Below are 229,016 nucleotides of genomic sequence, written 5' to 3' on the forward strand. Positions count from 1 at the left end.
TCGCGGCTTGTTTCAGGTGCTCTGTGGCTTGGGTCGACAGAGTGAAACAGGGAAGCCGGTGAGTGAGTCCTTCTGTTGGTCGAAGGCCCGCAATTCCGGCGCTGCCCCCGCAACGGTAAATGAGTGAAAACTGTGTGTGATGCCACTGTGTCGATTTGATGCGGGAAGGCGCACGGTCCGGCCCCGCGCCACTCATGAGCCCGGAGACCGGCCTGATTCATCCAGCGGCATCACGGTGGGCGATGCCAGGCTTTTTGCCTTCTATTCTTGTGCCTGCCCGCCGTTATTCCTGCCTCAACGGAGAGCTCCCCCATGACTGATACCCCCGATCGTGACGAACGCCACCTGGCGCGCATGCAGCGCAAAAAAGCCGTGATCGACGAGCGCATCGCCAATTCCCCGAACGAGTGTGGCCTGCTGCTGGTGCTGACCGGCAACGGTAAGGGCAAGAGCAGTTCGGCCTTCGGTATGCTCGCCCGCGCCATGGGGCACGGCATGCAGTGCGGCGTAGTGCAGTTCATCAAGGGCCGCAACAGCACGGGCGAAGAGTTGTTCTTCCGGCGCTTTCCCGAGCAGGTGCGTTTTCATGTGATGGGTGAAGGTTTTACCTGGGAAACCCAGGACCGCCAGCGCGACATCGCCGCCGCCGAAGCCGCCTGGGCGGTGTCCCGGGAACTGCTGCGCGATCCATCCATCGGTCTGGTGGTGCTGGATGAACTGAACATCGCCCTCAAGCACGGCTACCTCGATCTCGATCAGGTGCTCAGCGACTTGCAGGCCCGGCCACCGATGCAACACGTGGTGGTCACCGGTCGTGCCGCCAAGCCGGAAATGATCGAGATGGCCGACACCGTCACCGAAATGGGTGTGATCAAACACGCCTTTCAAGCCGGGATCAAAGCGCAGAAAGGCGTCGAATTGTGAGTCAGCCTCGGCACTGTCCGGCGGTACTGATTGCCGCGCCGGCTTCCGGCCAGGGCAAGACCACCGTCACCGCAGCGCTGGCCCGATTGCATCGCAATCAGGGGCGCAAGGTCCGTGTGTTCAAGTGCGGCCCCGACTTTCTCGATCCGATGATTCTCGAACGCGCCAGTGGTGCGCCGGTGTATCAACTGGACATGTGGATGGTCGGCGAGCAGGAGAGTCGCCGGTTGCTGTGGGAAGCCGCTGCTGAAGCGGATCTGATCCTGATCGAAGGCGTCATGGGGCTGTTCGACGGTACGCCGTCGAGCGCCGATCTGGCGCGGCATTTCGGTGTGCCGGTGCTGGGGGTGATCGATGGCACCGCCATGGCCCAGACCTTCGGCGCATTGGCTCTGGGGCTGGCGCGTTATCAGCCGGACTTGCCATTCGCCGGCGTGCTGGCCAATCGTGTCGGCACGCTGCGCCACGCGCAACTGCTCGAAGGTAGCCTGACTGAAGGTTTGCGCTGGTACGGCGCGCTGTCCCGGGAAACCGGGATCGAATTGCCGAGCCGGCACCTGGGGCTGGTGCAGGCCAGTGAGTTGAACGATCTCGACCTGCGCCTCGATGCGGCAGCCGATGCCCTGGCCAGCAGTTGCGAGGTCGCGCTGCCGCCGGCGGTCGAGTTCGCCGCCCCTGATGTCATCGCGGTCGAGCCGCTGCTGGCTGGTGTGCGCATTGCCGTCGCCCGTGATGAAGCCTTTGCGTTCACCTACGGCGCGAGCCTGGATCTGCTGCGGGCGATGGGTGCCGAGTTGTCGTTCTTCTCGCCGATCCGCGACCGAGCGTTGCCGGAGGCGGACAGCCTGTATCTGCCGGGCGGTTACCCGGAGCTGCACCATCTCGCGCTGGCGCAAAACACCGCGATGCTCGACGCGATCCGCGCCCACCACCGGGCAGGCAAACCCTTGCTCGCCGAGTGTGGCGGCATGCTGTATCTGCTCGATTCCCTGACTGATGTCGAGGGCGCTCGCGCCGAACTGGTTGGCTTGCTGGCCGGTGATGCGGTCATGCAAAAGCGTCTGGCAGCGCTGGCGTTGCAAGCGGTGGAATTGCCGGAAGGTTTGCTGCGCGGGCACACCTATCACCATTCGTTGACCACCACTGAACTGGCGCCGATTGCCCGTGGCTTGAGCCCTAACGGCGGGCGCGGAGCGGAGGCGGTCTACCGTGATGGGCGGATGACTGCCTCCTATGTGCACTTTTATTTTCCGTCGAACCCTTCGGCGATTGCCGCGTTGTTTGCGCCGGACCTTGAAGCCGCCTTCGCGAGCAAGTCGAATCGTCGCACCGCCGCTCCCACAGGGGATTGCGTTTCTTCAGGCTGCTCACCTTCAAATGTGGGAGCGGGCTTGCTCGCGAAAAGGCCATGAGCGACAACGCATTCTCTGAAGCCGAACGCGCAGCGGTCTATCGCGCCATCGCCGAGCGCCGCGACATGCGCCACTTCAGCGGCGGCACCGTCGAGCCCGAATTGCTGCGGCGCCTGCTCGAAGCCGCACACCAGGCTCCCAGTGTCGGCCTGATGCAGCCTTGGCGCTTCATCCGCATCAGCGATCGCGCCTTGCGCGGGCAAATCCAGGCCCTGGTGGAAGAAGAGCGCATCCGCACCGCCGAAGCCCTCGGCGAGCGCAGCGATGAGTTCATGAAGCTCAAGGTCGAAGGCATCAACGATTGCGCCGAGGTTCTGGTCGCGGCACTGATGGACGACCGCGAGCAGCATATCTTCGGTCGCCGCACCTTACCGGAAATGGACATGGCTTCTTTGTCCTGTGCGATCCAGAACCTGTGGCTGGCGTCCCGCGCCGAAGGTCTGGGCATGGGCTGGGTGTCGCTGTTCGAACCACAGGCACTGGCGGACCTGTTGAGGCTGCCACCGGGAGCCAAGCCACTGGCGGTGCTGTGCCTGGGACCGGTGAGGGAGTTCTACCCGGCGCCGATGCTGGTGCTCGAAGGCTGGGCACAGGCGCGTCCGCTGCATGAATTGCTGTATGAAAACTATTGGGGAGTGAGTCAATGAGTGTGGCGTTGTTGAGTGTCGCCGCGGTTGCGCTGGATGCGCTGCTGGGTGAACCCAAACGCTGGCATCCGCTGGTGGCGTTCGGCCGTTTTGCCGAGCGCATCGAGCAACGTTTCAACGGCGGCGGTCGCGGCTGGCGCAGTCATGGCGTCACCGCGTGGGTGATCGCCGTGTTGCCGCTGACGCTGTTGGCCACGGCATTTTCCTGGGCGCCCTATGTCGGCTGGATCGTCGAGATCCTCGCGCTCTATTGCGCCCTCGGCATGCGCAGCCTCGGTGAGCATGTCACGCCTGTGGCCAAGGCCCTGCGCGGCGGTGATCTTGATGAAGCACGCAAACGCGTGAGTTATCTGGTCAGCCGTAAAACCAGTGATCTGGATGAGACCGAAGTCGCCCGGGCCGCTACCGAGTCGGTACTGGAGAACGGTAGCGATGCAGTATTTGCGGCGTTGTTCTGGTTTGCCGTGGCCGGCGCGCCGGGCGTGGTGCTCTACCGCCTGAGCAATACGCTGGATGCGATGTGGGGTTATCGCAATGAACGCTTCGAACGGTTCGGCTGGGCGGCGGCGAAGGTCGACGACGTGCTCAATTACATTCCTGCGCGCCTGGTGGCACTGACTTACGCGTTGCTGGGCAAAACCCGGTTGGCGTTGAAATGCTGGCGCACCCAGGGTCCGACCTGGGACAGCCCGAACGCCGGTCCGGTGATGGCGGCAGGGGCGGGTGCCCTTGGCGTCGAATTGGGCGGGGCGGCGATTTATCACGGCGAACTGCATCAGCGTCCACAGTTGGGCGAAGGCGTGCCGGCGGATGCCGACTCCATTGACCGGGGCTGGCAATTGGTCCAGCGCGGGGTATGGTTATGGCTGCTGATTCTTTGCCTGGGGGCCGAATTTTATGCTTGAGCACGGTGGGCGATTGCGCAAGGCGGCGCTCGAATACGGCATAGATGAAGCCGACTGGCTGGACCTGTCCACGGGCCTTGCGCCCTGGCCGTTCCCGGTGCCGGATATTCCGCTGCGGGCCTGGGCCCGTTTGCCGGAGACGGACGACGGTCTGGAGCAGGCCGCCTGCGATTACTACGGCACCTTGCAGGTATTGCCGGTGGCCGGCTCGCAAATGGCGATTCAACTGCTGCCGCGATTGCGTCGGGCGGGCAAGGTCGGCGTGCTGTCACCCTGTTATGCCGAGCACGCCGAGGCGTGGCGTCGCAACGGCTACATCGTGCGTGAAGTGCTGGAGCAGGAAGTCGACTTCTTTATCGACAGTTTCGATGTGCTGGTGGTGGTCAATCCGAATAACCCCACAGGCCTGAGCCTCACCCCCAGTCGCCTGCTCGACTGGCACGCGCGGCTGGCCCAGCGCGGTGGCTGGCTGGTGGTAGACGAAGCGTTCATGGATAACACGCCGCAACTGAGCCTGGCGCCGTTTGCCCATCAAGTCGGGCTGATCGTCTTGCGCTCCTTTGGCAAGTTTTTCGGCCTGGCCGGTGTGCGCCTGGGGTTTGTACTGGCCGAGCGCAAGTTACTCAAGTTGCTGGCTGAACAAGTGGGGCCCTGGGCCGTGAGCGGGGCAACCCGGGTAGTGGGCCAGGCCTGCCTGCGCGATACCGAGGGGCATACGCGGCAACGGGTGCGCACCGAAGAGGCCAGTGAGCGCCTTGCGTCGTTGCTGGAGCAGTACGGCTTCGAGCCCCAGGGCGGCTGTGCGCTGTTCCAGTGGTTGATCACCGAGCGCGCCGAAGCACTGCATGAGTTCATGGCCCGGCGCGGCATTCTCCTGCGGTTGTTCACGCACAACAGCAGCCTGCGATTCGGCTTGCCCGGTGACGAAATCGCCTGGGTACGACTGGCACAGGCGTTCGACGATTTCGCCAAGGAAAACCAATGACCACGCTGATGGTGCAGGGCACCACATCGGATGCCGGTAAAAGCACGCTGGTCACCGCGCTGTGCCGTTGGGCCACCCGCCAAGGCGTCAGGGTGGTGCCGTTCAAGCCGCAGAACATGGCCCTCAACAGTGCGGTGACCGCCGACGGTGGCGAGATCGGCCGCGCCCAGGCGGTACAGGCCCAGGCCGCGAACCTTGAGCCGCACACCGACATGAACCCGGTGTTGCTCAAGCCCAACAGTGACACCGGTGCCCAGGTGATCATCCATGGCCGCGCCGTCACGACCATGAATGCCGTCGCCTATCACGACTACAAATCCATCGCCATGCAAGCGGTGCTGGTCTCCCACGAGCGCTTGAGCGCGGCGTATCCGCTGGTGATGGTCGAGGGCGCGGGCTCGCCGGCGGAAATCAATCTGCGCGCCGGCGACATTGCCAACATGGGCTTTGCCGAAGCGGTGGATTGCCCGGTGCTGCTGATCGCCGATATCAATCGCGGCGGGGTTTTCGCCCATCTGGTGGGCACCCTCGAACTGCTGTCGCCGAGCGAACAGGCGCGGGTCAAAGGCTTCGTCATCAATCGTTTTCGTGGCGACATCGCGTTGCTGCAACCCGGTCTCGACTGGCTCGAAGAGCGCACCGGCAAACCGGTGATCGGCGTGCTGCCGTACGTAATGGACCTGCACCTGGAGGCCGAGGACGGCATCGATCAACGCCAGGCCGATAAAGCCGAACAGGTGCTGAAGGTGGTGGTGCCGGTGCTGCCGCGCATCAGCAATCACACCGATTTCGATCCGCTGCGCCTGCACCCGCAAGTGGACCTGCAATTCATCGGCCCCGGCCAGGCGATTCCGTCCGCCGACCTGATCATCCTTCCCGGCTCGAAAAGTGTGCGCAGCGACCTCGCGTACCTGCGGGCCAACGGCTGGGACACCGCCATTGCCCGGCATCTGCGTTACGGCGGGAAACTGCTGGGGATCTGTGGCGGCCTGCAGATGCTTGGTGAACAGGTACATGACCCGCTGGGCCTCGAAGGTGCGCCGGGTTCCAGTGCCGGTTTGGGGCTGCTGGCGTTCCAGACCGAGCTCGAACAAGAGAAGCAGTTGCGCAATGTGCGTGGTCGCCTGGCGCTGGAAGACGCGCCGGTGGCGGGTTATGAAATTCATGCCGGAGTAACCACCGGACCCGCTCTGGAAAACGCCGCCGTGCAACTGGATGACGGCCGCTGTGATGGTGCGCAAAGTGCTGACGGGCAGATTTTCGGCACTTACCTGCACGGGCTGTTCGAATCGCCGGCGGCGTGCAGTGCGCTGCTGCGCTGGGCGGGTTTGCAGGAGGTGCAGGACGTGGATTATCACGGCTTGCGCGAGCGTGATATCGAGCGGTTGGCGGATCTGGTGGAGAAGCATCTGGATACCGGGTTGTTGCGGCAGCTCTGTGGGATATAAGGCGCCTGCCATGGCCTCATCGCGGGCAAGCCCGCTCCCACAGAGATTTGGGTTGATCAGGAAATTTGAGTAAACCTCGTAACCCTGTGGGAGCGGGCTTGCCCGCGAAGGGGCCAGTCGCCTCACCGAAGATTTCAAGGAAACAACCATGCTCCAACTGATCCTCGGCGGCGCCCGCTCCGGCAAGAGTCGCCTGGCTGAAAAGCTCGCCATCGACAGCGCCCTGGCCGTCACCTACATCGCCACCAGCCAGCCACTGGATGGCGAAATGAGCGAGCGGGTGGCCCATCACCGCGCCCGTCGTCCTGCCGAATGGGCATTGATCGAAGAACCGGTGGAGCTGGCCCGGGTGCTGCGTGAAACCGCCCGTGCCGAGCGCTGCCTGCTGGTGGATTGCCTGACCCTGTGGCTGACCAATCTGCTGATGCTTGACGATGCCGAGCGCTTGCACGCCGAGCGTGATGCTCTGCTCGAATGCCTGGCGTCGCTGCCGGGTGAAATCATTTTTGTCAGCAACGAGACCGGAATGGGTGTCGTGCCGCTGGGCGAATTGACTCGCCGCTATGTCGATGAAGCCGGTTGGCTGCATCAAGCTCTGGCTGAGCGTTGTCAGCGTGTCGTCCTGACCGTCGCCGGCCTGCCCCTGACTCTGAAAGGAACTGCGTTATGACTCAATCCTGGTGGCTGAACCCGTGCAAGCCGGTCGATACCCAAGTGGTCGAACAGGCCCAGGCGCGGCAACAGCAACTGACCAAGCCGGCCGGCTCCCTCGGGCAGCTGGAAGCGCTGGCGGTGCAGCTGGCGGGTTTGCAGGGGCGGGTCAAGCCGAGTCTGGAGCAGGTGTGGATCGCGATTTTTGCCGGTGACCACGGCGTCGTCGCCGAGGGCGTGTCGGCGTTTCCCCAGGAAGTGACCGGGCAGATGCTGCTCAACTTCGTCAGCGGTGGTGCGGCGATCAGCGTATTGGCGCGGCAACTGGGCGCTTCCCTAGAAGTGGTTGACCTTGGCACGGTAACGCCGTCGCTGAGCCTGCCGGGTGTACGCCACCTGAACGTCGGCCCGGGCACGGCAAATTTTGTACAGGGACCGGCCATGACCCAGGCCCAGGGGCAACTCGCCTTGCAGGCCGGCCGTGACAGCGTGCTGCGGGCAATCGCCAGCGGTGCACAGTTGTTTATCGGTGGCGAAATGGGCATCGGTAACACCACCGCCGCCAGCGCCCTGGCGTGCGCGCTGCTCGATTGCCCGGTGGTGCATTTGACCGGGCCTGGCACCGGGCTCAATGCCGAAGGTGTCAGCCACAAGGCCCAGGTGATCGAGCGCGCCCTGGCATTGCATGGCGCGCAGCGTGGCGATGCCTTGCAGACCCTGTTCAACCTCGGCGGTTTTGAAATCGCCGCGCTGGTCGGTGCGTATCTCGCCTGTGCCCAGGAAGGTGTTGCGGTGCTGGTGGATGGCTTCATTTGCAGTGTCGCGGCGCTGGTTGCGGTGCGCTTGAATCCAGAGTGTCGTCAGTGGCTGCTGTTCGGTCATCGCGGCGCCGAGCCAGGGCATCGTCATGTGCTGGAAACCCTGGACGCGCAACCCTTGCTCGATCTCGGCCTGCGGCTTGGCGAAGGCAGTGGCGCGGCGTTGGCTGTGCCGCTGTTGCGCCTGGCTTGCGACCTGCACGGGCAGATGGCGACCTTCGCCGAAGCCGCCGTGGCAGATCGCCCGGCATGACCTTGCGCGTGGATCTGTTGCGTCACGGTGAAACCGAACTCGGCGGCGGCTTGCGCGGCAGTATCGATGACGCGTTGACCGACACGGGCTGGGCGCAGATGCGCGCCGCGGTGGTCGGGCAGGGGCCATGGGATCGGCTGGTCAGTTCACCCTTGCAGCGTTGTGCGCTGTTTGCCGAGGAACTCGGTGCGCAACTGGGTGTGCCGGTGCAACTGGATAAAGACCTGCAAGAGTTGCATTTCGGCGCCTGGGAAGGGCAGAGCGCGGCGGCGTTGATGGAAACCGACGCGCAGGCCCTGGGCTTGTTCTGGGCCGATCCTTATTCCTTCACGCCGCCTCAGGGGGAGCCGGTTGCAGACTTTTCGGCACGGGTGCTGGCCGCGCTGGAGCGTTTGCATGCGACCTGTGCCGGCGAGCGCATTCTGCTGATCAGCCACGGCGGTGTGATGCGCCTATTGCTGGCGCGAGCTCGCGGGCTGCCGCGAGAGCAACTGCTCAACGTTGAAGTCGGGCATGGCGCACTGTTTTCGCTGACGGTGGAGCCTGCGGGCGTGTTGAAGGAAGTGCTCTGATCATGCTGCCATTCTGGGTCGCCCTGCAATTTCTCAGCAGCCTGCCGATTCGCCTGCCCGGTATGCCTGAGCCCCGGGAACTGGGGCGGTCGCTGCTGTTTTATCCGCTGGTGGGATTACTCTTTGGCGTGATTCTGTGGGCAGTCAACTGGCTGTTGCTCGGCACGCCGACGTTGTTGCACACGGCGCTGTTGCTTAGCCTTTGGGTGCTGCTCAGCGGCGGGTTGCATCTCGATGGCCTGGCGGACAGCGCCGATGCCTGGCTCGGTGGTTTTGGTGACCGCGAGCGTACGCTGACCATCATGAAAGACCCGCGCAGCGGGCCGATCGCCGTGGTGACGCTGGTGCTGGTGTTGTTGCTCAAGTTCACCGCCCTGCTGGCGCTGATCGAACAGCCGCACTCGCTGGCATTGATCATCGTGCCGTTGATCGGTCGCAGCGCGTTGCTTGGCTTGTTCCTGACCACGCCGTACGTGCGTGCTGGTGGCCTGGGCCAGGCATTGGCCGATCATCTTCCGCGTTCGGCGGGCAAGCAGGTGTTGGCGGTCAGCGCACTGGCTTGTGTGTTGATCGCAGGCATCAGCGGTGCGCTGGCGGTGGTGTTGGCGGCGCTGGGGTTTGTCTGGTTGCGACAGGTGATGCTGCGGCGCCTGGGTGGTACGACGGGTGACACGGCGGGTGCGATGCTGGAGTTGCTGGAAGTTGCAGTGCTGGTAGGCTTGGCGCTGGCTTGATCGGGTTGTGTTGAATGTTCCGGCCTCATCGCGAGCAGGCTCCCACACAGTTGATCGCATTCCAATGTGGGAGCGGCGGTGCGGCGATCCGACTTGCTCGCGAAGGCGATCTTCAGAACACTGCTAACCCTCATGTAACTTGATTTAACCGACTCGCGGGTATATACACGCACCATGCTCGATTCCCAATGTTTATGCATCAACCTGCGTCGCGCCGCCCGTGGCGTCAGCAGGCATTACGACGGCGCTCTCGATGGCTTCGGGATCAACGTTGCGCAGTATTCTTTGCTGTGCAACCTGCAGCGTCTGGATCAGCCGAGCATCTCGACCCTGGCCGAGGCCATGGGCCTGGATCGCAGCACCCTGGGGCGCAATTTGCGGGTGCTGGAGGGTGATGGCCTGGTGACGCTGGTCGAGGGCGAGGACATGCGCAACCGCATCGTCCTGTTGACCGATGCCGGGGCAGAGCGCCTCAAGGCTGCCTTGCCGGCCTGGGAAGCCGCGCAGCAGCGCTTGATCGATCGCCTGGGTGCCGAGAAGCGCGAAACCTTATTGAAGCTGCTGGATGAACTGGCATGATGCCGGTTTTTTCGATCATAAGCGGGTATATACCCGCTACCGGAGAACAACAATGACATCGATGTGGCGTACATGCGGCTGGGTTCTGTTGGGGAGTGCGCTGATCCTTGCGTTGTCGCTGGGCGTTCGCCATGGCTTCGGGCTGTTTCTGGCGCCGATGAGCGCCGAGTTCGGCTGGGGCCGTGAAGTCTTTGCCTTCGCCATAGCCCTGCAGAACCTGATCTGGGGCCTCGCACAGCCGTTCACCGGCGCCCTGGCTGACCGCTTCGGCGCGGCGAAAGTGGTGCTGGTCGGTGGCGTCCTGTACGCGGCCGGGCTTATCTGTATGGGGCTCTCCGACTCGGCGATGACCCTGTCCCTGAGCGCCGGCCTGCTGATCGGCATCGGACTGTCCGGTACGTCGTTCTCGGTGATCCTGGGGGTGGTCGGGCGCGCGGTGCCGCCGGAAAAGCGCAGCATGGGCATGGGGATCGCCAGTGCGGCCGGTTCGTTCGGTCAGTTCGCGATGTTGCCCGGCACACTCGGTTTGATTGGCTGGCTTGGCTGGTCCGCGGCGTTGCTGGCGCTGGGCTTGCTGGTGGCGTTGATCGTGCCGCTGGTGAGTATGCTCAAGGACAAGCCGCTGCCCGTCCTGGGCCACGAACAAACCCTTGGCGAAGCGCTGCGCGAAGCCTGCTCCCATTCCGGATTCTGGCTGTTGGCGTTCGGCTTTTTCGTGTGCGGATTCCAGGTGGTGTTCATCGGCGTGCACTTGCCGGCCTATCTGGTGGATCAACACCTTCCGGCGACGGTCGGCACCACGGTGCTGGCACTGATCGGCCTGTTCAACATCTTCGGCACCTATACCGCTGGATGGCTCGGCGGGCGCATGTCCAAGCCTCGTTTGCTCACCGGTCTGTACTTGCTGCGGGCGGTGGTCATTGCGTTGTTCCTGTGGGCGCCGGTGACGACCACCACGGCCTACCTGTTCGGCATGGCCATGGGTTTCCTGTGGTTGTCGACGGTGCCGTTGACCAACGGCACGGTGGCGACCTTGTTTGGTGTGCGAAACCTGTCCATGCTCGGCGGGATTGTTTTCCTGTTTCACCAGCTCGGTTCGTTCCTGGGCGGCTGGTTGGGCGGGGTGGTGTATGACCGAACCGGGAGTTATGACTTGATCTGGCAAGTGGCAATTCTCTTGAGCCTGTTGGCCGCTGCCCTCAACTGGCCGGTGCGTGAGCGGCCGGTGGCGCGCCTGCAAACACAAATGAGTGCGACATGAACAGTCTCTGGCCTCGTATCACGTTTTTCGCTGTCTGCGCCTTGCTGCTTACCCTGGCGTGGTGGGGCTGGCATCAGGGCGGTCTGGCGCTGATGCAGTTGGGCATGGGTACTTGCTAGCGAGCGGCGAGGGCGAGTAACGTCGCTTTTGACGAATTATCAAGGATGCACCGACATGTTGAAGCGCTGGATTGCAGTCCCCGCGTTGCTGCTGACGTTTACCGGGCTGGCCTACGCGGCCGAGTGCCCGGAGCTGTTGCAAGGATCACTGCAAAAGCTGCGCGCCAAGGAATCCATCGACCTCTGTCAACGGTATGAAGGTAAGCCGCTGGTGGTGGTCAATACTGCGAGCTTCTGCGGTTTCGCCCCGCAGTTCAAAAGCCTTGAGGCGCTGAATCAGCGTTACAAAGGGCTGGGGCTGGAAGTGCTGGGTGTTCCGTCCAATGACTTCAAGCAGGAGTCCAGGGACGGTGCCGAAACCGCCAAGGTTTGTTACGTCAACTATGGCGTGACTTTCACCATGACCGAGCCGCAGTCGGTACGTGGCGCCGACGCAACCCATCTGTTCAAAGTGCTGGCCGAACAGAGCAGTGCGCCAAAATGGAATTTCTACAAATACGTGGTCGATCGCAAGGGTAAGGTGATCGCCAGCTTTTCCAGCCTGACCAAGCCCGATGATCCCGAGTTCATTGCAGCGGTGGAGCAAGCCCTGGCTTCACAACCTTGATCTGCACCCACTAAAAAGCCCCGCCTCTGTACAAGAGAGCGGGGCTTTTTTTGATTCAGCGGGCGAGCGGTTCAGGCTCGCCGTAAATCATCAGAAGCGGTAGGTCGCGCCGAGACCGAAACCGTTCGCGTAGTTTTCATACTTGGCGTTGTAGGTCTGGCCACGGTCGTTGCTGTTGTTGACCTTGACCGACTCTTCGCGCAGGTACGAATACGCCAGGTCGATGGTCAGGTCGTCGGTCGGGCTCCAGCCGGCGCCTACGCTGAAAATCTTGCGATCGCCAGTCGGGATGCGTGGGGAGCGGTCGACGTTGTTGGTCGGTGCCTGGTCTACGGACAGACCGGTACGCAGTACCCATTGCTTGTTCAACTGGTAGGACGCGCCGATGGCGTGAGCCCAGGTGTCGTGCCAGTTCTGTTCTTCAGTGATGGTGCCGAACTGGCCGTTCAGAACGGCCGGAACGCCTTTGTTTTCAACGGTGATTTCTTTCAGGCGGCTCCAGCGGGTCCAGGTGCTGCCTGCGTAAAGAGTCCACTTGTCGTCGAGCTGGTGAGTGACCGAGAAGTCCACCGATTCAGGTGTGGTCAGGTCCAGCGAAGCGTCGTATTTCTGGCTTGGGTTCTGGCCGATCAGGCCCAGCACGTTGTAGTTGACCTTGGTGTTGCCGTCGAGCGTGTACTTCACTTTCGAGTGGTAGGTCAGGCCGACGCGAGTGCTGTCGGTGGCTTGAACCAGCACGCCGATGTTGTAGCCCAGCGCGGTGTCGTCACCCTTGATCTTGACCTCGCCGTCCGGCGCGGCCTGGGTGATCGACAGGTTCGATTCCAGGGTGCCGTCGATGCGGTTGATGGTCGGACCGAAGCCAATCGATACCTTGTCGTTGAAGGCATAGCTGACGGTTGGCTGCAGGGTCACGATTCTGACTTCGCTCTTGCTGCCGAAGTAACGGCCGGCGAAGCCGTTCTCGTAATCGGTCACCAGACCGAACGGCGCGTAGACGCCGAAACCGACCGCCCACTGGTCATCGATTGGCTTGACGTAATAGCCCATCGGCACGCCCATGAAGGGGACCATGTCACCCTTGTTGGTGCCGCCGTTCGGACGGGAGCTGGCATCACTTATGTCGGTGTGCGCGTCGATAAATGCAACACCGCCGGTCACTTGTTCGCGTTTGAGGCGAGACATGCCGGCAGGGTTGCCAAAAATGGTGGATGCGTCGTCGGCAGAGGAAGATCGCCCGGCAAAACCTGACCCCATCCCGCTGATGCTTTGTTCGTTGAGGGCAAAGCCACTTGCAAAGATCTGGGTGGATGCCATGGCAACGGCGAGACTAATGGTGGTTTTGAGCATTACTTTTTTCATTATTAGAACTCCTGGTGATCACCGGGGCGAAAATTACCAACATTTTCGTCCCGACGCCATAGGCTGTATGCCTTGATTTAGAGCGGTTTTGTAGGACAATCCGACCAGAATCGCGGCGTGTTGCGCGATCTTTGGATCCAGAGGAGTCAGCAGGCTACCTGGTTCAGCGGTGAAACACAGGTTTGCCAGGCGCTGGTGAAATCACGCAGACGTCCCTGGGGTTGAAATGTCTGGCGCCAGATTCTGGCCATACCCAACAAATCATCCGGGGCGGGGAGGGGGGTGTTCTGTTCTTCCACCAGCAGCCAGGCGATGGCTGTGGCGTAACGCAGGTTGACGGTCAATTCGAGGTGCGGGCCACTGAGAAACGCATGCTGGCTGGCCAGGCCGCGGACCAGGCTTGCACGCTCCGGATCAAGGGCCAGGTAATGGTCCCAAAGGGCCTGGTGACGGGGCTCGGCGATGCGGTACAGGCCGTGCCCACGGCGGTCATGCAGGGCGGAACCAAGGGCGGACTGGCTGGCGGCAATGCCCAGCAGCAGGGATTCGGCAGTAGCGCTATGACGTCCGAGGTAGATCAAGGTCGGACGAATCACATAACGGCACAGTTCGCTGGCAGCGATACCCATAAAACCCTCGAAACCTGAGTTGGACGGCGACACCTGAAGGGGGGCTTGGCAGCAGTGAATCGACTCAGGCTCGCCGCAAGCGGGTCAAGCCGCTTGAGTTGAAGTGTAGTGTCATATTCGCGCTGTAAAGGCCTGTTTTTAAAATATTTCCAGCGACCAGTTATAACCGTTATATCGGATCGTGCTTAGTCGTGATTCGAGGAAAGGGAAATATCAGGCAATAAAAAGCCCCGCTTTTCGGGCAGGGCTTTTGGGTTTTTCAGCCTTTCTGGCGTTTCAGGCAACCAGTGCCTGACGGGTACGCTCGATCACGGCCTGCAGCGGCTCGGCGCTGGAGTATTGATCGGGGTACAGGCGTTCGCTGTGACGAGCGATACCGTGTTCGTTGACCAGGGTGAAGCTGAAGCAGCCTTTGCGAGCGGCCATGATCAGGCAGTTCATTGGTGCAAAAGCGTTGGTTAGGGTGCGAATGGCATCCTGAGTGTGGATTTGAGTAGACATTATTGGGTGTTCCTACAAATGACACGGATAAGAACCGTGCAACGTTAAAACGTTCCAGTAACGTCGATCACCATTGATCGAACGAAGAACCCGACTGGAACAAAGCAGCCAGTTTGAAGCGCTAATAAGTTGGCGCGCTTGGGCTGGCAGGTAGGTACTTAGGAGGGCAGGCAACACATCGAGGGCAAAGGTTCTGGGCCCAGGGTGAAGATCCTGATCAATTTGCAGGTTGGTTCGAGCAGAGTAGGCAGGCGGAGCAACACCCTTTGCTTTCGATTCAAAGGTTGTGTTGGCGCAAGATTTACCTGGAAACCATCGAGGTGGTCGATCCCGCTTGTTCGGTGGAGGCTTCCGTCGGGAAGGCTGACCGGGGGGATTTGTTCGACCAGAATTGACTTTCAGCTTGGTACTAACGCCGCGGATACTAACGGATTGAACTGGCCAAGGGAAGTGTGTTAGCGAAAAGAATTTCCCGGCAGGTGCCTGATCGGGCTGTTTTACCATGTAGAGATGCGCATAAAGCTGCGCGGCCTGCGATTGACACGCCCTGTATTCGAACAGAATCCGACTACCGGTCATCGAAGTTTGTAGCAACGCAGCCGCCTGAACAGTGGGTTTGCCAGGGCTTATCCCCAGGCACGACAAAAAAATGCGCCGAAAAAGTGCGTTGATATAACCGTCGCAAAGGCACTTGTGCACATTAGTTGCGCGGTCTGTCACCCCGCTGTCATCTCATGTTCAAGCGTAATGGCTGCCTGTAACCAAAATTTAAGTCAATGAAAAACATCGCTTTTTTTTACTGGTGAAAAAATCGTCAGTTTGACTGCGAGCCCCATTCCACAGGGCTTTGAGCGGGTTGGAGAGCGGTTGTCCACTGAGTTATCCACAGCTTCTGTGGATTGTCCCGAGCGCTTGCTCTAGGACGGGCGTCCCGGGATATTTTCAGCTTTACCTGTAAGAAAAAGAGAGTAAAGTTGCGCGCCTTCTGATCTGCCCCACAGTGCTTTATGAAGTTTCGCTCAGCCTCCGTTTCCTCTTCCTCCACACCACCCTCTGTTGCCCCTACCAAGCGCTTTTCCATGCGCGTGGCGGAGTGGCTGTTGGACAGTCCGCATCTGGGCGAAAACCGTAACGTCAAACACATCGCCGGACGTCTGCTCAAGCAACCGGCCCGTGAAGGCGTGGTGGCTGCGCAAAGTCGCCTTGGCCAGTTGATGTGCCGCGAATGCGGGAATGCCCGGGACCGCCGGATCGGTCAGGACCTGTTGCGTCAGGCCGCTCGGGCAGGCGATCACCGTGCTCAACAGGAACTGGGGCTGATCGAAGACTGAGCTGTCCAAGACCGGACGCCTTGGTTAACCTTCAGGCTTTATCCGAATGGCAGGAGTGGCTATGGCAATGGACTTGACCAGCGTATTGCTGGGGCTGGCAGGGGCAGCGTTGCCGTTGCTGGTATTGGCCTGGCAACTTCAGCGTCGGACCAGCGCCACGCAAGCCGATGTCGCGCTGCTGCAAGAACGCCTGGCCATGGCGCAACTGGCGCAGGACGGATTGAATGCTCAGCTGGAATCCAGCCGCGATGAAACGGCTGACCTGACCCATGCCAACGCCGCCAAACAGGCTGATCTGGCTGCGCTGCGTCGTGAAGTCGAGCTGCTGCAGATCGAGCGTGACGACGCCCGGGACGCCGCCCATGCGTGGAATATCGAACGCGCCGGCAAAGAAGCCGAATTGCGCCGTCTGGATGCCCAGGCCGCGTCGCTCAACGCCGAATTGCGCGAGCAACAGGACAGTCATCAACAACGCCTCAACGACCTGCAAGGTTCGCGGGACGAGTTGCGCGCGCAATTTGCCGAGCTGGCGGGGAAAATTTTCGATGAGCGCGAGCAGCGTTTTGCCGAAACCAGCCAGCAGCGCCTGGGGCAGTTGCTCGATCCACTGAAGGAACGCATCCAGTCCTTCGAAAAGCGTGTCGAGGAAAGCTATCAGAACGAGGCCCGTGAGCGTTTCTCCCTGGCCAAGGAGTTGGAGCGTCTGCAACAGCTGAATTTGCGCTTGAGCGATGAAGCCACCAACCTGACCCGCGCCTTGAAAGGGCAGAAGACCCAGGGCAACTGGGGCGAGCTGATTCTCGAGCGTGTGCTTGAGCATGCGGGGCTGGAGAAGGGCCGTGAGTACCAGACGCAGGTCAATCTCAAGGGACCGGACGGCGAGCGCTTCCAGCCGGACGTGATCATTTATCTGCCAGGCGACAAGCAGGTGGTGGTCGACTCCAAGGTCAGCCTGACGGCCTATCAGCAGTATGTGGCGGCTGAGGACGAGGCCATCGGCCAGATCGCCATCAAGCAGCACGTGCTGTCGTTGCGTAATCACGTCAAAGGCTTGGCCGGCAAGGATTACAAGCGCCTCGATGGCCTGCACAGCCTGGATTTCGTGTTGCTCTTCGTGCCGATCGAGGCGGCGTTTTCTGCTGCGTTGCAGGCTGAGCCGACGCTGTTTCAGGAAGCGTTCGACCGCAACATCGTAATCGTCAGCCCGACCACGTTGCTGGCGACCCTGCGCGTCATCGACAGTCTGTGGAAGCAGGAGCGCCAGAGCCAGAATGCCCGGGAAATCGCCGAGCGGGCCGGGTGGCTGTACGACAAGTTCGTGCTGTTCATCCAGGATCTGGACGAAGTCGGCAATCGCCTGCAGCAACTGGACAAGGCCTACAGTTCGGCACGCAACAAGCTGACAGAGGGGCGTGGCAACCTGGTCAGTCGCAGTGAACAGCTCAAGCTGCTGGGCGCGCGGGCGAGCAAGAGCCTGCCGGCGGATTTGTTGGAGCGGGCGATGACCGATGTGGACGGGTTGGTCGAGTTGCCGGAGTAGCCCCGGGCGAACGTAGACCCTGTGTTGAACCTCGTTACAACGGCAAATACCGGCTCAACAACGCCCGCAACGCCGCCGGTTTCACCGGTTTGGCCAGGTAATCCAGCCCCGCGGCGTGCACCAGGTCGACCGTCTCCGGCCGGCCATCGGCGCTGATCACCACCCCGGGAACCGGCTCGCCCATCTGCGTGCGCAACCAGGCCATCAAATCGGTGCCGGTCTCGCCATGATCGAGGTGGTAATCCACCAGCGCCAATTGCGGGCGCATGCCTTCGTCAAGCAACGCGGCGCATTCCTCGCGATTGCGCGCGGTCCAGACCTGGCAACCCCAGCGGCTGAGCAGGCTGTTCATACCGATCAGGATGCTGTCCTCGTTGTCGATACACAGCACCTGCGCGCCATTGAGCAATTTGCCATTGAGTTCGGCGACTTTGACCGGCGCTGCGGTTTGCGCCCGGGCCAGCGGCACGCTGACGCTGAACACGCTACCGCGTCCCGGCCAAGAGCGTACGCGCAAGGTATGACCGAGCACGCGACATAGCCCGTCAGCAATCGCCAGCCCCAGGCCGAGGCCTTTTTCGGCCCGTGTCTGGTGGCTGTCGAGGCGCTTGAACTCTTCGAAAATCACTTGTCGTTTATCTTCCGGAATACCCGGCCCACGGTCCCAGACTTCCAGGCTCAATGCTTCCTTGTGCCGGCGAACCCCCAGTAGCACCGGCCCTTTGCCATAGCGGAAAGCGTTGGTCAGGAAGTTCTGCAAAATCCGCCGCAGCAATTTGATGTCGCTGTCGACACGCAACGCGCTGCCGCGAACGCGGAACTCCAGTTTTTGTTCTCGCGCCAGCACCTTGAACTCGGTACCGAGGGTGTCGAACAGTTCGTTGATCGCAAATGGCTGGCGATTCGGGTTGATCTTGCCGTTCTCCAGACGGGAAATGTCCAGCAGGTCGCTGATCAAGTCCTCGGCCGAGCGCAGCGAGCTGTCCAGGTGCCCGACCAGTTTCTGCGCTTCGCCGGACAACCCATCGTCCTGGTGGGAGAGGGCGGCGGAGAACAGCCGCGCCGCATTCAACGGTTGCATCAAGTCATGGCTGACGGCCGCGAGGAAACGGGTCTTGGACTGGTTGGCCGCTTCGGCGGTGCCCTTGGCTTCGGTCAGGGCAACGTTGAGCTGCGACAATTCGTGGGTCCGTTCGGTAACTCGTTGCTCCAGGCCTTCGTTGGCTTCGGTCAGCGCCTGCTCGGCTTCGCGGAACGCGGTGATGTCGGTGAAACTCATGACGAAGCCACCGCCCGGCATCGGGTTGCCAATCAGCTCGATCACCCGGCCATTGGGGAACAGTCGTTCGGAAGTGTGCGCGCGGCCCTGGCGCATCCAGTGCAGGCGACGCGCGACGTGAACTTCGGCTTCGCCGGGGCCGCACAGGCCGCGCTCGGCATTATGGCGAATGATATCGGCGATGGGCCGGCCGACTCTGATCAGGCCATCCGGGTAGTTGAACAAATCCAGATAGCGACGGTTCCAGGCCACCAGCTTCAGTGACTGGTCGACCACGCTGATGCCCTGGGTGATGTTCTCGATGGCGCCTTGCAACAATGCACGGTTGAATTGCAGTACCTCCGAGGCTTCATCGGCGATGCGCACGACGTCTTCCAGTTGCATCTCCCGGCCTTCAATGGCGGCTTTTACCACCGCGCGGGTCGAAGAGGCACCGAGCACACCGGCCAGCAAGCGTTCGGTATGGGCGATCCATTCACTGTCGGCGTTCTGGTTCGGATTGAAGCCTTTGCCCTGGCGATAGGCAAAGCGGATGAAGCTTTGACGGGCGCGTTCTTCGCCGACGAAGCGCGCCGCCAGTTGCAGCAGGTCGTCGATCTGCACTGAAAGCATCGAGCGTGCGCTGGGGCGGGCACTGATTTCCTGGCCGATGAAGCGGCCCGCCTGCCAGTGCTCGGAAACCCGGGTGCGCGACAGCACCGAGACCCAGGCGAACAGCGTGAAGTTGCCTGCCAGCGACAGCACCACGCCCTGGGTCAGCGGGGTGATCGGCAGGTTCAGTGGATTGCTGTGCAGCCAGGCCAGCCCCGGGAAGGTGCTCAAGGACAGGCCGAGGCTGAGGGCGGCAATCGGCAGGATCAAGGTGTAGAACCACAGGAAGGTGCCTGCGGCGAGGCCAGCGAAAACACCGCGGCGGTTGGCCTGTTTCCAGTACAGCGCACCGAGCATGGCGGGGGCCAGCTGGGTCACGGCGGCGAAGGCGATCTGGCCAATGGTCGCCAGGCTGGCGGTCGAGCCCAGCAGGCGATAACTGACGTAGGCCAGCAGCAGAATGACCACGATGCTGACGCGGCGCACCGACAGCATCCACTGGCGGAACACTTCGAACGGGCGCTCGGCGTTGTTGCGACGCAGCAGCCACGGCAGCAGCATGTCGTTGGAAACCATGGTCGACAGCGCCACGCTGGCCACGATCACCATGCCGGTGGCCGCCGATGCGCCACCGATAAACGCCAACAGGGCCAACGCCGGATGCGACTGGGCCAGGGGCAGGCTGATGACGAACGAGTCCGGCAACACCGAACTGGGCAGCATCATCTGGCCGGCCAGGGCGATCGGTACGACAAACAATGCGGCGAGGGCGAGGTAGGCCGGGAATACCCACTTGGCCAGGCGCAGATCCTGAGGGTCGATGTTCTCGACAACGGTCACGTGGAACTGCCGCGGCAAGCAAATGATCGCCATCATCGCCACACCAGTCTGCACCACCATCGACGGCCAGTTGATGGTTTCCTTCCAGTACTGTTCGAGTCGCGGCGCCAACATGGCCTGGTCGAACAGGTCGTCGAAACCGTCGTACAGGCCGTAGGTCACGAAGGCGCCGACGGCGAGAAACGCGAACAGTTTGACCAGCGATTCGAAGGCGATGGCCAGCACCATGCCGCGGTGGTGCTCCGTGGCGTCGAGGTTGCGGGTACCGAAGACAATGGTGAACAGCGCCAATACCAGCGACACAATCAGCGCGGTGTCCTGGGCACGGGTGCCCATGGCATCGGCACCGGCGCCGATCAGCAGGTTCACGCCGAGCACAATGCCTTTGAGTTGCAGCGCGATGTAGGGCAATACGCCGACCAGGCAAATCAGCGCCACCACCACCGCCAGCGACTGGGATTTGCCATAGCGTGCGGCGATGAAGTCGGCGATCGAGGTGATGTTTTCCTGTTTGCTGATCATCACCATTTTTTGCAGGACCCACGGAGCGCCGACCAGCAACAGGATCGGCCCGAGGTAGATCGGCAGGAACGACCAGAGCTGTTCGGCGGCCTGGCCCACGGCACCGAAGAACGTCCAGCTGGTGCAATAGACTGCCAGCGACAGGCTGTACACCCAGGCGCGCACACGCGGCGGCAAGGGCGCGCTGCGACGGTCGCCATAGAAGGCGATGGCGAACAGGATGGCCATATAGGCCAGGGCTACGACGGCAATCAGCCCGGTGGACAGCGACATGGGGACTCCAGACAAAAGATATCCGGGCCTCCCGCCCGGACTGACAGTCTCGCACGACCGTCAGCGTTAGTCAGTGTCGACCAAGGTCGTGGCGTGGTGGGGTGTCGCAGGGGAATTTGCAGTGTCTGGATTGGCCCCATCGCGAGCAGGCTCGCTCCCACAGGGATTGTGGGTGGCAGGCAAATTTTGGGAGCGAGCTTGCTCGCGATGGGGGCTTCACTGATTCAATGCAACCTCATGGCGCAGCTCTGATTGTGCTGGCTCTTAGCGCAATGGTGAGTCTATTGCGATCACGTTCGGCCAGGGGCTGCGAGGCCAACCGGTAAAATTGAGTTAGCCTTGGCCCCTCTCAGCTCACTCGAAGGATCGGACCATGAAGATCATCCGCAGCAAATCGTTCACTGGCGAGCGTGCCTGGGCCGCGCTGGACATCGCCAGCATGAACGGCATCACCACGCGGCTGCACTGGACCGATCAGCCCTACAAGTGGCACGTCAACGATGGCGAGGAAGTGTTCGTGGTGCTCGATGGCCAGGTGCAGATGCGTTATCGCGAAGAGGGGGTGGAGCGGGAAGCCTTGCTGGAGGTCGGTGACATTTTTCATGCCTCGGTTGGCACTGAGCATGTGGCGCATCCGCTAGGACCGGCTCGGATACTGGTGATCGAGTCGGAAGGGAGTGTCTGACACTATATAAGTGATATAGATAAGATATAGAGATATTACCCGTTATATAGATATTCGATTCGGATCTAACATGGGCTCTACCTCACGAGAGGACAGGAGTTCGCCATGACATGCGCCAATAGCATCAAGCCCGGAATCAAACCTTTCAGCCACTTGCAGCATCCCCGCGAGGTGATCCGCCAGTTCACCCCCAACTGGTTCGCGGCCACCATGGGCACCGGCGTGCTGGCGTTGGCACTGGCGCAATTGCCGGTTGCCATGCCTGCCTTGCACGCCTTTGCCGAAGCCCTCTGGCTGTTCAATATCGCTCTGTTCCTGCTGTTTACCGCGTTATACACGGCGCGTTGGGTGCTGTTTTTCGACGAGGCGCGGCGAATTTTCGGCCACTCCACGGTTTCGATGTTTTTCGGCACCATCCCGATGGGCCTGGCGACCATCATCAATGGCTTCCTGGTATTCGGCCTGCCGCGCTGGGGCGAAGGGGTGATTCACGTCGCCGAAGTGCTGTGGTGGCTGGATGTGGCCATGTCGCTGGCCTGTGGCGTGCTGATTCCCTACATGATGTTCACCCGTCAGGAGCACAGCATCGACCAGATGACAGCGGTCTGGCTGTTGCCGGTGGTCGCGGCAGAAGTGGCGGCCGCCAGCGGTGGCCTGTTGGCGCCGCATTTGGCCGACGCTCATTCGCAACTGGTGGTGCTGGTGACCAGCTACGTGCTCTGGGCCTTTTCCCTGCCGGTGGCCTTCAGCATCCTGACCATTCTGCTGCTGCGCATGGCCCTGCATAAACTGCCCCACGAAAACATGGCCGCCTCGAGCTGGCTGGCCCTTGGCCCGATCGGCACCGGTGCGCTGGGCATGCTGGTACTGGGCGGTGATGCACCGCTGATTTTCGCGGCCAACGGTATGCCGGGAGTCGGTGAGATTGCCGCTGGATTGGGTCTGGTGGCCGGCATCACCCTGTGGGGGTTCGGCCTGTGGTGGATGCTGATGGCGTTGTTGATCACTGTGCGCTACCTGCGTGCCGGCATTCCTTTCAATCTCGGCTGGTGGGGCTTCACTTTCCCGTTGGGCGTCTATTCTCTGGCAACGTTGAAGCTGGCCAGTACCTTGAACCTGACGTTCTTCAGTGTGTTTGGCTGCGTGCTGGTGGCATTGCTGGCGGTGATGTGGCTGATCGTCGGCAAGCGCACGGTGCTGGGCGCCTGGCGTGGCGAGCTGTTTGTCTCGCCGTGCATTGCCGGATTGAAGAAATAACCGTCAAAGATTAGGTAAGGTGTGGCCTGGATCGACTTTTGATAATCCAATAAGAATCCAGGCCACTCGTTACCTATCATCAGGGACACATGGAAGATGAGTCACCCCTCACAGTTCACCTTGCTGCGCACCCGGCGCTTCCTGCCGTTCTTCATCACCCAGTCCCTCGGGGCGTTCAACGACAACGTGTTCAAGCAGTCGTTGATCCTGGCCATTTTGTACAAGCTGACCATCGAGGGTGACCGCTCGATCTGGGTCAACCTGTGTGCGCTGTTGTTTATCCTGCCGTTTTTCCTGTTCTCGGCCCTGGCCGGGCAATTCGGGGAAAAGTTCGCCAAGGACGCATTGATCCGCCTGATCAAGCTTGGGGAAATCGCCATCATGGCGGTCGGCGCCGTCGGCTTCATGTTCGATCACCTGTCGTTGATGCTGGTGGCGCTGTTCGCCATGGGCACCCACTCGGCGCTGTTCGGGCCGGTGAAATACTCGATCCTGCCGCAAGCCCTGCATGAAGAAGAACTGGTAGGCGGTAACGGCCTGGTGGAAATGGGCACCTTCCTGGCGATCCTTGCCGGCACCATTGGCGCCGGGGTCATGATGTCTTCGGCGCATTACGCGCCGGTGGTGTCCATGGCGATAATCGGCACTGCCGTGCTCGGTTACCTGGCCAGTCGCAGTATTCCCCGGGCAGCGGCCGCCACGCCGCAAATGCGCCTGAACTGGAACATTTTCAGCCAGTCCTGGGCCACGTTGAAACTGGGCCTGGGGCAAACGCCGGCGGTGTCACGCTCGATTGTCGGCAACTCATGGTTCTGGTTTGTCGGGGCGATTTACCTGACGCAGATCCCGGCCTATGCCAAGGAGTGGATGCACGGCGACGAAACCGTGGTGACGCTGATTCTGACGGTGTTCTCGGTCGGTATCGCATTGGGTTCGATGCTGTGCGAGAAACTCTCGGGGCGCAAAGTCGAGATTGGTCTGGTGCCGTTCGGATCGTTCGGCCTGACCGTTTTCGGTCTGCTGCTGTGGTGGCATTCCGGCTCAATACCGGACAGCACCGCCGGCCATGGCTGGATCGAGATCCTCGGTTTTGGTCACGCCTGGCTGGTATTGCTCGACATCCTCGGCCTGGGCGTCTTCGGCGGTTTCTACATCGTGCCGCTGTACGCGCTGATCCAGTCACGTACCGTGGAGAACGAACGGGCGCGGGTGATTGCCGCCAACAACATCCTCAATGCGTTGTTCATGGTGGTGTCAGCGATTGTCTCAATCGTCTTGCTGAGTGTGGCCGAGCTGTCGATCCCGCAGCTGTTCCTGGTGGTGTCGTTGCTGAATATCGGCGTCAACGCGTACATCTTCAGGATCGTCCCCGAGTTCACCATGCGTTTCATGATCTGGCTGCTCAGCCATTCCATGTACCGCGTCGAGCATCGCAATCTGGATCTGATCCCCGATGAAGGCGCGGCGTTGCTGGTGTGCAACCACGTGTCGTTCGTCGACGCCTTGCTGATTGGCGGTGCGGTGCGTCGGCCGATTCGTTTTGTCATGTACTACAAGATCTACAACCTGCCGGTGCTGAACTTCATCTTTCGTACCGCGGGGACGATTCCGATTGCGGGGCGTCAGGAAGACATCCAGATCTACGAAAAGGCCTTCACGCGCATTGCCCGGTATCTGAAGGACGGTGAGCTGGTGTGCATCTTCCCCGAAGGTAAATTGACCGCCGATGGCGAGATCAATGAGTTCAAGGGCGGGTTGACGCGGATTCTCGAAGAGACGCCGGTGCCGGTGATTCCGCTGGCCTTGCAGGGGTTGTGGGGGAGTTTCTTCAGCCGCGATCCGGGCAAGGGACTGTTCCATCGCCTGTGGTCGCGGGTGACGTTGGTGGCGGGGCCGGCGGTGGCGGTTGAAGTGGCGGAGCCGGCGAAGTTGCAGGCGATGGTGGGGGAGTTGCGCGGGGCTGTCAGATAGCGATTGTTTGTGCGGGCCTCTTCGCGAGCAGGCTCGCTCCTACAGGTTTTGTGTTGTGCCACACACAGTAGGCACGCCTTCAATCTCTGTGGGAGCGAGCCTGCTCGCGATGGCGGTCTGAAAGTTAAGCGCTGACCTTCAGGCCAACCAACCCGGAAATGATCAACGCCACACTCGCCAAGCGCACCAGCGCCATGGATTCGCCAAACAGAATGATCCCGGCGATCACCGTGCCCACGGCGCCGACACCGGTCCAGATCGCATAGGCCGTACCCAGCGGCAATTCCTTCATTGCAAGGCCGAGCAAGCCAAGGCTGATAGCCATGGCCGCAACGGTCAACACAGTGGGGAGCGGGCGGGTGAAACCGTCGGTGTACTTGAGGCCGACGGCCCAGCCGACTTCGAACAGGCCGGCGAAAAACAGAATGATCCAGGACATGAAGACCTCCATCGTCTGACGGGGTCGTCCCCTGATTAATGACTCGATCGAGCCGCGAGGTCGTCCTCGCGATGCGCAATATAGTGCCCAGCATTAACCCGGGGATCAAGTTTTCGAGTCAGTCACTGACCTGTTGCGCCGCCATTTCCCGATCCTGCTTCTCGCTCATGCGGCGGAAATACGTGGAGAGCAATGCCCCGGAAATGTTGTGCCAGACACTGAACAATGCACTGGGCACCGCCGCCAGCGGCGAGAAGTGTGCGCTCGCCAACGCGGCGCCCAACCCGGAGTTCTGCATGCCGACTTCCAGGGCCAGGGACTTGCGCTGGGCCAGAGGCAGCTTGAACAGGCGCCCGGTGAAGTAACCCAGCAGGTAGCCAAAGCTGTTGTGCAGCATGACCACGGCCATGATCAACAGGCCGGACTCGGCAATCTTCGCCTGGCTGGCGGCCACCACGGCCGTGACGATGATCACGATGCTGACCACCGACACCAGCGGCAACACGTCCACGGCGTGGCGAACCTTGTCGCCGAGCACCCGTTGGGCAACCACGCCCAGCACGATCGGCAACAGCACCACTTGCAGGATCGACCAGAACAACTCCATGAACGACACCGGCAACCAGGCCGAGGCCAGCAGCCAGATCAGCGCCGGCGTCAGCAGCGGGGCGAGGAGGGTGGTGACGGCGGCGATGGCCACCGACAGCGCCAGGTCGCCACGGGCCAGCCAGGTCATCACGTTCGACGACGTGCCGCTCGGGCAGCAGCCAACCAGAATTACGCCGACGGCGATTTCCGGCGGCAAGTGGAACACTTGGCAGAGCAACCACGCCACGCCCGGCATGATCACGAAATGTGCAACCACGCCCAGGGCCACGCGCCATGGATGGCGAGCGACTTCGGCGAAGTCTTCGAGTTTGAGGGTCAGGCCCATGCCGAACATCACCAGCCCCAGCAAGGGCACGATGGCGCCTTTGAGACCGAGGAACCACGCCGGTTGCAGGAATGCCACAACGGCGAAAATCAGTACCCAGAAAGCGAAGGTGTTGCCGACAAAACGACTCAATGCAGCCAGTGCACGCATGGCCTGATCCTTTTTCATTAAGTAGCACCACAAAACCAAATGTGGGAGCGGGCTTGCTCGCGAAAGCGGAGTACCAGTCAGTACCTATGTCGACTGACACTCTGCTTTCGCGAGCAAGCCCGCTCCCACAATTTGAGATCACAAGCTTTTAGATCCCCTGCGGGGTCTCTTCGCCACCCAACGCTTCAACCAGTGCCGGCAGGAAGTCGCCGAAGGTCAGCATCATCAGGGTGAAGCTGGCGTCCAGTTGGCCCAGGGCTTCGTCGCCGCCGTCCTGTTCCGCCTGGTCTTGCAGCAGGTCTTCGAACTTCAGGCGCTTGACCACCATTTTGTCGTCGAGGACGAACGACAGTTTATCCTGCCAGGCCAGGGACAGCTGAGTGACCACTTTGCCGGTGCTCAGGTGCAACTGGATTTCTTCGCTGGTCAGGTCCTGGCGCTTGCAACGCACGATGCCGCCGTCTTCGTGGGTGTCGCGCAGTTCGCACTCGTCCAGCACAAAGAAGTCGTCCGCGGCTTTCTGGGTGGTGACCCACTCGGTCATGGTCGCGGTCGGGGACATCTTCACGGTCAGTGGGCGCACCGGCAGGGTGCCGATCACTTCGCGCAGGGTGGACAGCAAGTCTTCGGCGCGTTTCGGGCTGGCCGAGTTGACCAGGATCAGGCCCTGTTTCGGCGCAATGGCGGCGAAGGTCGACGAGCGACGGATAAAGGCGCGAGGCAGGAAGGCCTGGATGATTTCATCCTTGATCTGATCGCGTTCCTTCTTATAGACCTTGCGCATTTGCTCGGCTTCGATCTCTTCGACCTTTTCCTTGACCGCGTCACGCACGACGCTGCCCGGCAAAATACGTTCTTCCTTGCGCGCGGACACCAGCAGGAAGTCACCGCTGACGTGTACCAGTGGCGCATCTTCGCCTTTGCCGAACGGCGCGACGAAACCGTAGGTGGTCAACTCCTGGCTTGCACATGGGCGCGCCAGTTTGGTGGCCAGTGCAGTTTCCAACGCCTCGGCATCAACAGGCAGATCTTGGGTCAGGCGATAGATAAGCAGGTTTTTGAACCACATGGGGTGAGTCTCTCCTTTATACAAAGGGGGGCATTATTGTCTTCGCCGTGCCATAGGCCAACCTTTCTCTAAGCCTTTGGAAGGGCTGAGAAAATTATTTTAAAAAGTGCTTGCCAGAGGTTGGGTCGCTCCGTAGAATGCGCGCCACACCGAAGCGAAGGGTGATTAGCTCAGCTGGGAGAGCGTCTGCCTTACAAGCAGAATGTCGGCGGTTCGATCCCGTCATCACCCACCATTCGTTTCAAGTGTTACGCGCAGCGGTAGTTCAGTCGGTTAGAATACCGGCCTGTCACGCCGGGGGTCGCGGGTTCGAGTCCCGTCCGCTGCGCCATATTCGGTAACCTGGAACACTGAACGCCAGGTCACCACGGAAAAGCCCGCTTAGGCGGGCTTTTTTCTGCCTCAAGTTTCACTGTTGTTCCTGTGGGTTGCATCGTTTCACCGGTTTTTAGATTTTTTGAAAAAAACTTCAAATAAATCAACACTTTATAAAAACCTGTGGCATAATGTGCCCCGCAACGAAGGTAAAGGGTGATTAGCTCAGCTGGGAGAGCGTCTGCCTTACAAGCAGAATGTCGGCGGTTCGATCCCGTCATCACCCACCACTTACTTTCAACGCTACGCGCAGCGGTAGTTCAGTCGGTTAGAATACCGGCCTGTCACGCCGGGGGTCGCGGGTTCGAGTCCCGTCCGCTGCGCCATATTCGGTAACCTGGAACACTGAACGCCAGGTCACCACAGAAAGCCCGCCTTGTGCGGGCTTTTTGCTGTCCGGGATTTGGCTTTCCTCGCTCTCTGCAGGAGCGAGCCAGCTCGCGAAGGTCGTGAACGATAACGCGTAAATTCAGATACCCAGCGGCGCCCATGGCTTCTTCGCGAGCTAGCTCGCTCCTACAGTCCGGCATTGCGCCTGTGTCGGTAGTCGCTGACGGCTTCATACACGGCTTTGCGCAGGCGATTGATCCCGCCAATCGGACGGTGCGCCTCGACGCCGAACCAGGGATTGAACGACTGGTTGTCGCATTGCAGATTCAGCGCCGGTGTATCGAAGTCCTGCGCCGGCACCTTGATCCGCGCCACCGTCTCGAATGGCGCATCGCCCTCGCTCCACTCAATACTGGTGTCTTCAATCGGCATGTACTTGTTGGCGTCCTGTCGCTGGATCTGCAAGGCGAAGCACGCAGGCACCCGGTCGGTCGACAGCTGTTGGTTCAGCGCATTGCGCAGGAAGTTCGGCAACTTGCGATTCTGTTCCGGCAGGTTGTAGGCCGGGCAGTTGTCCGGATCGGGCATGACCCGGAACTTCGCATTGGCTTCACCGAACTTGTAGGGCGAAACCGAAAAATACGTGGTCTGGGTCGGGCTCGACGGGGCAGGGGCCAGTGTCGCCAGGGCAATGAACAGGTGGCGAACCTGCCAGGTCCGTGGATCCCGGCCGGGGAAGAAGGCCATCATCTTTTTACCGTCGGCCTGGGCGGCGACGTTCTGACGGTATTCGGCGACATTACTGACAAAGAAGTTCGGGTGGCTGAACATCACAAAGTCCTGTTCACCTCGCCCCTGCTGATCGCTCAACAGTTGCTTGCCCGGCACATCGAACAGTTTGATCGCCATGCCCCGTGCGTCGCGGATGCTGTCGAACTGCGGGTAGGCATTGCCGTTGGACAGGCGCATCGTCGCTTGCCAGATTTTCCCCGGCTCGCTGAACACGCCCTGGCGCAGCTCGCCTGGCAGTTCCGGCAGCACCTGAACCTCGGCCTTCACACAGCCGTGGGCCTTGGCATGGGCGTCGCGCAGGTAGCGGGTGCTTTCACGGTGCTGATCGACGATGCGCACGGCGGTCTGGATGATGTCCCGGGTCATCGCGGCTTCGTTGTCCGCAACCAACTCCTGCGCCGAGACCGGCCCGCGATGCTGCCAGGCAAACCAGGCGCTGGCCAGGGCCCAACCCAGCACGCCGAGACCCAGCAACCACAGCAACAGCCTGGCGAGGAAGGCGCCCAGGCGCAGCCAGAGAGTTATCAGCATGGGAACGTCCTTTTAACTGCGGCTGTGGTCATGGCAATTGCGCTTCCAGCGGGCCGCCCAGCACCTTCAGATATTCCAGCAGTGCCCAGCGTTCTTGCGGCTGCAACCCGCGGCCGATCACGCCATTGCCGAGTTTGCCGGCACGGAATTCATGGCCGCTGTTGTGGTTGCCGGTGATTCGCGTGTCGAACAGGAAACCGTTGGTAAAGGCTTCGGTGCGGTAACCCAGGTGTCCCGGGTCGTACTCGAACGTGCCTTTATAGAAGGTGGTCGCACGCTCATCTTGAGGCGACAGCAATTGATAAAGGCTCGGTACCGAGCCGTTGTGCAGGAACGGCGCTGTCGCCCATACACCCGCCAATGGCCTGGCCTTGTACGAACGCAATTCGCGCACGCCGATCGGCAGGCCGAAACCGTCCATTGCAGGACGCTCGGCAGGGGTGACATTGGCGTCTTGATACGCGCGGTCCCGGACAAATGCCGTGACATAGGCCAGCCCCTTGGCCACAGACATCTTGCTCAGGTCCAGCGGTTCGTCGGGTTTTGGCTCGACATCGAGTTTTTCCAGTTCCGCCTGCTTCCATTGCAGCGCGGTCAGGTCGAAGCGGTGGTCGGCGATGTTGTTGGCCGCGCCGGGGTCGGTGCCGATGTAATCCACCGGGAGCATCTTCAGGTGCTGGACGTATCGTCCCTCGCCCTGGCTGGTGCGCGGTACATGACAACCTGCGCAGTTTTCGGCGAACAGGGCGCGGCCCTTGGCTGCCAGGGGTTTGTCGACCGCGCCCAACAGATCTTCCGGCCAGGTCGGAGGCGCGAGTCGTTGCAGGGTTTCTTCGATCAGGTGCAGGTCGCGCACGCGGACACTGGAGGGATAGCGGGCGTCGTCCATCAGCGGCTGGCCGTTCTTGTCGAAGAAGTTCAGCGTGGCGCCGACGCCCAGCGCTTCGCCGATGTTGCGGGCCATCGGTTGTTTCGCCGAGCCGTTCCACTGCACCCATTCGAACGTCCACATGTCCCACAACTGCGGATAATCGACCGGGGCATTGGCCACACGGTAGTTGTCGGGGGAAATCGCATCACCGAAGCTGGCGTTGGCGATGCGCCCGAAGGCGTCTGTTCGCCCCGGGCCTTCTTCGGTCGGATAGAGCCCGCGATGGGTGTCGTTCCAGGCCACCTTGAGGAACGTATCCATTGAAGATTTGAATTCTTTGCGCAACTGTTGGTGGCGCATCTCGTAGTCCTGGCCGAGCACGTTGCGTGCGAAGCGCTCGAATTTCCACGGGTTGTAGTAAGTGGAGGCGAGGCTGGCCACCAGAGCCTGTCCGAAACTGCCCCCTTTGAGCGTAGGAACACTGGACGGCAGGACATGCTGCGCCGAGCCGCCGTCGATACGCACGGCCTGACCCTTGAAACGCAGTTCACCGGTGTGGCAAGCCGCGCAGGTGATATCCAGAAACACATCCGGGCTCCCCGTATTCTGGTGCCGGGTAAAGCCTGCCGGGAGGTTGCCGGGGTTGTTCGGTGTCGGTTTCTGGCCAGGGTCCACCAGGAAACCGAAGCGGGCGAGGTATTCGGGGGCGGCGAAACGTTGCTGCGAGAAGGGCAGTTCGAGGGCGGTGAACCAGTCGTAGCGCAAGCCTTTGACCTGAGTGCCCTGGGGTGTGAAGTAATAGGTCTCGCGATCGGCGGCGCTCCATTGCTCCAGGTAATGCACCTGTTGTGCAGGCGACCAGGCCGGCAATTTCGGGTTGGCGACGTAGTAAAGAACCACGGCCATGACCAGCCCGAGCAGTACTGCGATGAGAACCAGCAAGCGAAAGAAGAGGCGCAAGATAAACATCCTTGTCGAATTTTCATGCCGTTATGCCCTAGTCCCCAGGGTGCGGCAAGAGGCCATTACACCAGATATTGTAGGTTCAGGAATGAGCCTGCGTCGGAACAAGATGAAAGAAGCTTCATCAGCCGAATTGTGAAATGCGTTTAAACACCTGAACTTATCAATTGTTTCCGGCTCTCATGCCGGTAGCCATTGGTCGTGGCGGCCTGATAAGCTCGCGGCTTTACTCGATTGCCCTTTAGGCGCATGAACAAGGAAATAGCATGAAACAGCATCGGTTGGCGGCGGCGGTAGCCCTGGTTGGCCTGGTACTCGCGGGTTGTGATTCGCAGACCAGCGTAGAGCTGAAAACTCCGGCGCAAAAAGCTTCCTACGGCATTGGCCTGAACATGGGCAAGAGCCTGGCTCAGGAAGGCATGGATGACCTGGACTCCAAAGCTGTAGCCCAGGGCATCGAAGACGCCGTCGGCAAGAAAGAGCAGAAGCTCAAAGACGAAGAATTGGTCGAGGCGTTCGCCGCACTGCAAAAGCGTGCCGAAGAGCGCATGGCCAAGATGAGCGAAGAGTCGGCCGCTGCCGGCAAGAAATTCCTCGAAGATAACGCCAAGAAAGCCGGCGTGACCACCACCGCTTCGGGCTTGCAGTACGAAGTCGTGCAGAAAGCCGATGGCCCTCAGCCAAAGGCGACTGATGTAGTGACCGTTCACTACACCGGCAAGCTGACCAACGGCACCGTATTCGACAGTTCCGTCGAGCGCGGCAGCCCGATCGATCTGCCGGTCAGCGGTGTGATCCCGGGTTGGGTCGAAGGCCTGCAACTGATGCACGTTGGCGAGAAGTACAAACTGTACATCCCTGCTGACCTGGCTTACGGCGCTCAAAGCCCAAGCCCGGCGATTCCGGCCAACTCGGTGCTGGTATTCGACCTGGAACTGCTGGCCATCAAGGATCCGGCAAAAGAAGACGCCGCTGCCCAGTAACCAGCGTCTGCTTCGATAACAACGCCTCGCTTATGCGGGGCGTTGTTGCATCTGGCGTTCGGCACGAGTAAACAAAACGAACAGACGCTCTAGGCCGGAGTCTTAGGCATAGTAGTGTCGGCGGTAGACGTACAAGACCGCCAAGTCAATGAAATTATAGGTTTTTTTTGATGAGTAAAAAATGCCCGATCTGAACGCAGGCCTTGTAAAACGGGCCTTACAGCGGTGAAAAGCAGCTCTGTTCACAAGGTTATCCACAATTTGTGTGGATAACATTTCAATGGGAGGAATGATGAAAATACCCTGGAATTTCGCTCGTTTCCTGCCACTGGCCGGACGCCTGCTGGCACGTGGCCGATTGCCGACGCTGTTGTTCGCGGTTGCCAGCAAAGGCGCGAGCCAGGGCTATCGACTGGGCAAGCTCAAGGACGACTTGAAGCTGTTGCAGGCACTCTGCCTGGCCTACTGGCGTGGTGAGTATCGAGCCATCAGCCCCAAGGCGCTGGTTTCGGTTGTCGCGGGCCTGATGTATTTCCTCAGTCCGTTGGATGCGATCCCGGATTTCATTCCAGTGTTCGGCATGTTCGATGACATCGCGGTACTGGCATGGCTGATGAAAGTGCTCGATGACGAGCTCAATGCCTTCCGCGCCTGGCGCAAACGGCAGGTGCCGGAGAAGCTCGCGGTGGTCGAGCGTCTGCCTGATACCCCCGAGCAACTGCAACTTCAAGGCCCGAAAAAACACTGAGTCGATTTCGACCTGTTCACAGATTGATGCCCCCCGCGACCTTGGCCGCTGTTAGGATTACACTTCTAGGGAAAAGTGCCGACTCGCTAAGTGTTGTTGTCCTACGGGGTAGTCATGGATATTCAGATAATTACACGCGAAGGCGAACCCGAATATGCGGTTCTGCCATGGGCTCAGTATCAGGCGTTACTGAAAGCAGCGGGGGTCAAGGAGCAAGCGTCACCTCAAGCCACGAAGCTTCAGGCGGCAACACCAGACGCGATTCTTCCGGGTCTGGATCAACTACGCAGTTTGCGCGAAGGGAAGGGCATCGCCATCGAGGCGCTGGCCCGCACGGTAGGCATCAGCCCGTCTTACCTGGCCATGATCGAAAGTGGCGAGCGTCTGCCCGACGCCGCGATTCGTCGCAGCCTGGCCTGGGAATTGACGGTGCCGGGGTGGAGGGATGAATCGTGAGCGTACGCATCAGTCGTCAACATTGGGACGGATTGCTAGGCGAACTGGATCAGGCGCGTCGCCAGCGCCATCTGTTGACGTATCGGGCATTACTGGAACGTTTGCAGTTGCCGACTCCGGCCATGCAAACCCTGACGGCGGCCCTTGAGCATCTGGCGGCCCTGGACGCCAGGGCGGAGCAACCATTGCGCAGTTCACTGGTGATCAGTCAGGGCGCCAGCCGCTTGCCGCGCACCGGATTCTTTGAATGTGTCGAGCGTCTCGGGCGTTTTTCCGGGCCGTCGGACGGCGTTGCCGCCGCGTCCTGGCATGCTTCGGAAGTGGTGCGGGTGTTCGAGTACGAATACCCGGAATCGGCCGAGGCCTGAGTGTTTTTACAACTCAAGGCGCGGGCCGGTTACTGGCTCGCGCGCCGATTGTTTCACTGGCCATGGTTTGTCCGTCAGCCACGCGGCTGGCACTGGCTCGAAGGCCAGTTCGCACGCATGGCCAACCTGGGCGATGTCGGCGCCCAGAGCTTCTATGGGCACATCCTGACGTTTCGCGGCGTCGGCCTCGGTGCTCGTGAGGAGGGCGTGCGTTTGTTGCGCCTGGCGGCCTTGGCGGGCGATGGCAAGGCGGCGTATCAAGTGGGCGTGATCAGTCTGGCCGGGACGGCGGGCAAGGCACCGGACCCGGTCGAAGCGGTGCGATTCTGGGAGCTCGCGGCGAAGGCCGGGCATCCGTTGGCGGCGATCAAGCTCGAAGAGCTGAAGTCTTCCTCTGCGCCTCGTTGATTGCAGTGATGCCGAACAGCACCCTTATCGATGCCCGGAAACGAGCACCTCATCTTCAGTCGAAACCACCAGGCTATCAATCACATACACGCTATAGCCCTGCACATTCTTCGCATGGTGCTTGGCCTGCGATGCCATCTCGGCTAACTGGCTCGCATCGAGTTGTTCACAGGCCTGTGGATGCAAATGCACCACGCCGATCGACAGCGACAACAACGCAAACTCCTGGCGCTGACCCTGGCGATTGGGTGCGATGAAGCAGCCGGCTTCCAGGTGTTCGCTGCGGTAGAAGCGTCGGCACTGGCTCTGGAAGTCGTCGAGCAACTGGTTCAAGCGTTTGCGCCAGTCTTCCGGGCTGAGTACCAGCAGGAAATCATCACCGCCAATATGGCCGACGAAGTCGCGGGACGGGTCGACGCGGTCGTTCAGGCATTGCGCCAGGCACAGCAGGACTTCGTCGCCGCGACCATAGCCGTAGATGTCGTTGAAGGGTTTGAAGCTATCAATGTCCACGTAGCAGATCACCGATTCCCGTCGCTGTTGCAGAAGCCGCGTCAGGCATTGCTGGATCGGCACGTTGCCCGGAAGCAAGGTCAGCGGGTTGGCATAGCGGGCCTGCTGGATCTTCAGTTCCGTGATCAGCTTGAGCACGTCAATCACCCGGCCCAACCCCAGATAACCGCCGTTGAGGGTGATGATGAAATCTTCTTCGATGCGCTGGCGGGCACGGCTGGTGATCAGGCGGCTGACCTGTTGCAGGGACTGGCTCAGTTCGACGGCGAGGAAGTCATCGTTCATCAGGCGGCTGATGGGCTTGCGGGCGAACAGGTCGGTGGCAAAGGGCTTGAGCAGGGCGTCGGAGAGCGAATGACGATGGACAATGCCGCAGGGCTGACCCTGTTCATCCAGGACTGCCAGCGAGTTCAGGTTGGCCTGGCGGCGAAAGGCTTCGAGCACCGTGGCGGTCGGGGTGTCCCGGTTCACCGCGGGGAGCTCGTTGAGCAGGGCGCTGAGGTCGCTGCCGTCTTCGCTCAGGACAACGGCGATGCTGTCCTGTCGGGGCATCAATGCCCGGGCCTCCCGTGGCGGGTGTTCCTGGGGGCGGCAGAGCAGATAGCCCTGCACCAGGTCCACGCCCATTTCGGTCAGCACCGTGAGTTCTTCCTGGAGCTCGATACCTTCGGCGATGACTTGCGCCCGCGAGGCCTTGGCGATTTGCAGGATCGAGCCGACGAACTCGCGCTTGAGCGCGTCCTGATGAATGCCATCAATGAAATGCCGGTCGATTTTCACGTAATCGGGCCGCAGTTCGGACCACAAGCGCAAACTCGAATAGCCCGCCCCCAGATCATCCAGTGCAATCGAAAACCCCATCGCCCGATAGTGATGCAGGGCGGTTTGCAACAGCTGGAAATCATCCGTCGGCGTCTGTTCCGTGAGCTCGATGACCACCTGGCTCGGCGCAATGCCGAAATCCTGCAGCAATTGCAGGGTGCGCCCCGGTTGATGGGCCGCTTCGAGCAGGGACTCCGGGGACACGTTAAGGAACAACATGCCAGGCAGTTGTTGCTCATTGAAGCGTCGGCAAGCGCTTTCGCGGCAGGCAATTTCCAGCTCGCTCAGGCGTCCGGCCTGGCGGGCGACGGCGAACAGGGCGACAGGGGAGTGCAGCGGGCTGTTGGAGGGGCCGCGACTGAGGGCTTCGTAGCCGAGAATGCGCCGTTCAGAGAGGCTGATGATCGGTTGGAACAGGCTGTGCAAACCGCTTTGACTCAGGATCGAGCTCAAGGCACTCAGCTGTTCGGTTGTGGTCATGGCGATCTCTGGCGATAAAAAAAGGACCGAGCGTGCCCTTGGTAAAAAGAGCACGCCCGGTCCTTTATTTCACGACAGAGTGATGACTGTTTGATGACGCTCCGGGGAGCGTCAACATTAAATTGCCATCAGTTGCTTGTGAAAACTCAGTGCTTGGCCACTGCCGTGTTGAGTTTCAGGTAGTCCAGCAGAATCCGCCCGGTTTCGCTGAGGTAGGCGTCGTCTTCCGGTTTGGTCTTGTCATCCTCGGCCGCAATGGCGTCCTCGTCTTCTTTCTTCAGCTCTTTGAGCGGTTCTTCGCCCTTGGCCTTGCGACGGATGTTTTCCATGGTCAGCTGTTTGGCTTCGATGTCGGCGTGCTGGGCACGACGCTCGACTTCATTGAGGCTGACGGTTTTCTCGGTCATCAGCTTCTGCGCCAGGGCCAGCTTGTCGCGGATGAACACGAACTCCGCATCCTTGGCTGTACGCACGTCATGCTCGGACTGGAGCTGCGAAATGTACGGCTTGAATGGGTCGAGCGCAGGCTTGATCGCCGCCTTGATGGTGTCCCACGGCATGGCTTCCGGCAGGGCGCTTTCACCGATTTCCTTGGTGTCGATGAGCGACGGGTAATCGATGTCCGGCAAGACGCCCTGATGCTGGGTGCTCTGCCCGGAAACCCGGTAGAACTTGGCCAGGGTCAGTTTCAGCTCGCCATGGTTGAGCGGCTGAATGGTCTGCACGGTGCCTTTGCCAAATGTCTGACCGCCGATGATCAGCGCGCGGTGGTAGTCCTGCATGGCGCCGGCAAAAATCTCCGAAGCCGAGGCGGACAGGCGGTTGACCAGCAACGCCATCGGGCCTTTGTAGAACGCGCCCGGGTTTTCATCTTCCAGGACATCGACGCGGCCATCGGCGTTACGCACGAGCACGGTCGGGCCTTTGTCGATGAACAGGCTGGTCAGCTCGGTGGCCTCTTGCAGGGAACCGCCGCCGTTGTTGCGCAGGTCGATGACCACGCCGTCGACTTTCTCTTTCTGCAACTCGGTCAGCAGTTTCTTGACGTCGCGGGTGGTGCTCTTGTAATCCGGGTCGCCGGCACGGAAGGCCTTGAAGTCCAGATAGAACGCCGGGATTTCGATAATGCCGAGCTTGTAGTCCTTGCCGTCCTGCTTCAGGTTCAAGACCGATTTTTTCACGGCCTGATCTTCAAGCTTCACCGCTTCACGGGTGATCGGCACGATCTTGGTGGTCTGGTCGTTCGGTGCATTGCTGGCCGGGATGACTTCCAGGCGCACCACGGTGCCCTTCGGACCACGGATCAGCTTGACCACTTCGTCCAGGCGCCAGCCCACGACGTCGACCATTTCCTTGTTGCCCTGGGCAACGCCGATGATCTTGTCGGCCGGTGCAACCTGCTTGGTCTTGTCCGCCGGACCTGCCGGCACCAGGCGCACGACTTTCACCTGGTCGTTATCGCTCTGCAACACGGCGCCGATGCCCTCGAGGGACAGGCTCATGTTGATGTCGAAGTTCTCCGCGTTATCCGGCGACAGATAGTTGGTGTGCGGGTCGTAGGACATGGCGAAGGTGTTGATGTACGCCTGGAAGATGTCTTCCGCGCGGGTCTGGTCCAGGCGCGCCAACTGGTTCTTGTAGCGCTTGGTCAGGGTTTCCTGGATCTGCTTGGAATCCTTGCCGGCGATCTTCTGACGCAGGACTTCGTCCTTGACGCGTTTGCGCCACAGGTCGTCGAGCTCTGCGGTGGATTTGAGCCAAGGGGCGTCCTTGCGGTCGATCAGCAAGGTTTCCTTGGTGGTGAAGTCGATCTTGTCGACGCCCTTGTTCAGCTCGGCAAGGGCGAAGTCCAGACGCGCCTTTACACGGTCCAGGTAGCGCTTGTAGATGGTGAACCCGGCGTTCAGGTCGCCGCTCTTGAGGAAATCGTCGAACTGCGTCTTCCACTTGTCGAATTCGGCAATGTCGCTGGCCATGAAGTAGCTGCGCGACGGATCCAGCAGCTTGAGGTAGCTGTCGTAGATGATCACCGAGCGTGCGTCATCGAGTGGCGGCTTGCTGTAGTGGTGGCGCTTGAGCAACTCCACGACGTTCAGGCTGGCGATCACTTCGTCACGATCGGGTTGAAGCTTGTCCCAGCTATTGGCTGCGAAAGTATTGCTCGACATCGGCAGCAAGCCGATACCGATGAATAAGGCGAGGGCAGTGCTGGGGAACAGATGCTTCATGCTGATTCGACGCGGGGACAATTGATAACGCATATTAGGCCGTCTTTGAAGTCGCCGGTTCTTTGGGAGCCGGTCGCATAATGCAAAAAGCCCGGCGCTACAGCTTCGGGCTCAGTCCAGACTCACTATGGAGGCACTGTGAAAGCATTGCAAGGCGTTGACGGTCGAGTGGTGTGGGTTGATGAGCCGAGTCCTACATGCGATGTAGGGCAAGTTCGTATCCGAGTGTCGGCAGCGGGTCTCAATCGCGCCGATTTATTGCAGAAGGCAGGCCTTTATCCGCCGCCGCCGGGGGCTAGCCAAGTGCTTGGTCTAGAGTGCTCGGGCGTGATCAGCGAGGTTGGCGCCGGGTCCTCCTGGCAGATTGGCGATCGGGTTTGCGCCTTGCTGGCCGGGGGCGGGATGGCCGAAGAGGTGGTAGTCGACGGGCGGCACGTGCTGCCGGTTCCCGACGGAATGTCACTGGTTGAAGCGGCAGCATTGCCCGAGGTTTATGCAACTGTCTGGCTGAATCTGTTTCAACTGGCTGCGCTCAAACCGGGTCAGAAAGTTCTTCTGCATGCCGGGGCAAGTGGAATTGGTTCAGCGGCCATTCAGCTGTGCAAGGCCTTCGGCAACCCGTGTTGGGTCAGTGTTGGCTCCGCCGAGCGACTGGCGTACTGCGAAGCGCTGGGGGCCCAGGGCGGCGTGGTGCGTAATGACGATCTGGAGAGCCTGCGGGATCTGGGGCCGTTCGACGTGATTCTCGACCCGGTGGGCGGCAATTACGCGGCTTTGAACCTCAAGCTGCTGGCCCAGGATGGCCGTTGGGTGTTGATCGGTCTGATGGGCGGCCGCGAGGCCAAGCTGGATCTGGCCCAGGTGCTGGCCAAGCGTGTGCAGTTGCTGGGTTCGACCCTGCGCAGCCGTGACGATCAATTCAAGGCGGATCTGTTCAGTGATCTGAGCCAGCACGTGTGGCCGCTGTTTGCCGAGGGACGCTTGAGCCCGCAACTGGCCAGGACATTCCCGATCAAGGATGCCGAGACGGCGTTTGCCGAGCTGGCGAGCAACAATGTGGCGGGGAAAGTTGTATTGGTGATTGACGAGAGCCTGAGCTGACCACACAAAAAACTGTGGGAGCGAGCTTGCTCGCGATGGCGTCGAGTCAGTCAAAACATTATTGAATGACACACCGCTATCGCGAGCAAGCTCGCTCCCACAGGGGATTTGGGTTACTTCCAGAGGTGGATCGGCCAGCCAGCCTTTTCAGCCTGCTCGCGCAACACCGGATCCGGGTTGACCACGTGGGGGTAATCCACCTTCAGCAATAGCGGCAGGTCATTGCGTGAGTCGGAATAGAAACTCGCGCCTTCAAGGTTTTCCTCTTCTGCATCCAGCCACTCCAGCAAGCGAGTGATCTTGCCTTCGCGGTAGGTCAGGGTGCCGACGGTATGGCCGCTGTAAACGCCATGAGTCACTTCCAGTTCGATACCGAGAATCTCGTCGATGCCAAGGCGCTCAGCGATGGGGCCGACCAGATGCGTGCCCGAGGCCGAGATCACCAGGATCCGGTCGCCGGCCTTGCGATGCGCGGCGATGGCTTTGGTGGCGTCACTGAAAATGATCGGCTCGATGTAGTCCTCCACCCACGGACCAACCAGGTGCGCGACTTCTTCAGGCGTACGACCAATCAACGGTTCCAGGCTGAAGGCCATGTAGTCCTCCATGGCCAGATGGCCCCGGCCGTAGGCATCCATCAATTCCTTGTCGCGACGCAGGAACGATTCGCCATCGACCCAGCCGAGGCGGACCATTTGCTCGCTCCACAGTGAGGCGCAGTCGCCGTGGATCAGGGTTTCGTCCAGATCAAAAATTGCCAGGGCCATCAGTGCAGTTCTCTCTTGAGCATAAGCAAAGGCATCAGGCTACCTCACACAGGGCCGTCGGATCGATGGAAAGCGCCAGCCGCTGACCATCGGGATGCAGGTCGGCCGCCGAGCGGTTCAGCACATCCACCACCAATTCCACGCCCCGGGCTTCGACCCGGTAGCGAATCACGTTGCCCAGCAGGCTGTGGCTGCGTATCTGTGCGTCCAGTTCGCCGTTAAGGCTCAGTTCGATGGCTTCCGGGCGAATGGCGATGCGCTTGCTGATCGGTCGCTGCAACAGCTTCGAAGCGCTGTCGGCATCCAGCAGGTTGTAGTTGCCGATGAAACCAGCGGCGAACACGTCCACCGGCGCGGTATAGAGGGTTTCGGCGTCGCCGCTTTGTACGATTTTTCCCTGATTCATCAGGAAAATCCGGTCGGACATGGTCAGGGCTTCTTCCTGATCGTGTGTGACGAAAATCGTGGTCAGGCCGAGTTCGCGCTGGATCTGACGAATCTGTTCGCGCAGGTGCTTGCGAATCCGTGCGTCCAGGGCTGACAACGGTTCGTCGAGCAGCAACAAGCGCGGGCGGGTCACCAGGGAGCGGGCGAGGGCGACGCGTTGGCACTGGCCCCCCGAGAGCTGATGCGGGTAACGCGCGGCAAAGTCATTGAGCTCCACCAGTTTGAGCACTTCGGCGACGCGTTTGCGGCTGTCATCGGCATTGACCTTTTGCATGCGCAGGCCGAAGGCGACGTTCTGTTCCACGGTCATATTGGGGAACAGTGCATAGCTCTGGAACACCATGCCGATCCCGCGTTTCTGCGGGCTCACCGGCACGATATCAGCGCCATCGAGCAGGATCTTGCCGCCATCCACCGAAGTCAGGCCGGCGATGCAGCGCAGCAGGGTGGATTTGCCGCAACCGGACGGGCCGAGCAGGGTGACGAACTCACCTTTCTGGATTTCGCAATTGATATCGCTGAACACCGTGGTGCCGGCGAAGCTTTTCTGAAGATGTTGGACGCTGACATAGCTCATTCGCTTTTGTCCCTGTTCAAGATATTGGCAATCCAGGTCAGAACCAGCACAAAGAAGAAGTAGGAAATCACCAGCGCACTGGTGAAATGACCGCTGCTGTTGCGCATGTTGTTGAGGTAGACCTGCAGGGTTTCGTAACGGGTGCCGACGAGGATGTTGGCGAACACGAACTCACCGAACAGGAACGAGAACGACAGCAGCAGTGCCACCATCAAGCCCTTGCGCAGGTTCGGCAGCACCACCAGGAAGGCGGCTTGCCAGGTGCTGGCGCCGAGCAACTGGGCGGCGTCCATCAGGTCGCGCAGGTTGATCGCCTGCAGGTTGTTGGTGATCGCCCGGTACATGAACGGCAGCGCCACGGTGAAGTAGCAACCGATCAGGATCCACGGCGTCCCGACCATGGCGAACGGTCCGGAACCATAGAGCTGCAACAGCCCCACCGACGACACCACCGGCGGCACGGCGAAGGGCAGCAGGATCAGGATGTTCATCAGCGCGTCGAGTTTCGGGAAGTGGTAATGCACCACGAACAGCAGCGGTAGAATCAATACCACCGCCAGAACAAGGGCGCCGACGCAGACCAGCAGCGACTGGCCGAAAGCGCTCAGAAAACGCGGATCGCTCCACAGCTGCGCATACCATTTGATACTGAAGCCGCTGGGCAGAATGGTGGCCGACCAACTGCTGGAAATCGAATAGATAAAGGTGCCGACCAGCGGCAGCAACATAATGGCAAACAGCAGGTAAACCACCACGCGATGGTAGATGCCGACAGGCCCCAATTCAACGCGAGACATGGTAGCTCCTCTTCAACAGCAGTTGATGGACGATGGTCACCAGGGTCATCAACGCTACCAGCACCACGGCCAGGGCACTGGCCAGGTTCGGGTCGAGGGAGATGTCACCCGAGACCATCGCTGCAATACGGATCGGCAAAACGTTGAAGTTGCCGGTGGTCAGTGCGTACACCGTGGCATAGGCGCCGAGGGCGTTGGCCAGCAGGATCACGAACGTGCCGAGCAGCGCTGGGGTCAGCACCGGTAGACCGATGTGGCGCCAGAACTGCCAGCCATTGGCGCCGAGCAGCGCGGCGGACTCGCGCCAGTCTTCGCGCAGGGCGTCGAAGGCTGGGTAGAGCAGCAGCACACCGAGGGGAATCTGGAAGTAGGTGTAGAGAATGATCAACCCGGTTTTCGAGTACAGATTGAAGTCTTCAATGATCCCGGCCTGCTTGAGCATGATGGTGAAGCTGCCGTTGAAGCCGAGCAGAATGATGAACGCGAAGGCCAGGGGCACACCGGAGAAGTTGCTGGTCATGTTGGCGAAGGCGTTGACGAAGTTGCGCAGTTTCGAATCGACCCGGCGCAGGGAATAGGCGCCCAGAATCGCGATGACGATCCCCAGCACGCTGGACCAGAAGCTGATCTCAAGGCTGTACTGGATGGCCTGCAGGTAAAACTTCGAGCTGAAGATCTTGCTGAAGTTGGCCAGGCCCCAGCCGAATTCTTCCGATTGCAGGCTGTTGATCATCACCCAGGTCAGCGGTGCGATTTCGAACACGATGAAGAACAGCGCGAACGGGACCAGGCATAAGGCTGCCAGCCATTTACTGCGGGTCATGGCATTCACTTCAACAGCTCCCGGCAGACCGGTTTGTCGTGGGGCACGCCGAGCAACTGGCAGACGGTGCCGCAGATCTCGGTCTGTTTCGGCGCGGCACCGGCGTCGAAGCTGAACGCGTCACCGAGAACGAACAGCGGCACCTCACGTTCTTCCGGCAGCAGGCCGTTGTGGGAGCGGTCGTTGTTCATGCCGTGGTCGGCGGTGACCAGCACCTGATAGCCGGCATCGAGCCAGCCTTGCAGGTAGTCGGCCAGGATGATGTCGGCCGAGCGAGCACTGTTGCGGTACTGCGGGGTGTCGAGGCCGTGCTTGTGCCCGGCGTCGTCGATGTTCATCGGGTGGATCAACAGGAAGTTCGGCGTGTGGCGCAGGCGCAGGTTTTCAGCGTCGGCGAACAGGTGAGAATCCGGGTAGTGATCGTTCCAGTAGAAATGCCCGTGCTGGATCGGCAGTTGCGGGTCATCGGTGTGACGATCCCGGGCCGCGACGAAGGGCGAACGGTTGTACAGCTCACTGACCCAGTGATAGGCCGCCGCCGCGGTGACAAGACCTGCGTCGGTGGCGTAGTGATAGATGCTGCGCTGATTGGACAGGCGCGAGACGTTGTTGTGGACGATACCGCTGTCGATAGGCGCGACGCCGGTCAGGATGCATTCGTACAGCGGGCGGGACAGGGCTGGCAACTCGCACTCCAGTTTGTAGAGTGCGGCGCGTCCGGTGCCGACGTAAGCCTGCAGGTGCCCCATGGCGTGGCGGGCGACCTCGTAGTTGAGGCCGTCGAGCACGACAAGGATGACGTTGTGCTTCATAGGGGCAAAACTCCGTGAAACAGATATTCGGAACTCACTCGATCCACTGTGGGAGCGAGCTTGCTCGCGATGAGGGACTAGTAGTCAACATCTATGTTGAATGCCAGTTCGCTATCGCGAGCAAGCTCGCTCCCACAGGGATTCTCATTGGCCCATCAAAAAATGGTGGGCCACAGGGTTACTGCATATTGATAATGACTTCTTCCTGCCACTTCTGAGGAAGGGCCTTGGAGGTCTTTTCCCAGGCGTCCGCGTCCTTGATCGGCGTGACCTTCTTGTACTGCTCGTTAGGCAGCAGCTTGGCCTTCACGTCTTCCGGCAGTGTGATGTGTTCGGCACGGATCGGACGGGCGTTGCCCTTGGCCAGGTTGATCTGGCCGGCGTCGCTGAAGATGTATTCGCGGGTCAGCTTGGCGGCGTTCGGGTTTTTCGCGTACTTGTTGATGATGGTGGTGTAGCCGGAAATCACCGAGCCGTCGGACGGGATCAGCACCACGTAATCATCCGGATTGGCCATCTTGGCCTTGTAGCTCAGGCCGTTGAAGTCCCAGACCACGCCGACTTCGATTTCGCCTTTTTCCATGGCACCAATGACCGGGTTGGACATCGACAGGCGACCCTGCTTGGCGATGTCGGCGAACAGATCCAGGGCAGGCTTGAGGTTTTTCTCGTCGCCACCATTGGCCAGCGCCGCGGCCAGTACGCCGTTCGCAGCCTGGGCAGCAGTGCTCACGTCACCGATGGAAACCTTGTACTTGCCGGTCTTGAGGTCAGCCCACTTGGTCGGCACTTCGGAACCGTGCAGCAACTTCTTGTTGACGACGAAAGCGATGGTGCCGGTGTAAGCCAGTGCCCAGTTGCCGTCCTTGTCCTTGGCCCAGGCTGGAATCTGATCCCAGGTCGAAGGCTTGTAAGGCTGGACCACGCCTTGCTTGACTGCGATCGGGCCGAACGCTGCACCGACGTCGCCGATGTCGGCGCTGGCGTTGTCTTTTTCCGCGGCGAACTTGGCGATTTCCTGGGCCGAACTCATGTCGGTATCGATGTGCTTGAGGCCGTACTTGTCGCTCAGGTCTTTCCAGGTGCCGGCCCAGTTGGCCCAGTCATTGGGCATGCCGACGCTGTTGACGGCGCCTTCCGCTTTTGCAGCGGCTTCCAGGGTTTTCAGATCATCGGCCGCCATGGCGGCGGTGCACATTGCGATGGTCGAGCCTAACAGTGATGCCAGGAAAAACTTTTTCATTCCGAAGCTCCTTGGGTCGTGTTCAACGCTGCGATTGCGGTTTGTGTTGGTCTAGGTCAGCAATACCTGAGCCAATTTAAGGGGGCTGGATGACACTTTGATGTCGTTCGTCGCCCGGAATGACTTTTTGTTCAGCGGTATCGCGACTGGCCTGCTAAGCGTAGACCATGGTCAAGGCCCCGGAAGGCAAGGGACTTGGCCGATGAATTGCAGGTTGTTGAGGCCAGAGAATGGCGACCGTTGGGCAGCTTTGTCACATCTCGGTCATCTGCACTGCCTACGCTTGCAGACTATTGAATGAGCCGGTTTACGCTGTGGTTCTGCCCTGAAATGGTGCTGGTCTAGTCCAGAAAGGAAACGTTGATGCGTGAAGAGGCAACAAAAGCGGTAACAGCCATCGGCCAAGTGCTTCAGGAGCAGATCGACCACGGACTGTTGACCCCCGGCAGCAAATTGCCGGCCGAGCGCAAGCTCAGTGAATTGTTCGGCACCACGCGGATCACTTTGCGTGAAGCGTTGTTGCAGTTGGAGTCACAGGGGCAGATTTATCGCGAGGAGCGTCGCGGCTGGTTCGTCTCGCCCCCACGCCTGGCCTACAACCTCATGCAGCGCAGCCACTTTCACGCGATGGTCAGCGCCCAGGGGCGGGTGCCGTCCACCGAAGTGATTTCGGCGCGATTGCAACCGGCATCGGCGGCGGTGTGTGCCTGGCTGCAATTGCCAGCGCTGTCGAGCGTGATTCAGATCTGCCGTTCACGGCGGATCGATGGGCGACTGGTGTTGTATGTGGAGCACTATCTGAACCCGCAGTACTTTCCAGGGATCCTCGATTTCGATTTGAATCAGTCGATCACCGAGTTGTACGCGCGGCATTACGACTTGCACTACGGGCGGGTGCGCTTCGAGATTGTGCCCACGGCGTTGTCGGTGGATGCGGCGGCGGCGTTGAAGGTGTCGGTGGGCAGCCCGGGCTTGCGGATTGCCCGGGTCAACTATGACCAGCATGAACGCCTGATCGACTGCGACCTGGAGTTCTGGCGGCATGATGCGATTCATGTCGGGGTGGATGTGGTCTGACGCTGCTTTTGTAGGAGCTGCCGCAGGCTGCGATCCTTTAAAGGCCAAAATCACAAGATCGCAGCCTGCGGCAGCTCCTACTCCTGCTGGCCGCCACCTGCAGTGATCACCTGAATACTCATCCGCGGTGTCGCCAGATCCAGTCCGGCTTCATCCATGTGTCGCTTGAGCGACAGGTTGAACGCTCGCGATACTTCCCACTGCTTGATTGGCGCGGTCTTGAAGCGGGCGCGAAGGATCGCGTTGCCCGACTCGAAACTTTCCACCCCCTGAAACTCCAGCGGCGACCAGATATTGCGTCGCTGCAACGGATCGGTGCGCATTTTCTGGGCGACTTCGCGCATCAGTTTGATTGCGTTGTCGATGTCCATGCTGGCGGGCACTGCTACCCGGAAGATCGCGTAGCCGAATTCCCGGGAGTAGTTCTTGATGCTTTTGATTTCACTGAACGGAATGGTGTGGACGATGCCATCGATGTCCCGCAGGCGCACGGTGCGGATGGTCAGGCCTTCGACCGTGCCGAGGTGGCCGCCGACATCCACGTAGTCGTCGATGGCCAGGGAGTCTTCGATGATGATGAACAACCCGGTAATCAGGTCGGCTACCAGCGATTGCGCGCCAAAACCGATGGCCAGGCCGATCACACCGGCACCGGCCAGCAGTGGCGTGACGTTCATGCCCATGTTCGCCAGGGCGACAATCATCGCGACGATAAAAATGGCCACGAACAGCACGTTGCGGATCAGCGGCATCATCGTCTGCGCGCGGGCGTTGGCCAGGCCTTTGCGCGAGCGGGTCAAAGCGTGATGCACGGCGGTATCGCTGAGAATCCAGATCAACCAGGCGAACAGCAGCGTGCCGGCGAGGCTGAACAGTTTGACACTGACTTCGTGGCCATCGCCTTCGGTAAAGCGGATCAACGACATGCCCCAGACCCGCAGGCCGAGTTCGATGAAGGCCAGCCACACCAACAGGTGGACGATGGTGTAGAAGAAGTTTTTCAGCCGTTCCGAATACACGGCGTAACGTCGTATGCCTCGCTGGGGTTTGAGGGCGTGGCGGCGTACCAGGCCGTTGATGACCATGCACAGCACCAGCAAGACGGTACAGATCAGCGACTGGCGCAGGGCGGTGCTGGTGTCGCCGGCGGAAATGAACGTCGCGAACAGGGAAACGGCCACCAGCACCAGCGCCGGTACGTACCAGAAGGTGCCGAGAATCGACAGGGTGTCGTTAAGGGCGCGGCGGGTCAGGCGTCGGGACAGCGGCTGATTGCGGATCAGGTGGGCGATCGGCCGGCGGAAGCGCAGGATGAAGCGCCCCGTGGAGAGCGCTGCCAGGACATTGGCGACAGTCGCGGCGGTGTGGGCCAGATGGCTGCCGAGGCTGTTGACCAATTGCGGATCGCTCAGCGCTTCGCCAAACGCGGCGAAGCTGCCGATCAGCCACAGCGGCCGAAACGCCTGGTGCCGCAGGATGTACAGGGCGCGGTGGCGGTGTGGGCCGTCGAGCAGGGAAAAGGCAATCACGCAGATGGCCGAGAAGCAGGTGCCGACCACCAGTGCATAGGCCAGCACCATCGCCAGGCTCTTGCCCAGGGACGAGGGCAGGGCGTAGCTCATGTAGACCGTGATCACCAGGGCGATCAGCCACGGCCCGAGTTTGCGCAGCGCAAAACGCAACATGTCCAGGGCCCGGGGGTGCTGCGGCAGTTCTTCGGTCAGGCCGAAACGCATCCGCACTCGGTGGCTGATCCAGATCAGGGCGGCGGCCAGCAGGCTCCAGATCATCAGGATCATGGCAAAGGCGAACAGCATGGGCAGCCATTCATTGGCCGGCAGCGCCAGCGCCACCAGTTCTTCCCTGGCCTGATCGAACTCACTGGACCAGCGCGTGAGCGGGCTGTCGTCGCCGGTAAACTTCTTCTCGATAGTGGTCAGGGTTCCGCCAATCAGGCCCAGCACGCCTTCTTCGGTCATCGGCTGGGCTTGTTTGGTGGTGTCGCGGAGCTTTTTCAGGTCGGCCAGCAGCTTGCTGCGTTGCTGGTCGTTTTCCAGTGACTTGATCACTTCGTCCAGGGATTGTCCCAGCGGTTCCTGTGCTTCGGGCTGCGCCTTGGCTTGGCTGTTGAGCAGGCCTGGCAGGCCGGCCGCCTGGGCAGGCGTCACTGACAGCAGCGTCATCAGGCAGACAAGGACAATACACGGGAGGGCAAAAAGACGAGCGAACACTAGGCGGTCAACCTCGCAGGGAGCGGATCGACCGAGTGTACGAGCCCGTCAAAATCAATGCGAGCCAAGGGCGATGAATTATTCGTTGAGTTTGGCGAGGATCTTGATCACCACGGTGGCGAGAATGGTCAGCATGCCGATCCACATGGCAAACACACCGGCATTTTTATCGCGAAAGTTGAAACCGACGGCCAGCAGGAGCATCCCGGCAAGAATCGGAATCAGCATGGCGTGGAAGGAAGACATCGAAATCATGGAGACAGCCTTGTCGAAGGGATACTTGAAGTCTAGGCCGCTTTTGATGCGGCCGGTGTGATGTGTATCAGAGGTGAGTCGATTTGATCATGGTGTTGGGGTTTCTGTGCTGCCGTCATCGCGAGCAAGTCGGATCGCCGCACCGTCGCTCCCACATTTGAAATGCAATCCAATGTGGGAGCGAGCCTGCTCGCGATGCTTTTTAAGGTTTACGGCAATTCGCGGCAGGCGTAGAACGCGCTCAGTACCTTGACCAGATGCGCCAAGTCATGGCTGCCGCACAGTTCGCGGATCGAGTGCATGGCGAACGTCGGCAAACCGATGTCCACGGTGCGCACGCCAAGGTGGCTGGCGGTGATCGGGCCGATGGTCGAACCACAGCCCATGTCGCTGCGCACCACGAAGCTTTGCACCGGCACTTCTTCAGCCATGCACAGGTGTCGGAAGAACCCGGCGGTTTCGCTGTTGGTGGCGTAGCGCTGGTTGCTGTTGACCTTGATCACCGGGCCGGCGTTGAGTTTCGGGCCGTGGTTGGCGTCGTGTTTGTCGGCGTAGTTCGGGTGCACGCCGTGGGCGTTGTCAGCCGAAACCAGCAGGGATTTCTGAATGGTGCGTACGAATTCATCACCTTCAGGCATCAAGCGACGCAAGGTTTGCTCAAGCATCGGGCCGTCGGCACCGCAGGCCGAGCAGGAACCGACTTCTTCGTGGTCGTTGCAGACCAGCACGCAGGTTTCGCCGGTGTCGGCCGTCAGCAGCGCTTGCAGGCCGGCATAGCACGACAGCAGGTTGTCCAGGCGCGCGCCGGCGATGAAGTCGCCGTGCAGGCCAATGACCGCAGCGCTTTGGGTGTCGTAGAAACTCAGCTCGTAATCGAGCACCACGTCGGCATTCAGGCCGTGTTCGCGGGCGAGCTGGTCGGTGAGCACTGCGCGGAAGTCCACGCGCTCGTCACCGGCAAATTGCGCGAGGATCGGCGGCAGTTCGGTCTGGGCGTTGATGGCCCAGCCCATGTTGGCTTCACGATTGAGGTGGATCGCCAGGTTCGGAATGATCGCGACCGGTGCCTTGAAGTCGATCAACTGGCTCTCGACCTTGCCATCACGCCGGAAGGTTACGCGGCCCGCCAGGGACAGGTCACGGTCGAACCATGGCGCCAGCAGCGCGCCGCCATAGACTTCGACGCCCAGTTGCCAGAAGCCCTGGCGTTGCAGCTCCGGTTGCGGCTTGACGCGCAGGCACGGGCTGTCGGTGTGGGCGCCGACCAGGCGAATGCCGCCGTGCAACGGTGAATGGCGGCCCATCTTGATCGCGACAATCGAAGAGTCGTTGCGGGTGACGTAGTAGCGACCGTTGGCTTCGGTATTCCACGGCTCGCGCTCGTCGAGGCGTTGATAGCCCGCCGCTTCCAGACGCTGAACAAGGCTGGCGGTGGCATGGAACGGGGTAGGGGAGGCCTTGAGGAAATCGATCAGGCCTTGGTTCAACTCTTCGCGCATAAAGTAGCTCCAGACAGCAGTGGCGCCAGTTTAACGTATTGGCTTGGTAAATGGCGTCGCACTGAATGTGGGGCTGGTCATCGAAATTGAATCTGGAGGAGATCCCTGTGGGAGCGAGCTTGCTCGCGATGGCGGAGTGTCAGCCAGCATCAATGTTGGATGTGCCTGCCTCATCGCGAGCAAGCTCGCTCCCACAGGGTTTTGTGTACTTGCGCCTAAAACGGTGCCGGGCACTCGAAGCGCAGGCGCTCACCGGTCTGCGGATGGGTGAAGCTGAGCATGCTGGCGTGCAGGCACAGGCGTGGCCAGGCCGCCAAAGCCTGTTCATGGGCATAGAGCCCGTCACCCAGCAGTGGATGACCAATCGAGAGCATGTGCACACGCAACTGGTGAGAGCGGCCGGTGATCGGTGTCAGCTCAACGCGGCACCAGTCGCCACAACGTTCGAGCACGCGCCAGAAGGTCAGCGCATGTTTGCCGAATTCATGATCGACCACATGCCGTGGCTTGGTCGGCGGGTCGTAGCGCAACGGCAGGTCGATGCTGCCGCTGTCCAGTTCCGGCTGACCCCAGCACAGGGCGGTGTAGGCCTTTTCGGTTTCGCGGTCGTGAAATTGCCGGGACAGCTCGCGATGGGTATCCGGATCGCGGGCCAGCAGGATGATGCCGGAAGTCTCCCAGTCCAGCCGGTGGACGATTCGCGCTTCCGGGTAGCCGTTTTCCTGCAGGCGGGTAATCAGGCAGTCCTTGTTGTCATCGGCCCGGCCAGGGACAGAGAGCAACAGGGTCGGTTTGTTCACCACCAGTACGGCGGCATCCTGATGGATGATGTGGATGTTGGACAACGGCATTAAAACAGCCTCGTAACAAACGCCAACGGCGGCTCAGGTCCCTTCCGGTTGCAGAAGGGACCTGAGCCGCCGTGGCTCCAGCCGGACCGACTCAGCGATCTGGCAGGGTGATATTGAGTTCCAGAATCGAGCAGCTGCCCTGGCTTTCCAGTGCGACATGCACGTCATCGGACCCGATATTGACGTACTTGCGGATCACCTCGACCAGTTCCTTTTGCAAGGCCGGCAGGTAGTCCGGGGTACTGCGTTGGCCGCGTTCGTGCGCCACGATGATCTGTAGACGCTCTTTCGCTACCGACGCGGTGCTTTGCTTTTTGTTGGCACGAAAGAAGTCAAAAAGGTTCATTGCTTAGTTGCCTCCAAACAGGCGCTCGAAGAATCCCTTCTTCTGTACATCAAGGAATCGATGATCCACGGTCTTGCCCAGCAGGCGGTCAACGGTATCGCTGTAGGCCTGGCCGGCATCGCTCTGGTCGTCGAGAATCACCGGAACACCCTGGTTGGATGCCTTGAGCACCGCCTGGGATTCAGGGATCACGCCGAGCAGGGTCACCGAAAGGATTTCCTTGACGTCTTCTACGCCGAGCATTTCGCCTTTGCTCACACGTTCCGGGTGATAGCGGGTAATCAGCAGGTGTTCCTTGATCGGGTCTTCGCCGCGTTCGGCGCGACGGGACTTGCTGGCCAGCAGGCCGAGCATGCGATCGGAGTCGCGTACCGAGGAGACTTCCGGGTTGGTCACGACGATCGCTTCATCGGCGAAGTACATGGCCAGGTGGGCGCCTTTCTCGATGCCTGCCGGGGAGTCGCAGACCACGAACTCAAAGTCTTCCTTGAGTTGCATCAGGACTTTTTCCACGCCTTCGACGGTCAGCGCGTCTTTGTCGCGGGTCTGGCTGGCGGCCAGCACGTAGAGGTTTTCCAGGCGCTTGTCTTTGATCAGGGCCTGTTGCAGGTTGGCTTCGCCGTTGACCACGTTGACGAAGTCATACACCACGCGGCGCTCGCAACCCATGATCAGGTCGAGGTTACGCAAGCCCACGTCGAAGTCGACGATCACTGTTTTGTGGCCGCGCAGAGCGAGGCCGGTACCGATAGCGGCGCTGGTGGTGGTCTTACCCACACCACCCTTGCCGGATGTAACCACGAGAATCTTGGCCAAGGTGTTTCACCCCTAAGGAAGAAGGACTTTTCAGTCCCTGAAAAACATCTCCTGAAAAACTACTGCAGTCGGACAGCCTTGGCTGGAATCCGGTTTGAGCGGCGTTTACCCCCGGTAAACACTGCTTTCGGCCTTTTTCCTACTTCGTTTGAGCCGTTTTCGCTACGTTTTAGAGATGCTTGGAAAATGCGGCAGTATCCGTTAAAGCCGAATGATGTTCAACACGTCGCCGGACAGGCTGACCTGCACACCCGAACCCCATAGAGGGTCGCGGCGCAGATCTTCGGAAACCTTGTAATGCCCGGCGATGGAAATCAGTTCAGCACTCATTTGCTGACAGAAAATCCGCGCCTTGGTGTCGCCCTTGACGCCGGCCAACACGCGACCACGCATCGGGCCGTATACATGGATGTTGCCATCGGCGAGAAGTTCCGCCCCCGGGCTGACCGAGGAGATCACCACCAGATCGCTGCCCTGGGCATAAATCTGCTGGCCACCGCGTACTGGCGAGGTGATGATTTTCGTCGGCTTGATGGTCGGTTCAGGCTGTTTTTCCGGTTTTTTCTTCGGTTCGCCTTCGGTCAGGTCCAGTGGACGCTCCCGGGCGCCGGACGGTGGCAGTACTGGCAAATCCACCGCAATGGCGGCGGCAATGTCTTCGATGCGGCTGGCGCGGATCGCCAGGGTACGCAGGCCATGCTGGCGGCAAACGCGCATCAGCCCTGGCAGATCGACCGCGCCTTCGTTGGCCGGGAGTTTGTCCAGGGCCAGTACCAGCGGCGCGTTGCTGAAGAAGTTGGGCGCCAGGGCGACCTTGGCGGCCAGTTGCCGATCGAGGCTTTCGAGGTCGTTACGGGCCAGTTCCAGCACCGTAATGGCCAGCATGCTGCCCTTCAACTGGAACACGGGATCTTGGTCTAGCGGTTCGGTTTGGCTCATGGTCGGCATACAACGACTTGTCACTAAAAGTGCCGAGACTTATAACGAGAACGCCCGCGGGCCGCAAGCCGGGTCGAACGATGTAGAATGCGCGGCCATTGTCATTCCGGAAGCATTAATGGATCGCCCGCGTTTTCGAAAAGCATTTCTATCTCCACGTTTCTGGCCGCTGTGGTGTGGCCTGGGGCTGTTGTGGCTGATCGTCCAGTTGCCGTACCCGGCACTGCTGTGGATCGGTCGTGTACTGGGCGCTTTGATGTATCGAGTGGCCGGCGACAGACGGCGCATTGCCAAGCGCAATCTGGAGCTGTGTTTTCCTGAAAAAACCACCGCCGAACGCAAACACCTGCTCAAGGAAAACTTCGCCTCCACCGGTATCGCTTTCTTTGAGATGGCGATGAGCTGGTGGTGGTCGCGCAAGCGCCTGGCCAATCTCGCTCATATCGAAGGGCTGGAGCATTTGCAGCAGGCCCAGCGCGAAGGCAAGGGCGTGATCCTGATGGCCCTGCACTTCACGACGCTGGAAATCGGCGCGGCGTTGCTCGGTCAGCAGCACACCATCGACGGCATGTACCGCGAGCACAAGAATCCGCTGTTCGACTACATCCAGCGCCAGGGCCGCGAGCGGCACAACCTCGACTCGCTGGCGATAGAACGCGAAGACGTGCGCGGCATGCTCAAATTGCTGCGCTCGGGGCGGGCGATCTGGTACGCACCGGATCAGGACTACGGCGCCAAGCAAAGCATTTTCGTGCCGCTGTTCGGCATTCAGGCCGCGACCGTTACCGCCACGAGCAAGTTTGCGCGGCTGGGCAAGGCGCTGGTGGTGCCGTTCACCCAGGAGCGTCTGGCGGACGGCAGCGGTTATCGCCTGGTGATCCATGCGCCGCTCGAAGGCTTCCCCGGCGAAACCGAAGAAGAGGACTGCCTGCGCATCAACCAATGGATCGAAAGCGTTCTGCGCGAGCATCCCGAGCAATACCTGTGGGCCCACCGCCGCTTCAAGAGTCGTCCACCGGGCGAGCCCAAGCTGTACGCCAAGCGCGGTTGAATCCCGATCCCCTGTAGGAGCGAGCTTGCTCCGGGCGGCGTTCCGACGATGGTCGTGAAAACGCCGCGGGGTGTCAGCCGCCCAGCGTTATCTTGGCTACCATCGTCGGAACGCCGCCCGGAGCAAGCTCGCTCCTACAAGGGAATAGGTCGAAACAACGAAATCCCATCAAGCACCATGGAGAGTTGTGCATGAGTCCAGTTGAACCGGTAACAGGGTTGATTCTTTCCGGTGGCGGGGCTCGGGCGGCCTATCAGGTCGGGGTGCTGGCGGCGATTGCCGAATTGCTGCCGCCGGGGGCACGCAATCCGTTTCCGGTGATCGTCGGCACCTCGGCGGGCGCGATCAACGCCGTCAGCCTCGCCAGCGGTGCAATGGACTTTCGTAACGCCATCGAACGCCTGACGGCCTTCTGGCAGGGCTTTCGCAGTCATCTGGTGTTGCGTAGCGACTGGCCCGGGGTGATTCGCCAGGCCAGCCGCTTTGTCAGCCACAGTTTGCTCGGCATCGGTGCCCAGGTGCCGGTGGCGCTGCTCAACAGTTCTCCGCTGCGGGATTTGCTCAACGACAAACTGCATATGGGCGGCATCGCCGAAGCGATCGCACAGAAGCAATTGCATGCGGTGGCGGTCACCGCGTTCGGCTATGAGTCCGGCCAGGCAGTCACCTTCTATGAGGGCGGCGGCAAGATCGATGCCTGGTTGCGCCATCGACGCATCGGCGTTCCCACCCGCTTGTCCGTTGAACACCTGCTCGCCAGTTCGGCCATTCCGCTGCTGTTCGCTCCGGTGAAAATCGACGAAGAGTATTTCGGTGATGGCGCGGTGCGTCAGTCGGCGCCGATCAGTCCGGCGCTGCATCTGGGCGCCAGTCGGGTGCTGGTGGTGGGCGTCAGCGGCAACCCCCGCGGGGTCGACCCGCAACAACCCTTGCTGCGCAGCTACACCGGTCAGCAGCCGACCCTGGCGCAGATCGGCGGGCACATGCTCAACAGTACGTTCATTGACAGCCTGGAAAGCGACATCGAGCTGTTGCAGCGCCTGAACCAGTTCAGTCACCTGATGCCCGACGGTACACCCACCCGCGCTTTGGGAGTGGCGCCGGTGGACGTATTGGTTATTTCGCCGAGCCAGCCGATCGATGAGATTGCTGCGCGCCATCGTCAGGAATTGCCGGCGGCACTGCGCCTGTTTCTGCGCGGGCCGGGTGCGACCAAGACCAGCGGGGCGGGGGTTTTGAGTTACCTGCTGTTCGAGGCGGGGTATTGCAGCGAGTTGATCGAGCTGGGGCGGCGTGATGCGTTGGCCAAGCGCGGCGAGTTGTGCCGGTTTCTGGGGTTGGCAGAGCCTGTCGTCCCCGTTTGAGATTTGTGGTGCAGCCAATCGCGGGCAAGCCCGCTCCCACAGGTAGCTTCGTCGTAAGTAAAATTTGAATTCGACGACAGTCACTGTGGGAGCGGGCTTGCCCGCGAAGGCGTCTTTACAGACGTCGCCGGATCAGAAGTGAACCTTAACCAGGAAACTGGTCACACTCTGATCAGTCTTGAAGCCCTGGCTGTCTTCAATCCCGTACTTGTTTTTCCAGTAGTCATACTCGACACCGACGTACAGCTGCTTGGCACCCAGATTCAACGCCTTGCCCAGGTCATATTTGACCTGCGGATTGAAGTGCAGGTTGGCGTGGTATTCGCCTTTGCTGTTGACATCGTTGTCGACCACCCAGTCCATGAAGCCGTCGATCAGCACGTCCGAGCCACCCACCGGAATGGTGTAGGACCAGACCGGCGAGACCTGCCAGATGTCGTCGCCCGGGCGGTCGCCTTCGGTGTGACGGTTGTAGAAGTTCAACTGGAAGTAATCGAAGCCCGGGATGGCCAGGTCGAAACCAGGACCGATCAGGTACGACTCGGTATCGTCTTCACCAAACTCGTAGGTCATGGCCAGCAGCACGTCCTTGATCGGGCCGAACTCGAACTTCTGGTCGAAGATCTTGTTGAACGACAGGCGCGGACTGAGCTCGCCGTAATGGCTGTTCTCGCCCGCGAAATGGTCTTCCTTGCCGTTGTAGAAGATCTTGTCGATGAAGAAGAAGTTGTCGCCGTATTTCCAACCGTCGGCGTGTTCAAAGGTCACCGTCTGCTGGATGCGCGGGTTGACCTGGAAGTCCTTGCCGTAAAGGTAGGACAGGCTGTTGTTTTGCCATTGCAGCAAGTCGCCGGCCATGGCCTGACCCCCCGCCAGCAATGATCCCGCCAGCATCAGGCTAGTGCACGTACGTTTCATTCGGTTGCTCCCAAAAAGTAGGTGGTTCCACGTTATTTTTTTAAGGTCGGCGCTCTGGTGTGGCGCCTGTTTCTGTAGCGGTAAAAAATCATCCATTCGGTCAGCTTTAGTGCTGTTAGCAAGAGCTGGGCCAAGGCTTTCAAAAAGCAAAAAAACTCCCGTTCGGCGGCTCAAGAGCGGTCGATTGAGAGGGGTTTTGGAGTGCCTTGGTGCCTGCCAGTGCCGGGATAAGTTGGCTTTCTGGTCAGGTTTTACATCCGGGCTTTTTTTTAAACCGGATTTGGGCGGCCGCGGAGAATACTGACTCCTCGGCCAGGTCTCAAGTGCTCCGCAACGGCGCACCGACGACAGGTGTGGGGCACGGTTGCAGAGCAGCATCAGAAGTGCACCTTTACCAGCAGGCTGGCGGTGTTTTCATTGGTGTTGAAACGGGAGCTGTCCTGGACGCCGTATTTGTCTTTCCAGTAGCTGTATTCGGTGCCGACATACACCTGTTTCTCGCGCCAACCCAGGGCTTTGCCCAGGTCGTATTTGATCTGTGGGTTGAAGTGCAGGTTGGCGTGATAGGTGCCGCGGGCGTTCTGGTCGTTATCCACCACCCAGTCGATGTAGCCGTCGATCAACAGGTTTGAGTTGCCCAGTGGCAGGGTGTAGGACCAGGCCGGGCTGATTTGCCAGACATCATCGCCAGGGCGCGAGCCTTCGGTCTGGCGGTAATAGAAGTTCAGGGTGAAAAAGTTGAAGCCCGGTACCGCGAGATCGAAACCGGGACCGATCAGGTAGGCCTCGGTGTCGTCTTCGCCGTTCTCGTAGGTCATGGCCAGCAGCACGTCCTTGATCGGGCCGAATTCGAAACGGCGGTCGAGGATCTTGCCGAAGGAGAGGCGCGGACTGAACTCGCCGTAATAGGCGTGAACGCCTTTGTTTCGGTCTTGCTCGCCGTTGTAGTAGGTGCTGTCGATGAACATGAAGTTGTCGCCGTACTTCCAGCGGTCAGCGTGTTCGAAGGTGATCGTCTGCTGGATCGCCGGGTTGATCGCGAAGTTCTTGCCATACAGGTAGCTCAGGCTGTTGGTCTGCCACAGCAGTAGATCGCCGGCCATGGCCTGACTCGCGGCCAGCAGGCCAGCACCCAACAGCAGGTTGGTTTGTGTCCGAATCATCTGTTGCTCCCTCTTGTTTTTATTTTTGAGGCGCAGGTTGTGGCCAGGGGGCTGGCCACAGGCAGGCCCCCTTGGTTATCCGTCAGATCAATGGGTGTGAGCCTGGCAGTCGTTGATGGCCGCGCGTTCGGCGCCACCAAGGATGTTGAACAGCAGGTTCAGCGTCAGCGCGCTGAGGGTGGCCATGGCGATGCCGCTGTGGGTGATCGGGCTCATCCACACGGGCAGGTGGGCGAAAAACTCCGGGCGTACAACCGGGATCAGGCCCATGCCGATGCTCACCGCCACCAGCAACTGGTTGCGACGGTCACCGATGTCGGCTTCCTGGAGGATTTTGATCCCGGTGGCGGCGACCATGCCGAACATCGCAATCGCTGCGCCGCCCAGTACTGCCGGAGGAATCGACGCCACCAAAAACGCGGCTTTGGGCAGCAGGCTCAGGACGATCAGCAACCCGCCGGCAACGATGGTCACCGAGCGGCAACGCACGCCGGTCATCTGTACCAGGCCGATGTTCTGGGCGAAGGAGGAGTGGGTGAAGGTGTTGAAGAAACCGGCGAAAAACGAGGCGCCGGCATCGCACAGCAAGCCGCGACGCAGCATCCGTGGGCAGACTTCCTGGCCGGTGATCTTGCCCAGCGCAAGAAACATCCCGGTGGACTCAACGAAAATGATCACCACCACCAGGCACATGGACAGGATCGGTGCCAGCTCGAATTTCGGCATGCCGAAATGCAGCGGGGTGACGAATTGCAGCCATGGCGCTTGACTCATGCCGCTCAGGTCAACCATGCCGATCAGGCCGCAGAGCACGTAGCCCAGGCACATGCCGATCAGGACAGAGATGTTGACCCAGAAACCCCGCATGAAGCGATGCACCAACAGAATGGTGCCCAGCACCAGTGCGGCGATGGCCAGATAAATGGGGGATCCGAACTCAGCGGCGCTGGCACCGCCGCCGGCCCAGTTCACGGCCACGGGGAACAGCGACAAACCGATCGAGGTGATGACCGTACCGGTCACCAGCGGCGGGAAGAAGCGCACGACCTTGGACATGAACGGGGCGATGAGCATGCCGAAGAACCCGGCGGTGATGGTCGCGCCGAAGATCCCCTGCAGGCCGATACCGGGCATGCCGGCCATGGCGACCATGCTGCCGACGGCGGCGAAACTGGCGCCCATCATCACCGGCATGCGAATACCCATGGGGCCGATGCCGAGGGACTGGACGATGGTGGCAATACCCGCCACCAGCAGGTCGGCGTTGATCAGGAAGGCGATTTCTTCACGACTCAGGCCAGCGGCCTGTCCGATGATCAGCGGTACCGCGATGGCACCACCGTACATCAGCAGAACATGTTGCAAACCGACCAGGATCAGTTGCAAGAGGGGCAAACGCTGAATGGCGGGTGCGTCGGGGATGCGCGCTTCGGATAGCTCGGACATGCAACACCTCGGATCTTTTTATTCTTGTGATTTACAGCTGCAGTGCTGCCGGCAGCTGTATTCGAATCAGGTGGGCCGCTTTGCGGCCATTCGCAGGCAAGCCAGCTCCCGCACAGGTCATGCAACACCTGTGGGAGCGAGCCTGCTCGCGAAGCTTTTAACGATTAATTGGTCTGGGCTCCCTGCACAATCCAGGCACCGATCAGGTCACGTTCCTGCTGGGTCATCTGGGTGATGTTGCCCAGTGGCATGATCTGGCTGGCGACGGCTTGCGCCTGAATCCGCGGTGCGTTCTGGCGGATTTGCTCGGGAGTGTCCAGCATCACACCGGCCGGGGCCGCGCTGAACAACGGGCTGGTTGGCTTGGCCGAGTGGCAGACCGTGCAACGTTCCTGAATCACGCTGTGCACCTTGTCGAAACCCGGGCCGGCATTGGATGCCTGAGCCGGAGCGGCAGCAGGTGCTTCTGCAGGTTTGGCTTCAACGGGTTTCAATCCACCGCCCACTGCGGTTTCCGGCAGCGGCTGGTATTGGATTTTCGCTGGAGCGTTGGCCACTTCAGGGGCGCTGGACATCGGCTTCGGACCGGACACGTAGGCCAGGCAGATCATGCCCACCGCTGCCACCGGCAGGGTCCAGGCAAACTTGTGGCTGTCGTGACGGGTGTTGAAGTAGTGACGTACCAACACCGCCAGTACCGCGATCCCGGCCAGGATCAACCAGTTGTACTGGCTACCGTAGGTGCTCGGGAAGTGGTTGCTGATCATGATGAACAGCACCGGCAAGGTGAAGTAGTTGTTGTGACGTGAACGCAACAGGCCTTTGGCCGGCAGCGCCGGATCGGGCGTGCGGTTCTCGGCGATAGCCGCTACCAGTGCGCGTTGCGCCGGCATGATGATGCGGAACACGTTGCCGACCATGATGGTGCCGATGATCGCGCCGACGTGCAGGTACGCACCCCGACCGCTGAACACTTTGCTGAAGCCGTAGGCCGCGGCGATGATCAGGACGAACAGGATTGCGCCAAGCAGGGCAGGGCGTTTGCCGAGGGCCGAGTCGCACAGGAAGGAGTAGATGAACCAACCGACGAACAGCGAGCCGAGGCCCAGCAATACGCCTTCGGGACCGCTCAGGCTGCTGCCAGGGGCCAACAGGTAAAGGGTCGGGTTGGAGTAGAACACCACGCACAGCAGTGCGACCCCCGATAACCAGGTGAAGTAGGCTTCCCATTTGAACCAGTGCAGGTTGTCCGGCATGGTCGGTGGAGCCAGCTTGTATTTTTCCAGGTGGTAGATCCCGCCACCGTGAATCGCCCATAGATCGCCGGCCAGGCCGCTCTTCGGGTTGACCCGGTTGAGGTTGTTTTCCAGCCATACGAAATAGAACGACGCACCGATCCAGGCCACGCCAGTAATCATGTGAACCCAGCGCACGCTCAGGTTCAGCCATTCCAACAGATGTGCTTCCACAGTCTTTACCTCTCGCCTGTCACTCTGTTGTCGAGTGATCAGACCTTCTCTTATTGGTGGGGGGCGAGGATCAAACGCTCATCCTCTTTGAAAAAATGCTCATCGCAGTTATTGCCTGTGCCACTGCGATCAACCACCAGGAAGTCATCCCGCTTTTCGATCGTCAGCACCGGGTGGTGCCAGACGCCGCGATGGTAATTAATGCCCTGCCTGCCGTTGGTGACGAAGGCGCGGACCAAGCCTGATACAGGTTCATCGCCAAGTGGCGCGACCACGATCAGAAAAGGGTTGCCGAGCAGCGGAATGAAAGCCTGGCTGCCCAGCGGGTGGCGTTCCAGCATGCAAACGGTCAGCGGCATGTCCTGCGCGTCGGCGCGGAAGATGCTGATGATCGCGTTGTCCTCTGGCTTTGCGGTTTCGACCACAGCCAGTTTATGGAAGCGCATGGTCGAACCGTTGTTGATCATGAAGTGATCGCTGCCGTCGGTTTCGATCACGTCACCGAAAGGGGCGAAGGCTTCTTTGGTCAGCGGTTCAATCGTCAGTGTGCGCATGCTGTTCTTCTTTGTTTAGTGTTTGTGGTTCTTTGTAGGAGCGAGCCTGCTCGCGAAAAACGTCAAGACACCGCATTCATTCAGGTTGAGCGCGTTTTCGTTAACGACCATCGCGAGCAGGCTCGCTCCTACAGGCTCAGCATTACTTCGCTACTTTGCCCAATACACGCAGGCGGCTCACACCACCATCCGGGAACACGTTCAGGCGGATGTGGGTGATCGGGCCCAGTGCCTTGATCTGCTCGGCGAAGGTGTGCTCGGCGTGCATTTCCAGCTTCTGGCTTGGCAGCAGTTCGCGCCAGAACAACGACTGGGTTTCGATCTGGCTGTCGGTACCGCCCTTCACGAAGGCGCCCTGGATCGAGCAGCTGTCCGGGTAGTTGCCCTTGAAGTGCAGGGTGTCGACGATGACTTTCTCGACTTCGCCGGCATGGCCCAGCGCGACGATGACCCAGTCATTGCCCGGGGTACGACGACGCGCGGTTTCCCAGCCGTCGCCCATGTTGATGCCACGGCCCGGGTTGAGGATGTTGCTCATGCGACCGAAGTGTTCATCGGAGCAGGCGAGGGCGCGGCCACCGTTGAGGGCTGCGGCCAGGTCGACTTGCTCGTTGTCGCCGGTAGCCGACCAGTCACGGAATGGCACACCGTACACGCGCAAACGGGCCACGCCACCATCCGGGTAGATGTTGAAGCGCAGGTGGCTGAAGGCCTGGTCGTTGTTGATTTCGTGGTAGTGGTGGCTGTTGCCTTGCAGCTCGACGGCGGACAGCACTTCAACCCACTGGGTGTTTTCGTTCGGCTCGCCTTCGGCCAGGAAGCAGGCTTCCAGGGACGCCGACGGCGGGAAGTTGCCGGTGAAGAATGAAGTGTCGATGTCGACGCCCTTGATCGAACCCGGTACGCCCAGGCGGATCACTGCGCTGTCGAAGCCTTCGAAGCGCTTGCGGCGCGACTCCCAGCCGTCCATCCACTTGCCGTTATCATCGAACACGCCCTCCTTCCATACGGCCGGGGTCGGTTGGAACAGACGGTTGGCGTCTGCGAACCAGTCATCGGTGACCGAGATGATTTTGGTGCCCAGGCGGGCATCGGCCAGGTTGACGAACTTCTCGAAAGGTACGGCGTAAGCTTTCATTCTTCTTGTCTGCCTTTAAATAAGTGGCTTGGGATGCTTGCAAGGCCCGGAGTGAATTCGGCGTTCATGAATTCACATGGGCCAGGCTTGCTATAGGGTCAGTAATCGGAACAGGGCGATCTTGTTGATCTCCGCCAGCGCGCATTTGAACTCGGTGTCGACCGGGTTGTGGATGCGCGTTTCGAACGCTGCGAGGATCTGATGCCGGTTGCTGCCTTTTACCGCCATGATGAAGGGAAACTTGAACTTGGCCTTGTAGGCGTCGTTCAGCTCGGTGAAGCGCTGGAACTCTTCGGCCGTGCATTGGTGAATACCGGCGCCAGCCTGTTCATGGGTGCTGGCTTCGGTTAGTTGGCCCTGGACGGCCGCACGGCCTGCCAGGTCCGGGTGAGCGTTGATCAGGGCCAGTTGGCTTGCGTGATCGGCGCTCAACAGGATGTCGCTCATGCGCTGGTGCAGGGTTTCGATCTGGTCGATCGAGGCATCCTGGCCCAGGTCGTAGGCCTTCTCGGCCACCCATGGCGAATGTTCGTAGATGTCGGCGAAAGCGGCGACGAAGGCGTCGCGGCTCAGGCTCGAAGGTTTGACGGTTTGAAAGGTGCTCATTTGCCAGCCCCTGTGTACGGGTGGGTTTCTTGCCAGTGACGCGCGATGTCGACGCGACGGCTGAACCACACCTGTTCATGACTTTTAGCGTATTCGATAAAGCGCTTGAGCGAAGCCAGACGCGCCGGACGGCCGATCAGGCGGCAGTGCAGGCCGATCGACAGCATTTTCGGTGCCTCGGCGCCTTCGGCGTAGAGCACATCGAACGCGTCTTTCAGGTATTCGAAGAAGTCGTCGCCCTTGTTGAAGCCCTGGACCTGGGTGAAGCGCATGTCGTTGGTGTCCAGGGTGTACGGGATCACCAGGTGCGGCTTGCCGGTCGGGTTGTTCGGTTCCCAGTAGGGCAGGTCGTCGTCATAGGTGTCGCAGTCGTAGAGGAAACCACCTTCTTCCATCACCAGGCGACGGGTGTTCGGGCCGGTGCGGCCGGTGTACCAGCCCAGCGGGCGCTCGCCGGTGATTTCGGTAAGGATGCGGATCGCTTCGAGCATGTGCTCGCGTTCCTGGGCTTCGTCCATGTATTGGTAGTCGATCCAGCGATAGCCATGGCTGCAGATCTCGTGGCCGGCATCGACCATGGCGCGGATCACGTCCGGGTGACGCTGGGCGGCCATGGCCACGGCGAAGATGGTCAGCGGAATGTCGAATTCCTTGAACAGCTTCAGGATCCGCCACACGCCGGCACGGCTGCCATACTCGTAGAGGGATTCCATGCTCATGTTGCGCGCGCCTTGCAGCGGCTGGGCAGAAACCATTTCCGAGAGGAACGCTTCGGACTCTTTGTCGCCGTGCAGGATGTTGCGCTCGCCGCCTTCTTCGTAATTGAGTACGAACGACAGGGCGATTCGGGCATTGCCCGGCCAGTGTGGGTGCGGAGGGTTACTGCCGTAACCGACCAGGTCGCGTGGGTAGTCAGCGCTCACTGCAGGCTTCCTTCTTATTCGATGATGACGGTTGGTGTGACGCAGCTGAAAACTGGATGGCAGGCTGGCGTCACAGCGATGGGCTGATTGTATACAACTTTATATTCACTTTGTAAGCCTGAATTTTCGCATTTTTCACCGACTGTCATCTTTTACTGCTATTGGCGTGAGCCTGCAAGAAATCTGCCTGACTGGTCAATTATTGATTGAGAGGTTCATAGGCTGTGCGGTTTGGCGGGAAATCGACGGTAAATCTGCGGGTGGCGGGGGTAATACGAAAAATGTCGTTTTTATTGTGTACAATTTTTTTGAAAAGTGTCTTAATCAGTCGCTCGCCGCAGCTTTTCGTGCTCCGAATCGGTGCGGTCTCCTTTTCAACTGACTTCGGGAGGCGCGAAGTCTGACTGCTCCACGCAGGCAGGCGCGCAGAATCAATGGGACGTTTGACTACACACGTTTTGGACGCAGCACACGGTTGCCCGGGCAGCTCGATCAAGGTCGAGTTGTACCGCGTTGAAGGTTCGCACCTGGAATTGGTCGCCAGCGCGATAACCAACAGCGATGGCCGTGTCGATGCACCGCTGCTGCAAGGCGATGACTACCGCACCGGGGTCTATCAGGTTCAGTTTCATGCCGGCGATTACTACCGCGCCCGTGGCGTCAAGCTGCCGGAGCCTGCCTTCCTGGATGTGGTGGTGCTGCGTTTCGGCATCTCCGCCGAGCAGGATCACTACCACGTGCCGTTGCTGATTTCGCCTTACAGCTACTCCACCTACCGCGGCAGCTGATCCCCCAGGCAGCAGCTGCACCCTGGAAGCGACTGCGCATATAGCTTCTTTGGTCTTTCGCCCGCTCACACTGCGGGCTTTTTTTCGTCTGGAGAAATGTGGTGCTTGTGTGGCCGCTTTCGCGAGCAGGCTCGCTCCCACATGGGGGTGGGAGCGCCGCAAATCCAATGTGGGAGCGAGCCTGCTCGCGAAGCTTTTGCTGTTAGCGGCTCAGCAGGGACGCTGCACCCGCCCCACTGAACAACCCCGCACTCACCCGGTTGAACCAGCTCTGCCCCTTGCCGCTGCGCAGATACCGCGCGGCACCATGGGCGCCGAGGCCATAAGCCAACTTGCAGGCCAGATCCAGCAGTGTCCAAGTGACAATCATCACCAGCAACTGCGGCAGGAACGGCTGCTCGGCACTCAAGAACTGAGGCAGGAAAGCGGCGAAGAACAGGATGTCCTTCGGGTTGCTCGCGCCCAGCATGAACGCACGCCCGAACAGTGCACGAAAGCGTGGCACCGGCGCGGCTTGTGGCACTTCAGCGCCATGGGAAGGCAGGCGCGATTGCTGCCAGCTCTGCCAGGCGAGGTAGAACAGGTAAAGGGCGCCAAGAATCTTCAGGGCGCTGAACAGCTGTTCCGATGCCAGCAACAACGCACCCAGGCCCAGCGCCGATGCGCTCAGCAGGCAGATCGATGCCGATACGCCGCCAAGAAAGGCCGGACAGGAGCGGCGCAGGCCGTAATTCAGACTGTTGCTGATCATCAGCAACGACAGCGGCCCCGGGATCAGGATCACTATCAGCGCAGCGCCGCTGAACAGCAGCCAGGTTTCCAGACTCATCACTTTCCTCCATTTGCACAAAAGCCCCACCCGACGGGGTGAGGCTGTTTTCAAGCGGGTCCCGCGTAAGGTTTACAGGAAGATGAACTTGGCGATGAAGATCGCGCAGAGCACCCACAGACTTACGGAAATTTCCTTGTACTTGCCAGTGCCTGCCTTCATCGCCACGTAGGTGATGAAGCCCAGCGCGATGCCGTCGGCGACCGAGAAGGTCAACGGCATCATGATTGCGGTAACGATCGCCGGAATGCTGTCGGTGGCTTCGTCCCATTCGATGTGGGCCATGCCGCCCATCATCAGCATCGCTACATAAATCAGTGCACCCGCGGTTGCATAGGCAGGAATCATCCCGGCCAGCGGTGCGAAGAACATGGCTGCAATAAATAGCACACCTACGGTCACTGCGGTAAGACCAGTCCGACCACCCGCTGCAACACCGGCAGCACTTTCCACGTAGCTGGTGACCGGCGGAACACCGACCACCGCACCAAACACACTGGAAGCACTGTCGGCTTTCATGGCGCGGGAAAGGTTTTCGATCTTGCCGTCAGCCCCCACCAGGTTGGCACGCTGGGCAACGCCCATCAGGGTGCCTGCGGTGTCGAACATGTGCACGAAAAGGAATGCCAGCACCACGCTGACCATGCTGATGTTGAATACACCCACAACGTTCATGGCCATCCAGGTCGGAGCCAGGCTCGGCGGGGCGGACATGATGCCCTCGTAGTGCACCAGCCCAAGGCCCCAACCGGCGAGGGTCACGGTGATGATGCTGATGAGGATCGCGCCGAACACTTTGTGATAGCTGAGGATGGCGATCATCAGGAAGCACACGGCGGCGAGCAGCGGGCCGGGTTCGCGCAGGGAGCCGAGCTTGATCAGCGTGGCCGGGCTATCGACGACGATGCCCGCGGTTTTCAGGCCGATCAGCCCCAGGAACAGACCCACGCCGGCGCCCATGGCGAAGCGCAGGCTGACCGGAATGCTGTTGAGCAGCCATTCGCGGATCCGCGAGAAGGTCAGGATCATGAACAACACACCGGACACAAACACCGCGCCGAGGGCGGTTTCCCAGTTGTAGCCCATGGTGCCGACCACGGTGTAGGTGAAGAAGGCGTTCAGCCCCATGCCCGGTGCCAGGCCGACCGGCCAGTTGGCGTACAGGCCCATCAAAAGGCAACCGAGTGCTGCGGCGATGCAGGTGGCGACGAACGCCGCACCGTGATCGATCCCGGCGTCGGCCATGATGTTGGGGTTGACGAAAATGATGTAAGCCATGGTGATGAAGGTTGTCAGACCGGCAATCAGCTCGGTCTTCACCGTGGTGCCGTGCAAGCTGAGTTTGAACAGACGTTCCAGCAAGCCATTGCGTAATGGCGGCGAGATTTCCAGCGTCGGTGCTTCGGATTTGCGGCTTTCCACAGCGAATACTCCTCAAGAGTTTTATTGTTATTTCCAGGGACGGACCCATGAGGGTGGCAGCGGCCCTTTGAGGTACTTGCGAATTTGTTGACCGCTTGGTCAGGAACTCGCACGAAGTGGATTATGCTTTTGTATACAAAGAATGCAAATAATGTTTTTGGTTTTGTTGACGATTTTTTTGGCGATAGGAATATATCGCCAGTTCAGACGCCTTCGCGAGCAAGCCCGCTCCCACAGGAAAACCGGTCAGTCACAAGATTTGTGGGCACCATCAATCACTGTGGGGGCGGGCTTGCTCCGGGCGGCGTTCCGACGAAGGGGGCTGATCAGCCAATGCACATTCATCAGGCAAACTCTCATTCGGCCTGCGAATGACTTTTCCCTAACGCCAGATTCACCGCCAGCCACCCATTCACCGCCGTCTCCCCGGCTTCGGCAAACACCCGCTCCAGCAATTTCACCTGCTCGCGACGCAATGCTTGCTCAAAGCGAACGCCTTCGGCGGTCAACTCCAGCAGGCGCTTACGCTTGTCGGTTTCGGACGCAACGCTGTCGACCAGATGCATCTCCAACAGCTGCCGCAACGGCATGTTCAACGCCTGCTTGCTCACGCCGAGCAACGCCAACAATTCCTTCACGCTCAGGTTCGGATAACGGGCGATGAAAAACACGATGCGCTGATGCACCCGACTCAGGCCGCGACGTTCGAGCATTTCATCGGCCTTGGAGGTGAAGGCCTGGTAGCCGAAGAAAAACGCTTCCATGGCCTGCTGCTGGGAAAGCGGGTTTTTAAGGTCAAGCATGTTGACGTATCCGTTCGGGGAGGCGTAATTTCGGTCAATAAGTTTGACTCATTTTTCACATGCCTCGCTACCGGTGATCCCCATGGCTTTTTCCGAACGTGTCTCACGCCTTAAAAGTTCTTTGATCCGTGAAATCCTCGCCGCGGCCCAGCGTCCGCAGATGATGTCGTTTGCCGGTGGTCTGCCGGCCGAAGCCATGTTGCCGAAGGTCGATTGGGCCAAGATGCCGGTTTCCATGGGCCAATACGGCATGAGCGAAGGCGAGCCGGCGCTGCGTGAAGCGCTGGCCGCCGAGGCGCGAGCGTTGGGAGTGGCATGCGAGGCAAGCCAGGTGCTGGTGGTCAGCGGCTCACAGCAGACCCTCGACCTTGCGGCCAAGCTGTACATCGACAAGGGCACCGAAATCCTGCTCGAAGCGCCGACTTATCTGGCGGCATTGCAGATTTTCCAACTGTTCGGCGCCGATTGCCTGACCGTGCCGCTGGAGGCTGACGGGCCGAATTTGACTGAGCTACGCACTCGCCTGGAACACCACCACCCGGCCTTCATCTACCTGATCCCGACCTTCCAGAACCCATCGGCGGTGCGTTACAGCGAAGCCAAACGCGACGCGGTGGCGGCGTTGCTCGATGAATTCGGCGTGACGCTGATTGAAGACGAGCCTTATCGCGAACTGACCTTCGACGGTGGCAGCGCCACGCCGATTGTCAGCCGCTTGAAGACGGCCAGCTGGATCTATACCGGGACCGTGTCGAAAACCCTGCTGCCGGGTTTGCGTATCGGCTACCTGATCGCCAGCCCGGACCTGTTTCCCCATCTGTTGAAACTCAAGCAGTCGGCGGATCTGCACACCAACCGGGTCGGCCAATGGCAGGCACTGCAATGGATCGGCAGCGAGAAATATCAGCAACACCGTAGTGAGTTGCGCGACTTTTATCGGGGGCGTCGGGATGCGTTTCAGGCTGCGCTGGAAACTCACTTCTCGGATCTGGCGGACTGGAACGTGCCGCAGGGCGGGCTGTTTTTCTGGTTGAAACTCAAGCAGCCGCAAGATACCCGCAGTTTGCTCAACGCTGCGCTGGCCAACGACGTGGCGTTCATGCCGGGGGAACCGTTCTTCCCTGAGCCGGATAATCATCCGGGGTATCTGCGGTTGAACTTCAGCCACATTGATCCGGCGCGGCTGGATGAGGGGCTCAAGCGGTTGGCGGCGGTGGTGCGACAGGCGCAGACAGCGCAAGCAGCCTGAAAACAAATAAACCGGCGCAAGGGCCGGTTTACTTTTGTCTGAAATTTTGCGGTGCCGGTGCAGGCCTCTTCGCGAGCAGGCTCGCTCCCACATTGGATCTGTTTTGAACACAAATCCTGTTCACAACAAAGTTCTACTGTGGGAGCGAGCCTGCTCGCGATGGCGTCAGTCAAAACACCACAGACAAATCAGGCCGCCGCGAAACGCTTATCCAGATAATCAATGATCACCTTGGACTCATACATCCAGGTGGTCTGGCCATTTTCTTCGATACGCAGGCACGGCACCTTGATCTTACCGCCTTGCTCCAGCAGGGTCTGGCGATCCTGTTCGTTGTTTTTCGCATCACGCAATGCCACCGGCACATTCAGGCGGCGCAGGGTGCGGCGGGTCTTCACGCAGAACGGACAGGCGTGGAATTGATACAGGGTCAGACCCTTGGCGGCGGATTCGACCTGAGCCTGAGCAGCGGCGGGGCGCTTCTTCTTGCTTGGGCGAGTAATGAAGTCGATGAAGATGATCAGTTGGCCAAGGCCGACACGAAGCGCTTTTACGAACACGTTGAAAGCCTCACGGTGCGAATGAAGAAGGGCGCGCAGCTTACCTGATTTTTTGCAGGCGAAAAAAAACCGGCGATGAATGCCGGTTTTCTTCGTGCCGCGAATTACTTGATGAGGCTGAGGAATTCGCTGCGGGTGGCAGCGTTTTCGCGGAACTCTCCGAGCATCACCGAGGTGATCATCGTCGAATTCTGCTTTTCCACGCCGCGCATCATCATGCACATGTGCTTGGCCTCGATCACCACCGCAACGCCCAGGGCGCCGGTGACCTGCTGGACCGCATCGGCGATCTGGCGGCTGAGGTTTTCCTGGATCTGCAGGCGGCGGGCGTACATGTCGACGATGCGCGCGACCTTCGACAGGCCCAGGACCTTGCCGCTCGGGATGTAGGCGACGTGAGCCTTGCCGATGAACGGCAACAGGTGGTGTTCGCACAACGAGTACAACTCGATGTCCTTGACCAGCACCATTTCGCTGTTGTCGGAGCTGAACAGGGCACCGTTGGTGACCTCTTCCAGTGTCTGTTCATAGCCGCGGCAGAGGTACTGCATGGCTTTGGCGGCACGTTTTGGCGTGTCGAGCAGGCCTTCGCGGGAAACGTCCTCGCCGAGCTGGCCGAGGATCGCCGTGTAATTCTGTTCCAGGGACATGAAACTACCTGTGGGATTTTACGCAAAGGGCAAGGGTACGGTGACGGACACGACGCTGCAAGCGCGGCGCGTCAGCTTTACTCGTCGCGACCTTCCATCATGGTGCGTTTGAGCATCACATAAACGGCGCCGGCACCACCATGTTTCGCCTGGCACGAGGTGAAGCCGAGCACCTGTGGATGCTGGCGCAGCCAGGTGTTGACGTGGCTTTTGATCATCGGCCGCTTGCCGTCCAGGCGAACAGCCTTGCCATGGGTGACGCGCACGCAACGGATTTCGAATTTGGTGGCTTCGGCCAGGAACGCCCAGAGGGTTTCCCGGGCCTTTTCCACGCTCATGCCGTGCAGGTCGAGGCTGCCTTCGAACGGAATCTGTCCGATCTTGAGCTTGCGCATCTGGTTTTCCTGCACGCCGTCACGCGCCCACATCAACTCGTCTTCAGGGCCGACGTCGATGACGAACTGATCGGACAGCCCGTCGACGGTGGTGGATTCGGTGCGTACGGTCGCCGCTTGACGCAGCTTGGCAATCTGCGCGCGGTCAGCCTTGGGTTTGCCGGTTTCGGCGCGATCGTGCTTGATCGGTTTGACGCCTTGGATCGCGCTTTTGAACAGGGAAAAATCGTCGTCTTGCATGTCAGCCTCCGCGAAGGGCGGCCAGTTTACCCAACTCGAAGCGAATCGGGCGCGACAAAAACGCGCGCGGCGCTTGGCTCAGTCGTGTTTTTTCATCAGGTGCGGGGACATGGCCAGTTCCCGCGACTGCCGCGAGCGACGACGGCAACGGCGCCATAGCCAGACACCGAGGTACAGCACGAACAGGCCGATGGCCAGGATCACGGCAGCACCGGTGCGGCTGGTGTTCAATTCACCGAGGGCGGGTGCGTGGCCGAGCAGGCTGGCGATACCGGCCATGGCGAGCAACACGCCGCACATCGCCAGCAATGCCGCGAACGTCGCGCCGATTCGAAAACGCCAGTTGCTTTGGCCTTTGGGCCGCAAGCGGCGAGCGTCAAAACCATCGGATAACTTCATTCCGACCTTCCTCAATGGGTATCGGCCCTTCGACCGGGAGTTGACCGGGATGTTCCTGAGGCTAAGACAATTATGGCAAATGGGAGGTTTTTACGGATGAGCGGCGTTCCAGGCCGCTCATTGAGCGTCGATCAGATCAGTTCACGGGTCAGCGCGAGGGTGGCGAAGTTGTCGCCCATGATCGCCATTTCCGTCTGATGAACGTGTGCGGCACTGAGCACGCCACCCTTGTAAGGCAGGTCGCGGGTGGCGCAGGCGTCTTCCACCAGGGTGCAGCGGAAGCCCAGGTTCTTGGCGGCGCGCACCGTGGTGCTGACGCTGGAGTGGCTCATGAAGCCGCAGACGATCAGGTCAAGGGCGCCGAGGTCTTCCAGGCGTTTTGCCAGTTCGGTGCCGTGAAAGGCGCTTGGCAACAATTTGCCGATGACGGTTTCATCGCTCTGTGGCTCCAGGCCCGGAATGAACTCACCACCTACGCCCTGGGGGTTGAACAAGCCGCCGAGCGTACCGAGGTGGCGGACATGCACGATCGGCCGGCCGGAGGCGCGGGCAGCGGCGAGCAATTGCTTGATGTTCGCGACAGCTTCTTCCATGCCGCTCAGGGCCAGGGGACCGCTGAGGTATTCTTTCTGGGCATCGATGATGACCAGCGTGGCATGGCTCAGATTGGCCGCTGCATAACCGCGGCCGCTGAGTTGAAACATCGTTTTTGGAACAGACATTCTGGGGCTCCTTGGAGTGGGGCTTTTGCGCCATTGTCCTCTGGCTGAGCGGTTCTGTGAATCGCTACGATCGTAGGTGCCGTCGTTGCTGGCCTGTAGCCTTGTCAATAGTCACGTTTTGTTCAATAGCCTGACGAAAAAATGGATAACTCCTACATTTGAATCGGTAGTTTCCCGCGTCGTCGTGACGTCGTTTGACTGGTAGAATCGCCCGTCGATTTTTCTGGAGTTTGCCGTCGTGATCACTTCCCGCCTTCGCACCCTGCGTGACCATATCCGTTGGGCTGTCAGCCGCTTCCATGGGGAGGATCTGTTTTTCGGCCATGGCACTGACAACGCCTGGGACGAAGCCCGGCAATTGGTGTTGGGCGCACTGCACCTGCCGTGGGAAATCGCCGACAGCTACCTCGACTGCAATCTGGAAGAGGACGAAGTGGTTCACCTGCAGCTTTTGCTCAAGCGCCGCATCGAAGATCGGGTGCCTACCGCGTATCTGCTGGGCGAGGCCTGGTTCTGTGGCATGTCGTTCATCGTCGATGAGCGCGTTCTGATCCCGCGCTCACCGATAGGCGAGTTGATCGAAAACCGCTTTACCCCGTGGCTGGCTACCGAGCCTGCGCGGATTCTCGACCTGTGCACCGGTTCCGGTTGCATCGGCATCGCCTGCGCCTACGAGTTCCAGCATGCCGAGGTGGTGTTGGCGGACCTGTCGTTCGAAGCACTGGAAGTGGCCAATCAGAACATCGAGCGCCATGGTGTCGATGAGCGTGTGTACACGGTGCAGGGCGACGGTTTCGAGGGCTTGCCGGGTCAGCGTTTCGACCTGATCGTGTCGAACCCGCCCTACGTCGATGCGGAAGATTTCGCTGACATGCCGGACGAATACCAGCACGAACCGGAACTGGGCCTGGCCTGCGGTGATGACGGTTTGAACCTGGTGCGGCGCATGCTCGCCGAGGCGGCGGATCATCTGACCGAGAAGGGCTTGCTGATTGTCGAAGTGGGCAACAGCCAGGTGCACGTCGAGGCGTTGTACCCGGAAGTCGACTTCGCCTGGCTGGAGTTCGAGCGTGGCGGCCATGGTGTGTTCATGTTGAGCGCGCAGCAGTGCCGTGAGCATCAGGCGTTGTTTGCTTCTCGCGTCTGACCTTTGTAGGAGCGAGCTTGCTCGCGATGGACCTGAGGGCGATGTGTTTATCCAGAAAGCACGCGTTATCGTTAACGTCCATCGCGAGCAAGCTCGCTCCTACAAGAAATGACCGCACCGCCGATCAACGGTGCGTGGCAATCCAGATCAATAACCCCGCCTGAAACACCGCGAATGCCACCAGGCAGGTGATGGTGAATCGCAGCCCGGCGTCTTCGCGTTTGTATTTGCTGACTTTCTCTTCGTGTTTCTTGAGTTTGACTTCCTGCTCGGCGAGGTTCTGTTCGGCTTGCTGGAGCATCTGCGCCGCCTCGAGAATTTCCACGACCTGCAGTTTTTCGCTGTTCCAGTCGCCAGAGAGGTCGCCGACCTTGACGGCCTTGACGCTGCCTTTCAAATGCTGGGCATCGGCATACACCACGTCGAAACCGTGCACGCGCAAAAAGTGATCGCGGCGCAGGCGGGTGTCTTCGTTCAGTGCATCCTTGTTGTTCAGGTCAAAGCCGTCGACGGTGTAGGTCGGCCAGCGCTTCTTCGCCCAGTTGATGCCCTGGGCCGCCATGTAGCGGCCAATGCCACGGTTCAGCGGTTCAATCTGCAGTCCGCTTTGCGGTCCGAAATGCACGCGTTTTTCGGCGTGATCGACCCACACGTCCAGATGATTCTGTTCCTTGCGTACGCGTTGGCCGGGCAGGGTGATGCTCATGCGCATCAGGCTGCGTTCCTTGTCGTTGCGTTCGGCATAGCCTGATTCGACAAAGCGCAACGGGCGCCCGCCGGTGTTGCGGTCAGTCTGCAACGGCGCCAGACGGAGCATCTTGTGGTGCTCGACGTGGACGTCCGCCCAGGGCAGCTCGACCGCTGGCGGTGCGTCTTTTTCAGCGCTGGTGTCGGGTGAAGTCTGGGTGTCAGTCATAACGGCGAGATCCTGTCCAAGCTCAGCTTGTCGCCAGCCAATGTGCTGGCGACAAAGGCTTATCGGCCGTTTTTCCCAGGACTGGAGGGGTTAACTGGTGCGAAGTCCGTCAATAAACCCGAGGATTCGCGTGCCCAGTTCCGCCGCCAGGGGCAACTGCGGGTCTTTATAGGAGGCCAGTTGGCGTTTGACGTCGTTGGGCACGATGCGCATGACGTGGTTCATGCCCTCGATCAAGGCCAGTTCGGCGTCCGGTTTGGCCGCCTTGAGCAGTCTTGCGTCATTGACGCCGACCTGGATGTCGTTGCTGCCCTGGATGATCAGCGCCGGCATTTTCAGCTTCGCAAATGCCGCGGCCGGGTCCTGGCGGAACAGGGAAATCAGGTAAGGCTGCACGCTCGGGCGGAAAATCACCTGTAAGGGGGGCGGCACATTGTCGTCGGGTTTCCCGGCCTTGAGGCTGTCGAGCAGTTCATTGCTGCGCAGCATCAGCGGTGGCGGCAGGCGATTGCCCAGTTGCTCGCGAATGACCTGATCCACCGGTCTTGCGCTGCCGGAGACAGAAATCACCGCGTCGGCATCGATGTCCGGCGCAGCGAGGCTGGCGATCAAGGCGCCTTCGCTGTGCCCCAGCACGATCAGTTGGCCGAAACGCGGATCGGTCTTGAGCTTTCGGCCCCAGGCTTGGGCGTCGGCCACGTAGGCTTCCACCGTCAGGTTGCGTTCATCCGGGGTCGCCGCCAGGCTCGCGGCCACGCCGCGCTTGTCGTAACGCACGCTGGCGATGTTGTGTTTGGCCAGCACCCAGGCCAGGCGCTTGAGGCTGTCATTGCGCCCGCCATCGGTGTTGTTTCCGTCACGATCCGTAGGACCGGAGCCGGAAATGATCAGGACAACCGGCACCGGATTGTCGGATTTTGGCAGCAACAGCGAGCCGAAAAGCTCGCCGGTGCCGGTATCCAATGTGATCGGTCGTTGCAGGACAGTCGCCTGGGCGAAGCCGGAAATCAGGGTAAGGCTCAAGGCTAGAACTCGCAGCATCATCGCGCCATCATCAAGAAGATGCCGGTTGGACTCACGGGCACCCATAAGGTTCGAGGATGAACTACTTGGGTAGCCTGCGTATACTGGCGCGCATTACGTATTCAGGTTCATTTCACGGAGCGTCCTGCATGTCCGGCAATACCTACGGCAAGCTGTTCACTGTCACCACCGCGGGCGAAAGCCATGGCCCGGCGTTGGTCGCCATTGTCGATGGCTGCCCGCCGGGGCTGGAGATATCCCTGGAGGATCTGCAGCGTGACCTGGACCGCCGCAAGCCTGGCACCAGCCGCCACACCACCCAGCGCCAGGAAGCCGACGAAGTCGAAATCCTCTCCGGCGTGTTCGAAGGTCGCACCACCGGTTGCGCCATCGGCCTGTTGATCCGCAACACCGACCAGAAGTCCAAGGACTACTCGGCGATCAAGGACCTGTTCCGCCCGGCCCACGCCGACTACACCTACCACCACAAGTACGGCGAGCGCGACTACCGCGGCGGCGGTCGCAGCTCGGCCCGTGAAACCGCGATGCGCGTCGCGGCCGGTGCGATTGCGAAAAAATACCTGGCCAGCCAGGGCATCGTCATTCGCGGCTACATGAGCCAGCTCGGGCCGATTGAAATCCCGTTCAAGACCTGGGATTCGGTCGAGCAGAACGCCTTCTTCAGCCCGGACCCGGACAAGGTGCCGGAACTGGAAGCCTACATGGACCAGTTGCGTCGCGACCAGGATTCGGTCGGCGCGAAAATCACCGTGGTCGCCGAAGGTGTGATGCCGGGCCTGGGTGAGCCGATCTTCGACCGCCTCGACGCCGAACTGGCCCATGCGCTGATGAGCATCAACGCGGTCAAGGGGGTGGAAATCGGTGCCGGTTTCGCCAGCGTCGCCCAGCGTGGCACCGAGCATCGCGATGAAATGACTCCGGAAGGATTCCTCAGCAATAACGCAGGCGGCATTCTCGGCGGCATTTCCTCCGGTCAGCCCATTGTTGCGCACCTGGCGCTGAAGCCGACGTCGAGCATCACCACGCCGGGGCGTTCCATCGACATCCATGGCAACCCGGTGGAAGTGATCACCAAGGGCCGTCACGATCCGTGCGTGGGCATCCGCGCCACGCCGATTGCCGAGGCGATGATGGCCATCGTGCTGATGGATCACCTGCTGCGTCACCGCGGGCAGAACGCCGATGTGCGTGTGAGCACGCCGGTGCTGGGTCAGCTGTAAATGGCTGACTTCATGGTCGCAGCCGTCTGATGGCGACTGCGGCGCTCCCGTACTGGCGGCTCTCCAGTTTCTATCTGTTCTATTTCGCCTTGCTCGGTTCGACAGCGCCGTTTCTGGCGCTGTACTTCGATCACCTGGGGTTCAGCGCCGCGCGCATCGGCGAGCTGGTGGCGATCCCGATGCTGATGCGCTGCGTGGCGCCGAACATCTGGGGCTGGCTGGGCGACTACACCGGTCGGCGACTGGCCATCGTGCGCTTTGGTGCGGTATGCGCACTGCTGACCTTTTCGCTGATTTTCGTCAGCAAGACCTACGCCTGGCTGGCGATGGTCATGGCCTTGCATGCGTTCTTCTGGCACGCGGTGTTGCCGCAGTTCGAAGTCATCACCCTGGCGCATTTGCAGGGCCAGACCTCGCGCTACAGCCAGATTCGCCTGTGGGGCTCGATCGGTTTCATCATCACCGTGGTCGCGCTGGGCCGTTTGTTCGAATGGCTGAGCCTGGACATCTACCCGGCGGCGCTGGTGCTGATCCTGGCCGGCATCGTGGTCAGCAGTTTGTGGGTGCCTAACGCGCAACCGATTCAGGGTGAACGGTTGACCGGGGAGGGATTTCTCCAGCAACTGCGCAACCCCGGTGTGTTGGCGTTTTACGGCTGCGTGGCGCTGATGCAGATGAGCCACGGGCCGTATTACACGTTCCTGACCTTGCACCTTGAGCACCTGGGATACAGCCGGGGCGTGATCGGCATGCTTTGGGCGGTCGGCGTGGTCGCTGAAGTTTTGATGTTCTTGGCCATGAGCAAGATCCTCGCGCGGTTTTCCCTGCGCCGGGTACTGATGGCGAGTTTTCTGCTGGCTGCGCTGCGCTGGTTACTGCTCGGATCGTTGGCCGAATTTTTGTGGGTGCTGTTGTTCGCCCAGGTGTTGCACGCGGCGACGTTCGGCAGCTTTCACGCCGCTGCCATTTCATTCGTGCAACGTAGCTTCGGTGCGCGCCAGCAAGGCCAGGGCCAGGCGCTGTATGCCGCGTTGGCCGGCACCGGCGGTGCGTTGGGCGCGTTGTATTCAGGCTACAGCTGGAATGCCCTAGGCGCGGCATGGACATTTAGTATTGCCAGTCTCGCAGCCGTCGCGGCTGCCGTTATCATTGCCACACGTATGCAAGAGGACAGGCCATGAGCCTTACCCGTGAACAACTCGCCCAGGAAATCATCGACGCCGGGCGTTTTCTGTATGGCCGCGGCTGGTCGCCGGCCACCAGCAGCAATTACTCGACCCGCCTGTCGCCGACCGAAGCCTTGCTGACTGTCTCCGGCAAGCACAAGGGGCAACTGGGCATGGACGACGTGTTGGCCACTGACCTGTCGGGCAACAGCCTGGAACCGGGCAAGAAACCGTCCGCCGAAACCCTGCTGCACACCCAGCTCTACAGCTGGCGCCCGGAGATCGGTGCGGTGCTGCACACCCACTCGGTGAACGCCACCGTGCTGTCGCGCCTGACGCCGCAAGACTTCATCGAGTTCGAAGACTACGAACTGCAAAAGGCCTTCAGCGGTGTGACGACCCACGAATCCCGGGTGCGCGTGCCGATTTTCGACAACGACCAGGACATTGCGCGCCTGGCCGCCAAGGTGCAGCCTTGGCTGGACGCCCATCCCGATTGCGTCGGCTACCTGATCCGTGGCCATGGCCTGTACACCTGGGGCGCGCGCATGAGCGATGCCCTGCGGCAGATCGAGGCCTTTGAATTTTTGTTCGAGTGCGAGTTGAAGATGCGCTCGCTCTTTAAAGCATGAACCGTTAAGGAGTTGCCCAGATGAGCAGCCTGTCCGTCTATCACGTCTCCAGCCCTGAAATCCCCAACAAGGTGCTGACCCATTTCGAAGACATCGCCTCGACCCTGGCCGAGCAGGGCGTGCGTTTCGACCGCTGGCAAGCGGCGGCGAAGATCCAGCCGGGCGCCACTCAGGAAGAAGTGATCGCCGCCTACAAGGAGCAAATCGACCAGCTGATGACCGAGCGCGGTTACGTCACTGTCGACGTGATCAGCCTCAACAGCGATCACCCGCAAAAAGCCGAACTGCGTGCCAAGTTCCTCGACGAACATCGCCACGGCGAAGATGAAGTACGATTTTTCGTCGCCGGCCGTGGCCTGTTTACCCTGCACATCGACGATTACGTCTACGCGGTCCTGTGCGAGAAGAACGACCTGATCTCGGTGCCGGCCGGCACCAAGCACTGGTTCGACATGGGCGAACATCCGCATTTCGTCGCGATCCGTCTGTTCAACAACCCGGAAGGCTGGGTCGCCAACTTCACCGGCGAAGACATCGCCAACCAATTCCCGCGCCTGGAGGACTGAGTCGATGCCGATCAAAGCGATTCTCACCGACATCGAAGGCACCACCAGCGCGGTGAGTTTTGTGTTCGACGTGCTGTTCCCCTATGCCGCCAAACACTTGCCGGCGTTTGTCCGTCAGCACGCCGAACGCGCCGATGTGGCGGAGCAACTGGCTGCCGTGCGCCGCGACAGCAACGAACCGAATGCCGACGTCGAGCGGGTCATCGAGATCCTGTTGGGCTGGATCGCCAAAGACCGCAAGGCCACGCCGTTGAAAGCGTTGCAGGGAATGGTCTGGGAGCAGGGGTATCAGGCCGGGCAGTTGAAGGGGCACGTGTACCCGGACGCCGTTGAAGCGCTCAAGCGCTGGCATCAGGACGGCTTTCAACTGTTTGTTTACTCGTCCGGTTCGATCCAGGCCCAGCGGTTGATCTTCGGCTGCTCGGAGGCGGGGGATTTGACACCGTTGTTCAGTGGTTACTTCGACACCACTTCAGGACCCAAGCGCGAGGCGCAGTCCTACGCCAACATCACCCAGGCGATCAACCTTGAGGCGGGGCAGATTCTGTTTCTGTCGGACATCGTCGAAGAACTCGACGCGGCGCGCACGGCGGGGATGGCCACGTGCGGGCTGGCTCGCGAGGGTGGAGAGCTGGTAGGACACGTCACGGTCGACAGCTTTGCGCGGATCGATCCTGCTGCCTTCTAAGCACTACACAACTTGTAGGAGCGAGCCTGCTCGCGATAGCGGAGTGTCAGTCAACATCAATGCTGAATGACAGATCGCTATCGCGAGCAGGCTCGCTCCTACAGTGGTTTTTCCACAATGTTTTTTACAGCGAGTGATAAGTCGGCAGCGCAAACCGTTGCTGGCTCTGCAGCATGGAAATCTGCGGCAGTTCACTGGCTTGTTCGGCGAGGTCGCGGCGAATCGCACTGATGACCCACGTCAGTTGGTCGCCATTGTGCAATTGCTGGTAGGAAATCGAGCGCTTGAACACTTTGCCTTCGCCGCCGTTCAGGGTCAGCAGGATCCCACCGTCGGGACGGGCCTGGGTGGTGACTTCGAAGTTGGAGAACAGGGACGAAAATTTTTCCTGAATCAGGTTCATGTCTTTCAGCTCCGTTGGCTCTTGAATGGCAAGCATACGGAGAGGGTTGCAGTGATTGTGCCAGCCTTGGTTGTTTGTAAATAACCTTATAAAACAACTTGTTAGCATCTGTAGTGATTCTTTCTTTCGTGCATTCTGCATGAACGGCCATCGTGCATCCTGCATTTTGCGCGGTCGCTCGGCGCTTCGATGGAACCATTGCGTGTGCGGGGGTTCACGATTGGCCCTGTATCAATCGCAGATCAAGATCGTAGATCAAGATCGCGGATACAAAACATTTCAAAAACCGCGTGTACAGCTCAAGAACCGTTGACGTATTTTCGGGCTCAGTCATCGCAGCCCGACAATAAAAAGATCGAACGGGAGCATCATGAGTCGCACGTCGAACGACACGATTACCTGGAGCATGATGCTCCGCAAGCTGCCTTCCATCGCCAAGGCCATCCCTCGGGTGGTGAAGGGCATGAAGGCCGCCAACGTCAAGGACCCGACCCAAACGTGTGGTTTGGGCTGGAGTTTCGAGCAAGCCACGTTGCGTAACCCGGATGGCCCGGCGCTGTTGCAAGGCGACGTGACGCTCAGTTACTCCGAGGTCAACCAATGGGCCAATCGCATCGCCCATCACCTGATCGGCCAAGGCATCGGCAAGGGTGATGTGGTGGCGGTCTTCATCGAGAACCGTCCGGAACTGCTGGTGACGATTCTTGCGGTGGCCAAGGTCGGCGCGATCAGTGCGCTGCTCAATACCTCGCAGACCCGCGATACCCTGGTGCACAGTGTGAATCTGGTGGCGCCGGTGGCGATCATTGTCGGTGAGGAGTTGGTCCCGGCATACCTGGCGGTGCGTGATCGGGTGTCGATCAAGGCTGACCGAACCTGGTTCGTCGCCGATCAGGACACCTCTCGCCAACCGGGTATCGCGCCTGAAGGTTTCATCAACCTGATGACCGCCAGTCTCGACGATGCCAGCGACAACCCGGTCAGCAGCCGGCAGGTTTTCTTTGACGATCCCTGTTTTTATATCTACACCTCGGGCACCACGGGGCTGCCCAAGGCTGGCGTGTTCAAGCACGGACGCTGGATGCGCAGCTCGGCGAGCTTCGGCATGATCGCCCTGGACATGCGCCCCGACGATGTCGTCTATTGCACCTTGCCGCTGTACCACGCCACGGGCCTTTGCGTGTGCTGGGGGTCGGCCGTCAGTGGTGCCAGCGGGTTCGCCATCCGCCGCAAATTCAGCGCCAGTCAGTTCTGGAACGACGCGCGCAAGTACCGGGCGACCACCATCGGTTATGTCGGCGAACTGTGCCGCTACCTGGTCGATCAACCGCCCAGCGCCGACGACAGCCGGCACGATGTGAAGAAAATGATCGGCAACGGCTTGCGTCCCGGTGCCTGGAACGAGTTCAAGACGCGCTTTGTGGTGAATCACATCTGCGAGCTGTACGCCGCCAGCGACGGCAATATCGGTTTCACCAACATTCTCAATTTCGACAACACCATCGGTTTTTCCCTGATGTCCTGGGAGCTGGTCGCGTACGACCATGACAGCGGCGCGCCGATTCGTCAGGCCAATGGCCTGATGCGCAAGGTCGCCAAGGGCGAGCAGGGGTTGTTGCTGGCAAAAATCGACGACAAGGCACCGCTGGACGGCTACACCGATCCGCAGAAAACCGCCAAGGTCGTGCTTGAGGATGTGTTCGAAAAGGGTGACCGCTACTTCAACACCGGCGACCTGTTGCGCAACATCGGCTTTGGGCATGCGCAGTTTGTCGACCGCCTGGGCGACACCTACCGCTGGAAGGGCGAAAACGTCTCGACCACGGAGGTCGAAAACATCCTCCTGCAACACCCGCTTATTTCCGAAGCCGTGGCCTATGGCGTGGAAATCCGCAACACCAATGGCCGGGCCGGGATGGCGGCGATCACACCTGCCGAATCCCTGGCAACCCTGGACTTCAGTGAGCTACTGGCCTTCGCCCGCGAGCAAATGCCGGCCTATGCGGTGCCGTTGTTCCTGCGGGTGAAAGTGAAAATGGAAACCACCGGGACTTTCAAATATCAGAAGACTCGACTCAAGGACGAGGCCTTCGACCCGGGTAAAACCGGCGATGACCCGATCTATGCCTGGTTGCCAGGGACGCAGACTTACGTGCAGGTCACTGAGCAGTTGTTGTCCGACATTCACTGCGGCAAGTACCGCTATTGAATCTGGCTATGGCGGCCCATGAGAAAAAACAAGTGACAGTGCCGGGGGCGCTCGGGAAACTGTCGGCTTTTACGAATGACAGAAAAGGGAGTGCCCAATGTCAGACAAAAGCCGCCAGATGACCCCCGAAGAAGCCGCCGAATTCACCGAACAGGTATTCAACAAGGCACGGGAGGGCGATGCGGCGATGATGGCCGCGCTGCTGACCAAGGGTTTGCCGCCGAACCTGCGTAACCACAAGGGCGATACCTTGCTGATGCTGGCCGCGTATCACGGTCATGTGGACACGGTAAAAGTCCTGCTGGAGCACAAAGCCGATCCGGAAATCCGCAACGACAACGGCCAGAGCCCGATTGCCGGCGCCGCCTTCAAGGGCGACCTGGCGGTGATCAAGGCCTTGGTCGACGGCGGCGCCCAGGTTGAAGGCTCGTCCTTCGATGGCCGCACGGCGCTGATGATGGCAGCGATGTTCAACCGCGTCGAAGTGGTCGACTACCTGGTAAGCAAGGGCGCCGACCCGAAAGCCAAGGACGCCAATGGCATCACCGCGCTGGAGGCTGCTAAAACCATGGGTGCTTCCGATACCGTTGCTCAGTTGCAGAAACTGGTTGGCTGATTGCTTTAAAAGATCGCAGCCTTCGGCAGCTCCTACAGGTGTACACCACTCAATGTAGGAGCTGCCGAAGGCTGCGATCTTTTTTGGGCATTCGAATCTATCCTTGCGGTATCCTTCGCGCCCTCAAAATTCACCTCGCTACAGGATCCTCCCCATGAAAGCCGCACTCGTCGAACTCATCAGCAAAATCAGCTCCGGGTGCATGGGCGAAGACGAAATTCTCAAGGTCGCGGACGAGGCGGCCCAGGCCTACGCCGATCCCGAGGCTTTCCTGACCGCCAATCCGGACATCAACTACGACGAAACCTTCCCGATCCCGCTGGGTGAGTGGGTGGTGGTCGGCAGCCTGCCGGAAACGGTGCTGTTCCAGGCTGACACCTGCATGGACCTGTTCGCGCAGATCGTCGCGTCGTTCGGCCCAGGCGTGGAGTTCAATCTCAAGCCCAAGCAACTGGCCAAGACCGAAGCCCTGACCGCGCTCAATCGCATCCAGGTGCAGATGAGCAGCATGAATAAGGAAAACGGTGGCTACACGCTGATGAATTTCAGCCAGTTGCTCGATGACGAACTGCAGGTGGTCCTGGTCTACGGCAATGACCTGCCACGGGTGCTGGAATTGTGCGCCGAAGTCGGCATCGCAGCCGCGCCATCCCTGGAAGCCCTGAAAGTGGCGATCCACGTCTGATAGCAAAATACTGTCAATAAAAGGGAACCCTTGCGACGACCGTCTATCCTGAGGGGGCATATCACTCTTTGGGAGCGTCACCATGGGTTCCACGTTCAACAGCCTGGTTGCCTTGATCATTTTTGTCCTGGACATCTGGGCCATCATCAACGTGTTCAAAAGTAGCGCCGAGACCGGGATGAAAATCCTCTGGGTGTTGTTGATCGCGCTGTTGCCGGTGCTGGGACTGATCATCTGGGCCATCGCCGGGCCGCGGGGCAACGTCAAACTCTGAGCGTCGACACTGAACCTGTGGGAGCGAGCCTGCTCGCGAAGAACGATGACGCGGAGCCACTGAAACACCGCATCGCCTGCTTCGCGAGCAGGCTCGCTCCCACAATGTTCTGCGGGTACTTCGATGACGAAGGTTCGACCTGTCATGTTCCGCGACGTAGAATGCGCGCCTTTCCCGGTCAATCGAGACGCTCGATTGGCCATCATGGGCGGGTAACCGTCCGTTGCCACCCGCATTCATCGGAGCACTTCCCATGAGCAATACCCCGACCAGCGACTACCTGGAAACCCTCTACGAAGGCTACGGCCAGCGTTTTCGCATGGAAAAACTGCTGCACGAAGTGCGCACCGAGCACCAGCACCTGGTGATCTTCGAAAACCCGCGCATGGGCCGGGTGATGGCGCTGGACGGCGTGATCCAGACCACCGAAGCCGACGAGTTCATCTACCACGAAATGCTCACCCACGTGCCGATCCTGGCGCACGGTGCTGCCAAGCGCGTGCTGATCATCGGCGGCGGTGATGGCGGCATGTTGCGTGAAGTGGCCAAGCACCGCAGTGTCGAGCACATCACCATGGTCGAGATCGACGGCACCGTGGTCGACATGTGCAAGGAATTCCTGCCGAACCACTCCAAGGGTGCATTCGATGATCCACGCCTGAACCTGGTGATCGACGACGGCATGCGTTTCGTCGCCACCACCACTGAAAAGTTCGACGTGATCATTTCCGATTCCACCGACCCGATCGGGCCGGGCGAAGTGCTGTTCTCGGAAAACTTCTACCAGGCCTGCCACCGTTGCCTGAACGAAGGCGGCATCCTGGTGACGCAGAACGGCACGCCGTTCATGCAGATCGAAGAAGTGAAGACCACCGCCGGTCGCCTGCGCAGCCTGTTCCCGGACTGGCACTTCTACCAGGCCGCCGTGCCGACCTACATCGGTGGCTCGATGACCTTCGCCTGGGGCGCCACCAATACCGCTTATCGCAAGTTGTCCCGCGAAACCCTGCAACAGCGCTTCACGGGCAGCGGCATCATCACCCGCTACTACAATCCTGAAATCCACATCGGCGCCTTCGCCTTGCCTCAGTATGTGTTGCAGGCGATAAACAAGCCAAGTAACGACTGATCTTTCTGTCTACGCACCAATCCTGTGGGAGCGGCGGTGCGGCGATCCGACTTGCTCGCGAAAGCGGTGTATCAGTCAACAATTCTGTCAACTGACATACCCTCTTCGCGAGCAAGTCGGAACAATTAGCCAGCTAACAAGGTCGAGATAGAGATAAGCCCATCCATGGGTTTTATCGAGGAGGCACCAATGCAAAAGTGGAAAGTCACTTTCGTGGATGATCATGGCGAAACCATCGACGAAGTCTTTGAGTGCACCGAGCGCCCGGACTACGAGCGTGCCGCCAAGCTCATCAAGGCCCGGCTTCTTCCTGTCGCTGCCGAACTGGATCTGAACGATCTGGAAGGGCGGACCACTGATGCGTGCGTCAAAGAGCTCAAGTCCCAGAACAGCATTCAAATCCTCGGCATTACTCCAATCTGAGCAACACCTCTCGCATTCACATCCAGGCCTTGGCAGAGGCTCTATCTTGAGGCTACTCTGCAGGCGAGATCAGCGAATGAATCGCTAAGGTCTGGTCTTGTCAGCTCCATGCTTGTTTCCCGCCGGCACATCGGTTGCCGTCGCTCGCGCTGTTCGGTTGCGGGTGAGGGAGTACGGAAAGTCTATCCATCGTTTTGAGGAGGACGTTTCATGAGCACAGCCTATCAAGAAGACATCAGCAGCAGTGTGCTGCGCCGCATGAAAGAAGGCGGTTTTGACTTTTCGCGGTTTCATCCCATCGAGTTCTACGCCATTTTCCCGGACGAGGAGCGGGCACGCAGGGCGGCAGGTCATTTCCACCGTGGTGAATCCCTGAATGCGCAAATCAGTGTGCGCGACGACGGCGCCTGGGCGCTGGAGCTGTGCAAGGTCATGTATGCCACCTACGACGACATCGGCGACTTCGAACAAGGTTTCGAAGCAGTGGTTGAGCCGTTGGGCGGCATCATCGAAGGCTGGGGTGTGAAGCAGGAGGTACGAGGGCGACTCGCATAACCTTATGAACAGTGACAACCAGCAATGACGGCTGACCTTCGGGTTGGCCGTTTTCATTTTCGCCGACAGGACATTGAACACGACCCCGTAGGAGCTGCGGTGCGGCGATCCGACTTGCCAGCGAAGGCGTCCCCGAAGAGCGACGCATGACTCATGGGCCCCTTCGCCAGCAAGCTGGCTCCTACAGACTATGCTGGTGATAGGCGATCACAGCGCCTTGCAATGAAGCGGGGGCAATCAGGTTGGGGCATTTGTCGCACAGGATTGGTGCGTTGCGTGCGTCTTGATTATCCAACCGATTGAAATCTAAGCGTTTATGCCGATGGCACGGGCCTTGCGAAGGTCTGGACGTCCGAGTGACAAGGAGTACGGCATGATCCGCACCTATTTTGATGAGATGTACGATGCCGGCGGCCAGGTCCGCCCGCATTATCGGGAGTTTGCCCGTTGGCTGGCCGAGACGCCTGACGAGCTTTTGGCACAACGGCGACGCGAGGCCGATCTGCTGTTTCATCGCGCCGGGATTACTTTCACGCTCTACGGTGATGAGCAAGGGACAGAGCGCCTGATTCCCTTCGACACCATCCCCCGCAGTATCCCCGCCAGCGAATGGCGGATTGTCGAGCGCGGCTGCATCCAGCGGGTCAAGGCGTTGAACATGTTCCTCGCCGACCTTTACCACGAGCAGCGCATCATCAAGGCCGGCATCATTCCGGCCGAGCAGGTGCTGGCCAACGAGCAGTACCAGTTGGCAATGCAGGGCCTGGATCTGCACCGCGATATCTATTCGCACATCTCCGGCGTCGACCTGGTGCGCGACGGCGACGGCACGTATTACGTGCTCGAAGACAATCTGCGTACACCGAGCGGTGTCAGCTACATGCTCGAAGACCGCAAGATGATGATGCGCCTGTTCCCCGAGCTGTTCGCGGCGCAACGCATCGCCCCCATCGACCACTACCCGAACCTGTTGCTCGATACCCTGAAAAGCTCAAGCCCCATCGATAACCCGAGCGTGGTGGTGCTGACGCCGGGGCGCTTCAACAGTGCGTTCTTCGAACATGCGTTCCTGGCGCGGGAAATGGGTGTGGAGCTGGTGGAGGGCGCGGACCTGTTCGTGCGTGACGACAAGGTCTACATGCGTACCACCGACGGGCCGAAAGCGGTCGACGTGATTTATCGTCGCCTCGACGACGCCTTCCTCGATCCCCTGGCCTTCAACCCGGAATCGATGCTCGGTGTGCCGGGGCTGCTGTCGTCCTACCGTTCCGGCAACGTGGTGCTGGCCAATGCCATCGGCACGGGGGTGGCGGACGACAAGTCGGTGTACCCGTTCGTTACCGACATGATCCGTTTCTACCTCGATGAAGAACCGATCCTGAAGAACGTTCCTACGTGGCAATGTCGTAATCCCTCTGAGCTTTCCCACGTGTTGGCCAATCTTCCAGAACTGGTGGTCAAGGAAACCCAAGGCTCCGGCGGGTACGGAATGCTGGTGGGGCCGGCAGCGACGGCGGCGGAAATCGAAGCCTTCCGCGCGCGGATCATCGCCAAGCCCCATGCGTATATCGCGCAACCGACGTTGTCGCTGTCGACCTGTCCGACCTTTGTCGAAAACGGTATTGCACCACGCCACATCGACTTGCGGCCGTTTGTCCTGTCGGGCCGTGAAACCCGGGTCGTGCCCGGCGGCTTGACCCGCGTCGCCCTGCGCGAAGGCTCCCTGGTGGTCAATTCCTCCCAGGGCGGCGGAACCAAGGACACCTGGGTGGTCGAGGATTAAAGGAAGCCTGTCATGTTAAGTAGAACTGCCTCGGATTTGTATTGGATGTCGCGTTACCTGGAGCGGGCGGAAAACCTCGCACGGATGCTCGACATCAGTTATTCGCTGTCGCTGATGCCGCAGGACGGTCGTGGCGATGGTTTGCACGAACTGGCCATGCCGCTGCTGATCACCGGCACCCTTGACGATTACCTGGAGCGCCATGGCGAACTGCATGCCGAACGGCTGCTGCATTTTTTCGCCCTGGATGCGGCCAACCCGGCGAGCATCTACAGCTGCCTCGGTGCCGCACGGGCCAGCGCCCATGCGGTGCGTGGGCGCATCACCGCCGACATGTGGGAAAACATCAACGCCACCTGGCTGGAAATTCGCGGCATCGCCGAACAGGGCCTCAGTCGCTACGGCATGAGCCGTTTCTGCGAGTGGATCAAGGAACGTTCCCACCTGTTCCGGGGCGCGTCCTACGGCACCATCATGCGTAACGATGCGTTTCGTTTCATTCGTCTGGGGACCTTTATCGAACGGGCGGACAACACCTTGCGCCTGCTCGATGCCCGCTACGAAATGGCCGGCGATCAGGCCGAAGCGGTCAGCGATGGCACCGCCCATGCGTATTACCAATGGAGCGCGTTGTTGCGGGCGTTGTCGTCGTTCGAGGCCTACACGGAAATCTACCGCGACGCCCCCGGCGCCCGGCATGTCGCCGAATTGCTGTTGCTGCGGGTCGATGTACCGCGATCCCTGCGCGCCTGCACCGAAGAAATCGACCTGATCCTCGCGCAATTGCCGGGGGCCAATGGTCGTCCCGCACAACGCCTGGCGGCAGAAATGGACGCACGCCTGCGCTACACCGGCATCCATGAAATTCTCGAAGAAGGCCTGCACGCCTGGCTGACCGAGTTCATCCCGCTGGTGCGCCAGTTGGGTAACGCGATTCACAGTTCTTATCTGGAGGCCGCATGAGACTTTCCATTAGCCACGAGACCACCTATCACTACGAAGACAAGGTGCGGGCGAGCATCCAGTATCTGCGCCTGACTCCCCACGACAGCGAGCGCCAGCACGTGCTTAGCTGGCAGCTCGACTTGCCGCGTCCGGTGCGGGCGCAGCTCGATCCGTTCGGCAACATCCTGCATGTGCTGACCATGGACGAGCCCCATGAAGCGATCATTATCGGCGCCCGTGGCCAGGTCGATATCGACGAATGGCGTGAGGCCGAACACGAGAGCCAGTCGGCACTGCCGTTTCTGCGCTTCACCCGTTTGACCGAAGCCGACGCCGCCCTGCGTGCGTTCGCCGAGAAGGAGTGCAAGCAACGCCGCGATCGCACGGCGTTGATCGATCTGATGCATGGCCTCAACCAGCATATGACCTACACGCCGGGTTCCACGGAAGTGGACACCAGCGCGGCCCAGGCCTTTGCCGGACGCTCCGGCGTGTGTCAGGACCACACCCACGCGTTTCTCGCCTGCACCCGCAGCCTGGGCATTCCCGCGCGTTATGTGTCGGGCTATCTGTACAGCGAAAACAGCGAACACCTGGCCAGCCACGCCTGGGCCGAAGCCTGGCTGGATGACGCCTGGTACAGCTTCGACGTGACCAATGAACTGGCCCGGCCGGAACGCCATCTGAAACTGGCGGTGGGCCTGGATTACCTGGATGCCTGCCCGGTGCGCGGGATGCGCCGGGGCGGTGGGTGTGAGCAGATGCACGCCAAGGTGCTGGTTTCACCGACGCCAGCGCCGGTGATTTCGGTTCAACAGCAGTAACTGGATACCCCGCAGAACCTTTGTGGGAGCGAGCCTGCTCGCGAAAGCGATTTTTCAGTCAGGACTTTGTCGCTGACACACCGCCTTCGCGAGCAGGCTCGCTCCCACAGGACAATGTGGGTCAGGGCTTCACCTTGCGCCCAACCATATGCTTCAAATACCCCACCAGCATCTGCAGATCCCCATCCGGCAACACCTCGGCCGAGAACCCGGGCATTTTCGCCTGCGGCCACTGACGCAAACTCTGTGGATCGCGAATGTAACGCTTGAGGAAGTCCGCACCGAAGTACTCGGTCGGGTTGTACGGAATATTCAGGTCCGGCCCGAATTGCGCGTCCCCGGCGCCATTGAGTCGATGGCAGGCCAGGCAGTTTTTCTGGAACAACGCCAATCCCTTGTTCACCGGATCATCAGCCTTCAACGCCGGATCGGGCAGCAGGGCAGGGAAGCGCTCGGCTACGGGCGCCAGGCGTTTGATGCTCGCCACCTGGAACGGCCATTGTTCGGGGCTGATATTGCCGGCCTGCGGATTGCTCCAGACCAGATAGAACGGCCCGGCGCCTGGCTTGCCTTCCGATAGCGGTGGCCAGGGTTTGGCCGGATCTTCAATCGCCAGCCACGCCTGTGCCCCTTGGGTATTGAGCAACGGCGCCGCGGTCATTTCGGCGGCAAAACCATCCAGGGCCACGGCTTGCAGGTGGTCCTCAGGCTTGATGCCGGTCAGCAGCGCGGACAGCGGCACGGCGCGGTAACTCATGTCCCGCTTGTAGGAAACGTCGTTGCTGATGTCGATGGTTTGAACCTGAGGATGCTTGAGCAATTGCTCGGTCTGCCAGGTGCGACTGTTCGCGCCCAGCTCCAGGTTCAGCTGTGCGGCATACAAGGGCGAGCCGAACAGCATGGCCCCAAGCAGAATGAGCATTTTCAAGTGATCGCCGTCCATGTCGTGCAAGTGCCGCAAAGATTGGCACAGCCACGCTGGCCCGGGTAGCGGGCCAGTCACATTTTGAGAGTGGCAATTCAAAAACTGTGACGCCGTATCTTTTAGACGCGACTAGCCGATGACCTTGGTCAGGTTCGGCAATATCAACAACAGCGTGGTGGCGAAAAGGATGAGCCCGGCTTGACGTACTTTCGATTGTTTGAACATGGCTTGACCGCCTTTTTTGTTATTTCCTGATGCCTGCCCGCATAGCTCCATGATGGCAGCGCGTTGCACTTCCTGTAGTGACGAGTGCCTCGGCAAAACCCGACGACAACTTCGTACAAGTTCACCTTAGAGCCCGCGTTAAGCTTGGCTTAGATCCATTTCGTATGGTGATATTACGATTTGCTTTAAAAAAGGCATGAGGCCTATTGCCAGCTTCTTTGGCGCCCGTTGGCTAGACAGCTTGGTGTCCTGAACGGTAGCTGACTACCGTCCGTCTGAGCGTGAGCGTCAACGTCTGTGAGCGCTGCGGTCATTGAATCAAACGCGGCTCGGGCCAAGAGTGGGCGCTCGGTATTTACCCACCTGCACTGTGGTTCGAGGACGTCATGACCCAAGCATTGATTTTCGACGCGTTACGCACGCCCCGTGGCAAAGGCAAGGCCGATGGCGCCTTGCATAGCGTCAAACCGGTGAACCTTGTTGCCGGTTTGCTTACGGCGCTGCAACAGCGCACGGCACTGGACACCAGCCAGGTCGATGATGTGGTGCTCGGCTGCGTGACACCGATTGGCGATCAAGGTTCCGACATCGCCAAGACCGCCGCTCAGGTGGCCGATTGGGATGTCAGCGTGGCGGGAGTACAGATCAACCGTTTCTGTGCTTCGGGGCTGGAGGCCGTGAACCTCGGCGCGATGAAAGTGCGTTCCGGCTTCGAAGACCTGGTGGTGGTCGGTGGTGTCGAGTCGATGTCCCGGGTGCCGATGGGCAGCGATGGCGGGGCCTGGGCGCTGGACCCGGCGACCAACCTGCACAGTCACTTCACGCCACAGGGCGTGGGCGCCGACCTGATCGCCACCCTTGAAGGCTTCAGTCGTCAGGATGTCGATGCCTATGCCCTGCATTCACAGCAAAAGGCTGCGCGGGCGCGGGCCGACGGTTCGTTCAACAAGTCGCTGGTGCCAGTGCAGGACCAGAACGGCATCATCCTGCTCGATCACGATGAGTTCATCCGTGCCGATTCGACCCTGGAAGGCCTGGGCAAACTCAAGCCGAGTTTCGAGATGATCGGGCAGATGGGTTTCGATGCCACCGCGCTGCGGGTCTACAGCCATGTCGAGCGGATCAACCATGTTCACACCCCCGGCAACAGTTCCGGGATAGTCGATGGCGCGGCGCTGATGCTCATCGGCTCCGAAGCCAAAGGCCGGGCGCTGGGCTTGCAGCCACGGGCGCGAATTGTCGCCACGGCGGTCACCAGCACCGATCCGACCATCATGCTCACCGGCCCCGCGCCGGCGACCCGCAAGGCGCTGGCCAAGGCCGGGCTGCGGGTCGAAGACATCGATCTGTTCGAGGTCAACGAGGCGTTCGCGTCGGTGGTGTTGAAATTCATCAAGGACATGGCCGTCGATCCGGACAAGGTCAATGTCAATGGCGGCTCAATCGCCATGGGCCACCCGCTGGGCGCCACCGGTTGCGCCATTCTCGGCACGCTGCTCGATGAACTGGAGGCCCGACGCCTGCGTTATGGCCTCGCGACCCTGTGTGTCGGTGGCGGCATGGGCATTGCCACCATCATCGAACGCCTCTGAGCCCGGACTTCAAGGAACCCCGTTATGAACGAAGCCATTCGTTACGAAAAAGGCCAGGACCAGATCGTCGTCCTGACCATCGACATGCCCGGCCAGAGCGCCAACACCATGAACGCGGTGTACCGCGAAGCCATGGCTGACTGCGTTGCGCGCCTGGTGGCCGACAAGGACAGCATCGCCGGTGTGATCATCACCTCGGCCAAGAAGACTTTCTTCGCTGGCGGCGACCTCAATGAACTGATCAAGGTCGGCAAACCCCAGGCCAAGGCCTTCTACGACATGGTGCTGAGCCTCAAGGGCCAGTTGCGCACCCTGGAAACCCTCGGTAAGCCAGTGGTCGCGGCGATCAATGGCGCTGCATTGGGCGGTGGCTGGGAAATCTGCCTGGCCTGTCATCATCGCGTGGCGCTGGACAACCCGTCGGTGCAACTCGGCCTGCCGGAAGTCACCCTCGGCCTGCTGCCGGGCGGCGGAGGCGTGGTACGCATGGTGCGCATGCTCGGCCTGGAAAAAGCCCTGCCTTATCTGCTTGAAGGCAAGAAGGTACGGCCACAACAAGCGCTGCAGGCAGGATTGATCGATGCGCTGGCGAGCGATCACGAAGACCTGTTGGCCAAGGCGCGGGCGTGGGTTCTGGCCAATCCGGCGGCGGTGCAGCGCTGGGACGTGAAGGGCTATCAGATACCGGGCGGCACGCCGTCAAACCCGAAAGTCGCGCAGATGCTGGCGATTGCGCCGTCGATCCTGCGCAGTAAAACCCAGGGCACGATGCCCGCGCCGGAGAAAATCCTCTGCGCGGCGGTCGAGGGCGCCCAGGTGGATTTCGATACAGCGCACCTGATCGAAACCCGCTACTTCACCGAACTGACCACTGGCCAGGTCTCGAAAAACCTGATCGGTACCTTCTGGTTCCAGCTCAACGAAATCAATGCCGGCGGCTCGCGGCCTCAAGGTTTTGCGCCATATGTCACCCGCAAGGTCGGCGTACTCGGTGCCGGGATGATGGGCGCCGGTATCGCGTTTGTCAGCGCGTCGGCCGGGATCGATGTTGTGCTCAAGGACATCAGCCTTGCGGCGGCGGAGAAGGGCAAGGCGCATTCGGCGGCGTTGCTGGACATGAAAGTCGCTCGCGGACAAATGAGCATCGAGCAACGCGACACCGTTCTGTCACGCATTCAAACCAGCGAGAGCGATGCCGACCTGGCCGGTTGCGACTTGATCATCGAGGCCGTGTTCGAGGATCGAGCCTTGAAGGCCAAGGTCTCGTTGGCGGCGCAGAAGGTCGTCGGCGCGGACGCCGTGATCGCGTCCAACACATCGACCCTGCCGATCAGCGGCCTGGCGTGTGCCGTGCCCGACCAGAGCAAGTTCATCGGCCTGCATTTTTTCAGCCCCGTGGAAAAAATGCCGCTGGTGGAAATCATCAAGGGCGCTAACACCAGCGACGAAACCCTGGCCCGCGGCTTCGATTACGTCCTGCAAATCAAGAAAACCCCGATTGTGGTCAACGACAGCCGCGGCTTCTTTACCTCAAGGGTGTTCGGCACCTTCACCAACGAAGGCATCGCCATGCTGGGCGAGGGCGTGAGCGCGGCGATGATCGAGACTGAAGCGCGCAAGGCCGGCATGCCGGTAGGGCCGCTGGCGATCTCTGACGAAGTGTCCCTCAGCCTGATGAACCATATCCGTCTGCAAACCGCCAAGGACCTGCAAGCAGAAGGCAAACCGCTGACAGAACACCCGGCATTTGCCGTGATTGACTTGCTGCTCAATGAGTTCAAGCGTCCGGGCAAGGCTGGCGGTGGAGGTTTCTACGAGTATCCGGCGGGCGGCCAGAAACACCTGTGGCCTGAGTTGAAAACCCGCTTCGAGAAAGCCGACGGGCAGATTTCGCCCAAGGACGTGCGTGATCGCCTGCTGTTCGTGCAAGCCATCGAAACCGTGCGCTGTGTGGAGGAGGGCGTGTTGACCTCGACGGCGGATGCCAACGTTGGCTCGATCTTCGGCATCGGTTTCGCCGCCTGGACCGGCGGTGCACTGCAGTTCATCAACCAGTACGGCGTGCAGGACTTTGTGGCCCGCGCCCAGTATCTGGCCACTCAGTATGGCGAGCGGTTCGCGCCGCCCGCGTTGCTGCTGGAGAAGGCCGCCAAAGGGGAGGCGTTCTAAGGGGGAGATGATGCATTTCGGGGCTTGCCTTGACACAGCGTTTCAAGGCAGGCTCTGGGGTGTGCATTATTCCCATCACGTGTCAGGTATTTTTTATGTCGTTACGCATCTGCATTCTGGAAACCGACCACCTGCGTCCGGAATTGGTTGACCAATATCAGGGCTACGGGCAGATGTTCAAACACCTGTTTTCGCAGCAGCCGATCGCCGCCGAGTTCACCGTCTACAACGTGGTGCAGGGTGAATACCCAAGCGACGACCTGACGTTCGACGCCTACCTGGTGACGGGCAGCAAGGCCGACTCCTTCGGCACCGACCCGTGGATCGAAACCCTCAAGACCTATCTGCTGACCCGCTACGAGCGCGGCGACAAGTTGCTGGGTGTCTGCTTCGGTCATCAGTTGCTGGCGTTGCTGCTCGGTGGCAAGAGCGAGCGTGCGACCCAAGGCTGGGGCGTCGGCACCCACAACTACAAATTGGCCGCCAAGGCGCCATGGATGAGCCCGGTGCGCGAAGAACTGACACTGCTGATCAGCCACCAGGATCAGGTCACGTCGCTGCCGGAGAACGCCACAGTCATCGCCTCCAGCGATTTCTGCCCGTATGCCGCCTACCACATCAACGATCAGGTGCTGTGCTTCCAGGGGCATCCGGAATTCATCCACGACTACTCCCGCGCCCTGTTGGAGATTCGCCAGCAGGCACTGGGTGAGCAGGTCTACTCCAAGGGTATCGCGAGCCTGGAACAGGAACACCACGGCACCACCGTGGCCGAGTGGATGATGCGGTTTGTCGCGCACAAACCAGCAGCTGATTGAAACTAAAAGCATCGCGAGCAGGCTCGCTCCCACATTGATCTCTGCAACACCGAAGATCCACTGTGGGAGCGAGCCTGCTCGCGAAGGTCGTGAACGATAGCGCGTTGAACCAGGTACACAGCGGCGCCCTTGGGTTTTTCGCGAGCGAGCTCGCTCCTACAGCCACCCCGACTTCTTGAAACTCGCCCACAACCCCAGACAACCCACCGTAATAAACCCCAGCACCCCGAAATACCCGTAGTGCCAGCTCAACTCCGGCATGTTCTGGAAGTTCATCCCGTAGATCCCCGCCACTGCCGTCGGGAAGGCCAGGATCGCCGCCCAGGCCGCAAACTTGCGTTGCACCACGCTCTGGCGTGAGGCCTCCAACAGTACCCCGACCTCAATGGTCTGGCTGGCAATATCCGCCAGCGTCGTCAGGTCTTCCATCTGCCGCGTTACATGAATCTGCACATCGCGAAAGTACGGGCGCATGTTCTTGTCGATGAACGGGAAGCTCAGCCTCTGCAGTTCCTCTCCTATCTCGATCATCGGGGCCACATAACGACGCAAGCGCAAAACATCACGACGCAGGCCATGTAGCTTCTGGATGTCGTAATCATTCAGCGAGCCACATAACACATTGCCCTCCAGCACATCGATTTCCGCGTGAATGGCTTCGCCCATCGGCTGGTAGTTTTCGATCACGAAATCGAGGATGGCATAGAGTACGAAATCTTCCCCGTGCTCAAGCAATAGCGGACGCGCCTCACAGCGCTGTCGGACATGGGCGTAGGACGCCGAGTGACCGTTGCGCGCAGTAATGATGTAGCCATTGCCGGCAAAGATATGCGTCTCGATGAACTCGAGTTTGCCTTCGTGGCGGATGGGCGAATACGTCACGATGAACAGCGCATCGCCGAAGGTTTCCAGCTTCGGTCGGCTGTGCTTTTCCAGGGCGTCTTCGATCGCCAGTTCGTGCAGGTTGAACTGGTGTTGCAGGTTGTAGAGTTCCTCGGCGTTCGGCTCCTCAAGGCCGATCCAGACAAAGTGCCCGGGCTTGGCAGCCCAGGCAGCGCCTTCGTCGAGGGTGATATTGGTGACTCTCTTACCGGCGCTATAAACCGCAGCAGCAACAACTCTACCCATGATGGTGGTTCACTTCTTTCGGCAGCTTTCAGTTGGCAACAAATGCAATGGCAGTGTGGATCAGCTTAGCCTCGCAGTGTTTGAGAGTCAGTTAAATCTGCCGAGTTCTGGGCAAAAACGCGCAGGCAAAAGAAAACCCGCACCAGGCGGGTTTCTTTTTCAAGCGGCTTGCAGTTGCCGGTCCATCGATTCGATGCATTCACGCATCTGCTCGCGGCACTGGGCGATCAACATGGGCAAGTCGTCCAGGCTCAATCCGGCGGTGGGAATCGCCGGCAACGAACGAATCAGGATTTTCCCACTGCGCCAGCGGTTCAATCGCATGTGTTTGACGTAGCTACTGACACACACCGGCACGATAGGCACCCCGGCGGCAATGGCCATCTGAAAGGCGCCTTTCTTGAAGGGCAGCAAGTCCTCACCCAGATTGCGCGTGCCTTCCGGGAAAACCCAGATCGAGGTGTCTTTGTTTTGCAGGGTGTGGGTGGTGGTCAACATCGACTGGCGTGCCTTTTGCGCATTGCCACGGTCGATCAGCACGTTGCCGGCCAGCCAGAACAACTGCCCGAACAGCGGCACCCACTTCAGGCTCTTTTTGCCGATGCACACGGTGCGGCGGGGCACCACGTTGCCAAACACAAACAGGTCGTAGTTGGACTGGTGATTGGCGATGATCACGCAGCTGTCGGGTTTATCCATCAACGGCCCGACTTCGGCCTTCACCCGCAAACGCAAAATACACATGGCCGGCCATGCGTACAGGCGTGCGCACAGACGGCTATTGTCCGGATTGAATGGCCGACACAGGCCGAGAATCACCCCCAGCACACCCGCCACGATAAAGTGCAGGCCCATCAATGACATACGGAACACAAACAGCATTTACAGGCCCCACCGGGACAAAAGGTGGCGCAGTGTACGGATGTACACTGTTTTCGGCAATTGCTGCCAGGGAGGTGGGAGATGGCTGATGTTTGAGCTGATGTTTCCGACTAGTGGGTCAGATGCGGTCTAGAGCGATTACAGACGTTTAACACAGACATGTATGAAAAAGCCCGACACGACGGTCGGGCTTTTCGTTGCAGCAGATCCGGGCTTATCCCAGATGTTCCTGATCCTGGATGATCGCGTTGTCCAGGGCCTCCAGCAGCGCTTTGCGCACTTTCAGTTTGGTGTTCTTGTGCGCGGTCATGTTGATCTTCTTCAACTGACGAGCCGCCGCCAGTGCCGCGCCTTGCAGTTCTTCAGGCGAGACCACGACATCAAGGAAGCCGGCCGCCACGGCGCCTTGTGGATTGAACATCTCGCCGTTGACCACCGAACGCTGCAGCGCCACTTTGTTCAGGCGGTCACGGGCGATCTCGATGCCCGCGTGGTGCATGGTCATGCCGATCTGCACTTCGTTCAGGCCAATGCTGAACGCGCCTTCTACGCCGATGCGATAGTCGGCCGACAACAGCAGGAACGCGCCCTTGGCCACTGCATGCCCCGGGCACGCGACGATTACCGGGAAGGGGTGCGACAGCAGGCGGCGGGCCAGGGTCGAGCCGGAGGTCACCAGTGCCACGGCTTCTCTAGGGCCGGCCGTCATCACCTTCAGGTCATAACCGCCAGAGAGAATGCCCGGCTGGCCGGTAATGATCACCACCGCACGATCAGTCACCGCCTGATCCAGCGCAGCGTTGAACGCGGCAATCACATCCGGGGAGATGGCATTGACCTTGCCATTGCTCAAGGTCAGGGTCGCGATACCGTCTTCGAGATGGTAGGAAATCAACTCACTCATGACGCTATTCCTTTCAATAAAGTTGGGCAGACGTTACCCACCGCCGCTGGCCAGGTAAAGCGCCGTGACTGACCCGCCAGTCACCCTTTACCCGCCCGCCAAGCGTAGCCCGCCGTGCCTGCCGCGCATTCCCCTCTATATAGAAGAGGGCACGAAGCCGGAGATTGGCCGGTTTGCCATGGCCCGGAGCGACCGGAAACGCTGAATCGCGTTAACCGCATGAAAATTCTGAAAAAAATGTTTGCCATCGGAAATGCTTTCGACTACATTAGCGCGCCTCGACAGACAGAACTTGTTTGAAGAGATACGGTGAAGTGTCCGAGTGGCTTAAGGAGCACGCCTGGAAAGTGTGTATACAGGAAACTGTATCGAGAGTTCGAATCTCTCCTTCACCGCCACATTTATACGAAAAAGCCCTGATTATTCAGGGCTTTTTCGTTTCTGCGTTTCTGAAAAAACTCCAGCCCGGCAAATCATTCCATCAGGGATAAAATGGATTGTCGCCCCGTGCCCAATATTTTCCTCACATCCTGGTAGCGATCCGCGAGAATGTTTACCCTGGCATTGCCCAGGATTGCAGCGCGTAGCCCCCCTGGCTCAACTCGGCGCGTACCTCTTCCAGCAGGTTTTCCAGCTGCGCCGGGTCGGAATAGGTACTGCTTGGAATCTGTTTGCGACAAATACGAGTGGCTGCCCGGTCGATGACGGTCAGGCTCAGTTCGCCATTACCGTCTTGCGCGGCCCAGGCGACGCATTGAAAAGGTTCGAATGCGTGCCCGGCAATCAAAAGTGCTTCGTTGATGCGCAACGCGGTGCTCATGGGGCCTCTTTCCTTGTACCGAAACAAATGATCCGCAGTTGACCTGCTGCATGAAGTCATGCAGCAGGGCATTTCAGTCTTTCATTGCTTTACATAACTGCCTGGCGCCGGCTCCAGAGGCGGGAATTTGTCATTCCCTATGTGCGCAACCGCTGGTTGGCGCTCGCCGGAGTGTCCCGCCAGCCAGTTGAACCAATCATTCCACCAGCTACCGGGTTGCTGCTCAGCATTCTTGAACCAGGTCTCCGGGTTTTTCGTGACCCGATTATTGGTCCAGTAATGGCGCTTCTGCTTGGCCGGTGGATTGATGACGCCGGCGATATGCCCTGAAGCTCCTAATACAAAACGCTTGGTCCCGGAGAGCAGGTTGGTGCTGGCGTAGGCGCTTTTCCAGGGCACGATGTGATCGTCATGGGTGGCGAGGATGTAAGCGGGAGCGTCAATTGCACGCAAATCAAGCTTGACCCCACAGCACTCCAGCTCGCCTGATTTCAAATCGTTCTGCAGATAGGTGTGGCGCAGATACCAGCAGTACATCGGCCCCGGAAGGTTGGTGCTGTCGTTGTTCCAGAACAGCAGATCAAGCGGGATCGGCTTCTGCCCCTTGAGGTATTTGTCGACGTTGTAGTTCCACCATAGTTCGTTGGGGCGCAGTAGGGAAAAGGTATTGCCCATGTCCTCACCACGAAACAGACCGATGGGACCATTCATGCCGCCGATAGTGCGCTCTCGATAGGCCACCAGTTCTTCGTCGACGAATATGTCGATGGGACCGGTATCCAGGTAGTCAAGGAACGTGGTGAACAGGCTCACGCTGGCGATTTCCCTGTCGCCGCGTGCAGCAAGTACTGCCAGCGCCGTGCTCAGCAGGGTGCCGCCGATGCAGAAGCCCACGCAATTGAGCCGCTGTTCGCCACTGATCTCGCGGGTCACTTGCAGCGCGTTGATCACCCCGTGCTCAATCAGGTCATCCCAGGTGGTGCCAGCGTGTTCCTGATCAAAGTTGCGCCAGGACATCAGGAAAACGGGATGTCCCTGTTCCAGCAGGTGGCGGACCATCGAGTTGTCCGGGCGCAGATCAAGGATGTAGTACTTGTTGATCGACGGAGGTACGACGAATACCGGGTGTCGGTACTGGGTTTCGCTTTGCGGGTAGTACTGAATTAGCTGGAAGAGGTGATTCTCAAAGACCACTTCGCCGGGGGTGTTGGCCAGGTCGACGCCAACCTTGAAGGCACCGCTATCGCACTGGCGCATTTTGCCTTCGTTCATGTCGCTGGCCATATGCGCCAAACCTGTCATCAGGCTGGCACCTTGAGTCTCAACCGCACGCTGGAGCGCATCAGGGTTACTGACCAGGAAATTGCTTGGCGCACTGGCGGCAATGGCTTGCTCCACCAGATAGCGCAGGCGTTGGCGCGGTTTTTTTTCGTCGATCAGCAGCTTGTCGAGCAGTTTCAGGAGAAAGCTTGCGTTGAGCAGGTAAAACGCAGCGAGGGAGCCGAACAGTGGCTCGCTCCAGTTGCCGCTGGAGAAGCGTCGATCATCGAAGCTGAAGGGTTGGCCGGTCAGCAGTTTTTGGCCGAGTTGGCCCCATTGAACCTGGTAGTCCGCTTGTAGACTGTCCAGGGTTTCGCGAGGCAACTCGAACCAGGCGCCGTGCTCATGCCCGGAAAACCACGGATTAGTGCTGACCCATAGACGTAATTGTTGCACTGCAAAGGAAGCGATGAACGGAACCTGGCCTGACCAATAGGTTTTGAATGTATGCGCGTTGTTGTCCATAAAGTTCCTTGCCCATACAGATGAGCCGGGCAGAAAAAAAGCCGCGCTTTGCCGGACTCCGGCGTAGCGACGGCAGGAATGCGGGCAGCGTTGTCTGACGCCAACCTGGCGCCAATCTGATGCGCGGAACAAGGGTCCCAAGTCCGCGCATGGGCTACTCAGATGCCGTTCGTTAGCGCTCGATAGCCAGGCCGACGCCTTGTCCGCCACCGATGCACAAAGTGGCCAGCCCCTTCTTGCCGTCGCGACGGATCAGCTCGTGCACCAGCGACACCAGAATCCGTGCCCCTGACGCGCCGATCGGATGGCCAAGGGCGATCGCGCCGCCGTTGACGTTGACTTTGCTGGTGTCCCAACCCAACTCTTTGCCAACCGCAAGCGCCTGGGCGGCGAAGGCTTCGTTGGCTTCGATCAGGTCCAGGTCCTCGACGCTCCAGCCGGCCTTTTGCAGGGTCAGGCGTGTAGCCGGGACAGGGCCGATGCCCATGATCGACGGGTCCACGCCGGCGCTGGCATAGGCTTTGATCCGTGCCAGTACCGGAAGGCCCAGCGCTTGTGCTTTAGCGGCGCTGGCCAGCAACAGTACGGCCGCACCATCGTTGAGGGTCGAAGCGTTGCCGGCAGTCACGCTGCCGTCTTTCTGGAATGCCGGTTTGAGTTTCGCCAAGGCTTGGGCAGTACTGTCGACACGCGGCTGTTCGTCGGTGTCGAAGACCAGCGGTTCGCCCTTGCGCTGAGGAATCAGGATCGGGGTGATTTCGCTCTGGAAACGCCCGCCCTCAATGGCTGCGGCGGCCTTCTGTTGCGAGGCGGCAGCGAAGGTATCCTGTGCTTCACGAGAGATCTCGTACTTCTGCGCCAGATTCTCAGCTGTGATACCCATGTGATAGTCGTTGAAGGCGTCCCACAGGCCATCCTGGATCATGCTGTCTTGCAGTTGCGCATGGCCCATACGCAAGCCGGTGCGTGCCTTGGGCAGAACATAGGGGGCCAGACTCATATTTTCCTGACCGCCAGCGATTACCAGTTCCGCGTCGCCGCAACGGATTGCCTGGACGGCAAGATGGACCGCCTTGAGACCGGAGCCGCAGACCTTGTTCAAGGTCAGGGCAGGGGTGGTGTGTGGCAAGCCAGCCTTGATCGCTGTCTGGCGTGCCGGGTTCTGCCCAGCGCCGGCAGTGAGCACCTGGCCGAGGATCACTTCATCAATTTGAGCAGCATCGATACCCGTCTGCTCCAGCAAGCGGCGAATCACTGCGGCACCCAGTTCGGTCGCGGGAATTGCAGACAAAGCACCCTGGAAACTGCCAATGGCGGTACGAGTAGCGGCAACGATTACGACTTCGTTCATGCGTGACCTCATGGAAAAGACAAAATTCGTCGAGCAAACCAGGGCATTCATGCCCTGGTCAGGGTTACTGCATGTTCATGCCGCCGTTTACCGAGAAGTCCGCTCCGGTGCTGTAGGCGGACTCATCGGATGCCAGCCAGGCCACGATTGAGGCGATCTCTTCGGGTTGGCCAAGGCGACCAACCGGTGTTGCCGCGATCATGCCTTCGAGAATGTCCGGGCGTATTGCCGCGGTCATGGAGGTCTGGATGTAGCCTGGGGATACGGTATTGACGGTCACGCCCTTGCCGGAGACTTCCCGGGCCAGTGCCATGGTGAAACCATGGATGCCAGCCTTGGCGGCGGAGTAGTTGGTCTGGCCGAACTGGCCACGCTGACCGTTGATCGAGGAGATATTGATGATCCGCCCCCAGCCTTTGGACAACATGCCTTCAATGACCTGCTTGGTGGTGTTGAACAAGCCCGTCAGGTTGGTCCCGATCACGCTGTTCCAGTCTTCCGGGGTGAGCTTGCGAAAAGACGCGTCGCGGGTGATGCCGGCGTTGTTGACCAGCACATCGATCGGGCCGAATTGTTCACGAGCCATCTCGAAAGCCTTGCGGGTTGACTCCCAATCGGTGACGTCGCCATAGATGAATTCGAACTCATAACCCGCCTCCAGTTGGCTGGCGCGCCAGTCGTTCTTGCGGCTGGAATCGGAGCTGCAGCCTACGATTACCTTGAATCCTTCCTTGTATAGACGTTGGCTGATTGCCGTACCGATACCGCCCATACCACCCGTTACCAAAGCAATGCGACTACGCGATTCCATACATCTACTCCATTTTTTTTGCGCTGCAGGAGAGAAGATTGTTCGATATCGACGGGCCGTGCGGAAGTGTTTGAAGGTGACGTTCTCCTGTCCATCGGTGCCACGCGGGTGTTTTGGCCTGCTGGCAAAAAAATGAGAAGTACCCATACTTGGATCAACTCTTAAAACTCAATGGATAGTTAATATTCCTGAAACACTGTTGAAATATGTTCAGTGCATGTCAGTATCGGCTCCGGACAGGACGTTCGGTTCCATCGGTCATTGAGGACGCCATGTATAGAATGAGTTCGGGTTATGCCAGCATGCTGGCGAATACGTTTTTGGCCCAAGGACTGGATCTTGCTGTTCTGTGCCGCGAGGCGGGACTGGATGTCGGGTTCGTGAGTAAACCAGGAGCATTCTGCGAGCGAAGCATTATCTATCGTCTTTGGGACTTGGCTGCTCAGGCTTCGGATGATCTGAATATCGGTTTGAAAGCCTACGGGGAATTCCATCCCAGTAGTTTTCAGATCGTGGGCTACACGATGATGTCCAGTTCGAATCTGAAAAGAGCGCTTGAACGTCTGGTTCGTTTCAGCCCGTTGATTGGTACCGGATTCAGCCTTTTCCTTGTCAAGGAGCAGCAGCATTACCGATTGGCCAGTCTCGATCATCAGCAACCTGGCTCGGTCAAACCCCGGCAATACACGGATGCAGCCTTGGCTTCGCTGCTGGGTTTCTGCCATTGGCTGGCGGGTGGCAAGTCACCGCAACCATTGAGTGTGGAGTTCACTTATCCCGAACCTGAAGACACGTCGGAGCATCAGCGGCTTTTTGGCTGTCCGCTGAGTTTCGGGGCGGCATATGACAGCATCTTGTTCGATGGCCAGGAGCTTCTGAGTCCGTTGAGCATGGCCAACGAGGCGTTGGCCACACTCCATGACAGTTTTGCCGAGGCTCAATTGGACCTGTTGTCCGGTTACTCTATGGTTGGCAGGATTCGCGCGCTGATTACCGAGCGCTTGAGCCAGGGGCAAGGCCAAGGGCAATGTGATATGGAATCGATTGCGGCGGCACTGAATATCAGCAAGCGAACGCTTCAACGCGGCCTTGAGAAGGATGGCACGCAATTCAAGGACGTCCTGAACGATGTGCGTCGGCAGATGGCTGACTTCTATTTGCGGCATTCTCATTTCAACATGAAGCATGTGACTTACCTGCTCGGCTTTCATGATCACAGCAGCTTCCATAAGGCATGCACCCGTTGGTTCGGTATGACCCCCGGTCAGTATCGAACCGACGAGTTGTCGCCTGTGGTCGAAAAAGTCGCGCGGGTCCGATCCATGAACCTCATCGGTCTGTCCAGAGATCATAAGGTCGCAGGCTTCGCCGAACGGATTCACCGCTAATCCCTTGTGAAGTGTCATTGTGGCTTGGGGCCCGTTGTCCCTTTGCTCGCTTTGCGCTTCGGGGCTTTAACTACGTTGGCAGGAGCGGGCAGTGGTGTGATCTGCGGCGACGGAGATGGCTGCGAAGGGGTCTCCTGCGGGATGACAACTGTTTCACTGGGTGGTTGGGTCAGGTTGAAGCCCGGCAGGGGGACTTCGAGCAGCGCGTGCAGTTCGCGCCAGAATTCGCCTTCAGCTCCAACGGTCGCCAGCAGTTCAGGCATCAATTGCCCAACGGCTGTCAGGACCTGTTGGCGTTCCTTTGCCTCAGGTAGCAACAAGGGCAGGCTGCGCAAGCTTTCTTGGGGGTGGGCGAAAACCAGCAGGTTCTGCAATCGGATGGCTTCGCGCAGGGCAGTGGGCTCATTGCTGTAGTCCTGGACCAGCAGGTGCACCTGCTGGACCAGCTTCTCGATGCTTTCCTTGCCCGCCTTGTCGCTGTCGCGGCCCAGCAAAAACAGAATCCGCACCAATGCTTCCAGGGGGCCGCCATGAGGCAGCGCATCCTGCAGGCGTTCGATCAGGGCCTGGTCCAGCTGGTCGGCATGTGCCTGGAGATTTCGCGCAGGCTTGTTGCTGCTGACGGCACTCAGTGCGCCGTAAATACCGTAAAAACACAGCTCCTGAGTGGCGTCACGCACATCGCGATAAGCATTCAGGGCGTCTTGCATCTGGTTGGAAAACAACGCTTGCCAGGCCAGCAACGGGTTGTCTTTGCGTGCAGGATGGCGATCACTGCTCACTTGGGAGGCGGTCCCGGCTAACCACCACAGCGCCGGATTCAGGCTGCTCCATAGCACTTGCTGCTGATGGAAGGGGTGCGCCCTGCGCAACAGTTCGGCAATTGGCTCGTTGACGATCTGACGCAGCCACGGACGTATGAATCCGTCGTAAAACGCGCTGTTGATTTCAGAGGCGCGCTCCACCAGAGAGAATTCGCGATCGTCATCACGGGCCGGCTCGACGTCATCATGGATATCGGCGATTCGCCTTGATTCGAAACGCACTCGGTATTGCATGTCATCGCTGCCTGAGGAGGTTGGCAGATCGTCAATCAGCATTTCATACAGTCCCGCCGGCAGCGCCTTGATGGTTTCGACCGCGCCGAGCATCCCACGGTGTTCGCGCCGCGCCACTTTGCCGGAAACAAAAATACCTAAATGGCCGATGCTGGCGTGCCGCAGGTAGACGATGGTACGTCCTGCGTCATGCAAAGCGAGATCGCTGGGATAAACATCGGCGATCCAGTTCAATGCCTGCTGGGGAGGGGTGATGTTGTCTCCGTAGGAACAGAACACCACCACCGGTACTTCGATCCGTTTCAGGTCAATGCCACTGTTCTTGCGGCCGAGACCGCCGGACAATTGGTTGCCGATGAAAAGGTCATCGACAATCCTCTCAATCTCTTCGCCATTGAGCAGGGTCGGGCTGCCCCACCAGCGTTCGAAGTCGAGGAAGCGCGCAGCCTCGCTGTCGACCTGGCTGAACAACTGGTAGTACTTGGCCCAATAGGTGTTGGCCGGGTCCAGGTTTTCGAAATTGCTGACCAGCCAGGTACCGTCAAAGCGGCCATTGCCCAAGTCGCTGCCCAGGCGAGCCATCCAGCCGCCACCCAGCAGGCCTCCGGTATAGCGCATCGGATTGCGTCCATTGACACCGGCCCAGTACGACAAGGGGGCACCATTGATAATGATCAATCCCGGCAGTTCCGGTCGTGTTGCAGCCAGTCCCATCAACGCCCAGCCCGCCTGGCAGTTACCGATGATGATCGGCTCGCTGTTGGTCGGGTGAAGGGCGCTGATGACTTCGATGAACCGGGCCTGGGCTTCGACGATATCGGCCAGGGTTTGCCCAGGCTGTGGCGAGTGACTGAAAGAGATGAAATAGGTGGGGTGGCCGGCTCTGAGGCTTTCACCTAATACCGAATCCTGTTTGAAGCCGCCGATTCCCGAGCCGTGGCCGCCGCGTGGGTCAATGATGATCACCGGCTGGCCATTGCTGTCGATTCTTTGCTCTGGTCCGGGGAGGATTCGCAACAGTGAATAGTTGACCGGGCGTGGGAGATCGGAGCCTGCGACCAGGGTTTCATGATCGAACTTGAGCAGCAGAGGATACCCGGCGCGTTCATGGGCCAGCGTATTGTCGCCGCGCTGGCGCAGGGTGTCCCAGAACAGCAGGCTGCGTTGGCCGAGGTCGGTGAAGTATTCCTGCCAGTCAGTGGGCGTGGGTTGTCTGAGTTGACCCCGCTTCAGGGGCGCGAGGGTTTTTTCCTGGCGCTGGCGCAAAGCATCAAGGACGTTCAGGGTGTTGAGGTGCTGCAGATGACTCAGGTGTTCGAACAGGCCGCGTTGAGAGGAGGTTTTGTCATATTGCGATGCAATAATATCTTCCTGGCCCATGGTGATCTCCTGGCGTTGTGCATGAGAAGCAGCTGCCTGCGCCTCTTTAATAAAGAGGGCTTGGCTGGCTGTTCGACGTTAGGAGTCTATAGCGAATAGGGGCAGGAGAAGAAATATTTTTGTGCGCTGCACAAAAAATCATTGCTAAACGGTTTTGTGCGCTGCAATATTAAGGCTAACGCGATGACTGGCAGGATCGCTATCGCGTCCTCAGGCCCATGTCGGCTTTTCAGAATCAGGAGATTCAAGCATGTCTTTTTTCAACTCGGAAAAATTGCAAGACGCTCAGAAAGCCAACCTCGACCTCCTGCAGCAAATCAGTGGCAAAGTCTTCGCCAGCGTTGAACAGCTCACCCAATTGCAGTTCAAGACTCTGCAGGCCTCCACCGAGGAGCAGTTCGACGGCTTTCGCAAGCTGTTGGCAGTCCGTGATCCACAAGGGTTCGCTGAGCTCCAGGCTTCTTTCACCCAGCCAAATGTGCAAGCCGAACGCCTGGCTGAGTTCAATCGCCAAGTGCAAGCGTTGATTGTCGGCACTCACTCGGAAATCGCCAAACTGGCCTCGCGTCAGGTCGAGGCGGGCACCCAGCAGGTGCAAGAGTTCGTTGACGTGATCAGCAAGAATGCACCGGCTGGCTCCGAGCCTGTTGTGGCCGCGTTCAAGTCGTCGCTGGCGAATGCCGGTACCGTTTTTGAAAGCGCACAGAACGCCGTAAAACAGGCTGCTGACGTTGCCCAGAGCGGTTTTGACGCAGCGACCGCCGCAGCCGGCAAAACCGCTCCTGGTGCCAAGGCTACAAGCGGTAACAAGTAAGTCATATTAGAGCGGTTACGCTGATGGCGATGGGTTTACTCCCCATCGCCATTTTTTTTCGGCCCGCCACCGGCACCTGGCTTGCCTGGTGGCATGCCGCCGAACAGGCCGAAGAGGTTTTGAGTATTCAGGTAGAGGTTTTTTGACTGGTCGACATACTGGCGCATCAAATCCTGCATGACCGGTGCTTGCTGGTGCATGAACTTGCTCCAGGCCTCAGAGGACTGAGCGCCGGTCTGGGACTGGATGTCGATGACCGTCTGGATGCTTTTATCCAGGTAGCTGCCGAGGACGCTCTGGTAGGGACCGTAGAACTGGATAATCCCCATGAGCATCTCGCTGGAGAATATCGGCTCACCGCCACTTTCGGCTTCCAGAATGACCTGCAGCAAAATACTTCGGGTCAGATCCTCGCCAGTCTTGGCGTCGACCACCTCGAACGGAATTTTATCGACGACCAATTGGCGTATATCCGCAAGGGTCAAATGACTGCTGGTGTGCGTGTCATACAGACGGCGATTCGGGTACTTCTTGATCAGACGGGTGGTGTTCCGACTGTTATCTGTCATGCGGGGCTACTCACAGCAAATCTGATTTGCAGGCATCTTATCTTACTCTGACCACTGCCACTCCAATGCGTCGCCTCACGCGGCACGCGCTGGGTGGTCAGCGTAAGAGCTTTTCTTCATCTTTTGAGTGCTGAGCTTGCGAGGCTGGCCACTTCGAGGCAGGGTCGTTCAATCCCTCAAGACCCGCCTCCGGATAGCGCTTTCGCCATTTGAACACCACAGGTTCTGAGATCTGGGCTGATTGCTGACGTCTCTGGGTGTTAATCCAGCACCCTGTGCACCTGTTCCTGCGTTGGCGAAGCAAAACTGAGCAAACAGGGCGCGCTTCTGTGATCGCCACATAGGTGAGCGTGAGGGGAGGGACCAGCTAAAAACGCAGCAAGCGTAACGCTTTACGCAACTCTCGGAAATTGCCTACAACCCCGGCGAGAGTCACCCCGATATCCTGCTTGTCGTGCAAAACAAACCCTTCCACGCGAAAACGCCGCTTTCCTGTTCTGGATAAGCGGCGTTTTTTTAAGCGCGCGTTAGAGGTTTCTCCCATGCATCAGCGATGTCATTCGCGGTTGCTAAACCCTGAACGGTATCATGATATAATACCATGAATATTAAACAGCTCAGCTCCCTCAAAGCCGTATTTTCAAGACCCGCCCCAGCAACCATGGAGTGGTCCCGCATCGAATCCTTGTTCGGCGCTGCAGGGGCCAGAACTATCGAAGGCAATGGATCGCGAGTACGTTTTGAACTGAATGGCGTGGTGGCCACTTTTCACCGTCCCCACCCCGACAAAGAAGCCAAGCCCTATCAGGTGCGTGACGCCCGGGCTTTCCTTGAACAAGCAGGAGTTACCCCGTGAACGTAATGAACTACAACGGCTACTCAGCCCGGATCGAGTACAGCGACGAAGACGGCCTGTTCGTCGGCCACATTGCGGGCATCAAGGATGTTGTCGGGTTTCACGGCGAGTCAGTCAAAGAACTTCGCAGCGCATTCGAAGAGGCCGTCACCGATTATCTGGAGACTTGCGCCAAACTCGGCCGCACACCACAGAAACCCTATTCAGGCCATCTCAGTCTGCGCCTGGCCCCAGCCCTTCACGCGACGGTTGCTGTGAAAGCTCAGTTAGCCCACAAAAGTATCAATCAGTGGGTTGCTGATGTTCTTGATCGCGAGGCGCATGCTTGAGCGGTGAATAAGCCGATCCGGCTGTAGACTGCTCAAACTCTTCGAACGGAATCGACATCATGCTCCATCCTCGCGCCAGTTTTCGCGGCGCAGCCAAGCTCATCGCGGCTGTGTCGATAGTTGCCATGTCATCACTGGCCCTCGCATCCGCCCCTGCAACTTTTCCCGACGCTCAAGACAGTGACCCCGCCAAACTCGGCTGGATGGTCGGTTCGCCACCCCCCGCTGATCGCACCGTGCGTTTTGAAGACGGCAGCTATTTCCAGTTCCCGGCAATGCGCTGGAGTGTTTCGAATTTCCGGCAACTGATGCCGACGATCAACGTTTCACGCGGCCTGGGTGCTCCGGTTCCACTGGAGACAGTGCTGCGCAAAGATATCGACGAGATCAGTTTTGTCCCGCTTGGCGCCAGGGCGCCGATGACCTGGGAGCAATCCCTCGCGGCCACTTACACCGATGGTATTGTGGTGATGCACCGCGGGAAAGTTGTCTATGAACGTTACTTCGGCGTGTTGAAGCCGGACGGCCAGCACGCGGCGATGTCCGTGACCAAGTCTGTGATCGGCACGCTGGGCGCCATGTTGGTGGCGCAGGGGCGCATCGATGCTGGCAAGCGGGTTGCCGAATATGTACCGGAATTGACGGATTCTGCGTTTGGCAGCGCCACGGTACGGCAGGTGCTCGACATGACCACGGGCCTCAAATACAGCGAGGACTACGCGGACCCGAACGCCGAGGTCTGGGCCCATGCCAGGGCAGGCAACCCGTTGCCCAAACCCAAGGGTTATGGGGGCCCTCGCAGTTACTACGAGTTTCTGCAGACGGTGCAATCGCAAGGTGAGCACGGCAAAGCGTTCGCTTACAAAACCGTCAACACCGACGTGTTGGGCTGGGTCATTGCCCGCGCCACCGGTCGCAATGTTGCACAACTGCTGTCGGAGAACATCTGGAGCCGGTTGGGTGCCGAACAGGACGGCTATTTCACCGTGGACTCCATCGGTACGCCGTTCGCCGGTGGTGGCCTGAATACGGGGTTGCGGGATCTGGCGCGTTTTGGCGAGATGCTACGTAACGGCGGTCGGTTCAACGGTCAGCAGATCGTGCCAGAGGCAGTGATCGACGATATCCGTGGCGGCGGTGATAGGCAGGCTTTCGCCAAGGCGGGGTACACATTGCTCAAAGACTGGAGTTACCGGTCGATGTGGTGGGTGACGGACAAGGAGGGCGGGGCATTCATGGCGCGTGGGGTCCATGGGCAGCGCATCCATGTCGACCCGAAGGCCGAGATGGTCATTGTCCGCTACGCATCCCATCCGGTGGCCAGCAACTCGGCCAATGATCCCGTCACTTTGCCGGCGTTCGATGCGTTGGCTGAATATCTGAACAGGAAGGAACACCCATGATCATCACCACGACCCACTCTATCGAAGGCCGGCAAATTACCGCCTATCTGGACATCGTCAGCGCCGAGTCGGTGCAAGGGATCAACGTTGTTCGAGACGTATTTGCCGGCATGCGCGACTTTTTCGGTGGGCGCTCCCAGACACTGGAACGAGCGTTGAAAGAAGCACGCATTCAGGCCACCGATGAGATCAAGGAACGGGCGCAGGCGCTTCAGGCGGACGCGGTGGTCGGGCTTGATTATGAGATCAGCATGCCGACCGGCAGGGGCGGGATGGTCGTGGTGTTTGTGACCGGGACTGCGGTCAAGTTGAGGTGAAAGCCGAGAAGCCATTCGTCGGTCACGGAGAAATCCGAACGGCGGGTCCGTTAGTGACCGTCTAGTCTCAAAAACCTTGGCGATCGATATTTCTTCAGGCAAAAGGCTTGCCGATGTCGATCACGCTTTTTGAAAGGGGTGAAGAGATGGCTGATCCGTATATCGAGGACGATGGCGCAGAATTTCCGATCAACAACTCCGTGCGGTGTGGTCAGACCCAATATGTGGCCAGTTTCGGCGAGGACCAGACTGAGGTCGACAAGATCAAGACCAGAGCGTGCCGGGTACTGAAGGGCAAATTTTTACCCAAGGTGACAGCACCGGTCAGGAAGTAACCGAACGTCAGGCAGACCCCGTCATAGAGCGGGGTTTTTCATGCCTGAAAAGTTTTATGACAATTTTTTTGAAAAGGGTAATTTTTCACAAACTTTTCACAGCACCCTCCTTAATCTCTACTCATCCGTTAGAAAGCAACACCTGGCCCGTTTCCCCAGCGGGCTTTTTTTTGTCCGTCATAAAACCTTTTTCAAAAATGCTGTCCAACCGTCGCCAATCGCGAAGTTGGACCGGCGTGCTGGACTTTATCCGCGCAAAAGCATTCAATCTCGCCCCCTTTTTGTGTACCCCTATTTTTTGAGGTTTTTGTCATGCGTTTAACACTGCCTGCTCTGGTTCTGGGGCTTCTGGTTGCTCAAGGTGCAATGGCTGGTGACGGCACTGCCGCGCTGGGCGGTGGCTTGGGCGGCGCGTTGGGTAACGTGGTCGGCCAGAAAATGGGTGGCAGCACTGGCGCAGCGATTGGTGCGGGCGTGGCTGGCGCGGCGGGCAGTGCAGTTGCCGCCAAAAAAGGTCATCGCACCAGCGCTGCTATCGGTGGCGGTGTTGGCGCGGCCGGTGGTTCGGTGATCGGCAATAGCCTGGGCGGCAAGTCCGGTGCCACCATCGGTGCAGGCCTGGGCGGCGCATTGGGCGGCGGCGTAGGCAGCAACCTGGCCAATGGTCACAAGCGTCACTGATCCTGATTCAGATTTGAAAAGAGCCCGGCCTGATGCCGGGCTTTTTCATTTATGAACGTTTCACGCCGCAGCAGCTCAAATCTTCCATACCCTGGAAGAATGCGAGGCGTGCCATGAACCCGAAAGCCAACGGCAAAAAAAACGGAAGCCTGAATGCTCGACTATTGATGGTGCCTGCGATTGTTTTTGGATTGCTGGTCTCTCAGGTGGCGCTGGCGGGAGGTAATGGAGATGCCGCGGTAGGCGGTGGTCTTGGTGGGGTGTTGGGCAACGTCGTCGGTGGCCAGGTGGGTGGCAGCACGGGCGCTGCGATTGGTGCAGGTGTCGGCGGAGCGGCCGGCAGTGCCATTGCCGCGCCCAAGCGCAGTCGCACCGAGGCGGCGGTAGGCGGTGGTTTGGGCGCGGCGGGTGGATCGGTGGTCGGCAACAGTATTGGAGGCTCGACCGGATCGGCCATCGGTGCCGGTATTGGCGGTGCAGCCGGCGGTGCGGTCGGCAATGATCTGGGGAGTGACAGTGGTCATTCCCATCCCGGTAAAGGTTATAAACACTCGAACAAGCACCACAAAAAGCATCACTAGTTGAGCGAGGCATCCCATGACTGCGAAAAGCGAAGGCAAGGAAGAAAAGGGCCCGGGCGGACTGTCATCTATAAACGATCCCGGCAATGAAGATCCGGGATCGCTGATGGATGATGCGACGGTGCCGCTTAACGATGCTGATGATTTGGGCGATGTGGGGAATATCGAGTTTGACGATGAGGAAGAGGACGAAGATTGATCGAGCCGTGCTGGCGGATTGACCGGTTGTCCAGTCCTCGCCAGGTCGTGGCCTGCAATTCAGGTCACACGAGAGGTGCGATATGAAGACTGATCGGAACGTCCCCGACGTTGATGACACGCCGGAGTATCCGCTGCCGTCGCCTACCGACTCCTTGAGCCGCGACCAACGACCGCCGGACGATGATGATGCAGGTGTGGAGCTGGTTCCGAGCGACGACAATATTGAGGCCGATCCAGAAGAACAGGACGATGGCGCGGGTGAGTCAGCCATTACGAAGCGACAGTGAGGAGGCCCGGGTCCCGATTGCTTCTTTAAGGCGTCGATCCGAGGGATTCAAAACCGGTTCCAAAAATTTCCCGGGGCTCCCGCGAGTTTCCGCGATACACGTATTTATTTGAAGGTTTTGGGGAGGGCACATCAGGCTCCCTCTCATCAACCTTTGCCCCTCCCTCCCCATACGGTGCCGACCATCCCGGCTGGTTCGCGTGCGGGCAATTCCCGCTCGACCCCAACGGATCCACCCACCCCGTCGGGTTTCGGGTGTACCGATACGGGTTCAACCCTCCGGCCAACTTGACCGGATCCGGCGTCAGATAACGACCGATGTCCGGATGGTAGTAGCGATGCCGGTTGTAGTGCAGGCCGCTCTCCGCGTCGAAGTATTGCCCCTGAAACCGTAGCGGCTGTTCGAGTCGTTCGCCTTCGCCGTGGCTCACTTCGCGGAGTTTGCCGTGGGCGGTGTACTTGGCCGACCAGACGATGGCGCCGCCGTAGCTGGTCAGTTCCTGCGGGGTGCCGAGGTGGTCGAGTTGGTAGTAGAACGGGCAGGCGTCTGCCCGGCCTTTGCCGTTTAGCAGCGCCAGCGGGCGAAAGCTGCCGGGTTCGTAGACGTAGCTGCGGTAGTGCCGGGGGCCGCTTTCGGCGATGAGTTGGTCGCCTTGCCAGAAGAATTGCGTGGTCTGGCCATCGACGGTTTTGCCGATGCGCCGGCCGAAGGCATCGTAGCGGTAGCTGACACTTTTACCGTCCGGGGTGCTGACGCTGATCAGGCGGTGTTGGCTGTCGTAGGTGTATTGGGTGACCTGGGGCGGCATCCCGCGGCGTTCGCGGACCAGGTTGCCGAAGGCGTCGTAGTCGTAGTGGCTGTCGTAACGGCGGCGCAGGCGGTTGCCCTGGAGCACGCACGGGCCCGGGCGGTCGTGGATCAGCAGGTTGCCGGCCGAGTCGTGGGTGAAGTTCTCAGCGAACTGGTCGCGGGCGTGGCGTACGCCGGTCAGGCGGTCGAGCGCATCGTATTGATAGTGGCGTTGGCCGTGACGGCTGTCGGCAATCTGCAGGAGATTGCCCTTGGCACTGTAGGCATACTCGCGGCGGTACAGCGGTCGTTGCTTTTGGCTGACGGCATGGGCCTGCAAACGGCCCAGCTCGTCGTAGGCATAATCGCTGAGCAGCAGGCCCTGTTGGCGTTGCTGTTCGCGCCCGCCGACAAAACGATGGCTGGTCAGACGCGTACCGTTGAGGTCGATGGCAGTCAGGGCGCCGCCCCGGGCATGGTGGTAATCGAGCACACAGCCGTCCGGCAGGCGCAGGCGCTTGAGCCGACCGCAAGTGTCGTAGCCGTAACGCAGGGTGCTCCAGCCCTGATGCTCGGTGATCAGCCGGTCCAGGCGGTCGTATTCGAACTCCAGCGGATGGTCCTGGCCGTCGTCGACGCTGACCAGCCGCCCGAGGTTGTCGTAGTGGTACTCGACCTTGATCCCGTCGGGCAGAGTCTTGAGCAATAAGCGTCCAGCGCTGTCGCGTTGGTACTGCGTGACGAGTTGCGAACCGTCGTCGCCGAACTCGGTTTTCTCGAGCAACTGGCCATTGCCGTCATAGGCATACGCGGTACGACGGCCATCGAAGCCGGTTTCCTGTCGGATCAATCCGCCCGGCGTGTAGTCCAGCCGATAGGTGTCGCCGACCTCGTTTTCGATCTCGGTGAGCAACAATTGCGCATGGTCGTAGCGGTACTTCAGCGCGCTGCCTTCGGGGTTGATCCGGCGGCTGACCAAGTGCAGGTCGTCGGCGTATTCGTAACGGGTCACCCGTCCCAGTTCGTCGGTTTCGGCGGTGACCTGGCCGTAGGCGTTGTAGCGATAGGCGCGGCGGGCGCCGGTGGGCAGCGTGGTCCGGGTCAGTCGGCCCACCGCGTCCCACTCATAGCCGGTGATGGCACCGTGTTCGTCTTGCCGGGTAATCCGCCGACCCAAGGCATCGTAGGAAAAAGTGCGCTGAGCACCGTCCGGCAGGATCTCCTCCAGCAATAGCCCCAAGGCACTCCAGACAAACCGGTGACCGCTCCGGTCGGGGAAGCGGATCGTCAGCAAGCGCCCCTGTGGGTCGTAGATGTAGCGGGTGATTTGCCCGTCTGGATCGGTGATGGCAGTGATGTCTCCCTGGGCATTGCGCTGACAGGTCCACGTCGCCTGACCCTGGGTGCGGGTGTGCAGCAAGCCGTGGCGATACTCGCAGGACGTGGGTGCCGCATCCGTTGCAAGCAGCGCGATCAGCCGACCGACTTCGTCATAATGGTATTCGGTGACGGCACCGAGGACGTCCTGCTCGGCGATCAGATGGCCCTTGTCGTCATAGGCCTTGTGCTGCTCAGCACCGTCCGGTCCAACCTGGCGCACCAGTCGCGCGCGGTCGTCATGAACGTAAACCTCTTCGCTACCGTCGGCGTTGTTCACCGTCACGCAGCCTTGCTCGTCCCAGACGTAATGCGCCTCCATCTGTGCAAACGAAGCCCAGTGACGAATGCAGCGGGCGGCTTTGCCGGAGCGTTCCCACGCCCAGAAAAAACTCGCGCCGCCCGCCAGTTGCCGTTGCAGGATGACGTGTTGCTCGTCGTAGTCGTAACGCTCGCTTTCACCCGCCGCATTGGTTGCCTCGATCAATCGCTGGCGGGCGTCGTAGCGGTAGCTGGCCAGTGTCTGCTCGGTGCGCCAGGTGGACGTCTCGGGGGCACTGCGCTGAAACACCTGATAGTCGATGGCCACCAGGTGCTTGAGGTCGTAACGCAGCAGCAAGGCGCGGTTGGCGCCATTGTCCAGGCGCTGGATCCGGTCAAAGCGGTCCCGCTGCACCGTCAGGCGGTTGCCGTAGGCGTCGCTGATCGCGCTGAGCCGGCCGTCATGAAAGTGGTAGAACCGCGCGCGGTCGCCGGCCAGGGCGAGGATCAGTTCGTCCGGCTCCTCGCCGAGGTAAATCGCCGCCCGCGACAGGTTGTTGTGGATCATCGGGCGCGCCGCCGTCGGCCGTGGAAAGGGCGTGCGGCGGTTTTCGGGGTCGATCCACAACACCTGCTCGCCGTGGAGTTCCAGGTGCTGGGACAGCGAATGGCTCCAGCCAAAACCGAGTCCGCTGTCGAGCTCGACGGCACCGGTGCGATAGACGCGGGTGAAGTCGAAGGGCAGGATCCCGTCGAGGGTGCCGTCGGTGAGGGTCAGCAGTTCTTCTCCGGTTACCATCGACACCGAGCAGTTGTGGGTGGCAGTGCGCTCGACGGTGTCAGCACTGTCGCCGTTGGGGTTTTTCGCCTGTCTGGAGGCGTCGTCGTGGTGTTCATGCTTGCCGGAGCGAAGTGTCAGAGGGCCGCTCGCGGGGCATGCCAATACCTTTTGGGGATCGAACATCTGCAGTCTTTCGCTTGGCGGAATGTGGAGCGCGAAACTCTGCGGGGGATCGGCAAGGAAAGAAGTCGGGAAAGGTGGCGCTTGCTGTAGGGCGATTCGCTAAATCACGGAGGGTCATTCGGCGTCGATCGGGATTTCCTCGTTGCTCAAAGCCGGCGGCGCTCGCTATGCTGCTGAACCCTTTAATCCATTCGGGCATCGGCCGTACCTGAGCTGCCCGGGATACCTTGGAAAACGGATCAGATGCGATGAATGCACCCCTGAAAGCATTCGGCCCGATCAAGGCCGTGATTTTCGATATGGACGGTTTGTTGCTGGATACAGAGGGCATCTACACCGAAGTCACGTCCATCATTGCCGCGCGTTACGGCCGGACGTTCGACTGGAGCATCAAACAGAACATCATTGGCCGGGGTGCGGGCGATCTGGCGCGCTATGTGGTTGAAGCGCTGGACTTGCCGATCACGGCGCAAGAATTTCTGGTGATCCGCGAGCCGCTGATGCGCGAGCGTTTTCCTGCCGCGCAAGCAATGCCTGGCGCACAGGAGCTGGTGCGGCATCTGAAGGCCAACAATATTCCCATTGCCGTGGGCACCAGTTCCTCGAGCCAGTCGTTCGGCCAGAAAACCACCTTGCACCGCGACTGGTTCGCCTTGTTCGACTTCATCGTTACCGCCGATGACCCCGAGGTGGGCGCGGCCAAGCCGGCACCGGATATTTTCCTGACGGCGGCGCGACGTCTGGGTGTTGCACCGGAAGATTGCCTGGTGTTCGAGGATTCGCCTTTCGGTGTCACTGCGGCGAAAGCGGCGGGGATGACGGCGATTGCGATACCGGATGCGGCAATGGCAGACGCCAGCTACGCACACGCTGATGGCATTCTTCGCACGCTGAAGGCGTTTGTGCCGAGTGCCTGTGGTTTGCCGGCGCTTGAGTGGACCTAGCTAAAAAAGACGGCTCGACTCTGGCAATTGTGGGAGCGAGCCTGCTCGCGAAGGCGGTGTTTCAGACAACATCAACGTGTCTGATACTCCCTCTTCGCGAGCAGGCTCGCTCCCACAGTTATTGCAGTTGGCTGACAAGCATCAGGCGCCAAAACCACCGTCGATGGTCAGGCTGGCTCCAGTGATGTAGCCCGCTTCAGGGCTGACGAGGTAGGCGACGAAGCTGGCGATCTCTTCGGCCTTGCCGTAACGGCCCACGGCCATCAACGGGATCAGGCTTTCCGCAAAGTCACCCTCGGCCGGGTTCATGTCGGTGTCGACCGGGCCTGGTTGCACGTTATTGATGGTGATGCCTTGCGGGCCGAGATCGCGGGCCAGGCCTTTGGTCAGGCCGACCAGCGCCGACTTGCTCATGGCGTAGGGGCCGCCACCGGCGAAGGGCATGCGATCGGCGTTGGTGCTGCCGATGTTGATGATGCGACCGCCTTCTGTCATGTGCCTGGCGGCGGCCTGGGTGGCGATGAACACGCTGCGCACGTTGATGGCCAGGGTCTGGTCGAAGTCTTCGAGTTTGAACTCGGCCAGCGGTGCGACCGCCAGTACGCCGGCATTGTTGACCAGGATGTCCAGGCGACCGAAGGCTTCTACCGTGGCGGACACGGCACCGCGGATGGCGTCGGCGTCGGCGCTGTCGGCCTTGATGGCCAGGGCCTTGCCGCCCTTGGCGGTGATGCTGTCTTGCAGTTCTTCAGCTTTCGCCGTCGAGCTGACGTAAGTGAAGGCAACGGTCGCGCCTTCAGCAGCCAGGCGCTTGACGATGGCTGCACCGATACCGCGGGAACCACCTTGAATCAATGCCACTTTGCCGCTGAGGTTCTGAGTAGTCATGTCGATCTCCAAGTCCCGAGGCGAGATGTCCCGGTTGATGGAGCCTAGTATCGATTCAGGATTACCTGCTGTGTAGACCATAATTGCGATGGTCTGTGTAAACCAAAAGTTTATAATGGCGCCTATGGAAACCTTCAGCAGTATCGAATGCTTCGTGCGCAGTGCCGAGGTCGGCAGCTTTGCCGAAGCGGCGCGGCGCTTGAGCCTGACACCGGCGGCGGTGGGCAAGAGCGTTGCCAAGCTCGAGGCGCGCCTGGGTGTCAGATTGTTCCAGCGCAGTACTCGCAGCCTGACCCTGACGGAGGCCGGTCAGTTGTTTCTCGGCGAAGTCAGCGCCAGCCTGCATACGATCCAGAATGCCGTGGCCAATCTCGCCAGCGCCGGAGGGCAGCCTGCGGGCACTCTGAAAGTGAGCATGGGGACGGTATTCGGCTGCCTGTACATTGTGCCGATGCTCGGCGAGTTTCTGCGACGATTCCCGGCGATCAACCCGGACTGGCACTTCGACAACCGCCAGGTCGATCTGATCGGGCAGGGCTTCGACGCGGCAATCGGCGGTGGCTTCGAATTACCCCAGGGCGTGGTTGCACGCCGACTGAGTCCGGCACATCGGGTGTTGGTGGCTACGCAGGACTACCTGGAGACACATGCAGCGATCAGCGAGCCGGATGACCTCAAGCACCATGACGGGATTCTGATCCGCTCGCCGCAGACTGGTCGGGTGCGCTCCTGGCAGTTGACCCATCGCAATCAGCAACACAGCCCGTTGACGCTCAAGGCGCGGATGACCATGAGCGATTCCGAGGCCGCCTGCGCCACGGCCGCGCAGGGTCTGGGCATTGCGCTGGTGAGCATGCCGTTTGCTGCGGGCTATCTGGAAACGGGAAGGTTGCAGCGGGTGTTGCCGGACTGGTACATCGACGACGGCTACACCTCCATCTATTACGCCGAACACAAACTGCTGCCCGGCAAGACCCGGGCGTTTGTCGAATTCGTCATTGAGCAGTTTGCCGAGCGGGGGTTGGGGCAGAGGTTTAGTGCGGTTTGAGCAAGTCTTGAAACCGGGGGGTGGCCATCGCGAGCAGGCTCGCTCCCACACTGATCTGCGGCGTTCACAAATCCCCTGTGGGAGCGAGCCTGCTCGCGATGAACGATAACGCGGTCTACCGGGCAAACCGCGCCGGCCAGCCAATGATGTTTTTCGGCCGCGGAGTTGCGTAAGTCCGCACTTTCGACGTCGACAACCCCAACCGCACCAGCGACTCGGCAATGGTCACCGCCGCCGTCACCCCATCCACCACCGGTACTCCGGTACGTCGGCGAATCTGCTCGTCCAGCCCGGCCATGCCGCCGCAGCCCAGGCAAATCACTTCGGCCTTGTCCTGGGTCACCGCCAGTTCGGCCTGATGCACGATGGCCTCCAGTGCGCGCTGCGGTTCGTGTTCCAGTTCCAGCACTGCCAAACCACTGGCCCGTACCGAGGCGCAACGGTCCCAGAGTCCGGAGAGCTTGAGGCGATCTTCGATCAGCGGCACGGTGCGGTCGAGGGTGGTGACCACGGAATAGGCGTGACCGAGAAACATCGCCGTGCTGGCGGCGGCATCGGTGATGTCCACCACCGGCACATTGAGCAGTTCCTGCAAGCCTTCACGGCCGTGCTCGCCGTAGCCGGCCTGGATCACGGCGTCGAACGGCTGGTCGTAGGACATCACCCGGTCCATGACCGCGATGGCCGCCAGGTAACTTTCGAAATTGCCTTCGATGGAGTCGGCGCCGAAGTGCGGGGTGAGGCCGACGATTTCCGTGCCGGGCGACGCGACGGCCTGCGCCGAGCGGGCGATGGCCTGGGTGATGGATTCGGTGGTGTTGACGTTGACCACGAGAATGCGCATGGGGAGTCCTTATTGCGGTTGGTTCTGCGGCCCGACAACGCCGGACCGCGACAGGATCAGTGGCTGACGTTGTCGACCGCGATGGCTTCGCCGCTGACATCGGCATAGTGCGGTTGGCGCTTGGCGATGATCAGGTAGAGCATCCCGGCGATGCCGGCACCAATCAGCCAGGAGAACGGCGACACGCTGTGGAACCCCGGCACCAGGGCCAGGACGATGGCGATCAGGGCGGCGGGAATGAACGCCGCCACGGCGCGCAAATTGACCCCGCGGCTGTAGTAATAAGGGCCGTTCGGGTCTTCGCTGTACAACTGCGGGACGTTGACCTGGCCTTTTCGAACCAGCCAGTAGTCGACCATGATCACCCCGTACAACGGGCCGAGCAGGGCACCGAGGCCGGACAGGAAATACACGATCACCAGCGGACTGTTGTAGAGGTTCCACGGCAGGATCAGCACGGCGATGGTCGCGCTGATCAGACCGGCGCGGCGGAAGGTCAGGTACTTGGGCGCCAGGTTGCTGAGCACGAACGCCGGGGCGACGAAGTTGGCCATGATGTTCACCGCCACGGTGACGATCAGGAACGCCAGGCAGCCGAGCACCAGGAAGAAGGTGTTGGGGATCGAGGCGATGATTTCGGTCGGGCTTTCGATGATCCGGCCATTGATCTGAAATTGCGCGCCGCACAGCAGGACCGTGATGCTGGCGAACACCAGGATATTTACCGGCAAGCCCCAGAAATTTCCGACCTTGATGGTCTTGCGGCACGGCGAAGAGCGGGCGAAGTCGCAGAAGTTGAGGATCAAGGTGCCGTAGATCGCCAGCCACAACGCGCCACCGGCAAAGATGTTGCGCCACATCTCACCGCCAGTCAGCGGCTCACGGATCGACCAGGCGATGGTCGCATCGGCTTGGGTGTACATCCATGCGGCGAGGGCGGCGACGGTCAGCAGAATCACCGGGCCGGCAAACGCCTCGTAGCGCCGCACCATCTCCATGCCATAGGCAAGGATCGCCAGTTGCACGAACCAGATCGCGACGAAACACGCCCAGCCCAGGGTCGACAGGCCGAGGATCGAGTCGTGGTCGTAGTCGGCGAACCCGGGATGGACCGCCGTCAACAACACGCGAAAGACCACGGACGCAAGGTACGTCTGGATACCGAACCAGGCGATGGCGATAACGGCGCGGATCAACGCAGGAATCTGCGCACCGTGGATGCCGAAGCTGATCCGGCTGATGACCGGGAAGGGCACCCCGGTTTTCTGGCCCATGTAGCCAGACAGGTTCATGAAGAAGTAGACCAGTGCCGCGCCGATCCCCAGGGACAACAGGATCTGCCAGCCGCCCAGGCCAAGGGCATACAGGCCGATGGCAAACGAGTAGTTGGCAATGTTGTGCACGTCGTTGGTCCACAGGGCAAAGATGCTGTAGCGGCCCCAGCGTCGGCCTTCGGCCTTGGTCGGTGCCAGGTCCTTGTTGTGCAATCGGGGACTGAGCACCACGGGGGCATGATGCGCCTGATTGTCGGCGGTGTGGGTGGATTGGGAGGAGGGTAGATCCAGCGCGATGTTGTTATTGGAGAGACTAGTACGCATTCCGGCAGGCTCCTGATGCTCGACGCCGCGATGACTGTGCATGAGCGTTGGCTCGACAAATCTTCGTCGCGGGTGGCGAATATCATTGGTTACGGGGCATCTGCAGCCTGTACGGGATAGGGCGCTTCAGGCTTGCGGATCTAAAGTGTGTGTATGTTTTGATTTGATTGTATACAAAACATGTATGCACTTAAGCCAGATCCATGCCAGTCGCGATTCTATAAAAACCAGCGCTCATTTCGTTTTGTTATCGATAACGAATAACTGACTGAAAAATAGAAAATTTAAATTGACCGATTGAACAGGTATTTATTTTTTTAGAGGGGATGCAGGCGAGGTGATGGGAAAAGAGATGTAACTTTCTGGGGCGCTGAAACTAAAAGTGCACACACAAATGGCACCGATGGTGACATTCGTGTGTACACATTTTTAATGGTTGGTCACGAGACCCTGTGGGAGCGAGCCTGCTCGCGAAGCGGAGTGTCAGTCACATTGATGCTGGATGTACCGCCGCCTTCGCGAGCAAGCCCGCTCCCACAAAGGGGATTTCACAAGGCTTGGGATCAGGCTTTCGACTTGCTGATGATATTCCCTGCATGCAGCCCACATTCCTTCTGCGTCGCTTCTTCCCACCACCAGCGGCCTTCACGCTCGTGCTGGTTCGGCAGTACCGGGCGGGTGCAAGGTTCGCAGCCGATGCTGATGAAACCGCGTTCGTGCAGGCTGTTGTACGGCAGTTCCAGCATGCGGATGTAGCCCCAGATCTCTTCGCTGGTCATTTGTGCCAGCGGGTTGAACTTGTACAAGGTGCGTTCCGGGGTGGAGAACGCGGTGTCGATTTCCATCACCGCGACGGCGCTGCGGGTGCCGGGGCTCTGGTCCCGGCGCTGGCCGGTGGCCCAGGCTTTCACGCCGGACAGCTTGCGGCGCAGCGGTTCGATCTTGCGGATGCCGCAGCATTCGCCATGACCGTCCTTGTAGAAACTGAACAGGCCTTTTTCCTTCACGAACGGTTCGAGTCTGGTGTGGTCCGGCGACACCAGTTCGATGTCGATCTTGTAGTGCTCGCGCACCTGATCGATGAAGCGGTAGGTCTCGGGGTGCAGGCGGCCGGTGTCGAGGCTGAACACCTTGACGTTCTTGTTCAGCTTCCAGGCCATGTCCACCAGCACCACATCCTCGGCGCCGCTGAAAGATATCCACAGGTCATCGCCGAACTCGGCAAAAGCGAGTTTCAGAATGTCCTGGGCGGATTTGTTGGCATAGGTCGTGGCGAGTTCCACGACGTCGAACGTTGGGCTCATCAGGGCGGCTTCCTACAGGTCGGTGGCGCTGGGCGCTCTATATGGGGTCGATGGTAACAAAAAGCTGCACGGGCCGGGGCATCCTCTGCGTTGCGCAGGCAGGCCCGAGTCGCTAGAGTTCGGCAGTCTTTTTGCTCGCTCGACTCAATAATCAATACAAATGGGAGTGTCTTGTGGAAATTGCCTGTCTGGATCTTGAAGGTGTGCTGGTTCCGGAAATCTGGATCGCCTTCGCCGAAAAAACCGGGATCGAATCCCTCAGGGCCACCACCCGGGACATTCCCGACTACGACGTGCTGATGAAGCAGCGCCTGCGGATTCTCGACGAGCACGGCCTGAAGCTCTCCGACATTCAGGAAGTGATCGCCACGCTCAAGCCGCTGGACGGCGCCATCGAGTTCGTCGACTGGTTGCGCGAGCGCTTCCAGGTGGTGATTCTGTCGGACACCTTCTATGAGTTCTCCCAGCCGCTGATGCGCCAGCTGGGCTTCCCGACCTTGCTCTGCCATCGTCTGATTACTGACGACAGCGGGCGAGTCACTGACTATCAACTGCGTCAGAAAGACCCCAAGCGTCAGTCGGTCCTGGCCTTCAAGAGCCTCTACTACCGGGTGATCGCGGCGGGGGATTCCTACAACGACACCACGATGCTGGGCGAGGCCGATGCCGGGATTCTGTTCCATGCGCCGGACAACGTGATTGCGCAGTTCCCGCAGTTCCCGGCGGTGCATACGTTTGAAGCGTTGAAGCAGGAGTTCATCAAGGCTTCGAACCGGACGTTGAGCCTGTAGTCGTCCAGAAGGACGCCATCGCGAGCAGGCTCGCTCCCACAGAGGTTCGGTGATGACTTGTGGGAGCGAGCCTGCTCGCGATGCTTTTAAAGGTTTTGCAGTGTGTCGAGCAACACCTTCACCTTGGTAATCGACTCCTGATACTCAGCCTGCCACTCCGAATCCGCGACAATCCCGCCACCGCCCCAGCAACACACCTGCCCGTCCTTGACCAGCAAACTGCGGATGGCGATGGAGCTGTCCATCTCGCCGCGCACGTCCAGGTAGACCAATGAACCGCAATACAGTCCGCGTCGGGTCGGCTCCAGCTCGTCGATGATCTGCATGGCGCGAATCTTTGGCGCGCCGGTAATCGAGCCTCCCGGGAAGCTGCCGGCGATCAGGTCCAGGGCGTCGCGCTCATCCGCCAGTTCACCGGTGACGCTGCTCACCAGGTGGTGCACGTTCGGATAGCTTTCCAGGCTGAACAATTCCGGCACCCGTACCGAACCGGTACGGCAGGTACGACCGAGGTCATTGCGCAGCAGGTCGACAATCATCAGGTTTTCCGCCCGGTCCTTGGGGCTGGCCAGCAATTCGGCGGCGTTCGCGGCGTCTTGCTCAGGCGTCAGGCCCCGCGGGCGAGTGCCCTTGATCGGGCGGGTTTCCACATGGCCCTGGCTGATTTTGACGAAGCGTTCCGGCGACAGGCTGAGTACGGCATTGCCATCAGGCAAGCTCTGGAAACCGGAAAAAGGCGTTGGACACGCTGCGCGCAGTGCGCAGTAAGCGGCCCACGGGTCACCCTGGCAGGGTGCACGAAACCGTTGGGCGAAATTGACCTGATAACAGTCGCCGGCCTGAATGTACTGCTGGATGCGCTCGATGGCCTGTTGATACTCGTCTGCGCTCAAGTCGGCAGTCATCGGGGTGAGCAGTTTGAAGGGCGCGAGCACTTCCGGGGCAGGCTGGCTGAACAATTCGATCAGGCGCTGACGCTCACTGTCGGGCAGGGTCGGGTGGAACACCAATTGACTGGTCAGCGACAGGTGGTCGCTGATCAATGCCCAGCCGTACAAGCCGAAACGTGCGTCCGGCAGATGCAGGTCGTCACGGGCCTGGCTCGGCAGGCGCTCCAGATGTCGGCCGAAGTCGTAACTCAGGTAGCCGATCAATCCACCGGCAAACGGTAACTCATAAGGTGTCGGCAGACTGGCTTCGCCCAGGCGTGTCAGGTTGTCGCGCAGGCGTTGCAGGAAAGCGTCGCCACTTTCGTCGGGCGATACCGTCAGTTGCTCCAATGGCCAGGCGCTGAGCAGGTCATAGCGACCGCGGTCGGCGCTGGGGCGGCCACTGTCGAGCAGGATGGCGCCGGGAGCATGGCGAATCGCCGCGAAATATTCGGCGGGGTTGGCGCGATAGGGCAGCGGGTGTACGGAGCAGGTCAACATGGGCGGGGGAAGTCAGCCATTGAGGCGGGGTGGCGATTGTAGTCCCCTCGGGGATTTGCTCCTAGAGGGGATGTCGGGGATTGGTAGATTGGAGGCAGGCATGAGTGCTGTGGAATCTGTCAGGTGGTCTTCGCGAGCAGGCTCGCTCCCACAAAAACGGCGCTGAACCCTGTGGGAGCGAGCTTGCTCGCGAAAGAGGCGACTCGGTTCTGGATCAAATCTCAACCGCAGGAATATGCCCAAACATCTCCTGCACAAACGCCACGCGCTCTTCAACCGTTTCGGTCACGCCACGAGCCTTGAGGTCTTCCAGCCGCGCCTCGACCGCATGAGTACGCAACGTCAGGCCGCAGTCATTGGCAATCTGGATATTCAGCCCCGGCCGTGCGTTGAGCTCCAGGATCAGCGGGCCTTTTTCCTGGTCCAGGACCATGTCGACCCCGATGTAGCCCAAGCCGCACAACTCATGACAGCCAGCGGCGAGTTTCATGAAACCGTCCCAGTAGGGCAGTTGCACGCCATCCACTGCATTCGTGGTGTCCGGGTGTTTGTTGATGATGTTGTTCAGCCAGGTGCCGCGCAGGGTCAGGCCGGTGGCCAGGTCCACGCCGACACCGATGGCGCCCTGGTGCAGGTTGGCCTTGCCGTTGGACTGGCGCGTCGGCAGGCGCAACATGGCCATCACCGGGTAACCCATCAAAACAATGATGCGAATGTCCGGCACGCCTTCATAGCTGATGCTCTTGAAGATCTGGTCCGGAATCACCCGGTATTCGATCAGCGCCCGGTCGCGGTGACCGCCCAGGGAGTACAGGCCGGTCAGGATGCTGGAAACCTGGTGCTCGATTTCCTCATGGCTGATGATCCGGCCGGACACCGTGCGGTAACGCCCTTCAAAGCGGTCGGCGATCACCAGGATGCCATCACCGCCAGCGCCCTGGGCAGGTTTGATCACGAAGTCACTGCGTGCGCCAATGATCTCTTCGAGATTGTCGATTTCCTTCTCGGTGGAAATCACGCCATACAACTCGGGCACATGGATGCCGGCGGCAATGGCGCGTTCCTTGGTGATGATCTTGTCATCGACGATCGGGTACAGGCTGCGCTTGTTGTACTTGAGCACGTAGTCTGCGTTGCGCCGATTGATCCCCATGATGCCCCGGGCTTCCAGGGCCTTCCAGGTCTTCCAGTAGCCGAACATCAGGCGTCAGCCTTCTTCAGGAAGGCCTTGAAACGCACCAGCTCGGTCAGGCGGTAACCGCGATAACGACCCATGGCCAGCATGAAGCCCACCAGGATCAGCAGGATCGCCGGGAAAGTGAACACGAAGTACACCAGTTCCGGCACGGTCATGATCAGGTGTGCCAGGGACGCGGCGAACAGCGTGCCGATGGCCACTTTCATGGCATGGCCACCGCCGCGTTCTTCCCAGGTGATCGACAGGCGTTCGATGGTCATGGTCAGGATCACCATCGGGAACAGCGCCACCGACAAGCCGCGTTCCAGGCCGAGTTTATGGCTGAGCAGGCTGATCGCCGCAATCAGCACCACCACGAACGTCAGTACCACCGACAACCTCGGCAGCATTTGCAGTTTCAGGTGTTCGAGATAGGAGCGCAGCGACAGGCCCAGCGTCGTGATGATGGTAAACAGCACGATACCGAAACCGAGCTGGGTTTCGCGGAAGGCCAGGGCGATCAGTACCGGGGTGAAGGTGCCCAGGGTCTGGATGCCGATCAGGTTGCGCAGGATCAGGATCACCAACACGCCGATCGGGATCATCACCATGATCATGAAGGTCTGCTGGGTTTGCAGCGGCAGGCCGTACAACGAATATTCGAGGAAGTTGGCGTCGGTGTTTTCATCGGTCAGCTTGGCCAGGCGAATGGCGTTCATTTCGCTGTTGTTCAGGCTGAAGGTCACGTTGGCTTTCTTGCCGCCATCGACGGTGATCAGGTTTTCATCGCCGCTCCACCACAGCAGGCGGTCGGTCGGCAGGCCCTGTTCACCGGTTTCCGGGTTGAAGTACAGCCAGTCGGTGCCATTGAAACTGCGCAGCCACAGTTCCGGTATTTGCGGCTGGTCGGCCACCAGGCGGATGGTGTGGACCTTCTCGATCGGTACGTGGGCGATGGACAGCAGCAACTCGACGATTTTCGCCTTGTGCGCCGCGGATGGATCACCGGCCAGCAGCAGTTTCACGTTGTCGTCGTTGAGGTTGTTGACCCGCTTGATGGCTTCGCCGACGAAGGTTTCGACGTCGGCCGAGTGTTGGCGAATCGGTGCGAGCAGGGCTTCGGCGGCGATTTTTTCCGGGCCTTCGATAGTCATGCTGTCGCGAAAGGTCGGGCCTTTGATCTTGGCTTTCTCGCCGGAATAACGCTTGGTCAGCACCAGGCGGTAATACAGCGTCTGATTGCCTTTGGCCCGGCGTGCCGACCAGGTGACCTTGCGGTTGCCATCGACCCGGTTCACGGCCACGCCGTAGTTGTTGGAGATGAAGCTCTCGTTGAGGCTGACGAAGTCGCGGCTCAGCGGCGGCACGAACATCTGGATCTTGACCGGATCCTTGGCACTGGCGACGAACTCGACCTTGGCGTCGATGTTCCACAGGTCGTCGGTGGCGTCTTCGGTCACCGGGATGCCCAGTACGAAGATCTGATAGGCCGTAACTGAAATGCCCAGCACCACCAGGATGGCGATCAGCAGTTTCAGGTGAAGGGTAAGAGAGCGCATTTGAATTACTCGGCGGTATGAGCGTCGGTGGTGCAGGCGGGTTTGCCGGCAGCATATTTAAGGCTGGGGTCAACCAGTGCATCGAAGCGCTTGAGTGCTTCGGAGCCAATCAGGAGCGGATATTGGAACGCGCTGCGGTCGGTCAGGTTCACTTCGATGCTGCGCAGGGCCGAGCCCATGCAGATGTCCAGTTCGATCACCGGGCGGGCGGTGTACTTCTTGCCTTCCTCCGGGTCGTAGTCGCCGGCCCGGCGCTTGATCTTGCTGACACGGGCCAGCGGGCGTTCGATCGGGTGCGAATGGGCGGCGTCGATGGCCAGGTAAAAACGTACCCACGACTCGCCGTTGCGTTTGAAACGTTTGATATCCCGTGCACTCAGGGAAGCGGTTTTCGCCCCGGTGTCGAGTTTGGCCGCCACTTCCAGATCGATGCCGTTGAGCGATGCGTACTCATTCAGGCCATACACGGTCTTTTCCCCGGCCATTGCGAAGCCGGGCAGGCAAAGGAAATAAAGGAAGGTGGGGAAGGGCTTGAGTCTCATAAATCCTGGTGCGCAGCGGTCCGACTTGATTCAAGGCCCTGGCATCGCTGCGCAAGCTCCCTCGTATGCCTGTCAGGGTTTTATGACAGGCAGTGCAGATGTGACAAACAAATGCGGGCGGCATTCTAGCACGGTGGTTTGATGGCGCCAGCGCTGGCCGGTGGCTATAAATAGACGGGTTGCTTCGTTATGGTGCAACCGGTTATCAGAAGATTGTCGACAATATCTATTTATCCTTTGACTGCATCGCCTGTATTCGTTAGTTTTTACGGCATTGGCTCACAAGGTGTCGACAATATGCTGGATCAACTCGATCCCCCGGTTTCTACGCAAGACGATACGGAGACGCTTTCCGAGAATGTCTTCCGACGCATTCAGGCGGCTATCGTCAAAGGCGATATCGCGCCGGGCAGCAAAATCTCCGAGCCGGAACTGGCGCGCACCTACGGCATCAGCCGTGGCCCGCTGCGCGAGGCCATCCACCGTCTGGAAGGCCAGCGCCTGCTGGTTCGCGTGCCGCATGTCGGCGCTCGGGTGGTGTCGCTCAACCACGCCGAACTGATTGAGCTATACGAAATCCGCGAATCCCTGGAAGGCATGGCCTGTCGCCTGGCCGCCGAGCGCATGAGCCTCGAAGAAATCGACGAACTGCGTCGGGTCCTGGAAACCCACGAGCGCGATGAGGCGTTTCAGGCCGGGAGAGGCTATTACCAGCAGGAAGGCGATTTCGACTTCCATTACCGAATCATCCAGGGCAGCGGCAACCGCACGCTGACCCAAATGCTCTGTGGCGAGCTGTATCAACTGGTGCGCATGTACCGCATCCAGTTTTCCACCACGCCCAATCGCCCGCACCAGGCGTTCGCCGAGCACCACCGAATTCTCGATGCCATTGCCGACCGTGACGGTGAACTGGCCGAGTTGTTGATGCGCCGTCACATCGGCGCCTCCAAACGCAACATCGCCCGTCATTACCAGGACGGCGCTAACCCGACAGCCAAACGAGGTGAGTCATGAGTTTGAACAAGAGCACTCCAGGCCAGCGTTTCCGCGATGCGGTCGCCAGCGAGCATCCATTGCAAGTGGTCGGCGCGATCAACGCCAACCATGCGCTGCTGGCCAAGCGCGCCGGTTTCAAGGCGATCTACCTGTCGGGTGGCGGGGTGGCTGCCGGCTCCCTCGGCGTGCCGGACCTGGGCATCACCGGCCTGGATGACGTGCTGACCGACGTGCGCCGTATCACCGATGTTTGCGACCTGCCGCTGCTGGTGGACGTGGACACCGGTTTCGGTTCCTCGGCGTTCAACGTCGCTCGCACCGTCAAGTCGATGATCAAGTTTGGCGCCGCAGCGATTCACATCGAAGACCAGGTCGGCGCCAAGCGCTGCGGTCATCGCCCTAACAAGGAAATCGTGACCCAGCAGGAAATGGTCGATCGCATCAAGGCGGCCGTCGATGCCCGTACCGATGACAGCTTCGTGATCATGGCCCGTACCGACGCCCTGGCGGTGGAAGGCCTGGAGTCTGCCCTGGATCGCGCCGCCGCGTGCATCGAGGCCGGCGCCGACATGGTGTTCCCGGAAGCCATCACCGAGCTTGAAATGTACAAGCTGTTCGCCAGCCGTGTGAAAGCGCCGATCCTGGCCAACATCACCGAGTTCGGCGCGACGCCGCTGTACACCACCGAACAGCTGGCCGCTGCCGACGTATCGCTGGTGCTGTACCCGCTGTCGGCGTTCCGCGCCATGAACAAGGCTGCGGAAAACGTCTACACCGCGATCCGTCGCGATGGTACGCAACAGAACGTCATCGACACCATGCAGACGCGCATGGAGCTTTACGATCGCATCGACTACCACACCTTCGAGCAGAAGCTCGATGCGTTGTTCGCCGCGAAGAAGTAAGTCGAATAACTCCCTAATAAATTCAAGAAATTGGAGGCAGAAATGGCCGAAGCAAAAGTACTCAGTGGCGCCGGGCTCCGTGGCCAGGTAGCCGGGCAAACCGCATTGTCCACCGTGGGCCAGTCGGGTGCCGGTCTGACCTATCGTGGTTATGACGTCCGTGAACTGGCGGCAGACGCGCAGTTTGAAGAAGTGGCCTACCTGCTGCTGTACGGCGAACTGCCGAGCAAAGCGCAACTGGCAGCCTACGTTGCCAAACTGAGCAAGCTGCGTGACCTGCCGCAAGCGCTGAAAGAAGTGCTGGAACGCATCCCCGCCGACGCCCACCCGATGGACGTGATGCGCACTGGCTGCTCGTTCCTGGGCAATCTGGAGCCGGAGAACGACTTCTCCGAGCAGCACGACAAGACCGACCGCCTGCTGGCTGCGTTCCCGGCGATCATGACTTACTGGTATCGCTTCAGCCACGAAGGCAAGCGCATCGATTGCGTGAGCGACGAGCAGTCCATCGGTGGCCACTTCCTGCACCTGCTGCACGGCAAGAAGCCGAGCGAGCTGCACGTGAAGGTGATGAACGTTTCGCTGATCCTCTACGCAGAGCACGAGTTCAACGCGTCGACCTTCACCGCACGTGTTTGCGCATCGACCCTGTCCGACCTGTATTCGTGCATCACTGCGGCCATCGGCTCGCTGCGCGGCCCGCTGCACGGCGGCGCCAACGAAGCGGCGATGGAAATGATCGAGCGCTTCTCGTCGCCGGAAGACGCGATCAAGGGCACCCTCGGCATGCTCGAGCGCAAGGACAAGATCATGGGCTTCGGCCACGCGATCTATAAGGACAACGATCCGCGCAACGAGGTGATCAAGGGCTGGTCGAAAAAGCTCGCCGACGAAGTGGGCGACAAGGTGTTGTTCCCGGTGTCCGAAGCCATCGACAAGACCATGTGGGAGCAGAAGAAACTGTTCCCGAACGCCGACTTCTACCATGCCTCGGCGTACCACTTCATGGGCATCCCGACCAAGTTGTTCACACCGATCTTCGTCTGCTCGCGCCTGACCGGCTGGGCCGCCCACGTGTACGAACAACGTGCCAACAACCGCATCATCCGTCCAAGCGCCGAGTACACCGGCGTTGAACAGCGCAAGTTCGTACCAATCGAACAACGCTGAATGGTGGAGGTCGGCACCGGGATCTGAGTTCAATGCAGATCCCTGTAGGAGCGAGCCTGCTCGCGATGACGGACTGACATTCAACATCAATGTCACCCGTTACATCGCTATCGCGAGCAGGCTCGCTCCTACAGTGGATTGCATTGGCTTCGAAGCCGCTGCCAGGCCCCACCTTTTGTAACTACCGTGACCGAGTCCTGACGATGAACACTGAATTTCGCAAATCGCTGCCCGGCAGCCACCTGGATTACTTCGACGTCCGCGCGGCAGTCGAGGCGATCCAGCCTGGCGCCTACGACACCCTGCCGTACACCTCCCGTGTGCTGGCGGAAAACCTTGTGCGTCGCTGCGACCCGGCCACGCTCACCGAATCCCTGAAGCAATTCATCGAGCGCAAACGCGACCTCGACTTCCCGTGGTTCCCGGCCCGCGTGGTGTGCCACGACATCCTCGGCCAGACCGCTTTGGTCGACCTCGCCGGCCTGCGTGACGCCATCGCCCTGCAAGGCGGTGACCCAGCGCAAGTCAACCCGGTGGTGCCGACCCAACTGATCGTCGACCACTCCCTGGCCGTCGAGCGCGGTGGTTTCGATCCAGAGGCGTTCGAGAAGAACCGCGCCATCGAAGACCGTCGCAACGAAGACCGGTTCCACTTCATCAACTGGACCAAGAAGGCGTTCAAGAACGTCGACGTGATCCCGCCGGGCAACGGCATCATGCACCAGATCAACCTGGAGAAAATGTCTCCGGTGATCCAGGTGCGTGACGGCGTGGCCTTCCCTGATACCTGCGTCGGCACTGACAGCCACACCCCGCACGTCGATGCGTTGGGCGTGATCGCCATTGGTGTCGGTGGTCTGGAAGCCGAAAGCGTAATGCTCGGTCGCGCATCGTGGATGCGTCTGCCGGAAAGCGTCGGCGTCGAACTGACCGGCAAGCTGCAACCGGGCATCACCGCCACCGACATGGTGCTGGCGCTGACCGAGTTCCTGCGCAAGCAAAAAGTGGTTGGCGCATGGCTGGAATTCTTCGGCGAAGGTGCCTCCGCGCTGACCCTTGGCGACCGCGCGACCATCTCAAACATGGCTCCGGAATACGGCGCCACCGCGGCGATGTTCTACATCGACCAGCAGACCATCGACTACCTCAAGCTCACCGGCCGTGAAGACGAGCAGGTGCAGCTGGTCGAGAACTACGCCAAGCAGACCGGCCTGTGGGCTGACAGCCTCAAGGGCGCGCAATACGAGCGCGGCCTGACGTTCGATCTGTCTTCTGTTGTGCGCAACATGGCTGGCCCAAGCAACCCGCACGCCCGTGTCGCGGTTTCGGATCTGGCGGCCAAAGGCATCTCCGGCCAATGGGATGATGTGCCTGGTCAAATGCCGGATGGCGCGGTGATCATCGCCGCCATCACCAGCTGCACCAACACCAGCAACCCGCGCAACGTGATCGCCGCCGGCCTGCTGGCGCGCAACGCCAACAAGCTCGGCCTGACCCGCAAGCCATGGGTCAAGTCGTCCCTGGCACCGGGTTCGAAAACCGTGGCGCTGTACCTCGATGAAGCCGGTTTGACTAAAGAACTGGACCAGCTCGGTTTCGGCGTCGTGGCTTTCGCCTGCACCACTTGCAACGGCATGTCCGGTGCACTGGACCCGGTGATCCAGCAAGAGATCATTGATCGCGACCTGTACGCCACTGCCGTGTTGTCCGGTAACCGCAACTTCGACGGGCGGATTCACCCGTACGCCAAGCAGGCGTTCCTCGCGTCGCCGCCATTGGTGGTCGCTTACGCCATCGCCGGTACCATCCGTTTCGACATCGAAAAAGATGTGCTGGGTGTGGTGGACGGCAAGGAAATCCGCCTGAAAGACATCTGGCCGAGCGACGAAGAAATCGACGCAGTGGTCAAGGCTTCGGTGAAGCCGGAGCAGTTCCGTCAGGTGTACATCCCGATGTTCGCCATCCACGAAGACACCGGCCCGAAAGTCGCGCCGCTGTACGAATGGCGTGAAATGAGCACCTACATCCGCCGTCCGCCGTACTGGGAAGGCGCGCTGGCCGGCGCTCGTCCGCTCAAGGGCATGCGCCCTCTGGCGGTACTGCCGGACAACATCACCACCGATCACCTGTCACCGTCCAACGCCATCATGCTCGACAGCGCCGCTGGCGAATACCTGGCGAAAATGGGCCTGCCGGAAGAGGACTTCAACTCTTACGCGACTCACCGTGGTGACCACCTGACCGCGCAGCGTGCGACGTTCGCCAACCCGAAACTGTTCAACGAAATGGTTCAGGAAGACGGCAAGGTCAAGCAAGGTTCGCTGGCCCGCGTCGAGCCGGAAGGCAAAGTAATGCGCATGTGGGAAGCCATCGAGACCTACATGGATCGCAAGCAGCCGCTGATCATCATTGCCGGTGCCGACTACGGTCAGGGTTCGTCCCGCGACTGGGCGGCCAAGGGCGTGCGCCTGGCGGGTGTGGAAGCGATTGCCGCCGAAGGTTTCGAGCGCATTCACCGCACCAACCTGGTGGGCATGGGCGTGTTGCCGCTGGAGTTCAAAGCGGGCACCAACCGTCACACCCTGGCCATCGACGGCAGCGAAACCTACGACGTGATTGGCGACCGCACCCCGCGTGCAGACCTGACGCTGGTGATCCATCGCAAGAACGGCGAACGCGTCGATGTGCCGGTGACCTGCCGCCTCGACACCGCTGAAGAAGTGTCGATCTACGAAGCCGGTGGCGTGCTGCAACGCTTCGCCCAAGACTTCCTCGAAGAATCGGCGGTTGCCGTCTAAAACAAGCTGTGCAGACGCGGGACTTTGAGTCCCGTGTCTGTTTTCAGATCAGGAGTAAGCAGCACCATGGCTCACGCAGCTCAGATCAAGATTCCCGCCACCTACATGCGCGGCGGCACCAGCAAGGGCGTGTTTTTCAGCCTGACGGATTTGCCAGAAGCGGCACAGGTTCCAGGCCCGGCCCGCGATGCCTTGTTGCTGCGCGTGATCGGCAGCCCCGATCCGTACGACAAGCAAATCGACGGCATGGGCGGCGCGACCTCCAGCACCAGCAAAACCGTGATCCTGTCGAAGAGCATCAAGGCTGATCACGACGTCGATTACCTGTTCGGCCAGGTCTCCATCGACAAGCCTTTCGTGGACTGGAGCGGCAACTGCGGCAACCTGTCGGCGGCGGTCGGTTCGTTCGCCGTCAGCAATGGCCTGGTGGACGCCAGCCGCATCCCGCACAACGGCGTGGCTGTGGTTCGCGTGTGGCAGGCCAACATCGGCAAGACCATCATCGCCCATGTGCCGATCACCAATGGTGAAGTGCAGGAAACCGGTGATTTCGAACTCGACGGCGTGACCTTCCCGGCGGCCGAAGTGCAGATCGAGTTCCTTGATCCGGCAGCGGACGAAGAGGGTGGTGGCGGTTCGATGTTCCCTACCGGCAACCTGGTGGATGACCTGGAAGTACCCGGCGTCGGTACCTTCAAGGCGACCATGATCAACGCTGGCATCCCGACGATTTTCGTCAATGCCGAAGACATCGGCTACAAGGGCACCGAGTTGCAGGGAGCGATCAATGGCGACCCGAAAGCCTTGCTGATGTTCGAAACCATCCGCGCTTACGGCGCATTGCGCATGGGCCTGATTTCCAACATCGACGAAGCGGCGAAACGCCAACACACGCCAAAAGTGGCCTTCGTGGCCAAGCCGGCGGACTACGTGGCGTCCAGCGGCAAGGCGATTGCCGCAGGCGATGTCGACCTGCTGGTGCGTGCACTGTCCATGGGCAAGTTGCACCACGCGATGATGGGCACGGCGGCAGTGGCGATCGGTACGGCCGCAGCGATTTCCGGTACTTTGGTGAACCTCGCGGCAGGCGGTATCGAACGCAACGCGGTGCGCTTCGGCCATCCGTCCGGCACCTTGCGCGTCGGCGCCGAGGCCAGCCAGGTCAATGGCGAATGGACCGTGAACAAAGCAATCATGAGCCGCAGTGCGCGGGTGTTGATGGAAGGTTATGTGCGTGTGCCGGGTGATTCGTTCTAGCCGACGCATCCCCCCTGTAGGAGCTGGCTTGCCAGCGAAGAGGACGTCAAATTCAACATCATTGTTATCTGTGACACCGCTTTCGCTGGCAAGCCAGCTCCTACAGGTGAATCGAACATGAGCGCCAACGTCGACCTGAACAACCGACCCGACTACGACCAGGTCCTGCAGGATATTGCCGACTACGTTCTGAACTACAAGATTGAGTCTGAGCAAGCGCTGGACACCGCGCGCAACTGCCTGATCGATACCTTGGGTTGCGGCCTGCTGGCCCTGCGTTTTCCCGAGTGCACCAAGCATTTGGGGCCCGTGGTAGAAGGTACTGTCGTGCCGTTCGGCGCCCGGGTGCCGGGGACCAGTTACCGACTCGATCCGGTGAAGGCGGCGTGGGACATCGGCTGCATTGTGCGCTGGCTCGACTACAACGACACCTGGCTCGCGGCGGAGTGGGGGCATCCGTCGGACAACCTCGGCGGTATTCTCGCGGTAGCCGACCATTTATCACAAAAGCACCTGGCCAATGGCGAGGCACCGCTGACCGTGCGTACAGTGCTTGAAGCGATGATCATGGCCCATGAGATTCAGGGCGTGATCGCGCTGGAAAACTCGTTCAATCGTGTCGGCCTCGATCACGTCATCCTGGTGAAGGTCGCCTCGACGGCGGTCACCGCCAAACTGATGGGCGCGAATCGCGAGCAGTTGTTGTCGGCGTTGTCCCACGCTTTTGCTGACGGCCAGGCGTTGCGCACGTATCGGCATGCGCCGAATGCCGGATCGCGAAAGTCCTGGGCAGCAGGTGATGCATCCAGCCGTGGCGTGCGCCTGGCGGACATCGCGATGCGCGGCGAGATGGGCATCCCCGGCGTATTGAGTGCCAAGCAGTGGGGTTTTTATGACGTACTGTTCAGCCACGCCAATAGCGATCTGGCACTCAAGCCTGAAGACAAGCGCGGGTTCAGTTTCTCGCGGCCGTACGGCAGTTATGTGATGGAAAATGTGCTGTTCAAGATCAGTTTCCCGGCCGAGTTTCACGCGCAAACCGCGTGTGAAGCAGCGGTGATCCTGCATCCGCAAGTGCGCAATCGTCTGCACGAAATCGACCGGATCGTCATCACCACTCATGAGTCAGCGATTCGCATCATTTCCAAGGTCGGTCCGCTGGCCAATGCCGCCGACCGCGATCACTGTATCCAGTACATGACCGCCGTGCCGCTGGCCTTCGGCAACCTGGTTGCGGAGTACTACGAAGACGATTTCCACCAGGCGCATCCGATCATCGATGTGCTGCGCGAGAAAATGGTCATCGTCGAAGAACCGCGCTACACCCGTGAATATCTGGAGGCCGACAAGCGCTCGATTGCCAATGCGGTGCAGGTGTTTTTCAAGGACGGTTCGAGCACGGAAAACGTCGTCGTGGAATACCCGATTGGGCATCGTCGGCGTCGGGCTGAAGGTATTCCGTTGCTGGAGGAGAAGTTCAAAGCGAATTTGCTGACACGATTCGCGGGTCAGCGTAGCGAGGAGATTTTTGCGCTGTGCAAGGATCAGGCAGCGCTTGAAGCGACGCCTGTTAATCGATTTGTGGATTTGTTTGTGATCTAGGAGACCGCGTTATCGTTCAATCGCGAGCAGGCTCGCTCCTACAGTTGATTTGTGTTCACCGCAGATCCCCTGTAGGAGCGAGCCTGCTCGCGATGAGGCCGGAACAGGCAATAAAGATTTACTTGAACCGCCGCTCCACACCTTTCTCCACGAGAATCTTTGCGGAGATTTCTTCCACGGAAAAGTGCGTGGAGTTGATGTGCGGGATGTTTGCGCGGCGGAACAGGTTCTCGACCTCGCGCACCTCGAACTCGCACTGGGCGTAGCTCGAATAGCGGCTGTTGGGTTTGCGCTCGTTGCGGATCGCGGTGAGGCGGTCCGGGTCGATGGTCAGGCCGAACAGCTTGTGCTGGTGGGCGCGCAGGGCGGACGGCAGTTGCAGGCGTTCCATGTCGTCTTCGGTCAGCGGGTAGTTGGCTGCGCGGATACCGAATTGCATGGCCATATACAGGCACGTCGGCGTCTTACCACATCGCGACACGCCCACTAGTATCAGGTCGGCCTTGTCGTAATAGTGCGTGCGGGCGCCGTCGTCGTTGTCGAGGGCGAAGTTCACCGCTTCGATACGCTCCATGTAGTTGGTGTTGGAGCCGATGGAGTGGGATTTGCCCACGGTGTAGGAAGAATGCTCGGTCAGTTCCTGTTCAAGCGGTGCCAGGAACGTCGAGAAAATGTCGATCATGAAACCATTCGAGGTTGCGAGAATCTCACGAATGTCCTGATTGACGATGGTGTCGAAGATAATCGGACGGAAGCCGTCGGTTTCGGCGGCTTTGTTGATTTGTTGTACCATGGCCCGCGCTTTGTCCACGTTGTCGATGTACGGCCGCGTGACTTTGCTGAAGGTAATGTTTTCGAACTGCGCCAGAAGGCTTTGGCCGAGGGTTTCGGCGGTAATGCCGGTACCATCGGAGATAAAGAAAGCAGATCGTTTCATTTGCACCTTGGGTCTTAAGTGAGTGTCCTGTATCACAAATGCGTACCTTTTTGGCGGCGCCTGTTGTCGCCATACTACGTTGCCGCTCCTCGCCATAGCCAGCTATGACTTGTCGCGGCGCCTTGTCTGGCAACAACAGCCACTCGCCAAAAAGGTACGCATTTGCAACACAGGACACTTGTGACGAATCTTGGATATGATAGGCGCGATTTGCCGGCCGCCATTGGCCCGCATTCTCACTTATTTTCCAGGTCCAGGCCATATAGCCGGCTAATGCTCACTTAAGCAGCCGGTTTCTGAGCTTTTCCAACACAGTTAGTGGAGAGATCACCTTGGTAGAGTACGTAGTTTCCCTCGATAAGCTCGGCGTCCATGATGTAGAGCATGTGGGGGGCAAGAACGCATCCCTGGGCGAGATGATCAGCAACCTTGCAGGTGCCGGTGTATCGGTGCCCGGTGGCTTCGCCACGACCGCTCAGGCATATCGTGATTTCCTGGAGTTGAGCGGCCTGAACCAGCAGATTCACGACGCCCTTGATGCCCTCGACGTTGATGACGTGAATGCCCTGGCCAAGACCGGTGCCCAGATCCGCCAATGGATCATGGAAGCCGAGTTCCCTGAAAAACTGAATGCCGAAATTCGTACCGCGTTCGCCACGCTGTCCGCCGGCAACCCTGACATGGCCGTGGCCGTGCGCTCTTCGGCCACCGCCGAAGACTTGCCGGACGCATCCTTTGCCGGCCAGCAGGAAACCTTCCTGAACATCCGTGGTGTCGAAAACGTCATTCGCGCCGCTAAAGAGGTGTTCGCCTCGCTGTTCAACGACCGTGCCATTTCCTACCGCGTGCACCAGGGCTTCGACCACAAGCTGGTTGCCCTGTCTGCTGGCGTGCAGCGCATGGTTCGTTCCGAAACCGGCACCGCCGGCGTGATGTTCACCCTCGATACCGAGTCGGGCTTCCGTGACGTGGTGTTCATCACCGGCGCCTACGGCCTGGGTGAAACCGTCGTGCAAGGCGCGGTGAACCCGGATGAGTTCTACGTCCACAAGGGCACGCTGGCTGCCGGTCGTCCGGCCATCCTGCGTCGCAACCTGGGCAGCAAGGCCATCAAGATGATCTACGGCGACGAAGCCAAGGCCGGTCGTTCGGTGAAGACCGTCGACGTGGACAAGGCTGAGCGCGCGCGTTTCTGCCTGACCGACGCCGAAGTCAGCGAGCTGGCCAAGCAGGCGATGATCATCGAGAAGCACTACAAGTGCCCGATGGACATCGAGTGGGCCAAGGACGGTGACGACGGCAAGCTGTACATCGTGCAGGCACGTCCGGAAACCGTGAAGAGCCGCACCCAGGCCAACGTCATGGAACGTTACCTGCTGAAGGAAACCGGCACCGTTCTGGTGGAAGGCCGCGCCATTGGCCAGCGCATCGGCGCCGGCAAGGTCCGCATCATCAAGGACGTGTCCGAGATGGACAAGGTCCAGCCAGGCGACGTACTGGTTTCCGACATGACCGACCCGGACTGGGAACCGGTCATGAAGCGCGCCAGCGCGATCGTCACCAACCGTGGCGGCCGTACTTGCCACGCGGCGATCATCGCCCGTGAGCTGGGTATCCCGGCAGTAGTAGGTTGCGGCAACGCCACCCAGCTGTTGAAAGACGGCCAGGGCGTGACCGTTTCCTGCGCTGAAGGCGACACCGGTTTCATCTTCGAAGGCGAGCTGGGCTTCGACATCAAGAAGAACTCCGTGGACGCCATGCCGGAGCTGCCGTTCAAGATCATGATGAACGTCGGCAACCCGGATCGCGCCTTCGACTTCGCGCAGCTGCCGAACGCCGGTGTGGGCCTGGCCCGTCTGGAGTTCATCATCAACCGCATGATCGGCGTGCACCCCAAGGCACTGCTGAACTACGACGGCCTGCCGCTGGACATCAAGGAAAGCGTCGACAAGCGTATCGCCGGTTACGACGATCCGGTCGGTTTCTACGTCGAGAAACTGGTCGAAGGCATCAGCACCCTGGCTGCAGCTTTCTGGCCGAAGAAAGTCATCGTGCGCCTGTCGGACTTCAAGTCCAACGAATACGCCAACCTGATCGGCGGCAAGCTGTACGAGCCGGAAGAAGAGAACCCGATGCTGGGCTTCCGCGGTGCGTCGCGTTACATCAGCGAATCGTTCCGCGACTGCTTCGAACTCGAATGCCGCGCCCTCAAGCGCGTGCGCAACGAGATGGGCCTGACCAACGTCGAAATCATGGTGCCGTTCGTCCGTACCCTGGGCGAAGCGAGCCAGGTGGTCGATCTGCTGGCGGAAAACGGCTTGGCCCGCGGCCAGAACGGCCTGCGCGTGATCATGATGTGCGAACTGCCGTCCAACGCGATCCTGGCTGAAGAATTCCTCGAGTTCTTCGACGGTTTCTCCATCGGTTCCAACGACCTGACCCAGTTGACCCTGGGCCTGGACCGTGACTCCGGGATCATTGCGCACCTGTTCGACGAGCGTAATCCGGCGGTGAAGAAGCTGCTGGCCAATGCGATTGCCGCGTGCAACAAGGCTGGCAAGTACATCGGCATCTGCGGTCAGGGCCCTTCGGACCACCCGGACCTGGCCAAGTGGCTGATGGAGCAGGGCATTGAAAGCGTTTCGTTGAACCCGGACTCCGTACTGGAAACCTGGTTTTTCCTGGCTGAGGGTCAGGCGCAGGCTTGATCCTGTAGGAGCGACGGTGCGGCGATCCGACCTGCTCGCGATGGACTGCAGAACAGCGCGTTTTTTCAGTATGAACGCGTCATCGTTGGCGACCATCGCGAGCAGGCTCGCTCCTACAATGATTGGCAGCGTGGTCGGTGAACGCTGCCTTTAAGATTCAAGCAGGGCGGGCTCCATCCGGATGCCGCCCTTTTTTGTGCAAGAGATTATGCAAAGCAGCAGCAACCTATTTCCTGTCGCCCTGATCAGCGCCGAACGGCGCGGTGATCTGAGCGAAGATGTCTATCGTTTGAAACCCGGTAACAGCCCCGACTTCACCGTCGAACTGGCTGTGACACGCCTTGGCATGGCCGATGAGTCGTCCTCCCGTGGTGTGCCGGTGATCCTGCTGCACGGCAGCTTTTCCAATCGCCGGTTCTGGTTTTCTCCCAAGGGCCTGGGGTTGGGCGCTTACCTGGCCCGCCAGGGGTTCGACGTCTGGATTCCGGAAATGCGCGGTCACGGCCTGTCCCAGCGTAACCACGACTACCGCAAGAACCGTGTCGCCGACTACGCACGCTATGACCTGCCAGCCATTGGCGCGTTCGTGCGCGAACAGAGCGGGCAGGTGCCGCACTGGATCGGTCACTCGCTGGGCGGTACTACGCTGGCCGCAGCGTTGGGTGGCGAGTACATCGGCGAGCCGGTGGTGGCCTCGGCGGCGTTTTTCGGTACACAAGTCAGCCGCACCTACTGGCCATTGAAGATTCCGCCGGTGGAGTGGAGCGGTCGCTTCATTCTCAAGCGGTTTGCCCAGTTGTCCGGTTCACGCCTCAAGCGTGGCCCGGAGGACGAACCGATTGGCCTGGCCCTGGAAAGCATGCGCTGGTTTGGCTTGTTCGGGCGCTTCGGCGATGCCGACAAGGACTGGTGGGCAGGCCTGGCCGAGGTCAAGTTGCCCGTACTGGCGGTCAGTGCCGCGGGTGATCATCAGGACCCGGCCTGGGCGTGTCGCAAGCTGTTCGATCAGGTCGGTTCGCAGCACAAGCAATTCATCAATCTGGGGCGCGAGCAGGGCTTCGGCGACAATTTCGGTCACGTGGAAATGCTCGTCAGCAAGGCAGCCCAGGCTGAAGTCTGGCCGTTGGTGACTCGCTGGTTGGCCGATCAGCAGACGCCTTTGCCGGGAGCGCAACAGGATTTTGCCGCGGCAATCTGAGCCTGACGCTCTAACAAGGGCATTTCGCTCTGATCGGCTTGCGGCTAAGATATGACGCATTGAGCTGTTCCGGTCACTTTCCGTGACTGAGTCATCACTGATGTTCGTGCTGTCTTCCTCTTCACAGGAGTTTCTCGATGATCCATTACCTCACGCCTGACCTGTGCGACGCCTATCCGGAGCTGGTGCAGGTGCTGGAACCGATGTTCAGCAATTTCGGCGGCCGTGATTCGTTCGGCGGCGAAATCGTGACCATCAAGTGCTTCGAAGACAACTCGCGGGTCAAGGAGCAGGTCGAGCTCAAGGGGAATGGCAAAGTGCTGGTGGTAGACGGTGGCGGTTCCCTGCGTCATGCGTTGCTGGGTGACATGCTGGCCGAGAAAGCCGCGAAAAACGGTTGGGAAGGGCTGGTGATCTACGGTTGCATCCGCGACGTCGATATCATCGCGCAGACCGATCTGGGCGTTCAGGCCCTCGCCAGCCACCCGAGGAAATCCGACAGGCGCGGGCTCGGCGATCTCAACGTTGTGGTGACGTTTGCCGGTGTGACGCTCCGTCCAGGCGAATACATTTATGCGGACAACAACGGCGTGATCATCTCGCCAAGCCCGCTGAAAATGCCTGAATAAAGCGCTGATCGACTAAAGGAGTGCGGATGTTCGAGGAAGAAAACGCGCAATGGGGGCTGGTGCATGCCCTGGTGCTGGACGGTAGAGGCGGCGCGCGTTCGATTGCCCGGACTGAACTCGATGACTTGCAGCTGCAGGCCCATGAGAGCCTTTGGCTGCACTGGGATCGCAGTCATCCGCAAACCCGGACCTGGTTACGCAAATCCAGCGGTCTGAGCGAGTTCAGCTGTGACCTGTTACTCGAAGAAAACACCCGTCCGCGACTTTTACAACTTTCGGACAGCGAACTGCTGCTATTTTTGCGCGGGGTCAATCTGAACCCCGGTGCCGAACCGGAAGACATGGTGTCGGTGCGGATCTTCGGCTCTGCCCAGCGTGTCATTTCCCTGCGTTTGCGTCCGTTGCGTGCCACTGAAGAGTTGCTGGTGCAACTGTCCGAAGGCAAGGGGCCGAAAACAGCCTCCGAACTCATCCTTTGCATGGCGCAGTACCTCACCAACAAGGTGCAGGATCTGGTCAGCGACCTCTCGGAAGTGGTCGATGCGGAAGAAGAAAAGCTGGACGCCGACGAACGGTATACTCCTGAGCACGGATCGGTTTTGCAGATTCGTCGCCGGGCGGCTGCGTTGAAGCGTTTTCTCGCTCCGCAGCGGGACATTTTCGGTCAACTGACGCGGATCAAATTGCCCTGGTTTGTCGAGGACGATGGCGATTACTGGAACGAATTGAACAACAGCCTGACCCGTTATCTCGAAGAGCTCGAGTTGACCCGGGAGCGCGTGGGGCTTGTGCTGGAGGCGGAAGACCGGCGATTGAGCCTGCGCATGAGTCGCACGATGTATCGCTTCGGTGTCATCACCGGGATCTTTTTGCCAATGAGTTTTCTGACCGGGCTTTTGGGGATCAACGTCGGTGGCATTCCATTCTCTGCGAGCCCGTATGGTTTCCTGATCGCTTGCCTTTTGGTGGTCTCGGTGGCGTTGGGGCAGTGGTGGTTGTACCGACGTTTGCGCTGGGTCTGACGGACAGTCATGTGACCCGACCAATTTTCATCGCGTCTTCCACAGACATCACGAGAGGTGCGTATGCACGATCCGTTTGAACAGTCTTTACGCGACATGCTCAAGGCCTCACCGTCCACCCGGGACGACGATGCGTGCCTTGGGCGCGTGCTGAAAACCGCCAACCGCCAGGTCGGCGCCGGTGATCTGTTCAGCCTGCTGGGGCGCTGGCTGCCCGCACTGATGATCGCCCTGAATAACGGATCGGCCCATGTCGCGCCGGTATCCCGTCTTCGTAAACCTGCTGCTCGCACTGCTGATAAGGCTGATTGAATATGGAACTTGATCTCTGGACTCAGAGCCTCGTCACTGCAATGACTGCGTTGTGGACCAAGGTTGCGAACTTCATTCCGAACCTGTTCGGCGCACTGGTTGTGCTGCTGCTGGGTTTTGTCGTGGCCAAGCTGCTCGACACCTTGCTCTCCAAGTTGCTCGCCAAACTGGGCCTTGACCGCTTGATGGGTGGTACCGGCCTCACCAAATTGCTGTCCCGTGCTGGATTGCAAGTTCCTATTTCGACCCTGATCGGCAAGATCGTCTATTGGTTCGTTCTGCTCATTTTTCTGGTTTCTGCCGCAGAATCCCTTGGACTTGAGCGAGTTTCAGCTACGCTGGACATGCTTGCGTTGTATTTGCCGAAGGTATTCGGCGCGGCGCTGGTGTTGCTGGTAGGTGTCTTGCTGGCGCAACTGGCCAACGGGCTGGTGCGCGGAGCGGCAGAAGGCGTAGGTCTGGACTATGCTTCAGGGCTTGGACGAATTGCCCAGGGCTTGGTGATCATCATCAGTATTTCGGTTGCGATCAGCCAGTTGGAGGTCAAGACTGACCTGCTGAACCATGTGATCGTGATTGTGTTGATAACCGTTGGTCTGGCGGTAGCGCTGGCCATGGGGTTGGGAAGCCGGGAAATTGCCGGCCAGATTCTTGCGGGAATCTACGTGCGTGAGCTGTACCAGGTTGGGCAACAAGTGCGTGTTGGCGAGGTCGAAGGCCAGATCGAAGAGATCGGCACGGTTAAAACCACATTGCTGACCGATGAGGGTGAGCTAGTCTCTCTTTCCAATCGGATCCTCCTTGAGCAGCATGTGAGTAGCCGCTAACCCGGCAAACCCTGCTAATGTATGCCGCCGCAAAATGCCTGCTGAAGCTGGCTGCGGCGGACATTGACCTGACTGTCGGCCCGACTTGTTTTGAATAAAGCCCAATCGCTATCCATGCGCTACGACCCCCGCGAGCTCTCTGATGAGGAGTTGGTCGCGCGCGCGCATTCCGAGCTGTTTCACGTAACACGCGCCTATGAAGAACTGATGCGGCGTTACCAGCGGACATTATTTAATGTGTGTGCACGATATCTCGGGAACGATCGCGACGCAGACGATGTCTGTCAGGAGGTCATGTTGAAGGTGCTGTATGGCCTGAAGAACTTCGAAGGTAAATCGAAGTTCAAGACATGGCTATATAGCATCACGTACAACGAGTGCATCACACAGTATCGCAAGGAACGGCGAAAGCGTCGCTTGATGGACGCTTTGAGTCTTGACCCCCTCGAGGAAGCGTCCGAAGAAAAGACGCCGAAACCTGAGGAAAAGGGCGGACTTGATCGCTGGTTGGTGTATGTGAACCCGATTGACCGTGAAATTCTGGTGCTACGATTTGTCGCAGAGCTGGAGTTTCAGGAAATCGCAGACATCATGCATATGGGTTTGAGTGCAACAAAAATGCGGTACAAACGCGCTCTAGATAAATTGCGTGAGAAATTTGCAGGCATTGCTGAAACTTAGTTCAGCGCAAATATCTCTTACGTGTAGGCAAGTTCTGTTAGACTTGCCGCCGAGTTGTCCCCCGGTTTGCGGGACTGCTTCACAATCACCAGATGGGGATTTAACGGATGAAACTGAAAAACACCTTGGGCTTGGCCATTGGTACTCTTATTGCCGCTACTTCGTTCGGCGCATTGGCACAGGGCCAAGGCGCAGTTGAAATCGAAGGCTACGCAAAGAAGCAATATTTCGATAGCGACCGTAACTTCAAGAACGACGGCATCCTGCCGGGTGGTTCTATCGGTTACTTCCTGACTGACGACGTTGAACTGCGTCTGGCCTATGACGAAGTGCACAACGCCGTTACCAACGACGGCAAGAACGTAAAGGGCGCGAACACCGCTCTGGACGCTCTGTACCACTTCAACAACCCAGGTGACATGCTGCGTCCTTACGTCTCGGGCGGTTTCTCCGACCAGAGCATCGACCAGTTCGGTTCGAACAGCCGTGACCGTTCCACCTTCGCCAACGTTGGCGGCGGTGCCAAGCTGTACTTCACCGACAACTTCTACGCCCGTGCTGGCGTTGAAGCTCAGTACAACATCGACCAGGGCAACACCGAGTGGGCTCCTAGCGTTGGTGTCGGTGTAAACTTCGGCGGCGGCAGCAAGCCGGTTGCTCCAGCTCCAGTACCAGAAGTTTGCTCTGACAGCGACAACGATGGCGTTTGCGACAACGTTGACAAGTGCCCGGACACCCCGGCCAACGTAACTGTTGACGCTGATGGCTGCCCAGCTGTTGCTGAAGTCGTTCGTGTAGAGCTGGACGTGAAGTTCGACTTCGACAAGTCGGTAGTCAAGCCAAACAGCTACGGCGACATCAAGAACCTGGCTGACTTCATGACGCAGTACCCATCCACCACCACTACTGTTGAAGGTCACACTGACTCCGTCGGTCCTGACGCTTACAACCAGAAACTGTCCGAGCGTCGTGCAAACGCCGTTAAGCAAGTTCTGACCAACCAGTACGGTGTTGAGTCGTCCCGCGTTCAGTCCGTTGGCTACGGCGAATCCCGCCCAGTTGCTGACAACAAAACTGAAGCTGGTCGCGCTGTTAACCGTCGCGTAGAAGCGCAGGTTGAAGCTCAAGCTAAGTAATTAGCTCGCAGCTCTGAAAAGCCCGGCTCAGGCCGGGCTTTTCTTTGTCTGCGATTTGGTGAAACAGCTGAAACTACGCTGACTGATCTGCCGCCATCGCAGGTAAATCACGCTCCCAAAGGGATTGAGTTGCACAGGCTGCCACTGCACCGATCACCATTATGGCTGGGCTTTTCAGTTGGAATCTGTAGGCAGCTTCATCCATGTCTGTGAGAGTGCTCCGACATTCCCGTTGATGGGGCAAAGAGGCGTTTTCAATCATGGCCACGGGCGTATCCGTCGCCATGCCGCCGGCCAACAGCTGCTCACGGATTTCACCGAGCTTGGCCACTCCCATGTAAATCACCAACGTCGTTCCGCCTTGGGCCAGTGCCTGCCAGTTCAATTGGCTGTCGTCCTGGGTGTGTGCGGTGACCAGCGTGACACCACGGGCGACACCGCGCAAAGTCAGCGGAATATCGCATTGCGTTGCCCCCGCCAGCCCGGCAGTGATGCCGTTGACCAACTCGGCTTCGACCCCACGCTCACGCAACCACTGCGCCTCTTCACCGCCGCGGCCGAAAATGCACGGATCGCCGCCCTTGAGCCGCGCCACGCATTTACCCTGCCGGGCATAACGAAGCATCAGGCGATGGATGAACGCTTGAGGGGTAGAGCGGCAGCCGCCGCGCTTGCCCACCGGGATGATCCGCGCCCCAGGGCAATGCTCGAGTACCGCGACATTAACCAGGTCGTCGATCAGCACCACATCTGCCTCGCGCAAGGCACGTACCGCTTTCAACGTGAGCAACTCCGGATCACCCGGGCCCGCACCTACCAGCCAGACTTTTGCACTCATAGTGTTTTCCTCACGAGAAGACGGTGACTGGCTGCGCCGTGGCAGCCAGCAGGCGTTTGATTTCCGGAACGCAGGACCCGCATTGCGTGCCACAACCCAGTTCCTGCTTGAGTCCCTGCAAGTCCAAGCCACGGCTGATGCCGGCGCAGATCGCGTTCTGGCCGACGTTCTTGCAATTGCACAGGATCTTGTTCGCGTTGACGGGCGCGTCGAGATTGCCCGGTGGTGCGCTCAGCGGCGCAAGCAGCCAGCGCCGCAGTTGCTGGTCCGCGCGACCTTCGAGCCACAGCCCCTGCAACCAGTGTTGGGCAAGGGTTTCACCGGCCAGTCGAATGGCAGTGATCCGGCCATTTTCGATTCGCACGCGCTTGCCAATGGCCCGTCGAGGGTCGTCGTAAGCCAGCACCGGGCCGTCATCGAGCGCCAGGTTTTTATCGATTTCGCTTAGCAGCTCTGCCGAAGGTGCTGAAGTATTGGCAGCCCGTACAAGCAGGGCAGGGCGCTCGCGACCAACAAGGCTGAGGCTGACGTAGGAAAACGCCTCACAGAGCGGTCGTAGCGCCTCAAAATGCCGTTGAACATCGCCCTCGATCAGTGCGAACAGTTTCCAGGGCAAATCCACCGGATCCAGGCGAACACCGCTGTGTTTGAGTTCGGGCTGTTTCGACAAAGGATCGAATGCGGGCAGGGTGAGACTGTTCACCCCGCCCTTGAGAAAACGGTCACCCCAATGCATCGGCAAAAAGGCCTGGCCCGGGCGCACGCTGTCATCGCTGGCAACCGCGACGACGACTGCGCCACGCCGGCTCTTCAGGCTGACCAGATCCCCAGGCTGCAGGCGATGGCGGCGCAGTTCGTCCGGGTGCAGGCTCAACTCCGCTTCGCTGACATGGCCGAACAGCTGCGCGGCGGTGCCGGTGCGGCTCATGCCGTGCCATTGATCGCGCAGGCGGCCGGTGATCAGGGTTAGCGGGAAGCGTGCATCGCGTTGCTCTTTGGCGGCGCGGTATGGATCGGCCACGAACTGTGCGCGCCCATTGGCAGTGGCAAATTTCCCGTCGACGTAAAGCCGTGCCGTGCCTTCAATGGCACCCGCCGGGAAGGGCCACTGCTGCGGGCCGAGACGATCGATCAGTGCATGGCTGATACCGGACAGATCCAGATCGCGACCTTGAGTCAGTTGTTTGTATTCGTCAAAGACCTGAGCGGGATTATCAAATTCAAACAGGCTGGTTTGGCCGGGACGCAGGTGTTTTTCCAGGCGTTGTGCGAAATCTACGGTGATTGCCCAGTCCGGCCGCGCCTCACCCGGTGCGACGATTGCCTGGCGTACGTGGGAAATGCGCCGCTCGGAGTTGGTCACGCAACCTTCCTTTTCCCCCCAACTGGCGGCGGGCAGCAGGAGGTCGGCAAACTTCGCGGTTTCAGTGGTGCTAAAGGCTTCCTGCAACACCACGAACGGGCAGGCTTGCAAGGCTGCGCGCACGGCTGTCTGGTCCGGCATGGATTGCGCGGGGTTGGTACAGGCGATCCACAACGCCTTGATCTTGCCGTTGCGCACTTGCTCGAACAGTTCGATCGCGGTGAGCCCGGGATTTTCCGGCAGTTGCTCGACGCCCCAGTAGGATGCCACTTGCGCACGGTGTTGCGGATTGGCGGCGTCACGGTGGCCGGGCAGCAGGTTGGACAAACTGCCGGTTTCCCGCCCGCCCATGGCATTTGGCTGACCGGTGAGGGAGAAAGGTCCGGCACCGGGACGACCGATCTGCCCGGTGGCCAGGTGCAGATTGATCAGTGCACTGTTTTTCGCGCTGCCGGCGGTGGACTGGTTAAGCCCCATGCACCACAGCGACAGAAAGCTCGGTGATGTGCCGATCCACTCGGCACATTGCTGCAATTGCCCGAGGCTGATTCCGCAGAGCTGCGAAACCATTTGCGGCGTGTAGTCACGCACCAGGTTTTTCAGCTCGGCCAGGCCTTCGGTGTGATCCCGGATGAAGTCACGATCGATCCAGTCTTCCCACAGCAGCAGATGCAAAATCCCATGGAACAGGGCGACATCGGTGCCCGGCAAGATCGCCAGGTGCAGGTCAGCCAGATCGCAGGTGTCTGTACGACGTGGGTCAATGACGATGACCTTCATCTGCGGGCGGCGGGATTTGGCTGCTTCCAGCCGGCGAAACAGCACCGGGTGGGCGTAGGCCATGTTGCTGCCGACGATCATCACGCAATCGCTCAGCTCCAGGTCTTCGTAGCTGCAGGGCGGGGCGTCGGCACCCAGGCTGCGCTTGTAGCCGACCACCGCCGAGGACATGCACAGGCGCGAATTGCTGTCGATGTTGTTGGTACCTACCAAGGCACGTGCCAACTTGTTGAAGGCGTAGTAGTCCTCGGTCAACAGTTGCCCGGAAATGTAGAACGCGACGCTGTCCGGGCCATGTTCGGCAATGGTCGCGGCAAACACGCTGGTAGCGTGATCGAGGGCGGTATCCCAATCGGTGCGGTGACGAGCCAGGCCTTTGCCGAGGCGCAGTTCGGGGTACAACGCCCGTGCCGTCAAGTCGCCGGTCAGGTGCAGGGTCGAGCCCTTGCTGCACAGTTTGCCGAAATTGGCCGGGTGCGTCGGATCGCCGCTGACGCCGAGGATGCGTGAACCGTCGTGCTCGATCAGCACGCCGCAGCCGACCCCGCAGTAACAGCAGGTGGATGCAGTGATCTGGCGGTCCATCAGCCTGCATCCCGCAGGGCCAGCATCACCCGGCCATTTTCCACCCGGGCGAGATGGTGATGGGCACAGCCGATGTCCGGGGCCAGTGCTTCGCCGCTTTGCAGGTCGATTTGCCAGTTGTGCAACGGGCAGGCCACCCGCTTGCCGTAGACCAGTCCTTGGGACAACGGGCCGCCCTTGTGCGGGCAGCGGTCGTCAAGGGCGAACACTTCGTCGTCGCTGGTACGAAAAATCGCGATGTCTCCCTTTGGCCCGGCGATGATCCGCGAGCCCAGGGCATTGATCTCTTCCAGTGCGCAGATATCCAGCCAGTTCATGCCAGCACCTCCAGGTTTTTCACGGGGATGACGTCGAATTCTTTTTTCAGCTGGGGCTGTTCCAGGCGCTCCTTCCACGGGTCCTGTTCGAACGACAGGGAGAATTGCAGGCGATCGTTGAGCGCCTTGCGCCGCTCCGGATCTTCCAGCACGGCTTTCTTGATGTGTTCCATGCCGACCCGTTGCAGGTAGTGCACGGTGCGTTCGAGGTAGAAGGCTTCTTCGCGATAGAGCTGCAGGAATGCACCGTTGTATTCGCGCACTTCTTCGGCGGTTTTCAGTTTGACGAAGAATTCCGCGACTTCGGTCTTGATCCCGCCGTTGCCACCGATGTACATCTCCCAGCCGGAGTCCACACCGATAATTCCCACATCCTTGATACCGGCTTCCGAGCAGTTGCGCGGGCAACCGGAGACAGCCAGCTTCACCTTGTGCGGCGACCACATGTTGAACAGGTCATGTTCCAGTTCAATGCCCAGTTGTGTGGAGTTCTGGGTGCCAAAGCGGCAGAACTCGCTGCCGACGCAGGTTTTCACCGTGCGGATGGATTTGCCATAGGCGTGGCCGGACGGCATGTCCAGGTCTTTCCACACCCCCGGCAGGTCTTGCTTGCGAATGCCCAGCAAGTCGATGCGCTGGCCACCGGTGACCTTGACCATCGGCACGTTGTACTTGTCGGCGACGTCGGCAATGCGCCGCAGCTCTGAAGGATTGGTCACACCGCCCCACATCCGCGGGACTACCGAGTAGGTGCCGTCTTTCTGAATGTTGGCGTGGGCCCTTTCGTTGATCAGGCGCGATTGCGGATCATCCTTGGCTTCCCCTGGCCAGGTGGAAATCAGGTAGTAGTTGAGCGCCGGGCGGCAGGTGGCGCAGCCGTTGGGTGTGCGCCAATTCAGGTAGCTCATTGTGCCGGCGATGGTCAGCAGGTGCTGCTCGCGGATAGCCTGGCGGATTTGCCCGTGATTGAGGTCGCTGCAGCCGCAGATGGCCTTTTCGCTTTTCGGTTTGACGTCCGCCGCACCACCCACGGTGTTGATCAGGATCTGCTCGACGAGGCCGGCGCAGGAGCCGCAGGAGCTGGCAGCCTTGGTGTGTTTCTTGACGTCGTCGACACTGAACAGCCCGTGTTCCTGAATGGCCTTGACGATGGTGCCTTTGCACACGCCGTTGCAGCCGCAGACTTCGGCCGTGTCAGCCATGCTCATGGCTTTGTCCTGGCCCTGATGTCCTACGTCGCCCAGTGCATTTTCACCGAACATCAAGTGATCGCGGATCTCACCGATGGCGTGATTTTCACGGATCTGCCGGAAATACCAGCCGCCGTCTGCCGTATCGCCGTACAGGCAGGCGCCGACCAGCACGTCATCCTTGATCACCAATTTCTTGTAGACCCCGCCAATCGGGTCCGAGAGGGTGATGGTCTCGGTGCCTTCACCGCCCATGAAGTCGCCGGCGGAGAACAGGTCGATGCCGGTAACCTTCAATTTGGTCGAGGTCACCGACCCCTTGTAGGTGGCAAAACCCAGTTGGGCCAGGTGGTTGGCGCAGACTTTGGCCTGTTCGAACAGCGGCGCCACCAAGCCATAGGCGATACCGCGGTGGCTGGCACACTCGCCGATCGCATAGATCCGTGGGTCGTAGGTTTGCAGTGTGTCGTTGACCAGAATCCCGCGGCTGCACGGAATGCCGGATTTCTCCGCCAGTTCGGTATTGGGGCGAATGCCGGCGGCCATCACTACCAGGTCGGCGGGGATGATGTCGCCGTTCTTGAATTGCACCGAGCCGACCCGGCCGTTGCCCGCGTCATGCAAGGCCTGGGTCTGCTCGCACAGGCGAAAGTGCAGGCCGCGAGATTCCAGAGCGCTTTGCAGTAGCTGGCCGCTGGTCTTGTCCAGCTGGCGCTCCAGCAACCACTCGCCGATGTGCACCACGGTGACGTGCATGCCCCGCAGCATCAGGCCGTTAGCGGCCTCCAGACCGAGCAGGCCGCCACCGATCACCACGGCGTGCCGATGGGTTTTCGCGGTGTCGATCATGGCTTGGGTGTCGGCGATGTCGCGGTAGCCGATCACGCCTTCAAGGGTATTGCCGGGAATGGGCAGGATGAAGGGCGTCGAGCCGGTGGCGATCAGCAGGCGATCGTATTCGGCTTCGCTGCCGTCTTCGGCAATGACCCGGCGCTTGACCCGGTCGATCTCCACCACCTTGCGGTTGAGCAGCAGTTTGATGTTGTTTTCCAGGTACCAGTCCAGGTCGTTGAGCACGATCTCTTCGAAGGTTTGTTCGCCCGCCAGCACCGGCGACAACAGGATGCGGTTGTAGTTGGTGTGCGGTTCGGCACCGAAGACCGTGATGTCGTACAGCTCGGTGCTCAGTTTGAGCAGCTCTTCCAGGGTCCGGACCCCGGCCATGCCGTTGCCGATCATCACCAGTTTTAGTTTTTTCATCAGGTTCTCCGGGGAGCTCAGGCCTGCCTCATCAGGGTTCAGGCCATGCTCGACAAATTTTGCGCAAACAAAAAAAGGCGTCCCGCTAGTTGCCTAGCGAGGACGCCTTTGTCCTGGTCCCGTTCTCTCGGGAAGTGCAACCTTCGTCGTTGAAGCCTGCGCTGTATGTCTGTTGCAAGAGGTAATGCAGCGGTTATGCCAAGTCGCTCAAATCCCGTGTTTGTTGGCTATTTCCCCGTTCACAAGGGCAGAGCCGTGAGGGAGTGCACCGATTCAAGGCGCATTGCCCGCTAATGGAGCGCAATCACCAGCAGCACCAGGTTCAGCAGCAACGACACCAGCGCCAACGTCCGCCAGACCTTCAGCGGCTCGCGCTCCAGCAAGGGCTTGGGGCGTACGCTCAAGCTGCGGCGTTCGCCCTGTTCCATCAGCAGCAGCCATTCTTCCGCCGTTTCGAAACGCTGGTCGGGGGCCGCCGCCACGGCGCGCTCCAGGCTATGGGCGATCCAGTCCGGCAGGTCGGGCCGGTAGCGGCTGGCGTTGACCGGGAGGCCAAACCTCGGGCGTTGGAACGCTTCGATTTCGCCATAGGGATAGTGCCCGGTGAGCAGGAAATACAAGGTCACACCGACCGCGTACAAGTCCTGCCGTGGCGTCGGTACTTCGCCGCGAAAGGCTTCGGGCGCGATGTAACTGGGTGTGCCCGGCAGCGCCCAGGGCAGGTCTTGCGAGAGTCCGGGGCAGTAGGCCAGGCCGAAATCCAGCAGGCGCAACTCACCATCGTCTCCCAGCAACAGGTTTTCCGGTTTGATATCGCGATGCAGGATCTGCCGTCGATGCAACAGGCCGACCGCTCGCAACAAGCGTTCGGCGATGTCTTGCCACTGGGGCAGCGGCAAGGGTCCGCTTTGTTCATGCCGTTGGGCCAGGGTAGCGCCCGAGTATTCACGCATCACGTAGTACAAATGCTGACGCTGACTGGCTGGATGGACTTCAGGAAAGTGTCGACCGGCCACGCGTTTGAGAAACCATTCTTCCGACAGTAACGCTTGCCCGGCCTGGTGATCGTCGTGCAGGCGACCGGGCAGGGTTTTCAGCAGCCAGGGTTGTTGCTGACTGTCGCGAACGCGATAAAGCAGCGATTGCTGGCTCTGTGCGACGATTCCTTCGACCTGCCAGCCCTCGAACGCCTGACCTGGTTTCAGGGCTGGCGGCAGTGGCCATTGCTGTAAGTGCATCAGCGCATCGCCAATGCTCGCTTCGCCGAGGGCATCGACCCGCACCAGTAAGGCGCTGGCGTTGTCCTGGCTGCCCGCCAGGTGCGCGGCATTGACCAGGGTTTGCGCAGCGCTGTGCAAGTCCGGTTGATCGCGCAGGATCGCGGCAATGGCAGTATCGCCCAGGACGGCCCAGACGCCGTCGCTGAGCAGTACGAAGCTTTCATCGGGGCGCAACTCGCCGTCGAGAAAATCCAGCACCAGGTGTTGATCGAGCCCCAGCGCCCGTTTCAGCACATGCTGCATGCCCGGCTGGTCCCAGACGTGATCCTCGCTGATTCGCTGCAATTGGTCGGCGTGCCAGCGATACACCCGACAATCGCCGACATGAGCCAGGGTAAAACGCCGGCCGCGCAGGACCAGCGCACTGAGGGTGGTCAGCAGCGGTTGCCCGCCGCCATTGGCCTGCAACCAGCGATTTTGCGCCAGCAGCAGACGATCGAGTGCCTGTGCGACGCTCCAGGTTTCCGGCGTGGCGTAGTAATCCAGCGCCAGGGCCTGCAGCGTCGAACGGGCAGCCAGACCGCCATCGACGCACTGGCTGACACCGTCGGCAATCGCGAACAGGTAACCCTTGCTTGCGGCCAGCGCCGGAGCCGGCGTGACCAGGCGCAAGGCATCCTGGTTTTCCTCGCGAGGACCGACGGCAGTGGCTTCGGCGAAACTCAGTTGCAGGCTCATCGGGGCGTCAGACCCGCGCAGCCGTCACGGCGGCCGAACCCCAGGTGGTTCTCCAGCGACGTTTCACGCCGTGCAGACCGAACCAGGCCAAAACGCCGAGGCTGGCGAATAACCACAGCGCCAGTTGATAGCTGCCGGTGTTTTGCTTGATCGCGCCCATGCCGGCCGCGAGGGCAAACCCGCCGATGCCGCCGGCCATGCCGATCAGGCCGGTCATCACACCGATTTCCCGGCGAAAACGCTGGGGCACCAACTGGAATACCGCGCCATTGCCTGCACCCAGACCGAGCATGGTGCAGACGAAAAGCGCCAGTGCGGCGTAGGAACTCGGCAGGTTGAAGCCGACCACGGCAATGCAGGTCGCCGCGACGGTGTACATCGCCAACAGGGTCCGAATGCCGCCGAACCGGTCAGCCAGTGCACCACCCAAGGGGCGCATCAGGCTGCCGCCGAACACGCAGGCAGCGGTGTAGTAGCCGGCAGTCACCGGGTTCAGGCCGTACTGGTCGTTGAAATAACCTGGCAGGGCGCTGGCCAGACCGATGAATCCACCGAACGTCACGCTGTAGAAAAACATGAACCACCAGCTGTCACGATCACCCAGGGCCTTGAAGTAGTCGGCCATGGATTTGGCTTTTGGCCGCTCGGGGGCATTGCGGGCCAGCCAGGCGAAGACGATCAGGGTCAGGATCAACGGAATCAGGGCAAAGCCGAACACGTTGCTCCAGCCAAACGCCGCCGCCAGTACCGGAGCGATCAATGCGGCAAGCACCGTGCCCGAGTTGCCCGCGCCGGCGATGCCCATGGCCTTGCCTTGATGCTGCGGTGGATACCACTGCGAGGCCAGGGGCAGGGCGACGGCGAACGAAGCGCCGGCCATGCCGAGGAACAGGCCCAGCAGCAACGCTTGCTCGTAGCTGTGGATCCCGAGTTTCCAGGCGCCGAACAGGGCGCAGATCACGATGACCTGGCCGATCAGGCCGGCGGTTTTGGGCGACAGGCGATCAGCCAGCATCCCCATCACGAAGCGCAACACCGCCCCGGCCAGAATCGGCGTGGCGACCACCAGACCCCGTTGCTGCGTCGTCAGGTGCAGGTCGGCGGCGATCTGTACCGCCAAAGGGCCGAGCACGTACCAGACCATGAAGCTCAGGTCGAAATAGAGGAAGGCTGCGAACAATGTAGGTGTATGGCCGGATTTCCAGAAGCTTGAATTCATCGCGCACCTCAGCTGTGAAGAGTCTCGAAAGGAGTCATGAGCTTGCAGGTGGGGCGCCGTTACGGCCGCACCACCGGCCCCGTGCTGTGGGGCCAAAACGAAAAAACGCCGCCACCCGATCCGCCAAGGGCAAATGAGGTGCGCGACGTCTTTGTCGTAGGTGGGGCAACCGCCGTTGGTTACCTGTATCGATTACATAGCGAGATTTGTGCCAACAACCGAAATCGAGTCGCTGCCATTCGCGAGCAAGCCCGCTCCCACAAGGGAATGGCGTCGAACACAAATCACCTGTGGGAGCGGGCTTGCTCGCGAATGCGATAGAACATTCACCACTGGGTTTCAGCCGAGCAACTCGCTCATGGCAATAATCTGCTCCGCCACTTGTATCAGCTTCTGCTGGCGGCTCATCGCCTGGCGGCGCATCAGCGTGTAGGCCTCTTCCTCGTTGCAGTCCTTCATCTTCATCAGCAGTCCCTTGGCCAGTTCGATGCGCTTGCGCTCGGCCAATTGCTGGTCGCGGGCATGCAACTGGGCACGCAAGGCCTGGTCGCTCTCGAAGCGTGCCATGGCCACGTCGAGAATCGGCTGCAGGCGTTGTGCGTGAATGCCTTCGACGATGTAGGCGCTGACCCCGGACTTGATCGCCTGTCGCATCACATCGGGGTCATGTTCGTCCGTGAACATCACAATCGGTCGTGGCTGGTCGCGAGTCACCAGCACCACTTGTTCCATGACATCGCGCCCCGGTGACTCGGTATCGATCAGAATCACATCCGGACGCACCGTTTCGACGCGTTCGGGCAAGTCGATGGTCAGGCCGGATTCATCGATCACTTCGAATCCGGCCTCGGTCAGGGCGGCCTTCAGGCGTCCGACTTTTTTGGCGGTGTCGTTGATCAGCAGGATACGCAGCATGTTCGTGGTCTCCTGTCAGCGGCTGGCGGATCGGTGCGAGCTGTCGCTCATGGCGTGCAGTTTGAAACTGCGGGCATAACCGGCCGGGTCCGAGCCGTCCCAGATCTTGCCGTCGATCAACTGACTGCTGCGCATTTGCTCGGCTGATGAAGCGACGCCGACGGCACGGGCGGCTTCACGGTAGAGGTCCAGTTGCTGGACCTGCCGGGCCACCGCGAGATAGTCCGGATCATCGCGCAACAAGCCCCAGCGGCGGAACTGGGTCATGAACCACATGCCGTCGGACAGGTACGGCAGGTTGACCTCGCCATCCCCATGCAAGCGCAGCGCGTGCGGGTCTTGCCAGCGGTGGCCAAGGCCGTCGGCGTATTCGCCCAGCAGGCGTGGTTCGATGCAGTCCAGTGGCGCGTCAAGGTACTGCGCGGCACTGAGCAATTGTGCGGTACTGCGGCGATTCTCGGTGCTTTCTTCGATGAAGCGGCTGGCTTCCAGAACCGCCATCACCAACACCCGGGCGGTATTGGGGTATTGCTCGACGAACGCACGGGTGCAGCCGAGGACCTTTTCCGGATGATCGGGCCAGATGGTCTGAGTCGTGGCCAGGGTGAAGCCGAGGTCCTGTTGCACGGCGCTGGCGGACCAGGGTTCGCCGACGCAGAACCCGTCGATACGCCCGGCCCGCAGGTGCGCGACCATCTGCGGCGGCGGCACCACCACGCTGTCGACATCCAGCAGCGGGTGTATGCCTTGGCTGGCGAGCCAGTAATACAGCCACATGGCGTGGGTGCCGGTGGGAAACGTCTGAGCGAAGGTGAGTTTTGAGCGAGTTTGGTGCACGTGCCGATCCAGTGCTTCAGGACTGGTCACTCCAAGTGTCTGCAAGCCGCGGGACAGGTTGATGCTCTGGCCGTTCTGATTCAGGCCCATCAACACAGCCATGTCGGTCGCGGCCACGCCACCGATGCCCAGGTGAACGGCGTAAACCAGGCCGTAGAGGCTGTGGGCGGCATCGAGTTCGCCGCTGACCAGTTTGTCCCGCAGGTTGGCCCAGGACGATTGACGCTTGAGGTTCAGGGTCAGGCCGTGGGGTTGGGCGAAGCCCTGGGTGGCGGCGACAACCACCGAGGCGCAGTCGCTCAGGGCCATGAAGCCGAGATTGATTTCGGTTTTTTCCGGGGCATCGCTGCCATTGACCCAGGCCAGAGGGCCGGCTGACGGTTCATTCATCGCGTGTTCACCTTGCAAAAAAAACGTCGTCCCGAGTTCTTGCATGAGCAGGCCGGGGACGACGCCATTGTCTTTGCACACATTCGGTCGTTGGCATGGGTGCTGGTGCCCAGAGTGGTGCAAGGCATATGCCATTATCCGTTGATTTGATCACGCGCCTCGCTTGCCACCCCGTTGCCCGGCTATAATCGCCGCCTCAATTCGCCGCCAATCGAGTCAAATCCGCCCATGTACACCCTGGCCCGTCAGCTGTTGTTCAAACTCTCCCCGGAAACCTCCCACGATCTGTCCCTGGACCTGATCGGCGCGGGCGGGCGTCTTGGGCTCAACGGCTTGCTGTGCAAGGCCCCGGCGAAGCTGCCGGTGAATGTCATGGGCCTGGACTTCCCCAATCCTGTGGGGCTGGCCGCCGGCCTGGACAAGAATGGCGCGGCCATCGATGGTTTTGCCCAACTGGGTTTCGGTTTTGTCGAAATCGGCACCATCACCCCGCGTCCGCAGCCGGGCAACCCGAAGCCGCGCCTGTTCCGTTTGCCGGAAGCCGAGGCGATCATCAACCGCATGGGCTTCAACAACCTCGGCGTCGATCACCTGCTGGCCCGCGTGGCGGCGGCCAAGTACAAGGGCGTGCTGGGCATCAACATCGGCAAGAACTTCGATACGCCGGTCGAGCGTGCCGTGGACGACTACCTGATCTGCCTGGACAAGGTCTACGCCCACGCCAGCTATGTGACGGTCAACGTCAGCTCGCCGAACACGCCGGGCCTGCGCAGCCTGCAATTCGGTGATTCGCTCAAGCAGTTGCTGGCCGATCTGGCCGAGCGCCGCGCGGAACTGGCATTGCGTCATGGCAAGCATGTACCGCTGGCGATCAAGATCGCGCCGGACATGAGCGACGAAGAAACCGCACAAGTTGCGCAGGCGCTGATCGAAACCGGGATGGATGCGGTCATTGCGACTAACACCACCCTGAGCCGCGTAGGCGTCGAAGGTATGGAGCACGGCGAAGAAGCTGGTGGTTTGTCCGGCGCGCCGGTTCGCGACAAGAGCACCCACACGGTGCAAGTGCTGGCGTCGGAGCTGGGCGGACGTTTGCCGATCATTGCGGCGGGCGGTATTACCGAAGGCAAGCACGCGGCGGAGAAAATCGCCGCAGGCGCGAGCCTGGTGCAGATCTACTCGGGCTTCATCTACAAAGGCCCGGCGCTGATTCGCGAGTCGGTAGACGCAATCGCAGCGCTACGCTGATCCCCTGTAGGAGCAGGCATAAAAAAGGGCTCCATAAAGGAGCCCCTGGGCCGGAGCCCGCCGTCCGGATGGGACGTGCGTGGTTAATTCAGTACAAGTTCAGATTGTCGTGTCGGAGTGTTGTGCCCTGTAATTAGCCGACGGCGTGAAGTTCGTTGAGTCTGTGGATTCCCGCAGTGCCGGTCATACCGTCCCAGTTGTCGCCGCGTCCTTCTCGCCAGCCGTTGATCCAGGCTTGACGTACCGACGGTAGAGTAAATGGGCAAAGCTCACGGGATTTGCCACCAACGCCATATTGATATCCGCGCAAAAATGCTCTTTCCAACGGATCACGCTTAAGTCTTCTCATAGGGTGTTGCCCTCACTTGTTGACTGTATTTATCGCGTCGACCTCTATTGAGGTCTGGCAGAAAAACTCTGCCGTTGGCGGCTCGTTGCCGGCGTGACGAGCCAAGGTGTTGGCGTCATTGCGGCGCCAACCTGTATTGAGTTCTAACCAATGCGTCACATCGAGGGAATGATCGTTTTGTCATAAGGACGTAACTATTCATGTGCTAAGGCCATAAGTAACAGCGTGTTTTTAGCGTATTTATTGGCCAAACCCCGGTATGATCGGCCCTGCGCTGGATGATGGGCTTAATCCTTTAGTGAGAATGGCTCCCGTTGCCGGGAAGCACTATTCGACGAAGGGTCGACTTATGACATTTTGTTGCATCAACTTTTTTTTCTGTCCTTGCATCTAAGCTCATTTAACCCGGGCAGCAGGGGTGGAACGGCACACCTTCGTGCCACGCGGGCGCTCTTCGAGAAAAGCGCCTGATTGAAAAACGGACCGGCAATGCGTTGCCCGGTCACTCAGCTAAAGGTTCTGGAATTCCCATGTCCGATCATTTCGAACTCTTCCTCACTTGCCCAAAAGGCCTTGAAGGCCTGCTCATCGAGGAAGCCGTCGGGCTTGGCCTTGAGGAAGCGCGCGAGCACACCTCTGCCGTGCGCGGCATGGCCACCATGGAAACCGCTTATCGCCTGTGCCTGTGGTCGCGCCTGGCCAACCGTGTGCTGCTGGTGCTCAAGCGTTTCCCGATGAAGGACGCCGAAGACCTGTACCACGGCGTGCTGGACATCGAGTGGCAAGACCACATGCTCAATGACGGCACACTGGCCGTCGAATTCAGCGGCCATGGCTCGGGTATCGACAACACCCACTTCGGCGCGCTGAAGGTCAAGGACGCCATCGTCGACAAACTGCGCACCCCGCAAGGCGACCGTCCGTCCATCGACAAGCTCAACCCGGACCTGCGCATTCACCTGCGCCTGGACCGCGGCGAAGCCATTCTTTCCCTGGACCTGTCGGGCCACAGCCTGCACCAGCGCGGCTATCGCCTGCAGCAAGGTGCGGCACCGCTGAAGGAAAACCTCGCGGCCGCCATCCTGATCCGTTCCGGCTGGCCACGTATCGCGGCCGAAGGCGGCGCACTGGCCGACCCGATGTGCGGTGTCGGCACCTTCCTGGTCGAAGCGGCGATGATCGCCGCCGACATCGCGCCGAACCTGCGTCGCGAGCAGTGGGGCTTCACCGCCTGGCTCGGTCACGTCCCGGCGTTGTGGAAAAAACTGCACGAAGAAGCTTCCGAGCGCGCCGCTGCCGGTCTGGCCAAGACACCATTGTGGATCCGCGGCTACGAAGCCGATCCACGGCTGATTCAACCGGGCCGCAACAACGTCGAGCGTGCCGGCCTGAGCGAGTGGATCAAGATCTACCAGGGCGAAGTCGCGACTTTCGAGCCGCGCCCGGACCAGAACCAGAAAGGCCTGGTGATCTGCAACCCTCCGTACGGCGAGCGTCTGGGTGATGAGGCGAGCCTGCTCTACCTCTACCAGAACCTCGGCGAGCGCCTGCGTCAGGCCTGCCTGAACTGGGAGGCGGCGGTGTTCACCGGTGCGCCGGACCTGGGCAAGCGCATGGGGATCCGCAGCCACAAGCAGTATTCGTTCTGGAACGGCGCCTTGCCGTGCAAGCTGTTGCTGATCAAGGTGCTGCCGGATCAGTTCGTCACCGGTGAGCGTCGTACTCCGGAACAGCGTCAGGCCGAGCGAGAGCAAGCGGCCTACGATGAAGCGCCGAGCGAGCCGCAAGAGCGCAAATACAACAAAAACGGCAATCCGATCAAACCGGTTCCAGCCCCGGCCCCGGTGATCGAGCAGCCGCGCCTGAGCGAAGGCGGGCAGATGTTTGCCAACCGTCTGCAAAAGAACCTCAAGACCCTGGGCAAGTGGGTCAAGCGTGAAGGCATCGACTGCTACCGCGTGTATGACGCCGACATGCCGGAATACTCCATGGCCATCGATCTGTATCACGATTGGGTCCACGTCCAGGAATACGCCGCGCCGAAATCGATCGATCCGGAAAAGGCCTCGGCGCGCATGTTCGATGCCCTGGCAGCCATCCCGCAGGCGTTGAACATCGACAAGAGCCGCGTGGTGGTAAAACGCCGCGAGCGTCAGAGCGGCACCAAGCAGTACGAGCGCCAGGCAGCACAGGGCAAGTTCGTCGAGGTCAATGAAGGCGGGATCAAGCTGCTGGTGAATCTCACCGACTACCTCGACACCGGTCTGTTCCTCGACCATCGTCCGATGCGCATGCGTATCCAGAAAGAGGCGGCCGGCAAACGCTTCCTCAATCTGTATTGCTACACCGCGACCGCCAGCGTGCATGCGGCCAAGGGCGGCGCGCGCAGCACCACCAGTGTCGATCTGTCGAAAACCTATCTGGACTGGGCGCGTCGCAACCTGTCGCTGAACGGTTTTTCCGACAAGAACCGTCTGGAGCAGGGCGATGTGATGGCGTGGCTCGAAGCCAGTCGTGACGAGTACGACCTGATCTTCATCGACCCGCCGACGTTCTCCAACTCCAAGCGCATGGAAGGTGTCTTCGACGTGCAGCGCGACCAGGTGCAACTGATCGACCTGGCCATGGCACGACTGGCGCCCGGCGGCGTGTTGTACTTCTCCAACAACTTCCGCAAGTTCGAACTGGAAGCCAATCTCGGCGAGCGTTATGCGGTCGAGGAGATCACTGCCCAGACCATCGATCCGGATTTTTCCCGCAACGCCAAAATCCATCGTGCCTGGAAAATCATGGCTCGTTGACACCTGGATCTGTGTAGGAGCGAGCTCTGCTCGCGATGGTCGACAACGATAACGCGTGCTTTCTGAATGTACGCGGTGTTCTTGAGTCCATCGCGAGCGAGCTCGCTCCTACAGTGCTGGTCAAATTAGTGGCTAATAGCTATAACTCAGTTCATGGCCAAAGGGCTTCTCCGCACCTGGCGTTTTGAGTTTGCGTTTTATGTCGTTGCACGCCGTGCGCCCCAAGATCCTGGGAATTATCAGTGAAGATGTCTCGGCCTGGCTGGTCGCGTTGCTGGTATTGCTTGTCGGTGGAGTGCTCACCGGGTTGTTGGCGTGGTCGACGCTGAATCTGTTTCACCATCAATTGCGGCAACGTTTCCAACTGCTGGCCAGTGAACGTTACAGCCGTATCGAAGAGCGTTTCGAAGATCAGGAGCAGCGCCTCGATGGCCTGCGGCGGTTTTTCGCCAATTCCGATTCGGTTTCCCGAGCGGAATTCGACGGCTACACCCAACCTTTGCTGCTGCGAACCCAGGCGTATTCCTATGCCCATCGGGTCACCCGTGACGAGCGTGCGGCGTTCGAGCGTCGGGTGCGTGACGAAGGCTTGAGCAACTTCGCCCTGAGAGAGCTCAACGCCGACGGCCAATTGCACCCGGCCGGCGAGCGAGATGAGTACGTGGCGGTGCTGTATAGCCAGACTCAAAGCAAACTCGGCGCTCCCCTCGGTTACGACTTGCTGGCCCAGCCGCTGCGGCGTGCCACGCTCGATCGGGCCGATCAGCATGGCGGCATGGCGGTGTCGCAACCGATGCACCTGGTGAGTATCGAGCCGGCTTATGCGCGTGGCGTGCTGCTGGTCGCGCCGGTCATGCAGCGCAACAGTCAGGACCACAAAGCCGCGAAGCCCTACGGTTATGTCATGGCCGTGATCAGCATGCGCCAGTTGCTGGCGGACGGACTGCCGGACGCGAGCCGTGATTATCTCTCGGTGCGCATCCTCGATTTGTCGATCGACGACCAGCACGAAGTGCTGTTCGAGTCGCCCAACCCGCCGGCCATCAGCGAGCTGTCCGCCACTCGCCTGTTACGCATGGCCGACCATGACTATCAAGTCGATATCCAGCCCAGCGACGCGTTCGTGCAGGCCAACCATTCCTCCGTGACCAGTGTGGTGGTGTTGGGTGGATTGCTCAGCGTGATGCTCAGTGCCTTGCTGTATGTGTTGGTCAGCCAGCGGCAGCGGGCGTTGAAACTGGTCGAGCAACGCACCGGGGAGCTGCGCGATCGAGAGCAGGAGTTGCGCGGCACCCATGGTCAGTTGCGTGGCGTGCTGAATGCCGCCACCCAGGTCGCGATCATCGCCACCGACCTGCGCGGCGTCATCAGCACCTTCAACGCCGGTGCCGAGCAGATGCTTGGCTATACCAGTGCCGAAGTGGTCGGCCATATGACCCTGGAGAACCTGCACCTGCCCCGGGAACTGGTCGCTCGCTCTACAGAGTTGAGCGGCCGCTTTGGCAAACCAGTGCCGACTTGCCAGGCGATGCTGGTCGAAGGCGACGTGGAGGGCGGCCACGAGGCGCGGGAGTGGACGCTGGTGCGCGGCGATGGCAGCCATTTGATGGTCAACATGCTCGCCACGCCGGTGCTCGACGAGCAAGGCCTGTGGGTCGGGCACCTGGCGGTGTGCATCGACATCACCGAACGCAAACGGGTCCATGAAGCGCTCGCGGCGCGGGACCTGTTGTTGAAGAAGCTCAGCGCCCATGTGCCCGGCGGCATCTACCAGTTCAAGATGGAATTCGACGGACGCTTCAGCGTGATCTATGCCAGCGACGGCATTCGCGATATCTACGAGCTGGAACCTGATGTGCTGCTGTTCAATGCCGAAGCGATCTTCACCCGGATTCACCCCCAGGACACCACCCGTGTCCGCGCCTCGATCCGAGCCTCGGCCGACACCCTCAGCCCCTGGCGCGAGGAATACCGCGTGCAATTGCCGCAACGGGGTCTGCGTTGGGTACGTGGCGAGGCCACGCCGGAGGAACTGCCGGGTGGCGGCGTGCTGTGGCATGGCTACATCTCGGACATTTCCGATATGAAGCGGGTGGAGGAGGAGTTGCGGGCGTTGTCGGTCACCGATTCGCTGACCGGTATCCACAACCGGCGTTATTTCCAGGAACGCCTGACCACCGAAATGGCCCGGGTGGAGCGCGGCGGTGGGGATCTGTCGGTGATCATGCTCGATATCGACCATTTCAAGCGCATCAATGACCTGCATGGCCATGCCATCGGTGATCGGGTGTTGCAGGCCGTGTGCCAACGGATCGGACACCGGCTGCGTCGCACCGATGTGTTCTGCCGCCTGGGCGGTGAGGAGTTCATGGTGCTGTGCCCGGATATCAGCGGCGAACATGCCTATATGTTGGCCCAGCAATTGTGGCAAGGCTTGCGCAGCTCACCCATTGAAGGTGTCGGTACGGTCACCGCCAGTTTCGGGATAGCCAGTTGGCGGGTCGGGGAGGGCGCCGATGCCTTGCTGTTGCGCGCGGATTCGGGGGTTTACGCGGCGAAGCAGGCGGGAAGGGATCGGGTTGAGGGGGAGATGAATTAGACGGGCAGTCCACTGACCCTGTGGGAGCGAGCTTGCTCGCGATGGCGGTCTGTCAGTCATATCAATGCTGACTGAACTGTCGCAATCGCGAGCAAGCTCGCTCCCACATGGGACTGCGTTGTGCTTAAAGTACCGAAGCCGTCTGCGGCAGTTTCGGTTGGCGGTACAGGTCCAGCAGCACCTGATCAAGCACCGACGAGGCGCCGAACGGGGCCTTGTCGTTGAGGATCGCCACCACCGCCCAGGTGTTGCCGTTGACGTCGCGACTGAAACCGGCAATCGCCCGTACGGTGTTCAGGGTGCCGGTCTTGACGTGGGCTTCACCGCGCATGGCAGTGGTCTTCAGGCGTTTGCGCATGGTGCCGTCGGTGCCGGCAATCGGCATCGAACTGATGTACTCGGCGGAATACGGGCTGTGCCAGGCCGCTTCGAGCATCGAGGCCATTTCCCGGGCGCTGACACGCTCGGAACGGGACAGGCCGGAGCCGTTCTCCATCACCAGGTGCGGTGCGGTGATGCCCTTTTTCGCCAGCCACTGACGCACGACACGCTGGGCGGCCTTGGCGTCGTCACCATCGGCATCGGTACGGAAGCGTTGGCCGAGGCTCAGGAACAACTGCTGGGCCATGGTGTTGTTACTGTACTTGTTGATGTCGCGGATGATTTCCGCCAGGTCCGGCGAGAACGCCCGGGCCAGGACCTTGGCGTCTTTCGGTGTAGGCGCCAGCACATCCCTGCCCTGAATGCTGCCACCCAGTTCCTTCCAGATCGCGCGGACGGCGCCGGCGGTGTAGGTCGCGTGGTCGAGCAGCGACAGGTAAGTCTGTGAGCTGCAGCCTTCGCCCAGTTGACCGCCGACCGTCACGGTCATGCTGCCGTCGGCCTGTGCCACCGGGTTGTAGCGCACGCCACCGGTGCATTGTTTGGAATTGAGGGCCTTGACCTGGTTGTCGATACGGATGCTCGCAATCGGCGGCTCCACCGAGACCAGCACCTTGCCCGAGTCATTGCGCGCGACGAAGCGTAGCGCCTTGAGGTTGACCAGCAGCGAGTCGGGCTTGACCAGGAACGGCTTGTTCTCGTCGTTGCCGTCGTCATTGAACTCCGGCAGTTGCGGTTGCACGAAGAAGGTTTTATCCAGCACCAGGTCGCCGGTGACCTGGGTCACGCCATTGGCGCGCAGATCGCGCATCAGCAGCCAGAGTTTTTCCATGTTCAGCTTCGGATCGCCGCCACCCTTAAGGTAGAGGTTGCCGTTGAGAATGCCTCCACTCAAGGTGCCGTCGGTGTAGAACTCGGTTTTCCACTGGTGGTTCGGGCCGAGCATTTCCAGCGCCGCGTAGGTGGTGACCAGTTTCATGGTCGACGCCGGGTTGACCGACACGTCGGCGTTGAACACCGTCGCGGTGCCGGGGCCGGTGAGCGGGATCATCACCAGCGACAGGGCGTTGTCCTGCAACTTGCTGGCTTTCAGGGCTTTTTCAACGTTGGGCGACAACGCGGTATTGATTGGAGCGGCGCAAACGGGAAGGGCCAGGGGGAGAAGAAAACCGGCCAACAGCAATGGACGCAAAGATTTGATCATCTGAAATAAAACCCTACAGCCGAGGGGAAAAAAGATGAGGGCATGGAGATAAATTCCCTCAATGGTCATGAAAGTGTCGGCATTATGCCCCAAGGTGTCGCGGCTTGGGCCGTGCGCGGGCATTCTGATCGGCTATTTTTTACCGACGGTAGGCGTGGTGGCCCAGAGAGTCAGGCAATCGGCGGCTTAAACTGCTAAAGTGCCGCCCGTTATTACTTAAGAGGATTGTTCCAATGGCGACTAACCGTTCCCAGCGTCTGCGCAAAAAACTGTGCGTCGATGAATTTCAAGAGCTGGGTTTCGAACTGAACCTGGATTTCAAAGAAGATTTGGCTGATGAAGCCATTGATGCTTTCCTCGATGCGTTCCTCAAAGAAGCCATGGAAGCCAACGGTCTGGGCTATGTTGGCGGCGACGACTACGGTCTGGTTTGCCTGCAGAAGCGTGGCTCGGTCAGCGCTGAACAGCGCGCTGCCGTTGAAGCCTGGCTCAAAGGCCGCACCGAGCTGACCAGCGTTGAAGTCAGCCCGCTGCTGGACGTCTGGTACCCGGAAAAGCCGATCAATCCGGTAGCTTGATGTTCTAAAAAAACGGCGACCCAAGGGTCGCCGTTTTTTTATGCCGATGGTTTTTGGTTTCAGGCCTTGCGCCAGTTCAGTATCACCAGGGTCACCACCCCCGCGACAATCCCCCAGAATGCCGAACCGATGGAAAACAGCGTCAGCCCCGATGCCGTGACCATGAAGGTGATGAGCGCCGCTTCACGTTCCTTCACTTCGCTCATGGCGATGCTCAAGCCGTTGATGATCGAGCCGAACAGCGCCAGCGCCGCAATCGACAGCACCAGCTCCTTGGGCAGCGCGGCAAACAATGCCGCGAGCGTGGCGCCGAACACGCCGGCAATCCCGTAGAAAATCCCGCACCAGACGGCTGCGGTGTAGCGCTTGTTGCGATCCTCATGGGCGTGCGGTCCGGTGCAGATCGCTGCGCTGATCGCCGCCAGGTTGATCCCGTGGGAGCCGAACGGTGCCAGCAGCAGACTGGCGATGCCGGTGGTGGTGATCAGCGGTGAGGCGGGTACCGTGTAACCATCGGAGCGCAATACCGCGATGCCGGGCATGTTTTGTGAGGTCATGGCGACGACAAACAGCGGGATGCCGATGCTGATGGTCGCCGCCAGGGAGAAGTGCGGCGTGGTCCAGACCGGCGTGGCCACTTCCAGATGGAAACCGCTGAAGTCCAGCAGCCCCATGAAGCCTGACAATGCCGTGCCGATCAGCAATGCTGCCAACACCGCGTAGCGCGGCGACAGGCGCTTGACCACCAGATAACTGACAAACATCCCCAGTACCAGGGCGGTGCGGTGTTGCGCCGCGACGAAAATCTCGCTGCCGATCTTGAACAGGATCCCCGCCAGCAGGGCGGCGGCCAGGGACGCCGGAATCTTTTTCATCAGTCGTTCGAAGCTGCCGGTCAGCCCGCAAATCGTCACCAGCACCGCGCAGGTGATGTAGGCGCCGATGGCTTCGCCGTAGCTCACGCCGCCCAGGCTGGTGATCAGCAGCGCGGCGCCGGGGGTCGACCAGGCAATGGTGATCGGCGTGCGATAGCGCAGGGACAGGCCAATGGAGCACACCGCCATGCCGATCGAGATGGCCCAGATCCACGAAGAAATCTGCCCGCTGCTCAGCCCTGCCGCTTGCCCGGCCTGGAACATCAGCACCAGGGAGCTGGTGTAGCCGGTCATCATGGCGATGAAGCCAGCGACGATGGCCGAGGGCGAGGTGTCGGCCAGAGGGCGGATTTGCGTGTGGGTGGCGTCGTTCATGACGGTGGTGTTCCTTTTACAGATGAAGATGTCCGCTGCAACGCTGAATCCTGTGGGATTGCGTTACAAAGGCGGATTCTGCGAACAAGCCTAAACTCAAAAGTAATCAGGCGTTGCGATACAGCCGAGGCAACATTCAGCCGTACAGTCGTGTTGCCACCCTCCATTGTGTACAATCGCAGTGTTTTTTACGCGATACTTGCCAGCGACCCACTGTGCCGTATTACAGTCGCGGTCAATTCGCCGCAGTTCTTCCGACTCGAGTGCCCATGAACGAACAGTTGCAACCCCTAAAGAAACAACCGCGAGCAGGTAAAGCCGGCCGCAGCGGTACCCAGGACGATATTGTCTACGCGCATATCTTCGAGGCCATCCTCGAGCAGCGCCTGGCGCCCGGCACCAAGTTGAGCGAAGAAGCGCTGGGGGAAATTTTCGGGGTCAGCCGCACCATCATTCGCCGCGCCTTGTCGCGCCTGGCCCATGAAGGCGTGGTGTTGCTGCGTCCGAATCGCGGCGCCGTGGTCGCCAGCCCGAGCGTCGAAGAAGCCCGCCAGGTGTTCATGGCCCGCCGTCTGGTGGAGCGAGCGATCACTGAACTTGCGGTTCAGCACGCAACCGCCGAGCAGATTGCCGAATTGCGCCAGATGGTCAACGACGAACGCGACAGCTTCTCCCGTGGCGACCGTGGTGCTGGTATCCGCCTGTCGGGTGAATTCCACCTGAAACTGGCCGAAGCCGCGAAAAACGCCCCGCTGATCAGCTTCCAGCGCAGCCTGGTGTCCCAGACGTCGCTGATCATCGCCCAGTACGAAAGCGGCAACCGTTCCCATTGCTCCTACGACGAGCACACCCAGTTGATCGATGCCATCGAGAAGCGCGACGCTGAACTGGCGGTTGACCTGATGATGCATCACATGGATCACATCGACAGCAAGCTCAACCTCGACGAGGAAAGTGCTTCGGATGATCTTCATGCGGTGTTCTCGCATTTGCTGCAGACCAAGAAGCCTGGGCGCTCGCCGGCGAAAATCTGATCGACCGCGTCGCTGCTTTCGCGAGCAGGCTCGCTCCCACAGGGTTTTGTGTTGAATACATAAGCTAGGATCACTGAAGATCCATTGTGGGAGCGAGCCTGCTCGCGAAGGCGGTGTGACAGGCAACAAAAATCCCCCGGGCTGAAAAGCAGCGGGGGATTTTTTATGCCCGGAAAAACCTTAGCGCTGATGCACCAGATTCCCCGCCGCATAGGTCTGCTGCACAGTCCGGTCATCCCCCAGGGTCATCAACACAAACAACGTCTCGGCAATGTTGTTGGCCTGCTTCAGGCGATAGCCCAGCAGCGGTGTGGCGTTGTAGTCCAGCACCAGGAAGTCGGCGTCGGTGCCCGGTTGCAGGGTGCCGATCTTGTCTTCCAGGCGCAGTGCGCGGGCGCCGCCGAGAGTGGCCAGGTACAGCGACTTGAACGGGCTCAGGCGTGCACCTTGCAGCTGCATGACCTTGTAGGCTTCGTTGAGGGTTTGCAGCAGCGAGAAACTGGTACCGCCGCCCACATCGGTGCCGATGCCGACATTGAGCTTGTGCTTCTCGGCCATCGGCAGGTTGAACAGGCCGCTGCCGAGGAAGAAGTTCGAGGTCGGGCAGAACGAGATGGCCGAACCGGTTTCTGCCAGGCGCGCGCACTCGTCATCGCACAGGTGCACACCGTGGGCGAACACCGAGCGCTCGCCGAGCAACTGGTAGTGGTCGTAGACGTCCAGGTAACCCTTGCGCTCAGGAAACAGCTCCTTGACCCACTCGATTTCCTTGAGGTTTTCGCTGATGTGGGTCTGCATGTACAGATCCGGGTATTCGGTCAGCAGCTGGCCGGCCAGGGTCAGCTGTTCCGGGGTGCTGGTCGGTGCGAAGCGTGGGGTGACCGCGTAGTGCAGGCGGCCCTTGCCGTGCCAGCGCTCGATCAGCGCCTTGCTTTCGACGTAGCTGGATTCGGCGGTGTCGGTCAGGTAGTCCGGGGCGTTGCGGTCCATCATCACCTTACCGGCGATCATCCGCAGGTCGAGCTGCTCGGCGGCTTCAAAGAACGAGTTCACCGATTGCGGGTGCACGCTGCCGAATACCAGCGCCGTGGTGGTGCCGTTGCGCAGCAGTTCCTTGATGAAAATGTCCGCGACCTGGTCGGCGTGGGCCTTGTCGGCGAACTGGCTTTCGCACGGGAAGGTGTAGGTGTTGAGCCAGTCCAGCAATTGCTCGCCATAGGCGCCGACCATGCCGGTTTGCGGCAGGTGGATGTGGGTGTCGATGAAGCCGGGGGTGATCAGTGCGTCCTGGTAGTGGGTGATTTCGACGTCAGCCGCCAGGGTCGGCAGCAATTCGCTGGCGTGGCCCAGGGCGCTGATCTGGCCGTTATCCACAACCAGCAAGCCGTCTTCGAAATACTCGTAGGAGGCTTCGATGCCCACGACGGCTGGGTCGGCGATGCTGTGCAGGATGGCGGCGCGGTAAGCTTTGCGAGTCAAAGGCATGTGAGTTCTCAATTGGAGGCTTGACTGCGGCGTGACGCAGGCAGCAGTTTGGCAATCGATCCGGCGCTGGCGGTGTGCTGACCGAAGTTCGCGTTATAGGTGGCGATGATTTCGCCGGCGATGGAGATGGCGATTTCCACAGGCAGCTTGCCTTTGACTTCGCCGATGCCCATCGGGCAGCGCATGCGTTGCACGACGCTGTTGTCGAAACCGCGGTCGCGCAGGCGATGTTCGAACTTCACCCGTTTGGTCTTCGAACCGATCAGGCCGAAGTAGGCGAAGTCGTTGCGCTTGAGGATCGCAGCGGTCAGTTCGAGGTCGAGCTGGTGGTTGTGGGTCATCACGATGCAATAACTGCCGGCCGGCAGATCATCGATTTCATCCACCGGTTCTTCGCTGACGATCTTGAGCACGCCATGGGGGATCTGCTCGGGGAATTCATCTTCGCGCGAGTCGATCCAGCGCACCCGGCAGGGCAGGCTGGCCAGCAGCGGAACGAGGGCGCGGCCGACGTGGCCGGCACCGAACACGGCGATCTGCGCTTGTACCTGGCCCATCGGTTCGAACAGCAAAACGGTTGCACCACCGCAGCACTGGCCAAGGCTGGCGCCGAGGCTGAAGCGCTCCAGATGGGTGTCCTGCTTGCCGCTGGCGAGCATCTCGCGGGCGATCTTCATGGCCTTGTATTCCAGGTGCCCGCCACCGATGGTGTCGAAGCTCTGGTTCGCGCTGATGACCATCTTCGAGCCAGCGTTGCGCGGCGTCGAGCCGAGCTCTTCGATGATGGTCACCAGCACGCAGGGCTCACCCCGGTTTTGCAGGTCGGCGAGGGCGTCGATCCAGTTGTACATAAACACCTCAACATCTCTGTTGTCTGTTCCGGCCTCTTCGCGAGCAGGCTCGCTCCCACATTTGGAATGCATTCCCCTGTGGGAGCGGGCTTGCTCGCGAAGGCCGCACCTCGGTCTTAGAGCGAAGCCAACTCGGTCTCGGCTTCGACAGCCTTCGCCGCCTTCAGCTGGCGCATCTGCTCACAGCCCCACAACACCCGCTCCGGGGTCGCCGGTGCGTCGATTTTCGGCTGATGCTTGTAGTCACCCAGGCTCGCCACGGCGTCCTTGATCGCACACCACGAGGCGATGCCGAGCATGAACGGCGGCTCGCCCACGGCCTTGGAATGGAACACCGTGTCTTCCGGGTTCTTGCGGTTTTCCACCAGCTTCACCCGCAGGTCCAGCGGCATGTCCGCCACGGCCGGGATCTTGTAGCTCGCCGGGCCGTTGGTCATCAGCTTGCCCTTGTTGTTCCACACCAGCTCTTCCATGGTCAGCCAGCCCATGCCCTGGATGAACCCACCCTCGACCTGACCGATGTCGATGGCCGGGTTCAGCGAGGCGCCGACGTCGTGGAGGATGTCGGTGCGCAGCATCTTGTATTCGCCGGTCAGGGTGTCGACCAGCACTTCACAGCACGCCGCGCCAAAGGCGAAGTAGTAGAACGGACGGCCGCGCGCCTGGCTGCGGTCGTAGTAGATTTTCGGGGTCTTGTAGAAGCCGGTGCTCGACAGCGACACCTGGGCGAAGTACGCCTGCTGGATCAATGCTTCGAAGGTCAGGATGTGATCGCGGACCCGCACGTGGCCGTTGTGGAATTCCACGTCTTCTTCGCTGACCTTGTACTGGCGAGCCGCGAATTCCACCAGGCGTTGCTTGATGGTTTCGGCGGCGTTCTGCGCGGCCTTGCCGTTCAGGTCGGCACCGCTGGAAGCGGCGGTTGGCGAGGTGTTCGGTACTTTGTCGGTGTTGGTCGCGGTGATCTGTACGCGGTCCATTTCCACCTGGAACACTTCAGCCACGACCTGCGCAACCTTGGTGTTCAGGCCCTGGCCCATTTCGGTGCCGCCGTGGTTGAGGTGGATGCTGCCGTCGGTGTAGACGTGCACCAGGGCACCGGCCTGGTTGAGGAAGCTGGCGGTGAAGGAAATACCGAATTTCACCGGGGTCAGCGCCAGGCCTTTTTTCAGGATCGGGCTGTTGGCGTTGTAGCGACGGATCGCTTCGCGACGCTCGGCGTACTGGCTGCTTTCTTCAAGTTCCGCGGTCATCTCTTCGAGCATGTTGTGCTCGACGGTCTGGTAGTAGTGGGTGACGTTGCGCTCGGTCTTGCCGTAGTAGTTGGCCTTGCGCACGGCCAAAGGATCCAGGGCCAGATGGCGAGAGATGGCGTCCATCACTTCTTCGATGGCGACCATGCCTTGCGGGCCGCCGAAACCACGGTAGGCGGTGTTCGACGCGGTGTTGGTCTTGCAGCGGTGACCGTTGATGGTCGCATCGCCCAGGTAGTACGAGTTGTCCGAGTGGAACATCGCGCGGTCGACGATCGACGCCGACAGGTCAGGGGAGCAACCGCAGTTGCCGGCCAGTTCCAGGTTGATGCCGTGCAGGCGGCCGGTACTGTCGAAACCGACGTCGTACTCGACATAGAACGGGTGACGCTTGCCGGTCATCAGCATGTCTTCGACCCGCGGCAGACGCATCTTGGTCGGCTGGCCGGTGAGGTGCGCGATCACCGCGCACAGGCACGCGGGGCTCGCCGCCTGGGTTTCCTTGCCGCCGAAACCACCGCCCATGCGGCGCATGTCGACGACGATCTTGTTCATCGACACGTCCAGCACTTCGGCCACCAGTTTCTGCACTTCGGTGGGGTTTTGCGTGGAGCAGTAGACGATCATGCCGCCGTCTTCGGTCGGCATCACCGAAGAGATCTGGGTTTCCAGGTAGAAGTGTTCCTGGCCGCCGATGTGCAGGGTGCCTTGAATGCGGTGCTCAGCGGTGGCCAGCGCGGTGGCTGAATCGCCACGTTTGTGGGTGTGGCTGTCGAGTACGAAGTGGCGTTTGCGCAGGGCTTCGACCACGTCCAGCACAGGTTCCAGGTCTTCGTATTCGATAATCGCGGCCATGGCCGCCTTGCGCGCGGTTTCCAGGTCTTTCGCCGCCACGGCGATCACCGGTTGACCGACGAATTGCACGGTGTCGATGGCCAGCAGCGGATCGCCCGGCAGCAATGGACCGATGTCTTTCAGACCCGGCACGTCTTCGTGGGTGATGGCGATACGCACGCCTTCGAAGGCGTAGCAGGGCGAGGTGTCGATGCTGATGATCCGCGCATGGGCACGGTCCGACATGCGCGCATAGACGTGCAACTGGTTCGGAAACTCCAGGCGGTCGTCGATGTATTGCGCTTCACCGGCCACATGCTTGGCGGCGCTGTCGTGCTTGACGCTGCGGCCGACACCGGTGGTCAGGTCCTTGGCGAACAGTTCAGCCAATTCGGCTTGGGTCTTCTCTACGGCGTGATGATTAGACATAAGCGGTCACCCGAGTCTCGATGTGCGGTGTTTGCAGTTCGATGAAGTATTTGCGCAGCAGATTCTGCGCGCTGAGCAGGCGATATTCCTTGCTGGCGCGGAAGTCCGAGAGCGGCGTGAAGTCTTCGGCCAGGGCAGCGCAGGCGCGTTCAACGGTAGCGTTGTTGAATGGCGAGCCGAGCAATGCGGCTTCGCAGGCAGCGGCGCGTTTCGGGATGGCCGCCATGCCGCCGAAGGCGACGCGGGCTTCAGCGACGACGCCGTTTTCCAGGCGAATGTTGAAGGCGGCGCACACTGCCGAGATGTCGTCGTCCAGGCGCTTGGAGACCTTGTAGGCGCGGAACAGTTTTTCGACGCTGGCGCGGGGCACGATGATCTTCTCGATGAACTCGCTTTCCTGGCGCGCAGTGACGCGGTAATCGATGAAGTAGTCTTCCAGCGCCAGGGTGCGGCGGGTTTCGCCTTTGCACAGCATGATTTGCGCGCCGAGGGCGATCAGCAGGGGTGGCGAGTCACCAATCGGCGAGGCGTTGCCGATGTTGCCGCCCAGGGTGCCCTGGTTGCGGATCTGCAAGGAGGCGAAGCGGTGCAGCAATTCACCGAAGTCCGGGTACTCGGCGTTCAAGGCCTCGTAACAATCGGACAGGGACGTGGCGGCGCCGATTTCCAGGCGATCGTCAAAACGCTCGATGCGCTTCATCTCGGCGACGTTGCCGACATAGATCATCACCGGCAGGGTGCGGTGGAACTGCGTGACTTCCAGCGCCAGGTCGGTACCGCCGGCCAGCAGGCGGGCCTGTGGATAAGCGTCGTAGAGATCGGCCAGGTCGGCCACGGTCAGCGGCACCAGGCAGCGTTTGTCGCCGCTGTTGAGTTCGCCGATATCGGTCGGGGCAATGGCTTTCAGGCGCGCGATGGTGTCGGCCTCGCGGGCGTCGAACTGGTCCGGTTGCTTGGCGCAGCAAGACTGCTCGGCGGCTTCCAGGATCGGCCGGTAGCCGGTGCAACGGCAGAGATTGCCGGCCAGTGCTTCGTGGGCCTTGGCATGATCCGGTGCATCGCTGTTCTTTTGCAGCGCAAACAGCGACATCACGAAACCGGGGGTACAGAAGCCGCATTGCGAGCCGTGGCACTCGACCATGGCTTTCTGCACGCTGTGCAGTTCACCCTTGTGCTTGAGGTCTTCGACGCTGATCAGTTGTTTGCCGTGCAGGGACGACACGAAGGTCAGGCACGAGTTGAGGCTGCGATAGCGAATGTGTTCGCGGCCGTCATCATCGGTCTGCAATTCGCCGACCACCACGGTGCAGGCGCCGCAGTCACCGCTGGCGCAGCCTTCTTTGGTGCCGGGCTTGCCCACATGGTCGCGCAGATAATTGAGCACGGTCAGGTTCGGGTCCAGGGCGTGCTCGCTACGGAGTTCCTGGTTTAGTAAAAACTGGATCACGGAAGGCCTCGCAGACTCATTATTGTTGTTAACCGATAGGAACTGAATTTAGCAGGTCTGACTTTTCGGTCAATGATTTTCTGACCTAAAGGTCAGGAAATTGCAATTTGTCGATTAACCACCTGTTCCTTAATTATTGTCGTTGGTTCGATAGCCTGCCTTTTTGCTTGAATTTGCTTGAATCGTGCCAAAAAACCTCCGGGCGGGCACTCCGCCCTGACGCAGCAATTGCGCTACACTGCGCCGCTTGTACAGATCAAAGAGTTTGAAGGACAACCATGACGTTCAAGGCGCCGGACAGCCTCGCCGAGCAAATCGCTCACCACCTCGCCGAACGCATCATTCGCGGCGAAATGAAGCCCGGGGAGCGCATCCAGGAACAGAAGGTCACGCTGGCCCTCAACGTCAGCCGTGGTTCGGTCCGCGAGGCCTTGCTGATCCTCGAGCGTCGGCACCTGATCGCGATCCTGCCGCGACGTGGTGCCCACGTCACCGAACTCACGCCGCACAAGGTGCAGAGCCTGTGCACGCTGATGAGCGAGCTCTATATCCTGCTCGGTAACTCGGTGGCCAGCGGCTGGAAAACCCAGGCTGACATGGCGCCGTTCGTGCAGATCCAGCAACGCCTGACTGCCAGCTACGAACGTCAGGACATCCGCACTTTCGTCGACGACAGCTTCAATGTGATGCGCGCCGCGTACCCGTTCGCCAACAACCCGTACTTGCAGGAGACAGTCGAGAATCTGCAGCCGGCCATGAGCCGTGCGTATTTCCTCGCGCTGGACCTGCGCAAAGCGTCGATGAGCGAATTCCTCGAGCTGTTCGAACGCTTGCTCGCTGCCGTGCTGGCCCGTGATTTTGCGCAGATTCGCGTGGTGCTGACGGCTTATGCCCAGCGCAGTTGCGATCTGGTGATCTCCGCCCTGACGGACGCCTGATCTTGCGGCTCAAGTGCATCAAGCTGGCGGGGTTCAAGTCCTTCGTCGACCCGACCACGGTGAACTTCCCCAGTAACATGGCGGCGGTGGTCGGGCCCAATGGTTGCGGCAAGTCGAACATCATCGACGCCGTACGCTGGGTGATGGGCGAGAGCTCGGCGAAGAACCTGCGCGGCGAGTCGATGACCGACGTCATCTTCAACGGCTCCACCAGCCGCAAGCCGGTAAGCCAGGCGAGCATCGAACTGGTGTTCGACAACTCCGACGGCACCTTGCTCGGGGAGTACGCCGCCTACGCGGAAATTTCCATCCGCCGCAAAGTGACCCGCGACAGCCAGACCACCTACTACCTCAACGGCACCAAATGCCGGCGTCGCGACATCACCGATATCTTCCTCGGCACCGGCCTTGGCCCGCGCAGCTACTCGATCATCGAGCAGGGGATGATCTCCAAGCTGATCGAGTCCAAGCCCGAAGACCTGCGTAACTTCATCGAAGAAGCCGCAGGCATCTCCAAGTACAAGGAGCGCCGGCGCGAGACGGAAAACCGCATCCGCCGCACCCACGAAAACCTTGAGCGCCTGACCGACCTGCGCGAAGAGCTCGAGCGTCAGCTCGAACGCTTGCACCGCCAGGCCGAGGCCGCCAAGAAGTATCAGGAATTCAAGGGCGAGGAGCGTCAGCTCAAGGCCCAGCTGTCAGCCCTGCGCTGGCAGGCGCTGAATGATCAGGTTGGCCAGCGTGAAGCGATCATCGGTAACCAGGAAGTTTCTTTCGAAGCCCTGGTGGCCGAACAGCGCAATGCCGACGCAAGCATCGAACGCCTGCGTGACGGACACCACGACCTCTCGGAACGCTTCAACCTGGTGCAGGGGCGCTTCTACTCGGTTGGCGGCGACATTGCCCGGGTCGAGCAGAGCATCCAGCACGGTCAGCAGCGTTTGCGCCAGTTGCAGGATGACCTGAAAGAGGCCGAGCGCGCACGCCTGGAAACCGAATCGCACCTGGGCCACGACCGCACGCTGCTGCTGACCCTCGGCGAAGAGCTGGACATGCTCACCCCGGAGCAGGAAGTCACCAGCGCCGCCGCCGAAGAGGCCGCTGCCGCGCTGGAAGAATCCGAAACCACCATGCACGGCTGGCAAGAGCAGTGGGATACGTTCAACCTCACCGCCGCCGAGCCGCGCCGTCAGGCCGAAGTGCAGCAATCGCGGATCCAGCAGCTGGAAACCAGCCTCGAGCGCCTGGCCGATCGCCAGAAGCGTCTCGGCGAAGAACGCGCCTTGCTCTCGGCGGACCCGGAAGATGCGGCGATCATGGAGCTCAGCGAGCAGCTCGCCGAATCCGAAGCGACCCTTGAGGATTTGCAGACCAGCGAAGAAACTCAGGTCGAAAAGCTCGAGCAGTTGCGTCAGGAACTGCAGCAAGCGCTGACCGCGCAGCAGCACGCCCAGGGCGATTTGCAGCGCCTCAACGGTCGGCTGGCTTCGCTCGAAGCCTTGCAGCAAGCGGCGCTCGATCCGGGTACCGGCACCGCCGAATGGCTACGCGAACAGAATCTTGCGAATCGCCCGCGCCTGGCCGAAGGCCTGAAGGTTGAGGCCGGTTGGGAGCTGGCCGTGGAAACCGTGCTCGGCGCCGACCTGCAAGCGGTGCTGGTGGATGACTTCAACGACTTCGATCTGTCGGGCTTTGCCCAGGGCGACTTGCGTTTGCTCAGCCCGTCCAGCGATGGCGTACGGGTGCCGGGCAGCCTGCTGGACAAGGTCGAGGCGCAGATCGATCTGTCGCCGTGGCTGGGGCAGGTCAAGCCGGTGGACAGTCTCGAACAGGCCTTGGCCCTGCGGGCTCAATTGGCTGCCGGACAGAGCCTGATCAGCCGTGACGGTTATTGGGTCGGCCGGCATTTTCTGCGGGTGCGTCGGGCCAGTGAAGCGGAAAGCGGCGTACTGGCCCGCGGCCAGGAAATCCAGCAACTGGGCCTGGAGCGCGAAGAGCGTGAAGCCGCTGTCGAAACCCTGGAAAGCCGACTGCAGAATCTCAGGGCGCAGCAGCGTCAGCAGGAAAACGGTCGCGAACATTTGCGCCGTTTGCTGCAGGACGAAGCACGTCAGCAAGGTGAATTGAAGGCTCAATTGTCCGCCGGCAAGGCCAAGGCCGAACAATTGACCCTGCGCCGTACCCGTCTCGACGAAGAGCTCACCGAGCTGGACGAACAACGGGCCCTGGAGCACGAAAACATCGGTGAAGCCCGCCTGCAATTGCAGGAAGCCCTCGACAGCATGGCGCTGGACACCGAGCAGCGTGAGTTACTGCTGGCCCAGCGCGACAGCCTGCGGGAGCGTCTGGACCGGGTGCGTCAGGAGGCGCGGCAACACAAGGATCACGCCCACCAGTTGGCGGTGCGTCTGGGCTCGCTCAAGGCGCAGCATGATTCGACGCGCCAGGCGCTGGAGCGTCTGGAGATGCAGTCCGAGCGGCTGACCGAAAAACGCGAGCAACTGAGCCTCAATCTGGAGGAGGGCGAAGCACCGCTGGAAGAGCTGCGTTTGAAGCTCGAGGAGTTGCTCGACAAGCGCATGACCGTCGACGAAGAACTCAAGACCGCGCAGATCGCCCTCGAAGACGCCGACCGCGAACTACGCGACGCCGAGAAGCGCCGCAGCCAGGCCGAACAACAATCCCAGTTGATTCGCAGTCAGCTCGAAACCCAGCGCATGGAATGGCAAGCCCTGACCGTGCGCCGCAAGACCTTGCAGGACCAATTGCTGGAAGACGGCTACGATCTCCACGGCGTACTCGCAACATTGACCGCCGAGGCCAGCGAGAAGGATGCCGAGGAAGAACTCGAGCGCATCGCCGCGAGGATCCAGCGTCTGGGCGCGATCAACCTGGCGGCCATCGATGAGTACCAGCAACAATCGGAACGTAAACGTTATCTGGATGCGCAGAACGACGATCTGGTGGAAGCGCTCGATACCCTTGAGAACGTGATTCGCAAGATCGACAAGGAAACCCGCAACCGTTTCAAAGATACCTTTGATCAGATCAATGGCGGTTTACAGGCGCTTTTCCCAAAAGTTTTCGGTGGAGGCCGCGCGTATTTGGAACTGACGGGCGAAGATCTACTCGATACAGGGGTAACAATCATGGCGCAGCCGCCAGGAAAGAAGAACAGCACCATCCATTTGCTCTCCGGCGGCGAAAAAGCCCTGACCGCATTGGCCCTGGTTTTTGCGATCTTCAAATTGAACCCGGCGCCGTTCTGCATGCTCGATGAGGTTGACGCGCCACTGGATGACGCTAACGTTGGACGCTACGCGCGATTGGTAAAAGAGATGTCACAGACAGTGCAGTTCATCTATATCACCCACAACAAGATCGCCATGGAAATGGCTGAACAACTGATGGGTGTGACGATGCATGAACCCGGTTGTTCACGTCTGGTGGCCGTGGATGTCGAGGAGGCGATGGCGATGGTGGATGCCTGAGTCGTGGTTGCAGGAAAGGGTGTTTACGGTATGTAGGACTCTTTTCCTTGCTTCGACTTGCTGGCCAATCGACATATTCGCGCTAGCCAACGTGGTAGACGGTGTAAAGTTGCCTTTGGTCGTGCTAGTTTAATGTCAATTTTTCGTATACGTGGGCAAAACGCCTGTCAGAACATAGAGTTGGCGCCACGTTTTAAAGCGGTTTGCAGGTTGTAAACCCCTTATTTTTCAGCATTTTTTATAGAGGCACGGGATTACATGGAAATCGGTCTGCGCGAGTGGCTGATCGTCATCGGCATTATTGTCATTGCCGGTATTCTTTTCGATGGCTGGCGCCGTATGCGCGGCGGCAAGGGAAAACTGAAGTTCCGTCTTGATCGAAGTCTGTCCAATCTGCCGGACGAGGACAGCAGCGCCAGCGCCGAGCTGTTGGGCCCGCCGCGCGTGCTGGACACGCATAGAGAGCCGCAACTGGACGAGCACGATCTGCCGTCGGTGAGCATGCCGGCCCGCGAACCTCGCGAGTCGGGCTCCAAGCGCGGCAAGCGTGGCCACAGCGAGCCTTCCCAGGGCGACATGAACCTCAGCCTGGATCTGGACGGCGGCCCGAGCTTCAGCAGTCGTGACGACGACTTCCCGGATGACACCAAGACTTCGCCAGCGGTCAACGACAAAGAACAACCGCAAGCTGAAGAAGTGCTGGTGATCAGCGTGATCTGCCGCGACGCTGCCGGCTTCAAGGGCCCGGCGCTGTTGCAGAACATTCTGGAGAGCGGTTTGCGTTTCGGCGAAATGGATATTTTCCACCGTCACGAAAGCATGGCCGGCAACGGTGAAGTGCTGTTCTCCATGGCCAACGCCGTCAAGCCTGGCGTATTCGACCTGGACGACATCGACCACTTCAGCACCCCGGCGGTGAGCTTCTTCCTGGGTCTGCCAGGCCCTCGCCATCCGAAACAGGCTTTCGACGTCATGGTGGCAGCGGCGCGTAAATTGTCCCAGGAGCTGAACGGCGAATTGAAAGACGACCAGCGCAGCGTGCTGACCGCCCAGACGATCGAGCACTACCGTCAGCGCATCGTGGAATTTGAACGCCGCGCCCTGACCCAGAAGCGTTGATTGAAATGGTTATTCCCGCGCGGTGCGCGGGATAATCGGCAAAACAGATTGAGCAGCCTCGGCTGCTCTTTTGCTTTATGAGAGAACACCCATGACCGCCGCCAAGAACCGTATTTTAGAGCTGCGCGCTGAGCTGGATCAGCACAACTATCGTTACCACGTGCTCGACGAGCCGAGTATTCCGGACGCCGAGTACGACCGCTTGTTCAACGAGCTCAAGGCTCTGGAAGCGGCCAATCCCGAACTGATCACCAGCGATTCGCCAACGCAGCGGGTGGGCAGTGCGGCGCTGTCGGCGTTTACCCAGGTGCGTCATGAAGTTCCGATGCTCAGCCTCGGCAACGCCTTCGAAGAAACCGACATGCGTGAGTTCGACCGCCGGGTGACCGAAGGCCTGGACCTGCCGGCCGGTGACCTGTTCGGTGGCGGCGCGACAGTCGAGTACAGCTGTGAGCCCAAGCTCGATGGCCTGGCCGTCAGCCTGCTGTATCAGGATGGCGTTCTAGTGCGCGGCGCGACCCGCGGCGACGGCACCACTGGCGAAGACATCAGCGTCAACGTGCGCACCGTACGCAACATCCCGCTCAAGCTGCACGGCACCGGCTGGCCGGCGACCCTGGAAGTGCGCGGCGAGGTGTTCATGTCCAAGGCCGGTTTCGAGCGGCTCAACGCCACGCAACTGGAAGTAGGCGGCAAGACCTTCGCCAACCCGCGCAACGCGGCGGCGGGCAGCCTGCGCCAATTGGATTCGAAGATCACCGCCAACCGTCCGCTGGAGTTCTGCTGCTACGGCATCGGCCAGGTGTCGGCGGACATTGCCGATACACACATCGGCAATTTACAGCAACTCCAGGCCTGGGGCATGCCGATCAGTCATGAGCTGAAACTGGCGCACGGTATTGCCGAGTGCCTGGACTACTACCGCGATATCGGTGAGCGTCGCAGCGCGCTGCCGTATGAAATCGACGGCGTGGTGTTCAAGGTCAACAGCATCGCTTCCCAGCGTGAACTGGGTTTCCGCGCCCGCGAACCGCGTTGGGCCATCGCCCACAAATTCCCGGCGATGGAAGAACTCACCGAACTGCTCGATGTGGAATTCCAGGTCGGCCGCACTGGGGCGGTGACGCCGGTGGCGCGTCTGAAACCGGTCAAGGTCGCCGGTGTCACGGTGGCCAACGCCACACTGCATAACATGGACGAAGTCGCGCGCCTGGGCCTGATGATCGGCGACACGGTGATCATCCGCCGCGCCGGTGACGTGATTCCGCAGGTGGTGCAAGTGGTCATGGAGCGCCGTCCGGAAAACGCCCGGCCGGTGCAGATTCCGGAACAGTGCCCGGTGTGCGGTTCCCATGTCGAGCGCACGCAACTGATCAAACGCAGCAAGGGCCGCGAGACGGTCAGCGAAGGCGCAGTGTATCGCTGCGTTGGTCGTCTGGCCTGCGGTGCGCAGCTCAAGCAGGCGATCATCCATTTCGTTTCCCGTCGCGCCATGGACATCGAAGGCCTGGGTGAGAAGAGCGTTGAGCAACTGGTCGACGAAGGCCTGGTGAGCTCGCCGGCCGATCTGTACGCCCTGACCTTTGAGCAGATCGTCGATCTGGAAGGCTTTGCCGAACTGTCGAGCAAGAACCTGCTCGGCGCCATCGAAGACAGCAAGAAGCCGGGCCTGGCGCGGTTCATCTACGCCCTCGGGATTCCCGATGTCGGCGAGGAGACGGCCAAGGTTCTGGCGCGTTCCCTGGGTTCGCTGGAGCGGGTGCAGCAGGCCTTGCCGCAGGTGCTGACGTACTTACCGGATGTTGGCCTGGAAGTCGCGCACGAGATCCACAGCTTCTTCGAGGATGCGCATAACCAGCAGGTGATCGCTGATTTGCTCAGGCATGGCCTGCAGATTCAGGATCAGGGCGAGTTGGGCGCCGAGTTTTCGGCGAGTACCACGCTGGGTGGCTTCCTCGACAAGCTGCATATCCCCTTGGTCGGGCCGGGCGGGGCGCAGAAACTGGCGGACAAGTTTGGCTCGCTGCAGGCGGTGATCGGCGCGGATTGGCTGGATATGCGCCAGGCGCTGCCGGAAAAACAGGCCAATTCGGTGCGCGAGTTCTTTGCGGTCGAGGACAATCGCCAATTGGCCGAAGCGGCGGAGAAGCAACTGGCCGATTTCGGCATGCACTGGCAGAGCGAGAAGAAAGTCGTCGAAGGCTTGCCGCTGGCCGGGCAGACCTGGGTGCTGACCGGCTCGCTGGAGCTGATGAGCCGCGATACTGCCAAGGACAAACTCGAAAGCCTCGGCGCCAAGGTCGCGGGTTCAGTGTCGGCCAAGACCCATTGCGTGGTGGCAGGGCCGGGGGCTGGTTCGAAGTTGACCAAGGCCAATGAGCTGGGGTTGAAGGTGCTGGATGAAGAGGCGTTTGTTGAAACATTGCGCGGGTACGGCAAGGTAGATTGAGTAGCTATTCAACCTGTAGGAGCGAGCCTGCTCGCGATGGTGGATCAGGCGCATTGATGTCGACTGACACTCCATCGCGAGCAGGCTCGCTCCTACAGGTGTTGCGTTCGACCTGGGAACGATCCTTCTTGGGAAATGATCTAGTCTTGGCAAGCCTCAGGGAGAGATCACCATGTACCGTTTTTTCGAGCAACTCAGCTCGCGCATCGCTGCGCCGTTCATGGCCGAAAATTTGCGCAACAGCAAGGTCTGGTCCTGTCGTTGCGGGCAGTCGCTGTTCTTTCGCAACAGCCAGTGCCTGGCCTGTTCGGCGGCGTTGGGTTATCAGCCGGAGCAGAGTCGCTTGTCTGCGCTGCAACCGGGTGTGCAGGTGGGCACCTGGCTGCTTGATGTCGATCCCGGGGCTGGTCTGTTTCGACGCTGCGCCAACCTCGATTCCCCGGCGGCCTGTAATTGGTTGCTGCCTGCCAAAGACCATGACGTCTTGTGCATTGCCTGCAGCCTCAATCGCACCATTCCTGATCTGACGATCACTGACAACCACGAGCGCTGGCGCAAGGTGGAAACCGCCAAGCGGCGTCTGGTCGCGCAACTGCTCAGTCTGGGGTTGCAGGTAATTCCCAAAACCGTCGATGAAGACACGGGCCTTGCCTTCGATTTCATCGGCGTGGACCTCGAAGGCCAATCGCCTACCACAGGACACGCCAATGGCCTGGTGACTCTTGATATCAAGGAAGCCGACGATGCGCACCGTGAGCAGGTACGGGTGCAAATGCACGAACCCTATCGCACGTTGCTCGGGCATTTTCGTCACGAAGTCGGGCACTACTACTGGGATCGATTGATCGCCGATAGCCAATGGCTTGAGCCTTTTCGCGGATTGTTCGGCGATGAAAGCGTCAGCTATGCCGACGCCCTCGAGCGGCATTATCAACAGGGCGCACCGCTTGACTGGCAGCAGCACTACGTCAGCGGCTACGCCACCATGCACCCGTGGGAAGACTGGGCCGAAACCTGGGCGCATTACCTGCATATGATGGACGCAGTGGATACCGCGCTGGGCTTTGGCATGAGTGCCCGGGAAATGGACTTCGACTATCAGCCGTTTCCGTTGGATACCCTCTACGATCCACAGCATCCCGGCGGCGCGGCGTTCCTGTCGTTCGTCAATGCGTGGATCGAGCTGGCCGGCATGCTCAACGAGTTATCGCGCAGCATGGGGCAGCCGGATTTCTATCCGTTCGTCCTGCCATCAGCGGTCATTGCCAAGCTGCACTTTATTCACCTGGTGATTCAGCAGGAGGGCGGCAGGGCGGATGAGGTGCTTGAGGAGCAATAGCAAGTGCTTGAACCCCCTCATGTTTTTAATCCGAAACCAACGGTTGTAACTTCGCCTCAGATAGGTACAATGGCGCGGCTCGCCGACAGGTGAGCGTCGTTATGGTGACCCCATCGGTCCCCCCGCAACGATCAACCGTGAACCCGGTCAGGCCTGGAAGGGAGCAGCCGCAGCGGTGACATTGTGTGCCGGGGTGTGGCTGGTGGGGTTACCACCTATCTCTAAGTCCTTGAATTATCAAGGAATTATCAGTCAAAAATCTCGAAATGTGACAGCGTGTAGGTACACCGAATGGGTGCGCCATGCGAGGCAGGCCGGCTGGCTTCACATTTGCACTCTTCAAAGCCTTACCGCACCCCCTCACTTTCTGCACTCTCCAATTTCCTTGCTGTGGCATGTCTGCACGCCTTCTCGCTCCTGGCCCAGGTTGGCAAACTACTTCGTATCAAGTGCGTCGTGAGTAAGTGGCGGGGTTATCGCCATTGGCAAATCGAATGATTGGTCATGTTGTTATGAAGATTCGATATTTGCGCAGATTGCTATTTGGTCCTATTTGTTATTAGGGATAAATTATTAATTCGATCAAGTTGTAAATCATAAAAAATCCAAGGCATAAAGACGGGCGCATATTTAGCAAGATAATCGTGAGGGCGCGCCTCAAAACGGATTTTGGTTACTTTCCGGGCAGGAGTGTGTGGCATGAGTTCATTGTCTGCAGTACTGCAGTCGAGATGGGTCGGATTTTATAGCGGAGTTTTCCTGGCGGGGGTGTGGGGTGTTTTTGCCTACAGTCATTTGGCTCGATTTCAAGAAACACATCAACTGGCTCTGCTTTTGTTCTGTCTCTCCGAAACGCTGACAGCAGTTTTGTTCATTTTTCGAAGCGAGCCAAAGACGGTTTCGCTCATTCCGGTCGACTGGTTGATGGCGGTAGTTGGGACTTTTGCTCCGTTATTTTTTCGGCCGGAGGCTTGGGGGGTACTCCCGTGGGCAAGTTTTCTGATAGTTGTGGGGACGGTCATTCAGGTGCTGGGTGTAATTTCTCTAAATCGCAGCTTTGCACTCGTTGCAGCAAAGCGGGTTATCAAGACTGCGTGGATGTATCGCGTGGTGCGTCACCCGATCTATGCTAGTTACTGTCTGACGTTTACGGGCTATGTATTGGTAAATACATCGCAGGCGAATGTAATTATCTATGCAGTAACTATCGGTTTTCTGATCGCGCGAATATTTCGAGAAGAAGCGCATCTTTCTCTTGATCCATTATATCGGGAGTATATGCAGGGTGTTCGTTATCGGCTTGTTCCATTCATATTTTAGTTTTCGTGTGTTGGCTAGCTCGCTTACATGGTCGCCAGGTCTGGAGCAGCCGCAGCGGTGACATTGTGTGCCGGGGTGTGGCTGGTGGGGTTACCACCTTAACGCCACGTGAGTGTTCTCTTGCGTTATCTTTCTGAAAACAGACTTTCGCTAGCTGCCAGGATCTTGTCCGTGGCGGTTTTTTGCCGTTTGCGGTTTATCCACAGCCGCAGGGTCGCCACCGATGTACAGTCGGACAATCTCATCGATCTCCCCGGACATCTTCATCCGAACCAGGGTGCGCAGAATGCGCTGCACCGGCACTTGCGGGTCATTGCGCACGGCGGCGCATGCCAGGTGATCAACACGTCGGGTTGAATGAAGAGCGGGATGCTCCAGAGATAATCGCCAGGCTGATCGGGCAGCCACGATTGCGCGGCCACGCTGTCCAGGCTGATCAACAGTAAATTCCCCAAGGCCAGCCGCATAAACACTCGGTTAAAAGCCCCCGATGTGCAGCTTGGCCACAATACACGAGCGCACCGGATGCAATTTGTGCCTTGCTCCGCTAGCATTAGCCGCTTCTGCTTCCTTCGCTGCGACGGTTTTCGATGAGTTATCAGGTTCTTGCACGTAAATGGCGTCCGCGCTCGTTCCGCGAAATGGTCGGCCAGACCCATGTGCTCAAGGCTCTGATCAATGCCTTGGACAGCCAGCGGCTGCACCACGCTTACCTCTTCACCGGTACCCGTGGGGTCGGCAAGACCACCATCGCGCGGATCATTGCCAAATGCCTGAACTGTGAAAAAGGTATCACTTCGACCCCCTGTGGCGAGTGTTCGGTGTGTCGCGAAATCGACGAAGGCCGCTTTGTCGACCTGATCGAGATCGACGCCGCGAGCCGCACCAAGGTCGAAGATACCCGCGAATTGCTCGATAACGTGCAGTACGCCCCGAGCCGCGGGCGCTTCAAGGTCTACCTGATCGACGAAGTGCACATGCTCTCCAGCCATTCCTTCAACGCACTGCTCAAAACCCTTGAAGAGCCGCCGCCCTACGTCAAGTTCATCCTGGCGACCACTGACCCGCAGAAACTTCCTGCAACGATTCTGTCGCGGTGCCTGCAGTTCTCCCTGAAGAACATGACGCCGGAACGCGTTGTCGAGCATTTGACCCACGTACTGGGTGTCGAGAACGTGCCGTTCGAGGACGATGCGCTGTGGTTGCTGGGCCGCGCCGCCGACGGGTCGATGCGTGATGCCATGAGCCTGACCGACCAGGCGATTGCCTTCGGTGAAGGCAAGGTCATGGCCGCCGACGTGCGGGCGATGCTCGGGACCCTCGATCACGGGCAGGTCTACGACGTCCTGCATGCCCTGATCGAAGGCGATGCCAAGGCATTGCTCGAAGCCGTCCGCCACCTGGCCGAGCAAGGCCCGGACTGGAACGGCGTGCTTTCGGAAATTCTCAATGTGTTGCACCGCGTTGCCATCGCCCAGGCCTTGCCGGAAGGTGTCGATAACGGTCACGGCGACCGTGATCGCGTGCTGGCACTGGCCCAGGCGTTGCCGGCCGAAGACGTGCAGTTCTACTACCAGATGGGCCTGATCGGCCGCCGCGACCTGCCGCTGGCGCCGGATCCCCGGGGCGGTTTTGAAATGGTGTTGCTGCGGATGCTGGCGTTCCGGCCCGCAGACACCGCGGATGCCCCGAGGCAACCGCTAAAGCCAGTGGGGATCAGCCAGGCCACAGTTGATTCCGCAAACTCAGTGGCTGCCGCGCCGGTTGTTGCGCCGGTAGTCGCTGCGGCTGTTGCACCGATAGCGGTTGCGCCAGTGGCGGCTCCGGAACCGGAACCGGTTGCGCCGGTCGTTGTGCCGGAACCAGCGCCTGCGCCTGTGGTTGAAGCGGTCGTGGTCGAAGAGGTTGTCGACCTGCCGTGGAATGACCCGGTCGAGCCGGCGCCCATCCAGCAACCGGCGGTGGAGCCGGTGCTGGAAACCGCCAGCGAACAACCCGAATTACCGCCGATGTCGTTGCCGACGCCGGACAGCGTGGTGCCGGACGCGCCTGAATGGGCTGCCGCGCCGATCCCGGAACCTTCGGTGGCCGAGGTCGATGCCGCGACGCCGGGCATGGACCTGGATGACGAGCCGCCGCTGGACGAGGATTACATCGAGCCGGACATGGATTCGGCCTACAGTTACCTCGACGAACTGGCCAGCGAGCATGCCGCCGACCCGGCTCCGGAGCCCGAGCCTGAGCCCGCGGCAATGCCGGCCACCGGCCTGGCCCTGCAATGGCTGGAGCTGTTCCCGAAATTGCCGATTTCCGGCATGACCGGCAGCATCGCCGCCAACTGCACGCTGATCGCGGTGGATGGCGACAATTGGCTGATGCATCTGGACCCGGCCCACAGTGCCTTGTTCAACGCCACTCAACAGCGTCGCCTCAACGATGCGCTGAACCAGTTTCACCAGCGCACGCTGACCCTGACCATCGAGCTGATCAAGCCCGAGCAGGAAACCCCGGCACAAGCGGCTTCGCGCCGCCGCGCCAACCGTCAGCGCGAGGCGGAGGAATCGATCCACGGTGATCCGTTCATCCAGCAAATGATGCAGCAGTTCGGTGCGGTGGTCCGTAACGATACTATTGAACCTGTCGACGCCCTGGTCACTCAGGGCTAATAACTGAAGGCGCCCGGCCGCATGGGCCGGGCGCTGTTTTAATCCAAGTACTTTTGAGGTGATTACCATGATGAAAGGTGGCATGGCCGGCCTGATGAAGCAGGCGCAGCAGATGCAGGAAAAAATGGCCAAGATGCAGGAAGAACTGGCCAACGCCGAAGTCACCGGTAAGGCCGGCGGCGATATGGTCACCGTGGTGATGACCGGTCGTCATGACGTCAAGAGCGTGACCATCGACCCAAGCCTGGTCGAAGGCATGAGCGAAGACGACAAGGAAATGCTGGAAGCGGTCATCGCCTCCGCGGTCAACGATGCCGTGCGCAAGATCGAAGCCAACAGCCAGGACAAGATGGGCAGCATGACTGCCGGCATGCAACTGCCGCCGGGCATGAAACTGCCATTCTGATTCGCCTTCAGGCGGCAGATGAGTTACAAAAATGCCAGGCATAGCGCCTGGCATTTTTGTTTCAGGCTGATGGAAGTATGTTGACTGTGCCGTCGCCTTCGTCGGATCGCCGCCCGGAGCAAGCCCGCTCCCACATTTGGAATGCAATCCCCTGTGGGAGCGGGCTTGCTCGCGAAGAGGTCGCCTCGGTCTTGCTGAATAAACATCGAACACCATACCGCCACAAAGGTCTGCTCCCTATATCACTGAACCTCATCGATCACAGGAGACGCTGCCATGTCCGACCCCATGACCCTCAATCAACGCATTGTCCTGGCTTCTCGCCCAGTGGGTGCGCCAACGCCGGAAAACTTCCGCATGGAACGGGTGGCGCTGCCGGACCTGGCCGACGGTCAGGTGCTGCTCAAGACCGTTTTCCTGTCGCTGGATCCCTACATGCGCGGACGCATGAGTGACGCGCCTTCCTACGCCGCACCGGTGGAAATCGGCGAAGTGATGACCGGGGGCGCTGTCAGCCGGGTCGAGCGCTCGCTCAACCCGAAGTTTCAGGAAGGTGATCTGGTGGTCGGTGCCACCGGTTGGCAAAGCCACAGCATCAATGACGGTCGCAGCATCATTCCGATTCCCGCGCTGCCAAGCCCTTCGATGGCTCTTGGGGTACTGGGTATGCCGGGCATGACCGCGTACATGGGCCTGATGGACATCGGCCAGCCGAAGGCCGGCGAAACCTTGGTAGTTGCAGCGGCGTCCGGGGCGGTGGGCTCGGTGGTCGGCCAGGTGGCGAAGATCAAGGGGCTGCGGGTGGTTGGTGTGGCGGGTGGTGCGAAAAAGTGCCGTTATGTGGTCGACGAGTTGGGTTTCGACGCCTGCATCGATCACAGGAGCCCGGATTTTGCTGAGGAACTGGCGCAAGCCTGTCCCAAGGGCATCGATATTTATTATGAAAATGTCGGCGGCAAAGTGTTCGACGCCGTGGTGCCGTTGCTCAATCCCAAAGCGCGGATTCCACTCTGCGGCCTGATTGCCTCTTATAACGCCCATGAAGCGCCGAGCGGCCCGGATCGCCTGCCACTGTTGCAGCGCACCCTGTTGACCAAGCGGGTGCGCATCCAGGGCTTCATCGTGTTCGATGACTATGGTGATCGCCAGCCGGAATTCCTCAGCGCCATGGCGCCCTGGGTACGCGATGGCAAGGTGAAGTTCCGCGAAGACGTGGTCGATGGCCTGGAGCAGGCGCCCGATGCGTTCATCGGCCTGCTGGAAGGGCGCAACTTCGGCAAGCTGGTGGTTCGGGTTTCCCGGGACTGAGTAATTGACGCTGCAATTTGACGCTCAACCGAGGCGCGGGTATAAACCGCGTCTCGTTGTTTTGTCGGACTTTTCCACCATGAGCTTCAGCCCTTTGATTCGCCAACTGATCGACGCCCTGCGAATTTTGCCAGGCGTGGGTCAGAAAACCGCCCAGCGCATGGCGTTGCAGTTGCTCGAGCGCGACCGCAGCGGCGGTTCGCGACTCGCGCTGGCCCTGAGCCAGGCCATGGAAGGGGTCGGTCACTGCCGCTTGTGCCGTACGCTGACGGAAGATGACCTGTGCCCGCAATGCGCCGATACCCGTCGCGACGACACCTTGCTTTGCGTAGTAGAAGGCCCAATGGACGTCTATGCCGTGGAGCAGACCGGTTTTCGCGGGCGCTATTTCGTGCTCAAGGGGCATCTGTCGCCGCTCGACGGCTTGGGGCCGGAGGCCATCGGCATTCCGCAATTGATGGCGCGGATCGAAGAGGCCGGCACATTCGCCGAAGTCATCCTGGCCACCAACCCGACCGTGGAAGGTGAAGCCACGGCGCACTACATCGCCCAATTGCTCAGCAGCAAAGGCCTGATCGCCTCGCGTATCGCCCATGGCGTACCGCTGGGTGGTGAGCTGGAGCTGGTGGATGGCGGGACGCTGGCGCATTCGTTTGCCGGGCGTAAGCCGATCACTTTGTAATTTGTGTTGTTTGGGCTGACGCCTTCGCGAGCAGGCTCGCTCCCACATTGGTTTTGTGTACGCCGCAATACCCTGTGGGAGCGAGCCTGCTCGCGATAAGGGCACCTCGGTCTCGCTGATTCACACAATCCTGTTGAAAACCAAGCAAGCGCTCGGTTAACTTCACTGACCCCTTCAGTGGAGTTCGCCGATGTCTGCCTTTCAGGAATACTTCGACCCCAGCCACCAATTGGTCCGTGACAGCGTCAGACGTTTCGTCGAGCGCGAGATCCTTCCTGATATCGAGCAGTGGGAAGAGGCCGAAAGCTTTCCTCGCGAGCTCTACCTCAAGGCCGGCGCGGCAGGGATTCTCGGCATCGGCTACCCGGAGGCTTACGGAGGCAGCCACGAAGGGGATCTGTTCGCCAAGGTTGCCGCCAGTGAAGAGTTGATGCGCTGCGGCTCAGGCGGGCTGGTTGCCGGCCTGGGGTCGCTGGATATCGGCTTGCCGCCCATTCTCAAGTGGGCCCGACCCGAAGTACGGGATCGTGTGCTGCCCCAGGTGCTGTCGGGAGAGAAGATCAGTGCCTTGGCCATCACCGAGCCTGGCGGCGGCTCCGACGTCGCCAACCTGCAAACCCGTGCCGTGCGCGAAGGTGATTTTTACCGGGTCAGTGGCAGCAAGACCTTTATCACCAGCGGCGTGCGCGCGGATTTCTACACTGTTGCAGTGCGAACGGGCGAGCCAGGTTTCTCTGGCATCAGCCTGCTGCTGATCGAGAAGGGCGCGCCCGGTTTCACCGTAGGGCGGCAGCTGAAGAAAATGGGCTGGTGGGCCTCAGACACCGCTGAACTGTTCTTCGATGATTGCCGGGTGCCTGCAGGAAACCTGATCGGCACACAGAACATGGGCTTTGCCTGCATCATGGGCAACTTCCAGAGCGAACGCCTGGCCCTGGCGTTGATGGCCAACATGACCGCACAGCTGGCGTTGGAAGAGAGCCTGAAATGGGCGCGCCAGCGCGAAGCCTTTGGCAAACCGATAGGCAAGTTTCAGGTGATCAAGCATCGCCTCGCCGAGATGGCGACCGCACTGGAAGTGTCCCGGGAATTCACTTACCGCCAGGCGGCGAAAATGGCGGCGGGGCAGAGCGTGATCAAGGAGATTTCCATGGCCAAGAATTTTGCGACGGATACCGCAGACCGGATCGTCACCGATGCGGTGCAGATACTCGGTGGGCTGGGTTACATGCGCGAGAGTCTGGTGGAGCGGCTGTACCGCGACAGCCGGATCCTGTCGATTGGCGGCGGGACGCGGGAAGTGATGAACGAGATCATCAGCAAGCAGATGGGGTTGTAGTCGGCGGTGTGGCGGCTGACGCTTTCGCGAGCAAGCCCGCTCCCACAGGGATCTACAGTGCACACAAATTTTGTGCATGACAAAGAACACTGTGGGAGCGGGCTTGCTCGCGAATGGCGCGCCGCTTACTTGTCGCTCAACGCAAACTGCGTCAGGCAAAACGTAGGAATGCCCATGTCTTCCAGACGCTGCGAGCCACCCAGCTCCGGCAGATCGATGATCGCCGCCGCTTCATGCACCCGGGCGCCCATGCGGCGGATCAGGTTGGCGGCGGCAATCAGGGTGCCGCCGGTGGCGATCAGGTCATCGAACATCACCACCGAATCCCCCTCGCACAGGCTGTCGGCGTGCACTTCCAGGAAGGCTTCGCCGTATTCGGTCGCATAACCCTCGGCCAACACTTCAGCCGGCAGTTTGCCTTGCTTGCGGAACAGCACCAGCGGCTTGTTCAACTGATAGGCCAGTACCGAACCGATCAGGAAGCCACGGGCGTCCATCGCGCCGATGTGGGTGAAGTCAGCCTCGACGTAACGGTGGGCGAAGCTGTCCATCACCAGGCGCAGGGCCGTGGGCGACTGGAACAGCGGGGTGATGTCGCGAAAGATCACACCCGGTTTCGGGAAGTCGATGACAGGGCGGATGAGGGATTTGATGTCGAAGGAGTCGAAGACCATCGTCGTGGTGTCCTGGCAGGGCTGCAAACAACGCAGTATAACGGCGGCTGAACCCTTTCGCTCAGCCGCAACGTTTTGTTTCAGCCTTCCAGCGAGCCACCGGCCAGGGCGCACAGCTGGATCGGGTCGATAATCCGGATTTCCTTGCCTTCTGCCGCGATCAGTTCGTTTTGCTGGAAGCGAGTAAAGACCCGGGACACGGTTTCCACTGCCAGGCCCAGGTAGTTGCCGATTTCGTTACGCGACATGCTCAGGCGGAACTGATTGGCGGAAAAACCCCGGGCGCGGAAACGTGCCGAGAGGTTGACCAGGAAGGTGGCGATGCGTTCGTCGGCGGTCTTTTTCGACAACAGCAGCATCATTTGCTGGTCGTCACGGATTTCGCGACTCATCACCCGCATCAGCTGACGGCGCAACTGCGGCAATTGCAGGGCCAGTTCGTCGAGGCGTTCAAAGGGGATTTCACACACCGAAGTGGTTTCCAGGGCTTGTGCCGACACCGGGTGCTTTTCGGTGTCCATGCCCGACAGGCCGACCAGTTCGCTGGGCAGGTGGAAACCGGTGAGCTGTTCTTCACCGGTGTCGCTCAGGCTGAAGGTCTTGAGGGCACCAGAACGGACTGCGTAGACAGAATCGAAGGTATCGCCCTGGCGGAACAGAAATTCGCCTTTTTTCAGCGGCCGGCCACGTTTGACGATTTCGTCCAGCGCATCCATGTCTTCCAGATTCAGCGAAAGTGGCAGGCAAAGAGGGGCCAGGCTGCAATCCTTGCAATGGGCTTGATTATGAGCGCGCAGTTTTACTGGCTCGGACATTTCTTCAATCCTTGTGGGAATTCACACATAAGACGTAAGGGTAACTCACCATAGGATATCGAGGCCAGTCTGGGGCGCTTGCTTGCAGAATTAGATTACCCGTGAAAAGCGCTGGCGACTGTGTTGTTCCAGGTATGCGTCGAACACCATGCACACCGAGCGCACCAACAGTCGCCCGGCGGGCAGGATGGTGATCCTGTCGCGATCGAGTTCGATCAGCCCGTCTTTGGCCATGTCTTGCAGTTGGGGCCAGAGATCGCCGAAATAGCCCTGGAAGTCGATGTTGAAGGCTTGTTCGATGTCGGAAAATTCCAGGCTGAAATTGCAGATCAATTGCTGGATGACTGCGCGCCGCAGCCGGTCATCGGCATTGCACTGCAGGCCGCGGCTGGTGGCCAGTTGCGACGTGGCAAGGACGTTCTGATACTCGGTCAGGTCGCTGCTGTTCTGGCAGTAAAGGTCACCGATCTGGCTGATCGCCGACACGCCGAGGCCGATCAAGTCGCAATGACCGTGGGTGGTGTAGCCCTGGAAGTTGCGTTGCAGGGTCGATTCTTCCTGGGCAATCGCCAGCTCATCGTCGGGCAGGGCGAAGTGGTCCATGCCGATGTAGCGGTAGCCAGCGCTGATCAGTTGCTCGATGGTGCGCTGCAGCATCTCCAGTTTCTGCGCGGGTGTCGGCAGTTCATTGCTGTTGATGCGCCGCTGGGGCATGAAGCGTTCCGGCAAGTGGGCGTAGTTGAACACCGATAGCCTGTCCGGTTGCAGGTTGATGACCTCTTCGACGGTGCGGGCGAAATTCTCCGGCGTCTGTCTCGGCAGGCCGTAGATCAGGTCGATATTGATCGAGCGAAACTGCAAGGTGCGGGCGGCGTCGATCACCGCGCGGGTTTCTTCCAGGCTTTGCAGGCGATTGACTGCACGCTGCACCGCCGGGTCGAGGTCTTGCAGGCCGATGCTGACCCGATTGAAACCCAGTTCGCGCAGCAGGCCCATGGTCGACCAGTCGGCCTCGCGCGGGTCGATCTCGATGCTGTAGTCGCCGGAGTCGTCGTCCAGCAAATTGAAGTGTTTGCGCAACTGCGCCATCAACTGGCGCAGTTCGTCGTGGCTGAGAAAGGTCGGCGTGCCGCCACCGAAGTGCAGTTGCTCGACTTTCTGCGTGGGGTCGAGGTGGCAGGCGATCAACTGGATTTCCTGTTCCAGGCGCTGCAAATACGGCTGCGCCCGCCCGCGATCCTTGGTGATGACCTTGTTGCAGGCGCAGTAATAGCAAATGTTCGCGCAGAACGGCACGTGCACGTACAGCGACAATGGGCGTTGGGCCTTGCGGCTGTCGCGCAGGGCATGAAACAGGTCGAAGGTGCCGACCTGGCTGTTGAATTGCACGGCAGTCGGATACGAGGTGTAGCGTGGTCCCGCCAGGTCATAACGGCGGATCAGATCGGTGTCCCAACGAATGGCGTCGAGCATCATGCGGGCATTCCCCGGATAGGCTGGCAGTGTCAGCCACTTTATGCGAGGGCGGGGTGGGGCATCTTGATTTGCATCAAGGTCAGAATCTTTGTCGTTTGTGAGGGCCTCATCGCGAGCAAGCTCGCTCGCGAAGGGCGCGTCGCCGATCTAGTGCCCCATGAGCCAATGCTGATGCGGCCCCGGCAAGGTCCAGATGCCGAACAGCATCACCAGCAATCCGCCCGCCATCCGTACGCTGCGTTTGCGCAACAATGCGGTGATGCGCTCGGCGGCAAGGCCTGTCGCCAGCAGCACCGGCCAGGTGCCGAGCCCGAACGCCAGCATCAACAATGCGCTGTCCAGCGCGTTGCCCTGGCTGGCCGACCATAGCAAGGTGCTGTAGACCAGGCCGCACGGCAGCCAGCCCCAGAGCGCGCCCAACAGCAGCGCACGCGGAACGCTCGACACCGGCAGCAATCGGTTGGCGACTGGCTGGATATGCCGCCACAGGCCCCGCCCGAGGCTTTCGATACGGGTCAGGCCGCTCCACCAGCCGGCCAGGTACAGGCCCATGGCAATCAGCAGCAACCCGGCGAGAATACGCAGGAACATCGCCGCCGGGCTGCTGGCCACGGCCCATCCGGCCAGGCCGATCAGCAGTCCGGCGCAGGCATAGCTCAGAATCCGGCCCAGATTGTAGGCCAGCAGCAGGCGAAAGCGGCGGCTGCGTTGTTCCTTGGGAATCGCCAGGGTCAGCGCGCCCATCAAGCCGCCGCACATGCCCAGACAATGGCCGCCACCGAGCAAGCCGAGGATCACCGCAGACACCAGCAGTGGCGCCAATTCAAGCATGGGGCGGGGCCTTGTCGTCCGTTTTGGCCGGTTGGCCGCTGGCCTCATCGACGGCGGCGGTGTGGTTCGGGTCCTGGTCGTCGAACAGGATGCTGTGGGCGGGGCCGTCGAGGTCGTCGTACTGACCGCTGTCCACCGCCCAGAAGAAGATATAGACGGCGATGGCCACGATCAGCAACGCAGCGGGAATCATCACGTAAAGAGCTGGCATCTGGACTCCATGCCCGCGCGGCTCAGGCCGGCAGCGGGCGGGTTTCTGGCGTGGCGCAGAGGGCGGGCGCGCTCGGCATGCGAGTCAGGCGCAGCGCGTTCAACACCACGGTCAACGAACTGATCGACATGCCCACCGCCGCCCATACCGGGGTGATCCAGCCGAGGGCGGCGAAGGGCAACATGAGGCCATTGTACAGCCCGGCCCACAACAGGTTCTCGATAATGACCCGACGGGTGCGCCGCGCCAGGCTGAAGGCTTGCACCAGCGCGTCGAGGCGGTTGGACAGCAACACGGCATCGGCACTGGTTTTCGCCAGATCGGTGGCCGAGCCCATGGCGACGCTGATATCCGCAGCCGCCAGCACCGGAACGTCATTGACCCCGTCCCCCAGCATCAACACCTTGCGGCCTTCTTTGTGCAGTTGTTGCAAGACTTGCAGTTTATCGTCCGGACGCAAGCCGCCACGGGCTTCATCGATGCCCAGTTCCGCCGCCACGCTGGCGACCATCGGTGAGCTGTCGCCAGACAACAGCAGCGTGCGCCAGCCACGCGCCTTGCACGCGGCCAACAGCGCGGGCGCGTCGGCCCGCAAGCGATCATCGAGGACGAACCAGGCCAGCGGCCCCCGGCTGTCGCCAAGCAGCAGCCATTGGCCGGCTTCTTCGGGCATCGACGGCACCATGGCGTCGCTGAGTTCGCAGACGAAACGCGGCTGGCCAATGCGCAGGCGTCGGCCATCAACCAGCCCCTCCAGGCCAAGGCCCGGGGTGCTGTGGACTTCTTCGGCAGCCATCGGCGCACGACCGAAAGCGCGGGCGATCGGGTGTTCGGAGCGGTTTTCCAGGGCAGCGGCGAGGCCCAGGCATTGATCGCTGTCGAGCGCGCCGAGGGGGCGGATAGAACGCAGCGCCAGACGACCTTCGGTGAGGGTGCCGGTCTTGTCGAAAATCACCGTGTCGATCTGGTTCAGGCCTTCAAGGACATGACCGCGCGTCAACAGCAGCCCTAGTTTGTGCAATGTGCCGGTGGCAGCAGTGAGTGCAGTCGGCGTCGCCAGCGACAGGGCGCACGGGCAGGTCGCTACCAGCATCGCCAGCACAATCCAGAACGCCCGCGAGGCGTCCAGCTGCCACCACAACAGGCCAATGGCCGCAGCAGCGATCAGCGACAACAGCAGGAACCATTGCGCGGCGCGGTCGGCGATTTCCGCCAGGCGCGGTTTTTCGGCCTGGGCACGATCGAGCAGGCGAACAATGGCCGAAAGGCGAGTGTCCTGGCCCAGGGCCTGGACCTCGACGGTCAGTGCGCCTTCGACGTTCAGGGTGCCAGCGGTGACCGCGTCGCCGAGGGTGCGTGGTTGCGGCAGGTATTCGCCGGTCAGCAGCGACTCGTCGACACTCGACTGGCCATCGAGGATCTTGCCGTCAGCCGGGAGAATGGCGCCAGGATGAACCAGCACCTGATCGCCAATGCGCAGTTCACTGAGCAGAATGCGTTCGCTCTGGCCATCGGCTGTCAATCGCAGGCACGAGGCGGGCAACAGATTCACCAGCTGCGCGGTCGCGGCGGCAGTGCGCTCGCGGGCGCGCCGCTCCAGATAACGCCCGGCCAGCAGGAACAGGGCAAACATGCCGACGGCATCGAAATACAGTTCGCCCACCCCGGTGATGGACGTCCAGATCCCGGCGATGTAGGCGCTGCCGATGGCCAGCGACACCGAAACGTCCATGGTCAGGTGACGGGTGCGCAGATCGCGCATGGCGCCTTTGAAGAACGGCGCGCAGCTGTAGAACACAATCGGGGTGGTGAGGAACAGCGCGACCCAGCGCAGGATGGTGTGCAGTTCGGGGCTGAGGTCGATGTTGAATTCAGGCCAGGTGGCCATGGTTGCCATCATTGCCTGGAACCACAGCAACCCGGCCACGCCGAGCTGGCGCAGGGCCAAGCGGTTTTCGCTGGCCAGTTGTTCACTGGCCCGGTCGGCCTGATACGGGTGTGCGGCGTAACCGATGTGGCGCAATTCGCTGAGGACCTGGCTCAGCGGCAATTGGCCAACGGCCCAGCGTACGTGCAGGCGATGGTTGGACAGGTTCAGGCGCGCTTCGGCTACGGCCGGCAAAGTGCGCAGGTGTTTTTCGATCAGCCAGCCGCAGGCGGCGCAGCTGATGCCTTCCATCAAGAGTGTGGTTTCGGCGAGTTCGCCTTCGTGGCGAACGAAGGGTTGCTGCACATCGGCACGGTCGTACAGCGCCAGTTCATCCACCAGTTGCACCGGCAGCGCCTCGGGGTTGGCCGAGGCTTCGCTGCGGTGCTGGTAATAGCTTTCCAGACCGCCGGCGACAATGGCTTCGGCCACGGCCTGGCAACCCGGGCAGCAGAATTCGCGGGTTTGCCCGAGGACCGCAGCGGTGAAGCGGCTGCCGGCGGGGACGGGCAGGGCGCAGTGATAGCAGGGGAGTGGGGTGGTGGTCATGGAGTATTCACTGGTACTGCTGAATCTCTATCGTCGGATAGGGCCTCATCGCGAGCAAGCTCGCTCCCACAGGGATCATGGGTGTACTCAGGTTCTGAGCACGGCGCTGATCAACTGTGGGAGCGAGCCTGCTCGCGAAGCGCGAAGCGCAGGCTTTTTTATTTCTTCAGATCTTCGGCACCTTGCAGCGGTTCGTCACCCAGCAGCAGATCCTTGTCATGGCCGACCAGTTCTTCTTCGAACATGCGCCAGATGTGCTCGTCCTGAGTGCCAAGCAATTCGACAAAACGCCGGCCTTCGATCTTGTCGCTCAACTGGCCGATGTAGCGGCCCTGTTCGGTTTCGCTGCGGGTCAGGGTGATCTTGCGATCCTTTTCCGGCTGGGTCGGCGAGATCAGGTTCAGCTCCAGGGTTTTGGGCTGGCTGTCGCCGCTCAGGCGCAGGTCAACCTCGCCGGTCATGCCGTCGAGATGAACGCTGGCGCGCATTTTCAGGGTCTGGGCCAGCAGCTCACGGTCGAGGGAGCGGTTGATGCCTTTGCCAGCCTCGTAGTAGTTGTCGTTGACCAGGTTGTCCGGGTTCTTCACCGCGATGGTCACCATGGACAAGGTCAGGGTCACCGAGCAGGCCAGGATCCCGATGATGATCCACGGCCAGAGATGCTTGTACCAGGGGCTTGCGGCAGTTGCTGCGGGCATGTTCAGTTCTCTCAACGAATTTGTGGGCCGATGAACCGGCTCTTGGCTTCAATGTGGACACTGTCGTCATCGGCATCCTTGAGGATGAATTTCACCTCGTTGGTGCTCGACGGTAGTTTTTCCGGCGCGACGGACAGCTCGGCAGGCTGGCTGACGATCTCGCCGGCGGCGACCTTGATCTCGCGTCGGCCCTGCATTTTGAGATCCGGCAGGCCGGAGGCTTCGAGCAGGTAGGTATGGTCGCGCTGGTCCTTGTTCATGATTTTCAGGCTGTAGACGTTTTCGATCCGGCCTTCGGCGTTCTCGCGGTACAGCACGCGGTCCTTGCTGACATCGAAGCCCACCAGCGCACGCATGAAGAATGCCGTCACCAGCAGGCTGATCATCGCCAGCAGCACGATGGCATAGCCAATCAGGCGCGGACGCAGTTTATGGGTTTTCTGCCCGGACAGGTTGTGCTCGGTGGTGTAGCTGATCAGTCCGCGCGGGTATTCCATTTTGTCCATGATGGCGTCGCAGGCATCGATGCAGGCGGCGCAACCGATGCATTCGATTTGCAGGCCGTCGCGGATGTCGATGCCGGTCGGGCAGACCTGGACGCACATGGTGCAGTCGATGCAGTCGCCCAGGCCCTGGGCCTTGTAGTCGATACCTTTTTTGCGCGGGCCACGGCCTTCGCCTCGGCGCGGGTCGTAGGAAACGATCAGGGTGTCCTTGTCGAACATCACGCTCTGGAAGCGTGCGTACGGGCACATGTAGATGCACACCTGTTCGCGCAACCAGCCGGCGTTGCCGTAAGTGGCGAGGGTGAAGAAGCCGACCCAGAAGTACGACCAGCCATCCGCCTGGCCGGTGAAGAAGTCGAACACCAGTTCGCGGATCGGCGAGAAGTAGCCGACGAAGGTCATGCCGGTGACGAAGCCGATCAGCAGCCACAGGCTGTGTTTGCTGAACTTGCGCAGGAACTTGTTGGCGCTCATGGGCGCCTTGTCGAGCTTGATGCGTTGGTTGCGGTCACCTTCGGTGACTTTTTCGCACCACATGAAGATCCAGGTCCAGACGCTTTGCGGGCAGGTATAACCGCACCAGACCCGTCCGGCGTACACCGTGATGAAGAACAGGCCGAACGCGGCGATGATCAACATGCCGGACAGCAGAATGAAATCCTGGGGCCAGAAGGTGGCGCCGAAAATGAAGAACTTGCGCTCCGGCAGGTTCCACCACACGGCCTGATGACCGCCCCAGTCCAGCCACACCGTGCCGAAATACAGCAGGAACAACAGGGCTCCGCCGGTCATCCGCAGGTTGCGAAACAGGCCGGTAAAGGCGCGGGTGTAGATTTTTTCCCTGGAGGCGTAGAGGTCGACGCTGTTGTTCGCGTTCCTGGCGGGTGGAGTGACGTCGTGTACCGGAATCTGGTTGCTCATCATTGCATCCCACGGCAGTGGAAAAGTGCCTCGATCAGTACGTGCCGACCGCGGTCAAAAAGGGGTATTGCAGTGGCGCAATGATACGCCTGTCGCTCTAGTCCAAGGGTGCGACCTTTGGTCACGTTTGGCAAAATCATTTGATGGTGTAATGACTTGAATCAATTGACTTGAGAATTATGGACGGTTTTGCGCGTGTCGCCGGTCATTCGGCCCATGGGTTAATCAGTTGTACACCGCTGGACTGAAAGTCTGCGACATTGCGTGTAACGACGGTCAATCCATGAACCAGTGCCGTAGCTGCAATCAACGCGTCACTTTCATTGGTGCGGTTCGGGACATGCAGTCCTGCACAGCGCATCGCTACGGCCGTATCGACCGGCAGGATTCGGCTATCGAATGCCGGCATGACGTGATGCTTCAGCCAGGTGCGCAGTACCTTCCCTTGGGCGGCATCCCGGCGCTCTATTCGTAGAACGCCAGTCTCCAGTTCCTTCAAGGTGATAGCCGAAATGAACATGCGTGGTGCGATCACACTTTTGGCCCATGCAACGACGTTCGCGTCGGCATGCGGTTTGCGCAGTTCAGAAATCACGTTGGTGTCGAGTAGATACATCAGGTCAGATCCACAGGGCGATGATTGATCACGGCGCGCTCGGTTTCGAATTCGATGTCTGCTGCGTCCGGCATCACCAGCAATTCAACGATGTCGGCGTTGGTGCCAGTCAGTTTTTGGTAGTCCTCAATGCTTAGCAGTACATGGGCCGGTTTGCCTCGGTCAGTGATGAAAACGGGCCCCTGGCGAGTGGCTTTTTTGGCACCACTTGTGTCCTGGTTGAATTCGCGGCTGGATATTGTGGTGATGGCCATCGTGGTTGGCCCTCCTGAAGTGGCTTTGTAGAAACGTTACTACTATGTGTGGCGATCGACAACCTCGAAGTAGGTGCCGGGTATTACCATCGGTCGAAACCATTGGACACTGCCGAACAAACAAAACGGCCCCGCCAATTCACATTGGCGGGGCCGTTTTTTGTTGCTTCAAGCGTTTGCCTTACTCGGCGTCCGCTGCCTTCTCGCCGTGAGAAAGGCTGTAGACGTAAGCGGCCAGCAGGTGAACCTTGTCGTTACCCTGCATTGCCTCTTGCGCAGGCATCTGGCCCTGACGGCCGTAACGGATGGTCTGCTGCAGCTGAGCGAAGCTCGAACCGTAGATGAACGCTGCCGGGTGAGTCAGGTCAGGTGCGCCCATCGCTGGCGTGCCCTTGCCTTCCGGACCGTGGCACGCCACGCAGTTGGTAGCGAACAGTTTCTGCCCGGCAACCGGGTCGGCCTTGGCGCCTTCCGGCAGCTTGCGGCCATCGAGGTTGGTCAGGATAAACGCCGCCACATCGGCAACGCCTTGCTCGCCGATCACTTCAGCCCACGCAGGCATCACCGCGTGACGGCCGCCCATGATGGTGGTCTTGATGGCTTGCGCGTCGCCGCCCCAGCGCCAGTCGGTGTCGGTCAGGTTAGGGAAGCCGTAGGCGCCCTTGGCGTCGGAACCATGGCAAACCGAGCAGTTGGAGGCGAACAGGCGGCCACCCATCTTCAGGGCTTGCGGATCCTTGGCCACTTCTTCGATTGGCATGGCCGCGAACTTGGCGAAGATCGGACCGAACTTGGCGTCCGACCTGGCCATTTCCTTTTCCCACTCGTGAACGCCGGTCCAGCCGGTCTGGCCGTTGGCGAACGCGGTCTGCTTCTCGTTATCGAGGTAGTTGTAACCCGGCAGCAGGCCTTTCCAGTTGCCCAGGCCCGGGTACAGCACCAGGTAGCCGAGGGCGAAGATGATGGTGCCCACGAACAGCATGAACCACCATTTCGGCAGCGGGTTGTCGTACTCCTCGATCCCGTCGAAGGAGTGACCAACCGTCTCGTCGGTTTGCTCGGCGCGCTGGCCCTTGCGGGTGGACAGCAGCAGCCAGGTCAGGGCGAAGATGGTGCCGAGACTGAGGACTGTGACGTACAGACTCCAGAATGTAGTCATTCTTTGTTACTCCTAGAAGCTTGCTCGACGTGCTTGATGGCTTCGGGATCATCCGCGAAAGGCAGCAAGGTCGCGTCTTCAAACTCCGACTTGCGCTTGGGACTGAACACCCACAGTGCCAGTCCGATGAAGGCCACCATCACGACAACGGTGCCCAGGCCACGAATCATCCCGATATCCATCCAATTCACCGTTTGCTTTTGATGATGGTGCCCAGGCCTTGCAGATAGGCCACCAGCGCGTCCATTTCGGTTTTGCCCTTCACAGCATCCTTGGCGCCGGCGATGTCTTCGTCGGTGTAAGGAACGCCGAGCGTGCGCAAGACTTCCATTTTCTTGGCGGTGTCTTTGCCGTCGAGCTTGTTTTCCACGAGGAACGGGTAGGCCGGCATTTTCGACTCGGGCACTACGTTGCGCGGGTTGTACAAGTGCGCACGCTGCCAGTCATCGGAGTAACGACCGCCGACACGGGCCAGGTCCGGACCGGTACGCTTGGAACCCCACAGGAACGGGTGGTCCCAGACGCTTTCACCGGCGACCGAGTAGTGGCCGTAGCGTTCGGTTTCGGCACGGAACGGACGGATCATCTGCGAGTGGCAGCCGACACAACCGTTGGCGATATAAACGTCCCGGCCTTCCAGTTCAAGGGCGGTGCGGGGCTTCATGCCCTCGACCGGCTTGTTGGTGACATCCTGGAAAAACAGCGGAACGATCTGGGTCAGGCCGCCGATGCTGACGGCGATGACCATGAAGAAGGCCAGCAGGCCAATATTCTTCTCGACTGCTTCATGCTTCATCAGTGAGCTCCAACTACGGCAATCTGTTCGGCGGCTTTGGCTTCAGCCGGGTTCGAGGCGCGTACGGTACGGAATACGTTGTAGGCCATGAACAGCATGCCGGTGGCGAAGAATGCACCGCCCAGGGCGCGGACGATGAAGCCCGGGTGGCTGGCTTGCAGCGCTTCGACGAACGAGTAGGTGAGGGTGCCGTCATCGTTGATTGCACGCCACATCAGGCCCTGGGTGATGCCGTTGACCCACATCGAAGCGATGTAGAGCACGGTACCGATGGTCGCGAGCCAGAAGTGGGTGTTGATCAGGCCGGTGCTGTGCATCTGCGCACGACCGAACAGTTTCGGGATCATGTGGTAGATGGCGCCGATCGAGATCATCGCAACCCAGCCCAGAGCGCCGGCGTGTACGTGGCCGATGGTCCAGTCAGTGTAGTGCGACAGGGAGTTCACGGTCTTGATGGCCATCATCGGGCCTTCGAAGGTCGACATGCCGTAGAACGCCAGGGAGACGACCAGGAAGCGCAGGATCGGGTCGGTGCGCAGCTTATGCCAGGCGCCCGACAGGGTCATCATGCCGTTGATCATGCCGCCCCAGCTTGGCGCCAGCAGGATGATCGACATCGCCATGCCCAGGGACTGTGCCCAGTCCGGCAGTGCGGTGTAGTGCAGGTGGTGCGGACCGGCCCAGATGTACAGGGTGATCAGTGCCCAGAAGTGCACGATCGACAGGCGATAGGAGTAGATCGGGCGTTCGGCCTGTTTCGGCACGAAGTAGTACATCATGCCCAGGAAGCCGGTGGTCAGGAAGAAGCCCACGGCGTTGTGGCCGTACCACCACTGGATCATCGCGTCCGTCGCACCCGAGTAGGCCGAGTAGGACTTGAACAGGCTGACCGGCAGCGACATGTGGTTGACGATGTGCAGCATCGCGGTCACGACGATGAACGCGCCGTAGAACCAGTTACCCACATAGATGTGCTTGGTCTTGCGCTTGACGATGGTGCCGAAGAACACCAGACCGTAGGTGACCCAGACAATGGCCAGTAGAATAGCCAGGGGCCATTCCAGTTCCGCGTATTCCTTGGTGGTGGTGAAACCCATCGGCAAGGTAATGATCGCGCCGACGATCACCGCTTGCCATCCCCAGAAGGTGAAGGCAGCGAGGCTGTCGGAAATCAGTCGCGTTTGGCAGGTTCGCTGCACGACGTAATAAGAAGTGGCAAACAGTGCACATCCACCGAAGGCGAAAATCACCAGGTTGGTGTGCAGCGGGCGCAGGCGTCCAAAGCTCGTCCATGCCAGACCGAAGTTCAACTCCGGCCAGACCAGTTGCGAGGCAATGAAGACACCGAGCCCCATGCCAAGGATCCCCCAGACCACCGTCATGATGGCGAACTGGCGGACTACCTTATAGTTATAAGCAGTCGGACTGATTGCTGTGCTCATTCTAAGGTTCCACGGTTTGGGTGTTTTATTAGGATTAAAAATCGGCCGCAAGTATGGAGAAAGCAAGGGGTCATTGCAACGCGCCATGACCTGGGTCAATGCTTTCAAAAGCTGATTCTGCGGCCTTTCCATGCGCCGCGTAAGGACAAATTTGCCCGCGGGCAAAACATCCCGGCGGACTGATCAGGCGAGGGGGTCAGGTCGGATGTAACGGGGTGTGTTCAAACGCAACGTTTGGCTGACCGAAGGCAATTGGTGCGACAGCCGGTATCTACCAGCCTTTGCGGCCTGTCATCGGGCAGATTCGTCGAACACATCGTTCAGGGTCGACCTGGAACCGGCACCGGCCAGTCCGCATCGGGGGAAGCTTAGACCCGAATCAGGTGATCCGAAAGAAAGTCTGTGCGGGGGTGCGACAATGGGTCGCAAAGGGGCAGGGAACTGCCGCATCCGGGAGAATGCGGCAGCAGAGCGGTCGGGATTTATTTGCGGTTGTCTTCAGCCTGCAGGCGCTCGGTATTCAAACCGTGGGACAGGCTGTACACATACGCGGCCAGCAATTGCACCTTGTCATTGCCCAGCAGTTCATTCTGCGCCGGCATATGGCCTTGGCGACCATGCCGAATCGTTTGTTCAAGCTGCGTCAGGCTTGTACCGTAAATGAAGCCGGCAGGATGCGTCAGGTTCGGCGCGCCCATGGCTTCGGTGCCCTGGCCGTTTGCCCCATGACAGGCGACGCAGGTGGTGCTGAACGCTTGCTGTCCGGCCTGCAGGTCGGCTTTGCTGTCGGCGGGCAATGGCAGCTTGGCCAGGCCATGGCGCACATAAGCGGCGACGTTCTTCACACCGTCTTCCCCCAGGACTTCACCCCAGGCCGGCATCATCGCCATCCGGCCACCCATGATGGTGGTCTTGATGGTTTCTGCATTGCCGCCCCAGCGCCAGTCGCTGTCGGCCAGGTTGGGGAAGCCGAATGCACCCTTGGCGTCCGAGCCGTGGCACACCGAGCAGTTGGAGGCAAATAGGCGGCCGCCCATTTTCAGTGCTTGCGGGTCCTTGGCCACTTCTTCCACGGGCATTGCTGCGAACTTGGCGAAGATCGGCCCGAACTTCGTGTCGGCCTTGGCCATTTCCTTTTCCCATTCGTGCACGCCGGTCCAGCCATTTTCGTAGCCGGGGAGGATGCCTTTCCAGTTGCCCAGGCCCGGATAGAGGATCAGGTAGCCGACGGCAAACACCAGGGTGCCAACGAACAGCATGAACCACCATTGCGGCAGCGGGTTGTCGTACTCCTCGATGCCGTCGAAGCTGTGGCCCATGGTCTGGTCGACACTGCCCTTGGTTTCGCCCTTGCGGGTGCTGAGTAGCAACCAGGTCAGGCCGATCAGGCTGCCGATGGTCAGTACGCAGATCCACGTACTCCAGAAGGTGGTCATGGCCGGGTACTCCTTGTTGCTGATTCTTCAGTGATGTCGGGTTGTGGTTCGTCGGCGAATGGCAGCAGGCGCGCTTCGGCGAATTCCGGGCCGCGCTTGCCGTTGAACACCCACAGCGTCAGGCCGACGAAGGCCACGAATACGACGACGGTGCCAAGGCCACGGATCATTCCAGTGCTCAATTCAAACATTGCTCACCTCTTGCTCTTGATCGCAGTGCCGAGCACTTGCAGGTAGGCGACCAGCGCATCCATCTCGCTCTTGCCCTTGAGCGAAGCGACGGCGCCGGTGATGTCCTCGTCGGTGTACGGCACGCCCAGGGTGCGCATGGCCTTGATCTTGGTCTCGGTATGACTGCTGTCGACCGGGTTGGCCACCAGCCACGGGTAGGCCGGCATCTTCGACTCCGGCACGACGTTGCGCGGGTTGTACAAGTGCGCGCGGTGCCAGTCATCCGAGTAGCGCGCGCCGACACGGGCCAGATCCGGCCCGGTACGTTTCGAGCCCCACAGGAACGGATGATCCCAGACGCTTTCGCCGGCCACTGAGTAGTGCCCGTAGCGTTCGGTCTCGGCGCGGAACGGACGGATCATCTGCGAGTGACAGCCGACGCAGCCTTCGCGGATATAGATGTCGCGACCTTCCAGTTGCAGCGCGGTGTAGGGCTTCATGCCTTCCACCGGTTTGTTGGTCACGTCCTGGAAGAACAGCGGGACGATCTGGGTCAAGCCGCCGATGCTCACGGCCAGGATCATCAGCAGCAGCAACAGGCCGACGTTTTTCTCGATAGTTTCGTGTTTCATGGCGGACTCCTCAGGCCATCTGCGCGGCAGCGGCGGCTTCGGCAGGCTGCGAGGCCCGCACGGTGCGCCAGGTGTTGTAGGCCATCAGGAACATGCCACTGAGGAAGATCGCACCGCCCACCAGCCGCACGACGAAGCCAGGGTGGCTGGCCACCAGGGTTTCGACGAAGGAGTAAGTCAGCGTGCCGTCCTCGTTCACCGCACGCCACATCAGGCCCTGGGCGATGCCGTTGACCCACATCGAGGCGATGTACAGCACGGTGCCGATGGTGGCGAGCCAGAAGTGCGCGTTGATCAGGCCGATGCTGTGCATCTGCTCGCGGCCGAAGACTTTCGGGATCATGTGGTACAGCGCGCCGATGGAAATCATCGCCACCCAACCCAAGGCACCTGCGTGTACGTGGCCGATGGTCCAGTCGGTGTAGTGGGAGAGGGCGTTGACTGTCTTGATCGCCATCATCGGCCCTTCGAAGGTCGACATGCCGTAGAACGCCAGCGACACCACGAGGAAACGCAGGATCGGGTCGCTGCGCAACTTATGCCAGGCGCCGGACAGGGTCATCATGCCGTTGATCATCCCGCCCCAGCTCGGTGCCAGCAGGACCAGCGACATCACCATGCCCAGCGACTGCGCCCAGTCCGGCAGCGCGGTGTAGTGCAAGTGGTGCGGGCCAGCCCATATGTACAGGGTGATCAGTGCCCAGAAGTGCACGATCGACAAGCGATAGGAGTAAACCGGGCGCTCGGCCTGTTTCGGCACGAAGTAATACATCATCCCGAGGAAACCTGCGGTGAGGAAAAAGCCTACGGCGTTGTGCCCGTACCACCATTGCACCATCGCGTCGGTGGCGCCGGAGTACAGCGAGTAGGACTTGGTGAAGCTGACCGGCAATTCCATGTTGTTGACGATGTGCAGGATCGCCACGGTGACGATGAACGCACCGAAGAACCAGTTGCCGACATAGATGTGCTTGGTCTTGCGCTGCATGATCGTGCCGAAGAACACGATGGCGTAGGCGACCCAGACGATGGTGATCAGGATGTCGATCGGCCATTCCAGCTCGGCGTATTCCTTTGAGCTGGTGTAGCCCAGCGGCAGGCTGATGGCCGCGAGCAGAATCACAAGCTGCCAGCCCCAGAAACAGAACGCGGCGATTTTCGGTGCGAACAGCTGAGTCTGGCAGGTACGTTGTACTGAATAAAACGAACTGGCGAACAGCGCGCAGCCACCAAAGGCGAAGATCACCGCGTTGGTGTGCAGCGGGCGCAAGCGGCCGAAGCTGGTCCACGGCAAATTGAAGTTGAGTTCGGGCCAGACCAACTGGGCAGCGAGAAAAACCCCGAGCCCCATACCGACGATGCCCCACACCACCGTCATAATGGCGAATTGGCGGACCACCTTGTAGTTGTAGGCGGTACTGATAGAAGTGTTCATGGTTCCCCATCCACGGTTCAGCCGAAGTGAGCGCACTCGCGCAAGGCAGCGCACCCTTCGGCCGGAGTTATAGGCAGACTAAAAGCGAGGCAAGCATGGACAAAGGGCACAAGGCCGGTATTGACGAGGATCAATGGGCGCAGTGCGTGCGGGATCATGGATGGTTGTGGAATGCCGCCACTGGCAAGGCTGCGGCGACGCTGATCCTCGCCCATGGCGCCGGTGCACCGATGGACAGCGACTGGATGAGCGACATGGCTGCACGCCTCGCCGCGCAAGGCGTCAACGTGTTGCGCTTCGAGTTTCCCTACATGGCGCAGCGGCGCCTCGATGGCGGCAAGCGCCCGCCGAACCCGGCGCCGAAACTGCTGGAATGCTGGCGTGAGGTGTATGCCCAGGTGCGACGCCATGTCACTGGGCCGCTGGCCATCGGCGGCAAGTCCATGGGCGGGCGCATGGCCAGTTTGCTGGCCGATGAGTTGGGGGCGGATGGGCTGGTGTGCCTGGGGTATCCGTTTTATGCGGTGGGTAAACCGGAGAAACCGCGGGTTGAGCATTTGGCGGGGCTGAAGACACGGACCTTGATCGTGCAGGGTGAGCGCGATGCGTTGGGCAACCGGGAGGCGGTCGAGGGGTATGCGCTATCGCCGGGTATCGAGGTGTTCTGGCTGGTGGAGGGGGATCATGATCTGAAACCGTTGAAGGCTTCGGGGTTTAGCCATGAGCAGCATTTGGCGGCTGCGGCGGGGAAGGTGGTTTCATTTCTTCAGTGATGTTTTGTGCAGGCTGTGATGGCCCCATCGCGAGCAAGCTCGCTCCCACAGTGATTTTTGGTGTGGCTCAAAACCCTGTGGGAGCGAGCTTGCTCGCGATGAGGGACTATCAGGCAACATCACTTTCACAGACTCAATAAACCCGGAAGTTCTCACTGTCCGGGTTTTTGTCATTCCAGCCTCTTTCAGCGGTTAAACCGCTCCACCAACGAATATTGCGTGTTGGCAGTCCTGGTCAGCTCTTCACTCAGCAACGCCGAGTTCTGTGCCTGTTCCGCGGTCTGGTCCGCCAGTTGCGAGATGTTGCTGATGTTGCGGCTGATTTCTTCGGCCACGGCACTTTGCTCTTCGGTCGCAGCAGCGATCTGGGTGGTCATGTCGGTGATGTTGGCCACCGCTTCGCTGATCCCTACCAGTGCCTGGTCCGCTTCCAGTACCCGCGCCACGCCTTCTTCCGCCTGACGATGTCCGGCTTCCATGGTTTGCACGGCGGTGCCGGCGGTTTGCTGGAGCTTGGCGATCAGCGCATGAATCTGCCCGGTGGACTCGCTGGTGCGTTGCGCCAGCTGACGGACTTCGTCGGCCACCACCGCAAAACCACGACCCATCTCGCCGGCACGGGCCGCTTCGATGGCGGCGTTCAGGGCCAGCAGGTTGGTCTGGTCGGCGATGCCTTTGATCACGTCGACCACGCCGCCGATTTCGTTGCTGTCCTTGGCCAGCTGGGTCACGGTCACACCGGTTTCACCGACCACCACCGACAGACGCTGGATGGCTTCGCGGGTTTCCCCGGCGATGTCACGACCACGACCGGTCAGGCGATTGGCTTCCTGGGTAGCATCGGCGGTGCGTTGCACGTGGCTGGCGACTTCCTGGGTGGTAGCGGCCATCTGGTTGACAGCGGTGGCCACTTGCTCGGTTTCGACGCGTTGACGTTCCAGGCCGCTGGAGCTGTTGTGCGCCAGGGCATCGGACTGTCTGGCCTGATCGGTCAGGTGTTCGGCTGTGTCCTGCAGGCGCGTCAGGCAGGTTTTCAGGCGTGCTTCCTGACTGAGGATGGACATTTCCAGACGCGCCTGGGCGCCGCGACTGTCGGTGTACATCTGTGCGATCAACGGATCGGAGGTGGTCTGCTCGGCCAGGCGCAGCAAACGCTTGAGGCCACGCTGTTGCCACTGGAGACCCATCAGGCCCAGCGGCACCGAAAGACCGGCAGCCAGGGCAAACCCCCAATGGGAGTTCAGCGATGCACCGATCATGAAGCTCAATTGGCTGACCAGGATGAACGGCAGCCAGTCCTGCAGGATCGGCAACCATTTATCCGAGGAGGGAACGGCCGACTTGCCCTGGTTGATGCGTTGGTAGAGCGCTTCGGCGCGGCGGATCTGTTCGGCGCTGGGCTTGACCCGCACCGACTCGTAACCGATCACCTGATTGCCTTCGAAGATCGGTGTCACATAGGCGTTCACCCAGTAATGATCACCGGTCTTGCAGCGATTCTTGACAATGCCCATCCATGGCAAGCCTTGTTTCAGCGTGTCCCACATGTGTGCGAACACCGCGGCCGGGACGTCGGGGTGACGGACCAGGTTGTGCGGTGCACGGATCAGTTCCTCTCGGGGAAACCCGCTGATCTCGACGAAAGCGTCGTTACAGTAGGTGATCATGCCCTTGGCATCGGTGGTGGAAATCAACCGTTGCTGAGCCGGGAAGGTCCGCTCGCGTTGTGTAATAGGCTGGTTGTTACGCATGGCTTTTTTAATCCGCAAGGCTTTCAAGTGCTGTATCGGCAAGGCCGGCGGATTGTTGAGATTATTTTTTGATTATCAGTGATGCGTCGCAAAGTGGCCCTTGCATCAGCCGGCGAGCATCGGATAGGTGAACAGGCCGAAGTGCAGCAGGTTCAGGCCAAAGTGGCTGGCGATGGCGGCGCCCAGCCCGCCGAACCGGTAGGCCAGGCCATAGCCGACCCCGGCCAGCGTCGCCAGCAACACCCACTGCCATCCTGCGCCGATATGGGCCAGGCCGAAGACCAATGACGCCAGCAGCAGGGCGAGGTGTTCACCGTAGGGCCGGTCTTTCAGGTACCGGCTCAGGCCGCCCTGGATGTAGCCACGGAACAGCGCTTCCTCGACCAGCGTCACCAGCAGCAGATTGTTCAGCAACCACAACCAGGCTTGATCCGGCCATTTTGGCGCCCAGGCGATGACCCCGAGCAACAGTGCGCCGCCCAACGCCAGCAGGGCGCTCAAGGTCAGTGCCAGTGCGGTGGCATACAGCGATAGCCGAAGTGAACGGCGGCCGACAATCCACGGACACACCAGTAACAGCCAGAAGCCGATCAGCGGTTTGTCCAGATTCAGGTGCATGGCGAATGACGCGGCGTTGTCGGTGAAACGCTGAGGATCGATAACGCGACCGTTGTAGAAGCCGGGTAACCAATGCGTCGCCAGGGCCAGGGCCAGGACGATGAACAGGCCGTGGCCGAGGTAGCGGACAAAAGGGATCTCGCGTTGGCGGACGGCGACACCCGCGACCAGCAACAAAAACACCGAGATTGCCGAGAGCCAGCCGAGATGGCCGTAGGTCAGTGCCAGGCCGTAGCCGAAGGAAAGCAGGGCCAGAGACATCCATGGCAGGGCAATCATTTGAAGTCCTTGAGTCGGAATTTGCGATGCATCCCAAACCCTGTGGGAGCGAGCTTGCTCGCGATAGCTTACTGACTGTCGGCAACAATGTTGAATGTTATGTCCATATCGCGAGCAAGCTCGCTCCCACATAAATTTTCGTGACCCAAACACAAACACCGCCCGAAGGCGGTGTTTGTGTCGGTCGTCCGTTACGAAGCGATCAACTGCCGCAACACGTAATGCAGAATCCCTCCGGACTTGAAGTACTCCACCTCATTGAGTGTATCGATGCGGCACAACACCTCGATCTTCTCGCTGCTGCCGTCTTCGCGGGTGATGGCCAGTGTCAGGTTCATCCGTGGCGTCAGCTCGACGCCGGTCAAGCCGAAGATGTCCAGGGTTTCGCTGCCATTGAGGTTCAGGCTCTTGCGGTTCTGATCCAGCTTGAACTGCAACGGCAGCACACCCATGCCCACCAGGTTGGAGCGGTGAATCCGTTCGAAGCTTTCGGCGATGACCGCTTTCACCCCCAGCAGATTGGTGCCTTTGGCCGCCCAGTCGCGACTCGAACCGGTGCCGTATTCTTGGCCGGCGAACACCACCAGCGGCGTGCCTGAAGCCTGATAGCGCATGGCGGCGTCGTAGATCGACATTTTTTCCCCGGTGGGAAGGTAGCGGGTGTTGCCGCCTTCTTCGCCGCCGAGCATTTCGTTGCGTATGCGAATGTTGGCGAAGGTGCCGCGCATCATCACTTCATGGTTGCCGCGCCGCGAACCGTAGGAGTTGAAATCCCTCGGTTCCACGCCTTTGTCGCGCAGGTATTGCCCTGCAGGGCTGTCGACCTTGATGTTGCCGGCCGGGGAGATGTGGTCGGTGGTCACCGAGTCGCCGAGCAGTGCGAGGATCCTGGCGCCATTGACATCCTTGACCACTGGCGGCGGGCCGCCGATGTCGTCGAAGAACGGTGGGTGCTGGATATAAGTCGAGTCGGACTGCCAGACATAGGTCGCCGCCTGCGGTACTTCAATCGCCTGCCATTGCGCGTCTCCGGCAAACACTTCGGCGTATTCCTTGTGGAACATGGCGGTGTTGACCTGACTCACGGCGTCGGCAATTTCTTTGCTGCTTGGCCAGATGTCCCGCAGGTAAACCGGTTTGCCGTCCTTGTCATCGCCCAACGGCTCGCGGCTGAGGTCGGTGCGCACTGTGCCGGCCAGCGCGTAGGCGACCACCAGTGGCGGGGAGGCCAGCCAGTTGGTTTTCACCAGCGGATGCACCCGGCCTTCGAAGTTGCGATTGCCCGAGAGCACGGAGGCCACGGTGAGGTCGGCTTGCTGGATGGCTTTCTCGATGGGCTCCGGCAGCGGCCCGGAATTGCCGATGCAGGTGGTGCAGCCATAGCCGACCAGGGCGAAGCCCAATTCATCGAGGTAACGGGTCAGGCCGGCCGCCTTATAGTAGTCGGTGACCACTTTCGAGCCGGGGGCCAGCGAACTCTTCACCCAGGGTTTGCGTTTCAGGCCTTTTTCCACGGCCTTCTTCGCCACCAGCCCGGCCGCCATCATCACGCTCGGGTTGGAAGTGTTGGTGCAGGAGGTGATCGCGGCGATGACCACGGCGCCGTTTTTCAGCCGATAGGTCTGGCCTTCGTAGTCGTAATCCGCTTCGCCGGCCAGATCGGCGTTGCCAACGGCGACGCCGCCACCGCCTTCGCTTTCCAGGCGGCCTTCTTCCTTGCTGGTGGGTTTGAATTGCAGGTCGACGAAGTCGCTGAAGGCTTGGGCGACATTCGGCAGCGATACCCTGTCCTGCGGGCGTTTCGGCCCCGCGAGGCTGGCTTCGACGCGGCCCATGTCCAGCGCCAGGGTGTCGGTGAACGCCGGTTCCTGGCCGGGCAGGCGCCACAGGCCCTGGGCCTTGCTGTAGGCCTCGACCAGTTGCACCGTTTCCAGGGGGCGGCCGGACAGGCGCAGGTACTCCAGCGTGATGTCGTCCACCGGGAAGAAACCGCAGGTGGCGCCGTATTCCGGGGCCATGTTGGCGATGGTCGCGCGGTCGGCCAGGGGCAGGTCGGCTAGGCCATCGCCGTAGAATTCGACGAATTTGCCCACCACGCCTTTCTTGCGCAGCATCTGGGTCACGGTCAGCACCAGGTCGGTGGCGGTGATGCCTTCCTTGAGCTTGCCGGTGAGTTTGAAACCGATGACTTCGGGAATCAGCATCGACACCGGTTGCCCGAGCATCGCCGCTTCCGCCTCGATACCGCCGACGCCCCAGCCAAGCACGCCGAGGCCGTTGATCATGGTGGTGTGGGAATCGGTGCCCACCAGGGTGTCGGGGAAGGCGTAGGTGCGGCCGTCTTCGTCCTTGGTCCAGACCGTGCGGCCGAGGTATTCAAGATTCACCTGGTGGCAGATGCCGGTGCCCGGTGGCACCACGCTGAAATTGTCGAAGGCACTCTGGCCCCAGCGCAGGAACGCATAACGCTCGCCATTGCGCTGCATTTCAATGTCGACGTTCTGCTCGAAGGCGCTGCTGCTGGCGAACTTGTCGACCATCACCGAATGGTCGATCACCAGGTCCACCGGCGACAGCGGGTTGATCCGCTGCGGATTGCCGCCGGCCTTGGCCATCGCCGCGCGCATGGCGGCCAGGTCGACCACCGCCGGTACGCCGGTGAAGTCCTGCATCAGCACCCGCGCCGGGCGGTACTGGATTTCGCGGTCGGAACGACGCTCCTTGAGCCACGCGGCCAGTGCCTTGAGGTCGGCGCCGGTGACGGTTTTTTCGTCCTCCCAGCGCAGCAGGTTTTCCAGCAGGACTTTCAACGACATCGGCAGCTTGTCCAGATCGCCCAGGCTTTTGGCGGCATCGGGCAGGCTGAAGTAGTGGTAGGTCTTGTTGCCGACTTGCAAGGTCTTGAGCGTTTTCAGACTATCGAGGGACGGCATTGCGATCACTCCTTTAAGTCCGCACGGTTACGGACTGAGGGGACGGACAGAGCCTTAAACCTAGCCCTGTTTTCAGTAGCTGGCTAATAACTGGACTCTATGGACAAGCTCCAGGTTCCGATCTCGGCTATCATGCGCCGGTTTTCGTGACAGGCTTTGCTTCAACGCAAGCCTGGGCATCGCGCAGTGGCCGAAATTCCTCGCCATTGCCCAGGAGTAAGAATGAACACCCTATTCATGCATTGCCGGCCGGGCTTCGAAGGCGAAGTCTGTTCCGAGATTTCCGACCTCGCCGCGCGCTTGAACGTGGCCGGTTATGCCAAGGCCAAGGCGGCAACTGCCTGTGCCGAGTTTGTCTGCACCGAAGAAGACGGCGCCGAGCGCCTGATGCGCGGGCAGCGTTTCGCCGAGCTGATCTTCCCGCGACAGTGGGCAAGGGGGATCTTCATCGATCTGCCGGAAACCGACCGCATCAGCGTGATCCTTGCGCATATGGCGGACTTTCCGCTGTGCGGCAGCCTGTGGCTGGAAATGGTCGACACCAATGACGGCAAGGAACTGTCGAACTTCTGCAAAAAATTCGAAGTGCATCTGCGCAAGGCGCTGATGGCGGCCGGCAAACTGGTGGAAGATGCCCACAAACCGCGCCTGTTGCTGACCTTCAAAAGCGGCCGCGAAGTGTTCATGGGCCTGGCGGAGTCGAACAACTCGGCGATGTGGCCGATGGGCATTCCCCGTTTGAAGTTCCCCCGCGAGGCACCGAGCCGCTCGACCCTCAAGCTGGAAGAGGCCTGGCACCACTTCATCCCGCGCGACCAGTGGGACGAGCGCCTGCACGGCGATATGACCGGCGTTGACCTGGGGGCCGCCCCCGGTGGCTGGACCTGGCAACTGGTCAACCGCGGTATGCTGGTGACCGCCATCGACAACGGCCCGATGGCCGAAAGCCTGATGGATACCGGTCTTGTGCAGCATTTGATGGCTGACGGTTTCACCTTCAAGCCCAAGCAACCGGTGGACTGGATGGTCTGCGACATCGTCGAGAAGCCGGCACGCAACGCCGCGATGCTGGAAGAGTGGATCGGCGACGGCCATTGCCGCGAGGCGGTGGTCAACCTCAAGCTGCCGATGAAACAGCGCTACGCCGAAGTGAAGCGCTTGCTCGAGCGCATTGCCGATGGCTTCAAGGCCCGGGGCATCAAGGTCGAGATCGGCTGCAAGCAGCTGTACCACGACCGCGAGGAAGTGACCTGCCATTTGCGTCGGATGGATGTGAAGAAGCCGAAATCCCGCTGAGTCAAAGATACCCCTGTAGGAGCGAGCCTGCTCGCGATGAGGCCATCACATTCAACATCTTTGTTGATTGACCCACCGCCATCGCGAGCGGGCTCGCTCCCACAGGTGCCACAGATGACGTTACACCCGGCAATGCGCGACAATGCCGGCCAGTTTCAGGAGTGAATCATGAGTGAAATGCTTGATACGCCGGTAGACGGCACCCTCGACGCCACCGGCCTCAACTGCCCCGAGCCGGTGATGATGCTGCACCAGCACATCCGTGACCTGGTGCCCGGCGGCCTGCTCAAGGTGATCGCCACGGACCCGTCGACCCGTCGCGACATTCCCAAGTTCTGCGTGTTTCTCGATCATGAACTGGTGGCGCAGCACGAAGAGGAGGGCACCTACCTCTACTGGATTCGCAAGAAGTCCGTTTAACGGCACCCAAAAAAAGACCTGCATATGCAGGTCTTTTTTCATGTGCGATCAGCCCAGTGAATGACTGATACGAATCCGTTTGCGCGCACTGCGCGTCAGGCGAAACGACAGCATCAGTGCCGCGCAGCTCAAGCCCACGATCAAGCCTTGCCACAGCCCGCTCGGGCCACTCGGTGCACCGAACCAGTCGGTCAGGCCGAGGGCGTAACCCACCGGCAAACCGATACCCCAGTACGCGAACAATGTCAGGAACATCGTCACCCGGGTGTCCTGATAACCGCGCAATGCACCGGCGGCGGTCACCTGGATCGCGTCGGAAAACTGGAACAGCGCCGAATACACAATCAGCATCGCCGCCACCCGGATCACGGTCGGGTCGGCCGTGTAGATCGCGGCAATGTGCTCGCGCATCAACAACATCATGCTCGCCGAAAGGCACGCGTAGGCCAGCGCAGTACCCATGCCGACCCCGGCCGCGAAGCGTGCCTCACGCGGTTCCTGACGCCCAAGGGCCTGGCCGACCCGTACCGTCACGGCCATGCCGAGGGAGTAGGGGATCATGAACACCAGTGAGCTGAAGTTCAGTGCAATCTGGTGCCCGGCCACGACAGTGGCGCCGAGGCTGCCGATCAGCAGGGCGATCACGGCGAAGATGCTCGACTCGGCGAACACCGCGATGCCGATGGGCAGGCCGATGCCCAGCAAGCGTTTGATCACCGACCACTGCGGCCAGTCGAAACGGCTGAATAATTGGCTCGATTGATAGGCTGGCGCCCAACGCTCCCATCCGGCCATGCCCAGGGTCATCACCCACATGACGATGGCAGTGGCCCAGCCGCAGCCGACGCCACCCATGGCCGGGACGCCAAAGTGGCCATAGATGAAGATGTAGTTCAGTGGAATGTTCAGGGCCAGGCCGCACAGGCCAAGCACCATGGCCGGGCGGGTGCGGCCCAGGCCGTCACTGAAGCAGCGCAATACGCAATAGAAAGCTGTGGCGGGAAGGCCGCTGGCAATTCCGTTCAGGTATTGCATGCACGGACCGATCAGTTCCGGGTCAACCTTCATGATGTGCAGAATGGGTTCGGCGTTGAGCAATGCAGTCGTTGCCAGGAGTCCGACCAGCAATGCCAGCCATAATGCCTGTCGCACCAGCGGACCGATTTCACTGTGGGTACCGGCACCGAAACGTTGGGCGACTTTGGGGGTGGTGGCCAGCAGGGTGCCGGTCATCAGCAGAAAGACCGGCACCCAGATCGAGTTGCCCAAGGCAACCGCCGCGAGGTCGCGAGGACTGAATCGGCCCGCCATCACCGCATCGACGAAACCCATCGCCGTAGTAGCGAGCTGCGCGATCATGATCGGCAGCGCCAGGCCAAGCAGCGTCTTGAGCTCCAGGCGAACCCGGGCCGGGCGGGAGAGGGTGAGGGCAGCAGGGCGGTCAGTTACGGAATTCAAGGGCGAAACGTCCAAAAGTTTGCGAAGAGCAGTCGCGCATTCTACGCGTTGACGCGGCAGTCAGGAAAAGACCCGTGTTGTGGATTTGTAATCAAAGTTTGAGCGTGAACCTGTCCCCTCGCTACAAGGCAAATGATGTTGCTTCCCGCTGGCCGTTCACCAGCATCTACGCCTACACTGCCGATCCGCCAAAGGAGCCTGCCATGCTGATTGTTGCCGACGAAAATATCCCTCTGCTCGATGCCTTCTTCGAAGGTTTCGGTGAAATCCGCCGGGTACCGGGTCGCGCCATCGACCGTGCCACGGTCGAGCAGGCCGATGTGCTGTTGGTGCGTTCGGTGACCAACGTCAATCGCGCGCTGCTCGAGGGCAGCAAGGTGCGCTTTGTCGGTACGTGCACCATCGGCACCGATCATCTGGACCTGAATTACTTGCAGCAGACCGGCATCAAGTGGTCCAGCGCGCCGGGCTGCAATGCCCGCGGCGTGGTCGACTATGTGCTCGGCAGTCTGCTGACCCTGGCCGAAATCGAAGGTGTCGACCTGACCCGGCGTACCTACGGCGTGGTCGGTGCCGGCGAAGTGGGTGGCCGGCTGGTCAAGGTCCTGCAAGGCCTGGGCTGGAAGGTGCTGGTGTGCGATCCGCCACGGCAAGCTGCTGAAGGTGGAGACTACGTCAGCCTCGAGCAGATCATCGACGAGTGCGACGTCATCAGCCTGCACACGCCATTGACGAAACAGGGTCAGCAATCGACCTGGCACTTGTTCGATGAAAAGCGTCTGAACCAGCTCCGGTCCGGCACCTGGCTGATCAATGCCAGTCGCGGGCCGGTGGTCAACAACGCGGCCCTGCGCGATGTGCTGCTGGAGCGCGAAGACCTGCAAGCGGTGCTCGATGTCTGGGAAGGCGAGCCTGAAGTCGACGTGGCGCTGGCCGAACTGTGCGTGCTGGCAACGCCACACATTGCCGGCTACAGCCTCGACGGCAAGCAGCGGGGGACTGCGCAGATTTATCAGGCGTATTGCGATTTCCTCGGGCAGCCGGCCCGCGTCAGCTTGAGCGATTTGCTGCCGGCACCGTGGCTGTCGCACGTGACCCTCAATGCGCAAAGCGACCCGGCCTGGGCGTTGGCCATGCTGTGCCGTGGCGTGTATGACCCGCGTCGTGACGATGCGGATTTCCGTCGCAGCCTTGTCGGCAGTGTCAGCGAGCAGCGTGCGGCATTCGATGTGCTGCGCAAGCAATACCCATCGCGCCGTGAGATCGACGGGTTGCAGGTGCGGATCGAGGGGGATGCGCCGCAGTTGCAGAGGATTGTTGCGGCGTTGGGGGCGACGGCAGTCTGATTGACCGTGGCGGCCCTATCGCGAGCAGGCTCGCTCCCACAGGAGCCGCTATTGGATGCAAATGTTGTGTACGACCCGGATCCCCTGTGGGAGCGAGCCTGCTCGCGAAGGGCGCGCCACAGTCCCGGATTGGATAAGCAGGCATAAAAAACCCGGCCAACAAAGGGCCGGGTCAAGAAGACGGTGGCTATATCACTTTTGTTCGGCAGGTTTGACCAATCGCTTTTCCAGTTCGCTGCAAGCTTTCTGGATCATTTTTTCAGTGATCGGTACTTCGCGACCCTGCTCGTCAATAATCGAGCAACCCAGAGACTGGTCTGGTTGCGTGCGGATCACTTGAATCTTGTCATCGCTGCTGTATTGCAAGGACATGGCCTGTCTCCTCATCAGGTTGTTTGCTTACTGTAGAACCGCCAGGTGACCGGGCTATGACAACTCCCTGCGATCTTTCCGGGGGGACAGAAACAGTCCAGCAGAAATGCCTCCGCATGGCTACCCGAACTTTAGACCAATAGCGTCTAGCCTCTAGTGTTGGTGGACATAATTAACCTGACTCATTGTGATTTGCAGCGAGCCACCTCATTGAGCGGTGTAGGCTGACCCTAATGACTGCCTTGTCCAGGATGATTACGATGCTCTCTGCCCGTCACCGCCGTGCCATTCGCCTGGCCAGCCGTTTCATCGCGCCGTATCGCTGGCAGGCCTTTGGCGCCTTGCTGGCGTTGATCGCCACCGCGGGCATCACCTTGTCCATGGGGCAGGGCATCCGCCTGCTGGTGGACAAGGGGTTCATGACCCAGTCGCCGCACCTGCTCAATCAGTCCATCACGTTGTTCATGTTGCTGGTGATGGGGCTGGCGATCGGTACTTTTGCACGGTTTTACCTGGTGTCGTGGATTGGCGAGCGCTGCGTCGCCGATATCCGGCGCAACGTGTTCAATCATCTGATTTACCTGCACCCGGGGTTTTACGAAGACAATCGCAGCTCGGAAATCCAGTCCCGCCTGACCGCCGATACCACGCTCCTGCAATCGGTCATCGGTTCTTCGCTGTCGTTGTTCTTGCGCAATTTGCTGATGGTGATCGGCGGGATCGTTCTGTTGTTTGTCACCAACCCCAAGCTCACCAGCATCGTGGTGGTGGCCTTGCCCCTGGTGATCGCGCCGATCCTGATCTTCGGTCGCCGGGTGCGTAACCTCTCACGCCTGAGTCAGGACCGGATTGCCGACATCGGCAGCTATGTGTCCGAAACCCTGGGCCAGATCAAGACCGTGCAGGCCTACAACCACCAGGCCCAGGACGAGCGCCGGTTTGCCGTGACTGTGGAGGAGGCGTTCAACACCGCACGCAAGCGCATCTTCCAGCGGGCGTGGCTGATTACCCTGGTGATCGTGCTGGTCTTGGGTGCGGTCGGGGTGATGCTCTGGGTCGGCGGCATGGACGTCATCGCCGGGCGAATTTCCGCCGGCGAGCTGGCGGCGTTCGTGTTCTACAGCCTGATCGTCGGCAGCGCGTTTGGTACGTTGAGCGAAGTGATTGGCGAACTGCAGCGGGCAGCCGGCGCAGCCGAGCGGATTGCCGAGTTGCTGCGTTCGGAAAACTTCATCCTGGCGCCGGTGGCTGGCGCGGTGAAACTGCCGGAACGGGTCGACGGCCACCTGCAGCTGCACAATGTGCGTTTTTCCTACCCGTCGCGGCCGCAAAGCTATGCCGTCGACGGGTTGAGCCTGACCGTCAATGCCGGTGAGACGCTGGCGCTGGTCGGGCCATCAGGGGCCGGCAAATCCACGGTGTATGACTTGCTGTTGCGTTTTTACGACCCGGCCGAGGGACACATCCTGCTCGATGGCGTGCCGTTGACTCAACTCGATCCGCTGGACCTGCGCCGCTGTTTCGCCCTGGTGTCGCAAACCCCGGCGCTGTTTTTCGGCAGCATTGAAGAAAACATTCGCTATGGCAATCCGCAGGCGACCTTGGCCGAGGTGCAGGAGGCGGCAAAAATCGCTTACGCCCATGACTTTATCGAAGCCATGCCCAATGGCTACCAGACTCATCTGGGTGACGGTGGCCTCGGCTTGTCCGGCGGCCAGCGCCAACGCCTGGCCATCGCCCGCGCGTTGCTGGTGGACGCGCCGATCCTGCTCCTCGACGAAGCCACCAGCGCCCTCGACGCCCAGAGCGAACACCTGATCCAGCAGGCGCTGCCGAGCCTGATGAAAAACCGCACCACCCTGGTGATCGCCCATCGCCTGGCCACGGTGAAAAACGCCGACCGCATCGCGGTGATGGATCAGGGGAAGCTGGTAGCGGTGGGCACGCATCAGGAGCTTATCGCCAGCAATGCGTTGTATGCGCGGTTGGCGGCGTTGCAGTTTAGTGATGGACATGAAGCGGCATGAATGACTACTGATGAATGACGCCCGGTTCGGGCATTATGTCGTCCTCTGTTATGAGCCCGGATGAGGATATGAGCCGTTATCAACCACCGTTGACCTTGACGACGAAAATGTTGTCGCTGATCGCCGATATCAGCGAACAGATCGGTCAGCTTACGGCTATGGACGAACGCCTGCAGGCACCTCAGTTACGTCGTGGCAATCGGATTCGAACGATTCAGGCTTCTTTGGCCATCGAAAACAATACGCTGAGCATCGAGCAGGTGACTGCCGTTCTGGCAGGGCAGCGTGTGCTGGGGTTGCCTCGGGAAATCCAGGAAGTACGAAATGCGTTTGCTGCTTACGAAGCCATGCCTGATTGGCAGCCAAGCAGCCGGACCGATTTACTGCGTGCCCATGAATTGCTGATGGGCGGATTGATTGATGAACACGGGCAGTTTCGTCGAACCGGCGTGGGTATCTATCGTGGCGATAAGTTGATCCATATGGCGCCGCCGCCGAGTCGCGTTGTGCACTTGATTGATGACTTGTTGGCGTGGCTTGGTGCCTCGGACTGGCATCCCCTGATTACCAGCTGCGTCTTTCATTATGAATTTGAGTTCATCCATCCCTTCGCTGACGGTAACGGACGTATGGGACGCCTTTGGCAAACCCTGATACTCAGTCAGTGGCGCCCGGTATTATCTTATTTGCCGGTTGAGGCCGTGATTCGGGATCAGCAGGAGGCGTACTACGCGGCATTGTCGGCGGCTGATCATTTGGCCGAATCAACGCCTTTCGTAGAGTTCATGTTGCAAGCCATGAGCCTTGCACTATCGGAGGCGGTACGGGGTGAGCCAGAAATCGACCTAGTAACCGACCCAGTAAGCGACCCAGTAGAGAAGTTGCTTTCTGTACTGCATCTTAACGGTCCGCGAAAGATCAGCGAATTGATGGCTGACATCGGATTGGTGCACAAGGCGACCTTTCGGGCTAACTATCTCAGGCCTGCATTAGCGGTCGAATGGATAGAGATGACCCATCCTGAGTCGCCAAGTAGTCCGGCACAAAAGTATCGCCTGACCCAGCTTGGAAAACAGGTCTTCGCACGGCTCAAGTCGGCAAAGAAATTCTGAACAATAAAAAAGCCCGCAGCTGTGATGCGGGCTTTTTTTGCGGGTCGATTTGAATCATTGATCGTCGAAATACCGCTCATGCCAATCCACGATCGGCTGCGGTGAGTTGAGCTTCTCGCCATAGATCACCGAATACGACAGCACGTTTTGCACGTACTGGCGGGTTTCGTCGAACGGGATGCTTTCCACCCATACGTCGAAACTCAAGTGATCCGCACCGCGCAGCCACTGGCGAACGCGGCCCGGGCCGGCGTTGTAGGCGGCGGAGGCGAGGACACGGTTGCCGTTGAACTGGCTGTGCACCTGGCTCAGGTACGCGGCGCCGAGCTGGATGTTCTTGTCCGGGTTGAACAGTTGCTGTGGCGAGCTATAGGGAATGCTGAACTTGCGTGCGGTTTCCTTGGCGGTGGCGGGCATCAGTTGCATCAGGCCCGAGGCGCCGACCCCGGAGCGGGCATCTTCCATGAAGGCGCTTTCCTGGCGAGTGATGGCGAACGCCCAGCTCGGATGCAGGCCGCGATTCTTCGCTTCACGCACCAGCGTGTTGCGGTGGGCCATCGGGAAACGGATATCCAGGTCATCCCAATACTGCGCCTGGCTGATGGTGCGAATGGCCGGGAAATACCATTTCAGGTCGTAAGCCAGTTTCGCCTGGGCAACCATCTCGTCACGGCTGAAGTGGCGGCTGACGTGGTACCACTCGCGGCGACCGTCGACGATTTGCCCGCGAGCGTGGAACTCCAGGGCGCGACGTATGCCGGGGGTGTTGCGCACTTTGTTGATCAGCGCCTGGCTCATCACCAGCGGCTTGTTGTTCAGCGAATAGGGTGACTGCGAGCGATCGGCGGCGAGGAAGCCATAGAAGTCGCGTTCGCGGGCCAGGTTTTTATAGAGTGTCAGCGCTTCCGGATTCTGCGGTTGCGCCAGCTCCAGGCTGCGGGCCTGCCAGTAACGCCAGCGGTTGGTGTTGGCCAGGTCCTGGGGCAGGCGGCGGGTCAACTGATAGGCATCGTCCCAGCGCGCCAGGCGCAGGAGCAGGCGCAAGCGCCATTCGGAAACCGTGTTGTCGCGCAGTTCCGGATCGTATTTGGTCATGACGTCCAGGGCTCGGCCGTCAAAACGTTTGGCGAGGGTCAAGCCAATTTCCCGGGCGATTGCGACTTTTTCATCCCGGGAGAAATGCATGCTGCTGGCGTAACCGTCGAGCAGATTCATGGCCCTGTCCGGGTCCTGGCGAGCCAGGCGGCGCAGGCCGAGGCTGACCACGTCGGACATGGCTTCATCGGCCGGAGTGAAGCGTGACGGCTGGTTGAGCAGTTCCGGTTTCTGCGCCACGTCGATCAGCAAGCGACCGCGCGGGGCGAGAGTGGTCATGCCGTTGACCAGGCTGTTGGCCAGCGGGTAGTTGCGCGCCTGGGCGGCGAGTTTCGCGCGTTCCCAGCGTTTTTGCTCGGTCAGCTGGCCATCGGCGGCCCACATGCCGAACAGGGCATCGCAGGCTTCGGGCTGGGATTTACCGGTCAGCCAGAGCTTTTCGGTGTTGGCATAACCTTCGGCTTTGAGGTTGTGGCTGATCTGGTACTGCGCATTCAGGCAGTCCAGTTCGGTGAAGTTCATTTTCGGGTCGTAATACTTGACGAAGGTCGCCCAGTCACCCCGGTCCGCCAGCCAGCGCAACCAGCGCAGTTTCATCCAGTTGGCCTGGGGCAGGTCGCCGTGTTCGGCGAGGAATTTCTCGATTTCGGCGTTGCTCGCGGTTTTCAGGCGCGCGGTCAGCTCGTCGTACGCCAGGTAGGGTTCCAGCGGATAATCGGCGAGGGCCTGGCTGTAACGGAAATACGGGCCGCTATCGCCCTTGGCCAGAGCGCGTTTGGCTTCATCGTAATACTGGCGTTGGGTGGACAGGTCCACCGCCTGGGCGGATTGAACGGCAGCGGCAGACAGTAAAAATGCAGATAAAAGATTGAAAAGGCGACTGCGCATGAGACGTCCGGGCAGAGAAAAATCATGACAAGCGCGGGCCAGGCCCGCGCTGAATTGTCTGTAGCTTAGCCTTTTGCCAGCAGCCGGTGAAAGCTTTGCGAGTCTTCCCGCGTCAGTTCGCAACATTTGTCATGCAGAGTGCTACGAGAGTGAAATTGCCGGCCTTCTGAAGCCTCAAGTCAGGTAGAATGCGCGCCCGGTTTTTGGAGAAGCTCATGACCCTGCTCAAATTCAGCGATGTGTCCCTTGCTTTCGGCGCTATGCCGTTGTTGGACAAGGTGTCCTGGCAGATCGCCCGTGGTGAGCGGGTGTGCATCATCGGCCGCAATGGCACTGGCAAGTCCAGCATGATGAAGCTCGTCAAGGGCGACCAGAAGCCCGATGACGGCTCCGTTTGGCGCGCACCAGGACTCAAGATCGGCGAATTGCCGCAAGAATTGCCGGTGGCCGACGAGCGGACAGTGTTCGACGTGGTGGCCGAAGGTCTGGACGGCGTTGGCGCCTTGCTCGCCGAATATCACCACCTGAGCCAGAACTGCGTCACCGACGCCGATCTGGACAAACTGATGCACGTCCAACACGACCTCGAAGCCCGTGACGGCTGGCGCTTGCAGACCCTGGTCGACAGCACCCTGAGCCGCCTGCAGCTGCCGGCCGACAAGACCCTCGCCGAGTTGTCCGGCGGCTGGCGTCGTCGCGTCCTGCTGGCCCAGGCCCTGGTGTCCGAGCCGGACCTGCTGCTGCTCGACGAACCGACCAACCACCTGGACATCGGTGCCATCGCCTGGCTTGAAGAAGCGCTGAAGGATTTCCAGGGCGCCGTGCTGTTCATCACGCACGACCGTTCTTTCCTGCAGAACCTGGCAACCCGCATCCTCGAACTGGATCGCGGCGGCCTGATCGACTGGAACGGCGACTACGCCAGTTTCCTGGTGCACAAGGAAGCTGAACTCGCTGCCGAAGCCACTGCTAACGCGCTGTTCGACAAGCGCCTGGCCCAGGAAGAAGTGTGGATTCGCCAGGGCATCAAGGCCCGTCGTACCCGTAACGAAGGTCGTGTCCGTGCACTGAAAGCCTTGCGCGTCGAGCGTAGCGAGCGTCGTGAGCGTACCGGCAAGGCCAACATTCAGTTGGATACCGCCGACAAGTCCGGTAAGCAGGTCATGGTGCTCGAGAATGTGAGCTTTGCTCACCCGGGCGGGCCGTTCCTGATCAAGGACTTCTCCATGGTGCTGCAGCGTGGCGACCGTATCGGTCTGCTCGGCGCCAACGGTACCGGCAAGACCACGTTGCTGAAGCTGATGCTCAGCGGTCTGCAACCGACCAGCGGCAAAGTGGAGGAGGGCACCAGGATCGATGTTGCCTACTTCGACCAGTTGCGCCATCAGTTGGACCTGGAAAAAACCGTGATCGACAACGTGGCCGAAGGTCGCGACTTCATCGATATCGACGGCCAGAGCCGCCACGTGCTGAGCTACCTCGGCGACTTCCTGTTCAGCCCGCAGCGTGCCCGCACGCCGGTCAAGGCGCTGTCCGGTGGTGAGCGTGCCCGTCTGTTGCTGGCCAAGCTGTTCAGCAAGCCGGCGAACCTGCTGGTACTCGACGAACCGACCAACGACCTCGACGTTGAAACTCTCGAATTGCTGGAAGAAGTCTTGCTGACCTTCAACGGCACCGTACTGATGGTCAGCCACGACCGGGCATTCCTCGACAACGTGGTCACCAGCACCCTGGTCTTCGAAGGTGAAGGCAAGGTTCGCGAGTACGTCGGTGGCTACCAGGACTGGCTGCGCCAGGGCGGCTCGCCGCGCCTGCTGGGCGTGACCGAGAGCAAGTCCGGCAAGGCCGACCTGAACTCCGCCGTAGTGAAGGCCGAGCCTGCGCCGGTTGCGGCGGTCATCGAAGCGCCAGTGGCGAAGAAAAAGCTCAGCTACAAGTTGCAGCGCGAGCTGGAAGCGTTGCCGGGGCAGATCGAAGCCATGGAACAACAGATTGCCGCCGTTGAAGCGCAGATGGCCGATGCGGGCTTCTATCAGCGTCCAGCTGCGGAAACCGCTGCGGTGATTGCTCAGCTGGAGCAGTTGCAGGCTGAGCTCGACATCATGGTCGAGCGTTGGGCCGAACTGGATGCCTGATTGATACTGCAATAAACAAAGCCCGGCGTTCAGTGATGAACGCCGGGCTTTTCGTATGCAATGCAATCTGCGGGCTGTTGCAGATCCAATGTGGGAGCGAGCCTGCTCGCGATGACGGACTGACAATCGATGAAGATGTTGAATGTCAGATCGCTATCGCGAGCAGGCTCGCTCCCACAGGGGTCAGGTGTTGTCAGGATTTGTTTTGCAGACGCACCGCCAGCACATCGCAAGGCGCGCCATGCAGCACGTCATTGGCGGTGGAGCCCAGCAGCAGTGCCAGGCCGTGCCGGCCATGGCTGCCGACCACGATCAGATCGCATTGCTGTTCCTTGGCGAAGTGATGGATTTCCTGGCGTGGCTGGCCGTAGGTGAGGTGGCAATTGGAGCCCTCAAGCTCTGAGTATTTGTGCTTCAGGCGGTCAAGGCGCTCCTTGGCCTGATCGAACTGCTGCTGTTGCAGTTGTGACAGGTCCATAGGCACGTCGCCGCCGAAGGCCATCGCCATCGGCTCGACAATGTGCACCAGCGACAATTTCGCGCCATTGCTCACCGACAGTTCGCGAGCGCGGTGGATGACAGGGTCGCACTCTTCGGTCAGATCTACAGCGACCAGAATATGGTTGTAGGGCATGAGGTGCTCCTCCTGAGGGATGCAATATTGGTAAGTATGGCTGGTTTCAAGCGCATTGGTTCCAAAGTGACACAATGGGCTCATTCAAATTCGGGAGTACAGATATGACGGTCTGGATAGTGGTGTCAATCCTGTTGGTGGTGCTGAGCCCGCTGGCATGGTTGCGGCCGTCGCGAGTTCAGAGCGGGCGCATCGCCTTGCGGATGGAGGCCCGGCGCATCGGGCTGGCCATGCAACTGGCACCCCAGGAATGGCCGCACTGGCTCAGCCAGGAGCCGCCGAGCCCCTGCGCCCAGTATCATCGTCCGCGGCGTGGCAGTCAGCCGGCGTGCTGGAGTTACTGGCAAAAATCACCGGGTGTCTGGGTCAATCAATGGCAGGAAATCTGTGAAGATCGGCCGCTGCTCGATCATTTCGAAAAATTGCCCGGCAATGTCTTCAAGGTCGAGGCCGACAAGCAAATAATCGCCTTGTATTGGGGCGAAAAGGGCGAGGCCGAGGTGTTGCAGCAGATCGATGCCACCCTCAAAGCCCTCGCCTGAACCCCTGTAGGAGCGAGCCCGCTCGCGATGAACCTGAGGGCGCCGCTGGGTGTCAGGCTAACAGCGTCATCGTTGACGTTCATCGCGAGCAGGCTCGCTCCTACAGGTTTTCATGCAGGCAATAAAAAGCCCGACAAAATCATCGGGCGGGGTTGGCCAGGCAGGCCGGTAAAACGGTGTGGGCTGATCTTACGCTGGGCATTCGCCAAAGCGTTCAACTTTTTCCCCTAGTTTCGCCAGCGTAGCTTGTTAAACACGGGCTGCAGCGAATTAGGGCGACTTTTCTAACAATTGATTCTATGAATGACCTTGCATGCTTCGGCGTGTTTAAGGTCTTCGCAGTACGGAAATGACCGGAAAGTCGCGTTTCAACCCGTTT

General features: G+C 60.2%; 205 protein-coding genes, 5 tRNA genes, 1 other RNA gene, 3 pseudogenes and 1 riboswitch (1 of these 215 cut by a window edge). Of the genes and pseudogenes, 108 read left to right on the top strand and 106 right to left on the bottom strand.

All coding sequences use genetic code 11. From position 1 onward, the window contains the following. Positions 1-230: riboswitch (cobalamin riboswitch) on the top strand; it begins 3 nt to the left of the window's first position. 82 nt (positions 231-312) lie between these two features. The 14 genes from cobO to AC3IT9_RS08270 all read left to right on the top strand — a co-directional run bounded on the left by cobO (position 313) and on the right by AC3IT9_RS08270 (position 11,915). Next, complete coding sequence (gene cobO / locus AC3IT9_RS08205; RefSeq protein ID WP_008049722.1) at positions 313-924, top strand: cob(I)yrinic acid a,c-diamide adenosyltransferase; 612 nt, start codon at positions 313-315, stop codon at positions 922-924. Continuing rightward, a complete protein-coding gene (locus AC3IT9_RS08210; protein ID WP_489272639.1) occupies positions 921-2,336 on the top strand; it encodes a cobyrinic acid a,c-diamide synthase CobB in 1,416 nt (471 codons plus the stop codon). Before cobO ends, AC3IT9_RS08210 begins: the two co-directional genes overlap by 4 nt. Further along, on the top strand, positions 2,333-2,983 hold the full coding sequence (bluB, locus tag AC3IT9_RS08215) for a 5,6-dimethylbenzimidazole synthase (RefSeq protein ID WP_150724549.1): 651 nt from the start codon (positions 2,333-2,335) through the stop codon (positions 2,981-2,983). The genes AC3IT9_RS08210 and bluB overlap by 4 nt, the downstream gene beginning before the upstream one ends. Continuing rightward, positions 2,980-3,888, top strand: coding sequence for an adenosylcobinamide-phosphate synthase CbiB (cbiB, locus tag AC3IT9_RS08220; RefSeq protein ID WP_150724550.1), 909 nt, complete (start codon positions 2,980-2,982; stop codon positions 3,886-3,888). The genes bluB and cbiB overlap by 4 nt, the downstream gene beginning before the upstream one ends. Further along, positions 3,881-4,873, top strand: a complete 993-nt coding sequence (gene cobD / locus AC3IT9_RS08225) for a threonine-phosphate decarboxylase CobD (protein WP_489272641.1) — start codon at positions 3,881-3,883, stop codon at positions 4,871-4,873. The genes cbiB and cobD overlap by 8 nt, the downstream gene beginning before the upstream one ends. Further along, positions 4,870-6,321, top strand: a complete 1,452-nt coding sequence (locus AC3IT9_RS08230; RefSeq protein ID WP_151213336.1) for a cobyric acid synthase — start codon at positions 4,870-4,872, stop codon at positions 6,319-6,321. The genes cobD and AC3IT9_RS08230 overlap by 4 nt, the downstream gene beginning before the upstream one ends. A gap of 148 nt (positions 6,322-6,469) precedes the next feature. Next, a complete protein-coding gene (gene cobU / locus AC3IT9_RS08235) occupies positions 6,470-6,991 on the top strand; it encodes a bifunctional adenosylcobinamide kinase/adenosylcobinamide-phosphate guanylyltransferase (protein WP_150753369.1) in 522 nt (173 codons plus the stop codon). Continuing rightward, complete coding sequence (cobT, locus tag AC3IT9_RS08240; protein ID WP_489272643.1) at positions 6,988-8,043, top strand: nicotinate-nucleotide--dimethylbenzimidazole phosphoribosyltransferase; 1,056 nt, start codon at positions 6,988-6,990, stop codon at positions 8,041-8,043. Before cobU ends, cobT begins: the two co-directional genes overlap by 4 nt. Further along, positions 8,040-8,615, top strand: coding sequence for an alpha-ribazole phosphatase family protein (gene cobC / locus AC3IT9_RS08245; protein WP_489272645.1), 576 nt, complete (start codon positions 8,040-8,042; stop codon positions 8,613-8,615). Before cobT ends, cobC begins: the two co-directional genes overlap by 4 nt. 2 nt (positions 8,616-8,617) lie before the next feature. Beyond that, the gene (locus AC3IT9_RS08250) at positions 8,618-9,349 is read left to right on the top strand and encodes an adenosylcobinamide-GDP ribazoletransferase (RefSeq protein WP_150753366.1); all 732 of its coding nucleotides are present in this window, start codon (positions 8,618-8,620) and stop codon (positions 9,347-9,349) included. Between the two features lie 174 nt (positions 9,350-9,523). Continuing rightward, on the top strand, positions 9,524-9,928 hold the full coding sequence (locus tag AC3IT9_RS08255) for a MarR family winged helix-turn-helix transcriptional regulator (RefSeq protein WP_095945934.1): 405 nt from the start codon (positions 9,524-9,526) through the stop codon (positions 9,926-9,928). Between the two features lie 52 nt (positions 9,929-9,980). Then, entirely contained in the window at positions 9,981-11,189 is a 1,209-nt protein-coding gene (locus tag AC3IT9_RS08260) for an MFS transporter (protein ID WP_353742380.1), read from the top strand. Continuing rightward, positions 11,186-11,308: a hypothetical protein gene (locus AC3IT9_RS08265; RefSeq protein ID WP_353742381.1), complete on the top strand. Its 123-nt coding sequence runs from the start codon at positions 11,186-11,188 to the stop codon at positions 11,306-11,308. Before AC3IT9_RS08260 ends, AC3IT9_RS08265 begins: the two co-directional genes overlap by 4 nt. A 55-nt stretch (positions 11,309-11,363) precedes the next feature. Next, positions 11,364-11,915: a glutathione peroxidase gene (locus tag AC3IT9_RS08270; protein WP_353742382.1), complete on the top strand. Its 552-nt coding sequence runs from the start codon at positions 11,364-11,366 to the stop codon at positions 11,913-11,915. 90 nt (positions 11,916-12,005) lie between these two features. Here the strand turns inward: AC3IT9_RS08270 and AC3IT9_RS08275 are convergent, their stop codons facing one another. From AC3IT9_RS08275 to AC3IT9_RS08285, 3 genes are all read right to left on the bottom strand, one after another. Beyond that, positions 12,006-13,277 (bottom strand): OmpP1/FadL family transporter, encoded by a 1,272-nt coding sequence (locus tag AC3IT9_RS08275; RefSeq protein WP_150724559.1) that lies wholly within the window; start codon positions 13,275-13,277, stop codon positions 12,006-12,008. Between the two features lie 146 nt (positions 13,278-13,423). Beyond that, on the bottom strand, positions 13,424-13,906 hold the full coding sequence (locus AC3IT9_RS08280; protein ID WP_008051047.1) for a hypothetical protein: 483 nt from the start codon (positions 13,904-13,906) through the stop codon (positions 13,424-13,426). Positions 13,907-14,182: 276 nt separating this feature from the next. After that, complete coding sequence (locus AC3IT9_RS08285; protein ID WP_007898912.1) at positions 14,183-14,407, bottom strand: hypothetical protein; 225 nt, start codon at positions 14,405-14,407, stop codon at positions 14,183-14,185. 1,007 nt (positions 14,408-15,414) lie between these two features. On the opposite strand from AC3IT9_RS08285, the gene AC3IT9_RS08290 reads away from it, so the two are divergent. Continuing rightward, positions 15,415-15,738: an SEL1-like repeat protein gene (locus tag AC3IT9_RS08290; protein ID WP_080925238.1), complete on the top strand. Its 324-nt coding sequence runs from the start codon at positions 15,415-15,417 to the stop codon at positions 15,736-15,738. A gap of 175 nt (positions 15,739-15,913) precedes the next feature. Beyond that, the gene (locus tag AC3IT9_RS08295) at positions 15,914-17,278 is read left to right on the top strand and encodes a DNA recombination protein RmuC (protein WP_353743027.1); all 1,365 of its coding nucleotides are present in this window, start codon (positions 15,914-15,916) and stop codon (positions 17,276-17,278) included. 34 nt (positions 17,279-17,312) lie between these two features. Here the strand turns inward: AC3IT9_RS08295 and AC3IT9_RS08300 are convergent, their stop codons facing one another. Continuing rightward, positions 17,313-20,783 (bottom strand): hybrid sensor histidine kinase/response regulator, encoded by a 3,471-nt coding sequence (locus AC3IT9_RS08300; RefSeq protein ID WP_150724561.1) that lies wholly within the window; start codon positions 20,781-20,783, stop codon positions 17,313-17,315. A 373-nt stretch (positions 20,784-21,156) separates the two neighbouring features. On the opposite strand from AC3IT9_RS08300, the gene AC3IT9_RS08305 reads away from it, so the two are divergent. The 3 genes from AC3IT9_RS08305 (at position 21,157) to AC3IT9_RS08315 (ending at position 24,696) form a co-directional block, all read left to right on the top strand. Beyond that, positions 21,157-21,468, top strand: coding sequence for a cupin domain-containing protein (locus AC3IT9_RS08305; protein ID WP_095945939.1), 312 nt, complete (start codon positions 21,157-21,159; stop codon positions 21,466-21,468). 105 nt (positions 21,469-21,573) lie between these two features. Continuing rightward, on the top strand, positions 21,574-22,725 hold the full coding sequence (locus AC3IT9_RS08310; protein WP_489272648.1) for a TDT family transporter: 1,152 nt from the start codon (positions 21,574-21,576) through the stop codon (positions 22,723-22,725). Between the two features lie 96 nt (positions 22,726-22,821). Beyond that, positions 22,822-24,696 carry an MFS transporter gene (locus tag AC3IT9_RS08315; protein WP_489272649.1) on the top strand — a complete coding sequence of 625 codons (1,875 nt, stop codon included), beginning with the start codon at positions 22,822-22,824 and terminating at the stop codon, positions 24,694-24,696. A gap of 124 nt (positions 24,697-24,820) precedes the next feature. Here AC3IT9_RS08315 and sugE read toward each other — a convergent pair whose 3' ends face one another. The 3 genes from sugE to rdgC form a co-directional block, all read right to left on the bottom strand. Then, entirely contained in the window at positions 24,821-25,135 is a 315-nt protein-coding gene (gene sugE, locus AC3IT9_RS08320) for a quaternary ammonium compound efflux SMR transporter SugE (protein ID WP_007977599.1), read from the bottom strand. A gap of 118 nt (positions 25,136-25,253) precedes the next feature. Then, a complete protein-coding gene (locus tag AC3IT9_RS08325) occupies positions 25,254-26,219 on the bottom strand; it encodes a bile acid:sodium symporter family protein (protein WP_489273490.1) in 966 nt (321 codons plus the stop codon). Positions 26,220-26,367: 148 nt separating this feature from the next. After that, complete coding sequence (rdgC, locus tag AC3IT9_RS08330) at positions 26,368-27,288, bottom strand: recombination-associated protein RdgC (protein WP_007969735.1); 921 nt, start codon at positions 27,286-27,288, stop codon at positions 26,368-26,370. A 159-nt stretch (positions 27,289-27,447) separates the two neighbouring features. On the opposite strand from rdgC, the gene AC3IT9_RS08335 reads away from it, so the two are divergent. The 4 genes from AC3IT9_RS08335 (at position 27,448) to AC3IT9_RS08350 (ending at position 27,989) form a co-directional block, all read left to right on the top strand. Continuing rightward, positions 27,448-27,523, top strand: a tRNA-Val gene (locus AC3IT9_RS08335). A 19-nt stretch (positions 27,524-27,542) separates the two neighbouring features. After that, positions 27,543-27,619 (top strand) — tRNA-Asp (locus AC3IT9_RS08340). 198 nt (positions 27,620-27,817) lie between these two features. Continuing rightward, positions 27,818-27,893: transfer RNA gene (locus AC3IT9_RS08345), tRNA-Val, on the top strand. 19 nt (positions 27,894-27,912) lie between these two features. Further along, positions 27,913-27,989 (top strand) — tRNA-Asp (locus AC3IT9_RS08350). Positions 27,990-28,179: 190 nt separating this feature from the next. Here AC3IT9_RS08350 and AC3IT9_RS08355 read toward each other — a convergent pair. Both AC3IT9_RS08355 and AC3IT9_RS08360 read right to left on the bottom strand, forming a co-directional pair. Next, positions 28,180-29,316 carry a catalase family protein gene (locus AC3IT9_RS08355; RefSeq protein ID WP_489272650.1) on the bottom strand — a complete coding sequence of 379 codons (1,137 nt, stop codon included), beginning with the start codon at positions 29,314-29,316 and terminating at the stop codon, positions 28,180-28,182. A gap of 28 nt (positions 29,317-29,344) precedes the next feature. Continuing rightward, the gene (locus AC3IT9_RS08360; protein WP_489272651.1) at positions 29,345-31,147 is read right to left on the bottom strand and encodes a di-heme-cytochrome C peroxidase; all 1,803 of its coding nucleotides are present in this window, start codon (positions 31,145-31,147) and stop codon (positions 29,345-29,347) included. Between the two features lie 269 nt (positions 31,148-31,416). Here AC3IT9_RS08360 and bamJ point away from each other — a divergent pair, with 269 nt between their 5' ends. The 5 genes from bamJ (at position 31,417) to AC3IT9_RS08385 (ending at position 34,113) form a co-directional block, all read left to right on the top strand. After that, positions 31,417-32,133: a BamJ family beta-barrel-assembly machinery protein gene (gene bamJ, locus AC3IT9_RS08365; RefSeq protein WP_150753358.1), complete on the top strand. Its 717-nt coding sequence runs from the start codon at positions 31,417-31,419 to the stop codon at positions 32,131-32,133. A 292-nt stretch (positions 32,134-32,425) separates the two neighbouring features. Further along, positions 32,426-32,881, top strand: coding sequence for a YkvA family protein (locus tag AC3IT9_RS08370; protein WP_489272653.1), 456 nt, complete (start codon positions 32,426-32,428; stop codon positions 32,879-32,881). Between the two features lie 114 nt (positions 32,882-32,995). Then, a complete protein-coding gene (locus AC3IT9_RS08375) occupies positions 32,996-33,337 on the top strand; it encodes a helix-turn-helix domain-containing protein (RefSeq protein WP_150724569.1) in 342 nt (113 codons plus the stop codon). Further along, the gene (locus AC3IT9_RS08380; protein ID WP_007898892.1) at positions 33,334-33,705 is read left to right on the top strand and encodes a hypothetical protein; all 372 of its coding nucleotides are present in this window, start codon (positions 33,334-33,336) and stop codon (positions 33,703-33,705) included. Before AC3IT9_RS08375 ends, AC3IT9_RS08380 begins: the two co-directional genes overlap by 4 nt. Next, positions 33,706-34,113 (top strand): SEL1-like repeat protein, encoded by a 408-nt coding sequence (locus AC3IT9_RS08385; RefSeq protein ID WP_489272655.1) that lies wholly within the window; start codon positions 33,706-33,708, stop codon positions 34,111-34,113. It begins immediately after the preceding gene. A gap of 24 nt (positions 34,114-34,137) precedes the next feature. Here AC3IT9_RS08385 and AC3IT9_RS08390 read toward each other — a convergent pair whose 3' ends face one another. Both AC3IT9_RS08390 and AC3IT9_RS08395 read right to left on the bottom strand, forming a co-directional pair. After that, positions 34,138-35,928, bottom strand: a complete 1,791-nt coding sequence (locus AC3IT9_RS08390; RefSeq protein WP_150753356.1) for a bifunctional diguanylate cyclase/phosphodiesterase — start codon at positions 35,926-35,928, stop codon at positions 34,138-34,140. Positions 35,929-36,074: 146 nt separating this feature from the next. After that, positions 36,075-38,156, bottom strand: coding sequence for a carboxy terminal-processing peptidase (locus AC3IT9_RS08395; protein WP_191624999.1), 2,082 nt, complete (start codon positions 38,154-38,156; stop codon positions 36,075-36,077). Between the two features lie 138 nt (positions 38,157-38,294). Between AC3IT9_RS08395 and AC3IT9_RS08400 the strand changes: the two genes are divergently transcribed. After that, complete coding sequence (locus AC3IT9_RS08400; protein WP_489272657.1) at positions 38,295-39,257, top strand: zinc-binding dehydrogenase; 963 nt, start codon at positions 38,295-38,297, stop codon at positions 39,255-39,257. A gap of 113 nt (positions 39,258-39,370) precedes the next feature. On the opposite strand, the gene AC3IT9_RS08405 is transcribed toward AC3IT9_RS08400, so the two are convergent. The 6 genes from AC3IT9_RS08405 to AC3IT9_RS08430 form a co-directional block, all read right to left on the bottom strand. Further along, positions 39,371-40,024, bottom strand: a complete 654-nt coding sequence (locus AC3IT9_RS08405) for an HAD family hydrolase (protein WP_150724574.1) — start codon at positions 40,022-40,024, stop codon at positions 39,371-39,373. A 34-nt stretch (positions 40,025-40,058) separates the two neighbouring features. Next, positions 40,059-41,048 (bottom strand): ABC transporter ATP-binding protein, encoded by a 990-nt coding sequence (locus tag AC3IT9_RS08410; RefSeq protein WP_150724575.1) that lies wholly within the window; start codon positions 41,046-41,048, stop codon positions 40,059-40,061. Beyond that, positions 41,045-41,845 carry an ABC transporter permease gene (locus tag AC3IT9_RS08415; protein ID WP_150724576.1) on the bottom strand — a complete coding sequence of 267 codons (801 nt, stop codon included), beginning with the start codon at positions 41,843-41,845 and terminating at the stop codon, positions 41,045-41,047. The genes AC3IT9_RS08410 and AC3IT9_RS08415 overlap by 4 nt, the downstream gene beginning before the upstream one ends. Beyond that, positions 41,832-42,668, bottom strand: a complete 837-nt coding sequence (locus AC3IT9_RS08420; RefSeq protein ID WP_191624998.1) for an ABC transporter permease — start codon at positions 42,666-42,668, stop codon at positions 41,832-41,834. The genes AC3IT9_RS08415 and AC3IT9_RS08420 overlap by 14 nt, the downstream gene beginning before the upstream one ends. A gap of 5 nt (positions 42,669-42,673) precedes the next feature. After that, positions 42,674-43,480, bottom strand: a complete 807-nt coding sequence (locus AC3IT9_RS08425) for an alkaline phosphatase family protein (RefSeq protein ID WP_150753352.1) — start codon at positions 43,478-43,480, stop codon at positions 42,674-42,676. 178 nt (positions 43,481-43,658) lie between these two features. Continuing rightward, positions 43,659-44,723, bottom strand: a complete 1,065-nt coding sequence (locus AC3IT9_RS08430) for an ABC transporter substrate-binding protein (RefSeq protein WP_095945212.1) — start codon at positions 44,721-44,723, stop codon at positions 43,659-43,661. A gap of 363 nt (positions 44,724-45,086) precedes the next feature. On the opposite strand from AC3IT9_RS08430, the gene AC3IT9_RS08435 reads away from it, so the two are divergent. Further along, entirely contained in the window at positions 45,087-45,800 is a 714-nt protein-coding gene (locus tag AC3IT9_RS08435) for a UTRA domain-containing protein (protein ID WP_150724580.1), read from the top strand. A gap of 77 nt (positions 45,801-45,877) precedes the next feature. Here AC3IT9_RS08435 and AC3IT9_RS08440 read toward each other — a convergent pair whose 3' ends face one another. The 7 genes from AC3IT9_RS08440 to minC form a co-directional block, all read right to left on the bottom strand. Next, positions 45,878-47,983, bottom strand: coding sequence for a mechanosensitive ion channel family protein (locus tag AC3IT9_RS08440; RefSeq protein WP_412072450.1), 2,106 nt, complete (start codon positions 47,981-47,983; stop codon positions 45,878-45,880). Positions 47,984-48,109: 126 nt separating this feature from the next. Further along, the gene (locus AC3IT9_RS08445; protein WP_015096128.1) at positions 48,110-48,286 is read right to left on the bottom strand and encodes a hypothetical protein; all 177 of its coding nucleotides are present in this window, start codon (positions 48,284-48,286) and stop codon (positions 48,110-48,112) included. Between the two features lie 209 nt (positions 48,287-48,495). After that, positions 48,496-49,785, bottom strand: coding sequence for a M18 family aminopeptidase (locus AC3IT9_RS08450; RefSeq protein ID WP_353742391.1), 1,290 nt, complete (start codon positions 49,783-49,785; stop codon positions 48,496-48,498). A gap of 215 nt (positions 49,786-50,000) precedes the next feature. Continuing rightward, positions 50,001-50,636 (bottom strand): RluA family pseudouridine synthase, encoded by a 636-nt coding sequence (locus tag AC3IT9_RS08455; protein WP_090324073.1) that lies wholly within the window; start codon positions 50,634-50,636, stop codon positions 50,001-50,003. 91 nt (positions 50,637-50,727) lie between these two features. After that, entirely contained in the window at positions 50,728-50,982 is a 255-nt protein-coding gene (gene minE, locus AC3IT9_RS08460) for a cell division topological specificity factor MinE (RefSeq protein WP_007974947.1), read from the bottom strand. A gap of 3 nt (positions 50,983-50,985) precedes the next feature. Further along, positions 50,986-51,798, bottom strand: a complete 813-nt coding sequence (minD, locus tag AC3IT9_RS08465; protein ID WP_007974946.1) for a septum site-determining protein MinD — start codon at positions 51,796-51,798, stop codon at positions 50,986-50,988. A gap of 201 nt (positions 51,799-51,999) precedes the next feature. Further along, the gene (minC, locus tag AC3IT9_RS08470; protein WP_150724583.1) at positions 52,000-52,737 is read right to left on the bottom strand and encodes a septum site-determining protein MinC; all 738 of its coding nucleotides are present in this window, start codon (positions 52,735-52,737) and stop codon (positions 52,000-52,002) included. Positions 52,738-52,855: 118 nt separating this feature from the next. Here minC and AC3IT9_RS08475 point away from each other — a divergent pair, with 118 nt between their 5' ends. After that, the gene (locus AC3IT9_RS08475) at positions 52,856-53,788 is read left to right on the top strand and encodes a lipid A biosynthesis lauroyl acyltransferase (protein ID WP_150724584.1); all 933 of its coding nucleotides are present in this window, start codon (positions 52,856-52,858) and stop codon (positions 53,786-53,788) included. Positions 53,789-53,979: 191 nt separating this feature from the next. Beyond that, a complete protein-coding gene (locus tag AC3IT9_RS08480; protein ID WP_150724585.1) occupies positions 53,980-55,152 on the top strand; it encodes a patatin-like phospholipase family protein in 1,173 nt (390 codons plus the stop codon). Between the two features lie 132 nt (positions 55,153-55,284). On the opposite strand, the gene AC3IT9_RS08485 is transcribed toward AC3IT9_RS08480, so the two are convergent. The 8 genes from AC3IT9_RS08485 to puuE all read right to left on the bottom strand — a co-directional run bounded on the left by AC3IT9_RS08485 (position 55,285) and on the right by puuE (position 63,369). Beyond that, entirely contained in the window at positions 55,285-56,070 is a 786-nt protein-coding gene (locus AC3IT9_RS08485) for an outer membrane protein OmpK (protein WP_150724586.1), read from the bottom strand. 377 nt (positions 56,071-56,447) lie between these two features. After that, on the bottom strand, positions 56,448-57,233 hold the full coding sequence (locus AC3IT9_RS08490) for an outer membrane protein OmpK (RefSeq protein WP_150759274.1): 786 nt from the start codon (positions 57,231-57,233) through the stop codon (positions 56,448-56,450). Positions 57,234-57,320: 87 nt separating this feature from the next. Beyond that, positions 57,321-58,679 (bottom strand): nucleobase:cation symporter-2 family protein, encoded by a 1,359-nt coding sequence (locus tag AC3IT9_RS08495; protein WP_489272663.1) that lies wholly within the window; start codon positions 58,677-58,679, stop codon positions 57,321-57,323. Positions 58,680-58,843: 164 nt separating this feature from the next. Beyond that, the gene (locus tag AC3IT9_RS08500; RefSeq protein WP_150724589.1) at positions 58,844-60,148 is read right to left on the bottom strand and encodes a urate hydroxylase PuuD; all 1,305 of its coding nucleotides are present in this window, start codon (positions 60,146-60,148) and stop codon (positions 58,844-58,846) included. 50 nt (positions 60,149-60,198) lie between these two features. Further along, positions 60,199-60,702, bottom strand: a complete 504-nt coding sequence (locus AC3IT9_RS08505; protein ID WP_150724590.1) for an ureidoglycolate lyase — start codon at positions 60,700-60,702, stop codon at positions 60,199-60,201. Between the two features lie 142 nt (positions 60,703-60,844). Then, the gene (gene alc / locus AC3IT9_RS08510; protein ID WP_008048382.1) at positions 60,845-61,840 is read right to left on the bottom strand and encodes an allantoicase; all 996 of its coding nucleotides are present in this window, start codon (positions 61,838-61,840) and stop codon (positions 60,845-60,847) included. 90 nt (positions 61,841-61,930) lie between these two features. After that, positions 61,931-62,446 carry a 2-oxo-4-hydroxy-4-carboxy-5-ureidoimidazoline decarboxylase gene (gene uraD / locus AC3IT9_RS08515; protein WP_150724591.1) on the bottom strand — a complete coding sequence of 172 codons (516 nt, stop codon included), beginning with the start codon at positions 62,444-62,446 and terminating at the stop codon, positions 61,931-61,933. Then, positions 62,443-63,369, bottom strand: coding sequence for an allantoinase PuuE (puuE, locus tag AC3IT9_RS08520; protein WP_150724592.1), 927 nt, complete (start codon positions 63,367-63,369; stop codon positions 62,443-62,445). Before puuE ends, uraD begins: the two co-directional genes overlap by 4 nt. Before the next feature lie 434 nt (positions 63,370-63,803). Between puuE and uraH the strand changes: the two genes are divergently transcribed. Continuing rightward, positions 63,804-64,157: a hydroxyisourate hydrolase gene (uraH, locus tag AC3IT9_RS08525; RefSeq protein ID WP_007974925.1), complete on the top strand. Its 354-nt coding sequence runs from the start codon at positions 63,804-63,806 to the stop codon at positions 64,155-64,157. 202 nt (positions 64,158-64,359) lie between these two features. Here uraH and AC3IT9_RS08530 read toward each other — a convergent pair whose 3' ends face one another. The 3 genes from AC3IT9_RS08530 to AC3IT9_RS08540 all read right to left on the bottom strand — a co-directional run bounded on the left by AC3IT9_RS08530 (position 64,360) and on the right by AC3IT9_RS08540 (position 67,211). Further along, complete coding sequence (locus AC3IT9_RS08530) at positions 64,360-64,986, bottom strand: LysE family translocator (protein ID WP_489272665.1); 627 nt, start codon at positions 64,984-64,986, stop codon at positions 64,360-64,362. A 72-nt stretch (positions 64,987-65,058) separates the two neighbouring features. Beyond that, positions 65,059-66,408, bottom strand: coding sequence for an NCS2 family permease (locus AC3IT9_RS08535; protein WP_150753341.1), 1,350 nt, complete (start codon positions 66,406-66,408; stop codon positions 65,059-65,061). Between the two features lie 356 nt (positions 66,409-66,764). Continuing rightward, positions 66,765-67,211: a MarR family winged helix-turn-helix transcriptional regulator gene (locus tag AC3IT9_RS08540; RefSeq protein ID WP_489272666.1), complete on the bottom strand. Its 447-nt coding sequence runs from the start codon at positions 67,209-67,211 to the stop codon at positions 66,765-66,767. Positions 67,212-67,293: 82 nt separating this feature from the next. Here AC3IT9_RS08540 and AC3IT9_RS08545 point away from each other — a divergent pair, with 82 nt between their 5' ends. Further along, positions 67,294-68,460 (top strand): aminotransferase-like domain-containing protein, encoded by a 1,167-nt coding sequence (locus AC3IT9_RS08545; RefSeq protein WP_489272668.1) that lies wholly within the window; start codon positions 67,294-67,296, stop codon positions 68,458-68,460. 188 nt (positions 68,461-68,648) lie between these two features. Here AC3IT9_RS08545 and AC3IT9_RS08550 read toward each other — a convergent pair whose 3' ends face one another. From AC3IT9_RS08550 to AC3IT9_RS08570, 5 genes are all read right to left on the bottom strand, one after another. Continuing rightward, on the bottom strand, positions 68,649-69,020 hold the full coding sequence (locus AC3IT9_RS08550; protein WP_150724597.1) for a glutathione S-transferase N-terminal domain-containing protein: 372 nt from the start codon (positions 69,018-69,020) through the stop codon (positions 68,649-68,651). Positions 69,021-69,124: 104 nt separating this feature from the next. After that, positions 69,125-69,670 carry a GTP cyclohydrolase I FolE gene (folE, locus tag AC3IT9_RS08555; RefSeq protein WP_007988130.1) on the bottom strand — a complete coding sequence of 182 codons (546 nt, stop codon included), beginning with the start codon at positions 69,668-69,670 and terminating at the stop codon, positions 69,125-69,127. Positions 69,671-69,747: 77 nt separating this feature from the next. Then, a complete protein-coding gene (locus AC3IT9_RS08560) occupies positions 69,748-70,305 on the bottom strand; it encodes a Smr/MutS family protein (protein WP_489272669.1) in 558 nt (185 codons plus the stop codon). A gap of 78 nt (positions 70,306-70,383) precedes the next feature. Further along, positions 70,384-70,704 carry a hypothetical protein gene (locus tag AC3IT9_RS08565; RefSeq protein WP_150724598.1) on the bottom strand — a complete coding sequence of 107 codons (321 nt, stop codon included), beginning with the start codon at positions 70,702-70,704 and terminating at the stop codon, positions 70,384-70,386. A 131-nt stretch (positions 70,705-70,835) separates the two neighbouring features. Further along, positions 70,836-71,426, bottom strand: coding sequence for a cysteine hydrolase family protein (locus tag AC3IT9_RS08570; protein ID WP_489272670.1), 591 nt, complete (start codon positions 71,424-71,426; stop codon positions 70,836-70,838). A 238-nt stretch (positions 71,427-71,664) separates the two neighbouring features. On the opposite strand from AC3IT9_RS08570, the gene prmB reads away from it, so the two are divergent. Beyond that, the gene (prmB, locus tag AC3IT9_RS08575; protein WP_150724600.1) at positions 71,665-72,573 is read left to right on the top strand and encodes a 50S ribosomal protein L3 N(5)-glutamine methyltransferase; all 909 of its coding nucleotides are present in this window, start codon (positions 71,665-71,667) and stop codon (positions 72,571-72,573) included. 124 nt (positions 72,574-72,697) lie between these two features. On the opposite strand, the gene AC3IT9_RS08580 is transcribed toward prmB, so the two are convergent. Further along, entirely contained in the window at positions 72,698-73,489 is a 792-nt protein-coding gene (locus AC3IT9_RS08580) for a hypothetical protein (RefSeq protein WP_150724601.1), read from the bottom strand. A 90-nt stretch (positions 73,490-73,579) separates the two neighbouring features. Beyond that, complete coding sequence (locus tag AC3IT9_RS08585) at positions 73,580-74,578, bottom strand: alpha/beta hydrolase (RefSeq protein WP_150753335.1); 999 nt, start codon at positions 74,576-74,578, stop codon at positions 73,580-73,582. An 83-nt stretch (positions 74,579-74,661) separates the two neighbouring features. Here AC3IT9_RS08585 and aroC point away from each other — a divergent pair, with 83 nt between their 5' ends. The 5 genes from aroC to mtnC are packed head-to-tail and all read left to right on the top strand — an operon-like array spanning position 74,662 to position 78,805. Further along, a complete protein-coding gene (gene aroC, locus AC3IT9_RS08590) occupies positions 74,662-75,753 on the top strand; it encodes a chorismate synthase (RefSeq protein ID WP_057715749.1) in 1,092 nt (363 codons plus the stop codon). Between the two features lie 29 nt (positions 75,754-75,782). After that, the gene (locus AC3IT9_RS08595; RefSeq protein WP_489272671.1) at positions 75,783-76,934 is read left to right on the top strand and encodes an MFS transporter; all 1,152 of its coding nucleotides are present in this window, start codon (positions 75,783-75,785) and stop codon (positions 76,932-76,934) included. Further along, complete coding sequence (locus tag AC3IT9_RS08600) at positions 76,931-77,551, top strand: methylthioribulose 1-phosphate dehydratase (protein ID WP_150724604.1); 621 nt, start codon at positions 76,931-76,933, stop codon at positions 77,549-77,551. Before AC3IT9_RS08595 ends, AC3IT9_RS08600 begins: the two co-directional genes overlap by 4 nt. A 20-nt stretch (positions 77,552-77,571) precedes the next feature. Next, positions 77,572-78,117, top strand: coding sequence for a 1,2-dihydroxy-3-keto-5-methylthiopentene dioxygenase (locus tag AC3IT9_RS08605; RefSeq protein WP_150724605.1), 546 nt, complete (start codon positions 77,572-77,574; stop codon positions 78,115-78,117). A 4-nt stretch (positions 78,118-78,121) separates the two neighbouring features. After that, the gene (gene mtnC / locus AC3IT9_RS08610) at positions 78,122-78,805 is read left to right on the top strand and encodes an acireductone synthase (RefSeq protein ID WP_489272672.1); all 684 of its coding nucleotides are present in this window, start codon (positions 78,122-78,124) and stop codon (positions 78,803-78,805) included. A gap of 124 nt (positions 78,806-78,929) precedes the next feature. On the opposite strand, the gene AC3IT9_RS08615 is transcribed toward mtnC, so the two are convergent. After that, the gene (locus tag AC3IT9_RS08615) at positions 78,930-79,208 is read right to left on the bottom strand and encodes a DUF3509 domain-containing protein (RefSeq protein WP_150724607.1); all 279 of its coding nucleotides are present in this window, start codon (positions 79,206-79,208) and stop codon (positions 78,930-78,932) included. A 370-nt stretch (positions 79,209-79,578) separates the two neighbouring features. Between AC3IT9_RS08615 and AC3IT9_RS08620 the strand changes: the two genes are divergently transcribed. The 10 genes from AC3IT9_RS08620 (at position 79,579) to AC3IT9_RS08665 (ending at position 88,651) form a co-directional block, all read left to right on the top strand. After that, positions 79,579-81,417 (top strand): long-chain-acyl-CoA synthetase, encoded by a 1,839-nt coding sequence (locus tag AC3IT9_RS08620; protein ID WP_489272673.1) that lies wholly within the window; start codon positions 79,579-79,581, stop codon positions 81,415-81,417. A 97-nt stretch (positions 81,418-81,514) separates the two neighbouring features. Next, on the top strand, positions 81,515-82,033 hold the full coding sequence (locus AC3IT9_RS08625) for an ankyrin repeat domain-containing protein (protein WP_489272674.1): 519 nt from the start codon (positions 81,515-81,517) through the stop codon (positions 82,031-82,033). Between the two features lie 154 nt (positions 82,034-82,187). Next, entirely contained in the window at positions 82,188-82,718 is a 531-nt protein-coding gene (locus AC3IT9_RS08630) for a hypothetical protein (RefSeq protein ID WP_489272675.1), read from the top strand. Positions 82,719-82,800: 82 nt separating this feature from the next. Beyond that, positions 82,801-82,992: a PLD nuclease N-terminal domain-containing protein gene (locus AC3IT9_RS08635; RefSeq protein WP_046042941.1), complete on the top strand. Its 192-nt coding sequence runs from the start codon at positions 82,801-82,803 to the stop codon at positions 82,990-82,992. 253 nt (positions 82,993-83,245) lie between these two features. Further along, the gene (gene speE / locus AC3IT9_RS08640) at positions 83,246-84,121 is read left to right on the top strand and encodes a polyamine aminopropyltransferase (protein WP_489272677.1); all 876 of its coding nucleotides are present in this window, start codon (positions 83,246-83,248) and stop codon (positions 84,119-84,121) included. Between the two features lie 189 nt (positions 84,122-84,310). Continuing rightward, positions 84,311-84,544 (top strand): hypothetical protein, encoded by a 234-nt coding sequence (locus AC3IT9_RS08645; protein WP_150724612.1) that lies wholly within the window; start codon positions 84,311-84,313, stop codon positions 84,542-84,544. Between the two features lie 210 nt (positions 84,545-84,754). Continuing rightward, a complete protein-coding gene (locus tag AC3IT9_RS08650; RefSeq protein WP_150724613.1) occupies positions 84,755-85,099 on the top strand; it encodes a ribonuclease E inhibitor RraB in 345 nt (114 codons plus the stop codon). Positions 85,100-85,472: 373 nt separating this feature from the next. Continuing rightward, entirely contained in the window at positions 85,473-86,882 is a 1,410-nt protein-coding gene (locus tag AC3IT9_RS08655) for a circularly permuted type 2 ATP-grasp protein (RefSeq protein WP_007988088.1), read from the top strand. Positions 86,883-86,894: 12 nt separating this feature from the next. Next, entirely contained in the window at positions 86,895-87,845 is a 951-nt protein-coding gene (locus AC3IT9_RS08660) for an alpha-E domain-containing protein (RefSeq protein WP_489272680.1), read from the top strand. Then, on the top strand, positions 87,842-88,651 hold the full coding sequence (locus tag AC3IT9_RS08665; RefSeq protein WP_150758897.1) for a transglutaminase family protein: 810 nt from the start codon (positions 87,842-87,844) through the stop codon (positions 88,649-88,651). Before AC3IT9_RS08660 ends, AC3IT9_RS08665 begins: the two co-directional genes overlap by 4 nt. Before the next feature lie 121 nt (positions 88,652-88,772). Here the strand turns inward: AC3IT9_RS08665 and AC3IT9_RS08670 are convergent, their stop codons facing one another. Continuing rightward, positions 88,773-89,594, bottom strand: a complete 822-nt coding sequence (locus AC3IT9_RS08670; protein ID WP_489272681.1) for a c-type cytochrome — start codon at positions 89,592-89,594, stop codon at positions 88,773-88,775. A 593-nt stretch (positions 89,595-90,187) separates the two neighbouring features. Here AC3IT9_RS08670 and AC3IT9_RS08675 point away from each other — a divergent pair. The 3 genes from AC3IT9_RS08675 (at position 90,188) to AC3IT9_RS08685 (ending at position 94,380) form a co-directional block, all read left to right on the top strand. Next, entirely contained in the window at positions 90,188-91,393 is a 1,206-nt protein-coding gene (locus AC3IT9_RS08675) for an acetyl-CoA C-acetyltransferase (RefSeq protein ID WP_489272683.1), read from the top strand. 24 nt (positions 91,394-91,417) lie between these two features. Beyond that, entirely contained in the window at positions 91,418-93,562 is a 2,145-nt protein-coding gene (locus AC3IT9_RS08680; protein WP_489272684.1) for a 3-hydroxyacyl-CoA dehydrogenase NAD-binding domain-containing protein, read from the top strand. A gap of 95 nt (positions 93,563-93,657) precedes the next feature. Then, entirely contained in the window at positions 93,658-94,380 is a 723-nt protein-coding gene (locus tag AC3IT9_RS08685) for an amidotransferase (RefSeq protein ID WP_150758895.1), read from the top strand. 156 nt (positions 94,381-94,536) lie between these two features. Here the strand turns inward: AC3IT9_RS08685 and AC3IT9_RS08690 are convergent, their stop codons facing one another. From AC3IT9_RS08690 to AC3IT9_RS08700, 3 genes are all read right to left on the bottom strand, one after another. Then, entirely contained in the window at positions 94,537-95,508 is a 972-nt protein-coding gene (locus AC3IT9_RS08690) for a magnesium and cobalt transport protein CorA (RefSeq protein ID WP_150724620.1), read from the bottom strand. Positions 95,509-95,667: 159 nt separating this feature from the next. Further along, positions 95,668-96,390: a lysophospholipid acyltransferase family protein gene (locus AC3IT9_RS08695; protein ID WP_150753323.1), complete on the bottom strand. Its 723-nt coding sequence runs from the start codon at positions 96,388-96,390 to the stop codon at positions 95,668-95,670. 214 nt (positions 96,391-96,604) lie between these two features. Then, on the bottom strand, positions 96,605-97,294 hold the full coding sequence (locus AC3IT9_RS08700) for a crotonase/enoyl-CoA hydratase family protein (RefSeq protein ID WP_150724622.1): 690 nt from the start codon (positions 97,292-97,294) through the stop codon (positions 96,605-96,607). 308 nt (positions 97,295-97,602) lie between these two features. Between AC3IT9_RS08700 and AC3IT9_RS08705 the strand changes: the two genes are divergently transcribed. Beyond that, positions 97,603-97,692 (top strand) — tRNA-Ser (locus AC3IT9_RS08705). 155 nt (positions 97,693-97,847) lie between these two features. Here the strand turns inward: AC3IT9_RS08705 and AC3IT9_RS08710 are convergent. The 4 genes from AC3IT9_RS08710 to phbB form a co-directional block, all read right to left on the bottom strand. Further along, the gene (locus AC3IT9_RS08710) at positions 97,848-98,114 is read right to left on the bottom strand and encodes a DUF1652 domain-containing protein (RefSeq protein WP_150724623.1); all 267 of its coding nucleotides are present in this window, start codon (positions 98,112-98,114) and stop codon (positions 97,848-97,850) included. A gap of 81 nt (positions 98,115-98,195) precedes the next feature. Next, on the bottom strand, positions 98,196-99,899 hold the full coding sequence (gene phaC, locus AC3IT9_RS08715) for a class I poly(R)-hydroxyalkanoic acid synthase (protein WP_489272686.1): 1,704 nt from the start codon (positions 99,897-99,899) through the stop codon (positions 98,196-98,198). Between the two features lie 172 nt (positions 99,900-100,071). Next, positions 100,072-101,250 (bottom strand): acetyl-CoA C-acetyltransferase, encoded by a 1,179-nt coding sequence (locus AC3IT9_RS08720; RefSeq protein WP_150724624.1) that lies wholly within the window; start codon positions 101,248-101,250, stop codon positions 100,072-100,074. 64 nt (positions 101,251-101,314) lie between these two features. Then, the gene (phbB, locus tag AC3IT9_RS08725) at positions 101,315-102,061 is read right to left on the bottom strand and encodes an acetoacetyl-CoA reductase (protein WP_007988010.1); all 747 of its coding nucleotides are present in this window, start codon (positions 102,059-102,061) and stop codon (positions 101,315-101,317) included. A gap of 272 nt (positions 102,062-102,333) precedes the next feature. Between phbB and AC3IT9_RS08730 the strand changes: the two genes are divergently transcribed. Beyond that, positions 102,334-103,449 carry an AraC family transcriptional regulator gene (locus AC3IT9_RS08730; RefSeq protein WP_150724625.1) on the top strand — a complete coding sequence of 372 codons (1,116 nt, stop codon included), beginning with the start codon at positions 102,334-102,336 and terminating at the stop codon, positions 103,447-103,449. A 14-nt stretch (positions 103,450-103,463) separates the two neighbouring features. Here AC3IT9_RS08730 and AC3IT9_RS08735 read toward each other — a convergent pair whose 3' ends face one another. After that, entirely contained in the window at positions 103,464-105,887 is a 2,424-nt protein-coding gene (locus AC3IT9_RS08735) for a DUF3141 domain-containing protein (protein WP_489272688.1), read from the bottom strand. 250 nt (positions 105,888-106,137) lie between these two features. Here AC3IT9_RS08735 and phaP point away from each other — a divergent pair, with 250 nt between their 5' ends. After that, positions 106,138-106,701, top strand: coding sequence for a TIGR01841 family phasin (gene phaP, locus AC3IT9_RS08740; RefSeq protein ID WP_150724627.1), 564 nt, complete (start codon positions 106,138-106,140; stop codon positions 106,699-106,701). Between the two features lie 35 nt (positions 106,702-106,736). Here the strand turns inward: phaP and phaR are convergent, their stop codons facing one another. Together phaR and AC3IT9_RS08750 are read right to left on the bottom strand one after the other, a co-directional pair. Next, positions 106,737-107,270 carry a polyhydroxyalkanoate synthesis repressor PhaR gene (gene phaR / locus AC3IT9_RS08745; protein ID WP_116265289.1) on the bottom strand — a complete coding sequence of 178 codons (534 nt, stop codon included), beginning with the start codon at positions 107,268-107,270 and terminating at the stop codon, positions 106,737-106,739. A gap of 59 nt (positions 107,271-107,329) precedes the next feature. Then, a pseudogene (locus AC3IT9_RS08750) lies at positions 107,330-107,540 on the bottom strand (helix-turn-helix domain-containing protein); the annotation flags it as partial. Between the two features lie 331 nt (positions 107,541-107,871). Between AC3IT9_RS08750 and AC3IT9_RS08755 the strand changes: the two are divergent. The 10 genes from AC3IT9_RS08755 to AC3IT9_RS08800 all read left to right on the top strand — a co-directional run bounded on the left by AC3IT9_RS08755 (position 107,872) and on the right by AC3IT9_RS08800 (position 112,260). After that, complete coding sequence (locus tag AC3IT9_RS08755) at positions 107,872-108,126, top strand: type II toxin-antitoxin system HicA family toxin (protein WP_489272689.1); 255 nt, start codon at positions 107,872-107,874, stop codon at positions 108,124-108,126. Beyond that, positions 108,123-108,455, top strand: coding sequence for a type II toxin-antitoxin system HicB family antitoxin (locus AC3IT9_RS08760; protein WP_150724629.1), 333 nt, complete (start codon positions 108,123-108,125; stop codon positions 108,453-108,455). Before AC3IT9_RS08755 ends, AC3IT9_RS08760 begins: the two co-directional genes overlap by 4 nt. A 59-nt stretch (positions 108,456-108,514) precedes the next feature. After that, positions 108,515-109,858, top strand: a complete 1,344-nt coding sequence (locus AC3IT9_RS08765) for a serine hydrolase domain-containing protein (protein ID WP_489272691.1) — start codon at positions 108,515-108,517, stop codon at positions 109,856-109,858. Beyond that, complete coding sequence (locus AC3IT9_RS08770; protein WP_150724631.1) at positions 109,855-110,175, top strand: YbjQ family protein; 321 nt, start codon at positions 109,855-109,857, stop codon at positions 110,173-110,175. The genes AC3IT9_RS08765 and AC3IT9_RS08770 overlap by 4 nt, the downstream gene beginning before the upstream one ends. Before the next feature lie 146 nt (positions 110,176-110,321). Further along, positions 110,322-110,510 carry a hypothetical protein gene (locus tag AC3IT9_RS08775; RefSeq protein ID WP_032829518.1) on the top strand — a complete coding sequence of 63 codons (189 nt, stop codon included), beginning with the start codon at positions 110,322-110,324 and terminating at the stop codon, positions 110,508-110,510. Next, positions 110,453-110,812 carry a hypothetical protein gene (locus AC3IT9_RS08780; protein WP_150724633.1) on the top strand — a complete coding sequence of 120 codons (360 nt, stop codon included), beginning with the start codon at positions 110,453-110,455 and terminating at the stop codon, positions 110,810-110,812. Before AC3IT9_RS08775 ends, AC3IT9_RS08780 begins: the two co-directional genes overlap by 58 nt. A gap of 10 nt (positions 110,813-110,822) precedes the next feature. Next, positions 110,823-111,191 (top strand): hypothetical protein, encoded by a 369-nt coding sequence (locus AC3IT9_RS08785; RefSeq protein ID WP_007988063.1) that lies wholly within the window; start codon positions 110,823-110,825, stop codon positions 111,189-111,191. Positions 111,192-111,304: 113 nt separating this feature from the next. After that, positions 111,305-111,772: a glycine zipper domain-containing protein gene (locus AC3IT9_RS08790; protein WP_191628013.1), complete on the top strand. Its 468-nt coding sequence runs from the start codon at positions 111,305-111,307 to the stop codon at positions 111,770-111,772. Positions 111,773-111,788: 16 nt separating this feature from the next. Next, a complete protein-coding gene (locus AC3IT9_RS08795) occupies positions 111,789-111,971 on the top strand; it encodes a hypothetical protein (RefSeq protein WP_150724634.1) in 183 nt (60 codons plus the stop codon). Positions 111,972-112,053: 82 nt separating this feature from the next. Continuing rightward, on the top strand, positions 112,054-112,260 hold the full coding sequence (locus tag AC3IT9_RS08800; protein WP_489272694.1) for a hypothetical protein: 207 nt from the start codon (positions 112,054-112,056) through the stop codon (positions 112,258-112,260). 124 nt (positions 112,261-112,384) lie between these two features. Here the strand turns inward: AC3IT9_RS08800 and AC3IT9_RS08805 are convergent. Next, a pseudogene (locus AC3IT9_RS08805) lies at positions 112,385-115,588 on the bottom strand (RHS repeat-associated core domain-containing protein); the annotation flags it as partial. Between the two features lie 311 nt (positions 115,589-115,899). On the opposite strand from AC3IT9_RS08805, the gene AC3IT9_RS08810 reads away from it, so the two are divergent. Continuing rightward, a complete protein-coding gene (locus AC3IT9_RS08810; protein ID WP_489272695.1) occupies positions 115,900-116,595 on the top strand; it encodes an HAD-IA family hydrolase in 696 nt (231 codons plus the stop codon). Between the two features lie 141 nt (positions 116,596-116,736). Here AC3IT9_RS08810 and AC3IT9_RS08815 read toward each other — a convergent pair whose 3' ends face one another. Beyond that, entirely contained in the window at positions 116,737-117,483 is a 747-nt protein-coding gene (locus tag AC3IT9_RS08815) for a 3-oxoacyl-ACP reductase family protein (RefSeq protein WP_151213299.1), read from the bottom strand. 124 nt (positions 117,484-117,607) lie between these two features. Between AC3IT9_RS08815 and AC3IT9_RS08820 the strand changes: the two genes are divergently transcribed. Next, entirely contained in the window at positions 117,608-118,531 is a 924-nt protein-coding gene (locus AC3IT9_RS08820) for a LysR family transcriptional regulator (RefSeq protein ID WP_489273491.1), read from the top strand. A gap of 115 nt (positions 118,532-118,646) precedes the next feature. On the opposite strand, the gene AC3IT9_RS08825 is transcribed toward AC3IT9_RS08820, so the two are convergent. The 3 genes from AC3IT9_RS08825 to AC3IT9_RS08835 form a co-directional block, all read right to left on the bottom strand. Beyond that, the gene (locus tag AC3IT9_RS08825; protein ID WP_008017624.1) at positions 118,647-119,375 is read right to left on the bottom strand and encodes an aspartate/glutamate racemase family protein; all 729 of its coding nucleotides are present in this window, start codon (positions 119,373-119,375) and stop codon (positions 118,647-118,649) included. Between the two features lie 56 nt (positions 119,376-119,431). Continuing rightward, positions 119,432-120,973 (bottom strand): NCS1 family nucleobase:cation symporter-1, encoded by a 1,542-nt coding sequence (locus tag AC3IT9_RS08830; protein ID WP_150724639.1) that lies wholly within the window; start codon positions 120,971-120,973, stop codon positions 119,432-119,434. A gap of 563 nt (positions 120,974-121,536) precedes the next feature. Then, complete coding sequence (locus AC3IT9_RS08835; RefSeq protein ID WP_150724640.1) at positions 121,537-122,277, bottom strand: phosphoadenylyl-sulfate reductase; 741 nt, start codon at positions 122,275-122,277, stop codon at positions 121,537-121,539. A 173-nt stretch (positions 122,278-122,450) separates the two neighbouring features. Between AC3IT9_RS08835 and thrH the strand changes: the two genes are divergently transcribed. After that, positions 122,451-123,068 carry a bifunctional phosphoserine phosphatase/homoserine phosphotransferase ThrH gene (thrH, locus tag AC3IT9_RS08840; protein ID WP_150724641.1) on the top strand — a complete coding sequence of 206 codons (618 nt, stop codon included), beginning with the start codon at positions 122,451-122,453 and terminating at the stop codon, positions 123,066-123,068. Between the two features lie 86 nt (positions 123,069-123,154). Here thrH and pabB read toward each other — a convergent pair whose 3' ends face one another. The 4 genes from pabB to rloA form a co-directional block, all read right to left on the bottom strand. Next, on the bottom strand, positions 123,155-124,498 hold the full coding sequence (gene pabB, locus AC3IT9_RS08845) for an aminodeoxychorismate synthase component I (protein ID WP_150724642.1): 1,344 nt from the start codon (positions 124,496-124,498) through the stop codon (positions 123,155-123,157). A gap of 214 nt (positions 124,499-124,712) precedes the next feature. Continuing rightward, positions 124,713-125,699 carry an alpha-L-glutamate ligase-like protein gene (locus AC3IT9_RS08850; protein ID WP_150724643.1) on the bottom strand — a complete coding sequence of 329 codons (987 nt, stop codon included), beginning with the start codon at positions 125,697-125,699 and terminating at the stop codon, positions 124,713-124,715. Then, positions 125,699-127,234 carry an osmotic stress tolerance membrane protein RloB gene (rloB, locus tag AC3IT9_RS08855; protein ID WP_489272698.1) on the bottom strand — a complete coding sequence of 512 codons (1,536 nt, stop codon included), beginning with the start codon at positions 127,232-127,234 and terminating at the stop codon, positions 125,699-125,701. Before rloB ends, AC3IT9_RS08850 begins: the two co-directional genes overlap by 1 nt. Positions 127,235-127,239: 5 nt before the next feature. Beyond that, complete coding sequence (gene rloA / locus AC3IT9_RS08860; RefSeq protein ID WP_046042906.1) at positions 127,240-127,776, bottom strand: retropepsin-like aspartic peptidase RloA; 537 nt, start codon at positions 127,774-127,776, stop codon at positions 127,240-127,242. 297 nt (positions 127,777-128,073) lie between these two features. Between rloA and AC3IT9_RS08865 the strand changes: the two genes are divergently transcribed. From AC3IT9_RS08865 to prpD, 6 genes are all read left to right on the top strand, one after another. After that, positions 128,074-128,793 (top strand): GntR family transcriptional regulator, encoded by a 720-nt coding sequence (locus tag AC3IT9_RS08865; RefSeq protein ID WP_008048579.1) that lies wholly within the window; start codon positions 128,074-128,076, stop codon positions 128,791-128,793. Continuing rightward, positions 128,790-129,680 (top strand): methylisocitrate lyase, encoded by an 891-nt coding sequence (gene prpB / locus AC3IT9_RS08870; RefSeq protein WP_008061726.1) that lies wholly within the window; start codon positions 128,790-128,792, stop codon positions 129,678-129,680. Before AC3IT9_RS08865 ends, prpB begins: the two co-directional genes overlap by 4 nt. Before the next feature lie 42 nt (positions 129,681-129,722). Continuing rightward, the gene (gene prpC, locus AC3IT9_RS08875; RefSeq protein WP_150724645.1) at positions 129,723-130,850 is read left to right on the top strand and encodes a bifunctional 2-methylcitrate synthase/citrate synthase; all 1,128 of its coding nucleotides are present in this window, start codon (positions 129,723-129,725) and stop codon (positions 130,848-130,850) included. 203 nt (positions 130,851-131,053) lie between these two features. Continuing rightward, on the top strand, positions 131,054-133,648 hold the full coding sequence (gene acnD / locus AC3IT9_RS08880) for a Fe/S-dependent 2-methylisocitrate dehydratase AcnD (RefSeq protein WP_489272699.1): 2,595 nt from the start codon (positions 131,054-131,056) through the stop codon (positions 133,646-133,648). 66 nt (positions 133,649-133,714) lie between these two features. Then, positions 133,715-134,905, top strand: coding sequence for a 2-methylaconitate cis-trans isomerase PrpF (gene prpF, locus AC3IT9_RS08885; RefSeq protein ID WP_150724647.1), 1,191 nt, complete (start codon positions 133,715-133,717; stop codon positions 134,903-134,905). A 117-nt stretch (positions 134,906-135,022) separates the two neighbouring features. Beyond that, a complete protein-coding gene (gene prpD, locus AC3IT9_RS08890) occupies positions 135,023-136,507 on the top strand; it encodes a 2-methylcitrate dehydratase (protein WP_489272701.1) in 1,485 nt (494 codons plus the stop codon). Positions 136,508-136,625: 118 nt separating this feature from the next. On the opposite strand, the gene ppsR is transcribed toward prpD, so the two are convergent. Continuing rightward, positions 136,626-137,444, bottom strand: coding sequence for a posphoenolpyruvate synthetase regulatory kinase/phosphorylase PpsR (gene ppsR, locus AC3IT9_RS08895; protein ID WP_150724649.1), 819 nt, complete (start codon positions 137,442-137,444; stop codon positions 136,626-136,628). Positions 137,445-137,776: 332 nt separating this feature from the next. On the opposite strand from ppsR, the gene ppsA reads away from it, so the two are divergent. The 8 genes from ppsA to AC3IT9_RS08935 all read left to right on the top strand — a co-directional run bounded on the left by ppsA (position 137,777) and on the right by AC3IT9_RS08935 (position 145,957). Beyond that, complete coding sequence (gene ppsA / locus AC3IT9_RS08900; RefSeq protein WP_150724650.1) at positions 137,777-140,152, top strand: phosphoenolpyruvate synthase; 2,376 nt, start codon at positions 137,777-137,779, stop codon at positions 140,150-140,152. Between the two features lie 208 nt (positions 140,153-140,360). Beyond that, complete coding sequence (locus tag AC3IT9_RS08905) at positions 140,361-141,350, top strand: alpha/beta fold hydrolase (protein WP_489272704.1); 990 nt, start codon at positions 140,361-140,363, stop codon at positions 141,348-141,350. Between the two features lie 140 nt (positions 141,351-141,490). Next, complete coding sequence (rraA, locus tag AC3IT9_RS08910) at positions 141,491-141,979, top strand: ribonuclease E activity regulator RraA (protein ID WP_191624969.1); 489 nt, start codon at positions 141,491-141,493, stop codon at positions 141,977-141,979. Between the two features lie 26 nt (positions 141,980-142,005). Next, positions 142,006-143,001 carry a zinc transporter ZntB gene (locus AC3IT9_RS08915; RefSeq protein ID WP_150758876.1) on the top strand — a complete coding sequence of 332 codons (996 nt, stop codon included), beginning with the start codon at positions 142,006-142,008 and terminating at the stop codon, positions 142,999-143,001. A 63-nt stretch (positions 143,002-143,064) separates the two neighbouring features. Further along, a complete protein-coding gene (locus AC3IT9_RS08920) occupies positions 143,065-143,313 on the top strand; it encodes a hypothetical protein (protein WP_007996720.1) in 249 nt (82 codons plus the stop codon). A gap of 2 nt (positions 143,314-143,315) precedes the next feature. Continuing rightward, positions 143,316-144,140: a mechanosensitive ion channel family protein gene (locus AC3IT9_RS08925; RefSeq protein WP_008048604.1), complete on the top strand. Its 825-nt coding sequence runs from the start codon at positions 143,316-143,318 to the stop codon at positions 144,138-144,140. Between the two features lie 90 nt (positions 144,141-144,230). Continuing rightward, positions 144,231-144,821 (top strand): RNA polymerase sigma factor SigX, encoded by a 591-nt coding sequence (sigX, locus tag AC3IT9_RS08930; RefSeq protein ID WP_150753300.1) that lies wholly within the window; start codon positions 144,231-144,233, stop codon positions 144,819-144,821. A 107-nt stretch (positions 144,822-144,928) separates the two neighbouring features. Beyond that, on the top strand, positions 144,929-145,957 hold the full coding sequence (locus AC3IT9_RS08935) for an OmpA family protein (RefSeq protein WP_150724654.1): 1,029 nt from the start codon (positions 144,929-144,931) through the stop codon (positions 145,955-145,957). A 73-nt stretch (positions 145,958-146,030) separates the two neighbouring features. Here the strand turns inward: AC3IT9_RS08935 and cobA are convergent, their stop codons facing one another. The 8 genes from cobA to AC3IT9_RS08975 form a co-directional block, all read right to left on the bottom strand. Next, positions 146,031-146,795, bottom strand: coding sequence for a uroporphyrinogen-III C-methyltransferase (gene cobA, locus AC3IT9_RS08940; RefSeq protein ID WP_489272707.1), 765 nt, complete (start codon positions 146,793-146,795; stop codon positions 146,031-146,033). 10 nt (positions 146,796-146,805) lie between these two features. Beyond that, entirely contained in the window at positions 146,806-149,523 is a 2,718-nt protein-coding gene (locus AC3IT9_RS08945) for a nitrate reductase (protein ID WP_489272708.1), read from the bottom strand. After that, positions 149,523-149,840: a nitrite reductase small subunit NirD gene (gene nirD / locus AC3IT9_RS08950; protein ID WP_085723155.1), complete on the bottom strand. Its 318-nt coding sequence runs from the start codon at positions 149,838-149,840 to the stop codon at positions 149,523-149,525. The genes AC3IT9_RS08945 and nirD overlap by 1 nt, the downstream gene beginning before the upstream one ends. Beyond that, positions 149,837-152,290 (bottom strand): nitrite reductase large subunit NirB, encoded by a 2,454-nt coding sequence (gene nirB / locus AC3IT9_RS08955; RefSeq protein ID WP_151213285.1) that lies wholly within the window; start codon positions 152,288-152,290, stop codon positions 149,837-149,839. The genes nirD and nirB overlap by 4 nt, the downstream gene beginning before the upstream one ends. 290 nt (positions 152,291-152,580) lie before the next feature. Continuing rightward, positions 152,581-154,248: a bifunctional protein-serine/threonine kinase/phosphatase gene (locus AC3IT9_RS08960; RefSeq protein WP_489272711.1), complete on the bottom strand. Its 1,668-nt coding sequence runs from the start codon at positions 154,246-154,248 to the stop codon at positions 152,581-152,583. A gap of 7 nt (positions 154,249-154,255) precedes the next feature. Beyond that, positions 154,256-155,467 carry a nitrate/nitrite transporter gene (locus AC3IT9_RS08965; RefSeq protein WP_150753295.1) on the bottom strand — a complete coding sequence of 404 codons (1,212 nt, stop codon included), beginning with the start codon at positions 155,465-155,467 and terminating at the stop codon, positions 154,256-154,258. 339 nt (positions 155,468-155,806) lie between these two features. Next, positions 155,807-156,382 (bottom strand): ANTAR domain-containing response regulator, encoded by a 576-nt coding sequence (locus AC3IT9_RS08970; RefSeq protein ID WP_008048624.1) that lies wholly within the window; start codon positions 156,380-156,382, stop codon positions 155,807-155,809. A gap of 15 nt (positions 156,383-156,397) precedes the next feature. Continuing rightward, positions 156,398-157,609, bottom strand: coding sequence for a CmpA/NrtA family ABC transporter substrate-binding protein (locus AC3IT9_RS08975; protein WP_489272712.1), 1,212 nt, complete (start codon positions 157,607-157,609; stop codon positions 156,398-156,400). A 228-nt stretch (positions 157,610-157,837) separates the two neighbouring features. Here AC3IT9_RS08975 and AC3IT9_RS08980 point away from each other — a divergent pair, with 228 nt between their 5' ends. Further along, positions 157,838-158,857, top strand: a complete 1,020-nt coding sequence (locus AC3IT9_RS08980; RefSeq protein WP_008048626.1) for a quinone-dependent dihydroorotate dehydrogenase — start codon at positions 157,838-157,840, stop codon at positions 158,855-158,857. A gap of 133 nt (positions 158,858-158,990) precedes the next feature. Here the strand turns inward: AC3IT9_RS08980 and rmf are convergent, their stop codons facing one another. Beyond that, the gene (rmf, locus tag AC3IT9_RS08985) at positions 158,991-159,206 is read right to left on the bottom strand and encodes a ribosome modulation factor (protein ID WP_003223300.1); all 216 of its coding nucleotides are present in this window, start codon (positions 159,204-159,206) and stop codon (positions 158,991-158,993) included. A 530-nt stretch (positions 159,207-159,736) separates the two neighbouring features. Between rmf and rlmKL the strand changes: the two genes are divergently transcribed. Beyond that, positions 159,737-162,007, top strand: coding sequence for a bifunctional 23S rRNA (guanine(2069)-N(7))-methyltransferase RlmK/23S rRNA (guanine(2445)-N(2))-methyltransferase RlmL (gene rlmKL / locus AC3IT9_RS08990; RefSeq protein ID WP_150753292.1), 2,271 nt, complete (start codon positions 159,737-159,739; stop codon positions 162,005-162,007). Positions 162,008-162,206: 199 nt separating this feature from the next. Next, the gene (locus AC3IT9_RS08995) at positions 162,207-164,606 is read left to right on the top strand and encodes a sensor domain-containing diguanylate cyclase (RefSeq protein WP_489272714.1); all 2,400 of its coding nucleotides are present in this window, start codon (positions 162,207-162,209) and stop codon (positions 164,604-164,606) included. Between the two features lie 124 nt (positions 164,607-164,730). On the opposite strand, the gene dacB is transcribed toward AC3IT9_RS08995, so the two are convergent. After that, positions 164,731-166,191 (bottom strand): D-alanyl-D-alanine carboxypeptidase/D-alanyl-D-alanine endopeptidase, encoded by a 1,461-nt coding sequence (dacB, locus tag AC3IT9_RS09000; RefSeq protein ID WP_150724664.1) that lies wholly within the window; start codon positions 166,189-166,191, stop codon positions 164,731-164,733. A 233-nt stretch (positions 166,192-166,424) separates the two neighbouring features. Between dacB and AC3IT9_RS09005 the strand changes: the two genes are divergently transcribed. Continuing rightward, a complete protein-coding gene (locus tag AC3IT9_RS09005; RefSeq protein WP_007971486.1) occupies positions 166,425-166,769 on the top strand; it encodes a YggL family protein in 345 nt (114 codons plus the stop codon). Between the two features lie 59 nt (positions 166,770-166,828). Here the strand turns inward: AC3IT9_RS09005 and AC3IT9_RS09010 are convergent, their stop codons facing one another. Further along, positions 166,829-168,019 (bottom strand): benzoate/H(+) symporter BenE family transporter, encoded by a 1,191-nt coding sequence (locus AC3IT9_RS09010; protein WP_489272715.1) that lies wholly within the window; start codon positions 168,017-168,019, stop codon positions 166,829-166,831. Between the two features lie 269 nt (positions 168,020-168,288). Here AC3IT9_RS09010 and AC3IT9_RS09015 point away from each other — a divergent pair, with 269 nt between their 5' ends. Then, complete coding sequence (locus tag AC3IT9_RS09015; RefSeq protein WP_008021853.1) at positions 168,289-169,053, top strand: GntR family transcriptional regulator; 765 nt, start codon at positions 168,289-168,291, stop codon at positions 169,051-169,053. Positions 169,054-169,233: 180 nt separating this feature from the next. Here the strand turns inward: AC3IT9_RS09015 and guaD are convergent, their stop codons facing one another. From guaD to xdhA, 4 genes are all read right to left on the bottom strand, one after another. Next, positions 169,234-170,538: a guanine deaminase gene (guaD, locus tag AC3IT9_RS09020; protein ID WP_150724667.1), complete on the bottom strand. Its 1,305-nt coding sequence runs from the start codon at positions 170,536-170,538 to the stop codon at positions 169,234-169,236. Between the two features lie 8 nt (positions 170,539-170,546). Then, entirely contained in the window at positions 170,547-171,389 is an 843-nt protein-coding gene (gene xdhC / locus AC3IT9_RS09025) for a xanthine dehydrogenase accessory protein XdhC (RefSeq protein ID WP_489272716.1), read from the bottom strand. A 116-nt stretch (positions 171,390-171,505) separates the two neighbouring features. Continuing rightward, positions 171,506-173,905, bottom strand: coding sequence for a xanthine dehydrogenase molybdopterin binding subunit (gene xdhB / locus AC3IT9_RS09030; RefSeq protein ID WP_150756582.1), 2,400 nt, complete (start codon positions 173,903-173,905; stop codon positions 171,506-171,508). After that, positions 173,898-175,352, bottom strand: coding sequence for a xanthine dehydrogenase small subunit (gene xdhA / locus AC3IT9_RS09035; RefSeq protein ID WP_489272718.1), 1,455 nt, complete (start codon positions 175,350-175,352; stop codon positions 173,898-173,900). The genes xdhB and xdhA overlap by 8 nt, the downstream gene beginning before the upstream one ends. Before the next feature lie 278 nt (positions 175,353-175,630). On the opposite strand from xdhA, the gene AC3IT9_RS09040 reads away from it, so the two are divergent. From AC3IT9_RS09040 to AC3IT9_RS09070, 7 genes are all read left to right on the top strand, one after another. After that, a complete protein-coding gene (locus AC3IT9_RS09040) occupies positions 175,631-176,290 on the top strand; it encodes a GntR family transcriptional regulator (protein ID WP_103394962.1) in 660 nt (219 codons plus the stop codon). Positions 176,291-176,292: 2 nt separating this feature from the next. Next, positions 176,293-179,781 (top strand): chromosome segregation protein SMC, encoded by a 3,489-nt coding sequence (gene smc / locus AC3IT9_RS09045; RefSeq protein WP_489272720.1) that lies wholly within the window; start codon positions 176,293-176,295, stop codon positions 179,779-179,781. Between the two features lie 258 nt (positions 179,782-180,039). After that, positions 180,040-180,900, top strand: coding sequence for a cell division protein ZipA (zipA, locus tag AC3IT9_RS09050; RefSeq protein ID WP_150724672.1), 861 nt, complete (start codon positions 180,040-180,042; stop codon positions 180,898-180,900). 91 nt (positions 180,901-180,991) lie between these two features. Continuing rightward, the gene (gene ligA / locus AC3IT9_RS09055) at positions 180,992-183,349 is read left to right on the top strand and encodes an NAD-dependent DNA ligase LigA (RefSeq protein WP_489272722.1); all 2,358 of its coding nucleotides are present in this window, start codon (positions 180,992-180,994) and stop codon (positions 183,347-183,349) included. Between the two features lie 172 nt (positions 183,350-183,521). Then, positions 183,522-184,688 carry a zinc-binding metallopeptidase family protein gene (locus tag AC3IT9_RS09060; protein WP_489272723.1) on the top strand — a complete coding sequence of 389 codons (1,167 nt, stop codon included), beginning with the start codon at positions 183,522-183,524 and terminating at the stop codon, positions 184,686-184,688. Between the two features lie 111 nt (positions 184,689-184,799). Then, positions 184,800-184,896: signal recognition particle sRNA small type (gene ffs / locus AC3IT9_RS09065), an RNA gene on the top strand. Positions 184,897-185,387: 491 nt separating this feature from the next. Next, positions 185,388-186,008 carry a methyltransferase family protein gene (locus tag AC3IT9_RS09070; RefSeq protein WP_489272725.1) on the top strand — a complete coding sequence of 207 codons (621 nt, stop codon included), beginning with the start codon at positions 185,388-185,390 and terminating at the stop codon, positions 186,006-186,008. Between the two features lie 150 nt (positions 186,009-186,158). Here the strand turns inward: AC3IT9_RS09070 and AC3IT9_RS09075 are convergent. Together AC3IT9_RS09075 and AC3IT9_RS09080 are read right to left on the bottom strand one after the other, a co-directional pair. Continuing rightward, positions 186,159-186,332 (bottom strand): annotated as a pseudogene (locus AC3IT9_RS09075) (amino acid ABC transporter substrate-binding protein); the annotation flags it as partial. Further along, positions 186,272-186,475 (bottom strand): hypothetical protein, encoded by a 204-nt coding sequence (locus tag AC3IT9_RS09080; RefSeq protein WP_489273548.1) that lies wholly within the window; start codon positions 186,473-186,475, stop codon positions 186,272-186,274. The gene AC3IT9_RS09080 and the pseudogene AC3IT9_RS09075, both read right to left, overlap by 61 nt. Before the next feature lie 123 nt (positions 186,476-186,598). On the opposite strand from AC3IT9_RS09080, the gene dnaX reads away from it, so the two are divergent. The 5 genes from dnaX (at position 186,599) to AC3IT9_RS09105 (ending at position 192,409) form a co-directional block, all read left to right on the top strand. Beyond that, the gene (gene dnaX, locus AC3IT9_RS09085) at positions 186,599-188,674 is read left to right on the top strand and encodes a DNA polymerase III subunit gamma/tau (RefSeq protein WP_489272726.1); all 2,076 of its coding nucleotides are present in this window, start codon (positions 186,599-186,601) and stop codon (positions 188,672-188,674) included. 67 nt (positions 188,675-188,741) lie between these two features. Then, complete coding sequence (locus AC3IT9_RS09090) at positions 188,742-189,080, top strand: YbaB/EbfC family nucleoid-associated protein (protein WP_007971455.1); 339 nt, start codon at positions 188,742-188,744, stop codon at positions 189,078-189,080. 276 nt (positions 189,081-189,356) lie between these two features. After that, positions 189,357-190,388, top strand: coding sequence for an NADP-dependent oxidoreductase (locus AC3IT9_RS09095; protein WP_150758862.1), 1,032 nt, complete (start codon positions 189,357-189,359; stop codon positions 190,386-190,388). Positions 190,389-190,467: 79 nt separating this feature from the next. Then, a complete protein-coding gene (gene recR / locus AC3IT9_RS09100) occupies positions 190,468-191,070 on the top strand; it encodes a recombination mediator RecR (RefSeq protein ID WP_046041325.1) in 603 nt (200 codons plus the stop codon). A 190-nt stretch (positions 191,071-191,260) separates the two neighbouring features. Continuing rightward, on the top strand, positions 191,261-192,409 hold the full coding sequence (locus AC3IT9_RS09105; protein WP_489272728.1) for an acyl-CoA dehydrogenase family protein: 1,149 nt from the start codon (positions 191,261-191,263) through the stop codon (positions 192,407-192,409). A 125-nt stretch (positions 192,410-192,534) separates the two neighbouring features. Here the strand turns inward: AC3IT9_RS09105 and AC3IT9_RS09110 are convergent, their stop codons facing one another. From AC3IT9_RS09110 to ccoN (AC3IT9_RS09195), 18 genes are all read right to left on the bottom strand, one after another. Next, a complete protein-coding gene (locus AC3IT9_RS09110; protein ID WP_008050206.1) occupies positions 192,535-193,083 on the bottom strand; it encodes an adenine phosphoribosyltransferase in 549 nt (182 codons plus the stop codon). Positions 193,084-193,163: 80 nt separating this feature from the next. Further along, positions 193,164-193,898, bottom strand: a complete 735-nt coding sequence (gene fnr / locus AC3IT9_RS09115; protein WP_046041331.1) for a fumarate/nitrate reduction transcriptional regulator Fnr — start codon at positions 193,896-193,898, stop codon at positions 193,164-193,166. A 90-nt stretch (positions 193,899-193,988) separates the two neighbouring features. Continuing rightward, a complete protein-coding gene (gene hemN / locus AC3IT9_RS09120; RefSeq protein ID WP_489273492.1) occupies positions 193,989-195,371 on the bottom strand; it encodes an oxygen-independent coproporphyrinogen III oxidase in 1,383 nt (460 codons plus the stop codon). A 150-nt stretch (positions 195,372-195,521) separates the two neighbouring features. Then, entirely contained in the window at positions 195,522-196,205 is a 684-nt protein-coding gene (locus tag AC3IT9_RS09125) for a sulfite exporter TauE/SafE family protein (RefSeq protein ID WP_103394973.1), read from the bottom strand. Continuing rightward, the gene (ccoS, locus tag AC3IT9_RS09130; protein ID WP_056721958.1) at positions 196,198-196,416 is read right to left on the bottom strand and encodes a cbb3-type cytochrome oxidase assembly protein CcoS; all 219 of its coding nucleotides are present in this window, start codon (positions 196,414-196,416) and stop codon (positions 196,198-196,200) included. Before ccoS ends, AC3IT9_RS09125 begins: the two co-directional genes overlap by 8 nt. A 22-nt stretch (positions 196,417-196,438) precedes the next feature. Continuing rightward, positions 196,439-198,892, bottom strand: coding sequence for a heavy metal translocating P-type ATPase (locus AC3IT9_RS09135; RefSeq protein ID WP_489272731.1), 2,454 nt, complete (start codon positions 198,890-198,892; stop codon positions 196,439-196,441). Between the two features lie 158 nt (positions 198,893-199,050). Then, positions 199,051-199,590 (bottom strand): FixH family protein, encoded by a 540-nt coding sequence (locus AC3IT9_RS09140; RefSeq protein ID WP_150724680.1) that lies wholly within the window; start codon positions 199,588-199,590, stop codon positions 199,051-199,053. Between the two features lie 11 nt (positions 199,591-199,601). Further along, on the bottom strand, positions 199,602-201,017 hold the full coding sequence (gene ccoG / locus AC3IT9_RS09145) for a cytochrome c oxidase accessory protein CcoG (RefSeq protein WP_150724681.1): 1,416 nt from the start codon (positions 201,015-201,017) through the stop codon (positions 199,602-199,604). A gap of 205 nt (positions 201,018-201,222) precedes the next feature. Then, positions 201,223-201,633 carry a type II toxin-antitoxin system VapC family toxin gene (locus AC3IT9_RS09150; RefSeq protein ID WP_489272732.1) on the bottom strand — a complete coding sequence of 137 codons (411 nt, stop codon included), beginning with the start codon at positions 201,631-201,633 and terminating at the stop codon, positions 201,223-201,225. Further along, positions 201,633-201,887: a type II toxin-antitoxin system Phd/YefM family antitoxin gene (locus AC3IT9_RS09155; protein WP_095943287.1), complete on the bottom strand. Its 255-nt coding sequence runs from the start codon at positions 201,885-201,887 to the stop codon at positions 201,633-201,635. Before AC3IT9_RS09155 ends, AC3IT9_RS09150 begins: the two co-directional genes overlap by 1 nt. Positions 201,888-202,068: 181 nt before the next feature. Next, positions 202,069-203,046, bottom strand: coding sequence for a cytochrome-c oxidase, cbb3-type subunit III (ccoP, locus tag AC3IT9_RS09160; RefSeq protein WP_489272733.1), 978 nt, complete (start codon positions 203,044-203,046; stop codon positions 202,069-202,071). After that, positions 203,043-203,228, bottom strand: coding sequence for a CcoQ/FixQ family Cbb3-type cytochrome c oxidase assembly chaperone (locus AC3IT9_RS09165; protein WP_003175465.1), 186 nt, complete (start codon positions 203,226-203,228; stop codon positions 203,043-203,045). The genes ccoP (AC3IT9_RS09160) and AC3IT9_RS09165 overlap by 4 nt, the downstream gene beginning before the upstream one ends. Before the next feature lie 5 nt (positions 203,229-203,233). Next, a complete protein-coding gene (ccoO, locus tag AC3IT9_RS09170; protein ID WP_009042961.1) occupies positions 203,234-203,842 on the bottom strand; it encodes a cytochrome-c oxidase, cbb3-type subunit II in 609 nt (202 codons plus the stop codon). After that, on the bottom strand, positions 203,842-205,284 hold the full coding sequence (gene ccoN / locus AC3IT9_RS09175) for a cytochrome-c oxidase, cbb3-type subunit I (RefSeq protein WP_008050393.1): 1,443 nt from the start codon (positions 205,282-205,284) through the stop codon (positions 203,842-203,844). The genes ccoO (AC3IT9_RS09170) and ccoN (AC3IT9_RS09175) overlap by 1 nt, the downstream gene beginning before the upstream one ends. Positions 205,285-205,766: 482 nt before the next feature. Further along, positions 205,767-206,720 carry a cytochrome-c oxidase, cbb3-type subunit III gene (gene ccoP, locus AC3IT9_RS09180; RefSeq protein ID WP_150724685.1) on the bottom strand — a complete coding sequence of 318 codons (954 nt, stop codon included), beginning with the start codon at positions 206,718-206,720 and terminating at the stop codon, positions 205,767-205,769. Continuing rightward, positions 206,717-206,911 (bottom strand): cbb3-type cytochrome oxidase subunit 3, encoded by a 195-nt coding sequence (locus tag AC3IT9_RS09185; protein WP_150671820.1) that lies wholly within the window; start codon positions 206,909-206,911, stop codon positions 206,717-206,719. Before AC3IT9_RS09185 ends, ccoP (AC3IT9_RS09180) begins: the two co-directional genes overlap by 4 nt. A gap of 3 nt (positions 206,912-206,914) precedes the next feature. Next, on the bottom strand, positions 206,915-207,523 hold the full coding sequence (ccoO, locus tag AC3IT9_RS09190; RefSeq protein ID WP_057715669.1) for a cytochrome-c oxidase, cbb3-type subunit II: 609 nt from the start codon (positions 207,521-207,523) through the stop codon (positions 206,915-206,917). Positions 207,524-207,533: 10 nt separating this feature from the next. Next, complete coding sequence (ccoN, locus tag AC3IT9_RS09195) at positions 207,534-208,958, bottom strand: cytochrome-c oxidase, cbb3-type subunit I (protein ID WP_150724686.1); 1,425 nt, start codon at positions 208,956-208,958, stop codon at positions 207,534-207,536. A gap of 95 nt (positions 208,959-209,053) precedes the next feature. On the opposite strand from ccoN (AC3IT9_RS09195), the gene AC3IT9_RS09200 reads away from it, so the two are divergent. Next, positions 209,054-209,731 carry an alpha/beta family hydrolase gene (locus AC3IT9_RS09200; protein WP_489272734.1) on the top strand — a complete coding sequence of 226 codons (678 nt, stop codon included), beginning with the start codon at positions 209,054-209,056 and terminating at the stop codon, positions 209,729-209,731. 185 nt (positions 209,732-209,916) lie between these two features. Here the strand turns inward: AC3IT9_RS09200 and AC3IT9_RS09205 are convergent, their stop codons facing one another. From AC3IT9_RS09205 to acnA, 3 genes are all read right to left on the bottom strand, one after another. Then, positions 209,917-211,482 carry a methyl-accepting chemotaxis protein gene (locus tag AC3IT9_RS09205; RefSeq protein ID WP_353742425.1) on the bottom strand — a complete coding sequence of 522 codons (1,566 nt, stop codon included), beginning with the start codon at positions 211,480-211,482 and terminating at the stop codon, positions 209,917-209,919. Between the two features lie 105 nt (positions 211,483-211,587). Next, on the bottom strand, positions 211,588-212,379 hold the full coding sequence (locus tag AC3IT9_RS09210; protein ID WP_150724689.1) for a CPBP family intramembrane glutamic endopeptidase: 792 nt from the start codon (positions 212,377-212,379) through the stop codon (positions 211,588-211,590). Positions 212,380-212,570: 191 nt separating this feature from the next. Continuing rightward, entirely contained in the window at positions 212,571-215,312 is a 2,742-nt protein-coding gene (gene acnA, locus AC3IT9_RS09215; RefSeq protein ID WP_489272735.1) for an aconitate hydratase AcnA, read from the bottom strand. Between the two features lie 222 nt (positions 215,313-215,534). On the opposite strand from acnA, the gene rlmM reads away from it, so the two are divergent. After that, positions 215,535-216,608, top strand: coding sequence for a 23S rRNA (cytidine(2498)-2'-O)-methyltransferase RlmM (gene rlmM / locus AC3IT9_RS09220; RefSeq protein WP_489272736.1), 1,074 nt, complete (start codon positions 215,535-215,537; stop codon positions 216,606-216,608). A gap of 168 nt (positions 216,609-216,776) precedes the next feature. Beyond that, positions 216,777-217,028: a sulfurtransferase TusA gene (gene tusA, locus AC3IT9_RS09225; RefSeq protein ID WP_015095965.1), complete on the top strand. Its 252-nt coding sequence runs from the start codon at positions 216,777-216,779 to the stop codon at positions 217,026-217,028. Positions 217,029-217,076: 48 nt separating this feature from the next. On the opposite strand, the gene AC3IT9_RS09230 is transcribed toward tusA, so the two are convergent. After that, on the bottom strand, positions 217,077-218,486 hold the full coding sequence (locus tag AC3IT9_RS09230) for an MATE family efflux transporter (RefSeq protein WP_150724692.1): 1,410 nt from the start codon (positions 218,484-218,486) through the stop codon (positions 217,077-217,079). Positions 218,487-218,689: 203 nt separating this feature from the next. Between AC3IT9_RS09230 and pdxB the strand changes: the two genes are divergently transcribed. Beyond that, the gene (gene pdxB, locus AC3IT9_RS09235) at positions 218,690-219,832 is read left to right on the top strand and encodes a 4-phosphoerythronate dehydrogenase PdxB (protein ID WP_151213442.1); all 1,143 of its coding nucleotides are present in this window, start codon (positions 218,690-218,692) and stop codon (positions 219,830-219,832) included. A 192-nt stretch (positions 219,833-220,024) separates the two neighbouring features. Here pdxB and AC3IT9_RS09240 read toward each other — a convergent pair whose 3' ends face one another. Further along, entirely contained in the window at positions 220,025-220,204 is a 180-nt protein-coding gene (locus AC3IT9_RS09240) for a PA1571 family protein (protein ID WP_150755204.1), read from the bottom strand. Between the two features lie 251 nt (positions 220,205-220,455). On the opposite strand from AC3IT9_RS09240, the gene AC3IT9_RS09245 reads away from it, so the two are divergent. After that, positions 220,456-222,231, top strand: a complete 1,776-nt coding sequence (locus AC3IT9_RS09245; RefSeq protein WP_489273493.1) for an ABC transporter transmembrane domain-containing protein — start codon at positions 220,456-220,458, stop codon at positions 222,229-222,231. 68 nt (positions 222,232-222,299) lie between these two features. Further along, positions 222,300-223,343 (top strand): Fic family protein, encoded by a 1,044-nt coding sequence (locus AC3IT9_RS09250; RefSeq protein WP_489272737.1) that lies wholly within the window; start codon positions 222,300-222,302, stop codon positions 223,341-223,343. A 54-nt stretch (positions 223,344-223,397) separates the two neighbouring features. Here the strand turns inward: AC3IT9_RS09250 and AC3IT9_RS09255 are convergent, their stop codons facing one another. Beyond that, complete coding sequence (locus AC3IT9_RS09255) at positions 223,398-225,326, bottom strand: transglycosylase SLT domain-containing protein (protein ID WP_150755201.1); 1,929 nt, start codon at positions 225,324-225,326, stop codon at positions 223,398-223,400. A gap of 215 nt (positions 225,327-225,541) precedes the next feature. Here AC3IT9_RS09255 and AC3IT9_RS09260 point away from each other — a divergent pair, with 215 nt between their 5' ends. After that, positions 225,542-227,461: an ATP-binding cassette domain-containing protein gene (locus AC3IT9_RS09260; protein ID WP_489272739.1), complete on the top strand. Its 1,920-nt coding sequence runs from the start codon at positions 225,542-225,544 to the stop codon at positions 227,459-227,461. Positions 227,462-227,654: 193 nt separating this feature from the next. On the opposite strand, the gene AC3IT9_RS09265 is transcribed toward AC3IT9_RS09260, so the two are convergent. Further along, positions 227,655-228,095: a universal stress protein gene (locus AC3IT9_RS09265; protein ID WP_150755199.1), complete on the bottom strand. Its 441-nt coding sequence runs from the start codon at positions 228,093-228,095 to the stop codon at positions 227,655-227,657. A gap of 104 nt (positions 228,096-228,199) precedes the next feature. On the opposite strand from AC3IT9_RS09265, the gene AC3IT9_RS09270 reads away from it, so the two are divergent. Continuing rightward, positions 228,200-228,637: a hypothetical protein gene (locus tag AC3IT9_RS09270; protein WP_223441998.1), complete on the top strand. Its 438-nt coding sequence runs from the start codon at positions 228,200-228,202 to the stop codon at positions 228,635-228,637. The last annotated feature ends 379 nt before the right edge of the window (positions 228,638-229,016 follow it).

It is taken from the genome of Pseudomonas sp. KH_046_1 (genome assembly GCF_057839025.1).

Coding starts and splice junctions, on each gene's coding strand:
- AC3IT9_RS08605 (WP_150724605.1), top strand. CDS start 77,572: ATGAGCAGCCTGTCCGTCTATCACGTCTCCAGCCCTGAAATCCCCAAC.
- AC3IT9_RS09210 (WP_150724689.1), bottom strand. CDS start 212,379: ATGATTGCCCTGCCATGGATGTCTCTGGCCCTGCTTTCCTTCGGCTAC.
- AC3IT9_RS08405 (WP_150724574.1), bottom strand. CDS start 40,024: ATGGCCCTGGCAATTTTTGATCTGGACGAAACCCTGATCCACGGCGAC.
- dacB (WP_150724664.1), bottom strand. CDS start 166,191: ATGATCAAATCTTTGCGTCCATTGCTGTTGGCCGGTTTTCTTCTCCCC.
- minC (WP_150724583.1), bottom strand. CDS start 52,737: ATGAGCCAAACCGAACCGCTAGACCAAGATCCCGTGTTCCAGTTGAAG.
- AC3IT9_RS08415 (WP_150724576.1), bottom strand. CDS start 41,845: ATGTCTCGCGTTGAATTGGGGCCTGTCGGCATCTACCATCGCGTGGTG.
- AC3IT9_RS08850 (WP_150724643.1), bottom strand. CDS start 125,699: ATGTTCGGCTACTGGAAGACCTGGAAGGCCCTGGAAGCCCGGGGCATC.
- AC3IT9_RS08495 (WP_489272663.1), bottom strand. CDS start 58,679: ATGTCCGAGCTATCCGAAGCGCGCATCCCCGACGCACCCGCCATTCAG.
- AC3IT9_RS08710 (WP_150724623.1), bottom strand. CDS start 98,114: ATGAGCACCGCGTTGCGCATCAACGAAGCACTTTTGATTGCCGGGCAC.
- AC3IT9_RS08480 (WP_150724585.1), top strand. CDS start 53,980: ATGAGTCCAGTTGAACCGGTAACAGGGTTGATTCTTTCCGGTGGCGGG.
- AC3IT9_RS08450 (WP_353742391.1), bottom strand. CDS start 49,785: ATGCGCGAAGAGTTGAACCAAGGCCTGATCGATTTCCTCAAGGCCTCC.
- ccoN (WP_008050393.1), bottom strand. CDS start 205,284: ATGAGCACAGCAATCAGTCCGACTGCTTATAACTATAAGGTAGTCCGC.
- AC3IT9_RS08770 (WP_150724631.1), top strand. CDS start 109,855: ATGATCATCACCACGACCCACTCTATCGAAGGCCGGCAAATTACCGCC.
- AC3IT9_RS08560 (WP_489272669.1), bottom strand. CDS start 70,305: ATGCAAGACGACGATTTTTCCCTGTTCAAAAGCGCGATCCAAGGCGTC.
- AC3IT9_RS08830 (WP_150724639.1), bottom strand. CDS start 120,973: ATGCGTACTAGTCTCTCCAATAACAACATCGCGCTGGATCTACCCTCC.
- ccoO (WP_009042961.1), bottom strand. CDS start 203,842: ATGAAGCATGAAGCAGTCGAGAAGAATATTGGCCTGCTGGCCTTCTTC.
- uraD (WP_150724591.1), bottom strand. CDS start 62,446: ATGAGCACCTTTCAAACCGTCAAACCTTCGAGCCTGAGCCGCGACGCC.
- cobT (WP_489272643.1), top strand. CDS start 6,988: ATGACTCAATCCTGGTGGCTGAACCCGTGCAAGCCGGTCGATACCCAA.
- AC3IT9_RS08445 (WP_015096128.1), bottom strand. CDS start 48,286: ATGATTTCGATGTCTTCCTTCCACGCCATGCTGATTCCGATTCTTGCC.
- AC3IT9_RS08315 (WP_489272649.1), top strand. CDS start 22,822: ATGAGTCACCCCTCACAGTTCACCTTGCTGCGCACCCGGCGCTTCCTG.
- AC3IT9_RS09105 (WP_489272728.1), top strand. CDS start 191,261: ATGTCTGCCTTTCAGGAATACTTCGACCCCAGCCACCAATTGGTCCGT.
- bluB (WP_150724549.1), top strand. CDS start 2,333: ATGAGCGACAACGCATTCTCTGAAGCCGAACGCGCAGCGGTCTATCGC.
- AC3IT9_RS08785 (WP_007988063.1), top strand. CDS start 110,823: ATGCGTTTAACACTGCCTGCTCTGGTTCTGGGGCTTCTGGTTGCTCAA.
- prpF (WP_150724647.1), top strand. CDS start 133,715: ATGGCTCACGCAGCTCAGATCAAGATTCCCGCCACCTACATGCGCGGC.
- AC3IT9_RS08700 (WP_150724622.1), bottom strand. CDS start 97,294: ATGAGTGAGTTGATTTCCTACCATCTCGAAGACGGTATCGCGACCCTG.
- ligA (WP_489272722.1), top strand. CDS start 180,992: ATGACCGCCGCCAAGAACCGTATTTTAGAGCTGCGCGCTGAGCTGGAT.
- AC3IT9_RS09240 (WP_150755204.1), bottom strand. CDS start 220,204: ATGTCCTTGCAATACAGCAGCGATGACAAGATTCAAGTGATCCGCACG.
- AC3IT9_RS08650 (WP_150724613.1), top strand. CDS start 84,755: ATGAGCACAGCCTATCAAGAAGACATCAGCAGCAGTGTGCTGCGCCGC.
- AC3IT9_RS09010 (WP_489272715.1), bottom strand. CDS start 168,019: ATGAACGACGCCACCCACACGCAAATCCGCCCTCTGGCCGACACCTCG.
- cobC (WP_489272645.1), top strand. CDS start 8,040: ATGACCTTGCGCGTGGATCTGTTGCGTCACGGTGAAACCGAACTCGGC.
- AC3IT9_RS08810 (WP_489272695.1), top strand. CDS start 115,900: ATGAATGCACCCCTGAAAGCATTCGGCCCGATCAAGGCCGTGATTTTC.
- ccoG (WP_150724681.1), bottom strand. CDS start 201,017: ATGAGCAACCAGATTCCGGTACACGACGTCACTCCACCCGCCAGGAAC.
- AC3IT9_RS08455 (WP_090324073.1), bottom strand. CDS start 50,636: ATGCCGTTGTCCAACATCCACATCATCCATCAGGATGCCGCCGTACTG.
- rdgC (WP_007969735.1), bottom strand. CDS start 27,288: ATGTGGTTCAAAAACCTGCTTATCTATCGCCTGACCCAAGATCTGCCT.
- AC3IT9_RS08905 (WP_489272704.1), top strand. CDS start 140,361: ATGCAAAGCAGCAGCAACCTATTTCCTGTCGCCCTGATCAGCGCCGAA.
- AC3IT9_RS08635 (WP_046042941.1), top strand. CDS start 82,801: ATGGGTTCCACGTTCAACAGCCTGGTTGCCTTGATCATTTTTGTCCTG.
- AC3IT9_RS08960 (WP_489272711.1), bottom strand. CDS start 154,248: ATGAGCCTGCAACTGAGTTTCGCCGAAGCCACTGCCGTCGGTCCTCGC.
- AC3IT9_RS08265 (WP_353742381.1), top strand. CDS start 11,186: ATGAACAGTCTCTGGCCTCGTATCACGTTTTTCGCTGTCTGCGCCTTG.
- alc (WP_008048382.1), bottom strand. CDS start 61,840: ATGAAAGCTTACGCCGTACCTTTCGAGAAGTTCGTCAACCTGGCCGAT.
- cobD (WP_489272641.1), top strand. CDS start 3,881: ATGCTTGAGCACGGTGGGCGATTGCGCAAGGCGGCGCTCGAATACGGC.
- AC3IT9_RS09110 (WP_008050206.1), bottom strand. CDS start 193,083: ATGGTCTTCGACTCCTTCGACATCAAATCCCTCATCCGCCCTGTCATC.
- zipA (WP_150724672.1), top strand. CDS start 180,040: ATGGAAATCGGTCTGCGCGAGTGGCTGATCGTCATCGGCATTATTGTC.
- AC3IT9_RS09015 (WP_008021853.1), top strand. CDS start 168,289: ATGAACGAACAGTTGCAACCCCTAAAGAAACAACCGCGAGCAGGTAAA.
- AC3IT9_RS08730 (WP_150724625.1), top strand. CDS start 102,334: ATGTATAGAATGAGTTCGGGTTATGCCAGCATGCTGGCGAATACGTTT.
- hemN (WP_489273492.1), bottom strand. CDS start 195,371: ATGCTCGACGCCATTCGTTGGGACACCGATCTGATCCGCCGTTATGAC.
- ccoN (WP_150724686.1), bottom strand. CDS start 208,958: ATGAACACTTCTATCAGTACCGCCTACAACTACAAGGTGGTCCGCCAA.
- AC3IT9_RS08595 (WP_489272671.1), top strand. CDS start 75,783: ATGGCGACTGCGGCGCTCCCGTACTGGCGGCTCTCCAGTTTCTATCTG.
- AC3IT9_RS08720 (WP_150724624.1), bottom strand. CDS start 101,250: ATGAACGAAGTCGTAATCGTTGCCGCTACTCGTACCGCCATTGGCAGT.
- pabB (WP_150724642.1), bottom strand. CDS start 124,498: ATGTTGACCTGCTCCGTACACCCGCTGCCCTATCGCGCCAACCCCGCC.
- AC3IT9_RS08270 (WP_353742382.1), top strand. CDS start 11,364: ATGTTGAAGCGCTGGATTGCAGTCCCCGCGTTGCTGCTGACGTTTACC.
- AC3IT9_RS08540 (WP_489272666.1), bottom strand. CDS start 67,211: ATGCTTGACCTTAAAAACCCGCTTTCCCAGCAGCAGGCCATGGAAGCG.
- ccoP (WP_489272733.1), bottom strand. CDS start 203,046: ATGACTACATTCTGGAGTCTGTACGTCACAGTCCTCAGTCTCGGCACC.
- AC3IT9_RS08775 (WP_032829518.1), top strand. CDS start 110,322: ATGGCTGATCCGTATATCGAGGACGATGGCGCAGAATTTCCGATCAAC.
- AC3IT9_RS08570 (WP_489272670.1), bottom strand. CDS start 71,426: ATGTCTGTTCCAAAAACGATGTTTCAACTCAGCGGCCGCGGTTATGCA.
- phbB (WP_007988010.1), bottom strand. CDS start 102,061: ATGGAATCGCGTAGTCGCATTGCTTTGGTAACGGGTGGTATGGGCGGT.
- AC3IT9_RS08305 (WP_095945939.1), top strand. CDS start 21,157: ATGAAGATCATCCGCAGCAAATCGTTCACTGGCGAGCGTGCCTGGGCC.
- xdhB (WP_150756582.1), bottom strand. CDS start 173,905: ATGTCTAATCATCACGCCGTAGAGAAGACCCAAGCCGAATTGGCTGAA.
- folE (WP_007988130.1), bottom strand. CDS start 69,670: ATGTCCCTGGAACAGAATTACACGGCGATCCTCGGCCAGCTCGGCGAG.
- sugE (WP_007977599.1), bottom strand. CDS start 25,135: ATGTCCTGGATCATTCTGTTTTTCGCCGGCCTGTTCGAAGTCGGCTGG.
- AC3IT9_RS09255 (WP_150755201.1), bottom strand. CDS start 225,326: ATGCGCAGTCGCCTTTTCAATCTTTTATCTGCATTTTTACTGTCTGCC.
- AC3IT9_RS08325 (WP_489273490.1), bottom strand. CDS start 26,219: ATGCGTGCACTGGCTGCATTGAGTCGTTTTGTCGGCAACACCTTCGCT.
- AC3IT9_RS08920 (WP_007996720.1), top strand. CDS start 143,065: ATGCACGATCCGTTTGAACAGTCTTTACGCGACATGCTCAAGGCCTCA.
- fnr (WP_046041331.1), bottom strand. CDS start 193,898: ATGTCCGAGCCAGTAAAACTGCGCGCTCATAATCAAGCCCATTGCAAG.
- AC3IT9_RS08685 (WP_150758895.1), top strand. CDS start 93,658: ATGTCGTTACGCATCTGCATTCTGGAAACCGACCACCTGCGTCCGGAA.
- prpB (WP_008061726.1), top strand. CDS start 128,790: ATGAGTTTGAACAAGAGCACTCCAGGCCAGCGTTTCCGCGATGCGGTC.
- AC3IT9_RS08660 (WP_489272680.1), top strand. CDS start 86,895: ATGTTAAGTAGAACTGCCTCGGATTTGTATTGGATGTCGCGTTACCTG.
- AC3IT9_RS09095 (WP_150758862.1), top strand. CDS start 189,357: ATGTCCGACCCCATGACCCTCAATCAACGCATTGTCCTGGCTTCTCGC.
- guaD (WP_150724667.1), bottom strand. CDS start 170,538: ATGCCTTTGACTCGCAAAGCTTACCGCGCCGCCATCCTGCACAGCATC.
- AC3IT9_RS08435 (WP_150724580.1), top strand. CDS start 45,087: ATGCGTGAAGAGGCAACAAAAGCGGTAACAGCCATCGGCCAAGTGCTT.
- AC3IT9_RS08485 (WP_150724586.1), bottom strand. CDS start 56,070: ATGAAACGTACGTGCACTAGCCTGATGCTGGCGGGATCATTGCTGGCG.
- AC3IT9_RS08615 (WP_150724607.1), bottom strand. CDS start 79,208: ATGAACCTGATTCAGGAAAAATTTTCGTCCCTGTTCTCCAACTTCGAA.
- AC3IT9_RS08255 (WP_095945934.1), top strand. CDS start 9,524: ATGCTCGATTCCCAATGTTTATGCATCAACCTGCGTCGCGCCGCCCGT.
- AC3IT9_RS08410 (WP_150724575.1), bottom strand. CDS start 41,048: ATGAGCTATGTCAGCGTCCAACATCTTCAGAAAAGCTTCGCCGGCACC.
- AC3IT9_RS09060 (WP_489272723.1), top strand. CDS start 183,522: ATGTACCGTTTTTTCGAGCAACTCAGCTCGCGCATCGCTGCGCCGTTC.
- AC3IT9_RS08375 (WP_150724569.1), top strand. CDS start 32,996: ATGGATATTCAGATAATTACACGCGAAGGCGAACCCGAATATGCGGTT.
- speE (WP_489272677.1), top strand. CDS start 83,246: ATGAGCAATACCCCGACCAGCGACTACCTGGAAACCCTCTACGAAGGC.
- AC3IT9_RS09260 (WP_489272739.1), top strand. CDS start 225,542: ATGACCCTGCTCAAATTCAGCGATGTGTCCCTTGCTTTCGGCGCTATG.
- AC3IT9_RS08790 (WP_191628013.1), top strand. CDS start 111,305: ATGAACCCGAAAGCCAACGGCAAAAAAAACGGAAGCCTGAATGCTCGA.
- AC3IT9_RS09005 (WP_007971486.1), top strand. CDS start 166,425: ATGGCGACTAACCGTTCCCAGCGTCTGCGCAAAAAACTGTGCGTCGAT.
- phaR (WP_116265289.1), bottom strand. CDS start 107,270: ATGACAGATAACAGTCGGAACACCACCCGTCTGATCAAGAAGTACCCG.
- ppsR (WP_150724649.1), bottom strand. CDS start 137,444: ATGAAACGATCTGCTTTCTTTATCTCCGATGGTACCGGCATTACCGCC.
- rlmKL (WP_150753292.1), top strand. CDS start 159,737: ATGTCCGATCATTTCGAACTCTTCCTCACTTGCCCAAAAGGCCTTGAA.
- mtnC (WP_489272672.1), top strand. CDS start 78,122: ATGCCGATCAAAGCGATTCTCACCGACATCGAAGGCACCACCAGCGCG.
- AC3IT9_RS08370 (WP_489272653.1), top strand. CDS start 32,426: ATGAAAATACCCTGGAATTTCGCTCGTTTCCTGCCACTGGCCGGACGC.
- AC3IT9_RS08935 (WP_150724654.1), top strand. CDS start 144,929: ATGAAACTGAAAAACACCTTGGGCTTGGCCATTGGTACTCTTATTGCC.
- AC3IT9_RS08230 (WP_151213336.1), top strand. CDS start 4,870: ATGACCACGCTGATGGTGCAGGGCACCACATCGGATGCCGGTAAAAGC.
- AC3IT9_RS08835 (WP_150724640.1), bottom strand. CDS start 122,277: ATGAGCCCAACGTTCGACGTCGTGGAACTCGCCACGACCTATGCCAAC.
- AC3IT9_RS08995 (WP_489272714.1), top strand. CDS start 162,207: ATGTCGTTGCACGCCGTGCGCCCCAAGATCCTGGGAATTATCAGTGAA.
- AC3IT9_RS08765 (WP_489272691.1), top strand. CDS start 108,515: ATGCTCCATCCTCGCGCCAGTTTTCGCGGCGCAGCCAAGCTCATCGCG.
- AC3IT9_RS08665 (WP_150758897.1), top strand. CDS start 87,842: ATGAGACTTTCCATTAGCCACGAGACCACCTATCACTACGAAGACAAG.
- AC3IT9_RS09155 (WP_095943287.1), bottom strand. CDS start 201,887: ATGGCCATCACCACAATATCCAGCCGCGAATTCAACCAGGACACAAGT.
- xdhC (WP_489272716.1), bottom strand. CDS start 171,389: ATGTACAACTGGATCGACGCCCTCGCCGACCTGCAAAACCGGGGTGAG.
- AC3IT9_RS08820 (WP_489273491.1), top strand. CDS start 117,608: ATGGAAACCTTCAGCAGTATCGAATGCTTCGTGCGCAGTGCCGAGGTC.
- AC3IT9_RS08585 (WP_150753335.1), bottom strand. CDS start 74,578: ATGGGTGCCCGTGAGTCCAACCGGCATCTTCTTGATGATGGCGCGATG.
- AC3IT9_RS08630 (WP_489272675.1), top strand. CDS start 82,188: ATGAAAGCCGCACTCGTCGAACTCATCAGCAAAATCAGCTCCGGGTGC.
- AC3IT9_RS09150 (WP_489272732.1), bottom strand. CDS start 201,633: ATGTATCTACTCGACACCAACGTGATTTCTGAACTGCGCAAACCGCAT.
- AC3IT9_RS08300 (WP_150724561.1), bottom strand. CDS start 20,783: ATGTCGCTGTCCACCGGGCTGATTGCCGTCGTAGCCCTGGCCTATATG.
- AC3IT9_RS08670 (WP_489272681.1), bottom strand. CDS start 89,594: ATGGACGGCGATCACTTGAAAATGCTCATTCTGCTTGGGGCCATGCTG.
- AC3IT9_RS08565 (WP_150724598.1), bottom strand. CDS start 70,704: ATGAAGTTATCCGATGGTTTTGACGCTCGCCGCTTGCGGCCCAAAGGC.
- AC3IT9_RS08430 (WP_095945212.1), bottom strand. CDS start 44,723: ATGAAAAAGTTTTTCCTGGCATCACTGTTAGGCTCGACCATCGCAATG.
- AC3IT9_RS08580 (WP_150724601.1), bottom strand. CDS start 73,489: ATGACTGACACCCAGACTTCACCCGACACCAGCGCTGAAAAAGACGCA.
- AC3IT9_RS09135 (WP_489272731.1), bottom strand. CDS start 198,892: ATGACCACCACCCCACTCCCCTGCTATCACTGCGCCCTGCCCGTCCCC.
- AC3IT9_RS08815 (WP_151213299.1), bottom strand. CDS start 117,483: ATGACTACTCAGAACCTCAGCGGCAAAGTGGCATTGATTCAAGGTGGT.
- AC3IT9_RS08675 (WP_489272683.1), top strand. CDS start 90,188: ATGACCCAAGCATTGATTTTCGACGCGTTACGCACGCCCCGTGGCAAA.
- AC3IT9_RS08545 (WP_489272668.1), top strand. CDS start 67,294: ATGGCTTTTTCCGAACGTGTCTCACGCCTTAAAAGTTCTTTGATCCGT.
- AC3IT9_RS08800 (WP_489272694.1), top strand. CDS start 112,054: ATGAAGACTGATCGGAACGTCCCCGACGTTGATGACACGCCGGAGTAT.
- cbiB (WP_150724550.1), top strand. CDS start 2,980: ATGAGTGTGGCGTTGTTGAGTGTCGCCGCGGTTGCGCTGGATGCGCTG.
- ccoP (WP_150724685.1), bottom strand. CDS start 206,720: ATGACCACCTTCTGGAGTACGTGGATCTGCGTACTGACCATCGGCAGC.
- AC3IT9_RS08355 (WP_489272650.1), bottom strand. CDS start 29,316: ATGCTGATAACTCTCTGGCTGCGCCTGGGCGCCTTCCTCGCCAGGCTG.
- AC3IT9_RS09070 (WP_489272725.1), top strand. CDS start 185,388: ATGAGTTCATTGTCTGCAGTACTGCAGTCGAGATGGGTCGGATTTTAT.
- AC3IT9_RS09090 (WP_007971455.1), top strand. CDS start 188,742: ATGATGAAAGGTGGCATGGCCGGCCTGATGAAGCAGGCGCAGCAGATG.
- AC3IT9_RS08755 (WP_489272689.1), top strand. CDS start 107,872: ATGAATATTAAACAGCTCAGCTCCCTCAAAGCCGTATTTTCAAGACCC.
- AC3IT9_RS08970 (WP_008048624.1), bottom strand. CDS start 156,382: ATGCTGCGTATCCTGCTGATCAACGACACCGCCAAAAAAGTCGGACGC.
- AC3IT9_RS09140 (WP_150724680.1), bottom strand. CDS start 199,590: ATGCCCGCAGCAACTGCCGCAAGCCCCTGGTACAAGCATCTCTGGCCG.
- AC3IT9_RS08915 (WP_150758876.1), top strand. CDS start 142,006: ATGTTCGAGGAAGAAAACGCGCAATGGGGGCTGGTGCATGCCCTGGTG.
- AC3IT9_RS08425 (WP_150753352.1), bottom strand. CDS start 43,480: ATGAAGCACAACGTCATCCTTGTCGTGCTCGACGGCCTCAACTACGAG.
- uraH (WP_007974925.1), top strand. CDS start 63,804: ATGGGACGTTTGACTACACACGTTTTGGACGCAGCACACGGTTGCCCG.
- AC3IT9_RS08620 (WP_489272673.1), top strand. CDS start 79,579: ATGAGTCGCACGTCGAACGACACGATTACCTGGAGCATGATGCTCCGC.
- AC3IT9_RS08795 (WP_150724634.1), top strand. CDS start 111,789: ATGACTGCGAAAAGCGAAGGCAAGGAAGAAAAGGGCCCGGGCGGACTG.
- AC3IT9_RS09185 (WP_150671820.1), bottom strand. CDS start 206,911: ATGTTTGAATTGAGCACTGGAATGATCCGTGGCCTTGGCACCGTCGTC.
- AC3IT9_RS08975 (WP_489272712.1), bottom strand. CDS start 157,609: ATGAATGAACCGTCAGCCGGCCCTCTGGCCTGGGTCAATGGCAGCGAT.
- phaP (WP_150724627.1), top strand. CDS start 106,138: ATGTCTTTTTTCAACTCGGAAAAATTGCAAGACGCTCAGAAAGCCAAC.
- AC3IT9_RS08390 (WP_150753356.1), bottom strand. CDS start 35,928: ATGACCACAACCGAACAGCTGAGTGCCTTGAGCTCGATCCTGAGTCAA.
- phaC (WP_489272686.1), bottom strand. CDS start 99,899: ATGGACAACAACGCGCATACATTCAAAACCTATTGGTCAGGCCAGGTT.
- AC3IT9_RS08645 (WP_150724612.1), top strand. CDS start 84,311: ATGCAAAAGTGGAAAGTCACTTTCGTGGATGATCATGGCGAAACCATC.
- AC3IT9_RS09250 (WP_489272737.1), top strand. CDS start 222,300: ATGAGCCGTTATCAACCACCGTTGACCTTGACGACGAAAATGTTGTCG.
- AC3IT9_RS09265 (WP_150755199.1), bottom strand. CDS start 228,095: ATGCCCTACAACCATATTCTGGTCGCTGTAGATCTGACCGAAGAGTGC.
- AC3IT9_RS08825 (WP_008017624.1), bottom strand. CDS start 119,375: ATGCGCATTCTCGTGGTCAACGTCAACACCACCGAATCCATCACCCAG.
- AC3IT9_RS08280 (WP_008051047.1), bottom strand. CDS start 13,906: ATGGGTATCGCTGCCAGCGAACTGTGCCGTTATGTGATTCGTCCGACC.
- AC3IT9_RS08925 (WP_008048604.1), top strand. CDS start 143,316: ATGGAACTTGATCTCTGGACTCAGAGCCTCGTCACTGCAATGACTGCG.
- AC3IT9_RS08290 (WP_080925238.1), top strand. CDS start 15,415: ATGAAGTTTCGCTCAGCCTCCGTTTCCTCTTCCTCCACACCACCCTCT.
- AC3IT9_RS08475 (WP_150724584.1), top strand. CDS start 52,856: ATGGATCGCCCGCGTTTTCGAAAAGCATTTCTATCTCCACGTTTCTGG.
- AC3IT9_RS08600 (WP_150724604.1), top strand. CDS start 76,931: ATGAGCCTTACCCGTGAACAACTCGCCCAGGAAATCATCGACGCCGGG.
- AC3IT9_RS09270 (WP_223441998.1), top strand. CDS start 228,200: ATGACGGTCTGGATAGTGGTGTCAATCCTGTTGGTGGTGCTGAGCCCG.
- AC3IT9_RS08655 (WP_007988088.1), top strand. CDS start 85,473: ATGATCCGCACCTATTTTGATGAGATGTACGATGCCGGCGGCCAGGTC.
- AC3IT9_RS08625 (WP_489272674.1), top strand. CDS start 81,515: ATGTCAGACAAAAGCCGCCAGATGACCCCCGAAGAAGCCGCCGAATTC.
- AC3IT9_RS08695 (WP_150753323.1), bottom strand. CDS start 96,390: ATGCTGTTTGTGTTCCGTATGTCATTGATGGGCCTGCACTTTATCGTG.
- AC3IT9_RS08275 (WP_150724559.1), bottom strand. CDS start 13,277: ATGAAAAAAGTAATGCTCAAAACCACCATTAGTCTCGCCGTTGCCATG.
- AC3IT9_RS08945 (WP_489272708.1), bottom strand. CDS start 149,523: ATGGACCGCCAGATCACTGCATCCACCTGCTGTTACTGCGGGGTCGGC.
- bamJ (WP_150753358.1), top strand. CDS start 31,417: ATGAAACAGCATCGGTTGGCGGCGGCGGTAGCCCTGGTTGGCCTGGTA.
- cobO (WP_008049722.1), top strand. CDS start 313: ATGACTGATACCCCCGATCGTGACGAACGCCACCTGGCGCGCATGCAG.
- AC3IT9_RS08980 (WP_008048626.1), top strand. CDS start 157,838: ATGTACACCCTGGCCCGTCAGCTGTTGTTCAAACTCTCCCCGGAAACC.
- cobU (WP_150753369.1), top strand. CDS start 6,470: ATGCTCCAACTGATCCTCGGCGGCGCCCGCTCCGGCAAGAGTCGCCTG.
- AC3IT9_RS08260 (WP_353742380.1), top strand. CDS start 9,981: ATGACATCGATGTGGCGTACATGCGGCTGGGTTCTGTTGGGGAGTGCG.
- prpC (WP_150724645.1), top strand. CDS start 129,723: ATGGCCGAAGCAAAAGTACTCAGTGGCGCCGGGCTCCGTGGCCAGGTA.
- nirB (WP_151213285.1), bottom strand. CDS start 152,290: ATGAAAAAACTAAAACTGGTGATGATCGGCAACGGCATGGCCGGGGTC.
- AC3IT9_RS09205 (WP_353742425.1), bottom strand. CDS start 211,482: ATGCGTAACAACCAGCCTATTACACAACGCGAGCGGACCTTCCCGGCT.
- AC3IT9_RS08420 (WP_191624998.1), bottom strand. CDS start 42,668: ATGACCCGCAGTAAATGGCTGGCAGCCTTATGCCTGGTCCCGTTCGCG.
- AC3IT9_RS08490 (WP_150759274.1), bottom strand. CDS start 57,233: ATGATTCGGACACAAACCAACCTGCTGTTGGGTGCTGGCCTGCTGGCC.
- AC3IT9_RS09200 (WP_489272734.1), top strand. CDS start 209,054: ATGGACAAAGGGCACAAGGCCGGTATTGACGAGGATCAATGGGCGCAG.
- AC3IT9_RS08865 (WP_008048579.1), top strand. CDS start 128,074: ATGCTGGATCAACTCGATCCCCCGGTTTCTACGCAAGACGATACGGAG.
- AC3IT9_RS09080 (WP_489273548.1), bottom strand. CDS start 186,475: ATGCGGCTGGCCTTGGGGAATTTACTGTTGATCAGCCTGGACAGCGTG.
- AC3IT9_RS08440 (WP_412072450.1), bottom strand. CDS start 47,983: ATGACGCTGCTGTCAGTGACGCCTGCCCAGGCGGCCGGCCTGCCAGGC.
- AC3IT9_RS08250 (WP_150753366.1), top strand. CDS start 8,618: ATGCTGCCATTCTGGGTCGCCCTGCAATTTCTCAGCAGCCTGCCGATT.
- prpD (WP_489272701.1), top strand. CDS start 135,023: ATGAGCGCCAACGTCGACCTGAACAACCGACCCGACTACGACCAGGTC.
- rmf (WP_003223300.1), bottom strand. CDS start 159,206: ATGAGAAGACTTAAGCGTGATCCGTTGGAAAGAGCATTTTTGCGCGGA.
- rlmM (WP_489272736.1), top strand. CDS start 215,535: ATGAACACCCTATTCATGCATTGCCGGCCGGGCTTCGAAGGCGAAGTC.
- AC3IT9_RS08530 (WP_489272665.1), bottom strand. CDS start 64,986: ATGAGTCTGGAAACCTGGCTGCTGTTCAGCGGCGCTGCGCTGATAGTG.
- recR (WP_046041325.1), top strand. CDS start 190,468: ATGAGCTTCAGCCCTTTGATTCGCCAACTGATCGACGCCCTGCGAATT.
- AC3IT9_RS08310 (WP_489272648.1), top strand. CDS start 21,574: ATGACATGCGCCAATAGCATCAAGCCCGGAATCAAACCTTTCAGCCAC.
- AC3IT9_RS09040 (WP_103394962.1), top strand. CDS start 175,631: ATGACGTTCAAGGCGCCGGACAGCCTCGCCGAGCAAATCGCTCACCAC.
- AC3IT9_RS08690 (WP_150724620.1), bottom strand. CDS start 95,508: ATGGGTAGAGTTGTTGCTGCTGCGGTTTATAGCGCCGGTAAGAGAGTC.
- tusA (WP_015095965.1), top strand. CDS start 216,777: ATGAGTGAAATGCTTGATACGCCGGTAGACGGCACCCTCGACGCCACC.
- rloA (WP_046042906.1), bottom strand. CDS start 127,776: ATGAGACTCAAGCCCTTCCCCACCTTCCTTTATTTCCTTTGCCTGCCC.
- ccoS (WP_056721958.1), bottom strand. CDS start 196,416: ATGCCAGCTCTTTACGTGATGATTCCCGCTGCGTTGCTGATCGTGGCC.
- pdxB (WP_151213442.1), top strand. CDS start 218,690: ATGCTGATTGTTGCCGACGAAAATATCCCTCTGCTCGATGCCTTCTTC.
- AC3IT9_RS08965 (WP_150753295.1), bottom strand. CDS start 155,467: ATGAATTCAAGCTTCTGGAAATCCGGCCATACACCTACATTGTTCGCA.
- AC3IT9_RS09245 (WP_489273493.1), top strand. CDS start 220,456: ATGATTACGATGCTCTCTGCCCGTCACCGCCGTGCCATTCGCCTGGCC.
- AC3IT9_RS08285 (WP_007898912.1), bottom strand. CDS start 14,407: ATGTCTACTCAAATCCACACTCAGGATGCCATTCGCACCCTAACCAAC.
- rloB (WP_489272698.1), bottom strand. CDS start 127,234: ATGCGCTCTCTTACCCTTCACCTGAAACTGCTGATCGCCATCCTGGTG.
- AC3IT9_RS08395 (WP_191624999.1), bottom strand. CDS start 38,156: ATGAAGCATCTGTTCCCCAGCACTGCCCTCGCCTTATTCATCGGTATC.
- AC3IT9_RS08680 (WP_489272684.1), top strand. CDS start 91,418: ATGAACGAAGCCATTCGTTACGAAAAAGGCCAGGACCAGATCGTCGTC.
- nirD (WP_085723155.1), bottom strand. CDS start 149,840: ATGAACTGGCTGGATATCTGCGCACTGGAAGAGATCAATGCCCTGGGC.
- aroC (WP_057715749.1), top strand. CDS start 74,662: ATGTCCGGCAATACCTACGGCAAGCTGTTCACTGTCACCACCGCGGGC.
- AC3IT9_RS08735 (WP_489272688.1), bottom strand. CDS start 105,887: ATGGGCCAGGAAGATATTATTGCATCGCAATATGACAAAACCTCCTCT.
- AC3IT9_RS09165 (WP_003175465.1), bottom strand. CDS start 203,228: ATGGATATCGGGATGATTCGTGGCCTGGGCACCGTTGTCGTGATGGTG.
- AC3IT9_RS09125 (WP_103394973.1), bottom strand. CDS start 196,205: ATGCTTGAATTGGCGCCACTGCTGGTGTCTGCGGTGATCCTCGGCTTG.
- AC3IT9_RS08505 (WP_150724590.1), bottom strand. CDS start 60,702: ATGCGCACACTGACGATTGAACCGCTGACCAAAGAAGCCTTCGCCCCT.
- cobA (WP_489272707.1), bottom strand. CDS start 146,795: ATGAGTGCAAAAGTCTGGCTGGTAGGTGCGGGCCCGGGTGATCCGGAG.
- dnaX (WP_489272726.1), top strand. CDS start 186,599: ATGAGTTATCAGGTTCTTGCACGTAAATGGCGTCCGCGCTCGTTCCGC.
- minE (WP_007974947.1), bottom strand. CDS start 50,982: ATGAACCTTTTTGACTTCTTTCGTGCCAACAAAAAGCAAAGCACCGCG.
- acnA (WP_489272735.1), bottom strand. CDS start 215,312: ATGCCGTCCCTCGATAGTCTGAAAACGCTCAAGACCTTGCAAGTCGGC.
- acnD (WP_489272699.1), top strand. CDS start 131,054: ATGAACACTGAATTTCGCAAATCGCTGCCCGGCAGCCACCTGGATTAC.
- ccoO (WP_057715669.1), bottom strand. CDS start 207,523: ATGAAACACGAAACTATCGAGAAAAACGTCGGCCTGTTGCTGCTGCTG.